The 230686-nt window shown below is 38.1% G+C and carries 224 protein-coding genes, 2 tRNA genes and 2 pseudogenes (1 of these 228 cut by a window edge); 68 read left to right on the top strand and 160 right to left on the bottom strand.

Features of this window, described 5'->3' with window-relative positions:
- Window positions 1-1955: the 3' portion of a 1-acyl-sn-glycerol-3-phosphate acyltransferase gene (locus CLV96_RS01125; protein WP_004783622.1), read on the top strand. It extends 61 nt beyond the left edge of the window; 1955 of the gene's 2016 nt are visible here — the last part of the coding sequence; its start codon lies off the left edge, out of view; the stop codon is at window positions 1953-1955.
- On the opposite strand, the gene CLV96_RS01120 is transcribed toward CLV96_RS01125, so the two are convergent.
- From CLV96_RS01120 to CLV96_RS00900, 45 genes are all read right to left on the bottom strand, one after another.
- Window positions 1952-3772 carry a PAS domain-containing sensor histidine kinase gene (locus CLV96_RS01120; RefSeq protein WP_004784012.1) on the bottom strand — a complete coding sequence of 607 codons (1821 nt, stop codon included), beginning with the start codon at window positions 3770-3772 and terminating at the stop codon, window positions 1952-1954. The two genes, CLV96_RS01125 and CLV96_RS01120, sit on opposite strands and share 4 nt — an antisense overlap.
- A gap of 107 nt (window positions 3773-3879) precedes the next feature.
- On the bottom strand, window positions 3880-4395 hold the full coding sequence (gene rplQ / locus CLV96_RS01115; RefSeq protein ID WP_035983666.1) for a 50S ribosomal protein L17: 516 nt from the start codon (window positions 4393-4395) through the stop codon (window positions 3880-3882).
- A 1-nt stretch (window position 4396) separates the two neighbouring features.
- Window positions 4397-5374: a DNA-directed RNA polymerase subunit alpha gene (locus tag CLV96_RS01110; RefSeq protein WP_004783891.1), complete on the bottom strand. Its 978-nt coding sequence runs from the start codon at window positions 5372-5374 to the stop codon at window positions 4397-4399.
- Between the two features lie 25 nt (window positions 5375-5399).
- The gene (gene rpsD / locus CLV96_RS01105) at window positions 5400-6032 is read right to left on the bottom strand and encodes a 30S ribosomal protein S4 (protein WP_004783893.1); all 633 of its coding nucleotides are present in this window, start codon (window positions 6030-6032) and stop codon (window positions 5400-5402) included.
- Window positions 6033-6041: 9 nt separating this feature from the next.
- Window positions 6042-6455, bottom strand: coding sequence for a 30S ribosomal protein S11 (rpsK, locus tag CLV96_RS01100; protein WP_004783964.1), 414 nt, complete (start codon window positions 6453-6455; stop codon window positions 6042-6044).
- Between the two features lie 12 nt (window positions 6456-6467).
- Window positions 6468-6845: a 30S ribosomal protein S13 gene (gene rpsM, locus CLV96_RS01095; protein WP_035983662.1), complete on the bottom strand. Its 378-nt coding sequence runs from the start codon at window positions 6843-6845 to the stop codon at window positions 6468-6470.
- Between the two features lie 6 nt (window positions 6846-6851).
- The gene (gene rpmJ / locus CLV96_RS01090) at window positions 6852-6965 is read right to left on the bottom strand and encodes a 50S ribosomal protein L36 (RefSeq protein WP_002974084.1); all 114 of its coding nucleotides are present in this window, start codon (window positions 6963-6965) and stop codon (window positions 6852-6854) included.
- 9 nt (window positions 6966-6974) lie between these two features.
- Window positions 6975-7193, bottom strand: coding sequence for a translation initiation factor IF-1 (infA, locus tag CLV96_RS01085; protein WP_012476295.1), 219 nt, complete (start codon window positions 7191-7193; stop codon window positions 6975-6977).
- Window positions 7194-7203: 10 nt separating this feature from the next.
- Window positions 7204-7767, bottom strand: a complete 564-nt coding sequence (locus CLV96_RS01080) for an adenylate kinase (RefSeq protein ID WP_004783833.1) — start codon at window positions 7765-7767, stop codon at window positions 7204-7206.
- A 3-nt stretch (window positions 7768-7770) separates the two neighbouring features.
- Window positions 7771-9150: a preprotein translocase subunit SecY gene (gene secY / locus CLV96_RS01075; RefSeq protein WP_004783927.1), complete on the bottom strand. Its 1380-nt coding sequence runs from the start codon at window positions 9148-9150 to the stop codon at window positions 7771-7773.
- Window positions 9151-9157: 7 nt separating this feature from the next.
- Window positions 9158-9691, bottom strand: a complete 534-nt coding sequence (rplO, locus tag CLV96_RS01070; RefSeq protein WP_004783524.1) for a 50S ribosomal protein L15 — start codon at window positions 9689-9691, stop codon at window positions 9158-9160.
- Between the two features lie 4 nt (window positions 9692-9695).
- Complete coding sequence (gene rpmD / locus CLV96_RS01065) at window positions 9696-9875, bottom strand: 50S ribosomal protein L30 (protein WP_004783802.1); 180 nt, start codon at window positions 9873-9875, stop codon at window positions 9696-9698.
- Between the two features lie 14 nt (window positions 9876-9889).
- Window positions 9890-10393, bottom strand: a complete 504-nt coding sequence (gene rpsE / locus CLV96_RS01060; protein WP_002973816.1) for a 30S ribosomal protein S5 — start codon at window positions 10391-10393, stop codon at window positions 9890-9892.
- A gap of 3 nt (window positions 10394-10396) precedes the next feature.
- Complete coding sequence (gene rplR / locus CLV96_RS01055; protein WP_035983657.1) at window positions 10397-10765, bottom strand: 50S ribosomal protein L18; 369 nt, start codon at window positions 10763-10765, stop codon at window positions 10397-10399.
- A gap of 6 nt (window positions 10766-10771) precedes the next feature.
- Window positions 10772-11311 (bottom strand): 50S ribosomal protein L6, encoded by a 540-nt coding sequence (rplF, locus tag CLV96_RS01050; RefSeq protein WP_002973724.1) that lies wholly within the window; start codon window positions 11309-11311, stop codon window positions 10772-10774.
- Window positions 11312-11325: 14 nt separating this feature from the next.
- Window positions 11326-11724 carry a 30S ribosomal protein S8 gene (gene rpsH / locus CLV96_RS01045; RefSeq protein WP_002973604.1) on the bottom strand — a complete coding sequence of 133 codons (399 nt, stop codon included), beginning with the start codon at window positions 11722-11724 and terminating at the stop codon, window positions 11326-11328.
- 16 nt (window positions 11725-11740) lie between these two features.
- Window positions 11741-11926 (bottom strand): type Z 30S ribosomal protein S14, encoded by a 186-nt coding sequence (locus tag CLV96_RS01040; RefSeq protein ID WP_012476296.1) that lies wholly within the window; start codon window positions 11924-11926, stop codon window positions 11741-11743.
- Between the two features lie 10 nt (window positions 11927-11936).
- Complete coding sequence (gene rplE / locus CLV96_RS01035) at window positions 11937-12488, bottom strand: 50S ribosomal protein L5 (RefSeq protein ID WP_004783730.1); 552 nt, start codon at window positions 12486-12488, stop codon at window positions 11937-11939.
- 2 nt (window positions 12489-12490) lie between these two features.
- Window positions 12491-12874 (bottom strand): 50S ribosomal protein L24, encoded by a 384-nt coding sequence (rplX, locus tag CLV96_RS01030; RefSeq protein ID WP_004783817.1) that lies wholly within the window; start codon window positions 12872-12874, stop codon window positions 12491-12493.
- A gap of 1 nt (window position 12875) precedes the next feature.
- Window positions 12876-13268, bottom strand: a complete 393-nt coding sequence (gene rplN, locus CLV96_RS01025; protein WP_004783909.1) for a 50S ribosomal protein L14 — start codon at window positions 13266-13268, stop codon at window positions 12876-12878.
- A complete protein-coding gene (gene rpsQ / locus CLV96_RS01020; protein WP_004783792.1) occupies window positions 13265-13534 on the bottom strand; it encodes a 30S ribosomal protein S17 in 270 nt (89 codons plus the stop codon). The genes rplN and rpsQ overlap by 4 nt, the downstream gene beginning before the upstream one ends.
- Window positions 13535-13537: 3 nt before the next feature.
- Window positions 13538-13810 carry a 50S ribosomal protein L29 gene (rpmC, locus tag CLV96_RS01015; RefSeq protein WP_004783533.1) on the bottom strand — a complete coding sequence of 91 codons (273 nt, stop codon included), beginning with the start codon at window positions 13808-13810 and terminating at the stop codon, window positions 13538-13540.
- Entirely contained in the window at window positions 13807-14220 is a 414-nt protein-coding gene (rplP, locus tag CLV96_RS01010; protein WP_002974545.1) for a 50S ribosomal protein L16, read from the bottom strand. The genes rpmC and rplP overlap by 4 nt, the downstream gene beginning before the upstream one ends.
- A 22-nt stretch (window positions 14221-14242) precedes the next feature.
- Window positions 14243-14920, bottom strand: a complete 678-nt coding sequence (gene rpsC, locus CLV96_RS01005; RefSeq protein ID WP_004783866.1) for a 30S ribosomal protein S3 — start codon at window positions 14918-14920, stop codon at window positions 14243-14245.
- Between the two features lie 3 nt (window positions 14921-14923).
- The gene (rplV, locus tag CLV96_RS01000) at window positions 14924-15274 is read right to left on the bottom strand and encodes a 50S ribosomal protein L22 (RefSeq protein ID WP_004783773.1); all 351 of its coding nucleotides are present in this window, start codon (window positions 15272-15274) and stop codon (window positions 14924-14926) included.
- Window positions 15275-15282: 8 nt separating this feature from the next.
- Window positions 15283-15561, bottom strand: coding sequence for a 30S ribosomal protein S19 (gene rpsS / locus CLV96_RS00995; RefSeq protein ID WP_020777946.1), 279 nt, complete (start codon window positions 15559-15561; stop codon window positions 15283-15285).
- Window positions 15562-15574: 13 nt separating this feature from the next.
- Window positions 15575-16411: a 50S ribosomal protein L2 gene (gene rplB / locus CLV96_RS00990; protein ID WP_004783514.1), complete on the bottom strand. Its 837-nt coding sequence runs from the start codon at window positions 16409-16411 to the stop codon at window positions 15575-15577.
- 2 nt (window positions 16412-16413) lie between these two features.
- The gene (locus tag CLV96_RS00985) at window positions 16414-16719 is read right to left on the bottom strand and encodes a 50S ribosomal protein L23 (protein WP_004783612.1); all 306 of its coding nucleotides are present in this window, start codon (window positions 16717-16719) and stop codon (window positions 16414-16416) included.
- A 4-nt stretch (window positions 16720-16723) separates the two neighbouring features.
- Complete coding sequence (gene rplD / locus CLV96_RS00980; protein ID WP_004783952.1) at window positions 16724-17359, bottom strand: 50S ribosomal protein L4; 636 nt, start codon at window positions 17357-17359, stop codon at window positions 16724-16726.
- Window positions 17360-17370: 11 nt separating this feature from the next.
- Window positions 17371-17994 carry a 50S ribosomal protein L3 gene (rplC, locus tag CLV96_RS00975; protein ID WP_020777475.1) on the bottom strand — a complete coding sequence of 208 codons (624 nt, stop codon included), beginning with the start codon at window positions 17992-17994 and terminating at the stop codon, window positions 17371-17373.
- Between the two features lie 11 nt (window positions 17995-18005).
- A complete protein-coding gene (gene rpsJ / locus CLV96_RS00970) occupies window positions 18006-18314 on the bottom strand; it encodes a 30S ribosomal protein S10 (protein WP_002974412.1) in 309 nt (102 codons plus the stop codon).
- A 5-nt stretch (window positions 18315-18319) separates the two neighbouring features.
- Window positions 18320-19525 carry an elongation factor Tu gene (gene tuf, locus CLV96_RS00965; protein ID WP_002974170.1) on the bottom strand — a complete coding sequence of 402 codons (1206 nt, stop codon included), beginning with the start codon at window positions 19523-19525 and terminating at the stop codon, window positions 18320-18322.
- 49 nt (window positions 19526-19574) lie between these two features.
- Window positions 19575-21518, bottom strand: a complete 1944-nt coding sequence (locus CLV96_RS00960; protein WP_004783824.1) for an elongation factor G-like protein — start codon at window positions 21516-21518, stop codon at window positions 19575-19577.
- Window positions 21519-21591: 73 nt separating this feature from the next.
- Window positions 21592-22065 carry a 30S ribosomal protein S7 gene (gene rpsG / locus CLV96_RS00955; protein ID WP_004783967.1) on the bottom strand — a complete coding sequence of 158 codons (474 nt, stop codon included), beginning with the start codon at window positions 22063-22065 and terminating at the stop codon, window positions 21592-21594.
- Between the two features lie 14 nt (window positions 22066-22079).
- The gene (rpsL, locus tag CLV96_RS00950; RefSeq protein WP_004783543.1) at window positions 22080-22454 is read right to left on the bottom strand and encodes a 30S ribosomal protein S12; all 375 of its coding nucleotides are present in this window, start codon (window positions 22452-22454) and stop codon (window positions 22080-22082) included.
- A gap of 138 nt (window positions 22455-22592) precedes the next feature.
- Complete coding sequence (gene rpoC / locus CLV96_RS00945) at window positions 22593-26894, bottom strand: DNA-directed RNA polymerase subunit beta' (protein WP_004783957.1); 4302 nt, start codon at window positions 26892-26894, stop codon at window positions 22593-22595.
- 14 nt (window positions 26895-26908) lie between these two features.
- Complete coding sequence (gene rpoB, locus CLV96_RS00940) at window positions 26909-30595, bottom strand: DNA-directed RNA polymerase subunit beta (RefSeq protein ID WP_004783897.1); 3687 nt, start codon at window positions 30593-30595, stop codon at window positions 26909-26911.
- 125 nt (window positions 30596-30720) lie between these two features.
- Window positions 30721-31104 carry a 50S ribosomal protein L7/L12 gene (rplL, locus tag CLV96_RS00935; protein WP_004783509.1) on the bottom strand — a complete coding sequence of 128 codons (384 nt, stop codon included), beginning with the start codon at window positions 31102-31104 and terminating at the stop codon, window positions 30721-30723.
- A 36-nt stretch (window positions 31105-31140) separates the two neighbouring features.
- Window positions 31141-31674, bottom strand: a complete 534-nt coding sequence (rplJ, locus tag CLV96_RS00930) for a 50S ribosomal protein L10 (protein ID WP_004783677.1) — start codon at window positions 31672-31674, stop codon at window positions 31141-31143.
- Window positions 31675-31686: 12 nt separating this feature from the next.
- A complete protein-coding gene (gene rplA, locus CLV96_RS00925) occupies window positions 31687-32379 on the bottom strand; it encodes a 50S ribosomal protein L1 (protein WP_004783789.1) in 693 nt (230 codons plus the stop codon).
- Between the two features lie 25 nt (window positions 32380-32404).
- Window positions 32405-32830 (bottom strand): 50S ribosomal protein L11, encoded by a 426-nt coding sequence (gene rplK, locus CLV96_RS00920; protein ID WP_004783798.1) that lies wholly within the window; start codon window positions 32828-32830, stop codon window positions 32405-32407.
- Between the two features lie 39 nt (window positions 32831-32869).
- The gene (gene nusG / locus CLV96_RS00915) at window positions 32870-33424 is read right to left on the bottom strand and encodes a transcription termination/antitermination protein NusG (RefSeq protein WP_004783847.1); all 555 of its coding nucleotides are present in this window, start codon (window positions 33422-33424) and stop codon (window positions 32870-32872) included.
- A gap of 8 nt (window positions 33425-33432) precedes the next feature.
- Window positions 33433-33621, bottom strand: a complete 189-nt coding sequence (secE, locus tag CLV96_RS00910; RefSeq protein WP_002973751.1) for a preprotein translocase subunit SecE — start codon at window positions 33619-33621, stop codon at window positions 33433-33435.
- A gap of 41 nt (window positions 33622-33662) precedes the next feature.
- Window positions 33663-33736, bottom strand: a tRNA-Trp gene (locus tag CLV96_RS00905).
- Between the two features lie 6 nt (window positions 33737-33742).
- Window positions 33743-33814, bottom strand: a tRNA-Thr gene (locus tag CLV96_RS00900).
- 215 nt (window positions 33815-34029) lie between these two features.
- On the opposite strand from CLV96_RS00900, the gene CLV96_RS00895 reads away from it, so the two are divergent.
- The 3 genes from CLV96_RS00895 to CLV96_RS00885 all read left to right on the top strand — a co-directional run bounded on the left by CLV96_RS00895 (window position 34030) and on the right by CLV96_RS00885 (window position 36011).
- The gene (locus CLV96_RS00895; RefSeq protein WP_004783948.1) at window positions 34030-34722 is read left to right on the top strand and encodes a hypothetical protein; all 693 of its coding nucleotides are present in this window, start codon (window positions 34030-34032) and stop codon (window positions 34720-34722) included.
- A gap of 72 nt (window positions 34723-34794) precedes the next feature.
- Entirely contained in the window at window positions 34795-35562 is a 768-nt protein-coding gene (locus tag CLV96_RS00890) for an SDR family NAD(P)-dependent oxidoreductase (protein WP_004783705.1), read from the top strand.
- Between the two features lie 149 nt (window positions 35563-35711).
- The gene (locus CLV96_RS00885) at window positions 35712-36011 is read left to right on the top strand and encodes an ArsR/SmtB family transcription factor (protein WP_002973834.1); all 300 of its coding nucleotides are present in this window, start codon (window positions 35712-35714) and stop codon (window positions 36009-36011) included.
- Window positions 36012-36014: 3 nt separating this feature from the next.
- Here CLV96_RS00885 and rfaD read toward each other — a convergent pair whose 3' ends face one another.
- Together rfaD and CLV96_RS00875 are read right to left on the bottom strand one after the other, a co-directional pair.
- A complete protein-coding gene (gene rfaD / locus CLV96_RS00880; RefSeq protein ID WP_004783890.1) occupies window positions 36015-36986 on the bottom strand; it encodes an ADP-glyceromanno-heptose 6-epimerase in 972 nt (323 codons plus the stop codon).
- Between the two features lie 75 nt (window positions 36987-37061).
- On the bottom strand, window positions 37062-38840 hold the full coding sequence (locus tag CLV96_RS00875) for a UbiD family decarboxylase (RefSeq protein WP_004783520.1): 1779 nt from the start codon (window positions 38838-38840) through the stop codon (window positions 37062-37064).
- A gap of 53 nt (window positions 38841-38893) precedes the next feature.
- Here CLV96_RS00875 and CLV96_RS00870 point away from each other — a divergent pair, with 53 nt between their 5' ends.
- Complete coding sequence (locus CLV96_RS00870; RefSeq protein WP_004783655.1) at window positions 38894-40435, top strand: phosphatase domain-containing protein; 1542 nt, start codon at window positions 38894-38896, stop codon at window positions 40433-40435.
- A 36-nt stretch (window positions 40436-40471) separates the two neighbouring features.
- Here the strand turns inward: CLV96_RS00870 and CLV96_RS00865 are convergent, their stop codons facing one another.
- A complete protein-coding gene (locus tag CLV96_RS00865) occupies window positions 40472-41941 on the bottom strand; it encodes an acyltransferase family protein (RefSeq protein WP_004783850.1) in 1470 nt (489 codons plus the stop codon).
- 105 nt (window positions 41942-42046) lie between these two features.
- On the opposite strand from CLV96_RS00865, the gene CLV96_RS00860 reads away from it, so the two are divergent.
- Window positions 42047-43612, top strand: a complete 1566-nt coding sequence (locus CLV96_RS00860) for an LA_3751/LA_3752 family putative glycosyltransferase (protein WP_004783661.1) — start codon at window positions 42047-42049, stop codon at window positions 43610-43612.
- A 147-nt stretch (window positions 43613-43759) separates the two neighbouring features.
- Window positions 43760-45277: an LA_3751/LA_3752 family putative glycosyltransferase gene (locus tag CLV96_RS00855; protein ID WP_004783516.1), complete on the top strand. Its 1518-nt coding sequence runs from the start codon at window positions 43760-43762 to the stop codon at window positions 45275-45277.
- Window positions 45278-45291: 14 nt separating this feature from the next.
- Here the strand turns inward: CLV96_RS00855 and CLV96_RS00850 are convergent, their stop codons facing one another.
- From CLV96_RS00850 to CLV96_RS00600, 52 genes and pseudogenes are all read right to left on the bottom strand, one after another.
- The gene (locus CLV96_RS00850) at window positions 45292-46284 is read right to left on the bottom strand and encodes a glycosyltransferase family 2 protein (protein ID WP_004783915.1); all 993 of its coding nucleotides are present in this window, start codon (window positions 46282-46284) and stop codon (window positions 45292-45294) included.
- 113 nt (window positions 46285-46397) lie between these two features.
- Window positions 46398-47597: an acyltransferase family protein gene (locus tag CLV96_RS00845; RefSeq protein WP_004783748.1), complete on the bottom strand. Its 1200-nt coding sequence runs from the start codon at window positions 47595-47597 to the stop codon at window positions 46398-46400.
- Entirely contained in the window at window positions 47590-48996 is a 1407-nt protein-coding gene (locus CLV96_RS00840; RefSeq protein ID WP_004783591.1) for a dolichyl-phosphate-mannose--protein mannosyltransferase, read from the bottom strand. The genes CLV96_RS00845 and CLV96_RS00840 overlap by 8 nt, the downstream gene beginning before the upstream one ends.
- On the bottom strand, window positions 48993-50603 hold the full coding sequence (locus CLV96_RS00835; RefSeq protein WP_004783951.1) for an LA_3751/LA_3752 family putative glycosyltransferase: 1611 nt from the start codon (window positions 50601-50603) through the stop codon (window positions 48993-48995). Before CLV96_RS00835 ends, CLV96_RS00840 begins: the two co-directional genes overlap by 4 nt.
- The gene (locus CLV96_RS00830) at window positions 50600-52132 is read right to left on the bottom strand and encodes an LA_3751/LA_3752 family putative glycosyltransferase (RefSeq protein ID WP_004783751.1); all 1533 of its coding nucleotides are present in this window, start codon (window positions 52130-52132) and stop codon (window positions 50600-50602) included. The genes CLV96_RS00835 and CLV96_RS00830 overlap by 4 nt, the downstream gene beginning before the upstream one ends.
- 2 nt (window positions 52133-52134) lie before the next feature.
- Entirely contained in the window at window positions 52135-53274 is a 1140-nt protein-coding gene (locus CLV96_RS00825) for a glycosyltransferase family 2 protein (protein WP_004783644.1), read from the bottom strand.
- Window positions 53271-55205, bottom strand: coding sequence for an O-antigen ligase family protein (locus CLV96_RS00820; RefSeq protein ID WP_134151823.1), 1935 nt, complete (start codon window positions 55203-55205; stop codon window positions 53271-53273). Before CLV96_RS00820 ends, CLV96_RS00825 begins: the two co-directional genes overlap by 4 nt.
- Before the next feature lie 4 nt (window positions 55206-55209).
- Window positions 55210-56004: a glycosyltransferase family 2 protein gene (locus tag CLV96_RS00815; protein ID WP_004783871.1), complete on the bottom strand. Its 795-nt coding sequence runs from the start codon at window positions 56002-56004 to the stop codon at window positions 55210-55212.
- Between the two features lie 77 nt (window positions 56005-56081).
- Window positions 56082-56843 carry a glycosyltransferase family 2 protein gene (locus CLV96_RS00810; RefSeq protein ID WP_004783703.1) on the bottom strand — a complete coding sequence of 254 codons (762 nt, stop codon included), beginning with the start codon at window positions 56841-56843 and terminating at the stop codon, window positions 56082-56084.
- 60 nt (window positions 56844-56903) lie between these two features.
- The gene (gene glf / locus CLV96_RS00805) at window positions 56904-58022 is read right to left on the bottom strand and encodes a UDP-galactopyranose mutase (protein WP_004783852.1); all 1119 of its coding nucleotides are present in this window, start codon (window positions 58020-58022) and stop codon (window positions 56904-56906) included.
- Window positions 58019-58948 carry a glycosyltransferase family 2 protein gene (locus CLV96_RS00800; RefSeq protein ID WP_004784004.1) on the bottom strand — a complete coding sequence of 310 codons (930 nt, stop codon included), beginning with the start codon at window positions 58946-58948 and terminating at the stop codon, window positions 58019-58021. Before CLV96_RS00800 ends, glf begins: the two co-directional genes overlap by 4 nt.
- Complete coding sequence (locus tag CLV96_RS00795) at window positions 58945-60153, bottom strand: glycosyltransferase family 4 protein (RefSeq protein ID WP_004783605.1); 1209 nt, start codon at window positions 60151-60153, stop codon at window positions 58945-58947. Before CLV96_RS00795 ends, CLV96_RS00800 begins: the two co-directional genes overlap by 4 nt.
- On the bottom strand, window positions 60137-61441 hold the full coding sequence (locus tag CLV96_RS00790; RefSeq protein WP_004783746.1) for a glycosyltransferase family 4 protein: 1305 nt from the start codon (window positions 61439-61441) through the stop codon (window positions 60137-60139). The genes CLV96_RS00795 and CLV96_RS00790 overlap by 17 nt, the downstream gene beginning before the upstream one ends.
- Window positions 61425-61643, bottom strand: a complete 219-nt coding sequence (locus CLV96_RS00785) for a hypothetical protein (RefSeq protein WP_134151821.1) — start codon at window positions 61641-61643, stop codon at window positions 61425-61427. The genes CLV96_RS00790 and CLV96_RS00785 overlap by 17 nt, the downstream gene beginning before the upstream one ends.
- A gap of 14 nt (window positions 61644-61657) precedes the next feature.
- Window positions 61658-62569: a glycosyltransferase family 2 protein gene (locus tag CLV96_RS00780; RefSeq protein ID WP_004783885.1), complete on the bottom strand. Its 912-nt coding sequence runs from the start codon at window positions 62567-62569 to the stop codon at window positions 61658-61660.
- Between the two features lie 7 nt (window positions 62570-62576).
- Entirely contained in the window at window positions 62577-63575 is a 999-nt protein-coding gene (locus CLV96_RS00775) for a phosphoglycerate dehydrogenase (protein ID WP_004783510.1), read from the bottom strand.
- A 111-nt stretch (window positions 63576-63686) separates the two neighbouring features.
- Complete coding sequence (locus CLV96_RS00770; RefSeq protein ID WP_243836376.1) at window positions 63687-64736, bottom strand: hypothetical protein; 1050 nt, start codon at window positions 64734-64736, stop codon at window positions 63687-63689.
- 453 nt (window positions 64737-65189) lie between these two features.
- On the bottom strand, window positions 65190-65969 hold the full coding sequence (locus CLV96_RS00765) for a class I SAM-dependent methyltransferase (protein ID WP_004783618.1): 780 nt from the start codon (window positions 65967-65969) through the stop codon (window positions 65190-65192).
- The gene (locus CLV96_RS00760; RefSeq protein ID WP_035983642.1) at window positions 65966-66910 is read right to left on the bottom strand and encodes a glycosyltransferase family 2 protein; all 945 of its coding nucleotides are present in this window, start codon (window positions 66908-66910) and stop codon (window positions 65966-65968) included. The genes CLV96_RS00765 and CLV96_RS00760 overlap by 4 nt, the downstream gene beginning before the upstream one ends.
- Before the next feature lie 51 nt (window positions 66911-66961).
- Entirely contained in the window at window positions 66962-67927 is a 966-nt protein-coding gene (locus tag CLV96_RS00755; RefSeq protein WP_081581521.1) for a glycosyltransferase, read from the bottom strand.
- Window positions 67914-69125 carry a glycosyltransferase family 4 protein gene (locus tag CLV96_RS00750; protein WP_004783962.1) on the bottom strand — a complete coding sequence of 404 codons (1212 nt, stop codon included), beginning with the start codon at window positions 69123-69125 and terminating at the stop codon, window positions 67914-67916. The genes CLV96_RS00755 and CLV96_RS00750 overlap by 14 nt, the downstream gene beginning before the upstream one ends.
- A 6-nt stretch (window positions 69126-69131) precedes the next feature.
- Window positions 69132-70565, bottom strand: a complete 1434-nt coding sequence (locus tag CLV96_RS00745) for a hypothetical protein (protein ID WP_243836375.1) — start codon at window positions 70563-70565, stop codon at window positions 69132-69134.
- A gap of 3 nt (window positions 70566-70568) precedes the next feature.
- Window positions 70569-71681, bottom strand: coding sequence for a DegT/DnrJ/EryC1/StrS family aminotransferase (locus CLV96_RS00740; protein WP_004783642.1), 1113 nt, complete (start codon window positions 71679-71681; stop codon window positions 70569-70571).
- The gene (locus CLV96_RS00735) at window positions 71674-72108 is read right to left on the bottom strand and encodes a sugar 3,4-ketoisomerase (RefSeq protein ID WP_004783513.1); all 435 of its coding nucleotides are present in this window, start codon (window positions 72106-72108) and stop codon (window positions 71674-71676) included. Before CLV96_RS00735 ends, CLV96_RS00740 begins: the two co-directional genes overlap by 8 nt.
- Before the next feature lie 8 nt (window positions 72109-72116).
- Window positions 72117-72809, bottom strand: a complete 693-nt coding sequence (locus tag CLV96_RS00730) for a class I SAM-dependent methyltransferase (RefSeq protein ID WP_035983640.1) — start codon at window positions 72807-72809, stop codon at window positions 72117-72119.
- Window positions 72806-73531: pseudogene (locus CLV96_RS20125) on the bottom strand (methyltransferase, TIGR04325 family); the annotation flags it as partial. The pseudogene CLV96_RS20125 and the gene CLV96_RS00730, both read right to left, overlap by 4 nt.
- A gap of 51 nt (window positions 73532-73582) precedes the next feature.
- Window positions 73583-74518, bottom strand: a pseudogene (locus CLV96_RS20120) (glycosyltransferase family 2 protein); the annotation flags it as partial.
- Window positions 74519-74556: 38 nt separating this feature from the next.
- Window positions 74557-75156, bottom strand: a complete 600-nt coding sequence (locus CLV96_RS00720) for an FkbM family methyltransferase (protein ID WP_231292574.1) — start codon at window positions 75154-75156, stop codon at window positions 74557-74559.
- A 105-nt stretch (window positions 75157-75261) separates the two neighbouring features.
- Window positions 75262-76542, bottom strand: a complete 1281-nt coding sequence (locus CLV96_RS00715; RefSeq protein ID WP_004783594.1) for an ABC transporter ATP-binding protein — start codon at window positions 76540-76542, stop codon at window positions 75262-75264.
- Window positions 76543-76573: 31 nt separating this feature from the next.
- Entirely contained in the window at window positions 76574-77461 is an 888-nt protein-coding gene (locus tag CLV96_RS00710) for an ABC transporter permease (protein WP_243836374.1), read from the bottom strand.
- A gap of 65 nt (window positions 77462-77526) precedes the next feature.
- Window positions 77527-78522: an acyltransferase gene (locus CLV96_RS00705; protein WP_243836373.1), complete on the bottom strand. Its 996-nt coding sequence runs from the start codon at window positions 78520-78522 to the stop codon at window positions 77527-77529.
- Window positions 78519-79451, bottom strand: coding sequence for a phytanoyl-CoA dioxygenase family protein (locus CLV96_RS00700; RefSeq protein ID WP_243836372.1), 933 nt, complete (start codon window positions 79449-79451; stop codon window positions 78519-78521). Before CLV96_RS00700 ends, CLV96_RS00705 begins: the two co-directional genes overlap by 4 nt.
- Before the next feature lie 157 nt (window positions 79452-79608).
- The gene (locus CLV96_RS00695; RefSeq protein WP_243836371.1) at window positions 79609-81024 is read right to left on the bottom strand and encodes a capsular biosynthesis protein; all 1416 of its coding nucleotides are present in this window, start codon (window positions 81022-81024) and stop codon (window positions 79609-79611) included.
- Between the two features lie 401 nt (window positions 81025-81425).
- Complete coding sequence (locus CLV96_RS00690) at window positions 81426-81971, bottom strand: GNAT family N-acetyltransferase (protein WP_004783717.1); 546 nt, start codon at window positions 81969-81971, stop codon at window positions 81426-81428.
- Window positions 81968-82972, bottom strand: a complete 1005-nt coding sequence (locus tag CLV96_RS00685; protein WP_004784017.1) for a CDP-glycerol glycerophosphotransferase family protein — start codon at window positions 82970-82972, stop codon at window positions 81968-81970. The genes CLV96_RS00690 and CLV96_RS00685 overlap by 4 nt, the downstream gene beginning before the upstream one ends.
- Entirely contained in the window at window positions 82969-84141 is a 1173-nt protein-coding gene (locus CLV96_RS00680; protein ID WP_243836370.1) for a DegT/DnrJ/EryC1/StrS family aminotransferase, read from the bottom strand. Before CLV96_RS00680 ends, CLV96_RS00685 begins: the two co-directional genes overlap by 4 nt.
- Window positions 84142-84243: 102 nt before the next feature.
- Complete coding sequence (locus CLV96_RS00675) at window positions 84244-85236, bottom strand: Gfo/Idh/MocA family protein (protein ID WP_004783620.1); 993 nt, start codon at window positions 85234-85236, stop codon at window positions 84244-84246.
- Window positions 85233-85982 (bottom strand): cytidylyltransferase domain-containing protein, encoded by a 750-nt coding sequence (locus tag CLV96_RS00670; RefSeq protein ID WP_004783785.1) that lies wholly within the window; start codon window positions 85980-85982, stop codon window positions 85233-85235. Before CLV96_RS00670 ends, CLV96_RS00675 begins: the two co-directional genes overlap by 4 nt.
- Before the next feature lie 3 nt (window positions 85983-85985).
- On the bottom strand, window positions 85986-87032 hold the full coding sequence (gene pseI / locus CLV96_RS00665) for a pseudaminic acid synthase (protein ID WP_004783931.1): 1047 nt from the start codon (window positions 87030-87032) through the stop codon (window positions 85986-85988).
- Window positions 87029-87709 (bottom strand): formyl transferase, encoded by a 681-nt coding sequence (locus CLV96_RS00660; RefSeq protein ID WP_004783791.1) that lies wholly within the window; start codon window positions 87707-87709, stop codon window positions 87029-87031. The genes pseI and CLV96_RS00660 overlap by 4 nt, the downstream gene beginning before the upstream one ends.
- A gap of 5 nt (window positions 87710-87714) precedes the next feature.
- The gene (locus CLV96_RS00655; protein WP_004784007.1) at window positions 87715-88410 is read right to left on the bottom strand and encodes a PIG-L deacetylase family protein; all 696 of its coding nucleotides are present in this window, start codon (window positions 88408-88410) and stop codon (window positions 87715-87717) included.
- 4 nt (window positions 88411-88414) lie between these two features.
- The gene (locus CLV96_RS00650; RefSeq protein ID WP_231292570.1) at window positions 88415-88966 is read right to left on the bottom strand and encodes a formyltransferase family protein; all 552 of its coding nucleotides are present in this window, start codon (window positions 88964-88966) and stop codon (window positions 88415-88417) included.
- A 91-nt stretch (window positions 88967-89057) separates the two neighbouring features.
- Complete coding sequence (locus CLV96_RS00645; protein WP_004783521.1) at window positions 89058-89954, bottom strand: hypothetical protein; 897 nt, start codon at window positions 89952-89954, stop codon at window positions 89058-89060.
- On the bottom strand, window positions 89951-91978 hold the full coding sequence (locus tag CLV96_RS00640) for an aminotransferase class III-fold pyridoxal phosphate-dependent enzyme (RefSeq protein WP_004783740.1): 2028 nt from the start codon (window positions 91976-91978) through the stop codon (window positions 89951-89953). The genes CLV96_RS00645 and CLV96_RS00640 overlap by 4 nt, the downstream gene beginning before the upstream one ends.
- Before the next feature lie 63 nt (window positions 91979-92041).
- A complete protein-coding gene (locus CLV96_RS00635; protein ID WP_004783607.1) occupies window positions 92042-92590 on the bottom strand; it encodes a GNAT family N-acetyltransferase in 549 nt (182 codons plus the stop codon).
- A complete protein-coding gene (locus tag CLV96_RS00630; protein WP_004784020.1) occupies window positions 92587-93474 on the bottom strand; it encodes an aldo/keto reductase in 888 nt (295 codons plus the stop codon). Before CLV96_RS00630 ends, CLV96_RS00635 begins: the two co-directional genes overlap by 4 nt.
- Window positions 93471-94631: a UDP-4-amino-4,6-dideoxy-N-acetyl-beta-L-altrosamine transaminase gene (gene pseC / locus CLV96_RS00625; protein ID WP_004784008.1), complete on the bottom strand. Its 1161-nt coding sequence runs from the start codon at window positions 94629-94631 to the stop codon at window positions 93471-93473. The genes CLV96_RS00630 and pseC overlap by 4 nt, the downstream gene beginning before the upstream one ends.
- A 2-nt stretch (window positions 94632-94633) precedes the next feature.
- Complete coding sequence (pseB, locus tag CLV96_RS00620) at window positions 94634-95641, bottom strand: UDP-N-acetylglucosamine 4,6-dehydratase (inverting) (RefSeq protein ID WP_004783983.1); 1008 nt, start codon at window positions 95639-95641, stop codon at window positions 94634-94636.
- A 14-nt stretch (window positions 95642-95655) separates the two neighbouring features.
- Complete coding sequence (fcl, locus tag CLV96_RS00615) at window positions 95656-96612, bottom strand: GDP-L-fucose synthase (RefSeq protein ID WP_004783745.1); 957 nt, start codon at window positions 96610-96612, stop codon at window positions 95656-95658.
- Between the two features lie 40 nt (window positions 96613-96652).
- Window positions 96653-97678, bottom strand: a complete 1026-nt coding sequence (gene rfbB / locus CLV96_RS00610) for a dTDP-glucose 4,6-dehydratase (protein WP_004783859.1) — start codon at window positions 97676-97678, stop codon at window positions 96653-96655.
- Window positions 97679-98563: a glucose-1-phosphate thymidylyltransferase RfbA gene (gene rfbA, locus CLV96_RS00605; RefSeq protein WP_004783685.1), complete on the bottom strand. Its 885-nt coding sequence runs from the start codon at window positions 98561-98563 to the stop codon at window positions 97679-97681.
- The gene (locus CLV96_RS00600; RefSeq protein WP_035983633.1) at window positions 98560-98898 is read right to left on the bottom strand and encodes a MarR family EPS-associated transcriptional regulator; all 339 of its coding nucleotides are present in this window, start codon (window positions 98896-98898) and stop codon (window positions 98560-98562) included. The genes rfbA and CLV96_RS00600 overlap by 4 nt, the downstream gene beginning before the upstream one ends.
- A gap of 202 nt (window positions 98899-99100) precedes the next feature.
- Between CLV96_RS00600 and CLV96_RS00595 the strand changes: the two genes are divergently transcribed.
- The 3 genes from CLV96_RS00595 to CLV96_RS00585 all read left to right on the top strand — a co-directional run bounded on the left by CLV96_RS00595 (window position 99101) and on the right by CLV96_RS00585 (window position 102512).
- Complete coding sequence (locus CLV96_RS00595; RefSeq protein WP_081581522.1) at window positions 99101-101119, top strand: acyltransferase family protein; 2019 nt, start codon at window positions 99101-99103, stop codon at window positions 101117-101119.
- An 87-nt stretch (window positions 101120-101206) separates the two neighbouring features.
- Window positions 101207-102331 (top strand): lysophospholipid acyltransferase family protein, encoded by a 1125-nt coding sequence (locus tag CLV96_RS00590; protein WP_004783666.1) that lies wholly within the window; start codon window positions 101207-101209, stop codon window positions 102329-102331.
- Window positions 102318-102512 carry a hypothetical protein gene (locus CLV96_RS00585; RefSeq protein WP_004783710.1) on the top strand — a complete coding sequence of 65 codons (195 nt, stop codon included), beginning with the start codon at window positions 102318-102320 and terminating at the stop codon, window positions 102510-102512. Before CLV96_RS00590 ends, CLV96_RS00585 begins: the two co-directional genes overlap by 14 nt.
- Here CLV96_RS00585 and CLV96_RS00580 read toward each other — a convergent pair.
- Both CLV96_RS00580 and CLV96_RS00575 read right to left on the bottom strand, forming a co-directional pair.
- On the bottom strand, window positions 102509-103351 hold the full coding sequence (locus CLV96_RS00580; protein ID WP_004783695.1) for a TrmH family RNA methyltransferase: 843 nt from the start codon (window positions 103349-103351) through the stop codon (window positions 102509-102511). The genes CLV96_RS00585 and CLV96_RS00580 overlap by 4 nt on opposite strands.
- Window positions 103352-103358: 7 nt before the next feature.
- Window positions 103359-105374 (bottom strand): oxidoreductase, encoded by a 2016-nt coding sequence (locus tag CLV96_RS00575; protein ID WP_004783736.1) that lies wholly within the window; start codon window positions 105372-105374, stop codon window positions 103359-103361.
- A gap of 78 nt (window positions 105375-105452) precedes the next feature.
- Between CLV96_RS00575 and CLV96_RS00570 the strand changes: the two genes are divergently transcribed.
- Window positions 105453-105863 (top strand): response regulator, encoded by a 411-nt coding sequence (locus tag CLV96_RS00570; protein WP_040916972.1) that lies wholly within the window; start codon window positions 105453-105455, stop codon window positions 105861-105863.
- On the opposite strand, the gene CLV96_RS00565 is transcribed toward CLV96_RS00570, so the two are convergent.
- Window positions 105854-108538: a PAS domain S-box protein gene (locus CLV96_RS00565; RefSeq protein ID WP_004783822.1), complete on the bottom strand. Its 2685-nt coding sequence runs from the start codon at window positions 108536-108538 to the stop codon at window positions 105854-105856. The two genes, CLV96_RS00570 and CLV96_RS00565, sit on opposite strands and share 10 nt — an antisense overlap.
- A 12-nt stretch (window positions 108539-108550) precedes the next feature.
- Entirely contained in the window at window positions 108551-109309 is a 759-nt protein-coding gene (locus CLV96_RS00560; protein ID WP_004783669.1) for an SDR family NAD(P)-dependent oxidoreductase, read from the bottom strand.
- Window positions 109310-109444: 135 nt separating this feature from the next.
- Between CLV96_RS00560 and CLV96_RS00555 the strand changes: the two genes are divergently transcribed.
- The 13 genes from CLV96_RS00555 to lpxB all read left to right on the top strand — a co-directional run bounded on the left by CLV96_RS00555 (window position 109445) and on the right by lpxB (window position 128393).
- Window positions 109445-111745 carry a SpoIIE family protein phosphatase gene (locus tag CLV96_RS00555; protein ID WP_004783724.1) on the top strand — a complete coding sequence of 767 codons (2301 nt, stop codon included), beginning with the start codon at window positions 109445-109447 and terminating at the stop codon, window positions 111743-111745.
- Window positions 111746-111841: 96 nt separating this feature from the next.
- On the top strand, window positions 111842-113206 hold the full coding sequence (locus CLV96_RS00550) for an Lcl C-terminal domain-containing protein (protein ID WP_243836369.1): 1365 nt from the start codon (window positions 111842-111844) through the stop codon (window positions 113204-113206).
- Between the two features lie 48 nt (window positions 113207-113254).
- Window positions 113255-113956, top strand: a complete 702-nt coding sequence (locus tag CLV96_RS00545; protein WP_051012771.1) for a hypothetical protein — start codon at window positions 113255-113257, stop codon at window positions 113954-113956.
- A 205-nt stretch (window positions 113957-114161) separates the two neighbouring features.
- Window positions 114162-117338 carry a fibronectin type III domain-containing protein gene (locus CLV96_RS00540; RefSeq protein WP_004783925.1) on the top strand — a complete coding sequence of 1059 codons (3177 nt, stop codon included), beginning with the start codon at window positions 114162-114164 and terminating at the stop codon, window positions 117336-117338.
- Window positions 117339-117519: 181 nt separating this feature from the next.
- Window positions 117520-118788 carry a Vgb family protein gene (locus tag CLV96_RS00535; RefSeq protein WP_004783653.1) on the top strand — a complete coding sequence of 423 codons (1269 nt, stop codon included), beginning with the start codon at window positions 117520-117522 and terminating at the stop codon, window positions 118786-118788.
- Between the two features lie 79 nt (window positions 118789-118867).
- Window positions 118868-120781, top strand: a complete 1914-nt coding sequence (locus tag CLV96_RS00530) for a PAS domain-containing sensor histidine kinase (RefSeq protein ID WP_004783526.1) — start codon at window positions 118868-118870, stop codon at window positions 120779-120781.
- 163 nt (window positions 120782-120944) lie between these two features.
- Window positions 120945-122114 carry an ADP-forming succinate--CoA ligase subunit beta gene (gene sucC, locus CLV96_RS00525; protein ID WP_004784011.1) on the top strand — a complete coding sequence of 390 codons (1170 nt, stop codon included), beginning with the start codon at window positions 120945-120947 and terminating at the stop codon, window positions 122112-122114.
- Window positions 122115-122126: 12 nt separating this feature from the next.
- Window positions 122127-123017: a succinate--CoA ligase subunit alpha gene (gene sucD, locus CLV96_RS00520; protein ID WP_004783869.1), complete on the top strand. Its 891-nt coding sequence runs from the start codon at window positions 122127-122129 to the stop codon at window positions 123015-123017.
- A gap of 59 nt (window positions 123018-123076) precedes the next feature.
- Complete coding sequence (locus CLV96_RS00515) at window positions 123077-124618, top strand: TolC family protein (RefSeq protein WP_004783738.1); 1542 nt, start codon at window positions 123077-123079, stop codon at window positions 124616-124618.
- 21 nt (window positions 124619-124639) lie between these two features.
- Window positions 124640-126094: a hypothetical protein gene (locus tag CLV96_RS00510; protein WP_004783610.1), complete on the top strand. Its 1455-nt coding sequence runs from the start codon at window positions 124640-124642 to the stop codon at window positions 126092-126094.
- Window positions 126095-126105: 11 nt separating this feature from the next.
- On the top strand, window positions 126106-126336 hold the full coding sequence (locus tag CLV96_RS00505; protein WP_004783727.1) for an FmdB family zinc ribbon protein: 231 nt from the start codon (window positions 126106-126108) through the stop codon (window positions 126334-126336).
- A 10-nt stretch (window positions 126337-126346) separates the two neighbouring features.
- On the top strand, window positions 126347-127207 hold the full coding sequence (locus CLV96_RS00500; protein WP_004783907.1) for an LpxI family protein: 861 nt from the start codon (window positions 126347-126349) through the stop codon (window positions 127205-127207).
- Window positions 127182-128393: a lipid-A-disaccharide synthase gene (gene lpxB, locus CLV96_RS00495; protein WP_004783615.1), complete on the top strand. Its 1212-nt coding sequence runs from the start codon at window positions 127182-127184 to the stop codon at window positions 128391-128393. The genes CLV96_RS00500 and lpxB overlap by 26 nt, the downstream gene beginning before the upstream one ends.
- Here the strand turns inward: lpxB and CLV96_RS00490 are convergent.
- The 5 genes from CLV96_RS00490 to CLV96_RS00470 form a co-directional block, all read right to left on the bottom strand.
- Window positions 128367-128735, bottom strand: a complete 369-nt coding sequence (locus CLV96_RS00490) for a hypothetical protein (protein WP_004783507.1) — start codon at window positions 128733-128735, stop codon at window positions 128367-128369. The two genes, lpxB and CLV96_RS00490, sit on opposite strands and share 27 nt — an antisense overlap.
- The gene (locus tag CLV96_RS00485) at window positions 128720-130843 is read right to left on the bottom strand and encodes an LIC_12586 family protein (RefSeq protein ID WP_004783782.1); all 2124 of its coding nucleotides are present in this window, start codon (window positions 130841-130843) and stop codon (window positions 128720-128722) included. The genes CLV96_RS00490 and CLV96_RS00485 overlap by 16 nt, the downstream gene beginning before the upstream one ends.
- A 66-nt stretch (window positions 130844-130909) precedes the next feature.
- Window positions 130910-131602, bottom strand: a complete 693-nt coding sequence (locus CLV96_RS00480; protein ID WP_004783809.1) for an LIC12587 family lipoprotein — start codon at window positions 131600-131602, stop codon at window positions 130910-130912.
- Window positions 131602-133617: an ATP-dependent helicase gene (locus tag CLV96_RS00475; RefSeq protein WP_040916993.1), complete on the bottom strand. Its 2016-nt coding sequence runs from the start codon at window positions 133615-133617 to the stop codon at window positions 131602-131604. The genes CLV96_RS00480 and CLV96_RS00475 overlap by 1 nt, the downstream gene beginning before the upstream one ends.
- A 68-nt stretch (window positions 133618-133685) precedes the next feature.
- On the bottom strand, window positions 133686-134282 hold the full coding sequence (locus CLV96_RS00470; RefSeq protein ID WP_004783573.1) for a glutathione S-transferase family protein: 597 nt from the start codon (window positions 134280-134282) through the stop codon (window positions 133686-133688).
- A 120-nt stretch (window positions 134283-134402) separates the two neighbouring features.
- Here CLV96_RS00470 and CLV96_RS00465 point away from each other — a divergent pair, with 120 nt between their 5' ends.
- The 5 genes from CLV96_RS00465 (at window position 134403) to CLV96_RS00445 (ending at window position 138414) form a co-directional block, all read left to right on the top strand.
- Window positions 134403-134948 carry an NUDIX hydrolase gene (locus CLV96_RS00465; RefSeq protein WP_004783775.1) on the top strand — a complete coding sequence of 182 codons (546 nt, stop codon included), beginning with the start codon at window positions 134403-134405 and terminating at the stop codon, window positions 134946-134948.
- Between the two features lie 154 nt (window positions 134949-135102).
- Window positions 135103-135891, top strand: a complete 789-nt coding sequence (locus CLV96_RS00460) for a FecR family protein (protein ID WP_004783920.1) — start codon at window positions 135103-135105, stop codon at window positions 135889-135891.
- A gap of 7 nt (window positions 135892-135898) precedes the next feature.
- Window positions 135899-136876, top strand: a complete 978-nt coding sequence (locus CLV96_RS00455; protein ID WP_004783815.1) for an LBF_2017 N-terminal domain-containing protein — start codon at window positions 135899-135901, stop codon at window positions 136874-136876.
- A 67-nt stretch (window positions 136877-136943) separates the two neighbouring features.
- The gene (locus CLV96_RS00450) at window positions 136944-138185 is read left to right on the top strand and encodes an MFS transporter (protein ID WP_004783690.1); all 1242 of its coding nucleotides are present in this window, start codon (window positions 136944-136946) and stop codon (window positions 138183-138185) included.
- Between the two features lie 43 nt (window positions 138186-138228).
- Window positions 138229-138414 (top strand): hypothetical protein, encoded by a 186-nt coding sequence (locus CLV96_RS00445; protein WP_004783670.1) that lies wholly within the window; start codon window positions 138229-138231, stop codon window positions 138412-138414.
- Here the strand turns inward: CLV96_RS00445 and CLV96_RS00440 are convergent, their stop codons facing one another.
- Genes CLV96_RS00440 through uvrC form a run of 4 tightly spaced genes read right to left on the bottom strand, consistent with a single transcriptional unit; the run spans window position 138415 to window position 146155 of the window.
- Window positions 138415-140022 carry a phospholipase D-like domain-containing protein gene (locus tag CLV96_RS00440; RefSeq protein ID WP_004783961.1) on the bottom strand — a complete coding sequence of 536 codons (1608 nt, stop codon included), beginning with the start codon at window positions 140020-140022 and terminating at the stop codon, window positions 138415-138417.
- Window positions 140019-141449 carry an LA_2168 family protein gene (locus CLV96_RS00435; protein ID WP_004783949.1) on the bottom strand — a complete coding sequence of 477 codons (1431 nt, stop codon included), beginning with the start codon at window positions 141447-141449 and terminating at the stop codon, window positions 140019-140021. Before CLV96_RS00435 ends, CLV96_RS00440 begins: the two co-directional genes overlap by 4 nt.
- Complete coding sequence (locus tag CLV96_RS00430) at window positions 141446-144277, bottom strand: LIC11755 family lipoprotein (protein WP_004783650.1); 2832 nt, start codon at window positions 144275-144277, stop codon at window positions 141446-141448. The genes CLV96_RS00435 and CLV96_RS00430 overlap by 4 nt, the downstream gene beginning before the upstream one ends.
- Window positions 144278-144313: 36 nt before the next feature.
- Window positions 144314-146155 (bottom strand): excinuclease ABC subunit UvrC, encoded by a 1842-nt coding sequence (uvrC, locus tag CLV96_RS00425; protein ID WP_004783795.1) that lies wholly within the window; start codon window positions 146153-146155, stop codon window positions 144314-144316.
- Window positions 146156-146220: 65 nt separating this feature from the next.
- On the opposite strand from uvrC, the gene CLV96_RS00420 reads away from it, so the two are divergent.
- From CLV96_RS00420 to CLV96_RS00365, 12 genes are all read left to right on the top strand, one after another.
- Window positions 146221-148725: a methyl-accepting chemotaxis protein gene (locus tag CLV96_RS00420; RefSeq protein ID WP_004783716.1), complete on the top strand. Its 2505-nt coding sequence runs from the start codon at window positions 146221-146223 to the stop codon at window positions 148723-148725.
- Window positions 148718-149248, top strand: a complete 531-nt coding sequence (gene lepB, locus CLV96_RS00415; RefSeq protein ID WP_004783602.1) for a signal peptidase I — start codon at window positions 148718-148720, stop codon at window positions 149246-149248. The genes CLV96_RS00420 and lepB overlap by 8 nt, the downstream gene beginning before the upstream one ends.
- Window positions 149208-150152, top strand: coding sequence for a DUF2157 domain-containing protein (locus CLV96_RS00410; RefSeq protein WP_243836367.1), 945 nt, complete (start codon window positions 149208-149210; stop codon window positions 150150-150152). The genes lepB and CLV96_RS00410 overlap by 41 nt, the downstream gene beginning before the upstream one ends.
- Entirely contained in the window at window positions 150149-151084 is a 936-nt protein-coding gene (locus tag CLV96_RS00405) for a DUF4401 domain-containing protein (RefSeq protein WP_004783659.1), read from the top strand. The genes CLV96_RS00410 and CLV96_RS00405 overlap by 4 nt, the downstream gene beginning before the upstream one ends.
- The gene (locus tag CLV96_RS00400; RefSeq protein WP_004783697.1) at window positions 151081-151596 is read left to right on the top strand and encodes a GDYXXLXY domain-containing protein; all 516 of its coding nucleotides are present in this window, start codon (window positions 151081-151083) and stop codon (window positions 151594-151596) included. The genes CLV96_RS00405 and CLV96_RS00400 overlap by 4 nt, the downstream gene beginning before the upstream one ends.
- A 284-nt stretch (window positions 151597-151880) precedes the next feature.
- The gene (gap, locus tag CLV96_RS00395) at window positions 151881-152888 is read left to right on the top strand and encodes a type I glyceraldehyde-3-phosphate dehydrogenase (protein WP_004783923.1); all 1008 of its coding nucleotides are present in this window, start codon (window positions 151881-151883) and stop codon (window positions 152886-152888) included.
- 1 nt (window position 152889) lies between these two features.
- The gene (locus CLV96_RS00390; RefSeq protein ID WP_004783569.1) at window positions 152890-154080 is read left to right on the top strand and encodes a phosphoglycerate kinase; all 1191 of its coding nucleotides are present in this window, start codon (window positions 152890-152892) and stop codon (window positions 154078-154080) included.
- A 1-nt stretch (window position 154081) separates the two neighbouring features.
- Window positions 154082-154831, top strand: a complete 750-nt coding sequence (tpiA, locus tag CLV96_RS00385) for a triose-phosphate isomerase (RefSeq protein WP_004783811.1) — start codon at window positions 154082-154084, stop codon at window positions 154829-154831.
- A 9-nt stretch (window positions 154832-154840) separates the two neighbouring features.
- On the top strand, window positions 154841-155173 hold the full coding sequence (gene secG, locus CLV96_RS00380; protein ID WP_002974121.1) for a preprotein translocase subunit SecG: 333 nt from the start codon (window positions 154841-154843) through the stop codon (window positions 155171-155173).
- Window positions 155133-155801: an LIC_12096 family protein gene (locus tag CLV96_RS00375; protein WP_004783743.1), complete on the top strand. Its 669-nt coding sequence runs from the start codon at window positions 155133-155135 to the stop codon at window positions 155799-155801. The genes secG and CLV96_RS00375 overlap by 41 nt, the downstream gene beginning before the upstream one ends.
- Before the next feature lie 2 nt (window positions 155802-155803).
- A complete protein-coding gene (locus tag CLV96_RS00370) occupies window positions 155804-156949 on the top strand; it encodes an LIC_12097 family sensor histidine kinase (RefSeq protein WP_020777367.1) in 1146 nt (381 codons plus the stop codon).
- Window positions 156946-157977, top strand: a complete 1032-nt coding sequence (locus tag CLV96_RS00365) for a response regulator transcription factor (RefSeq protein ID WP_004783981.1) — start codon at window positions 156946-156948, stop codon at window positions 157975-157977. The genes CLV96_RS00370 and CLV96_RS00365 overlap by 4 nt, the downstream gene beginning before the upstream one ends.
- 62 nt (window positions 157978-158039) lie before the next feature.
- On the opposite strand, the gene CLV96_RS00360 is transcribed toward CLV96_RS00365, so the two are convergent.
- From CLV96_RS00360 to rpsF, 14 genes are all read right to left on the bottom strand, one after another.
- Window positions 158040-159107, bottom strand: coding sequence for a hypothetical protein (locus CLV96_RS00360; protein ID WP_004783944.1), 1068 nt, complete (start codon window positions 159105-159107; stop codon window positions 158040-158042).
- Between the two features lies 1 nt (window position 159108).
- Window positions 159109-160365, bottom strand: coding sequence for a nicotinamide-nucleotide amidohydrolase family protein (locus tag CLV96_RS00355; protein ID WP_040916975.1), 1257 nt, complete (start codon window positions 160363-160365; stop codon window positions 159109-159111).
- Window positions 160366-160371: 6 nt separating this feature from the next.
- The gene (gene argS, locus CLV96_RS00350; protein WP_004783838.1) at window positions 160372-162153 is read right to left on the bottom strand and encodes an arginine--tRNA ligase; all 1782 of its coding nucleotides are present in this window, start codon (window positions 162151-162153) and stop codon (window positions 160372-160374) included.
- Between the two features lie 2 nt (window positions 162154-162155).
- Window positions 162156-162410 (bottom strand): hypothetical protein, encoded by a 255-nt coding sequence (locus CLV96_RS00345; RefSeq protein ID WP_040916977.1) that lies wholly within the window; start codon window positions 162408-162410, stop codon window positions 162156-162158.
- A complete protein-coding gene (gene recO, locus CLV96_RS00340) occupies window positions 162407-163156 on the bottom strand; it encodes a DNA repair protein RecO (RefSeq protein WP_004783646.1) in 750 nt (249 codons plus the stop codon). Before recO ends, CLV96_RS00345 begins: the two co-directional genes overlap by 4 nt.
- On the bottom strand, window positions 163157-163624 hold the full coding sequence (gene ybeY, locus CLV96_RS00335; protein ID WP_004783845.1) for an rRNA maturation RNase YbeY: 468 nt from the start codon (window positions 163622-163624) through the stop codon (window positions 163157-163159).
- Window positions 163621-165987, bottom strand: a complete 2367-nt coding sequence (locus CLV96_RS00330) for an HD family phosphohydrolase (protein ID WP_004783836.1) — start codon at window positions 165985-165987, stop codon at window positions 163621-163623. Before CLV96_RS00330 ends, ybeY begins: the two co-directional genes overlap by 4 nt.
- A complete protein-coding gene (locus CLV96_RS00325; protein WP_004783959.1) occupies window positions 165984-166991 on the bottom strand; it encodes a PhoH family protein in 1008 nt (335 codons plus the stop codon). The genes CLV96_RS00330 and CLV96_RS00325 overlap by 4 nt, the downstream gene beginning before the upstream one ends.
- 1 nt (window position 166992) lies before the next feature.
- Window positions 166993-168798, bottom strand: a complete 1806-nt coding sequence (gene aspS, locus CLV96_RS00320) for an aspartate--tRNA ligase (protein WP_004783600.1) — start codon at window positions 168796-168798, stop codon at window positions 166993-166995.
- 12 nt (window positions 168799-168810) lie between these two features.
- Complete coding sequence (dnaB, locus tag CLV96_RS00315; protein ID WP_035983619.1) at window positions 168811-170154, bottom strand: replicative DNA helicase; 1344 nt, start codon at window positions 170152-170154, stop codon at window positions 168811-168813.
- A gap of 21 nt (window positions 170155-170175) precedes the next feature.
- Window positions 170176-170622 carry a 50S ribosomal protein L9 gene (gene rplI / locus CLV96_RS00310; RefSeq protein WP_004783665.1) on the bottom strand — a complete coding sequence of 149 codons (447 nt, stop codon included), beginning with the start codon at window positions 170620-170622 and terminating at the stop codon, window positions 170176-170178.
- A 9-nt stretch (window positions 170623-170631) separates the two neighbouring features.
- Window positions 170632-170916: a 30S ribosomal protein S18 gene (gene rpsR / locus CLV96_RS00305; RefSeq protein WP_012389070.1), complete on the bottom strand. Its 285-nt coding sequence runs from the start codon at window positions 170914-170916 to the stop codon at window positions 170632-170634.
- A 72-nt stretch (window positions 170917-170988) separates the two neighbouring features.
- Window positions 170989-171426: a single-stranded DNA-binding protein gene (locus CLV96_RS00300; protein WP_035983616.1), complete on the bottom strand. Its 438-nt coding sequence runs from the start codon at window positions 171424-171426 to the stop codon at window positions 170989-170991.
- Window positions 171419-171694: a 30S ribosomal protein S6 gene (rpsF, locus tag CLV96_RS00295; RefSeq protein WP_004783763.1), complete on the bottom strand. Its 276-nt coding sequence runs from the start codon at window positions 171692-171694 to the stop codon at window positions 171419-171421. Before rpsF ends, CLV96_RS00300 begins: the two co-directional genes overlap by 8 nt.
- Window positions 171695-171786: 92 nt before the next feature.
- Between rpsF and CLV96_RS00290 the strand changes: the two genes are divergently transcribed.
- Window positions 171787-172569, top strand: a complete 783-nt coding sequence (locus CLV96_RS00290) for a hypothetical protein (protein WP_004783684.1) — start codon at window positions 171787-171789, stop codon at window positions 172567-172569.
- Here CLV96_RS00290 and CLV96_RS00285 read toward each other — a convergent pair.
- From CLV96_RS00285 to CLV96_RS00275, 3 genes are read right to left on the bottom strand one after another with little or no spacing between them, the layout of a single operon-like run.
- A complete protein-coding gene (locus CLV96_RS00285) occupies window positions 172524-173672 on the bottom strand; it encodes a CapA family protein (RefSeq protein ID WP_004783713.1) in 1149 nt (382 codons plus the stop codon). The two genes, CLV96_RS00290 and CLV96_RS00285, sit on opposite strands and share 46 nt — an antisense overlap.
- Entirely contained in the window at window positions 173673-174461 is a 789-nt protein-coding gene (locus CLV96_RS00280; RefSeq protein ID WP_004783947.1) for a hypothetical protein, read from the bottom strand. It abuts the gene before it with no gap.
- A complete protein-coding gene (locus CLV96_RS00275) occupies window positions 174458-176458 on the bottom strand; it encodes a tetratricopeptide repeat protein (RefSeq protein ID WP_004783868.1) in 2001 nt (666 codons plus the stop codon). The genes CLV96_RS00280 and CLV96_RS00275 overlap by 4 nt, the downstream gene beginning before the upstream one ends.
- Window positions 176459-176496: 38 nt before the next feature.
- On the opposite strand from CLV96_RS00275, the gene CLV96_RS00270 reads away from it, so the two are divergent.
- The 6 genes from CLV96_RS00270 (at window position 176497) to CLV96_RS00245 (ending at window position 182359) form a co-directional block, all read left to right on the top strand.
- Window positions 176497-177753 (top strand): hypothetical protein, encoded by a 1257-nt coding sequence (locus CLV96_RS00270; protein ID WP_004783691.1) that lies wholly within the window; start codon window positions 176497-176499, stop codon window positions 177751-177753.
- The gene (locus CLV96_RS00265) at window positions 177731-178876 is read left to right on the top strand and encodes a cysteine desulfurase family protein (protein ID WP_004783572.1); all 1146 of its coding nucleotides are present in this window, start codon (window positions 177731-177733) and stop codon (window positions 178874-178876) included. The genes CLV96_RS00270 and CLV96_RS00265 overlap by 23 nt, the downstream gene beginning before the upstream one ends.
- Window positions 178873-180216, top strand: coding sequence for a CHAT domain-containing protein (locus CLV96_RS00260; protein WP_004783536.1), 1344 nt, complete (start codon window positions 178873-178875; stop codon window positions 180214-180216). The genes CLV96_RS00265 and CLV96_RS00260 overlap by 4 nt, the downstream gene beginning before the upstream one ends.
- 155 nt (window positions 180217-180371) lie before the next feature.
- The gene (locus tag CLV96_RS00255; RefSeq protein ID WP_004783596.1) at window positions 180372-181241 is read left to right on the top strand and encodes a hypothetical protein; all 870 of its coding nucleotides are present in this window, start codon (window positions 180372-180374) and stop codon (window positions 181239-181241) included.
- Complete coding sequence (locus tag CLV96_RS00250; RefSeq protein WP_035983615.1) at window positions 181238-181807, top strand: RNA polymerase sigma factor; 570 nt, start codon at window positions 181238-181240, stop codon at window positions 181805-181807. Before CLV96_RS00255 ends, CLV96_RS00250 begins: the two co-directional genes overlap by 4 nt.
- 18 nt (window positions 181808-181825) lie before the next feature.
- Complete coding sequence (locus tag CLV96_RS00245; RefSeq protein ID WP_004783831.1) at window positions 181826-182359, top strand: hypothetical protein; 534 nt, start codon at window positions 181826-181828, stop codon at window positions 182357-182359.
- Window positions 182360-182492: 133 nt separating this feature from the next.
- Here CLV96_RS00245 and ychF read toward each other — a convergent pair whose 3' ends face one another.
- Genes ychF through CLV96_RS00215 form a run of 6 tightly spaced genes read right to left on the bottom strand, consistent with a single transcriptional unit; the run spans window position 182493 to window position 187542 of the window.
- Window positions 182493-183590 (bottom strand): redox-regulated ATPase YchF, encoded by a 1098-nt coding sequence (gene ychF / locus CLV96_RS00240; protein WP_004783512.1) that lies wholly within the window; start codon window positions 183588-183590, stop codon window positions 182493-182495.
- Window positions 183591-183638: 48 nt separating this feature from the next.
- Complete coding sequence (locus CLV96_RS00235; RefSeq protein ID WP_004783956.1) at window positions 183639-184130, bottom strand: hypothetical protein; 492 nt, start codon at window positions 184128-184130, stop codon at window positions 183639-183641.
- A gap of 11 nt (window positions 184131-184141) precedes the next feature.
- Window positions 184142-184831 (bottom strand): RluA family pseudouridine synthase, encoded by a 690-nt coding sequence (locus tag CLV96_RS00230; protein WP_004783814.1) that lies wholly within the window; start codon window positions 184829-184831, stop codon window positions 184142-184144.
- Window positions 184815-185690, bottom strand: a complete 876-nt coding sequence (locus tag CLV96_RS00225) for a DUF2797 domain-containing protein (RefSeq protein WP_004783694.1) — start codon at window positions 185688-185690, stop codon at window positions 184815-184817. Before CLV96_RS00225 ends, CLV96_RS00230 begins: the two co-directional genes overlap by 17 nt.
- A 6-nt stretch (window positions 185691-185696) precedes the next feature.
- Complete coding sequence (locus CLV96_RS00220; protein ID WP_004783580.1) at window positions 185697-186290, bottom strand: LIC_11883 family protein; 594 nt, start codon at window positions 186288-186290, stop codon at window positions 185697-185699.
- Window positions 186291-186297: 7 nt separating this feature from the next.
- Window positions 186298-187542 (bottom strand): exo-beta-N-acetylmuramidase NamZ family protein, encoded by a 1245-nt coding sequence (locus CLV96_RS00215; protein ID WP_020777401.1) that lies wholly within the window; start codon window positions 187540-187542, stop codon window positions 186298-186300.
- A 51-nt stretch (window positions 187543-187593) separates the two neighbouring features.
- Here CLV96_RS00215 and CLV96_RS00210 point away from each other — a divergent pair, with 51 nt between their 5' ends.
- A complete protein-coding gene (locus tag CLV96_RS00210; RefSeq protein WP_004783918.1) occupies window positions 187594-188820 on the top strand; it encodes a lipoprotein LipL46 in 1227 nt (408 codons plus the stop codon).
- A 10-nt stretch (window positions 188821-188830) separates the two neighbouring features.
- Here the strand turns inward: CLV96_RS00210 and CLV96_RS00205 are convergent, their stop codons facing one another.
- Genes CLV96_RS00205 through CLV96_RS00195 form a run of 3 tightly spaced genes read right to left on the bottom strand, consistent with a single transcriptional unit; the run spans window position 188831 to window position 191060 of the window.
- Window positions 188831-189205, bottom strand: a complete 375-nt coding sequence (locus CLV96_RS00205; protein WP_004783535.1) for a response regulator — start codon at window positions 189203-189205, stop codon at window positions 188831-188833.
- Window positions 189202-190470: a sensor histidine kinase gene (locus CLV96_RS00200; RefSeq protein WP_004783568.1), complete on the bottom strand. Its 1269-nt coding sequence runs from the start codon at window positions 190468-190470 to the stop codon at window positions 189202-189204. The genes CLV96_RS00205 and CLV96_RS00200 overlap by 4 nt, the downstream gene beginning before the upstream one ends.
- 50 nt (window positions 190471-190520) lie before the next feature.
- Entirely contained in the window at window positions 190521-191060 is a 540-nt protein-coding gene (locus CLV96_RS00195) for a rhodanese-like domain-containing protein (protein ID WP_004783630.1), read from the bottom strand.
- A gap of 109 nt (window positions 191061-191169) precedes the next feature.
- Here CLV96_RS00195 and CLV96_RS00190 point away from each other — a divergent pair, with 109 nt between their 5' ends.
- Together CLV96_RS00190 and CLV96_RS19775 are read left to right on the top strand one after the other, a co-directional pair.
- A complete protein-coding gene (locus tag CLV96_RS00190) occupies window positions 191170-191682 on the top strand; it encodes a peptidylprolyl isomerase (protein ID WP_004783976.1) in 513 nt (170 codons plus the stop codon).
- Between the two features lie 39 nt (window positions 191683-191721).
- Window positions 191722-191886 carry a hypothetical protein gene (locus CLV96_RS19775; protein WP_004783678.1) on the top strand — a complete coding sequence of 55 codons (165 nt, stop codon included), beginning with the start codon at window positions 191722-191724 and terminating at the stop codon, window positions 191884-191886.
- Window positions 191887-191898: 12 nt separating this feature from the next.
- Here the strand turns inward: CLV96_RS19775 and CLV96_RS00185 are convergent, their stop codons facing one another.
- The 14 genes from CLV96_RS00185 to CLV96_RS19770 form a co-directional block, all read right to left on the bottom strand.
- Window positions 191899-193752, bottom strand: a complete 1854-nt coding sequence (locus tag CLV96_RS00185) for a monovalent cation:proton antiporter-2 (CPA2) family protein (RefSeq protein WP_004783541.1) — start codon at window positions 193750-193752, stop codon at window positions 191899-191901.
- Complete coding sequence (locus CLV96_RS00180; protein WP_004783914.1) at window positions 193745-194287, bottom strand: NAD(P)H-dependent oxidoreductase; 543 nt, start codon at window positions 194285-194287, stop codon at window positions 193745-193747. The genes CLV96_RS00185 and CLV96_RS00180 overlap by 8 nt, the downstream gene beginning before the upstream one ends.
- A 146-nt stretch (window positions 194288-194433) precedes the next feature.
- Window positions 194434-195726 (bottom strand): adenylate/guanylate cyclase domain-containing protein, encoded by a 1293-nt coding sequence (locus tag CLV96_RS00175; protein ID WP_004783662.1) that lies wholly within the window; start codon window positions 195724-195726, stop codon window positions 194434-194436.
- Between the two features lie 125 nt (window positions 195727-195851).
- Window positions 195852-196721 carry a hypothetical protein gene (locus CLV96_RS00170; protein WP_004783563.1) on the bottom strand — a complete coding sequence of 290 codons (870 nt, stop codon included), beginning with the start codon at window positions 196719-196721 and terminating at the stop codon, window positions 195852-195854.
- A gap of 272 nt (window positions 196722-196993) precedes the next feature.
- The gene (locus tag CLV96_RS00165) at window positions 196994-197842 is read right to left on the bottom strand and encodes a flagellin N-terminal helical domain-containing protein (RefSeq protein ID WP_004783538.1); all 849 of its coding nucleotides are present in this window, start codon (window positions 197840-197842) and stop codon (window positions 196994-196996) included.
- 170 nt (window positions 197843-198012) lie between these two features.
- Window positions 198013-198858, bottom strand: a complete 846-nt coding sequence (locus tag CLV96_RS00160) for a flagellin N-terminal helical domain-containing protein (protein ID WP_035983613.1) — start codon at window positions 198856-198858, stop codon at window positions 198013-198015.
- A gap of 378 nt (window positions 198859-199236) precedes the next feature.
- Window positions 199237-200064: an LIC_10740 family protein gene (locus CLV96_RS00155; protein WP_004783517.1), complete on the bottom strand. Its 828-nt coding sequence runs from the start codon at window positions 200062-200064 to the stop codon at window positions 199237-199239.
- A complete protein-coding gene (locus tag CLV96_RS00150; RefSeq protein ID WP_004783624.1) occupies window positions 200039-201034 on the bottom strand; it encodes an N-acetylmuramoyl-L-alanine amidase family protein in 996 nt (331 codons plus the stop codon). The genes CLV96_RS00155 and CLV96_RS00150 overlap by 26 nt, the downstream gene beginning before the upstream one ends.
- Window positions 201035-201114: 80 nt before the next feature.
- Window positions 201115-202725, bottom strand: a complete 1611-nt coding sequence (locus CLV96_RS00145) for a DEAD/DEAH box helicase (RefSeq protein WP_004783755.1) — start codon at window positions 202723-202725, stop codon at window positions 201115-201117.
- An 8-nt stretch (window positions 202726-202733) separates the two neighbouring features.
- A complete protein-coding gene (locus tag CLV96_RS00140) occupies window positions 202734-203558 on the bottom strand; it encodes a class I SAM-dependent methyltransferase (protein WP_004783905.1) in 825 nt (274 codons plus the stop codon).
- Window positions 203555-205657, bottom strand: a complete 2103-nt coding sequence (locus CLV96_RS00135; protein ID WP_004783862.1) for a tetratricopeptide repeat protein — start codon at window positions 205655-205657, stop codon at window positions 203555-203557. Before CLV96_RS00135 ends, CLV96_RS00140 begins: the two co-directional genes overlap by 4 nt.
- An 8-nt stretch (window positions 205658-205665) precedes the next feature.
- The gene (gene nusB / locus CLV96_RS00130) at window positions 205666-206088 is read right to left on the bottom strand and encodes a transcription antitermination factor NusB (protein ID WP_081581523.1); all 423 of its coding nucleotides are present in this window, start codon (window positions 206086-206088) and stop codon (window positions 205666-205668) included.
- The gene (gene ribH / locus CLV96_RS00125; RefSeq protein ID WP_004783584.1) at window positions 206085-206552 is read right to left on the bottom strand and encodes a 6,7-dimethyl-8-ribityllumazine synthase; all 468 of its coding nucleotides are present in this window, start codon (window positions 206550-206552) and stop codon (window positions 206085-206087) included. Before ribH ends, nusB begins: the two co-directional genes overlap by 4 nt.
- A 23-nt stretch (window positions 206553-206575) precedes the next feature.
- Window positions 206576-206728, bottom strand: a complete 153-nt coding sequence (locus tag CLV96_RS19770; RefSeq protein WP_004783721.1) for a hypothetical protein — start codon at window positions 206726-206728, stop codon at window positions 206576-206578.
- A gap of 104 nt (window positions 206729-206832) precedes the next feature.
- Between CLV96_RS19770 and CLV96_RS00120 the strand changes: the two genes are divergently transcribed.
- Window positions 206833-207270, top strand: a complete 438-nt coding sequence (locus CLV96_RS00120; protein ID WP_004783551.1) for an SET domain-containing protein — start codon at window positions 206833-206835, stop codon at window positions 207268-207270.
- A gap of 65 nt (window positions 207271-207335) precedes the next feature.
- On the opposite strand, the gene CLV96_RS00115 is transcribed toward CLV96_RS00120, so the two are convergent.
- The 3 genes from CLV96_RS00115 to CLV96_RS00105 all read right to left on the bottom strand — a co-directional run bounded on the left by CLV96_RS00115 (window position 207336) and on the right by CLV96_RS00105 (window position 209943).
- Window positions 207336-207542 carry a hypothetical protein gene (locus tag CLV96_RS00115; protein ID WP_004783753.1) on the bottom strand — a complete coding sequence of 69 codons (207 nt, stop codon included), beginning with the start codon at window positions 207540-207542 and terminating at the stop codon, window positions 207336-207338.
- A 68-nt stretch (window positions 207543-207610) separates the two neighbouring features.
- Entirely contained in the window at window positions 207611-209200 is a 1590-nt protein-coding gene (locus CLV96_RS00110) for a glycoside hydrolase family 57 protein (RefSeq protein WP_004783658.1), read from the bottom strand.
- Window positions 209197-209943, bottom strand: coding sequence for a DUF4912 domain-containing protein (locus tag CLV96_RS00105; protein ID WP_004784025.1), 747 nt, complete (start codon window positions 209941-209943; stop codon window positions 209197-209199). The genes CLV96_RS00110 and CLV96_RS00105 overlap by 4 nt, the downstream gene beginning before the upstream one ends.
- A gap of 103 nt (window positions 209944-210046) precedes the next feature.
- On the opposite strand from CLV96_RS00105, the gene hpf reads away from it, so the two are divergent.
- Both hpf and CLV96_RS00095 read left to right on the top strand, forming a co-directional pair.
- Window positions 210047-210334 (top strand): ribosome hibernation-promoting factor, HPF/YfiA family, encoded by a 288-nt coding sequence (hpf, locus tag CLV96_RS00100; RefSeq protein WP_004783901.1) that lies wholly within the window; start codon window positions 210047-210049, stop codon window positions 210332-210334.
- Between the two features lie 6 nt (window positions 210335-210340).
- Window positions 210341-211213: a hypothetical protein gene (locus CLV96_RS00095; RefSeq protein WP_004783759.1), complete on the top strand. Its 873-nt coding sequence runs from the start codon at window positions 210341-210343 to the stop codon at window positions 211211-211213.
- A 3-nt stretch (window positions 211214-211216) separates the two neighbouring features.
- Here the strand turns inward: CLV96_RS00095 and CLV96_RS00090 are convergent, their stop codons facing one another.
- Genes CLV96_RS00090 through CLV96_RS00075 form a run of 4 tightly spaced genes read right to left on the bottom strand, consistent with a single transcriptional unit; the run spans window position 211217 to window position 214693 of the window.
- The gene (locus tag CLV96_RS00090) at window positions 211217-211774 is read right to left on the bottom strand and encodes an LIMLP_12425 family protein (RefSeq protein ID WP_020778020.1); all 558 of its coding nucleotides are present in this window, start codon (window positions 211772-211774) and stop codon (window positions 211217-211219) included.
- Between the two features lie 4 nt (window positions 211775-211778).
- Complete coding sequence (locus CLV96_RS00085) at window positions 211779-212384, bottom strand: RNA polymerase sigma factor (protein WP_004784002.1); 606 nt, start codon at window positions 212382-212384, stop codon at window positions 211779-211781.
- 60 nt (window positions 212385-212444) lie between these two features.
- The gene (gene mutL / locus CLV96_RS00080) at window positions 212445-214277 is read right to left on the bottom strand and encodes a DNA mismatch repair endonuclease MutL (protein ID WP_004783598.1); all 1833 of its coding nucleotides are present in this window, start codon (window positions 214275-214277) and stop codon (window positions 212445-212447) included.
- Between the two features lie 44 nt (window positions 214278-214321).
- The gene (locus tag CLV96_RS00075) at window positions 214322-214693 is read right to left on the bottom strand and encodes a Fur family transcriptional regulator (RefSeq protein WP_004783722.1); all 372 of its coding nucleotides are present in this window, start codon (window positions 214691-214693) and stop codon (window positions 214322-214324) included.
- Between the two features lie 104 nt (window positions 214694-214797).
- Here CLV96_RS00075 and CLV96_RS00070 point away from each other — a divergent pair, with 104 nt between their 5' ends.
- From CLV96_RS00070 to CLV96_RS00010, 14 genes are all read left to right on the top strand, one after another.
- Window positions 214798-215277, top strand: a complete 480-nt coding sequence (locus tag CLV96_RS00070; RefSeq protein WP_004783787.1) for a flavin reductase family protein — start codon at window positions 214798-214800, stop codon at window positions 215275-215277.
- A 9-nt stretch (window positions 215278-215286) separates the two neighbouring features.
- Window positions 215287-217533: a phosphoribosylformylglycinamidine synthase subunit PurL gene (purL, locus tag CLV96_RS00065; RefSeq protein ID WP_004783970.1), complete on the top strand. Its 2247-nt coding sequence runs from the start codon at window positions 215287-215289 to the stop codon at window positions 217531-217533.
- A 433-nt stretch (window positions 217534-217966) separates the two neighbouring features.
- Window positions 217967-218344, top strand: coding sequence for a hypothetical protein (locus tag CLV96_RS00060; protein ID WP_004783508.1), 378 nt, complete (start codon window positions 217967-217969; stop codon window positions 218342-218344).
- Between the two features lie 310 nt (window positions 218345-218654).
- Window positions 218655-219260 (top strand): P-loop NTPase family protein, encoded by a 606-nt coding sequence (locus tag CLV96_RS00055; protein WP_004783829.1) that lies wholly within the window; start codon window positions 218655-218657, stop codon window positions 219258-219260.
- 1 nt (window position 219261) lies between these two features.
- Window positions 219262-219519, top strand: a complete 258-nt coding sequence (locus CLV96_RS00050) for a DUF8156 family protein (RefSeq protein ID WP_004783820.1) — start codon at window positions 219262-219264, stop codon at window positions 219517-219519.
- 23 nt (window positions 219520-219542) lie between these two features.
- Complete coding sequence (locus tag CLV96_RS00045; protein ID WP_004783985.1) at window positions 219543-221837, top strand: DNA polymerase domain-containing protein; 2295 nt, start codon at window positions 219543-219545, stop codon at window positions 221835-221837.
- 503 nt (window positions 221838-222340) lie between these two features.
- Complete coding sequence (locus CLV96_RS19865) at window positions 222341-222541, top strand: hypothetical protein (protein WP_040916986.1); 201 nt, start codon at window positions 222341-222343, stop codon at window positions 222539-222541.
- A gap of 130 nt (window positions 222542-222671) precedes the next feature.
- Complete coding sequence (locus CLV96_RS00040; protein WP_004783675.1) at window positions 222672-223193, top strand: hypothetical protein; 522 nt, start codon at window positions 222672-222674, stop codon at window positions 223191-223193.
- A 1805-nt stretch (window positions 223194-224998) separates the two neighbouring features.
- Complete coding sequence (locus CLV96_RS00035; RefSeq protein WP_004783515.1) at window positions 224999-225703, top strand: toll/interleukin-1 receptor domain-containing protein; 705 nt, start codon at window positions 224999-225001, stop codon at window positions 225701-225703.
- Between the two features lie 203 nt (window positions 225704-225906).
- Window positions 225907-226815, top strand: coding sequence for a hypothetical protein (locus CLV96_RS00030; RefSeq protein ID WP_166669656.1), 909 nt, complete (start codon window positions 225907-225909; stop codon window positions 226813-226815).
- Window positions 226816-227023: 208 nt separating this feature from the next.
- On the top strand, window positions 227024-227806 hold the full coding sequence (locus CLV96_RS00025; RefSeq protein ID WP_004783934.1) for an exonuclease/endonuclease/phosphatase family protein: 783 nt from the start codon (window positions 227024-227026) through the stop codon (window positions 227804-227806).
- Window positions 227807-227814: 8 nt separating this feature from the next.
- Window positions 227815-228324 (top strand): hypothetical protein, encoded by a 510-nt coding sequence (locus CLV96_RS00020; RefSeq protein WP_004783826.1) that lies wholly within the window; start codon window positions 227815-227817, stop codon window positions 228322-228324.
- A 208-nt stretch (window positions 228325-228532) separates the two neighbouring features.
- On the top strand, window positions 228533-229321 hold the full coding sequence (locus CLV96_RS00015) for a hypothetical protein (RefSeq protein WP_004783583.1): 789 nt from the start codon (window positions 228533-228535) through the stop codon (window positions 229319-229321).
- A 192-nt stretch (window positions 229322-229513) separates the two neighbouring features.
- Window positions 229514-230449: a hypothetical protein gene (locus tag CLV96_RS00010; RefSeq protein WP_004783560.1), complete on the top strand. Its 936-nt coding sequence runs from the start codon at window positions 229514-229516 to the stop codon at window positions 230447-230449.
- Window positions 230450-230686 lie beyond the last annotated feature (237 nt).

Below are 230686 nucleotides of genomic sequence, written 5' to 3'. Positions count from 1 at the left end.
TATTTGTAAAATCAGGTCTCACCGAGTCTGAAGCAAAGTCCATTTTAGAAGAGTTTTTAATTCTCTCACAAAGTACACCAAAACCAAAGGTCATGGATATCTTCCAAGAACCAGAACGATTGGAAGAGATTGGAGTTTTCACGGACATTCGTCCTGAACCTCGCGACTTCATGTTAAAATTTCTCGATCCCATCATGAATAAATTCAAGGTGGAAGGAACAGAAAACCTGAAACTTTTGGATGGGGTCATTGGCAAATATCCTGTCACCTTAATCTCCAACCATTTAAGTCATTTGGATGCACCGGCAATTTTTACTCTGCTTTACAATTCAGGACCAGAAGGAAGAAAAATTGCAGAGTCACTTGTCTTTATCGCAGGGAGACTTGCTTTCGAACCAGACTTCACCCGCCTGGGTCTTTATATGTTTGGGACGCTTCTTGTTTGCTCCAAAAAGGATATGGCCGACAACCCTTCTCTTTCCGATGTGATGACTAAAATCAATATGCGAGCATTCCGGAATTCTCAAAAATTACAATCAGATGGAAAGGTTATTTCTATTTTTCCAGAAGGAACAAGGTCTCGCGATGGAAGACTTATGCCATTTGTGGACACAGTGTACCATTATGTTGCAAACAAGGTAATTCTTCCGATCTCTCTAGAAGGTACGGAAAAAATTCTCCCAATAGAGGGTTTACTTTTTAACCAAGCAGTTGGAAAACTTGTTATCGGCAAACCAGTGCTTGTTGGAGAACTTACAAAAAAAGAAATGGAATCTTTTCCATCTCATATAGAACAAATTTCTTTTCCAGGAACAGGCGATAAAAAACAGTTTATCATCGATAACTTAGCACTTCTTGTCGGTAGCAACTTAAACAAACACAAACACGGAACCTATCGTAATCTTTATAAAGGTGATGTCAGAGAAACCAACCAACTAATTTCACTTCCTAAAAAACCGGATGAACATGTGGTCATCATTGGATCTTCCAATATGTCTGTTGCTTTTGCATGTGTGATGGCAAATAAAAACGTAAAAGTGACTATCTACAGTCCCGATTCAGAAATGGTGAAACAGAGTAATGAAGAAAAACGAGATATAATCCATTATCCTATTTACAAACTACCACCAAACATTGAATTCTCGGATAAACCAGAAGTACTGGAGTCAGCCACTCTCTTCATCCAAGGTACAAATCCTTGGGAATTTGATAATATTTATTCAAAAATCAGAAGCCATTTGCAAAAAAATAAATCACCAATGGTCAACGTCATCAAAGGCTTTACCGGTTCAAAAAAAGGACTAATTCTTGAAGATTTACATGAATTGTTACTGATTGAAAGAGACCGATTAGCAGTTGTTTCAGGGGCTTGTTACCCAGACCAAATCATGGAGAGAAAAATATCTGGATTTGAAATATCTGCATTTGAAGACTCACTCATTCCAAAACTCAAAGATCTTTTAACAAACAATTATGTTTTTACAAGGACCGCCATAAATTCCAGGGACACCAAAGGTGTCCAACTCGGTGGGGCTTTAAAAACTGTTTATGCTCTTGCCATGGGGCTTGTGGAAGGATATTTCAAACGAGAGTTAGGTGGCAATGTGGATAATACATTGTTTCACTTAAGCAATCGTTTTTTCAACGAAATGGTTTCAATTGGGGTATTACTGGGAGGCGATCCAACTACATTCAATGGCCTATCCGGTATGACAGATTTTATGTTGGCTTGTTTTGGATCTGACACAAGAGACAGAAAGTATGGATACGACCTAGCATATGGAACAAGACCTGAAAAAATCACAAATGGATTTTATGGACTCAAAGTTTTACCAAACCTTATCCAATTAGATGAAAAAAGACATCCCATTGTCACGGCAGCCTACCGAACAGTTATCCAAAATGAGGATTTTGATTTGATTGCCGAAAAATTACAGATGCAACTGGCTCGCTAAGGTTTCGGAAGGTACACTTGAAATTCCGTGTGTCCGGGTTCCGATTGGAACAGAATCCGGCCACGGTGCCTTTCTTCCACAGATTGTTTTACAATCCCAAGACCAAGTCCTGTTCCTTCTCCTTTTTCCTTTGTCGTATAAAAGGGTTCAAAAATTCGTTTCTGAATGGCAGGAGGAATTCCTGGTCCATTGTCCTGAATCCTCACAATAATCTCAGTTTCCAATTCGTCCACTTGTATGGTAAGAATCCCCTTAAAGGCCATGGCCTGTAATGCATTGTAAATTAGGTTTGTCCAAATCTGGATGAGTTCATCTGGATAACCTGCTAAAACCGGATTTGCGTTATACAAACGAATGCATTCTACTCCGGTTTTCATTTTGTTCTGGTAAAGAGTCAGGACCGTTTCGATTGTATCGACTACGTTAATATCCGACTTGGCTTCGTTTCGATCAAAACGCCCGTAATTTTTTAAACTATAAACAATTTTAGAAGTTCTTTCTACTGCAAGACGAATTGATTCTACACTTCTAAGAGTATTCAACTCTGACAAAACTAACTCTAATATGGGGGAAGATTTAAAATGAGATAACATATTTTGATTTTCTATAATAAAATCAGAAACGCCTAAATCTACGATTCTATCAGCCAAATCATAAGCAGTTTCGATTCCTAAATCAACAAAAAGGGCCTCCAAAGTTTTTTTGGCTTTTCTTGATTCGGCAAATACATATGTCTTTGGTTTGATTGTAAATAACTCAATCACCCAAGAAATAATTTCATTAATTTCCTTCTCTGAATACTTTGAGAAACATTCTTTGATTTGAAACAATCGCGTTCCAAAATTACCCATTCGATTATGAATCTGTTCACTAAATGCTGAAATGGCAGCAAGAGGATTATTGATCTCATGGGCCACACTTGCAACTAACTGACCCAAGGTGGCCATTTTCTCGGAAAGAATCAATTGATCTTGTGTTTTTTGTAGATCTTCGAGAATACGATTCAATTCTTTTGTTCTTTCTTTGACTGCAAATTCTAATGCTTCTTTGTTTTGTTTGGATTCGGTGATATCAATAAGAATTGCAAGTAAGGTTGGTCTACCATGGTTATTTAGAATTGTATTCCCCGAAACAACATGACGAATTTCACCCGTTTTCGTACGAATGCTCGCTTCCAATCCGGTGCTCCATCCTTTTTTTTGGACTTCCTCCAATAGCCTTGCACGGTCTAGCTTTGTGATCCAAATATTCAATTCATGAGAGGTTTTTCCGACAATTTCTTCTCTTGAGAATCCAATTAAGCGGCAGTATGCCTCGTTGACATCGTCGTATTGACCAGTTTCGGCGTTCGATAAACTAACAGCTGCTGGGTTTAGTCGAAATACACTTTCAAAAAGTTCTTTGCTAATCACCAATTCACTTTGTAATACAGCGGCAAGGTATTCCTTTTCTTTAAGCGCAGTGATATTCTGACCTGCCGAAAGTAGATACTTTCCATTTTCTACAATTCGGCCACTAAAGAGGATAGTGACAGTAGCCCCCGTTTTTGCAACCAGTGGCACCTCTAAATTTAATACATATCCATCCCTTTTCAAACCTGCCAGAATATATTCTCTGTCATTGACATTCGAATAAATCCCTAAATCCAAAGTGGATTTACCAATTACCTCTTCTCTTGTTCTTCCAAGCCATGTACAATAGACTTCATTGGCATCAACATAGAGTCCGGTCTGCATATCAGTGAGAGCCATCCCAATAGGACTTGCACTAAAGGCAGTATGCCAAATGGAATCTGATGTGGATAGGGAAGGGAGCATGTTTGGAATGTAGAATTTAATCGGAAATCCAAACGATTGCAATAAAAAAAAAGCCCACTCAAAGTATGAGTAGGCTTCTTGGTCCCAAAGTTAAAAAGGGGGCTTACTTATTTTGTAGCAGCTTTTTCTTTTTTGGCTTTTTTAGGTTTTTCTTCTTTCTTAGCGGGCTTTTTCTCTTCGCGTTTTGCTTTTGTTTCTGCTTTTAACTCATCTTGAGTTTTGCGATCCACAAGTTCCAAAATACCCATCGCTGTGTTGTCTGAAGGGCGGTTTACCAAACGAATGATTCTTGTGTATCCACCTACTCTTTCAGCATAACGATTCGCTAGGTCTTTCAAAAGTTTGTTTACGATTTCTTGGTCACCAAGGTGGCTATAAAGATACCTTGTGTTGTGTAAAATCGCAGCATTTTTCTTTTGTTCGTCAAGATTTGCTAAGTTTGCATCTAGGTTGCGTTTTGCTCTTGTGATGATTCGTTCTGCATAAGAACGTGCCACCTTCAACTTCGCAACAGAAGATTCAATTCTTTCGTGGCGAAGTAAAGAGATTACCATATTTTGGATCATAGCTTTTCTATGATCTGCGGATCTATTGAGTTGTTTAACTTTATTACGTTTATTCATCTTAAAAATCTCTCATACCGAAAGAAAGCCCCATAGAGGAAAGTTTCGCTTTCAACTCTTGTAAACTTTGTTCGCTGAAATGTTTTGATTTCGTCATTTCGTCTTCAGATCTCTTCACGAGCTCACCAATGAAGTCGATTTCCAAACTGCGAAGAACGTTAGTCGAACGAACCGATAGTTCCAATTCTTCTACATGTTTAGATAAGGCTGCTTTTAGTTTTTCGTCAGCTTCATCCAACTCTTCTTCTTCTTCTTCAATTTCTTCTTCAAAGTTAATGAAAACAGTTAGGTGGTCTTTCAGAATTTTTGCTGCTTGCGCAACAGCATCTTCAGGAGAAACAGATCCGTCAGTCCAAACTTCCATCGTCAGTTTTTCGTAATCAGAACGTTGTGCAACACGAGTTTCCGATACTTCAAACAATACTTTTTGGATTGGTGAAAAAATAGAATCGATTGGGATCGTTCCTAAAACTTCGATGTCTTTCTTCTTATCTTCCGCAGGAACGTAACCACGTCCTCTTTGGATTTCCAAATCCATAATCACATTGGCATCCTCATTGAGAGTGGCAATATGAAGATCTGGGTTCATGATTTCGATTGAAGAGTCTACTGCCAAATCAGCCGCACGGAAATAACCTGCACCTTTTAGTTCTAAGTGGATTACTTTGCTTGCTTCTTTGTCTTCAGGCTCGTATTTGATTCGAACTTGTTTTAAGTTAAGAATGATACGAGTTACGTCTTCTGCTACACCTTCAATATAAGAGAACTCGTGAGAGACTCCTTCAATTCGAATTGCGGAAATTGCCGCTCCTTCGATAGAAGACATGAGCGTACGACGAAGGGAGTTACCGATCGTAGTACCAATTCCTCTTTCGAAAGGTTCTGCAACAAACTTACCGTAGTTTGGTGTATTCACATCGGTTGTGAATTCGATTTTTTTGGGTCTTTTAAAACCTTTTAATAAATTCTTTGGAGACAATGTCGTATCCTTCTTCTCTAAATTCTTACTTCGAGTACAACTCTACGATTACCTGTTCTTTCACAGGAATATCAATATGCTCTCTTGTTGGAAGTGAAGTCACTTCTCCGGAGAACTTGGTATAATCCACACTGACCCAAGAAGCAGTTCGATTGATTGCTTGAGCAAGTTTGATATTTTCTTCGATAAACGCGGATTTTTGGAACTTCTCACGAATTTCGATTTTATCACCAACATTCACACGATAAGAACAAATATCAACTCGGTGACCATTCACAAGAATGTGTCTGTGAGCCACAAAGTTACGAGCTTGTCTTCTTGTAACAGCAAAACCCATACGATAAAGAACGTTATCCAATCTTCTTTCAAGGAATTGGAGTAAGTTCTCACCAGGAATCCCTGGCGTGTGAGATGCTTCTTCAAAGTATCTACGGAACTGTTTTTCTAAAACACCATATGCGCGTTTTACTTTTTGTTTTTCACGTAGCTGTGCACCGTATTCTGTTACCTTACCTTTTTTCTTAGGAGGAAGACCTGGTGGGTACTTTCTCTTTTCAAGGGAAGATTTTTCTTTATGTAATGTATGACTATTTTTGAGAAAGAGGTTAAGACCCTCTCTTCTCATCAATTTAACAACTGGACCTCGGTAACGTGCCATATCTAATTCCTACACCCTTCTTCTTTTTCGTGGTCGGCACCCATTGTGCGGGAGCGGAGTTACGTCTTTAATGAGTTTGATTGCAATCCCTTTTGTGGTCAAAGAACGAATGGCAGATTCACGTCCAATTCCAGGACCTGAAACCATTACATCCACTTCAGAAAGACCAGCAGCTTCGATTGCTTTCTCAGCAGCATTAGTAGCAGCTACTTGTGCAGCATATGGAGTGGATTTTTTGGACCCACGAAATCCCATCATTCCGGAAGAAGACCAAGAAAGAACGTTTCCAGCCATATCGGTAATCGATACGATTGTATTATTAAACGAAGCTTGGATATAAACCTTACCTCGCGGAACGTTTTTCTTTTCTTTTTTCTTAACCTTTTTGGTATCTTTTTTATTCTTTGCGTCTTTTTCAGCCATGGATTCAGTCCTCTACTTAGTAGCCTTTTTCTTATTCGCTACAGTCTTCTTGACTCCCTTACGGGTTCTTGCGTTGGTTCTTGTTCTTTGTCCGTTGACTGGAAGTCCGCGTCTATGACGAAAACCTCTGTAACAACCTACATCCATCAATCGTTTGATGTTTAGGTTGACTTCGGAACGAAGATCCCCTTCTACCTGGTATGATTCTTCAATGACTCGTCGGATCGCGGCTTCTTGTTCGTCCGAGAGGTCCTTCACCCTGATAGATTCGTCAATTCCTGCTTTTTTCAGGATATTTTGAGAGGATGTCTTACCAATACCAAATACGTATGTAAGACCGATCACTATTCTTTTGTTTGATGGTAAATCAACACCCGCGATACGTGCCATATCTTCCTATCTTTGCCTTTGTTTGTGTTTTGGGTTCGTGCAAATCACTCGGATTACACCTTTTCTGCGAATGACTTTGCATTCTGGACAGATTTTTTTGACTGATGCTCTAACTTTCATTATAGTTTCCTATTTCTTTCTGTAAGTGATACGGCCCTTGGTTAAGTCATAAGGAGAAAGTTCCACAGTGACTTTATCTCCGGGTAAAATACGAATGTAGTGCATACGCATCTTTCCTGAAATGTGCGCTAGAACCTTGTGTCCATTCTCTAGTTCCACACGGAACATGGCATTTGGTAACGGTTCTAAAACGGTTCCGTCAATTGTGATTGCTTCTTCCTTAGCCAGGGTCTATCTCCTACTGGATTGATTTTAAAATAGTGTTAGTGATTTCTTCCATACTTCCCAACCCATTGATTTGCCGAAGGATCCCGGAGCCTTTATAAAAGTCTATTAGGGGCAACGTCTTGGTGTTGTAAGTATGCAGACGGTTTTTGATGGTCTCTTCGTTGTCATCCGAGCGTCCTTCTTTGATCGCTCTACCTAGCAACCGTTTGACGAGTTCTTCGTCAGGAACGTCTAGGTTGACAACGGAGTCGAGCTCCATGCGAAGCTCTTTGAGGATTTCCGAGAGAGCCTTTGCTTGCTCCACCGTCCTAGGAAATCCATCCAGTATGAATCCATTTGCACAATCAGCTTCGACCAATCGGTCGCGAATTATGCCTATAACGACAGCATCTGGAACAAGGTCTCCAGCGTCCATATATTTTTTTGCTTCTATCCCCATCGGGGTCCCGTTTTTTACGGCAGCACGGAGAATATCTCCGGTAGAGATCTGTGGAATTTGGTATTTCTCTTTGATGATGTCAGCTTGGGTCCCTTTTCCAGCACCTGGGGGCCCCATAAAAATGAGTCTCTTCATTCGTTACACTCTTCCCTTGATTTTAGTCTTCTTCATGAATCCTTCGTAATTTCTCATCAGGAGTTGGGCTTCGATTTGTTTCAATGTTTCTAGCGCCACACCCACCATAATGAGAAGTGAAGTTCCTCCGAATGTATACACTAAAGTTCCACCACCGGTGTTAGAACCGAGGTTTAAAAACTTTATGATGAGATACGGAGCAAGAGCAAGACCAGCAAGGAAAAGAGCACCCGGTAGGGTGATTCGATTCAAGATTTTCTCGATCATATCTTTGGTTTGACTTCCAGGACGAACTCCTGGAATAAACCCACCGTATTTTTTTAAGTTATCAGCTAACTCTTGTGGGTTGAACTGAATTGCCGTATAAAAGTAAGCGAAGAAAATGATTAGAGATGTATAAATCACATAATAGAAAAGGGCATGGTACCAAATTTGTGAAAACGGATTGAAATAGTCCATAATCACAGCCCAACCAGCCCACTGGCCACCCTTAGAGGATAACCATTGAACTATTGTTTGTGGGAAAAGGATAAGTGAGGATGCAAAGATAATTGGCATTACATTGGCACTGTTCACTTTGAAAGGAATGGATTGGCTACGCGCCTGAACCATCTTTCTTCCCACCATTTGTTTTCCGTAATTTAACGGAACCCGGCGAACCCCTTGGGTCAAAATCACCGTTAAAGCAATGAGAACGATAAAGATAATAATAAGGATAAGGATACTAAGGGCATCAGAAGTATCAGAAGTAAACATGGCTATGAGTGCTTCTGGCATACGTCCTATAATCCCAGCAAAGATAATAAGAGAAATTCCGTTACCAATTCCTCGTTCCGTGATCTGTTCTCCGAGCCAAATGAGAAGCACTGTTCCCGTTGTGATAGATAACATCGCAATCGGAAGAAAGTAACCTTCCACGGATGGATTGATAAGACCAGGATATTTCGCCTGCGCTGTACCCGATCCAGTAGACCAGGAATTTGCAAGTTGGATCACGGCAAGTGATTGGATCGCACAAAGGATAAGAGTTCCGTACTTAGTGTACTGTTGGATCTTCTTTCTACCCTCTTCCCCTTCCTTTTGCATCTTTTGCAAACTAGGAATGAGAACCATTACTAACTGCATGATGATGGAAGAAGAGATATAAGGCATAATCCCTAATGCAAAAATAGAAAATTTCAAAAGAGCACCACCAGCAAACAAATCTACCATTCCGAGAAAACCTTCACTCGGATCGGCAGTAATGCCCGTTACAATCAAACTGTTGATTCCAGGAATGGTTACGTGAGTTCCCATTCTAAAAAGTAACAACATACCTATCGTAAATAGGATTTTAGATCTTAATTCCGGGATTCGAAAGATGTTAGCGATGGTTTGAAACATAGGTTATCTAGTTTTTTTTCTCTTCTTTTTTCTTTTCTCTAATGATGACTTTTCCACCCGCTTTTTCAACTTTCTCTTTTGCAGAGGCAGAAAAAGCATCTACCGTAATGGTGATGGCACTAGTCACTTCTCCAGTTCCGAGTAATTTGATTGGTCCTTCTACTGACTTAATCAATGATTTGGCTTTGAGAATGGCAGGAGTTACTTCCCCAGAAAGACCTGCTTTTGATAAAGAGATCAAGTTTACTGGTTGGAACTCTACCGAGAAAATATTTGTAAATCCGCGTTTTGGCAAACGTCTGTGGAGAGGGAGCTGTCCCCCTTCGAATCCACGTCTCATCGAAGCGGCCCGTGCTCTTTGTCCTTTGGAACCGCGAGTGGAAGTTTTTCCCATTCCGGATCCAGGACCTTGACCCACACGTTTCGGAGAAGTTTTTGCACCTTCCGGAACTGGAACCAAGTTTTTGTTGCCGAGGGATGTGGATTTTTTGGGACGTTTTGCCCCAAATCCACGACCTTGTTCAATTCTATCTTGCGCCATACAATTATACCTTTTCCACTTTCAACAAGTAACCTACTTGTCGTAACATCCCTTTCAATTGGGGGGTCATTTTGTGTTTTTTGGATTGACCTTTCTTTTTAAGGCCGAGTGCAATTAGAGTTTTTTTGTGTATCGGAATGATACCAATAGAACTCTTTTCTTGCGTTACGATCACTTCTTCCATAGCCAGATTCCTTCTTATAGATCTTGCCCAAACAAGTGTTTGAGGCTAACACCACGTCGTTTTACCGCCATCGACGGAGTTTCCAACTGTTGTAATGCATCCATAGTCGCCTTAACAATGTTCATCGGGTTTGAAGATCCCCATGACTTTGTTAAAACATCTTGAATTCCTGCTCTTTCCAAAACGGACCGAACAGAAGCTCCTGCAATGATTCCCGTTCCCGGGGAAGCCGGCTTCAAAATCACTCGAGCGGATTTAAACTGTCCCACAACATCGTGAGGAACGGTATGACCGATATAGTGAATGGATTTTAAATTCTTTTTTGCCGATTCAATGGACTTTCGGATGGCATCTGGAACTTCATTTGCTTTTCCAAAACCGATTCCTACTTTTCCTTTAGAGTCACCTACAACGGATAGAGCGTTGAAGGAGAAACGACGTCCCCCCTTCACTACTTTGGCAACTCGGTCGATTTTTACGACCTTTTCAGTAAATTCTTTTGTTTCTTCTTCTAACATCATTTAGAACTCCAATCCACCTTCACGGGCAGAATCAGCAAAAGCAGCGATCTTTCCATGGTAAACCATTCCAGATCTGTCGAGAACCACTTGGGAAACTCCTGCCTTTTTCGCTTTCTCAGCGACCACTTTACCGAGTTCGGTTGCAGCGGATTTACTCTTCTTAGAATTTTCATGTTTCGGAAAATTTTTCTCTAGAGTGGTTGCATAAACAAGCGTTACACCTTTTGCATCATCAATGATTTGTGCCGTTAGGTAACGGTTTGTTTTGTTAAAAACCAACCGAGGTCTTTCCGATGTAGAGCGGAGTTTGTATCGAACTCGTTCCGCTCGTCTCAATCTTTTCGTATTTTTAGCTGTCTTATTGATCATGACGTTCTACTTCTTACCGGTTTTTCCGGCCTTTCTACGGATGTATTCGTTCTGATATTTGATTCCTTTTCCTTTGTAAGGCTCAGGAGGTCTTTTCGAACGAATGTCAGCCGCAACTTGTCCAACCAGTTGTCGGTCAATTCCCGATACTTTGATTTTTAGCTGATCTGCAACATCGATTTTGATACCAGTAGGTTCAGGGAAAACCACCTCGTGAGAATATCCAAGAGCCATTACTAGATCTTTACCGCGTTTTTGAGCACGATATCCAACCCCAGTAATTTCTAGGTTTTTTTCCCAACCAGTTGTCACACCTTTTACGCAGTTCATCGCAAGTGAACGAACTAGACCGTGGAGAGCCACAGTCTTTTGGTCTTCACTTTTACGAGTAAAAACTAGTTCCCCGTTTTCAACATTTGCGCTGACACCTTCGTAAAGCGGAGTTTTTAGTTCCCCTAAAGGCCCCTTGATTGTAAGGGCTTCAGCTTCTGCTTTCACTTCTACCTTTGCAGGCAATTTGATAATACTTTTTCCAACTCGAGACATGGTGATATCGTTCTCTAGAATACCTTACAGAGAACTTCCCCTCCTACCCTGAGTTTACGAGCACGTTTACCAGTCATCACACCTTTCGAAGTAGAAAGGATGAGTGTTCCTATGTTATTTCGGAACGGTCGGATTTCACCAGATTGGATATAAACGCGACGACCTGGAGTGGATACTCTCTCGATCATACGGATTACCGGTTTCTTTTCCGTGTCGTATTTTAATTTCACTTGGAAGTCATCGAAACTTCCGTTTTTTACTGTTTGAACATCATCTACAAAACCTTCTTCTTTAAGAAGATCTAGGATGGACTTTTTGATTTTGCTACCAGGAATCACACAAAGCTCATGTTTTGCTTGTTGTGCGTTTCTGATTCTTGTTAGCATATCTGCTATTGGATCTGAAAGACTCATACTTACCTTAACCTAATTACCAGGAGGACTTTTTCACACCGGGGATCTGAGCCTTGCTAGCAAGGTCCCGGAAGCAAAGACGACACATATCAAAGCGGCGCAAATAAGCGCGTGATCGACCACAAAGAGGGCAACGATTGTACTCTCTCACTTTGAATTTTTGCTCTTTGGCGTGGCGTTCCATCATTGATTTTTTCGCCATGAATAATCTCCTACTTACCTGCCGCTCGGTAAGGCATACCGAAGGCTTGGAATAATTCGAACGCTTCTTTGTCCACTTCCGTGTTCGTTACGAAAGTGATATTGATCCCGTAGATCGTATTGATTTTATCAAAATGAATCTCTGGGAAGATGATCTGTTCTTTTACGGACAGGTTATAATTTCCTCGACCGTCGAAACCTTTGGGGTTTACACCGCGAAAGTCACGAACCCGTGGAAGAGCCACGTTAATGAATCTGTCAAGGAACTCATACATATGATGACCACGAAGGGTAACTTTGCAACCAAGCACCATTCCCTCTCTCACTTTGAAACCCGCAATGGACTTCTTAGCGAATGTTTTCACCGGTCTTTGGCCTGTGATTTGGCCAATTTCTACCAAACAAGCTTCCATCGCTTTTGGGTTTGTGTGGGCTTCACCCATACCAACGTTGATCACGATCTTTTCTAGTTTGGGAACTCGCATGACACTTTGAAAGCCGAGTGACTTTTGGAGTGTAGGACGAATTTCCTTCTCGTATTTTGATTTAAGCCTAGGTACCATAACTATACTTCTTTCCCTTCAGGTCGAGTCACTCGTACGGATTTACCATCCTTCTTAGCAAAGCCCAAGCGTACAGCCTTAATTTTCTTCTTTGGCTTCGCCTTGTTCTCTGCTTTTGCGTCGTGAAACATCACATTGGAAATATGGATTGGGAATTCGATTTCGATCGCTCCACCTTGAGGGTTCTCTTGAGTTGGGCGCACGAATCTTTTTCTTTTGTTCACACCTTCGATATAAACACGGTCTTTGCGTTTGTCGATTGCTAGAACTTTCCCTTTTTTTCCTTTTTCTTTTCCGGAAATCACTAGAACTTCATCGTCCTTCTTGATTTTCGTTTTTTTGAATTTAGTGGGCTCGGAGCCTCTATACGCTAATTTAGCTGCCATTCTAGAGAACCTCCGGAGCGAGAGATATAATTTTCATGTATTTTTTATCGCGAAGTTCACGAGCAACAGGTCCGAAGATCCTGGTTCCTTTTGGATTTCCTTTGTCATCAATGATGGCAACGGCATTGTCATCGAATCGAATGTAAGTTCCATCTTGACGACGAACTTCTTTTTTCGTTCTCACAACAACGGCTCTTTGAACTGCTTTGTTATGCACTTTTTTACCTTGCCCGTCACGAAGACCGTATGCAGGTTGTGCTTCTTTCACAGCGACGATGATTTCGTCACCAAGCGTAGCGTAGCGTTTTTTTGAACCGCCAAGCACTTTAACGCACATGACTTTTTTCACACCCGAGTTATCGGCTACTTGTAAAATAGTTTCTTGTTGGATCATACTAATTTCGCCTTCTCAATTACCTTTACAAGTTTATGGTGTTTCTGTTTAGAAAGTGGTCTTGTTTCCACAGCGATGACTCGATCACCAACTTGACACTCGTTCTTCTCATCGTGAATTTTCACGCGAGAAGTTCTGGTCATAATCTTCTTAAACCGTGGGTGCACTTTTCTTGTGATGATTTCGATCACTACGGTTTTTTCCATAGCATCGCTCACGACTACACCCTGAATGGTTAAAGACTTTTTAGAGTTTTTATCTTCCATAACCTACTTCTTCTTACCTTTGCTAGTTTTGGCAGCTTTAGGAGCTGAACCAGCCTTTGGTGCGATTTGTTTGAGTTTGCCCTGTGCGGTTAGTTCCTTCTCACGAAGGACAGTTAACGCTTGGGCAATTCTCTTCTTATGATTGCGGATTAGTTTTGGGTTCTCAAGAGATCTTGTGACACCAAACTGGAATCTTGCTTTTCTTACTTCTTCGGAAGAGGAAAGAATTTCTTTCTTCAAATCTTCTGGAGATAGTGATTTGAAATCGTCTTTCATAGAACGTTCCTCTTAACAAATGAAGTTTCTACTGGCAGTTTGAAAGCCGCCAAATGAAGGGCTTTTCTTGCTGTTTCTTCATCAATCCCCGCCATTTCAAAAAGAACACGGCCCGGACGGATCTCAGCAATCCAGAATTCTGGGTTACCTTTACCTTTACCCATACGAGTTTCGGCAGGTTTTTTAGTGATAGGAAGATGAGGGAAGATCCTGATCCACAATTTCCCACCTCGTTTGACTTGGCGGTTAATAGTAATCCTTGCAGCTTCGATTTGTCGCGCAGTGATACGACCGGAAGAGATGGCTTTTAAACCATACTCTCCGAACGCAACGTAAGAACCTCTTTCGTCCTTACCTTTTAAGCGCCCTCTTTGGCGTTTTCTAAATTTTACTCGTTTAGGTGCTAACATGATTGTTTCTCTTTAGTACTTCTTAACTCGTTCTACGTTTTACAGCGTATTTATCTTCATCGGACTCTTCCTTAGTTGGGAAGTAGTCACCTGTATAAGTCCATACTTTCACACCAATTTGTCCAAAAGTCGTGAGAGCTTCTTTGAATCCAAAATCAATTTTAGCACGAAGAGTATGAAGAGGAACTCGTCCTTCCATATACTTTTCTGTCCTTGCCATATCTGCTCCGTTTAGTCGTCCAGAGATTTGGATTTTTACGCCTTCTACCCCACCGCGCATGGCACGACGAAGTTCTGCTTTCATCACTCGACGAAATGGCATCCTTTGTTCGATTTGAAGGGCAACCGTTTCAGCAATTGCTTGTGCAATGACTTCTGGTTTTTTCACTTCGATGATATTCATCCCAATCGGTTTATCAGCGTATTTTTTTAGCTCTTGTTTTACCGCTTCAATGTTTTGGCCTTTTTGCCCAATTACCATACCTGGTTTAGAAGTATGGAGGTTCACGTTGATTTTTTCAGGGAATCTTTCGATTACGATTTTAACAACGGAAGCGTTTTTGAATTTCTTCTGAAGGAATCTACGGATCTTGATATCTTCGTGAAGATTTTTAATGTAATCTTGTTTGGAATACCAAATTGAATCCCAGTTACGTGTGATTCCGATTCGTAGTCCGATTGGATTTACTTTTTGACCCATAAATTAGCTAACCTTCTTTTCGATTTCAGATACGACAACAGTGATGTGGCTTAGGCGTTTACGGATCCTAGAAGCACGTCCTCGTGCTCTTGGACGGAAACGTTTCATGATAGGACCGTCATCCACATAGATTTTTTTAACGTAAAGTGAACTTGGGTCCAAACTTTCGTTCATTTGGACTGCGTTCGCCACTGCTGAGTTCAAAAGGTTGATGATCATTGAACTTGCTGCTTTGTTTGTAAAACGCAAGATATCAATGGCTTCCTTATAATCGTATCCACGAACTTCATCAGCAACCAGGCGAGCTTTTCTGGCAGAAATTCTGAGGTGTTTTCCTACTGCTTTTGCTTCCATCTCTCTACCTATTTCTTCGCTACTTTTTTGTCCCCACCATGACCTTTGAAGGTTCTAGTGGGAGCAAATTCACCGAGTTTATGGCCGATCATGTTTTCGTTAACATATACCGGAACAAACGCTTTGCCATTATGAATCATTACGGTGTGACCGATCATGTCTGGATAAATGGTACTTCTTCTGGACCAAGACTTGAAGGGAGTTTTTTTCCCTTCAGAGTTTAAGTTGGTAATTTTTTTCATGAGGTGGTCGTCAATGAACGGACCTTTTTTTAAGCTTCTAGCCATGATTATCTAGACCCTACCTATTCCTGTTTTTCTTACGTCTTTGGACAATAAAACGGTCAGACGGTCTAGTCTTACGTGTTTTAAATCCTTTCGTAGGTTTACCCCAAGGAGTCACTGGGTGACGTCCTCCGGAAGTTCTACCTTCACCACCACCGAGTGGGTGGTCCACAGGGTTCATAACGACCCCTCTTACTTTCGGTCTTTTTCCTAACCAACGGTTACGTCCCGCTTTACCAATGATCACTAAGTTGTGGTCTTTGTTGGAAAGTTCTCCGACCGTTGCTAAGCACTCTTTACGAACCTTACGGATTTCCGAAGAAGGAAGTTTGAGAGATACATAGTCACCATCTTTAGCGGAGATCACAGCAAAAGATCCTGCTGTGCGAGCGATTTGACCGCCTTTTCCGATATGGAGTTCAATGTTGTGAACGTTAGTTCCAGCAGGTATTTTATCTAAAGGAAGTGTGTTCCCTAGCTTGATTTCTGCATTGGCACCAGACTCAATTTTATCACCTACTTTAAGTCCGTTAGGAGCTAAAATGTATCGGTATTCTCCGTCCGCATAGCAGACCAGAGCAATAAAAGCAGAACGGTTTGGATCATACTCGATTGTTTTTACAGTTGCAGGGATTCCAAATTTATTACGTTTGAAATCGATGATCCGGAACTTTCTTTTGTTACGTCCACCTTTCCGTCTAACAGCAATACGTCCCTTGTTGTCACGACCAGCTTTATAAGAAATGTTGGCAGTGAGCGGTTTGTAAGGAACCACTTCAGTGATTTCTTTGAAATCTAGAACCGAGTAGTAACGGCTAGACTGCGTTGTGGGTTTAAGTTTTCTAATTCCCATAATTAAACCTTAGCAAAATCCAAATTTGCTCCGTCAGCAAACGTCACGACAGCTTTTTTGTAGTGAGGTCTTGGGGACGGCATGTTTCTAAAACGTTTCATTTTCCCGCGATAAACGGCTACGTTTACAGCTGTCGGAACTACGTTATACATTTGTTTCAGGGCTTGTTTGATCAAAGTTTTGTTCGCATCCGGGTGGACTTTGAACGTATACTTGACAGTTCTTTTTCCCATACGTTCTCCAATTGATTGAAGGTCTTGCGACTTTTCGGTAACAACTGGTGATAAGATTACATTCTCTAGGTTCACTGTCTTATCCTTTCTTAGAATACTGAGCCTGAAGCTCTTTTAAAGCGCTTTCAGAGATTACTAAATTGTTATTATAGAGGATGTCTCGGCAAACGACTCGTTTGCTGTTCACATATTTGAGGTTCTCTATATTGCGAGTGGATTTTTTGAGGAATTGGTTTTCACCAGCTACCACAAAACCCACGTTACCCTTCTCTGCAATGTCCATGTTCTTCAAAATGTTGTAGATGGACTTTGTGGAGTAAGAAGAAGGTTCTACGTCTTCTATGATCACGATTCTGTTTTCTTCTGCCTTTTTGTTAAGGATGGAGAGAACAGCCTTTTTCTTTACGCTGCGTGACAAGTTAGAGGAATAATCTCTTGGTTTTGGTCCATGAATGATACCACCACCAACGAAATGAGGTGCCCTGATGGATCCTTGTCTTGCACGACCAGTTCCTTTTTGAGCCCAAGGTTTGATTCCCCCACCGCGAACTTCGGAACGATCCTTAGTAGAATGTGTTCCTTGTCTATTGTTCGCATTTTCAGCTTTAACCGCATCATAGATGGCTCCAAGCGAAATGCCGGTAGCAAATAATTCTGCCGGAAGTTCAACTTCGCTTACGAATACGCCTTCTTTATTGTATTTACGCGCTTTCATGTTCTACCTATCTATCCGATTTTTTCTATCGTAACGATACCATGTTCCCTTCCTGGAACCGGACCGGATACAAATACCAAGTTGGCGTCTGCATCAATTTTTACTACTTTCAGGTTTCGAACAGTGCTCTGTTCAGAACCCATTCTTCCACCCATTTTCAAACCCTTGAACACACGTCCAGGAGTTGTGTTGGAACCAATCGAACCAGGGTGTCTTTGGAATCTGGAACCGTGCCCAGCAGGACCACCAGCAAAACCGTGGCGCTTCACGACACCTTGAGTTCCCTTACCCTTAGAAGTTCCGGTTACCTTCACCGTGTCATTCAAAGCAAATACATCTGCGAGTTTTACCTCAGCACCTACTGCTACGTCTTCAAAACCTTTGAATTCAATCAGAGTTTTTTTCGGAGTGGCAATGTTTGCTTTTTTAATGTGTCCAGCTTCTGCCTTCGTTATGTGTTTTTCCTTGGCATCACCAAATGCTAACTGAACAGCTTCATAGCCGTCGTTTGCAGAAGTTTTTACCTGGGACACAAAACAAGGACCCACGCGTAAAACAGTTACAGTAACCATCTTACCTTCATTATTGAATATGTGGGCCATGCCCAATTTTTCGCCGATTAAACCTTTAGCCATGGATCCTATCCTTAGGATTTAATATCTACGGAAACTCCAGCAGGGAGTTGAAGCTTCATCAGGGCTTCTACCGTATCTTCATTCGTATTTAAAATATCGATGAGTCTCTTGTGAGTTCTCATTTCAAATTGTTCTCTAGCTTTTTTATTCACGTGCGGAGAACGTAATACCGTGTAGATTTCTTTTTTCGTTGGGAGTGGGATTGGACCGGAGACAGTAGCTCCGGTCCTCTTCGCAGTCGCAACGATTTCAAAGGTTGATTGGTCAATCAACCGATGATCGAAAGCTTTTAACTTAACGCGAATTCTTTGTCCAGCCATTGCGATTACTCAACGATCTCCGCAACAACACCAGAACCGATAGTTCGTCCACCCTCACGGATAGCAAATTTCAAACCTTGGTCCATAGCAATTGGGTGGATAAGCTCGATTGACATCGTAACGTTATCTCCCGGCATAACCATCTCCATTCCACCAGGAAGGTTACAAACACCAGTGATGTCTGTAGTTCTGAAGTAGAACTGAGGACGGTAGTTGTTAAAGAATGGAGTATGACGTCCACCTTCGTCTTTAGTAAGAACGTAAACTTCCGCTTTAAATTTTCTGTGTGGAGTGATTGTACCCGGTTTCGCAAGAACTTGACCTCTTTCGATGTCTTCTTTTTTAGTTCCGCGAAGAAGAGCACCAATGTTGTCTCCTGCTTCTGCTTGATCGAGTAGTTTACGGAACATCTCAATACCAGTAACAACTGATTTAGATGTATCACGGATACCAACAATTTCGATCTCGTCGTTGATCTTAAGAACACCTTGCTCCACACGACCAGTTGCAACAGTTCCACGACCAGTGATTGAGAATACGTCCTCAACTGGCATAAGGAAAGGTTTATCAACAATACGTGTAGGGTTTGGAACGTAAGTATCAACAGCTTCCATAAGTTTCAAAATAGATTTCATTCCTAGGTCGGAATCTTCACCTTCAAGAGCTTTTAATGCAGAACCAGAGATGAAAGGTGTTTTGTCACCAGGAAAGTTGTATTTGTTAAGAAGGTCTTTGATTTCCTCTTTCACCATCTCAACCATATCGTCTCTTTCATCAGCAGCAAGCATGTCCGCTTTGTTTAGGTAAACCACGATGTAAGGAACCCCTACTTGGCGAGCAAGAAGGATGTGTTCTTTTGTTTGTGGCATAGCACCGTCAGTTGCAGATACTACGAGAATCGCAGCGTCCATCTGAGCAGCACCAGTAATCATGTTTTTAACATAGTCCGCGTGTCCCGGGCAATCTACGTGCGCGTAGTGACGGTTTGGAGTTTCATACTCCTGGTGAGACGTTGCAATAGTAATCCCACGAGCCTTTTCTTCGGGCGCGTTGTCGATTTGGTCGTAAGCAATCGCTTTGTTTTTTCCACCAACTAACTTCGCAAGCGTTGTTGTGATTGCTGCTGTTAGGGTTGTCTTACCGTGGTCAACGTGACCAATTGTTCCGATGTTTAAGTGTGGTTTTGAACGGTCAAATTTTTCTTTAGCCATTGTTAGAATCTACTCCTCAATCGTGGTGCAAGACCCGATCCTCGGTTCTTTACTCCTTTAAAACTGCATGAAATTCATAGGTAAAAGCAGTCCTTTCCCAAGAAATGCCAATCCCTTTGGTCATGTTTCTAAGAGCCCCTGAAAAGCCAAGCAGGTTTTGGGCCGGTGCATTGGCTTTTAAGTGACTCTTCCCTGCCACAGCTTCCCAGATGGATACCACCTTAGCACTTCTGCGACTTAGATCAGAAAGAACTACACCTAAGTGGTCCGCATCCACCATCACTTCTACTTCCGTGAGGGGTCCGACCAAATACGTGTTGGATGGAAACAATTCCTTTATACCCGAAAGTATCGCTACTTTCAAAAGCGTTAAAGTGACTTGCAAATCCCCTTTCGGCATCTCATACGAGAGGACACGAAGTTTGAGACCTGCAACTTCCTCGCCGTAAAACCCATGTAAGCAGGCTTCCAAAAAGGACGTTTCAATCGAATTTTTTACTTCTTCCGGAAGACTTACCTCGAAGGCAATTTGCTTCGAAAAATCGGCAGTATCTTCCAGGACTGCGATGAGCGCGCCGCTTGATTTTTGATCTTCAAAGGCACGATGCTCTAGGGCAACCTTATGAGACATTTTTTTGAGAAGCTCTATTTTGGCAATGTTTATCGAACTAATTAAGAGTTTTTTTTCCGTTCTTTCGGTAACCCTTCGGATTCCGATTTCTAAATGTAGTTCCCCTCGCCCCAGGAGTACCAACTGTCCAGTTTCATCCTTACTTTGCACTTGGTATCCCGGGTCTTCCCAAACCAGTTCCACCAAGCGACATAACCAAAACTCCTTGTCCGCAGATTCCTCTGGTTCCAAAACAAAAGAAAATGGACTGGGGGACCGATCTGATGGAGGTGACTCCTCATCAAGTCCAGCCGAAGAGGAAATCACCACTGGATGGCCAGGCAAAAGTAGTAAGTCCCTGTGATTTTTGAGTATGACAAGTTTTCCCTTTTCTAAACTTTTGAGAGCCTCTTCCGTCTCCGGGTCAAAGAAGGTAAACAAAGAATCCTGAATTACCTCAGATGATCTGCCTTCGGAAGCAGCACTCTTATAGGGAAGTAAAGATTTCTCAATTTTAAGAAGTTCGTCTGAACTTAACTCTTTTGTGGGATAAACGACCGCATACCGACCGATCCCATGACCAGTCCTCCGGGATAAAACAAGAAGTGGCAGCCCAATTGAAGTTTGGCTTCCTGTCTCTTTTGGTTCCGTCCAGAGAACTAAATCCAAAAGCTCCCGAACCCCTTCTCCGGTTTTGGCAGAACCTCCATATACTGGATAGAGTTTTCCGAAAACAGGTCCGCTTCGAAGACCGATCAACGAATAATCGGTTTGACCCAACGCATCGTTCCAGGAAGAAATCATGAGTTCATCATTCCAAGACATCAGTTCGTCTTTTACCGTTTTGGGAAAACGATCGGGGTCTTTTAGATAGTATTCAATCTTTCCCTCTGCATTCTTTTGAAATAGAGAAACTGGAGCACCGCCCAAAATTTCTTCCAAGGAGACAAGTGTGTCTAAATAATCCTCATCAAAGCGGTCCAGTTTGTTGATAAAAAATACCATCGGAACATTTGTTTTTTTCAGTTCTTCAATCACAAGCCGGGCCTGGGATTGGACTACGGTTCCCGCTTCTAAAACCACAATGGCAGTTTCCATAGCAGGCAAAAGGTCTGTGACTTGGTTTCGAAAATCAATATGGCCGGGTGTGTCCACGAGTTGGATTTGAAACTCACCAAAGGTTGTTTTCCAAGGGATTGAATGGAAAGTGGTACGAATCGAAATTCCTCTTTCGATCTCTTCTTGTAAGGAATCCGATTCGGTATTTCCATCTTCAATGGATCCTACTGCCGAAATTTTCCCAGCTTCGAATAAGATTCGTTCGGTGAGAGTGGTTTTCCCCGAATCGATATGAGCAAAAATTCCAACAGTTCGGTATTTCATAAATTTGTTACGTTAAAATAAAAAAGCCAGGTTTTCACCTGGCTTATCAATGTTTGGAATCGAATGGAGAAAACTACCAGCGGTAGTGAGAGAAAGCCTTGTTGGCATCTGCCATCTTTCTGATATCTTCTTTTTTCTTGATCGCAGAACCAGTGCCTTTTTGTGCTTCCATAAATTCTGCAGCCAATTTATTCTTCATTGATTTTTCGTTTCTATCACGGCTGTAACGAATGAGCCATCTGATTCCAAGAGCGAGTCGTCTTTCCGGACGAACTTCGATTGGAACTTGGTAAGTAACCCCACCCACACGACGAGATTTTACTTCTACTTGTGGTTTTGCATTTTCCAAAGCTTCTTGGAAAACTTGGTAAGGATCTTGCCCTGTTTTTTTAGCAATTACTTCTAAAGCATCGTAGAACACGGCTTCAGCAACACTCTTTTTACCATCTACCATTAGGCAGTTGATAAACTTAGAAATCACTTTGTCATTGTATTTAGGATCGCCTTCGATGTGGCGCGGTTCAACTTTTCCTCTTCTTCTTGACATATACCTTTCTCCGATTACGCTTTAGGACGCTTAGCGCCGTATTTTGAACGTCCTTTACGACGTTTGTCTACACCGAGTGTATCCAGTGTTCCACGAATGATATGATAACGAACCCCTGGTAAGTCTTTTACCCTTCCCCCACGGATGAGAACAACGTTGTGTTCTTGGAGGTTGTGACCTTCACCAGGAATATAAGCAGTGACTTCAATTCCAGTTGTGAGGCGAACCCTTGCTACTTTACGAAGAGCTGAGTTCGGTTTTTTAGGAGTAAAGGTCATTACCCTAGTGCAAACTCCACGTCTTTGTGGGCATGCTTTAAGGGCAGGAGATTTAGTTCTTTTCTTTTGGTCTTCTCTTCCAATTCGGATGAGCTGGTTAATTGTAGGCATTCGATTCCTTCTTCTACTTCTCTGTCTTTAAAAAAATAATGACGTTTTCGTCCAAAATTCCAGATAGCGACATTTTGTAAACGAAAACATGATTTTGTCCCCAGAAACTCTTACGAATTACTAGGGACAAAGTTTGGTTTAATCGTCGTCGTCTTCATCGTCCGAGTCATCAGACTCTTCTTCCAACTCATCTTCATCCTCGTCCTCTTCGGCAACAAGTCGAGAGAGTGTGGCAGTGGAAACAGGAGCCGACTCGGAAAGTTCGGAAACTTCTTCTTCCTCTTCCTCCGATTCCAGATCCCAATCCAAATCCCCAGGAAGGTCTTTGAAAACTTCAATGTCACGGTATTTTTTCATGCCTGTTCCCGCAGGGATCATGTGACCAATGATTACGTTTTCTTTCAGACCCATGAGGTTGTCTGTTTTTCCTTTGATCGCCGCATCCGTTAGAACCTTTGTTGTTTCTTGGAATGATGCAGCCGAGAAATAAGACTCAGTGTTGAGGGATGCTTTTGTTAATCCCAGAAGGACAGGAGTTCCTTGTGCCGGAGATCCCCCTTCTTTTTCCACTCGGTCGTTTTCTTCATCAAAGAGGAATTTATCCACTTGTTGTTGGTTCACAAAGGATGTGTCCCCACTATCTGTGATAATCACCTTACGCAGCATGGAACGAACCACAACTTCGATGTGTTTATCATTGATATGAACCCCTTGTAAGCGGTAAACTTCCTGAACTTCCGAAACTAAGTATTCGTGAAGAGCATTTGGTCCTTTGATCGCAAGGATATCATGCGGGTCAAAATTTCCTTCATCCAACTGGTCTCCGCGTTTCACAAAGTCACCCTGGCGAACACGGATTTGTTTTCCGATTGGAATTGCTACTTTTACTTTTTCTTGTTCCGCTGTTTCAGGAATGATGTATAATATTCGTTTTTCTTTAACGATTTCACCTTTGTCTTCGATTTTACCGTCAATTTCTGCAAGTGTGCAGGCATCTTTCGGACGACGAGCTTCGAAAAGTTCATCTACCCTTGGGAGACCACCGGTGATATCTCGCGTTTTTTCAGCCACAGACGGGATTTTGAAGATCACATCCCCTTCCCTGACCTTGTCTCCATTTTGGAATTGGAGAAGAGCGTCCACTGGAACAGAGTATTCATCGGATCCGACAAGAACCTTAGGAACGAGACGATCTTTTTTCTGTTCTACCACTTTTAAGATGATATTAGAAGTTTTTGGATCCACGTCACGACGAACGTTCTTACCGATTTCTAAATCTTCCCATTGGATAGTCCCTGCAGTTTCCGATACAGCCACTTCATTGTAAGGGTCAAACTCAGCGAGGGCTTTGTTTTCTTCTACGATTTGGGCTTCTTCTGCTTTTAAGATGGTTCCGATTTTCACGGGAATTACAATATCATCACCAAGGATACGTAGAGTGGTTCCTACAAGAGAAACAACTCCCGCTTGGTCAGAAGTGATGCGTTGTTCTGTGGATTCACCCACTTGTGTCGCAAACACTTCCCCTTTTTCTAATCGTTGGCCATCTACAATCCGCACACTCGAGAGAGACTCTGTATTGAACTCTTGGATGAGTCGGTTGACAATGATGGTTCCACGGCGTGCGAAAACTTTCGCTCCGTTTGCATTTGTCACCAAACGACCGTTTATTGATTTAACTAAGGAACGGAAAGGAACTTTGTGTTCTTTCTCTTGGATCGTGGCAGATGCTGCTCCACCCACGTGAAAAGTTCTCATCGTAAGCTGTGTTCCCGGTTGGCCGATGGACTGAGCGGCGATGGTTCCAACTGCTTCTCCAATTTCCGCAGGAACAAGACGTGCCATATCCATACCGTAACATTTTGTACAAATACCGTGACGGGATCGGCAAGTGAGAGGTGATCTTACTTTGATTTTATCATAACCAAGGTTTTCGATCTGTTGGCCGAGCGCTCTTGTGATGAGTGTATCTTTTGGAAACACTACTTTTTCAGTCACAGGATCCACTAAGTCTTCTGCTGTGTATCGACCGAACACTCTGTCTGCAAGGGAAACAATGACGTTCTCACCTTCTTTTACGATACCAAGAGTGATGTTTGCTTTGGTTCCACAATCATCTTCCGAAACAATTACGTCCTGAGAAATATCCACAAGACGACGAGTGAGGTAACCGGCATCGGCAGTTTTTAACGCCGTATCCGCAAGACCTTTCCTTGCACCATGTGTTGAGATAAAAAATTCTAAGACCCCAAGGCCTTCACGGAAGTTAGAACGAATCGCAAGTTCAATGATTTCCCCGGATGGTTTCGCCATAAGACCCCGCATCCCTGCAAGCTGGCGAATCTGTTGTTTGGATCCACGGGCACCGGAAGCGGCCATGACGTAAACCGGGTTAAATCCCGCTTGGTCTTTTTCGAGTTCCTTAAACATCCCTTCCGTAATCCGGTCATTGGTTTTTGTCCAAATTTCGATTACCTTTTTACGACGTTCTTCGTTCGTAATGATCCCTTTACGATACTCCATATCCGCTTTTTCTACTTCTTTGTTAGCATCATTGACGAGTCCTTCTTTTTGAGGAGAAACTCGGATGTCATCAATCGAGATGGTAGGAGCAAATACAGTTGCATAACGGTATCCAAGTCGTTTGATTTCATCTAACATCACAACTGTGGTGCCAGGTCCAAACTTCTCGTAAACATCTGCAATAATTTTGTTTGTTTCTTTATCACCTAGAGTTCTGTTGATGTAAACATACCCTTTTGGCATCACTTGGTTGAAGATAAGTCTTCCAGGTGTGGTTTCGATGATTTTCCCTTCGTGTAAAACGGAAATTTTGGAACGAATTTCAACGGTTTTCGTTTCGATCGCATACATCACCTCTTCAAGACCAGTGAAAAATTTCCCTTCACCCTTAGCGTCTTTTACTTCAGAAGTGAGGTAATAAATTCCAAGTACGATATCTTGTGTTGGTCCACAAATCGGTTGTCCGTTGGCAGGGTTTAGAATGTTATGCGGAGATAACATGAGCATCCAAGTTTCAAGCTGTGCTTTTGGAGCGAGCGGAACGTGGATTGCCATTTGGTCCCCGTCAAAGTCTGCGTTAAACGCATGACAAACGAGTGGGTGGAGTTTGATTGCCTTTCCTTCTACAAGGACAGGTAAAAATGCTTGGATCCCAAGTCTATGGAGAGTTGGCGCACGGTTGAGGAGAACTGGGTGTTCCTTGACTACAGTTTCCAATACATCAAAAACTTCTTTGTCTTCTGCTTCGATTTTTTTCTTCGCAGACTTGATGTTTGGTGCAAGTTCCAAATCCACAAGGCGTTTCATAATGAATGGTTTGAATAGTTCCAAAGCCATTTTTTTAGGAAGACCCATTTGGTGGTATTTGAGTTCTGGACCGACAACGATCACCGAACGACCAGAGTAATCCACACGTTTCCCGAGTAGGTTTTGGCGGAATCGGCCTTGTTTTCCTTTGAGCATATCGGAGATAGATTTTAAAGGTCTATTTCCTTTTCCTTTCACAGTTCGTTTGCGACGGCTGTTATCAAAAAGAGCATCCACTGCTTCTTGTAACATACGTTTTTCGTTACGAACAATGATCTCTGGAGCTTTCAAAGCAAGGAGTCGTTTGAGTCGATTGTTTCTATTGATCACACGACGATACAAATCGTTCAGGTCGGAAGTTGCAAAACGCCCTCCCTCTAATTGAACCATCGGGCGAAGTTCTGGTGGGATGACCGGAACCACATCAAGAACCATCCATTCAGGACGGTTTCCAGAATCACGGAACGCTTCCAAAACTTCTAGGCGTTTGAAAATACGTTTGTCGGAGATTTTGTTTTTATCTTGGATCTTTTGGCGGATCACACGAGCTTCTGCATCCACGTCGATACGTGCGAGAAGTTCTTTGATGGCGTCCCCACCGATACCTGCGATAAACTTATCACCGTATTCATCTAAATAATTATGGTATTCATCTTCATCGATGAGTTCCCCTCTGTTCCTTCCGGAATCAGCAGGGTCAATGATCACATATTTCTCAAAGTAAAGAACACTTTTGAGTTGGTTGATGGTCATATCAAGAAGTAGTCCCATACGAGATGGAACAGAACGGTAATACCAAATATGCGACACTGGTGCTGCAAGTTCAATATGACCCATTCTTTCACGACGCACTTTGGAGTGAGTTACCTCAACCCCGCATTTGTCGCAAACCACTCCCTTATAACGGATGGATTTGAATTTACCGCAGTAACATTCCCAATCCTTAGTGGTTCCGAAGATTTTTTCACAGAAAAGACCATCTCGTTCCGGTTTTAGGGTACGGTAGTTGATCGTTTCTGGTTTTTTAACTTCCCCGAAAGACCACTCTTTGATCCGCTCGGGTGATGCCAAACGGATTGTAATCGATTCAAAACTATTGTAATTTCTCATACTTTTTCCCTTCCCTAAACGTTTTCGATGGTCTCGAATTTGATTTTCTTTTTGTTTTTCGAGAATTCATCTTCGTAATCAGAGATATCCACTTCCAATCCTTCGGAGTCTTTGATGATGATGTCAAGTGCCAGACCTCGGAGTTCCTGAACAAGAACGTTGAATGATTCTGGAATACCCGGTTTGATCGAGTGAATTCCTTTCACAATTGCTTCGTAAATTCTGGCACGTCCAAGCATATCATCTGACTTGATGGTGAGTAACTCTTGCAAGGTGTGTGACGCACCATACGCTTCGAGAGCCCAAACTTCCATCTCACCCAACCTTTGTCCCCCGAACTGCGCCTTACCACCCAGTGGTTGTTGCGTTACGAGTGAGTAAGGTCCAGTGGATCTTGCATGGATTTTGTCATCCACTAAGTGTGCCAGTTTCAACATGTAAATGTATCCGCAGAAGACTTGGTTGATGAATTTTTCTCCCGTTCTTCCGTCGTACAACTGAAATTTGCTGTTTTCCGGTAATCCTGCTTTTTTGCAGAACTCATGAACGTCACCTTCGGTTGCTCCATCGAACACTGGAGTTTCAAAGTTGATTCCTAGTTTTTTGGCAGCGAAGCCCAATTGGGTTTCAAAAATCTGACCTAGGTTCATCCTTGAAGGAACCCCAAGTGGGTTAAGCACGATATCAACCGGAGTTCCATCTTCCATGTATGGCATATCTTCTTGTGCCATCACTCGAGCAACGACCCCTTTGTTTCCGTGACGACCCGCCATCTTATCACCCACGAGGAGTTTCCGTTTACGAGCTACATAGACTTTCACCATTTCTTCCACGCCAGCGGCGAGTTCATCGCCTGTTTCACGGGAATAACGTTTGATATCGATCACAGTTCCTTCAAAACCGTTTGGCATACGAAGAGAGGAATCTCTTACTTCTTTTGCCTTCTCTCCAAAAATGGAGTGTAAAAGTTTGTATTCTGGAGTGAGGTCGGTTTCTCCTTTTGGAGTCACCATACCAACCAGGATATCACCTGGTTTTACTTCCGCACCCACACGGATCACACCGGACTCATCCAAATCACGGAACGCTTTGTCCGATAGGTTCGGAATGTCACGAGTGATTTGTTCTTGCCCAAGTTTCGTCTCACGAGCTTGGATTTCGAATTCTTCAATGTGGATGGAAGAGAAAACATCGTCTTTGATGATTCGTTCAGAGATAAGAATCGCATCCTCAAAGTTATAACCTTCCCAAGGCATAAACGCAACGAGTACATTACGTCCCAGTGCCAAATAACCAGCGTCAGTGGAAGGACCATTCGCAAGGACAGTTCCTTTTTGGAGGATTTGTCCAAACTCACCGTATTTTTCCCCTTTGATGATTTGCCCGGCCACCGGTGCACCAATTCCTAAGTCTTGGCCTTCTTTCACCACGGATAAATACTGTACTTCTTCCGAATGGAAAAGTTCGTGTGTTTCTTTTTCTCCGTTTGGAGACGTTACTTCGATCCGTTCTTTAGAAACTTTACTTACCTTTCCACCTGTTGTGGTATGAAGCATGGATACGTTCGGTTTTTGGTTAAAACAAGTACCTTGGTTGGTTTTTTTGAATTTAATGAGTGGGTAGTGGACGATCTCTTTGGATTGGTCTTCTTTGATCCAAACACCAGTAGCATCTACTTTAGAAACTACACCATCTTTTTTCGCAACAATACAAACCCCTGCATCATAAGCAGCACGAGCTTCCATACCTGTTCCTACAAACGGCGCTTCTTCTGTGAGAAGAGGAACTGCTTGGCGTTGCATGTTGGAACCCATGAGGGCACGGTTCGCATCATCATGTTCGAGGAACGGAATGAGAGCCGTCGAAACGGACACTACTTGTAATGGAGCAAGATCCATATATTGGATCTCAGATGGGCTGCGGAAAGGAAAGTCCCCTCTATGGCGAGTGGAGATGAGTTTGGAAGTAAATTCTCCCTTCTCATCTACAGTCGAATTCGACTGCGCCATATAGTGGTATTCTTCTTTGTCCGCAGTGAGATACTCTACTTGTTTTTGGACTTTTCCATTTTTCACAAGGCGGTATGGAGTTTCAATGAACCCATAATCGTTAACACGTGCAAAACTAGACATAGAAAGAATGAGACCAATGTTTGGACCTTCCGGTGTTTCAATTGGGCACATACGACCGTAGTGAGAATAATGAACGTCACGAACTTCGAAACCGGCTCGGTCACGCGATAAACCACCAGGCCCAAGAGCGTTTAACCTACGTTTATGGGTAAGTTCAGCGAGTGGGTTTGTTTGGTCCATAAACTGAGAAAGTTGTGAGGAACCAAAAAATTCATTGATCACTGCTGTGATTGGTTTGATGGAAATAAGAAGCTGCGGAGTTTGTTGTTCCGGTTCTTGAACCGTCATTCTTTCTTTGATCACTCGTTCTACACGAGAGAATCCAAGTTTCAATTGGTTGGCAATGAGCTCACCAACAGAACGAATCCTTCTGTTTCCTAAGTGGTCAATATCGTCCGGATAATAGTTTTCCGCTTCAGACATAAGCATCACGAGATAACGAACTGTTTCAATGATATCTTGTTTTCTTAAAACTCGGTCTTCTGCTTTTGAAAACTCTTTTGGATTGTTGAATTCGAATTTGCTGTTGATTTTGTAACGACCGACAACACCCAAATCAAAAGTTTTAGGAGAGAAAAAGAGACGTTTTAGTTCAGCTTCTGCGTTTTCAATCGTAGAAGGTTCGCCTGGTCTCATGATGGTGTGGAATTTTTTCACAGCATCTTCGTAGTCGTTCACACCGTCTTTTTCCAAACAGTTGATGAGAACTGGGTTGTCTTTTCCTTTCGGAAATTCAATGACATCCACATCCTTTACCTTCATTTCACGAAGGATGGAGATATTATCCTCATTGATTTTGGAACCAGCATCGAGCATAACCTCACCTGTTTCCATGTTGATGATATCAGCGATGGTTCGGCGTCCAATCAGACGTTTGAGGTCTTTTGGATTGGCACCAGCAATCTTCATTTTCGAAGATCCATAGAACAAACGTAATACTTCTTCGTTGGTTCCCATACCCATAGCTTTTACAAGTAAGGTTGCCGGGAATTTTTTCTTACGGTCGATTTTCGCAACAAGGATTCCCTTATTGTCCATCTCAAATTCCAACCAAGAGCCTCGGTAAGGAATCACCCGAGCAGAGAAAGTATCTCGCACTTGGTCGTAAGAAAAGAAAATACCAGGTGATCTGTGAAGCTGGCTAACCACTACCCTTTCCGCACCATTGATGATGAAAGTTCCATGGTCTGTCATCACAGGAAGGTCTCCCATGTAGACAACTTGTTCCCGGATCTCTCCGGTGTCTTTGATGATGAGTCTAATGACTGCTTTTAGTGGAACTGCAAAGGAAGAGTCAGTGTCTTTGCACTCTTGTGGATCGCGTTTAGGCTCTCCCAAGATATAATGGCCATATTCCATGACCATATCGTTGTTTGGTGATTCGATTGGAAAGGATTCACGAAATACGGCTTCTAATCCTTGGTTCAAACGTTTCGTCGGATCTTTCACTTCCGACTGGAGAAACCAATCAAAGGATTTTTTTTGTACGTAGATAAGATTAGGAAGTAAATTGAGGTCGGTAATTTTACCGAAATTTACCCGGTTTCTAATTTGCATTCGGGTATGCATGGAATACTCTCCCTAGAGACATCAAAATAGTAGATGGTATGATAAACGAAAAAATAGAGGTGGGGACGCCTACGGCCTCCCTGCCTCTAAGTTTTTGAAGACTGGGTTTAAAAATTGGCAACCGATTAACCGGCAGCAGCAACTTCTACTTGAGCCCCAACACCTTCGAGTTTTTTCTTAATATCAGCAGCTTCGTCTTTAGAAACGCCTTCTTTCACTGATTTTCCACCAGCTTCCACAAGCGTTTTCGCATCTGCCAATCCAAGACCAGTGATTTCGCGAACGAGTTTAATAACGTCGATCTTTTTGTCACCGTGTGCTTTCAAGATTACATTGAAAGTTGCCGGCTCTTCAGCAGCAGCTGCGCCACCACCTGCACCCGCAACAGCCGCTACCGCAACTGGTGCAGCAGCAGAAATCCCGAATTTGTCCTCCATCTTTTTCACTAGGTCAGCAGCCTGAACTAATGTAAGACTTCCAATTTGTTCTAATAGCGCGTCAACAGACATCCTATATTCTCCTTATCCTACTAATCACTATGATTACTAATTACCGTTTTTCTCGGCGACTGCATTGATGGCGCGAGCCAATGATGCCATAATTTGATTGATTCCAGAAGCAATTTGCGTTGCAGGAGCATTGACCCCACGAGCAATTTGCGCAAGAAGTTCTTGTTTGGACGGAAGTCCAGCAATCGCTTCTACTCCGGATTTACCCAAAACTTCCCCGTCCATATAGCCGGTTCTGATTTCGAGTTCCTTCTTATCTTTTGCAAAGTCCTTACAAACTTTTGCTACTGCTGGAAGTGCATCCAGAGAGAAAATCGCTGCAAGAGGTCCTTTGTAAACATCCCCAAAATCAATGGAGTTGTTTTTATGTTCAGAAGACTCTTTTAAAGCTCGGAGAAAAAGGTTGTTTTTGATTACCTTCATTTCCGATCCTTCTTTGCGAAGTTTCGCACGAAGGTTAGACATATCTTCAACAGTTAAACCGCTGTAAGATGCTAAAATAAAGTTTGGTCGTTTTTCCAAACGACTTTTAAGTTCTGCTACTGCTTCAATTTTAGATGGATTTGCCATTGTTCTTACTCGTTATATGTTCGCGTTTACTAGTTCTTTTACATCGACTTTCACGCCGATTCCCATAGTTGCCGCTACAGAGAAAGACTTGAGGTAATCACCCTTCGCATCGGAAGGTTTGTCTTTCATAAGAGCTGCTACTACAGCGTTGATATTATCAGAGAGTTTGTCATCAGAGAAGGAACATTTTCCCACTCCTAAGTGAACCACTCCCCCTTTGTCAGGGCGGTATTCAATTCGACCCGCTTTGAGTTCTTTTACTGCTTTTGCTACGTCAGTGGTCACCGTTCCCGCTTTTGGTTTTGGCATAAGACCCTTACGACCAAGAACTGGACCAAGTTTACCAACTTCCTTCATCATATCAGGAGTCGCCACACAAGCATCAAAATCAGTCCATCCACCGGAAACTTTTTCGATTAAGTCCATATCACCTACAAAGTCAGCTCCCGCCTCTTTTGCTTCGTTTTGTTTGTCTCCTTTGCAGAAAACCAAAACTTTAATCGTTTTTCCAGTTCCGTGCGGAAGGGAAATTGTCCCTCTTACGTTTTGGAGAGATTTATAATTGATTTTAGTCGAAATCTCTAATGTTCCATCAAATTTGGAAAAACTAGTTGCTTTTGCCAAACCGACTGCTTCACCAAGGGTATAAGCCTTAGTGCGATCGACTTTCTCTTTGAGTTGGATATATTTTTTGCCGCGTTTCATGACTTCGGTTCCCGTTTCCTAATGATTACTCGACGTTTACACCCATGGAACGACAAGTTCCAGCAATGATGTTCACTGCTGCATCCAAATCATTCGCATTTAGGTCTTCCATCTTCGTTTTTGCAATTTCTTCTAGTTGAGCTCGTTTGATTGTTCCCACTTTTACAGTGTGTGGAGTGGCAGATCCACCCTGAAGTCCAAGCGCCTTCATGACAAGAAGAGCTGCTGGAGGAGATTTAGTTACGAATGTAAAACTTCTGTCAGAATAAACAGTGATCACCACAGGGAGTTTGAGTCCCATTTGGTTTTTTGATCTCTCGTTGAACTGTTTACAGAATTCCATGATATTGAGTCCGGCTTGACCAAGAGCGGGACCTACTGGAGGAGCTGGGTTTGCTTTCCCTGCTTCCACTTGGAGTTTAATTTGTTTTACTACTTTCTTTGCAGCCATCTCGTTTCAAGTTCCTTACTAAAAGTCAATCTATCAGTTCTATTGTTCCGATTTTACTTGGAGGTAATCCAACTCCACTGGAGTGGATCTTCCGAAAATTTCGACACGAACGCGGAGTCTTCCTTTATCAGGAAAAATTTCATCCACAAGACCTGTGAAATTAGCAAACGGACCATCTATAATTTTCAATGTTTCGCCCACTTTGAATAGGAAACGAGGTCTCGAAACTTCTTCCGATTCCACACTTCCCACATCACTGAAGAGATTTTTAATCTCATCGAGAGATAGTGGCTCCGGCCCTTTTCCTTTTCCGCCTACAAATGTAGACACAGAAGGTAAGTTCTGGATTTTAAATCGAAGGTCATCCGTCATATTCATCTCAACGAGAACATAACCCGGCATGAGTTTTTTCTTTGTGACCTTCTTCTTGCCGTTTTTCATTTCGGCAACTTCCATCGAAGGAATTTTTACTGAGAAGATTTGGTCTTCCAGTTTTTGTTGTTGGACCATCTTCTCAATGTTTGTCTTCACCTTATTCTCGTGACCGGAATAAGTTTGAAGCACATACCATTTTTTATCTAAAGAATCGCCCACGTCTTAACCTATGTTCCTAATGCCCAGAACCACTTTAACAGTTTCAGGAAAACAAAATCCGAAGCTGATAAAAATAGGGAAAAGATAAATACTGTAACTAGGACTACAACGGTAGAACTCACTACCTCTTGGCGCGTAGGCCAATGTACTTTTTCAAGTTCTGCTTTACATTCCTGAATGAAACTCGTAGCTTTCATTGATCCTTGTCCTGTTCTCTAATTCTATATATTCTGTAGTCTGGCAGGGCTGGAGAGAATCGAACTCCCACCAAGGACTTTGGAGATCCTAGTTCTACCATTAAACTACAGCCCTAAAACAAGCCCTCTACCAGGCTTGAACTGGTGACCCCTTCCTTACCATGGAAGTGCTCTACCACTGAGCTAAGAGGGCAAAACGTTTCCCACCCAAGCGCGGGTTTCCAAGCGAGGCTAGGTTTTTTACACTATTTTAAATGAGGCTCTTTGGTCAATGGAAAATGAGTTTATTTCCTGGAAATGGAAAAAAAACAGGAAAAACATTGAATTTCCCTTGAGATTTTAGTTGTGGATTTCCCGGTTCGATAATAGAACCATGTGGGATAAGTCCCCCACTTTAAGGAATGATTCGTGGCGAAACCTTTTGTAGAATTAGAAACACAAATCCCCGATTTGGTAAAGGCAAAATCCAAAATTGTCGTAAGGTCCTCCCGGATGAATCGCCAACTAGAGCAATATGTTTTAGGTCTCATCACCAATATCCTTTCGGAAGTGGGGCAATCACATTTTGTAGAGATGCTTTATACAATCTCCAAAGAACTGACCATCAACGGAATCAAAGCCAATCAAAAACGAGTCTTCTTTGAAGATGAAGGTTTGGACATTACTGACGAAAATGACTATCTCCAAGGGATCAAAGAATACTCCAAAAAGTTTTCTGAAAAGATGGCGGACGAATACGGGAAACGATGCCTAGCTCGTGGGGTTTACGTTCAGATAAAATTTCACTACTGCCTCGATGGATTACTCGTCGAAGTCACAAACAACACTCCGGTCATCAAAACAGAAGAAGCGCGAATGCGAGAAAAGATGAAAAAGTCCATGGGATATAATGACATTGCGGAATTCTATATGGACAATATGGACAACACGGAAGGTGCAGGACTTGGAATTGCTCTCATTATGATCCTACTCAAAAACGAAGGGGTTGACCCTAACCTATTTCGTATCATCACCCATGCAGATAGAACGGTAGCCCGAGTAGAAATTCCATTTAACGACAATTATGTGTCCTTCCGTAGTGCGGAACTTGCAGAAATATAGTTCGTTTTTCTCCCCTCCAACACCAATGTAATTGTATCGACCATCTGTTCGCCATTTTCGAAACTGGCGGACATGGAATTAAAAGGTGCAAACATTCTCGTCACCGGATCTGCCGGTGGACTCGGAAAGGCAATGGCTTACCGACTAGGTAAGGCAGGTGCCAATATCATCCTCTCTGACATCCAAAAAGATAAATTGGACGAAACGGTCGCTCTCTTCCAAAAAGAGGGAATCAAAACGACTGGCATTGTGGCCAACGTAGCCAAAGAAGAAGACAGCATCCGACTTATCGAAGAAGCGAGTGCTTTCCAAGGCAGTTTGGACGTTGCGATCTTGAATGCAGGAATTTTACGCGATGGCCTTCTCATCCGGGTGGACAAAGAAACCGGAAAAGTAAAGGGTAAAATGGGAATCGATCAATGGCAATCCGTCATTGATGTGAACTTAACAGGGGTTTTTCTTACCGCAAGAGAAGCAGCTGCAAAGATGGTGGAACAAAAGAAGGGAGTGATCATCCCAATTGCCTCCATTGCCATGCATGGAAACTCAGGACAAACGAACTATAGTGCTGCGAAAGCAGGAGTGGCCGCAATGACTGTGACTTGGTCGAAAGAACTTGCTAAGTTTGGAATTCGAGTGGCAGGAATTGCTCCCGGTTTTATCGGAACTGAAATGGTTCTAAAAGATATGAATCCAGAAGCATTAGAAAAATGGAAGTCCATCATTCCAGTGGGAAGACTTGGCGAACCTGATGAGATTGCATCCACTGCAGAGTTTATCATATCGAATGACTTGGTTACTGGAGTTGTATTAGAAATTTCCGGTGGTGTCCGAATCTAACTTTGATTAATGGTTTTGCCCTCATTTTTATTTTGAGGGTAGAGCCTTGAATCGATGACTGAGTTTTGTCATTTTTTTTTCAAACGAAAAAAATTTCGTAGGTAAAATCAGTATACATTCGTCATAAGGATATAACGGAATCCTTAGTGATGAAAATAAAAACAGAACTCTCGAAACAACAATTGGAACAAGCCATTAAAGGAATACAAGGTATTGCCCACCCTATTCGTTTATTGATTCTATACACCCTTGCAAAAGAAGAAAAAACAGTCGGCCAACTTGTCGAGTTATTAGGAACAAGTCAATCGGCTGCCTCTCAACACTTAAGTAAGATGAAAAACAACGGAATCTTAGAATCACGAAAGTCCTCAAACCAAGTATTTTATAGTTTAAAGGACCCTAAATTCAAAGATTTGATCCAAACGATTGTCAAAGTGTATAAAAAGTAAACATCAGTTCCCATCTTCTAACAAGAGGCTGACGTATTCTCCAACCGCATCCCTGAGGTTTGTATAACCAAAGGGGTATCCGGTCTGGTTAATCTTCTCCATTGCAGCACAGGTATAGTATTGGTATTTGCCCTTTAAAGTTTCAGGCATATCCACATATTCAATGTTCACTGGTTTGTTCATAGAAGTGAACAAAGCGTTCGCTAAATCATTCCAAGTTTCGGCAACCCCTCGGCCTACATTGTACAATCCGCACTTTCGTTCAGAAAGTAGGTAAATGCTGATTTTACTCGCATCCTTTACATAAAGAAAATCTCTTTTTTGTTCCCCATCTTTGTATTCCGGTTTATAGGATTTAAATAATTTTAATTTTCCAGTATCTCTGATTTGTTCATACCCCTTTAGAACAAGGCTCCGCATATCGCCCTTATGAGCTTCCCCGTATCCAAAAACATTGAAATATTTGAGTCCAACGAGTTTATCTTCGATCCCTACTTTTTTTGCATAAAGGTCAAACAACTGTTTGGAATACCCATACATATTGAGAGGTTTTAAATTTTCAATTGGTGCCAAATCATTATACCCAAATTCTCCCTCCCCGTAAGTTGCGGCACTGGAGGCATAAAGGAATGGAATGTTTTTTGCGACTGCAAACTCTGCCAATTTCTTCGTATAATGGAAGTTATTTTGTATTAAGTATGTGGCATCTTTTTCCGTCGTGGCAGAACAAGCCCCCAAATGATATATTTCAGAAATCTCATTTAAGATAGAATTTCCTGAATCGAACATAGCTTCGAACTTATCTTTTTCATAATAGTCTAGGAAAAAACTCCTCTGGAGGTTTTTCCATTTTTCCGTTGTTCCCAAATGGTCCACAACTAAGATATCCGTGTTCCCATTGTGATTGAGGTCTTCAATGATTTGTGATCCGATGAGGCCTGCGCCTCCAGTGACGAGAGTTAGTTTTTTTGCCATTGGTTTCGTTTTAGTTTTTTCTATCCAAACTTTCTTTCTATTAACTTTTTTATCTAATATAAGAAAAACAAATCTTTAGATCCCAATGGAATCAATGATCTTTCCAAACTTTTTATCTACCTGTGTTACCGTATCGGGGAGAGGTAGAAGAACTTCTGGTATCCAGGGTTTCATCCGACAATCAAAGACAATCGGAACTTCATAAGCGATATGATTCCCTTTGGTCTCTGTTTTTGCATAAACATCGGAGGCAGGTTCCATCCTCGTGAACATAGTCCAAATAAAATCCGAATCTGTTTTGATTGCATCTTCAGAATCATCGACAAGAAATACATAATGAAAACGACCGAGGTCTTCTTCTAACAAACGAATTGCCAATTGGTCATTTAGAGTGAAAGCAGATCCTTCCACCACAAGAACTCCTGGTAAAAAAACTTTTGGCTTTTTGAAACGTTTGTCCTTTAGATTTCCTGTAAACTCTCTTGGAAGATTTGGAAACTTGATAGGCGCATTGGCTTCGGTGATCCCCATCCATAGAAGTTTACTACCTTTGTTTACCGTTCCACTGGTATAATCCAATGTATCTTGGCTGATATGACTAAAGATAAAAAAATCAGTTTTTGGATCACACCTTTCTGTAATGACTTTGAAAGTTTCTGAAAAGTTTTTTAAGTTCACTCGTTCGTTTGTGACAAGTAAACATTTTGTGAGTGAAAGTTGTCCTTCACCGAGGATACGAAGAGCTCCCATAAAAGCCTCTCTGAAATACCGTTCTTTGACAACGGCTGCCGCAAGGGAATGCACTCCTGATTCTTCATAAGCCCAAACACCGAGCACTTGTGGCATCACGAGTGGGAACATGGGAGAAAGTAAATCTTGTAAAAACTCAGCGATATAATGATCCTCTTGAGGAGGTCTTCCCACAACTGTCGCAGCCCAGATAGCATCCTTTCTATGTAAAATATGTTTTAGGTCTAAGTAAGGATAGTCGTGTAACAACGAATAATATCCGTAATGGTCGCCAAATGGGCCTTCCGGTTTTCTTGCGTAAGGCGGAATGGTTCCAATGAGAGCAAAATCAGCATCGGCAACAATAGGATAGGGAGAAACCGTTTTGTCTTTTTTCATTCGGAGTTTTTCTCCCATAAGAAAAGACGCAAAAACAAGTTCCGGAATCTCCTCAGGGAGCGGTGCCACTGCAGCAATGGTTAAAGCAGGTGGCCCACCAATGTAGACATGAGCCGGTAAGGACTCACCCTTTTTTTCTGCCTCATAATAATGAAAGCCACCGCCACGATGGATTTGGATATGCATTCCGACGGTTTTGTCTCCAAATAGTTGTACACGGTACATTCCTAAATTTCCATTCCCAGATTCGGGATGCTCTGTATAGACGAGAGGGAGCGTGACAAAAGCACCTCCGTCTTTGGGCCAAGAAACCACTTGGGGTAACTCGTTTGTAGAGAGAACACTACCAGAAAGCACTGGGGCCCTTCTCACCTGTTTCAAACCAACTTGAAAGGGCAAAAGACCAAGAGAACGTTCCTTCCAAAGTTTGGAAAATCTCGGGGGGAAAATCTCTTTTGCGAGTTTGGCAAGCCTTTGGATAGTGGCGACAGGCTTTGGGCCAAAGGCAAGATGGATTCGTTTTTCTGATCCATAGAGGTTGGTCGCTACAGGAAATTTGGTCCCTTTGACATTGGTAAAAAGAAGGGCCGGGCCTTTTTTAGCCACAACTCGCCTCTGGATCTCTGCCAGTTCGAGATAGGGATCCACGGGATCTGAAATCACATGGAGTTCTCCTTCCGTTTGCAAAAGTCGGACAAAATCATTGGTGGATCGTAGTGAAACCATAAAAAGGAATGGACGGCTCCTTGTTTTCTTAAACTCTTAAGGGCATAAATTCTATGTCCCAAGAACCAAATACCACACAACCAATCATTACCGATATCAAAAGAATTGCTGTCTGCGGAGGATCTTTAGGAAGAGAAAGGCGCTCTTATATAAGGGGTCAGGTGGTCGATGTAGGAATTACGGATCTCATGAAGGCGGAAGGCCTTTGGGATTTAATGACGGGACTTTTTATTGGGGAAGAAACAAAAATCACACCATTCTTAGATTTTTCTTTGGCACCTGTGAGAAAACCGGTTTTAAAAATAGAAGTCTTTGATGCAGGTGGAAATAAAATCTATACTTCAGGAAAAATCAAAGCCGATGAAGATGGTTTTTTTTCCTGCGAAATCCGCGATAGACTCCCAGTCGGATTTCATGACTTCCAAGTTATACTCGAAGGACTTGATAGTTTTCGTCAATACTCCAAAGACTTGGCCCATTTAAATGCCACAGAAGATTCCATTTTGGGAAAAACAACCATCGTTGGGAAAGGAAAACTCCGAATCCTTGCGGAAGACTACAAAGGAATGGTGGTGACTTCCGACATTGACCAAACGTATCTTGCTACAGACATCCATTCTGGTAAAGGAAAGTTCACAGCCCTATTCGAAACACCTAACCAAAAACAAGCGCTACCAGGGATGCCAGAACTCTATCGGGAAATTCGTAGCTCCCTTTCCAATGCGCCTTTGGCTTTTATTTCAGCAAGCCCTCATTTTTTCCGAAGGACCATGCTTGCTACCATAGCAAAAGATGGAATCCAAATTGAATCCTTACATTTAAAATACTTAGAAGGAACCATCAAAGGCGTTTTTGATAAGGTACTCGGTACGATCTTTAATCCAATCGAATTTTTACAAAATGGATTCAAACCAGCTTGGTCTCGGACAAAAAAATTCTTAGGTGCTTCCTACCAAAGTCTGTTCGACCAAATGTCCTATAAACTTTCGATCCTACTCTATGACCGAGTATATCTTTCCACAGGAGCCAAAGAAATTCTTTTGGGTGACAACACAGAATCCGATTATATGATTTTCACTCTATACCAAATCATCTGTATGGGAAAACTCTCTGGAGATGAATTAGAAGAGTATTTATACAAACTAAATTTCCTTGGTCGTGATGCAATCACAAGGGATGCTGCCAAAAAAATTAGACTACTGGCCGAAGAAATTTTAAGAATTCACGGGGCAATGAACCCAGTTTCTTTAAGTCTCATCAATCGAACAAGTCATGGTCCCAGTGAATCGGAAATGAGAGAAAAGGTAAGGGAGGCACTGCCTGCAGGGATGTTTGACTCAGTTTTTGCCAAGGAACAGCCGTTCTATGGAACGGAAGGCGCAATGGGAATGGCAATGATCCTAGAAAGTGAAGGATACTTAAATCTGGAACAGATTTTAGCAATTGTTGCGGGAATGATTGGAAAAGTATTGGAAGGGAAACTTGTGGATGAAGGATATTTATTGAAATTAATCGATGAACTCACACTGCCTAAATCAGCGGAAGGGACAAAACAAAAAGTGAAGGAAGGCCTTCTTTCAGCCTTCCAATCCTAACACAAACAAAGGATATTTGTTTGGTTTAAAAAATAATTAGTTTTGGAATCGGCTTAAGTAATAGTAGAAAAACAACTTCTTTTTCACTACCAAACTAATTGTATTCATCAAAATTGGAATGATGAAACAAATCCAAAGCGCAAAGCTTGAAGTCTGCCCTGCTCTTATAAAGTCAACGGCCATCATTTGTTTTACAATGATATATGGGAAAAAAGAAAGCAAGGTCAGAAGAAAAGAAACTAAATTCCTTTCGCTAGTATTCCCTTTTACATAATAGAAACTATTTGTAGAAATATCAAATCTTGCCTGAGTCCATTCGCGAATCTTTAAAAAAGGTTTTTCTACAACCAAATAACTAATTAAAGCAATAAAAGTGGAAATTAATAGACTAATCCAAGAGGCTTTCAAAAGTCTTCCAAAATCATTATTGTTCACAATTTTATGATCTAAAACAGATAACATCACCGTTGTATTCACTAACATATGGACTAAATAAATTCCATAACTCAATTTACCAACAAACACAAGTATGGGATTTGCTAAAAACCATGATGCTTTGGAAAAAAAACCACCCACGGCACCAAAAACAATTACGAACGCAAAAAAGGAGTAAAAACTAATCCGGTAGATAATAAAAAACTGTTTTGCTTCTCCAAACTCTAATGTGCAAACGTAACAAAAAATGGAAACCAAAACGATAAAGATTAGATAGAAACTTGTTTTTGCACCTGGAAGTTTGGTGGACACCTTTTCCGCCCTCCAAAGTTCCATTAGCAAAATTCCATATACAAATGGTTCAAAATGTGTATGGATTGGATGGAACAGAGTTTGCACATAAACTTCAAAAGATTCCATCGGGAAATTTAAAAAATAGTAGTAACGAATTAAATTAGGCAGTAACAAAAGAACGATTAAAAATAGAATTTTTTGATTTCGATTTTGCAATACCTTTGTATAAAACAAAAAGGCAAACGGCATAGCCAAATAAAATTGTTCCTCCATCGACAATGACCAGCCATGTACTAAAATCCGATTCGGGAAATAGTTGGAAATATAAGCTAAGTCAGTCCACCAATACGATAGTTTTATTTTTAACCCAACTAAACCATCTGCAAATGAATTGGCACCTTCCATTCCTTGGCTTTTCTTCAAAATCCCCGCCATAATAAGGATCGTAATAGAGAGGACTAAATAAAAGGCTGGGAAGATCCTTAACGACCGTTTGATTACAAAATTTTTCCAACTCTCTAAAAAGCTAGCTCGCTCCAATTCTCTTGAAAAAGAAGTAGATACTAAAAAGGAACTGATGACAAAAAATAAACTCATCAAAAATTCAACGTTCTGTGCATTTGATAAATAGGGTGCATAATGACTAGGGAAAGACTCCAAAGAAAACGCAAAACAATGAAATAGAATGACGAAATAACAACTGAGAGCACGAATCCCATACAGCTCATTAATTTCCTTTTTGTTTTTCTTAAAGATTTCTATAAAATATTCTTTCATATTGGTACGATATTGGCATTATGTCTTGATAAATCCTATGAATGCAATCGATAATTCATTTGGAAAGAATTGAATTGAAAAATGCTTAAAAGGAAACTTCACTAAATGAAAAAAGGCAAAATCAAAAACTGGATCCTCGGGACTTTGTTTATTTTGGCTGTTGTTTCCTCCATTGAATACACCCAACCTCGGTTTTCCCTCTTTCAAGACAGCCATGATAAAGCCGTTCAAACTTTTTCAATTTGGAAAAATCATTTTGTATCGGACGATTTGTATTATCCAGCAAAGGCCTTTGACCCCAACTTAGAATTTTTTCACCTACAATATAATTTATACCTTCAGTTTAAGGAAAAATTGGTAAGTGCTTTTCCATTGCAGTTTGCCTTTATTATGGCCCCTTTTCTCTTTTTTTTACCGATTGATTTTCTACCGTACACTTCGTTCGTATTTTTGGCTCTTGGATTTTTTATTCTAATAAAAAAATATAATTTTTCCTTGCTTTTACTTGTTTTAACCTATTTCGCCACATTTCTGTGGCCACTGAGCTGGGAATACTCTGAGCTTCCAGCCATCTTTGCTTTTTCCGTTTTTGGACTAAGCCCCTTTTTGCAAAGAAGACGTTCCCTTCTCCAACATGTTTTAGCGGGACTAGGCATCGCTTGGGTGATTGTGGTTCGCCTAGACACAGTTCCATTTTTGGGGTTATTTTTCTTTGCACATTGTTTTTTCTATTTAAGAAAAAATGGAATCAAAGAACTCAGAACTTACTGCAAAGTATATTTTGTCTTTTTCATTACACTCATTTTTTCTCTTCTGATTCATGCGGGAATCAACCAATGGTTATATGGGCATTGTTTAGGTACACGTTACTTAGCCAATAGTCATGGATTTTCCGTTGGCTTCACAGAACGAATCCAATGGTTCCAAAGTTTATTGTTCTTTTCCAATTTAAAAGTTGGTTTTTTTGGTTACCTTCCACTTGCATTCATTCTTTTCACCTTTTATGGAATTAAATGGAATCAAATTTCTGATCCAAAAAAATCACTATTAATCGCAATGATTGGAACTTTACTCATCATTCCATGGATCGCACCAAACGACGGATTTAATAACTGGGGACCTAGGTTTTATACAATATTAATTTTCCCATATATTTACCTACTAAAACCACTTGTAATCTATTACGATCGAAAAAAGAAAAAACTGCCTTTTGTTTTTTTACTCAGTTTCTGTCTCTTCTCTTCTTTTGTGGGACTCGTTGGAGCCAAAATTCAAAAAACAAAAACAAACTTAGTCAAAAAATTTTCACCAATCCTTGCGGAAACCAAACCCGACATACTTGTATTCCAAGATTATCTAAACTTTTATACCGCAGGAAATTATTATTTCGATCATACAGTTGTTGTATCCTATTCTAGCATTTCCAACACAAACCTACTTCTTAAAGCAGCTGAAAAATTTCCAAATCAGAAAATTGCCTTTGTTACATGGAACCCTGATCTCTTTCCAAAAGAGATCCAAGAAGTCGTTAACGAAGAAAAAAGGAAATCGGGTTATCCGATTTCTGAATGGGACACCAACCAATTAGAAAGTCAAATGCATACCAAAACCAGCCACTTGGAAATTCTCAACCGACAGAACTATCGAATTTGGATTGGTACACTTCGCTGAAAATTTAAACAAGGATGACTCGTTCCTATCGGTTGTTAACTGCTAGACAATCCGCCAAATCTAAGAAGAATGAAAAAACTTGACACTGTCTAAGTTGTTTTTATTTTATATTTGCCTGGCAATTGTAAACAGATAGGAAGACAGTTAGTGATTAGCGAAAAACAAAATCAAAGGTCCTTAGTTTATCTTCTTCTTTTCGGAAGTTTATTTTTAGCACTCCAATTCTTTTTATCAGCAAAAACTAGTTTCATCTCCGATTCACTTGCAAAAGCGACTCAAATCGAATCTGCAAAAGAATGGAGAGATTCCATTTTTTATCCCGCAGAAGTCTTAGATCCCGACTTAAAAATGCATCCTGTTCTTTTTGTCATTGAAAACCAGGGAAAACTAAAATCGGTTTTTTCTGAAGTTTTTGCAAGGATCTACTCAGTCCTTTTTTATTTCATTCCAATCCAATGGATCATGTTTACCAATGGACTATTTTTGGTTCTAGCGTCTTATTTGCTCTATCGAATTGGAAAAATTCCCGTTACAGTTTGCTTATTAATTTTTATTTCTTCTGTCGTATTTTCTCAGGTCTTCGATATTTCAGAAGTGCCTTTTGCCATATTCTGGATTTCTGTTTCCTATTCTTTATGGTCGAGGGGAATTGAACAAAAAAAACCAATCCTCATCGCTATCTCAATTTTTCTTATGGTCTGGGGAAGTTTCTTACGACTAGAAATTCTTATTCTTTCCTGCGTAATTTATGGATTATCTTTTTTGTTTTTATACTTCCAACAAAGATTTTTTGAAATCATATTCATCACTATTGCTTTTACAATCCCCGTTCTTGTATTCTTTATTTGGAATCATTACGAATATGGTCACTTTTTGGGTATCAGATACCTATACAATTATTCAACCTTACAGAGCCAATCAATCGGCTCTCACTTCTACCAATTGCAGAAAATTCTTTTTACCTCATTTACAGAACCAGGACTAAAAATTGGTTTTTTCATTTATTCACCTTATTTCCTATACGTTATATATTTATTTCGCAAACAGTTAAAAACTAAAAACTTCCAGGAGGCTAGTTTTTATCATTTCATTATCCTTATCATTTATCCAATCCTTGTTGGGTTCAGTGCACCAAATGATGGCATTACAATCACAAGTCGGTATACATTGTTCGCAATCTTTCCTGGAATCTTTTTGATTGCCATACAATGGCAAAATTTAAAAACAAATAAATTCTTTCTCTTACTGGTCTTTTTCTCCATTCTTATCAATGTATTCCTAATAAAAGTAACAAAAGAAAGTTATAAAATGATTCGTAAAACAAATTTGACTTATGAAACTCTAAAGTCTGATTTGTGGATTTTTTATGACAGGAATTTAAGCGGAACCGCAGGATTGAATCTATTATCACAACCAAGTATTTCGTTTGAAAATTTTGAGAATAAAGAACTGCGAAATTCTCTTTTTTCGAGAATTCGAAATGAAAAAATAAAACAAATTTATATATTCGATTTCTCGAAAACAACACCCAATGCCTTTATGCATTTAAATCGCGAAGTAGAATTAAATTCAGAAGATTTTGTGAAGGTTTTACAGGAAGAAGGATTTAAATGTAAAACCTACGAGGAAAAAAGTTGGATTGGATACCGTCTTTGCTTAAATTGAAAATGTTTTAAAAATTATATCTTCTTTTTTACATTTCCATTCTTTACAAATTCTACTACGTACAATGGCCTTCCTTTTGATTCTTCAAATATGCGTGCTATATACTCGCCTAAAATTCCTATAGAGATTAGGATTGAACCCCCGATCAAACAAATTAATGTTACAATCGTTGCCCATCCTGGATTATAAACAATTGGCATTTGCAAAATAAAATGTTGGAAAGCACGATACAATGCATAAACACCCACTGCAAAACCCATAATAGCAACTATGATCCCAAGCCCCAAACTAAATCGTAGTGGTAAGGGAGAAAAGGATACAGCGGCATTCATGGCAAGTTTTAACATCTTTCGTAGAGGATATTTAGTTTCTCCTGCCACACGTGGATCACGATTATAAAATACGGGGGTTTGAGGAAAACCAATCCAAGCATTCATTCCTCTAAGGAAACGATGGTTTTCGCGTAATCCATTCAATGCATCTAAACATCTTCGAGAAATCAACCTAAAATCGCCTGAATCCAAAGGAAGATCCTTGTGTACTAAAATCTTCATGATGCGATAAAAAGCCCAAGCTGTTGTTTTTTTAAAAAAGGATTCTCCTGAACGAGCTAATCTTTGTCCGTATACTACATCATAACCTTCCCGATATTTAGAGAGCATTTCTAAAATTACCTCGGGTGGATCTTGTAAGTCTGCATCCATGATGACAACTGCGTCACCTTTTGCATAATCCATTCCCGCAGTCACTGCAATTTGGTGCCCAAAATTGCGAGAAAGACTAATCACCCGAATTCGAGAATCTTCTTCTGACCAAGAAACTAATTGGAAAATTGAATCATCAGTGCTGCCATCATTGACAAAAATAATTTCTGTTTTTACTGGAAGAAGTTTCAAAAGCTGATTTAATCTTTCTTTTAAGTACGGTAAAGCGGACTCCTCATTGAAACAAGGAATTACTATCGATAGTAAATTTGGATTTTTTCTTTTTTCTAAAAAATATTTCATAAAACTTCCTGCGAAGCGATTTACAATTTACATAAATCGATTTTTATTGTTCGAACCTACACATAAAAATTCAATCTGTTATAAAAATTATTACTCAATACAGAGCATAGTATTCACTGTATTTTTTCCGGATGAACAAGTCTCTCTTTCCATTGCAAAAAAGGTAGTTCAATCACCAAATAAACGACGTAAGAAACCAAAAACGTTGAAATAAGAACCCAAAAAAAAGCAACGGAAACCGATATCATATTAGGCTCACGAAAAATTAATGGAGATACTTTTTTAGCCACTAAAGGGATTACAATAATATGCCAAAGATAAGCAGTGTAACCTAATCTTGCAAACGGACGAAATAAAGAGAGACTAAAAAAAGATTTTATTATCTGATTAAAAAATGAAAAATACATTAATATTCCGAATCCAATTGACACCAATGTAGGGCGATAGATGAGAGCAAAAGCACTACTTGAATCTATCTGATGCATCCAAACAATTAATATACCAGACAAAAGTAACAAAAAAAATAAAAGTAAATTTCTACCTCTAAATTCCAAACTACTCCAAGGAAATCGATGGTAAAATTCATAAACAAACATTCCATATAGGATGGAATCAAATCTACAATATATCATATAAACAGCATCTAAATTCGGCTCAGGAAATGATATATAGTAACGATTGAAAAGTGCAATCGCAAACCCGAAGAAATAAAAAATTAATCTTTGAGAGAACGATATTTGAAAAAAGAAAAAAATACAGATGAAAGGCAAGACCATATAAAAATGTTCTTCAATCGAAAGCGACCAGCCACCATTATAGACAACTGGAACGTGCATTAAATCTGTCAAATATAATGCATCAACCCAAACATTAGATAGACCAATGCGAATCTCTTCAAACATTGCCATTGCATTTGGATCATGAATTGAATCCGGATTAAACTTAGACAACTGATGAAATTTAAAAAAATACAATACCGCTAATGCAAAATAGAAGGCTGGATATATACGAAGACTTCGCTTAATGAAAAAATTCGAAATATTAATTTTCCCCTTACGCTCATATTCTCGTCTTAGTCCACCATAAATTAGAAAACCACTTAACAAAAAGAAAAAGTCTACCCCTGAAGAAAGTGAACTTAGAAAAAAAACCAACCATTGGGAATCGCTTTGAATAAGAGGTTTAACAGTTACCCATACATGAAATACTACTACTGCTATTATCGAAATAGCGCGAACTCCATTTAAATTCTCATGTTCATATGGTTTTTTTTCAAAAACCGAATTAACACAATAAATTATTCGATTAATCACCTACTTCATACTCCTCGACTGTAAATCCATAGAATAGTGACTGCCCCATTTTTTTATATGTTGGTTCCTCAGGAAAACCTATTCCATTATTTTCAACGAACCGTCTCAATACACAAACCTTTGTTTGTTCGATCTTTAAATCTTTTGCAGTCAACTGGGGTGAAAACTCATAGTGGCCTTCCCATCTTAAATACAAATTCAAAAATTCCGGATAAGAATCAACCAACACAAGAGGAGGATTACAATGGTTTCCAACAAAATGAGCAGTGGCTCTCCAGTCCTCTTTAAAAACCAAATAAAAGTTTTTCTTAAAATCAATGAGCGAAAACAAAGTGAGCAAAATAAGTGCTGGCAAAACAAACCATTTTCCTAAGGATTTCTGCAAACGATCAGCAACAAAATAATAAATGAGAGGCAGCGTAACAATCCAATTTCGGTTTGTTACAATCGGTTTGAGTAATGAGAACAAACTAGTAGAGATAATGATAAATAGAGCAACAATTAAGAATATCTCAGAAGCAGAATGTCTTACATGGGAATTCGAATCTGAATTTTGTGTTTTACCTTTGAATGCCAAATAAGGAAGAACAAGGATCGGTACAAAAACAGTTAAAAAAAGAAATTTCTTCGATGTATAAAAAAACAAAGAGTAATAAGCAAGATACAAAACGAGACCGGGAGGATCAATCCAACTTGCAGTTGCAATCTTTGACCCATTCATAAGGATGTATAAAAACGGAAGAAAAGCTAAAAAAGAAATAAGGCCAAGAAAAAAAACAGATTTTGATTGTGAGTAACGTTTTAAAAAAAACTGAACCCAAAATATAAAATACAAACTACCAACAAAAATAAATCCAAATAAATGAACGTAGGAAATGAAAACTGACAAAAAAACCAAGGAAACCAGTCGTATTTTTTTCCCCTTTTCCAAATCAAGATCAGCAAACAAAACCACGATTAGTGAAGACAAACATAACAATAAAGAATAAGAACGGACTTCTTGGGCATAATAGATAGCACCAGGCGATAAGGACATGAAAAACAAAAATAAAAAACGTTTTGGCTTATCCCAATGTTGAGTCAAGATCCAAAGAAAGAATAAATTAATGACTGAGATAAAAACAGGAAATAACTTAACAGAAAACTCTGTAAACTCCGGCAAAAGTCGAATCCAAACCGAAAGTAAAATCTGAAATACAGGCGGATGCGGATCTACAGAAAGATAGGACCAAAAATCTGTCCAATTTGTTAACGAAGATGCATAAACAGAATAAAGTTCATCCCCCCATAAACTTTGCCGATCTAATTTAAAAAAACGCAAAACAATTCCCAAAACAAGGGATAATACAATCGCAATTTCAAATCGAACTTGGTATAACTTACTTCTTAGTTGATTCACTTTTTCTCCCACAACATTAACCGAAATCCAGCTATCTCTTCATCAGAAACTTTTCGGAAATACTTTGATTCAATTTCATACTTAGTATCTACCCATTCCTTGTAAAATTCGGTAGTCACATTATCATCTTTTGGCGGCTTAAAATCATAAACAAAAACCTGAAATTGATCGATGCCTGTTTTGATAAACCTGCTTTCTAAAACATTAAACTCTGATTGTTTATTTGCAATCCAGTGAGGTTTTTTCAAAAAAGAATCAGAGACTAACAAAAGATCAAACGTACTCAAATGTACCACAGGAGCCTTTGGATACCGCTCTAATTTTGACTGAAATAAATCATGGTATTTCTTCACGTAGTCCAAAGTTTTTACATTTTTTCTGACATGAAAAAAACCAAGTCCTATTTGTAAAAGAATCAAACACAAAACGATTCGATATTCATTCTGCTTTAAGTGTAACGAAAGGAGTGAAATCAAAAAGATTGAAAACAATAAGTATGTGAACTCAGTAAATCGCATTCCCGAATACAACCCACCTGATGAGTAAGGGCTAAGCAACACAACACTAAAGAAAGAAATGAAAATAACAGCAATGAAGTGATTTTGTATTGAGGTTAATGGTAACTTGGCTATAGCATAAACGATAATGAAAATAATCGGAAAACAATAATATAGAAAACCAATTCGATTTTGGTTACCAAAAAAAAACTCTGAAACTAGATGGATGCGTTCCTGTAACAACAATCTCGAAAAATCATTGTAACTAACTTTACTTCGAACGCCCAAAATTTCATGAAATTCCATATAGTTATAGAAAACTAATACGCCGACTGCTAGAAAAAATCCAACTAACAAAGGCAGATATTGTTTCCATAAAGTGAAAAGACCTTTACGATTCCGATAGAGAACCATCAAACCCAATCCACCTAAATAAAAAAGCGATTCTGACCTTAAAAAAATGGAAACTCCACCGCAAGCACCAAAAAGGAAAAGCAAACCGGAAGTAATGCGGCCCGAAGATTCGATCCGAAAAACTGCATAAAAGAATAAAAGAAGAAGGATTTGTGAAGGAATACTTTCAGAAAATTCTAAAGCACTCGATATACCATACCCGACGAAAAATAAGATCGCTGCCAAAAGCAAAACACCTATTTTTGAAATTCCAAAAATTGCATATAGAAAATAACAAACCAACGCACAGAGACATAAATTCAAAATTAATATGATCGTGTTGAACAGACGATAAGGAATAGGCATTAATGAAAAGAACTGAGCAAACAAAGTTGGATATTGAAAAACGCAACTACTTCCATTCTCATTTGTCGTAAAAAAAGCCCAGGGGTATCGAAATGGATAAAACCGATTTTCCAAATCAAACTCACTATTCGAACCGTAACAGTGATGATCGTTGATTCCTTTTGTCTTATATTCCACAACCTGGTACAGTTTGATTTGTGAATCTGATTGTATTAAGGGACTTACCCCTACATCCCAACCTATTCGTTTAAAAAATACAAACCCAACCAGTAAAACCAAAACAAAAAGAAGGTAATTTCTATCTATGAAAAGATTTCCAAGCCTGTCTATAAACCGAACAACGAACTTCATTTTGATTCTTCCAAAAGATATCCTTTGAAATGAGCCAAAGTATGTTCTGATTTAAATTTAAATTTTTTGGGATTTAGTGTAAAATTTACATCGAACTTTTCTTTCCAGATTTGCGATGGAAATTCCGTTTTGACTAACTGATTTCCTTCCCACTGTAAATACAATACTCTTAGTTTTTTTGACCCTATTAATGATTCCACCCTATCCCAGTCTTCATTTGAATACACTGCGACCTGAGGATATTTGATATAACTAATTCCAACTAAATAGGATAATGACAAACCTCTTTGAACAATCAGATCAGGATGAATGGTATCAATTTTTTCCATCACTTGGTGATATAACTTTGCTGAAGAAGACCACTGTTTGGTTGCCCTGGTATCAGATTTATAAGAAAAATATAGAAATGGCAAAACCAAAAGAACGTATCGATAATCATTTATTTTTTTTGTAAAAGAAAGAAAACACCCAATCATCAAAAGATATATTCCACTTTCAAAATAACGCATACCGAAAATATCTACACCAGCTCGGTAAGGAGATAGTATCGGCAATAGGAAGACAAAAACAAGTCCCGAAAAAAGAAACGGACGAAGTTCTGATTTTTTATTCCACCAAAGGGAAAAACCGGATAAAAACAAAATGGGATAACCTTTAAAAATTCCAATTTTAAAATCATTTCCCCAAAGATCTGCAAACCACTCAGCAAGTAGTTGCCTTTGTAGTCCTCCTGATTCCATATCATTAACTGTATTCAATCCTCTCATCCCAAGAGGGTGACCATAAACGTTTTGGTTCCAAATGAAGAAAAAAACCTGTAAGACAATGGAAAGAATGATATAAGGCAACAGATTTTTGGTTAATTTCCATTGATTGTTAGCAAATCCAAATGCAAAAGCCAAGAATAAAACCAAAGCTATCGTTGATTCAGGTCGTAGCTGAAAATTAAAAACAATGGCCACAGCAAGAAGAATTCCATAACGAAATTGTTTTTCTTTTTGAAATTCGAGAAAAGAAAGAACCGCACAAAGAAAAAAGAAATTTGTAAGGGTTAGTTCAGAATAATCCAATGCAGATAAAAAAACAGGTGTCATACATTGGATGAGTAAAACGGAAATGAGTAGAAATCCTCCCCTCTTCTCGAATTGATTCAAAATTCGATCAAGGAGACAAAAATTAAAAAAGAAAAATAAGATTGGAATATAAGTAATCCACTTCACACCGATGATTGAAACAATGAGTTTCTGAATCCAAGTGAACAAAACGGGATATTGGAATACACAATTTCCATTTTTCAGAAAAAAAGCCCATGGGTATCCAAAAGGAATCATGGAATGGTCAAAACCTAATTTCTGCGCAGGAAAAAAACATTCTTCCGCTGCACCACCCTCAACATTATGAATTACTTGGTAATACTTAATCTCCGGATCACTAGAAATAAATACAGAGTTATCATTCCACTTCCACCGATAAAAAAGGGGAACAATTAAAACCAGTATATAAATTGTAATCCGAAATGGAAAACTCATACTCAGTCCCGTTTCATAATATGAGCTGTCACTGCTTGTAGTCCAAAAATCAGAAGCGTTAAACTTAGGTTTGTTGCTACAATAAACTCTCGTTCAAAATTGATAAAAATAAATCCAGATTTTTTCCATTGCAAAAAAATCCAAACGATAGCAAGGCTAATGATTCCTAACCCACTCAAAAGAACAAAAAAGAGCCGATCCTCTTCCAAATCCAAAATGGTTTGGTAAATCTTACTGATTCGCGGTTGCTTTGTGGCGATCAGAAGTCCTGTTCCCCAAAGACTTAAACCAAGAATCGACATAAAAGAAAAAAAGACCATGGAATGAATTCCGTATAAATTCATTCCAGCAATTGGCAAAACCTTACCTGCAAAAAAACCGATCAATAATTGAATCCAAAAAAATAAGAATAAACTGAGGCCCGTTCTTTCAAATAAATGTGGGCCATAAAAAAGGATACGCAAAAGATGACGCATTCCATCTCTCCACGTTTTTAAATGAGGAACTCTTCCTTCTTTATCTGGATACAAGGAAACCGGAACATGTTCCATTTTTGAATCGTGAATCAGAGCTTTAATTAATAGTTCTGAAGCGAACTCCATCCCTTTACTTTTAATATCCCAGGATAAATACTTATCCTTTCGAAAACATCGAAAACCAGAGTTACTATCACGTATTTTAAATTTTTTAGAATATAATAAATTAATAATCCAGTTTATGACTGGTGTGCCCAAATAACGATGTAAAAAAGGCATAGCTCCCTTATGAATTTCTCCATCTAACCGAGAACCAATCACCATATCATAGTTTCCCTCAACTAATTTATGAATGAGTGCTGGAGATTCTAAAAAATCATAAGTATCATCTGCATCTGCAAAGACAATTATATCTCCCTTTGCATTCCTAATTCCAGAATCAAGGGCAGCTCCATAACCTCTTTCCTTTGCCGGTGTAACTCTTGCTCCAAATTTTTTGGCAATTGTTATGGATCGATCTGTACTACCGTTATCAGAAACTAAAATTTCAATATCCATTTCTTTTGAGTGGTCTTTTTTTACTTTTACCAACTTTTCCAAAACATATGGTAGGGTTTTTTCTTCATTTAAACAAGGGATGACAAAACTAACTGACGGCTTCTTCATAAAGACTCTCGCTTATAAATTTCAAATGGATCGTATAAAGACATTAAATACAAAAATAGATCCTTATTTTTCTCTGATAAATTCTGATTGGATTGGAATTGCATTAATTTTGAATAACATATAGCTGGATATGTCTCAACTTGAAAACAATCTTCAATTAACTTTGCTTGGCCCGCAAAAGTGCGATCGGAAGCCAAATTTAAGAAAAAATACTTACTTCCTAAAAATCTATATTCAAAAAAAGAGCGGACCGGAAGTGGATCTTCAGGATTTTTTATAGAACCTTCTTTCGGAATATAAAATTCAAAATTATGGGGAATTACGTATTTATTGTATTTTAGTGTAGTATGATCCACAAAGGCGAATCGAAAACAAACAATTGTTAAAAAGAAAAATAAAAAAAGAAAGAGGGATTCTTTTCCAAGTATAAAGCTTTGGCCTGGAATTTTGCTACCGGGTAATCGAAAAAGCCCAAACATTCCTACCAAAAGAAATAAATTAGAAATTTCTAAACTATTAAAATCATACAATTCATGAATTGCCCAAACAAACAAAAGACAACCTAGAGCAATATTTGTTTTTAGCATTGGAAGGATTAGTTTGCGATTTTTTATAAACAGAATTCCGATCCAAACAACAATCAGTAGGGATCCAACGATACCAAAGGATCCAAAAACTTGAACATAAAGGTTGTGTGCTAGTGGAAAACTTTCAAAATTTGTAATATAATCGTGGATATAAAAAGCACTATTTGAATCAGGAATTTCGCTAAAACTAAATGGAATTTTATTTTCCGGGAACATTCCAAAGCCAAAAAAAGGATGAGCCTTGATTGTAGAAAGAATATAAAAACTCCAAATAGAAATCCTAACGGTGCTGGAGCCTAAACTAAATATGGACTTTTCAGACCGGATTAGGAAGTAAATCCCTACCAAAAGTAGGGATACAAAAACAAAAATCGCATAATACTTGTTCTTTGGTGACTGTAAAAAGAAAAAAAGTAATATAACGAAGATTAAAAAGGAAAGAATCGAGTTTCGTGAAATGGTAATACCGAGAAACATCAGAGAACAAATGATAGCAAGAATAATCAGAACCTTTTGCCATTGTGATTGTTTTGGTTCATACCAAAAAATAACGGATAAACCAGCAATTAATAAGGCATTCGAAGCAAGCAAACTAACAGGAATAAGGAAAACATCCTCATGATAGGATGTAATTTGAAAAGTGGGGTCACCAGCAATTTTCCAAAGGATAAAAATTGCATTTAGGATAAAAAAGAGAATACAGGCCTTTAAGAAAAAAATTAATTTTTGTCGATCCCAAACACTAATTAAATGGGAAAATAAAAATGCTTCTAAAACTAAAACTCCTCTTTGTAATGCAAAATCATCCCACCAATCACGACCAATAAAAACTAAGATCGCTATCAGTGGAATATAGAAAGTTAAAATTTTCGGTGGTGACTGGAATGAAAGATTTCTAGCACCCATAGCCAGCGCAATGGCTATGGGGACTGAAGGGTATGCCATAAAGTTGATAAATGAAATGGCAGGAACAATTGCAAGAAAGGGTCCAATGATGGCGAAGTTATTTTCAGAAAGTTTACGAAAAGAAAGAACAATGAAAAGAATCCAAACAAGTGAGACTAGTTTGATTCCTAATTTTTGTGGTAGGACTTGGATGGGATCATATTCTGCAACTTTGATAAATACAAAACAAGCCAGAAGAGTGGTCAGGAACAATGACCAGTATTGGCGTTTTTCCTTTAAAAAGGAGCGCCAATGAAATGCAGAATAAAGAATAAAAACGAATAAACCAAGTCCAATTAGATGAATTCGAAAGTTTTTCTGGTTTGTATGGGATTGTAATAAAAATCCCAATCCTAACACAAGAACTAGATCTAATAGAAAAGGTAAAAACCTTATCATAGACTTAAAGCCAATTGGCAGTTTTAGGAATATATTTTTCAGGGAGAGATTTTGTAAAAAACTCCCTTTTGTTTGCAATCAAATTGAAATAAATGATATGCCTAAGAGCAGCAACCCCATCTTTCCATGTGATTTTCTTTCCTTCTAAATAATTCCTTGGATAATAGGAAATCGGAAATTCTTGAACTCGAACTTTGAGGCGTGCCACTTTTGCTGTGATCTCTGGTTCAAATCCAAATCGTTTTGATTCTAACGAAATGTTTTTTACAATCTCAGATCGGAACACTTTGTAACAAGTTTCCATATCCGTTAAATATAACCCACTTAGAAAATTAGAAAGGATAGTCAAAATTCGATTGATAAGATAATGAAAGGTCCGGTGTACCTGACGCCCATCTTTTTTAAATCGGGAACCAAAAACAACATCCGCTTTTCCTTTGGCAATTGGTTCGATGAGCATAAAAATTTCATCCATGTCGTATTCAAAATCTGCATCTTGGATGATGATGATATCACCTGTGGCCTCGGCTATGCCACGGTGGAGGGCAGCACCTTTGCCCTGATTTTTCTCTTGAGCAAGAATTTTATGCTCAGACCGAAAACGGTAGTTTTGGAGAATTTCGAGTGATTTGTCCCGCGAGGCATCGTCGATAAAAACGAGCTCTTTCTGAGTGGGCAATTGGAGGGCATCGACCTTTTCTAAAAACTCACCTAAATGAGAAGATTCGTTATAGATAGGGATGATAAGGGAGGTTTTGTTTGCCTTCCCGGAACTTCCGAGGTTACGTCTAGTCACCATAGTTTATATCTAGGAATACTAGGTGTAAGGGGAAGTCAAGCGGCAAAAAAAGAGAGATGGGAGAAGAGTTTCTATAATTATTTATTTCGGTATTTGCGTAATCCCATGATTCCATGGATTAGAGTCAGAATCAGTGCATAGAGAAAGGAGAGTTTTTCTCTGTTTTTTAACATTCTAAAATGTGCTAACATCACTTTTTTCTTGTTAGATGTTGCGGCACCACGTCGAACCCGGTACCTAGCTAAAATCTCAGAATTGGCAAAGGCTTGCTTTCCTTCCCGTAATATATCAAGCCAAAGTGCATAATCGTCTCTTAAACTTTTCAGAGAAGGGTCAAAATATTTTTTTCCAACGCTGGGAACATGATAAATAGCGGTAAGTAAACCGACTCGATTATAATGCAATAAATCTGAATAAGAATAAACTTTCGATTTTACTAAAAATGGTTCACAAAATTCAAATCCGTTTTCATCAATGATTCGATACGAGGCAAAAGAAAAAGGAGAACTATTTTGCTCCATAAAAGGAATCATCTTTTCCAAAAAATCAGGTTCCCAAAGGTCATCTGCATCCAAAAATGCAATGTATTCTCCTGTTGCCAAGTGGATCCCTGTGTTACGAGTATCGGCAGAACCGGAGTTTTTTTCTTTTTGAACAAATCGAATTCGTGGATCTTTTGTCGCTATTTTTTTAGCAAGTATTGCGGTATCGTCTTTAGAACAATCATCAACGAGTAAAAGTTCCCAATCCTTGAAACTTTGATCTAACAAAGATTGTACAGATTCTTCCAAATAAGAAACTGCGTTATAAGCGGGCATGATGACAGAAACTTTAGGCATACGTAAGACTTAAAGATCCAGAATTACAAAACTCATGAAAAAGAAAAGCCAGAATTGGTCTTAGGATTGTTTGTTAATAAATTTTTCTGCACAATCAAGAGCTTCCTCAATGATATGGTGCATATCCAAATACCGATAAGTAGCCAAACGACCAAGAAATGTAACGTTTGATAAACGAGAGACTTCCAATTCATAATCTTTTAGAATTTTCATATCCTCGTCTAAACGTTTCGGATAGTATGGGATATCGCTTTCTTCTGTTTCTTTACTAAATTCTTCAAAATAGATGGTTTTGGAATGAGTTTCCCATGGAGTAAAATGTTTGTGTTCGTGCACTCGCGTAAACGGAACTTTTTCATCTGCATAATTGATCACCGGATTGCCTTGGTAATCGCCCTCAGTTCTGTGTTCTTTAAAATATACTGTCCGATACCCCAACCGACCATGTCGAAATGAAAAATAGGCATCAATGGGACCTGTGTAAAATATGTGATCATATCCCGTAGTTTGATCAGACTCACCAAAAAAACGTTTTTTCAACTGGATCTTTATACTTGGATGATCCAACATCTTTTGAATTACTGCGGAATATCCATCCTCAGGAATTCCTTGGTAGACATCGTTATAGTAGTTATCGTCGTAATTAAAACGGACCGGAAGTCTTTTTAAAATCGATGCAGGCAAATTCCTTGGTTCTGTCCCCCATTGTTTCTTAGTATATCCGTAAAAAAAGGCTTTATACAATTCTTCACCAACAAACTTCTTTGCTTGGTCTTCAAAAGTTCTTGGATCCTCAATCGATGAATCACCTTTCGATTGTATCCAACTTTTTGCTTCTTCTGGACCAAATGCCTTTCCGAAAAATTGATTGATGGTATGTAAATTGATCGGCATAGAATATACCTGGCCCATATAAACCGATTTCACTCGATTGACAAATGGTCGGAATGTACCGAATGAATTAACATAGTTCCATACCTTTTCATTACTTGTATGAAAAATATGGGGACCATATTGGTGGACCATTACATTTGTTTCAGGATCACGTTCGGTATGACAATTCCCTCCGATATGATTTCTTTCATCAATCATATCAATCGAATAATTACCCGTTCTTGCAAGGGTATTGGCAATGACAGCACCGGAAAAACCAGCACCTACGATCAGTATTTTCTTCATAAAACTCGATTTGGTAATATTCTTAAAAATTGAAAGATAATAGCTTTTAATAACAAAAGTAACCTTGTTTGGATCAATGAAAAAAGCCTAGTAAAAAACGGTGTTGACTCAAGGCTATACTTTGATCCCAAAAAGGAAACGATCTGTTTCCATTGAGAGTCGCTCCACCGAAGGGAAATTAAATTTTCGATAAATTGTTTCGAATGAATTTTACCTTCATGAAAGACCAAACGACATTCCCGAGCAAAATTTACATCCGCATTTAAAAATTTGGCCATAATCTGTTCTAGCTCAGCTACCCCCCTACTAACATTTTTAGTAGAAAGACCACCGAGTGAATAATGAACCACTGACTCTTTTACTATTTGGCCAAGATATCCTTCCTTTATCACGCGAAACATAAAATCTACGTCCGCAGAGTATCTGTATCGAAGATCAAATCCACCTAACTTTAAATAAACAGATTTTTTGCAAAGATAAGCTTGATGATTGGATGGATTCCCAACAAAAAAATCAAAGTCAGTTAAAGTTTTTGGTCTCCATACTTTCAGACCAAATAACATACTTGCGAAACCACAAACGTAGTCACATTTATCATCTAATGCCCGACTTGCCAATTTTTCTAAAGCATATTCATCCAAAAAATAATCGTCTGCATTTAAAAAAAGTATCCAGTCACCTTTTGCTAAAGGTAAACTTTGATTCATCGCATCATAAACCCCAGAATCTTTTCCCGAATAAAATCGAATCTGATCTTTGACAGATTCTAATTGTTCTACCGTTCGATCCGTACTCAAACCATCCCAGACAATAACTTCGAAGTTTACATTTTTTTGCGATAAAGCTGACTTAATGGTTCGAAGGATCGTATCCTCAGCATTGCGAACCACAGTAATAATCGAAACGATTGGTTTTTTATGATTCATACTTCTTCACTGAGCTTTTTGTAGATGCGAATATGTTCATCGGCGCATTTGTTCCAAGAAAATTTTTTCACTTGCGTATATCCTTTTAGAGACAACTCTTTTCGGTCATTCTCGGAATCGAGTAAATGTAAAAGTTTAGATAGTAAATCAAAGACGTTTTTCGGATCAAAGTACAAAGCTGCTTCACCAGCAACTTCCTGAAATACATCTGTATCACTACAGAGAACGGGACATCCCACTGACATTGCTTCTAGTAGCGGTATACCAAATCCTTCATACAAAGAAGGATAAACAAATACCTTTGCATTATGATACAAATTCGCAAGCGCTGCCTCGGAACTAAATGAAACGTGATGAACGAATTTATCTAAATTCTTTTCTCGAATCCATTTTTTCTCAGAGTATGAAAAACTGCCGCCTCCAGCACAAACTAAATGGATATTTTTTAATTTTGAAATATGAAAAAAGGCTTCTAATAACAATTTAAAATTTTTGTAATCACCACGATTTCCAACGAACAAAAAATATTCTCCAAGTGAAAAAACTGGAAATGTCTTTGGTTCAGTGGAAAGATCTCCTGCCAAATAAATGACAGAAACTTTTTCTTCTGGAATACTTTCATAAATTCTTAATAGATCTTTCTTAGTCGTATTCGATATGCAAATGATATGAGATGCATATTCACACAAAACTTTTCGATTGTTCAAAATAAAATTTGATTTTCCGTAATATTCCGGGAAAAGTTCATGCACACAATCATAAACAGTAAGAACCATTTTTGTCCGGCTACTTCGTAAACTTTGCAAATAATAACTTTGAAAATATGTTGGGTGAAAGATCGAATACTCATTGTGTGTTAATGAAACGTTTACTTTTGTATTTATCTGGTTAATTTGATTTCTCAAACTTCGCTTAAAAATTCCACTCTCTCTTTTCGATAAAAATTCAGGGATTTGTTGATGGAAAAAGCGAAAAACAAAACGAATCCATTGATAGATAGTGAAAATAGAAAAAAAACTGGGGGAATTAATTTGGATTTTGGAAAAAGGATCTCTAAGAATGCCGGTTTGGTATTCGTCAATAGAAACCGCAGTATCAAAGGTAATTTCTCTTTCCTTCAGTCTACGGATGATTTCCAGAAATATCTTTGAAATTCCACCGTATTTATTCTGAAAGAATATTTGATGATCAAATAGTATTTTCATTTGAATTTAAGTAAGCTTTCTTAGTTAACCTTGCTGTCTGCTCCCAAGAAAAATTCTTGGCTCTATCCATGGCGAGTAAGGATAAAGATTGCCTAAGTCCAGTATCATTAATCATTTTTTCCATACCTGTAACAATAGCACTCAGATCATATGGATTGGCATACAATCCAGAATCACCTACTACCTCAGGCAATGACGAAACATTGGATACAAGAACAGGTAACCCACACTGCATTGCTTCTAGTGGTGGCAATCCGAATCCCTCATAAAAGGAAAGGTATACGAAAAATTTGGCCCCAGAATAAATTGAAGCTAACTGCTCGTCAGGAACAAATCCAAGGAACACAATTCTCTCTTGGAATATTCCGGGATACTCCCGTGAAATTTCTTCTAAATTATCTCCCCAACCTTTGCCACCTAACAGAACCAATTTTAGTTTGGAATCTTTTTTTAAACTAGGCAACTGAAGAAAAGCACGAATGGCTGATTTTAAATTCTTTCTTGGTTCCAGCGTGGCTACGCTCAAAACGTAATCACCGAAAATTAGACCAAATTGATTTAAGTCTTGATCTAACTTGTTTTTCGCCTCAACCCGATAAAAAAAACTAGAGGCAGCAAGAGGAGTTACAGTAATCTGTTTGTTTGACAATCCCAAGTCTGAACTCAAAAGATCTTCTTTACTATGTTCTGAAATCGTAATAATATTCGTATCCGGAGTTAAGTGCCTAATTAATTTCCAAACTACATCGTCTTTGTTACCAATAAAGAACTCTGGGTATTTGATAGAAATTAAATCATAAATGGTTATGACTTTCCGTACTTCTGTATTTTGAATGTATTTTGGAATGGGAAGAAATGTACTATGGAAAACAAATTGATTAGAAAGAAAAACTTTTGGAATCGGATAGAGATATCGGTACATTCCAAATAGAAACAGAACCGGATGACTAAGAGAAGTGTATAAAAAAATTAGAAATGAGGAAATCCGATGAGTATTTTTGCGATCCAATTGGTTGTAGATCCAAAGATAAATTTGAAACAATTTATCCTTAAATCGACTAGAGGATTGAGGGAGAAAAAGATGATCTGAGGGAAGATTAATCTTATTGTTTCTTAAATATTCATTTAGATCAGTGAAATTTCCATGAGTGGAGCTGAGATATAAGTCAATTTCCTGATCCTTCAGAAACTGGAATAACAAATTTTCTATGACACGAAAGATTCCTGTTTTGGCTTTATTACTACGCACAGACCAGGCAAGAACTGATACATCAAAGATAAGCTTCAAAATCTAAAAACTCTTTTTCATTGGAAGGAATATCAAAATTGCTAACTAGGTATTCCATGCCTAATAGGTCTGTTACAGAAAAACTCTTTTGAACATGTTCGTTAAAACAAATTGCTTTTTTGATTTTTCCCTGATCTAAAAGAATTATCTGAACCATTTTTTCGCCATATGGTAGCCACACATATTTTTTTATATAACTCAAATGATCCCTCATGTTTACCTATACAAAATTCCGAGACAAAAACTATAAATCCGAATCATTATTTTCAAAAGAATACTTCCTCGAATTGTCGAAAACCTATCTGATAAACGATAATTTGCATAATGAAATAGCCAGTGTTTGGATGTTTTTCCAACAACCCTCTTCTGCATTTTAATGATCTCACTATGGACTTTTAAGTTTTGGCTTGTTTTCGTATTTTCATGAATTCTCGTACAAGCTAATACTTCGGACAAAAAGAAAAATGATTTTTTTTTGGCAATGCGCAACCAATACTCATAATCCATACAGAATCCTAGTGCTTCATTCAAAAATCCAACGGAAGACAAAACTTCTCTTTTTAAAAATACAGTGGGTTGGCAAATGATACAATAATCAATCAGTCGTTCAAACGAATATGGCTCAATTGGATAAAACTCGATGAGTTTATCCTCTTTATCTATGTGTAATCCAATCCCAAAAAGGCCAATTTCTGATTTATTGTATAAAGAATTATATGCTTTTTCTAAAGCATTTGGAAGGTAAATGTCATCGGAGTTTAACCAAGCTATGATAGATCCAACCGCTAGTTTCCAACCTTTGTTGATAGCATGAGTTTGGCCATTATCCTTTTCGGATACCCAGCGGTAACTAATACCTAAACAATTGGTATTTTTCTCTCCCTGATTTTTTATGGTTCGAAAGGAAAGTTCACCAAAAGATCCAATAAGCTCACCTGAATTTACTAAATTTGCATATTCTTCAATTGTAACTACGGAGTTATCTTTTGATCCTCCATCCATTACAATCAAATCAATGTAAAAACTACCAGATTGGGTGATGATCGATTTGAGTGTTCTATCAATAAACTCACCCTGGTTATAGGAGGGAGTGACAATGGAGATAATTTGATTCTCTAAAATTTGCATAATAGTATTAGAATTCCGAATTTTCAAACTCAAACTCAGGAACTTCATTTAACAAAGGTTCTGCCTGAAAAAAACGAACTAATTCTTCGGTAGCCTGACTTTCCATCGCTAAACGACAATCGAAGGAACAAGAACCCATATGTTGGGTCAATACAACATTCTCTAACTCAATTAGTTTCCCTTTGTAAGGTTCCTTTTCATATACATCGACTGCCATACCAGCAATTTCAAGATTTTTTAAACTATTGTATACCATCTCTTCATTGATAATCCCACCTCTAGAATAGTTTATCAAATAAGCGCTTTTCTTCATGAGTTTCAATTCACGATCTCGAATCAAATTTCGAGTTGAAACTGTTAAAGGGACATGAATACTTACAATGTCAGATGATTCCAAAAGAGAATCTAACGGAACCTGCTCAATATTTAAACCAAAAGCTCGAAGGCTTTCTATTTCCTCAGATTTATCAATAATATCACAAACTAAAATTTTAGCAGGAGTAAAACCGACAAGTATCTGCGCAATTTTAAACCCAACCCTACCAAACCCAACAATTCCTATATTTGCAGATTTGATACTAATTCCTACTGGGCGAGTCCATTCAGCCTTTCGCATTTGTCTATCAGCCAAAACAACATGTCTTGGCAAAGTAATCATCATTCCAATGACCAACTCGGCAACAGCTAAAGTTACCGCATCAGGAGTGTAAGAAACTTTTATGCCTTTTCTGCGACACAATAGTAATGGAACGGAATCTAATCCAATTCCAACTCTAGAAATAAATTTCAACTGACTCGATTGGTTGATTAATATGTCTAAGTTTTCCGTACCTGCAATAATTCCAATCGCATCTTTAGCAAATTCAGCAACTTCTTCCGCAGTAAGTTTTCGATTCAAAGGATTTATCGAAAAATTTAAACCTGATTGTTTTAACAAATCGATTGGTAGAGAATCAAATTTTCCAAAAGGATATGTTGAAACGAATATATTTTCCTTTGCCTTCATACGTCTTAAAATATTACCTTAACATTTCCAATTCACCACAGTTAAATCTTTAGAGTGGAAAACGCTATAAATACGTGAAGATTCAACGCCAATCAAGAAATTCTGCAAATTTTACCAAGGAACTAAAAGGTTCTTTTGGGAAGAGCAGATTGTCCGATCTTCTAATTTTGAAAATGTTAACACAACACATCCTTTTCGAGGTTGAGAAGTTAAGCTTTCGCGCTTAGATAACACATTCAAAAGTTGCTTTTCAAATTCTGTGGCTTTCTGAATAGAATCCAATGTTAGAAATATTTGATTCTTCAAGTCATAATAAGTAAAAAATACTAACAAGGAAAAATATGGCTCATAATCCCAAGCACTTCCAATTCTTATAGCGACATCAACATTGGGATTAACAATTAAATTTGACCTGGTTTCCTTTAAAAAACCGCTAAAAGCAGCTGTTCTTTTTTGATTTTCAATTGAAGATTTAAAATTTGCCTTAATACCAGAGAAATTAAAGCCAAAGAAGCAAACAAAAATTAGTATTGAAACCTGTTTCTTTGAAGAAACAAAATAATAATTTAGAAAAATCTTTATTGTAAAGGCCAAAGCAATAGGAAAACAAAGCAGTCCAGGAAAGTCATAACGCATACCAGTAGGCCACTTTGAATGGTAAAAAAGAAAATTCAAAAGATAAGTAGCAAAACAAAAAAAGACGATAAGAATGTAATTTTTATTTTTAATAAAAAATTTTCTAGAAAAAACAGTAAATATACTTATCAATGATACGGACAGAAGTAAGATAATAAATGAAGAATCCTTCAACAAAACTACAAACAAATCCAGACGATCAGAAATATTTGTACTATTGCCATAAATATCTTCCGAATAATTAGCATAAAAGCCAAAGAGGGAAAGGAAAATAAAGAAAGCATATAAGATAGGAAGGAATTCAAACCAATACAAGACAATTAGATTCTCTCGATTACGAATTAACTTCCAAATTTCAATCAATGATATAGCAATAAAGACCAAAAAATTTTCTTTTGCACCGATAAGAATCAGCAATCCGATTACCCGTAAAAATGAAGTTAATATTTTATTAGAAGAACTAATTACATAACTCAACAAAAGAAGTGTTAAACCAAGGGTACCATAAATTTCTGCTGGACCCATTCGGGAAAAAACATCCGCCCAAAAAGGATATGACCAAACAACCAGAACCAAAGAGATAGATATGATAGAATCTAAAAATTTTCGTAAAAAGAGAAAAAGAATTAGAGAGAATAAAATTGCAATGATATACCTAACAAGGTAAAACAAAGTCGCATTTAGACCAAAAAAGTAAAGCTCCACTAAGCGCAAAAAAAAGTAACTTGGGCGGAAACGAGCAGTTTCTCCAAATCGTCCTACTTCCGTTTTTTCAATTAATAAATTAAAATAATCCCAAATACCATAATGGTTATGAATCGATCCTATAAAACTAAAAAGTTCATGATCATCAATTAACCACCATTCGGCAAAGAGGTTAGAAAAGAAAAGTATAGCAGGGATTAATATTGCCACAATCGAAGCAAAATAAAATATTATTTTCTTTTCTGTTATTGAATTCATTGAGGTTACGTAAAATTACTTTTTATATGCAATACTCCATGTTGCAAAGGAAAACTTTAGCCCAATGATTGTTTTACCTAATAACCAATCTAGTTTTGAAAATAACTTTGCGATCAATGTAGTGCCAATATTAAGGAAAGGAAATGCATCTGGGTTGTAATATAACACGTAACCAAGCAAACCCGGGAAAAATTGTTTTTTGATTCCAAACCCTGCTTTGGCTAACTTTTGATTATATTCACTTAAAGTAAAACCTCTCTCGGTATTCTCCTCAAAAAGTGAATTTTTCTTATAAACAGATTCTCTTACATATTTAAACAAAAAATTATTATGCGTTGGTTCTAAGTTTATAAATATACCTCCCTTTTTCAAAGATTGGTGAATATTGGTAAGAACTTTATCAACAAAATTTGGAACATGATGTAATCCGCCAAGAATGATAATAATATCATATTTTTCCTTTTCCACAAAGTTCACAACATCTGCCTGGAATATTTTTTCGAAACCTGTATTTTCACGTTGAGCCGCTAAAACCATTTCATCAGAATAATCAAATGCATATAATTTAAGTTTAGGATAAACTTTTCTAAGTAAATTACTACCCTCTGCAAGTCCGCACATTGCTTCTAAAGAATTATTTTTTTCATCAAAGCTATAATTCGATTTCAAAAAAGACAAAATATTCTGCCACCAAACTTCTTTGTAAGCCAAATGATTTAGATTTTTTCGAGAATCTAAATACTTTGATGAAATCGCATTAAAATGTTCACGCTGAATTTCGGAATCTGTTTTCATAAGTTACTATCCTTAATTATATATTGTGGCCTTCTCTTTGATTCTATCATTATTTTACCAATATACTCACCTATAACACCTAACATCAATAAATTTAAACTACCCAAAAAAAGAACACTAATTAACATAGATGTCCAACCAGGTATTGAAATATCTTGCATAAAATATATAAGCAACGCATAAAATATATAAATTGAACTCAAAATAAAAATAAAACCACCAAGATATGTAGTTAAATGCAAAGGTTTTACACTAAACGATGTTATGCCTTGGAGAGCGAACAGAAACATTTTCTTTAAAGTATACTTCGAGGATCCCCAAATTCTCTGTTCTGGTTCATATTCGATTCCAATTTGTTTAAAACCTAGCCATGGAATCATTCCACGTATAAATAAGTTATCTTCTTGCATATTTCGAATCACATTCACAACTTTCCGATCCAAAAGCCTAAAATCAGCAGCTCCTTGTGATATATTCAAACCAGATAAATTATTTAAGATTTTATAAAACAAAACTGCAGTTATTTTTTTAAAAAAAGAAGTTTTCTCTGTATTTTTTCTAATTGTATAAACAATATCAAATCCATTTTCCCAATCTTTTATCATCCCAGGAATTAATTCCGGAGGGTGCTGCAAATCTGCATCTAACGAAATCACACCATCTCCAGAAGAAAAATCCAATCCTGCCTTTAATGCTTTCTGATGTCCAAAATTTTTGGAAAAGGAAATATATTTTACAAATTTCGACTTCAAAGACAGCTCTTTAATCTTAGCTAAAGTCCCATCAGAACTCCCGTCATCAACGAATATAATTTCCAACGAATATTTCAGATCTTTTAAATTAAACATAATACGATTATAAATTTTTTGAATATTTCCCTCTTCATTAAAAGAAGGAATTACAATCGATATCTGTTTCTTTTGCTTTTTTTGCTGTTTCATAGTTATTTGTCCAATCTAAGTAGAAGAAAATAATTTGAGATGATAAAAAACTTATGGATTCCAATTTGTTTTTGGAGTCGAGAGCAAAAAACTTAGATTTAACTTAAAACGGTTGAAACATATTTTTAAAACTCTGATCAATATTGCATCTAAGTAACGAGAGTTTAGGAATCGTATAGTTAATCCTAATTTACCATTTCCACCACGAATACACTCATGGTACATTGAACCCACCAACTTCTGTGATATCTGTTTTCCAGTGAACTGTATCAAAGACATAATCTCAGAATATGTTTTCAATCGCCAGGAAGATGTTTTACTATTTGTATGGATTCTATAATCAGAAACTAGTAGATCGTCAACATAGTAAAACTGATAACCTAATTGGAACAAACTAACCCAGAGAAAAAGATCCATAATAGATGAATACTTAAGATCCAAAACCAGGTCTTCAGTAGAATTAAAACAAACTAATGCCGATGGTTGAGCGATTCCGAAATTTTCGAATATATTTTCCTCAGTGACTTGAACCGTTTCATATTCTTTCAAATCTTTACCAAGTTCATCCACATAGATAGATTTTCCATACACAACACTCTTTGGTAATGATCTCATCAATAAAGATGCTAAAGAATTCTTTGTTCTATATTTATCATCACTGCATAACCAATTAAAGTATTGGCTTTCTTTTAGAATCAAACGGATAGCTTTGTTTAAGGCATCAGTCTGACCAAAATCTCTTTCCGATTTCCAGGAAAAAGAAACACCTTCGTTTGCTCCAACTGAGTAGAATGTTTTGTCAGAAATTTGAATCGCCAAGGGGTGTCCCTTTATTTTTTTTTCAAATTTTTCAAGAATTTCTACCGTGTTATCAGAGGAAAGACCATCCATAACGATAAAATCTATATAAAATGGACCTTCTTGTTCTATTACAGAATTTAATGTTTCAGAAATAAAAGCTCCTTGATTAAAAGATGGAGTAACAATTGTTATAATAGGTATGTTATTTGGATTCAAAAGAAGATGCCAATAATTGTTTATAGATTTTCAGATGTTCTTCACCAGTTTTTTCCCAAGAAAATTGTTTCGATCGTTCTATACCTTTAGCAATCATTTTTCGTCGCAACGATTCGGAATTGAATAATCGATCGACAGAATCACTAATCGATTCTGGATACCAAGGATCAAAGGTTACCGCAGCGTCACCAACTACCTCAGGAAATGAACTAGTATTACTACAAGCGACTGGACAACCAAGTGACATTGATTCAAGGAGCGGGATTCCAAATCCTTCATACAAAGAAGGAAATACAAATACCAAAGCATTTTGGTAAAGTTGTTTTATTTCCGAATCAGACCTAAAAGGAACCTGGAGTGATTTTCCCAAGATATTGGCTTTTTTAAGAGTTTCCTTTTCTTCATGAGTAAATTTACCGCCACCAGCAAAAATTAGATTTATCTTATATTTTTGAACAATGGGAAAAATGCCATTCACAAAGTTATTGAAATTTTTATAGCCACCCCTTTCTCCAACAAATAAGATATAATTTTTCCAAATCAAATTAGATTCTAAATCAGAAGCCAAATGCAAATTGGAAGCTAAATGAATGACATCTATTTTATCATTTGGAATACCATAAAACTCAATTAAATCATTTTTAGTTGATTTCGAAATTGCGATGATTCTATCAGCCGCATAACAAAGCGACTTTCGGTTTCGCAAAGCTATATCATCCGGCTTATAATAGCCGGGAAAACGTTCGTGTATCAGATCAAAAATTGTGATGACAAACCTATTCGGACCTTTCGAAATTTGATCTAAATAGTAATTATCAAAATACGTTGGATGAAAAACTTTTAATTTTTGATCCAACAGTTTGTTAGTAATTAGTTTCTGATTTCTCCTATATAAAAACCTGAAAACCAACTTATTTTTGAGATTCTTGTATGACTTATATAATGAATAAAGAATTGTTTTTCCTGAAAAACTTTTTCCCGAAAGCCAAGTTTCAATTTCAGGCACATCTAAAGCATACTTTATGTTAGACTTTGGCTTATAGAAATCCTTTCCGATTAAATTTACATTTTCTGAGGATATCAGTGGCAATTCAAACTCACTATCATGTTTGCCGAGATAATCCATTACTTCGACAAACAAACGAGAAATCCCACCATATTTTTGATTTAAAAAAGTTTGAAAATCAAATAGAATCATGAAAACCTACAATCCTAATCTCTTTAGAATTCGCTTTGAAAAACTTAACTTCGAAATTTCGATAGCGGATTCGATCTGACTTATCAGTCTCCAACGGCCATTAAATTGTATATTCATAATTGCCCTCAAACTTACTGGCAAATTAAGGAATCCATTGGCAGAATAAAAAGAAAATAAACTTCCTTTCCTTTTCTGCCAATTTCCTTTTGTTAATTTCTTTATCTTTCTTTCATCTAAATAGAATTCAACTTTTTCATTATTTGAACTCAAACCAATGATAAAAACAGATTGAAGAAAAAATTCTATGGAATTACCTCTGGAAGGAACTATGGTAATGCCGGAAATATTTTTACCGTCTTTGCTATATTCATTTAACGAAACTGAAAAAGAAAAATCTTGAAATTCAGTGGAGCAAGGAAAATGGAACTTATGCATTGTCTGCAAACTTTCATCTCCATTCCTTGTTATATATATATAAGTTTCGGAAATGGAACCAGACTTAATTGCTTTATAGTTATTTAAAGAATTAGCAAGATCTTTTAGAATTGGATTAACAGTCTCCGATTGAATCTGTCTAGTTTGAAGTTGGTGAAAATTCTTATTTAGAAATTCCGAATATTTATTATAGATAGATGAATAAATATCTTCATGGATAGTGTAAAAATTTGAAAAAAATCTAAGTCGATTCTCAACAATTTTAACGTCATGAAAATGATAAAATATGACCGAAAATAGCTGAATTGATCTTTTCTCTTTCAAAATAATTTCATGGTTATCCGAAACAAATTCATACTGCTGAACATTCCAAGGTGCAACGCCACCTCCAAGATGTTTTAATATGTGGACTCGATTGAATTCCGTAGCCCAATGGTCTAAATATTTCTGGTCTCCAAACTTTCCATCTTCAAAACGAGAATAACACCATTCAAGACATCGGTCCGCCCACCAATGTAATATCCGAATCCCATCGGCGTCATTTCGAAAGAAAACGAACTGAACACAATAGATTCCTGCCGTAGCAGACTGATCATATTCAGGAGAGTAACGATGCTCAGTGATGAGTACAGAAGAATTCTTTGCCTCATCCAATAAAACTTGAGGATTAGAGAAAAAGAATAGATCTGCATCGACATATGTGCAATGCTCTAACCGAAACTGATCAATACAAAAACGAATGATCCAAGGAGTGCAGGTCCAGCAGTATTCTCCTTTTGTTCTTTCATTTTTTACGCGAAGTAACTCGGGGGACTCAAATTCTGCTAAAGAAATCAATTGAACAAAATCTAAATTCAATTTTTGGAGAGATCCATAACATTCATTGTCAAAAGGAAACACAAAAACCTTTGCTGAAGGATCCTTTTCAGCCAAGGATTGAAGCATTGAAACTCCACGAAGTAAATAGTTCGAATCAAATAATGTACAATAATAATTAATAGACATTAATTAGTTTTGCCACCTATTTAAAACTTCAACAACTCGTTCTATTTCAGGTTTTGAATGAATAAAAGAAATTGGCAAACTTAGTTCCGTTTCATGAATTTCTTCTGCAATTGGATAAGAACCAACTACCCTGCCCCAATCGCCTATTTTATAATCATTTAAAGCTCTCTGTTTATGAGGTGGCACTGGATAGTGAATTTCTGTTTTGATTCCGTTATCCAACAGATAACTTTTCAACTTTTCGCGATGAAAAGACCTAATTGGATAAATATGGTGGACCTGATAGATTTTATGATCATCAGGTAGTGGTTTGATAAACCTGTTCGCTAAACCAGTTTCGTAAACCTGGAAAAGTTCTTTTTTATGCTGATTGATTTTGGAAAGATATTTTAACTTTACCGAAAGAATAGCTGCTTGTATTTCATCAAGTCGTGAATTCATTCCGACAAATTCATTATAGTATTTTACCGAAGAACCATAGTTTCGGAGTTTTCGTATTTTATCAGCGATATCCGGATCATCCGTTACAACAGCACCTGCATCTCCAAATGCTCCTAAGTTCTTTGTGGGATAAAAACTAAAAGCATTTACATGACCAAATGTACCAACATTCTTTTGGTTATATTTTGCACCATGTGCTTGCGCACAATCTTCAATTAAAACTAGATTATTCACGTTACAAATTTCTACAATCGGCTCCATATCACAGGGCCGACCATAAAGATGTACCACCATCACTGCACAAGTATCCCTAGTTATCTTTTCTTTTATTTTTACAGGATCAATATTATAAGTATCAATCGAAGGTTCCACTAAAACAGGCTTTAGTCCGTTTTGTATGATAGATAAAATAGTCGCAATATAAGTATTAGAGGGAACAATTACCTCCATCCCCTCTGGGAAATTATAATATTTAAGACTTAATATCAAAGCATCTAATCCAGAGGCAACGCCGATACAATACTTGTTACCATTAAAAGCTGCAAACTCTGCCTCGAACTTTTCCAATTCATTTCCAAGTATAAACCAACCACTCTGTGAAACACGTAACACAGCTTCATCAATCTCCTCCTGGAAAGGAGCATTTAAGAGTTTTAAATTTTCATATTCAATCATTTCTTTCTTCAGCAATGTATTTCAAAAATTCATCGTACTTACGGAGATAATCATCTTCATCAAAATAGTCAGAAGCATATACCAACATAATGCAATCGGAGGAAATTGATTCCATGGAATGCCACAACTCTTTTCCTAGTATGACACCAAGATTACTTTCATTCATCAAAATTTTTTGTGTATTTTTCCCATCGTCTAGATGTAAAACAAAGCTGCCACTTAGGCAAAAAATTACCTGAACTGTTTCTTTATGTGCGTGATTTCCGCGAGTGACATCAGAAGCATTTTTTTGAATGATATAATACGTCCTCTTGATCTCGAAAGGAATGTCTCGATTAGATTCGGCAACAGTTAGACTCCCCTCTCTTTGATCAACAAACTGCTTCAGCCGAACATAACCTGAGTTCTTTACAATGAGTTCATCCATAACAAAGTTTATTTTTTCTTCACCAAAAGAATATTGTCTAAGTAAAATCCATTGTTAGATGGAAGCAGTTTAGACAAAAAGATTGTCATTAACTGAATCGGAGCAAACACCAAAGGCAAACTTAATCTATAGATTGAGCGCTTCCTGGAAAAATAATAATATAAATAAGTACAAAACATTTGCCCAAGAGTTAAAACAAAGTTTCCCGTTTTATGTTGTTCTAGAATTTGAAAACCATTTCGCTCCAATAATGCCTTAACACCAAACGACGAATATCTTGCAAAATCATATGGAACTTCATGTTCATCCCAAACAAATGGAACAGTAACAATGCCTATTCCTCCTTTTTTAAGGACTCGTTTGATTTCAAGAATGAACTCATCTGGATTAAAAACGTGTTCCAGAACTTCTGTTGCTAAAAAATAATCAAAGGTATTTGCCTTAAATGGAAAATTCTTTCCATCATAGAAAACATCAGCAACTGGATTTGCCGAATTAATTCCATGTGCATAATCCATTCCTACATATTCGGCTTCTTGAAAAAATTTCTGATACGGCTTTGTGCCACATCCTATATCAAGTAACTTCCCCTTTTTTATATGGACACTTAATTTCTGGATGTTCAAAAAAAGGAACCGTCTCGTAATAAAGAACGGATTCAAGAAGATGTATTTAAAATTCGGTAAGAAGTCTCTATTCATATTTTTCTCTTAAATATCAATGCTCGATAGATAATTTCAGCGTCGACCAAAGAATAGTGGTCATTTGATTCAAAGGATTCCACCAATTCATATTTATCTGATAAAAAATCCAAAAAAGTTTTATAATTAAAAAACCAAGCAGGATACTTTGCAATGTAAATTTCTGGAGGGACAGTCTCAATCGTAATGCGATCAGGTAGATCTTTTATAAAAAAAGGAGTTCGATCAACAATGATTGTTTCAAAATTAAAACTTTTGATTAACGCTAATACTTCATAAGGATTTTTGATGTATGGCAAAACGCTCGACAAAATTACTGTTTCTGGCTGCCGATTCTTTACTGCCTCATCTATCGTATGAAAAAAGCGGAGTTCTTTATTTTCGAACTCTAACTTTCCGATGGAGACCATCTTCTCTTGTTCAACGATACTCCACTCTACCAAAGGCAATTCAGATAAAAATTTCCGGTTCTGAAAATAACTACTACCAAGTGATCCGCCAAAATCTAAAACCTTCAGCTTCCCACCATTCAAGGCTGATGCAAATAATAATCCTGCTAAAAGTGGCTGCGAATATTCGATGTTATCAAAAATAACCGAATCACGTTCATAAATGGCTTTTCCATCTCGAACTAATCGTAAAGAATCCTTTACTTTATTGATGATTATATCTGAATCGTAACCTGAACAAATTGTCGATGCTTCGTCCCAAGTTGCATAATTGCCAGTAAAAGTAATTTCAACCTTTCTCTCTTTATTCCTCAGAAATCCAAAAACTCTTTTTAGAATTCTCTTAGCGAATCCAAGTAAACGAGCAGCGATTCTAGAAAAACGGGAATACAGAGATGGATTTTGCTGTTTAGAAATGGATCGAAAATAGTTAACCATCCGATTTCTTGCTTCAAAATTTTCCTCTATAACCTTAGGGAACTCATGATTACATTTTAACGAAAATTCTTTGCTCAAATAATCATTATCATCGCAGTGTGTACCAGAATTATCTAATCCAATATTTAAAATTAAACTTTCTTTCGGATACAAAGTAAGTTTATTCTTTAAAAAAACCGAAGCGTGCCAGCGGATTGCCCAACTATTATTACGACCTAAAATTTGATCATTCAGCATCTGGAAAAATGGATACGTATGGTCGTAATCAAAACGTGCTACTAAATCTTCTCTAATTAATTGATCCCGCAATTTTTTACCATCAGGTTCAAAATATTGCCAAGCCCTTCGCCAGGTAGCCCATCCCCAACAATCAGCCCCTCTTATAAAGTAAGTATCATCTAACCCAATTGTATCCATTGGGTAACTGTATCCATGAATACTTGCGACCTTTTCTTCCTCTTTATACTTTTCTAATCCAGAATTCATAAACCGTAAAAAATACGGACTTACGAGGATATCGTCTTCTAAAACAATAACAGATCCAGACTGTTCAATTACCTCAGAAACGCCACTTATGATTGATTTAGCAAGGCCATAATTTTCTGTTCTTTCAACAATTCGAACTGATTTAAAACCTCTAACTTCTTTTAAATAGGATCTAACTTCATTGACTTTCGCTAAATGAGTTTCTGCTTTCGCAAAATCAGAGTATATAATTAAATCCGATTCAGAAGCTTCTTCATTCGCAATCAAAGAATTAATCACACGTTTCGTATGGTCAGGCCTGTTATATACAAATATTATGATAGGAGCGTATTTCATTGGTTAAGATTTTGGCAAAATGAATTAGGAAGGCCTTTTTAAATAGAGAAGTTTTTATCTAAATAAAAACAAGTGCGAGGAGTTTTACAATAAAATGAATACCCGATTTCATTTAATAAAAGATGGATTGGATTTTTAGCAATTGTCTCAAGCTCAAAATTTAGAATTTCTATTAATATTACTTTCGGTCTAAACTTCTTCCAATCCCCGGATTTCAAAACCGAAATTTCATTCCATTCCACATCAATATTCATAAAATCGATCTTTTTATCCAAAGAGAACTCCTGCAAAACACTTGCAAGTGGTCTTACCTTAACCTTTACGCTATCTTTTGATTTATAATTCGTGGTTTCTTCTAAGAACTTAACTCTTTCGGCATCGAAGGTATTCAAAGCAGCTTCTTCAAATCGATAATAAACTAATTCAGATTCTACTAAACCAATTCCAATATTCAAATTTATATCTTGTTTTCTATGTATTTCAAATTGTCGAAACCCATCTGGGGACGGCTCAATGTTGATACCAGTCCAACCCAATTCATAAAAATAATTTGTATTGGAAAATCGAAACGGATCATAAGCTCCAATGTCCACAAAATGACCATCTCTTTTATCTCCAAAAAGATCGCGGAGAACCATATCCTCTCCTTCTTGGGAATAAGAACGAAAGTAGTTTTTACTTTGAAGTTTATTTACTATTCTTTTAATTAAAAACAAATTAACACCTTTAGCAGAATAGACTAATTATTTTTCTATCTTCAATTCAAATGGCAGACTCACTAAACCCATATTGTGATGTGGATCCAGTTCGGAAGAAGTGATACTAAGCGCTGGTAAATTTATGTTATTATCAATGACGTCATACCATTTCCTTAGATCCTTATCTCCAATGGCAATGTACATTAAATATTGTCCAACACGAAGAGAATTTTTAGGAATTTTTAAGGAAAAATGGAATGGCTCCCCAACCTTTGGAGAATGTTCTGTCATACGTGTTTTATAATTTGTAATCACACTCATTGCCAGAGGTTCGATTAATGCAAAATAAAATGATAGTCCATCACAATGTTCTCGAATATTTAAAGTAAAATCTAAATAAACATCATCTTTTGAATCAAAGCTCCAAGAATGTTGGTTTCCCGTTCGAGGACTCACACTCGTAAACAAAGCATTTCCATTGCTATTCGTGCGACCCAATCGATCATTAATTGCTAAATTTTCTAAATTTGCTTCTTGAAAGAGACCAGTGTATTTTTGAATGCAAACATCAATATCACTATTTTCTTCGACCATTCCATGTTTTAGCAAAATGCCTCGTTTACAAATTGCTTGAAGTGCTTGCATATTGTGACTAACAAAAAGAACTGTTCTTCCTTCACTCGAAACATTTTGGATTTTACCTAAACATTTCTTTTGAAACTCAGCATCACCGACAGCCAACACTTCATCTACAATCAAAATCTCCGGCTCCAAATGTGCTGCAACTGCAAATCCTAAGCGAACCATCATTCCAGAAGAATATCTTTTAACAGGAGTATCGATGTATTTTTCAACTCCGCTAAAGTTTATGATTTCATCAAATTTACTTTTAATCTCTGCCGAGGTCATTCCAAGTATAGCCCCATTCAGAAAAACATTCTCGCGACCTGTAAGGTCAGGATGAAATCCAGTTCCAACTTCTAACAATGCAGCAACACGGCCTTTAATTTTAACACTGCCCTGTGTAGGCGAAGTAACCTGGGATAGTATTTTCAAAAGAGTCGATTTTCCAGCACCATTCTTACCGATAATGCCAACAACATCTCCACGTTTTACATCAAAACTAACATTTTTTAACGACCATACGTATTCACTATCACTAGCAACACTTCGGTCATTAACTTGCCCTACTTGCAAATAAGGATCTTCTTTCCCTCGGAGAAGTTTCCACCATCGGTTTAAATCATGAGCCAAAGAACCTGTGCTTATTTGACCCAATCTATATTGTTTTGAGATATTATCTATTCGTAAAACTACATCACTCATGAATTTTGTTTCCTAAAACTCAACACTGACTCTAAACAGTATCGATAAATGATCTCTCAACTCGATTGAAAATGATTATTGAAAGAAAAACTAAAACGATGGTAAATCCCAAACTGATTCCGAGATAGACCCAATCAAAAACACCAACTCCGAGAAGGATAAAACGAAAAGCCTCGATCAAACTTGTAACTGGATTTAATAATAAAATTAATTTCATCTTCGGAAAATTATTAGTTACGATCGAAAGAGGAAAAACGATCGGTGAACAATACATCAAGAGTTGTACACCAAAATTAACCAAAAATTTCAAATCCCGATACTTTGTTGTTAAGGATGAAATAATAATACCAAATCCTAAACCAATAATACCCATCAAAAAAATCAAAAAAGGGATTAAAAGGTAGTAAAAACTTATCTTTATCTCTGTCCCTAAAAAGCTATAAAACAACATCACCCCTAATAACAAAACAAACTGCAGAAAAAATTTAACCAAATTTGAAATAGCAATTGATATTGGAACGATTAAGCGAGGAAAATAAACTTTTCCAAATATTGCAGCATTGACCACAAAAGTATCAGAAGTTTTCACTAAAGTATCAGCAAAGTAATTCCAAATTGTAATTCCACTTAAATAAAATAGAAAATTTGGAATACCATCAGTAGCAATTCCTGCTACCACTCCAAATATTACTGCAAAAGTTAAAGAGGTTAAAACTGGTTGAATAAAAAACCATATGGGGCCAAGGATTGTTTGTTTATATACAGAAACTATATCTCTTCTCACGAATAGAAAAAGTAAATCTCTATATCGAATGATTTCACCTAAACGCAAGGAATACCACTTTCTACGTGGTTCTAAAATCAAGTCCCAATCTTCGACAAGCTCAGGAGTATTAATGCTATTCATTTTTATTTGCAACCTTATTCGAACAAATTCGCTGTTAGAGAGTAATGATGAAAAATCAAAATATGATCTTTAAAGGATCATTGTTTTTTGATAGAACATGATCCAACTACAATCAAAGACAAAGATTTATCCAGATTCTGATTTGGATCAATCGCAAGAGAAAAATGAATGATAGATTCTTCACTATCCAATCGAAAACTTAGATCCGTAAATTCATCAGATAACTCTTGTTTCGAATCATTATATCTCAACCAAACTTTTTCAGATACAATTTTCTTACAACGAACTACAACTACGTCCCCAGAATCGTGTTTTAATGCAATTGAGAATTGTTTTTTTGTGCCAAGACCATTCAATTCGTGATAACGTTCTCTTTCTGCATCAGAAACTAAAAAACCGGAGTAAAAATAAGGTAAATCAATACTTCGGTTATAGTCTAGTGAAGTAGGTGGAATAAAATTTATTCTATTTCTAATTTTTTTTCCAGGAACGCCTGCAACAACAGAATAAGGTAAAACATCCTTTGTTATCACAGCGTTGGCTCCGATAACGCATCCCTTCCCAATTTTTAAGCCATTCATCACAAACACGTTTGCACCTAACCAACAATCATCTTCAATTACCACTGGTTTACTATGTTGGTTTCTAAGCTCAGGATCCTTCAAAACTCTACGATCCTGATCTTTAATATTCAACTCAGGGAATTTATCAAAATAATGATTCCCTGAACTAATACTGATGTTTGCTGCAAATGTACAATAACGACCAATGGATACATCTCCAAGTATGGTAGTTCGATCTTGGATAGATGTATAATCGCCTATTTCAATTCGATTACCAGGTCCAATTTCCACGTTACGACCAATATAGACACCTTCACCTAGTAATAACTCAGTGCCATTTGGTATAATTAAATTCGATCCGACACCAATCGAACAACCATTTGAAGAGTAAAAAGTTCCTTCACAAACCAAATGATAACGATTCGAAATCTGCTCGAATCTATCGTTCAAAAGCCGATTAAGAATCTTTATGATACGGTGAATAAAGTAACTTCTAATCTTACGAATCATTGATTAACTGAAGTTTCTAAATATTTTCTAAATATTTTCGGGTTTTTAAAAATAAATTCTTTTACTTTCGAATCTGTAAATTTCCTAAACTTCCTCTCAGGGTAATTTCCTCCAAATAAATGATCACTGAAAGTTAATTGAAACAACAATCTAGAGCCATCCACAACATGTTTTCCTTTGTGTAAACCAATTGTATCTTCAATTATTAAAGTTCCTCTTTTACCAATAAATTCCTTTACCATGTTCTCGGGATATGCTTCCGCAATTTCCTCATCGGTAATACGAGCATATCCTCTCTTTAATAGTTTTTTCGGAATTTTTCCAGGTTTATGGGTTCCCTCAACAAAACAATGTGGTCCGCTGTTTGTATTCACATCCGTAATATAGAAAAAATATTTAATCCATCGAACGTGGTCCATATCAAAATGCCACATTGTCGCAGCCTCATCATTTGGTGTTTTTTCAAAATCTGTTTGCCACCACATTCCTGTAACATTAGATATTGGAGTACAATTCAAATATTCCTGTGCTATTGCAATCAAAGACTTATCAGCCATCAAAGACTGGATTACCGGATCATTAATTAATGTTTCCTCGTTAAAATCATAGTGAATTGCAATTAAATTATTAAAATCGATAATGGTGTTCTTTGCTACCTGTCCCCTACCAGAATACAGAGGGCGCGCACTACTCTCGGTAGTCGTTCCGAATTTATATAAATAGTCACACACCTCTTCTGTTAGAACATTCTCAAACACTACATATCCTTTTTCGTCCAACTGCTTGACAACTTTCTTCAAATCCAATTTGGACTTAATCGGTACGATCCCGTCAATACTGTCTAACTTAACCTTAGAACTAAACAAACTAACAATTTTGTGGATTATTTGATTAGAACGACCTCTTGTTCGACAAAACAGGTTGATCATACTATGAAATGATTCCAGAGGAGTCCTCATCTCACGATTAACAACACGAAATCCTCTTATCACATTTAAAATGTCCTTAATAAAGAACCAGTCGATTCCGATCAAACGAAACGATTTTACGATTATTAATTTTATCAATTTCATGCCTTCATCCTCATTACTTAATATACCCAAAAATATTATTTCTTAACTTACTAGATAAATTTTCTTTCCAATTTTCACCGAACTGAACTTCGCATATTGAATTCAAAATTTCCTTCACTTCATCTAATTCTTTCTCTGGTGACAACCGCATCCTATCCACTTCCAATATTTCTTCAGTAGGTCTACCGCTAACTACTCGCTCGAACATCAGTTTTCCTTGCTTCGCAACCCTTAGTTGTGGCTTTAGAAAATGATCCAATTTTAGTCGCCTCAAAACACGTCTCAAATTTCTCCAAAAAAAACTTTCAAGTAATACCAGCCTATCATCAATGATATCACTCATATCAAATACAGTATCATACATTTCAAAACCTAACCATCGAAAGGTTTTGATAATACGGTCAAAGGACCAACCGTCATCTGAGATCAATTTGTCAATTTGTACAAAATATTCAGCTTTACTTTTAGCAACACTGCCGAGATCACTTCTTGGATAAAAAGAATAATCATCAAGATACGATATAAATGGTATTCCCCATACAGCCATATCTCTTCCAGCTGATGACCAGGAAATTAAACCGAAATCAATATGCTCTAATAAATCATAAAAAGAAAGATGATCGCTTGGAAGATTCACTTTAACATTTTTGGGCAAGTTATCAAATATTCTTTTTAGTTCGATATAATGTTTTGATAACACTTGATCTCTTTGATTTGGGAGTTCGCGCGGATGAATTCGTATTATCAAAAAACAATCTGTCTTTTCCTTATAGAACTCAACAGTTTCCTTGATCCACTCTATTTGATTGGCAAATATTGCTGATTTTTCTAACGGTAATTCGTCAACTAATTGAGCAGATTTTAATTCATCATAGCTGCTTGTTGCAAGTAATGTTATTTTTGCGGTTTCTGGAATTTGAAATAAATCCCTGATTTCTTTAGCAGTCTTCCTGGAAGGTTTCCCACCATATAAAAAAGAACTCTGACCTTTTAAAATGAAATGAAGAAAACTTTTCACATTATTTAGAGATTCTTTAGTGGCAGGAAGAAATCTAAATTTTTTTTTCCACAGTTCATCTCTTTCATAAAAATGGGTAAACGAATTCTTTTTTGCGATATGAATGGTTTTAAGGCGATTTGACCAATTGGAACCGGCAAAAACAGAATAACATGGGATTTGCTTCGCCTCTGCGTACAAACGTACAACTAAATTTACAGAATAACCTGAGCTATAAAAGAATACAACATCAGGTTTATAACTCTCGATGAGTCGTTTGCCAGCAAAATAAGACCGAAGGCAAGTAATCAAGTGCAATCGAACTGCATCCCATGAATCTTCATCGATAACAAATTCAATTTTTTTATGCTGAAGGAAATGATTATATAATGAATACCTTCCAAAACTCAGCCCATCTAATTGAAAATCCATTACGTTTCTGGCAGACAACGAATTCATAATTTCTTCAATCGATTCAAAGTCTTCCCTTTGAAGTATTTCCGCTATGGTTGTGTGCGAAAAATGAAAGATGTTATTAATTTTTTTATTATTCTCTACACATTGAATGCAGATTTCTTTCTTTTTTGCCTCTTCCAGTGATTCGTCGGCACCGGTCGATTCCATCGGAATACACCAGGAATTCAGTGCCTCTCCACACCCAACATACAATATTTCGGCACCCTGCGCTCGTAATGAATGCAAAACTTGAGCTTCAGGAAATGCATGTGGCCACAAATATGAATGCGGAGCAAAGGCGAGTATTTTCATAACTTAAATTTTTAAACTACCCTAATCAATGTGATAAAACTTTGATTTAAAACGAATTTGTAATCTCAAAGAAACTCATCCCGCAAAACACCAAACTCAATCATATCTAGGTATATGCCATTTTTATAAATAGCTTTTCTACGAACTCCCTCTTGGGTCATTTTCAATGCTTTCGCTAATTTTATCATTCCCTGATTGTTAGAAAAAGTACCACAATAAATACGATTTAAGTTCATCACTTTAAAACCATGCTGAACGATTAAGTTTCCAGCTTGGAGTGCCAAACCCTTCCCCCAATAAGATTTTTCACCGAGAAATATAGCGAATTCAGCTGTTCGGTTTATCCAATTGATACCTTGCAGAGAAATATTACCAATGTGCGTGCGGTTTTTATTCTCGATCATTGCAAAAACCAATTGTTGGTTTGATTTATAAGAATTATCGATATATTCTACTAAAGATTTTTGATTAACCGGAAAAACACCATGCGAATTTCCAAAACAAACTTCAGGATCATTAAACCATTTTAAATAGTTTCCGGCAGCATCTTCAGGTTGTAATCCTCTTAAATATAGTCCATCAGCTGATAAGAATTCATTTGGTAAAATCATTTTGAATCATCCTGGTCATTGAGGTAATTGAGAATAAGATCTTTCATTTGATTTAATTCATAGGCTGGTTCACCAACATTTTTGCCTTCGAAGGGATCATCACACTTAAGGTCGATCAAACACCGAATTACCTTCGCTCCCAATATATTACCTTCTATCAATATATTGGAAAACATACCAACAATAATGTTTGAATAGTATAATAAAGTTAAAGTGTGGAACTGATCACCTATGATGACATTCGCTCCGGAATCTTTAATGAATGATAAAAAAGTTTCTTTATCCTGGTTCGGATGCATCTTAATCACAACTACATATTCTGATTGAGATTCTTTTGGTAACGCTCTTAAAAGATTTTGAAAAACACTGTATTCATCAAATCCGTATTCAGATTTTCCATAACGGTCTAAATGATTCGCACGGCTAATTGGATCTGGAGCAAAAAGTATGATTTTTTTGGTATTGGCAATTCCAAGATTTTGTAGAAATGTTTCCCTACTTACTTTAGGAATCCAATTTCGAATGTATTCTTGAAAATAATTTCCAGAAACGATAACATCTGCGTTAGGTATCTCTAACCGAACTATTTTCTCTGCAACTTCATCCAACACACAAATTACATCGGAAAAATAGTAATCCCCTTCCCACTCATATCTAGGCAAAATTCGAGTATAATGATCGATAAAAGAATAGGTTTTTATTTTCCTTTCCTTAAATGCCTTTATAAACTTAACTTCGATTGATGAATTAACTGATGTACCGGTGAAAAGAAAATCTGCATCAAATGTATCACCAAATTTTAACTCATCACCTTCCGTATAAATTGTGACCGGAATATCAAAGTCGGAGAAAAAATCATAACTTCTATCAGAAAAAACTTTGTAGTTTTGAAGTTTATGATTTAACTTCAAAAATGCTAAAACTGGCTTAGCTCCACCTGGATCACTAAATACAAATACCCCTTTGCCACTGAGATTTGGTAACAAAGAAAATTTTTTCATTTAATTAAGTCTAATTGATTCCAAACTTTATGAAAGGCTGCAATTAATAAGTTAATTTCTTCATCGTCCAGAGCAAAACCGCCAAAATAAAAACCAATGTAACTCTTATCTTGGAGGTTCTCTGCAATAGGGCAGATTCCTTTTTCATAGGTAACTTTACTTGTCTCACCAGGAGAAATCCATGGAAAACCCGATTTACCATAAGCAATTCTTTTTTGGTACATGGGAAGTAGATGAATATTTAAATAACTCGGCCTTAAACTAGGGATTCCCTCTGCAGTTAAAACCTCAATTAACTTCTCACGAGTAATGCCTAACGAATCAAAATCAACAATCAAACCATACATATAATAAACGTGTGTACATCCATCCAATGGTACAGGAAGTTTTAATCCTTTTAAATCTTTCAAACCTTCGTTTAAAAGTGCACCAGCACGAATCCGCTGTTCAGCAATTGAAGGGAGTTTTTTTAGTTGTTCAATTCCAATTGCTGACTCAATTTCTCCCAATCTAAAATTAAAACCAATCATATTAGAGATATCAATTTCACCTTTGGGACCGACTACTGCCTCCGCATGATTTCGTATCAATTGCAGTCTTTCTGCAAGTTTTGCATCTGCAGTAACACAAATTCCGCCTTCTCCAGTATGGATATGTTTATGGTAATTCAAACTAAACACACCAATATCGGCATTAGTGCCTACTTTTTTTCCCCTATACATTGCTCCCGGAGCTTGTGAGGCATCTTCAATTACTTTTAAACCGAATTCTTTTGCTATTTTCAAAATTTCAGTAAGCTGAGCCGATTGACCAAAAATATCAGGTACAACAATAGCTTTCGTTTTTTTTGTGATCAATGACCTAATTTTTGATGGATCAATATTAAAATTATCAGGATTGATATCAACAAACACTGGTATTGCATTCCAAACTAAAATAGCAGTGGCAGAAGCACACATAGTCCAAGGACTTACTAAAACTTCGTCAAAAGGTTCTACACCAACGGCTCCTAAGGCGGCTATTAAACCGGATGTTGCTGAATTTACACTTACTGAATACTCAATTCCAAATTCTTTGGACCAGTTTGATTCAAATTCCTTTACTTTCTTACCACCGAAAAAATCTTCATGCCAAGAACCATAGAATCGAGACAATTCACCAGATTGCAAAACAGATTGAACCGATTCAATTTCCTCTTTTCCAAAGGAAATATATGGTTTTAATTCTTTATTAATAGTTTTTTTGCCACCTAAGTAAGCTAACTTTTCCATTTAATTCATTCCTTCCATATTCGAACATTGAGAGAAAATTTGATCTACTACTAACTGAGTATTTAACGCAGAACTACCGTCTGATTCACAATCAATTTCATTTTCCAAATAATTATACAGTGCATCCATTGTATACCACTGGTATCGATTGAAATCGGTAGTTACAAGCTGACTATTGAATGATTTAATTTTATAATCTTTAAATACAGAACTTGTTTCAACGGGAAAATATTCTATCTTTACTCCACCTTGTTGGTAATTGATGATTCCCTTCTCAGTTAAAAACACAATTTCCTTAACTGAAAAATCATCTTCATTCCCTGCCATAAAGTACGCATCCACTCCGTTTTCAAAATGGAGAAGAAAATCCGGTTCGAGATCTGAATTTCCCAAAACATTTCCAACTTTAAGCACCTTACAATAAGTAGGTTCTCCAAAGAAAAATGATAACAGATTTATGAAATGGGATCCGTTATTCAAAACACCTTTAGAATAAAACACTGAGACTTTACGAATTTTCCCAAATTCATTTCTATCAAATTTTTTCTTTAATTCAACATGTCCTTTTTCAAAACGACGTATAAAGTTTACAAGTAGTAGACATTGTTTTGACTGGGCTTTTTTCACCATTTCATCGGCATCGTTTATACTATCACAAATTGGTTTTTCACAAACAATGGCTTTCGGCCCGAGGTCTATTACTTCATCAAAAATAGATTTGTGCAAATGACTTGGAACACAGATAGATATGACATCTGGATTATATTTTTTTAATTCGGAAACAGTTTCAAAAGCAGGTGATTTATATTTGGCACTGAATTTCTCCCGAAAACTGCCCAAGGTATCAACACCAGCAACCAAGTGAAATCCATTGTGTTGGAAATATGCGGATGTATGTGTTAAACAAATATCATTTCGATCAATATCCTGATCGTAATCGAGACCCTGACCGATACTACCAAGCCCTACTACTGCAGCTGAGTATTGTTTCAATTGAGACCTTTTCTCTTTACATCCCGGTTTATCTCAAGCCAAGACTCCTTTTCCTTGATTAGCGCAACGATGTCTGCACAAGAAAAATATGGATTTTTTTCATAAAAATATTCTATGATTTTTTTGATTAACTCATAATCAGAAGCCTCATCCAAAGTTACCGCAAGTTCTGGCCAATAATCCAAATAAGATGACACTAAATGAACTTGTTTGAACAAATCGGGATTTTGTCTGATATGTCTTGTGACATGTTCCCTATCTAACTTGTCTTCAGTCATATTGAAAGATTTTTTAAGTGTATCTAATGAAAAAACTTGTGTATCCATTCCTATGGGATAGGAACGTACGACTACATTACTTGCATAATCACATGGATTATGTAAATATAATTGTATTGTTTGATCGACTACAGCTGGATCAATAATAGGACAGTCTGCTGTTATTTCGACAATGACATCAGCCTTAGCAGATTCTCCTGCACCCACAACTCTGGACATAACATCATCTTCACTTCCCCGAAAATAAGAAATTCCCTCATTTTTGGCAAAATCGATTAAAACATCATCCGTTTTGTTTATTGTCGTGGCTAAAACAATTTCATCAATTGAAGGAACCATTCTCAACCGTTGCACTAAATAATACAACATTGGCTTATTCAATACTTCCTTTAATACTTTCCCTGGTAATCGAGAGGAAGTCATCCTTGCTTCGATCGTAGCAACTATTTTAGTTTTAACCTTTTCCATAAATTAACCCAATAACTCCCATTTTACGGCGGTTCCAACGGTAACATCTTGTTTCAGTTTTTTGCCAATCAATTCTTCTGCATACTTCGGAGCCAAGCCATATCCTGGACGTATTCGACGAATATCTCCCTTTTTAATTGTATCCCCAGCTTTCAAATCTTTGATAAAATATAGTGATCTTCTAAATACTAAATTTGCTTCTTCTGCCGGCTTACGATCATAACCTGCTACACCTAACGCAAGCCATGCGTCCTTTGTTTCGCGGCATAGGGCATTTAGTTCTTCAGGGGTGATAGAAAATTCAGAGTCCGGCCCCTTCTCAGATCGATCGATAATGAAGTGTTTTTCGATAACAGTCGCACCTAAAGCAACTGACGTAATGGAAGCCGTATTTGTTAGGGTATGATCAGAAAGGCCAATTTGAACCCCGAATTTCTCTCGCATATCAGGGATCGTTAGCAAATTTGATTGATCTATCGGAGCAGGATAACTGCTGATACAATGTAGTAAAATCAAATCCTTACACCCTCCACTCCTTGCTGCGTCCACCATCTCTAGTATCTCTTGATAATTGGCCATTCCAGTCGACATGATCATAGGCTTTTTTGTAGATGCTATATAACGAATCAGAGGCAAATCAGTTGCTTCAAAAGAAGCAACTTTATAAGCGGGGGCATTCAAATTTTCGAGGAGGTCTACAGCTGTTTCATCAAACGGAGTAGAAAATATTGTGATTCCAATTTTTTTTGCATAATCAAAAATCTCTTTATGCCATTCAAAAGGAGTTTCTGCCCATTTATATAGATCATATAGTTTATATCCATCCCAAAGACCACCGTGAATCTGGAAGTCTTCTTTATCACAATCGATTGTCATTGTATCAGCAGTATATGTTTGAATTTTGATTGCATCTGCACCAGATTCTTTGGCGAATTTAATAGTTTCCAATGCACGCTCAATCTTACCATTATGATTAGCCGAAAGCTCAGCGATGATATAAGGAGGAAATTCTTTTCCAATTTTTCGTTGATTAATTGTTATTGTATTCATAATTCTTCTTTCAAAATAAATTCTACGTTTGCTGATAGTTTTCCATCCAAGTATTTTGCCTGGTTAAATTTTAATTGATAGTTTCCAAAATTAATATACGCATTGGGATAACCATCTGCATCTAACATCCGTATAAAATCATAAATTTTTTCTAACTCCAATGTTTCAGGCAATTCGCTTTCTTCTGGTTTCCTGCGTTTAAAAATAACTGGCTCTCCTTCTTGTGGAGTCGCTCGGGGTTCATTCGATACAAATTCAGAAATCATCTTCCAAGTCAAAGTAGATGTTCGGGTATAAATTTCTTCGGCGGAACCGTTTAAATCCAAAGGAAGCTTCATATACACAGGTCCTGTATCCAATCCCTTCTCCATTCGAAGTGCTGTCAGGACTGTTTCCTTGTGACCTCGAATGATTAAATTCTGCAAAGGAGATCCACCTCTTCCGTAAGGTACATCTGTCATATGAAAACAGATACATTCATACTGGTTAAGAATCCGCGGAGGAACTATCCACCTCCAATGTGGAAAAAAAATGTATCTTGGACTCGAATCTGCTAGAACAAGATCTAAACTTTCCGGATTATCTACAAATTTCCATTTACCAGGTATTAACTTGGATTCGCATTCGAATAACTCGCGGTTCCACTTTCCCACTGCTGCAACAATATATTCTTTCATTTGAATTATCGAATCAACCTGCCGACAACAAAGGCTTCTGCAAACGAATAACCAATATTAGTCCCTCTCCATTTTCCTAAGGCTTCAACTGCTTCAATCGAGCGTGCATGTGGGAAAGGTCTCATCTCTGATTCATAAATGGAAAGGGCATTTTTTTTCTTTTCCATCTGCTGCAAACTAAGTTTATAATAAACATTTGGTTGAAAACTGCCAAAGTTAGGCGAAATTTGCCATTCCGTGCTAGAAGCAACTTCAAAGAAAAAAAGTTCCTCAACTACTTGATTTGGATAAACTCTGCAGGCAGTAACAACTGCATCATTTGTAATACGGTGATCGACATTTAAATCATTTCCAAAATGAGTAAAAATTACTGAAGGCCCAATATCATCAATTTTTCGTTCAACTACCTTAATCACATCTAAACGATCAATGGAATCCATTCTGTTGTCCGGAAAATCATAAAGTTCAACAGTTTTAACACCGAGTGAAAGGTTGGCTTTGTGTGCATCATTAGAAAGCGAATTTAATTCTGATATTTTGGATTCTCTATCTCGCTTTATTTCCCGACTCGTCAGACCCTCTGCAAGAATTAAAACATGTACATCATGGCCTTCTTCAGATAAACGAGCCATCGTTCCGCCGCAACCTAAAACTTCGTCATCGGGGTGTGCTGCGACCACTAAAATCTTTTTTTTATTCATATGATCATCCATTAAATATTTTGATGATATATTTTTTTCCATCTTTTACAAAATAAGCTGGATATTTCTCATTATCAACAACGCGGAGAAGATTAAATTGATCCAAAATTGAAGAGTTAATATTTAGCTCTGAATCAACAGGGGTTCTTTTTTTATAAAATGAATCTTCCCCAGATTGAGTTTCAAAGTGTTCTAAATAATATCGATAATGTTCCAAAAAACGCAAACACATCTCGAAGGTTTTATCCGCTTGTTTATCTCGCCACTCATCTACCAATTCACTTCCTGACAAAAAAAGACTGTCTCTAATGTAAACAACTCCGGCATCAACACCCTCTGAAGAAGCTTCAAATAATGTAAACGGTATCGAAGATTTTCCTTCTACTATTTGCCATGTCATCGGCGACCAACCTTTTCCTTTCGGCAGCTCACTTTCATGAACGACAATGTTATTCGAATGAAATTGCAAAAAGGATTTCGGAATTATTTTGGAATAACTTACAATAAAACAGACATCGCCTTTCGAAAGATCCTCATGATTGTGAAACAATTTCACTATATGGTTGCGAGCCTCTATGTCGGATATGAACTTTCCGATACGCGAATTAATCCAAGAGGATTCATCTGATACGATAGAAATTATCACTTTAATAACCTTTTAAAACATTCACAACATCTAAAGGAGTTTCAATACTTTTGACTTTGTCTATTTCAGAAAATCCCCGAATATTTCCGGACTGATTTTCGAATGTTTTAATCATCACCATAGGAACACCGCATCGATCTAATTCATAAGTCGTCTGTCCACCTGCAGTAATGGCAAAATCCATTGTTAACATCAAATTACGCATTTCCAGTGCAGATAAGTTTTTATAGAAAAAAGTTTTCGAATCCGACAAAGATGCTAAGGTTATTTCATTGGAAAATCCCGGCCCGATGACCAAGTGTTTTTCTAATTCTGGAAATTCTTTACAAAGAATATTCAAAAATGCTTCTGAATATAGATTTGGATCCGCTCCCCCTAAAGTAATCAATACCTTACGAGGGGGATTGTTTCTTTTTGGAATTTTAAACTCATCGCGGAATGGTTTTCTTAAAAGAACTTCTTTTTTTCCAGTGAGAACCTTGTATTTTGATTTATCGTATTCAATAAATAAACCAGGATATCCAGGATTCAAAATCGTAGTCCCAGTTGGATAGGAAATCCGATTGTAATCATCAATACAAACCAACTCATCAGATTGTTTCTTCAGCTCTTCGTATATGAAAATAGGCGCCAAATATGAATCGACATAAATGACCAAACCTTGACGGTTCTCTTCTATTGAAAAAGATTCCAATAAACTTCGGAGGTTATTTAAATCCTTCCAATTTTCTTTGTAGATGGGACATGGGTAGGACCAATCAGGAAATGATTCATCTGTATGGAGAACCATCCGAACATCGGAATTTCCTTTTTCCAAAAGTATCTCAGCGAGCGCAGTGCATCTTCCTAAATGACCAAGGCCCGTTGTCAAAAGTGCTTCAGAAAAAATTAGGATCAATTGAGTCGTTTAAATCCTGCATGACAAACCGGACCATCAAGTAGAGAAACAACATCACGTCCATTTTCACATTCCTCTATCAGCTTAAAAATTGGATCAATGGTTTCAAAATAACCATCTACAACTGTTTGTTTGTGTTCCATACAAACATAAACGGAATTTGCTGCTAAATATCCCTTTTTTAACATCTCTTGAGTAATCAATGTTTTGTATTCTAAACTATTTTTGCTATTGATGGTAAATCCAGAAAGGGCTGGCATTCCCCATACAGAAAGATTAACATTATACTTTTTAGCCAAAGCCAACCATCGGTCTCTAATATGGTTACCCATATTCGTTATATACTCCCAAGACTTTTCTCTTTCCATAACTTCTAAGGTTTTTAACGCTGCTGTTGGTCCTATACGTTCCGTCCAAAAAGTACTACTGATAAATGTTGATTGAGCTGACTCCATTACTTCACGCCTACCGATCACTGCGGTAATCGCATATCCATTTCCTATGGCTTTACCAAACATCGCAATATCAGGTTCAACTCCGTATATTTTGTGAAGTCCTCCGAAGTTTTGCCGAAATCCAGATGTACACTCATCAAATACCAAAACAATGTTTCTGTCTGTTGCTAATTTTCTAACTTTTTCAAGAAACTGATCCTCTGGACCATGATTTCTAGATACTTCCATCACAATCACACCAATATCTTGGTGATTCACAAGAGTTTCTAATTCTTGAAATTGGTTGTAATTGAAAGGAAAAACTGTACCTGTTAGGTTCTTGGGAACCCCTTTCGGATCAAGACCTGGTAGAAGATGGCCAGACAATCCATCATCCTCCGATAAATTTGCAGAAAGATACCAATCATGCCATCCATGATACCCGCAAATAGCTATTTTGTCTTTCCCTGATGCCGCACGAGCAATTCTGATCGCAATTGCATTTGCTTCTCCACCAGTTCTTGCAAGTCGAACCATATCTGCCCAGGGATGAATCTCAATTAACTTCTCAGCAAGATATACTTCTTCAGGACAATTGAAGGTGGCCATATTCCCATTCTCAATATTCTTTTTAACAGCCTCATCTACCTCTGGGTGGCCATATCCTAACGTATTGGTTCCAATGCCCATAATAGACATGTCAATGTATTCTTTTCCATCCAAATCCCAAACAGAGCAACCTTTCGCCTTACTATAGTAAGATGGCCATTGGTCCGGTAAAAACATCTCTGATCGTTTCGAAAGTAACATGTTTCCACCAGGAATAATATGTTTTGCCCTTTTCCAAAGTTTTTGTCCCGTCCCCATATTCTGCCCCTCATTACGAATGATTTTGTTATTCATTAAAAATATTTCAGGATATTTTGTTTTAAGCTTTAAAACATCTAACCAACCAAAATCTAAATTTGGATGAAAATGATTTAATATCTTTGAGATTAATTGGAAGTCAGCAGGTTCGTCAACAGTCCAACGTTCTGCAGAATGATCCTCAGAAAAAACCAGATTCGATTTTTTAAATGAATCTGATTCACGAATGTATGGAGTTACGTGTTCACGTTCTCTATCCAATGTAGCTTCCAGATATGCTCTTTCCAAAGCTGCAAAAGAAAAAACTTCTGTATCTAGTCCATCAGGATAAGTAGGAGGATTAATGTTTGAACAATAATCAATACCGCCTTTCAAAAATTCGGAAATCACTTCATCCACAACGTTGGGATCGATGAGTGGACAATCACCAGTGATACGAATCACTACATCTGCCCCAGCTTCCTTTGCGGCAAAGTAATAACGTTCTAACACATTCTGCTCACTTCCACGATAGACAGTATACCCGAGTTTCTCGACTAAATTCTGAAGAGGGTCATTTTCTTTTTTAGTTGAAGTTGCAAGAATGATCTGATTGATTATTTTTGATTTTGACAATCGAGACAATAAAATCTCAATTAATGGCTTTCCATTTACTTCCTTCATTACCTTGTTCGGTAACCTTGTGGATCCCAATCTTGCCTGGATAATAGCAATTACTTTCATAAATTTCCTGAATCGTATTTAGTATAAGTGCACAATCTATTTCTTTTAAAAAATTGAAGATCATTAACGTTTGAGTTCATAATCTTCACGGGAAAGCCCAAGAAGCACTCCATCAACATAACTTCCATTAGAATAAAAATGATTTTTTAACAAACCTTCGTGACTAAATCCGTTTTTTTCAAACGACCGAATAGAACCAAGATTAGGAGAATAAGCTCCAGCTTTCACTTTGTGCAAGTTTAGTGTATTAAAGGCAAAATCAACGACCAAAGAAATTGATTCAGAACTATATCCTTTAAACCAACAATCCTTTTCACCGATAAATAAACTAATATCAGCAAATCGGTGATACCAATTCATTGGCCCTAGTTTAATATTTCCAATATGTCGATTGTTTTCCTTTTCACAAATTGCCCAAAGAATTTCATTTGTGTTACCCTGTTTTGATTTTACAAAATCAGCAATTACTTCCTTTGATTGCAGAAGAAACCTTGTTTCTAAATATTGATTCACTTCTGGATCGTTTAACCAGGAATAGTAGCGATCTCCAACATCTTGTAACTGAAGGCCCCTGAGATAAATTTTATTTCCTGTTGGGTATTTTACACTCATGTGAGTTTCCATTTGGAAGGGTTGGTAATATTTTCGTCAAAAATTGCAAAATTAGAATAATCGATTCCGTCGAAATTTTTTTCTGAATGATATGAATCGATTATTTCTAATAGTTGTGAAGTATTATTAATACCTAATATTGCAAAATCTACTTCTTGGATGGATTTGATAAAATCCAAGGCAACTTCGAGCATTGTAATGCCCTTACTTCTCAATATTTCCTGACATTCTTGGATATGATTTTTTACTGATTTAAAATAAGTAGGTAATTCGTTGGATGGCATTAACGCCAGCCCCTGTAAAAATACAGATCGAACATGTATTTCAATATCAAGTTTTTTCAACTTTGACAAAAATCCATTTTGCAAAAAGGAATGATCATAAATATTTAACGGGAACTGGATGATTTCAATCGGATATTTTTTTAAAATTTCTTCTGTTTGGTTGGGTGAATAAACAGAAACTCCAATTTTAGTAACTTTGTCTTCTGCTTTAAGCGAAACTAATTCATCCCATAAATAACCAGAATTTTCTTTTAATAAATCGGAAGAATCATGAAACATCAAACCATATACTTTATTTAATTTCAAACGACTCAGTGATTCTAAAAAACTTTCCCGAATTAATTTTGCGTCATCTTTAGTAAATGTAGTATACCCAAACTTTCGAGTTTTTGTAATTACATCAAAGCGATTAAGTTCTTTTTGATTTTGACCAAGAACAGATTCACTATCACCATATAAATAAGCAGTGTCTAACTTCCGAATTCCTAACTCAAGTGCCTTATTTAAGATTAAATTCACTTCCGCTTGATTCGTTTTTCCTGTTTGGTTCGATACGCCATAATCCATACCGAATTGAACAGTACCTAATCCAATTTTCATGAGCCAAGGCATACCTTTAAAGTTTCAACAACTTTATCTTGTTCTGAATCCTTTAAATCAAAGTAAATCGGTAAACTAATAGCTGCCGCATAATAGGCCTCCGATTCAGGGAAAGATCCTAATTTAAAACCTAATGATTGATAATATGGTTGGGTATGAACTGGGATATAGTGAAGTTGAACACCGATTCCATTTTTCCTTAAATCTGAAAAAACTTCTTTATGGCCTTTTTTACATTTTGACTCATCAATTTGAATCACATATAGGTGGTAAGAAGAATAGTTGTTAGTTAATAAAGTTGGTAACTTGATTGGAAAATCTTTTAGGAGAGTATTATATCTTTCCGCAATTTGATTCCTTCTTAAAACAAATTCATCGAGTCTTTTTAACTGTGACAATCCAAGGGCTGCCTGCAATTCGGTTAACCTATAATTATAACCTAATTCTAGTTGTTGGTAATACCATTCGCCATCCGGTTCTTTGGTCATTAGTTCCGGATTTCTAGTAATCCCATGCGACCTAAGGCGAATCAAAAGATCATATAAATCTTTCCGATTCGTAGTAATGACTCCACCTTCACCCGTTGTAATAATTTTTACTGGGTGAAAGCTAAAAACAGTTAAATCTGAATATTCGCAATTTCCTACTGGCTTATTATTGTATTTTGCTCCGATTGCATGAGAAGCATCTTCGATTATATGAAACCCATATTCTTTTGATAACTGGTATATTTCTTCCATCTCACAGGATTGACCGCTAAAATGTACAGGAAGTAATACATCAGGAGTTTTTCCTTTTGCTTTTGCCTCTGCTAACTTTTTCTTTAATTCATTTAATGAGATATTATAAGAATTCGGATCAATATCAACAAAATCGATATCTGCACCTGTATACAAAACAGAATTGGACGTTGCAACAAACGTGTTGGGTGTTGTCCAACCTAACCTTCCTTTACTAAGACCTAAAGCCAAACATGACAAATGAAGAGCAGCTGTTGCATTCGAAACACTGACCGCATATTTTGCATTACAATAACTGGCAATAGCCTTTTCAAATTTTTCAACTACTGGTCCTTGCGTTAAAAAATCAGATTTTAAAACTTCAATTACCGAATTTAAATCATCTTCATTGATACTCTGTTTGCCATAGGGTATCATCATTAAACCAAACCAACACTAACTTTTGATTTAATAAGACCGCGTATATCTTCTACGCTCAGCCACTCATGATTTTCACCACTATTGTATCGAAAATTTTCCTTACAAAAGTCCCCATTAAATTTCTTTTTAAAATCTTCAACATCCCATGAAGTTTTAAACGAAGGAAGAATGACAAAATATTTATCAAACTCTAGCGTACTAAGTGCATCCGTTTCCGTTATCATCTCCTCATGCAATTTTTCTCCCGGACGGATTCCAACAATTCGTTTTTCAATACCAGGTGCTATGGCTTCAGCAACGTCTAAAATTCTGTAACTCGGGATTTTCGGCACAAAGATTTCTCCCCCCCACATATTAGCCATTGCGTAGAAAACTAAATCCACACCTTCATCCAATGTGATGTTAAACCTAGTCATATCCGGATGAGTGATTGGCAAAAATCCTTTCTCTTTGTGTTTCTGAAAAAACGGAATGACCGAACCCCTAGAACCCATAACATTTCCATAACGTACAACAGAAAATTTAATATCATGATTACCTTTATATAAATTCGCTGCTATAAACAATTTATCACTACAGAGTTTTGTTGCCCCATATAAATTAATAGGAGCAGCAGCCTTATCCGTTGAGAGTGCTATTACATTTTTGACTCCCCTTTCAATCGACGCTTCAATTAAGTTCTGGGCACCTAAAACATTGGTTTTAATGGCTTCAAAAGGATTGTATTCAGCAGCAGGAACTTGTTTTAATGCTGCTGCATGGATTACTGTATCAATCCCTTCTAAAGCATAAAGGAGTCGTGATTTATCTCTGACGTCGCCAATGAAAAACCGAATTTGTGGGTATTCATCACTCGGGAATTCCAAAGACATCTCATACTGTTTTAACTCATCGCGAGAAAAAACGACTACACGTTTTACATCTGGATATGCTTGAATTAATCTTGTAATAAACCTTTTTCCAAAAGAACCCGTTCCACCAGTCACTAATATAGATTTTACACTCATCTCTTATTCCCTTTTTACCTTTCTACTCCACCGTTCAAAAGGAAATCATCATATGCTAATTTGATTCCTTCTCTCAACTCAACTTCATGTTTCCAACCCATCCGATGTAACTTGGAAACATCCAATAATTTTCTTGGTGTTCCGTCCGGTTTGGTCAAATCAAAAGTCAACTTTCCTTGATAACCAACAACATCCTTTAGTGTTTCGGCAAGTTCGCGAATACTCACTTCAATTCCCGACCCAACATTTACATGTTCGCCACCACGAACCTCTCGAAACTCGTTATAGTTTTGCATCAAAAATACACAGGCTCTCGCCATATCGTCCGAAAATAGAAATTCACGCAAAGGATTGCCTGTTCCCCAAATCACAACCTCTGGCAATTGATTTACTTTTGCTTCATGGAATCTTCTTAACAAAGCCGGAAGAACATGGGAGTTTTGTGGGTGGTAATTATCCCCTGGCCCATAAAGATTTGTTGGCATCACAGAAAAAAACTCTGTTCCATACTGTCTGTTGTAACTTTGACACATCACGATGCCCGCAATTTTTGCTACGGCATACGGTTCATTAGTTGGCTCTAACTTTCCATCTAACAATTGTCCTTCGTCCATGGGTTGTTTGGCAAACTTGGGATAAATACAAGAGGAACCCAAAAAACACAACCTTTTCCCTTCGTAACGGTAAGTTGCATCAATGATATTATTTTGGATCTGCAAGTTAGAAAAGATGAATTCCGCAGGATAGGTGTCGTTTGCATGAATTCCCCCCACTTTTGCAGCTGCTAGAAAAACATACTCAGGTCTCTCTGCCTCAAAAAACTGATTCACTTCCGACTGATTGGTTAAATCAAGTTCCTTTCTTGTTCGACCAATGACATTCGAGAAACCTTGTCGATTCAAAACTCGAACAAGGGCAGAACCCACCAAACCTTTATGACCGGCGACATATATTTTAGAATTTTTATTCATAACAATATTTTACTGATTCCATATTAAATTGTTTTGTTATTTAATTCGAATTGTATTTTGAAACATACCAATGAATGGTCTTTAGAATTCCTGTTGAAAATGTTTCTTCAGGACTCCAGTTTAATTTTTCTTTCATCTTTGTTGCATCGATAGCATAACGTTTGTCATGCCCTGGACGATCCGAAACATAAGTAATTAAGTCCGAGTAACTTTTCCCATTTTTTCTTGGTTTTAGTTTGTCCAAGTGCCCACAAATAATCGAAACCACTTGGTTATTGGTTAACTCATTATTCCCACCAATATTATAGGTTTCACCTGGCTTGCCTTTAGACAAAACTCTTTCAATCCCTTTTGCATGATCCAAAACAAAAAGCCAATCCCGAACATTACTACCTGTTCCATAAATAGGAATATTTTTTTCCGCCAATGCATTGCGAATGATGGTTGGAATTAATTTTTCATCATGTTGTTTAGGACCATAATTATTCGAACAATTGGTAATCATCACAGGCAGTCCATAGGTATGGAAATAACTACGTGCCAAATGATCGGAAGAAGCCTTACTAGCGCTATAAGGAGAATTCGGTTGGTAAGGAGAGGATTCCGTAAAAAAACCTTGTTCTCCTAAAGAACCAAAAACCTCATCTGTTGAGATATGAATGAACTTTGAGTTTTTAAATTCTTCTTTGATTTGAAACGGAGAAAAAAACCAAGTTGTATAAGCTTTTTGTAATAATTGAAACGTTCCAATGATATTGGTTTCTAAAAAGATCTTTGGGTTATGGATCGAATTATCAACGTGACTTTCTGCAGCAAAGTGTACCACCAGATCAAACGAATACTCTTCAAATAATTCGTCTATTATTTGCGGATCACAGATATCACCTTTCACAAAACGATGGCGACTGTTCTCTGAAACCTCAGAAAGGTTTTCTAGATTCCCGGCATAGGTTAATTTATCTAAACTAACTATGAAGGAATCTTTATATAAGTCCAACAAATAAGGAACAAAATTGGATCCGATAAAGCCAGCGGAACCGGTAACTAAAATCTTTTTTTTGGCCATTTAATTTTCTGCTACGTTGACAATATCCCAAAGATAAGAGCCGTATTGATTTTTTTGGTTGAGAATTGCGTGTTTTTTTAGTGTTTCAAGAGAAATAAAATTCTTTCTATACGCAATTTCTTCCAAACAAGCAATTTTAAGCCCTTGCCTTTTTTCAATGACTTCAATGAAGTTGGATGCTTCCAATAGGCTATCATAGGTTCCCGTATCAAGCCAAGCGAACCCACGACCAAGCATCTTACATTTTAACCTTGATTCGGATAAATACAAAAGGTTTAGAGATGTAATTTCAAGTTCTCCTCTTCCTGACGGTAACACTTTTTTTGCATGTTTCACCACATCTTTCGGATAAAAATACAAGCCAACAACTGCAATATTACTTTTAGGATTTGCCGGTTTTTCTTCTAATGAAATAACATTCATTTCTTTATCAAGTTCAGCAACACCATACCTTTCTGGATCTTTTACATTATATCCATAAACGACGGCTTTTTTTGAATCCTTTACTTCGGAAATAGTTTCCGATAACAACTGGATCAAACCATCTCCATAAAAAATATTATCACCAAGTACCAAACAAACATCTTCATCTTCAATAAACTCTTCTCCCAATAAAAAGGCCTGGGCCAGTCCATCCGGGGAAGGCTGAATTTTGTATTGGATTTTAATTCCCAAATCACTCCCATCGCCAAATAAATCCTCAAATCTTTTGGTGTCGTTAGGAGTGGAAATGATGAGAATATCTCGAATCCCTGCTAACATCAAAACTGATAGTGGGTAGTATATCATCGGTTTGTCATAAACTGGAAGTAGTTGTTTGACAACTCCCCTTGTCAGAGGATACAACCTAGTCCCAGAACCACCTGCGAGTATAATGCCTTTCAACCTAATTCCTCCGCTATATCACCTAACTTTTCCACTTCGGTTCGCAGAGCTTCATACTCTCTTTTTTTAATCTCATAAAAATGAAGTGTCATCCTAGCCTTTTCTTCTATCCCGCGAGGAGTGAGAAGGTATGTATAAGAAAGTTTATTTTTATTATTTCGAAAATTATTCATCTTAATGAGACCCTTATCCAAAAAGGCTTTCAAAATATAGTTTACCTTACCCAAACTTAGTCCTAAAACATCAGATGCATCCCGTTGCGATAAATGAGGATTTTCCTCAAGCAATTGCAGAAGTTTTAGGTGGTGGTCATTGTATTGGAAATTTTCTTTCATGGAAGGAAATGTTCCCGAATGGGGAACTTCGATGACTTTCGGTAGGCATAGCTTCGCCCCCTGAGTCCCATATTTTATCAAAATGTGTTCAGCTTTTGAACGAGGTCAAGTAAAAATGTTCATTCAATGAACAGGAATCCTTGGATTTGAACGAAATTCCTGTGGACGTGCCTGCTCCTCAAAATACATTCGACCATTACCGATGTACAGGAAGGAACTCGATGGACTCCGAGCCATCGCCATTATCGCTGTTATACTAAACCACATAAAACAAGGGTTATGCCTAAACGGTTACCTTGGTGTGGACATGTTCTTTGTTTTATCAGGATTTGTGATCACAAAGTCCTTGGTGGAAAGAGAAAAAATGGATTTTATTCCGTTTTTAAAAGATTTTTGGAAAAGAAGAGCCAAACGCCTGTTCCCTGCTTTGTTGGCTGTAGTAACTTTCGCAACTTTTACTACGTTTTTATTTTCTTCTAACGAATCCCACCACACCACAATGAGCATTGAAACAGGGCTTAGTTCTCTAATCGGAATAGGAAACTTATACTTAGCAAATATGGCGACAAACTATTTTAGCACCACAGCCGAGTTAAACGCCTTCACCCATACTTGGTCCCTCGGTGTGGAAGAACAGTTCTACTTATTATTTCCTATTTTGTTTTGGTGGTTTGTACAAAATCGAGACAGAAAAAAAACTTTTGTTTTCACCCTAATCTTCCTAACAGCTTTATCACTTACATTCTTTTTAAAAAACTTTGAAAAGCACCCTATCAAAGTTTTTTACTTAGTCCATAGTCGATTTTGGGAACTAAGTTTAGGGTCTTTTGTTTTTTTAGTTTCGAACAAAATAGAGGTTAAAACAAATCCGTTTAAACAAATAGTTGTTAGGGCATCCTATTTTCTTCTTCCAATTTTTTTATCACTACTCATTGTTCTTTTATTTGATTCTAAATACCCTAAACTATCAGAAAAATATTATAATCTACTCATCGTTCTTTTAACCGCAGGTATTCTCTTTTTATTAGATTCAAATAGTTCCGTGGTCAAACTTTTGCAGTGGAAACCCGTCACTTTTATAGGCCTTTTATCCTATTCATTGTATTTATGGCACTGGCCGATCATAACTTTTTTCCGTTGGACTTTTGGGATCAAAAATTATATGATTCCGCTTATCCTCATTCTTTGTTTCTGTTTTTCTTATTTATCCTATCGAATGATAGAAACTCCGTTACGAAATTCCGAATGGAAATGGAAGTGGCTTAACAAAGCAGGTTCTTTATCTCCTACTACACTCTCCATTTCCACGGCAATTGCATTTATCATATTGATTCGAATTGTCCTTTATCCATTTTATTTGGATGGATCATTTTATCTTGGTACCCCGGCCAAATTAAAATCAAAAGGTGTACATAATTTATTAAGTCCAGTCACTTACCAGTCAGAAACTTGGAATCCAGAAAATTGTGTATTGGTAAATAATAAAGATTTAGGAAAAATTATCACTTCAGATAATTGTTCTTTTGGAAAACAATTCAAAGATAAACAGAAGTATTTAGTTTTAGGAAATTCATATAGTGCAGCACAAGTTTATATGTTCCAAGTGCTTCCAGAAAACCAATCAATGGTAACTATAACTTCTAGCTTAGGAAGTTTTCCTGCGCCAAACTTACCTTTCCCAAACAACTGGGAAAAAACCAATCAATATTATTGGCAGGAAGTTGTCCCAAAATTAACTGAAGAATTAAGAGAAAATGATGGGATTCTTATGGTTTACGATCTTTCCAGTGTCATTACCGAAGAAGATAAAATGAATCTTTTCATTAATGAACTGAGCCAATTTGTATCAACATTTAAAAACAAAAAAATAAATGTGATCTTTCAACATACAATTCCCTTGATGAGAGAATCCAACTGCAATCCAGATTTAGCACAAATACAATGGTGGCATAAATTTCAAGAACCTCCTTGTTTGTATTTTTCTAAAGAAGAAACTTTGAGCCGAAGAAAACCATTCCATGAAAAATTGCTAAGTATAAAAAATGAACATTCAAATTTTTATATTCTCGACCTAATGGATGTCTTTTGCCCTGAAAAAGAATGTCGGTTCGTAAACAAAATGGGTGATTTTTTATACAGAGACGAATATTCGCATCCGAGTGTGGAAGCAAGTATACTGGCGAAAGCATCACTCTGGCAAGTAATCCAAAAGATCAATTAAGGTAATTTTTTACTTATAAACAAAACGTTACCGAAACAAATAAGTTTCCAATCGACTTTTATTGCTTTGACCAAGATACCTATCTGAATGAAACCGAAAAAACGAACGCTCGTATATGATTTTCTAATCAAATTAGTGAGTTTGGCCAAAGGAACTGTTTTCCATTCTATTGAAGAAAACTTTTCAAACGCAGAAGAACATTTAGAATCACCTTACCCAACTGCCCTACTTTGTAATCATGTTTCCGAAGCCGATGTTGTCTCTCTTTCGATGGTTTACCCAAGGCTCAATCCAAAAATCAAAATGATCATACCAGCAAGGGAGGATATTTTATTGCCTGGGTTTTTACAAAAAGAGTTTCGGTCAAAGGGAATTTTAAAATGGATTTTTAAATTCATCGATGCAACAAATATCATTCCTTTTTTATTACGTTACATTGGTGCTGTTCCCATTAAACGCCCGTTCCGTGACAATGCAAGAGAACTCATCAAATCCGGAGAACTTCGAGATAAGGTTGACAGTGAATGGACAGACCTTGTGGCTCATATCAAAAAAGGAAGAAACCTATTTATGTTCCCCGAAGGAACCTATAGTCATGATGGGTTTCTAAACCAGGTAAAACGTGGTGCCTACTACATCAAATCCAAAATAGACAAACTTCATTTTAATAGCTTTACGCTTACTTATGACCACCTTTCATATCAAAAAACAAAGTTATACATAAAATATGGGAAACCTTTTGAAATTCAAAAGGAACTTCCTGCCGACCAAGTTGTGAAATTAGTAGCAGAAAAACTCGGAAAAAACTATACTGTGACGACTGGAAACCTAACATCGTTTATCCTACTAAAATTTGGGAAAGAAACAAAAATCAAAAAACACCAGTTTGTAGAACTCATTCTAAAACTAAAAAAACAAATCGAATCTAAGTTTCCTGAGATCACAATTGCTTCTGAATTAAAAAAAGAAACGATTCAAATCCAATTGGAATCTATTTTTACTAAACTAAAAACAATCAAGCTCATTGATTGGGAAGAAGAAACCATCCATACCAAGGAGATTCTCTACCATATACCTAAATCTTTGCATAATTTAAAAAAGTCCAATATCGTCTTGTATCACAGGAACCAACTCACGGCCCACTTACAACATCTAGAGGATGTCTGGAATGGGATCTTTACAAACCAAGGAGTCGCAAATGAAACCACTTAAACCCATTCGCATTGTTTTATTATTTTCTTTCTTTTTTGTTGGTTGTGGCACTATCTCACGGGGTTGTGCCAAATATTTCGGTTATGATGAAGTTTGTGTGGATGGGGTAAAATACATTCAGTTTACTTCTGGTGCGAGTGTAAAATATAATCCAGATGGAACGATTGCAACTTGCCGCTAAACAGATTCACTAAGCTTCGTTCTTGTTTTATTTCTTGTGACTTCCCAAAGTAAAATAGAACCAGCACAGGCAACATTCAGCGAATTGACAACCCCGCTCATAGGAATTTTGACAATCAAATCACAAAGGGACTGTAAGTGAACACTCATCCCTTTGGCCTCATTGCCAAGAATTATTAAAACTGGAGTCTGTAAATTTGTCTTTTCCAAAGATTCTGTTCCTGAAGAATCAGAGCCAATGACTTGAAGATTACATCGTTTCTTTTCTTTTCTTAAAAATAATTCCAACGAAGCAACTGATTCTAAAAATACCAACTTAGTATGAAAAATACTGCCTAAACTTGCTCTTATGACTTTAGGATCATAAACATCAATAGAATGTCCTAGGACAAAAACAACATCTACTTGAAAAGCATCTGCCGATCGAAGGATGGAACCAAAATTGCCCAAGTCACTAGGTCGATCAAAGAGGAGATAAAAAGGATGGGTCGGCGGATCTAGATTCTGAAAATCATTACGATGAATTTTGGCCGTAACAATGAGTTCTGATGGATTTTCTTTTTCGGAAAGTTCCAAAAAAAGATCTGAACTCACCTCGAACTGCTTTGCCTTCGGATATTTTTTTAAAACAGATTCGGCCCATTGCGATAACCTCACTCCATCCCTAAACAAAATACGAGTGATCTCCCAACGAGCATCTATTAGTTGTTTGATGCATTCAGTGCCCTCAACAAACACTTCTTTCTCTTGGCTCCGTTTAGACCGATTGGTCCTCAGAGCCAAAAGAATTTGAAATTCTGAATTTTTGACAGAAATTTTGAGAGTGCGACCCTGAAACATACAGAACTTATATGGTTACTGCAAGTCTAGTCCCTTGGTCAATTGCACGTTTGGCATCAAGTTCTGAAGCAAGGTCTGCTCCACCAATCAAATGTACGGGAATTTTTGCCTTTTGCAAAGGTTCCTGTAAAGAACGATTGGAATCTTGACCTGCACAAACAACTACTGTGTCACAAGGAATTTTTTTAGTTTCCCCTTTCACTTCGATAACAATTCCATCTGCTTCAATGGACTTATAAGTTACTCCGGAAATTTGTGTAACCTTTCTGTCTTCTAAAGTAGTTTTATGAATCCAACCTGTTGTTTTTCCAAGTGTGGCTCCGAATTTACTATTGGAACGTTTTAACATTGTCACTTCTCTACCTGAATGAGGTGTGTCCTTAACACTTAGTCCACCATCTTTTGTAATGTTTTGGTTGATTCCCCATTCCTTTAAATAGTTTTCCTTCGAAAAGGTATGTCCAGCATCGGTTAACATCAAACTCACATCAAATCCAATACCGCCCGCACCTAAAACAACAGCTCGTTTCCCTACAGGTTTACCTTTCAGAACGACATCCACATAACTAAGAACATTCGGACCATTAATTCCTGGAATTTCTGGTATCCTTGGGGTGACACCAGTCGCAAGTACAACTTCCTCAAATCCTTGTTTAATGAGATCGTCTGCAGATACAAACGTATTCAATTGTACATTCACACCATGTTTTTTTGCCATCTCACCGAAGTAACGAATGGTTTCTTTAAATTCCTCTTTTCCTGGAATTCTGCGAGCAATGTTTAATTGACCACCAAGTTCACTCCCAGCATCAAACAAGGTTACAGAATGTCCTCTTTCAGCTAACGTCGTTGAACAAGCCATCCCACCGGGACCTGCTCCCACCACAGCAACCTTTTTGGGTTTGGAAGTTCTTCCAATGACCAGTTCCGTTTCATGACAAGCTCTTGGGTTCACCAAACAACTACAGATTTTTCCCTGAAAGATATGATCAAGACAGGCCTGGTTACAAGCAATACAAGTATTGATCTCTGTCGCTTTGCCAGCAGCAGCTTTGTTCACAAAAAAAGAATCAGCAAGGAAGGGTCTTGCCATAGATACTAAATCTGCATCTCCCGCAGCAAGTACTGACTCAGCAATTTCCGGAGTATTAATTCGGTTTGATGTCACAAGTGGAATGTTTACATGTCCCTTTACCTTTGCTGTCACCCAAGTGAAAGCAGCTCTTGGAACCATCATGGCAATTGTAGGAATTCGCGCTTCGTGCCAACCAATCCCGGTATTGATAATGGTGGCACCAGCCTTTTCAATTTCTTTAGCTAGGATTAATACTTCATCAATATTACCACCATCTTCCACTAGATCTAACATGGACAAACGATAGATGATAATAAAATCATTTCCTACACGTTTGCGAACAGCTTTGATGATTTCGATTGGGAATTTGATACGGTTTTCAAAACTTCCACCCCAATCATCGGTCCTGTTGTTCGTACGTTTGGCTATGAATTGATTGATTAGATATCCTTCACTCCCCATGATCTCAACTCCATCATAACCAGCTAACTTTGCTAATTCGGAGCATCGTGCAAAATCTTCAATCGTTTGATAAATTTCCTCTTCCGTTAAAGGGTGAGGTTTGAACATATTGATGGGAGCTCGAAGGTTGGATGCCCCGACAATTTTGTCATGGTATCCGTAGCGACCGGTATGAAGGATTTGCATGGCAATTTTTCCACCTTCTTTGTGCACCGCTTCCGTTACAACTCGGTGGTGTTTGGCTTCTTCTTCCGTATCCATCACACCACCACCACGGGATACTCTTCCCGCTTCGTTAGGAGCGATACCTCCCGTCACTATGAGTGCCACACCACCCTTTGCTCGTTCACCATAAAAAGCTGCCATTCGTTCATAACCGTTCGGAGCTTCCTCGAGACCGGTGTGCATGGAACCCATAATGGTTCTATTTCGTAACGTAGTGAACCCGAGAGACAAAGGGGACAAAAGATTGGGATAAGATGTCATATGCTACAAGAATAGAAATTGGAAGATTTTGGCAAGATTTACTTGCAATCCAATTGAGAACCGTTATAACAATCTCCTGTGGAAATTGTGACTGAGAATAAAAAAAATGCGATTCTTTTCGTAGATGATGAATCCATAATATTAATGAGTATGAAGTCACAGGTAAAACAACATTTTGGTGAACAATTTAAATATCTAACTGCTGACAGCGCTATGGAGGCATGGGACATTTTAAAAGAATTAGAAGAAGAAGGTAAATCTGTTTCAATGATCATTTCTGACTGGTCTATGCCAGGAATGAATGGAGATGAATTTTTAAGGAAGGTTCATAAATCCTATCCAAACATTAAAAAAGTAATCATCACGGGATTTGCAGACCAAAAATCAATGGAAAACTTAAATTCAGAAATTGGCCCCATTACCTGTTTAAAAAAACCTTGGGATGAAGAAGAACTCATCTCTACAATTGCATATGCCATTCACGACTGACTTTGTTTTGGAAGATAAATATAAAAAATCGTTTCCCCAGGAACAGATGAGAGATCAATCCTTCCCCCGTGTCGTTTGACAATTTTATTGACTATATCAAGCCCAAGTCCGCTCCCTTCTCCTGGAGCTTTGGTGGTAAAAAATGGCTCAAAAATTTTACCTTGGATTTCTTTTGGAATCCCAGGACCCGAATCCTTTAGAGATACTAAAATTTCTTCTCCTTGGTCTTTGACTGCAATCTCCAAATTACCAACAAAGGACATGGCCTGCAAAGAGTTGTAAATCAAATTGGTCCAGACATGTAACAAATCGTCCGGATAACAGTCAATTGGTGCTACTGGTTCGAAATCTTTTTTTAAATTGATTCCACGTTTCAATTGGTTTTGGTAAATGGTAAGGACAGTTTCAATTGTATCAGGGATGGATGCTTTGTTTTTTTTACCAGTCGCGTCGAACCTAGAAAAATTCTTTAAGGCATACATAATCTTTGAAATCCGATCCACTGCCAATTGGATGGACCGAGTATTCCTGCGGAATTGGATTTCCAAAGATAAATAATCTAAAAAAACTTTGATATAATGAGATTTAAATAAAGGTAGATAACTCGAATCTATTTCGCCAATTCCCAACTCAACCCATACCTCTGCAAAATCTTCTGCACATCCCAAATCAAAGCCATGAGCCAAAAATATCTCTTTGTTTTTCTTTTTTCGAAGGCGCTCTTCTTTTCCAGTATAAAACTCAATCGGTTGGTCTAAATTGGCTAAGATGGTTTTTACAATCTTTTGTTCCGGCATAGGAACAGATAAAATCGCTTCTCGGAAGAGTTGTGAGGCAATGCCATATTTTTTTTGCCAATCCAACATGTTTTGATTCGAAGCTTTGACGGCACCAATGGGGTTGTTGATTTCATGTGCAATGCCTGCAATCAACTGACCAAGGGCAGCTAACTTTTCCGATTGGATCAACTGGTCTTGGGTTCGTTTTAGATTTTCAAGAGCCAACTCCAACTCCAATTTTTGTTTTTCAATCAGTTTGTTTTTATCTCTAATTTCTGAATTGATCAGACGTAACTCTTCTACCTCTTTTAATGGACTTAGATCAAAAATACTATAAGCAATCGAGTTTGTTTCTTTATAGAGGAAACGTTTTACAGAAACTAGTGCTGGAAATAAATCTCCATTACTTTTTTTGCAAATAATCTCCAAAGGATCTGATTTGTTCGTCGCAATGGTATTTCGAATCTTACGAAGGGATTCTGTTGTTAAGAGACTTCTTACTTTTAAATTTGGAATTTCTGTTAGATCGTATCCAAACAAACGTTGGAATGCAAAATTAGAATCTTTTACATTCAATCCATTCTCATCAAAGATCAAAAATGCTTCCGTAGAAAACTGATAAAAAGTTTCAAACCGTTCATCCGATTTACGTAAAGCTTCTTCACTCAGTTTAATTTCTGTAATGTCCAAAACTGTTCCTTGTAAGATCGTCGCTTTGCCTTCTTTATTACGTGTGAGCTTTCCGATTGCTTCGATCCAATGGATTTTTCCATCTGGGTGATTGATTCGGTTTCGGATTCGATAAGCGGAACGATTTAAATCTTCCATCAGAAGTTTTGTTTCTTTGGACAATAACTCCAAATCATCTTTGAATGTGAGTTCTAAAAATTTTTCCTCAGTCACTTCAAAATTTTCGCCAGGAAATCCGTAAATACTATATGTTTGGGGAGACCAATAAATAGTCCTCGCTAGGATATCCCAACTCCAGATTCCCATTTTTGCAGCGTCAAGAGCCATTACCAACCGAGATTCCGATTCTTTTAAGGCAATGTTTGCTTCCATTTGTTTGGTTCTATCAATCATTGCACCAAACATTCGATAGGCTTCACCTTCCTCGTTATAGAGAAAAATCCCGTTGTCTTCTACATAAATATAAATTCCAGATTTTATACGATAACGATATTCTATTGAAAACTTTTGATGGTTTGTCAAAGCATCTTCGAATGCCTCAAGAGTATTGTCTCTGTCATCGGGATGGATTGCCTCAATCCATTCTTTATATCCCACTTTTTGGTATTCTTCTGAGGAATAACCTGTAATTTCTTGGATGGCTCCTCCCCAATGGTTTTCACCCGATCTAATATCCAAATCATAAACCATACTTAACGAAAGTTCAGTGATGGTTCTATATTTTACTTCATTCGATTCTAAGGTTTTTTGTTTCAGAACATTTTCTGTAATGTCTGTGATTAGGAAGACGAGAAAAGTGAGTTCTCCATTTTTTCCAAAAACAGGAGAACCATTGATCGAAAGGTATTTTTTATTCCCCAATGAATCTTCGATTGCATGGCGAATGTCAGTCACTGGTTTTTTAGTTTTTAAAACAATATTGAATGGTTGGTCTTCTTCCCGCCATGGCCCACCATCCAAAGATGAATTTTTCCATTCCGGTGCATCGTAGGTTCTTGCCAAAATGTCATTGAGTTTGATTCCAAGAACAGACTCGGAAGCTGGGTTTGCGTACCGAATCTGACCCAATGGATTGAGTACCATCATGGCTGTGGAACTGACATTCATTATGGTTGTCAAAAGCTCAGCTTCGACAAACTTTTCATCTTCTGATAGACGACGTTCTACTGGTTTCCCTCTCTCAATTGATTCTCCATTGCCTGACACTTCCCAATAGACTTATTTTTTTAAAGAAACCAGTTTAGAAGCTTCGATTTTTTGGTAAATTGGAAGTATGAAAAACAAAAACCGATCCAGAATTTGAATGAAACGAAATAACAAAGATGGATAGACTTCTTTTGCATTCGATTCAATCCCTTTCACTACCTTTTTGGCGACTGTTTCTGGAGACTGACTTGGAAAAGGAACTGGCACTTTTTTCCCAGCTGCATCAAAGAACTGCGTTCTCGTAGCGATGGGATAAACGACCATCACACGATTTCCAGGCTTCAATTCAAACCGGAATGCATCGATAAACGAACGAACGGCCGCTTTTGTCGATGAATACAAAGCATAACCCGGGAGAGACAAATGGCTCATGGCAGAGGCTGTGACAACAAAAAGAAATGGTTCCTTTCTCGAATGGTTCAGTGAAACCAAACAATACAAAGGAGAGAAAACATTGGTTGAGTAAATCCGATCAATTCGCTCCCAATCAGCATTCGGAATGACTTCATAATAAGCAAAACCTGCGTTTGCGTAAAAAATATCAATTCCCCCTAGTTTTTTGTCTGCATCTTTTAGTAATTTATCCAAATTCTCTTTTTTGGAAACATCGCATTTATAGGGAATGACATTGGGATGAGAGAGAATGTTTTTTTCATTTAAGTCGCAAGCAAGGACCTTGACTCCTTCATACTTTAACACTTGCAACATGGTCTCTTTTCCAATTCCGGAACCTGCGCCGGTAATCACGATTCTTTTATTTTTTAGTTCCATGGGCGAAACATAAACTAAAGAGATTTCAAATAAAGTCCTTTTTAATAAGACATCTAACTTTTTTTGGAATCATTTCATAAAAATCTTTACTGAGTTTTTCTTTAGAGATACTCTTTGTTTCCCCGAGGAATCCGTATGAGCATATTTTTTGATCGTATCTTTAAATTCTTCTATAAATATATTTCTTATTGTTTTGCTATCGTAATTTTCTCCCTCCAAGGTGCCTTTTTTGGAGCTTTTTACGCTTATTTTTTTGGATCTGCCTTAATCCCCGAATTCACTGTAGCAAACCACCCAGAAGTGGTTTTGGTATTTGTGATCACCACTGCACTCGCAGCTCTCGGTCATAGCATCGAGTTTGGAATTCTAACTCCTCTTGGGTATTTAGGCCTTCGTACTGATACTAAAAAACTAAATGCAAATCTTAAGCCCAACGAAACCATCCGGCACAAAGATATTTTGGAATTAGAGCACCTTCTCAATGCCATCATTGATTTTCCAAAAGAAAATATGTATGCCGCTTTAAGATATGCTTCATTTGTTTTTATCTCGGTATCTTTTACTTATATATTTTATCATTATCCACTTTATGAATTAGCTTTGATTCTGATTGGTTGGCTTGCCGCCGTATTTGTATACGGAGGTTTCTCATATATCATCTCCGATTATTTTACCGGGGCCAAACGAGTGGAGATAAAAAAAATACTCTCCTACCGAGATGTTACCATTCACAAAAACCACGGGATCATGAGTTTAAAAGGAAAATTTATTTTTCTCCTTATTCTCATCTTACTTTCGTTATCTGTATTAGCAGTTTTTATATCCTTTGAGAACGCAAGTGTAATCAAAATTTTCGCTTTCATTACAATGACTTTTTTTGAATCAGTGATTTTAATTTTTATGTTTTTTCAATCTATAAACTTAACTTTAGAACAAATTAACGAATCGGCAAACAGTTTAGCAAGCGGAGGACGGGGAGCCCTTCCCATCTTATCCATTGACAAAGAGTTCATTCGATTTGCTGAAAACTTTGAAAAAGCAACTAGGGAAGTGGGAAGGATTAGAGAAAACTTAACGGAATTAGTGGAAGAAAAAACCTCTGAACTTCGAAATAGTTTGGAAACGGTTGAAACATTGAAAAAACAACAAGATGGAGATTATTTCCTTACTTCACTACTCATCAAACCACTCAGCTTAAACAAAACACTTGGTTCCAATGTTAAAACCGATTTTTTAATCAAACAAAAGAAAACGTTCACCTTCCATGGAAGAGAAAATGAAATCGGTGGAGATATTTGTATCACACGAACCGTTCCTTTGCGTGGAAAAGATTACACTTTTTTTCTAAATGCAGATGCAATGGGAAAGTCTCTACAAGGAGCAGGAGGAGTACTCGTTCTTGGCGCAGCAGTTCAGTCCATTTTGGAACGTTCATTTGCAGTACAATCGATCAAATCTCAATATGCAGAACGATGGATTAAAAATGCTTACCAAGAACTCCACCATATATTTGAAAGTTTCGACTGTTCTATGTTAGTTTCCATGGTTATGGGTCTAATTGATGACGAAACCGGCCTTATGTATTATTTGAATGCCGAACATCCCTGGTCAGTCCTCTACCGCAACCAAAAGGCAGAATTTATCAAAAACAACTCAGAACTAAGAAAATTGGGAACCCCAGTTAAAGAAAACTCTTTAGAAATAACCACACTACAATTGCAACCCGGAGACGTTGTCATCTTAGGTTCCGATGGTCGAGATGATATTGAATTTGATACACAAACAGAGTTTAGGAAAATCAATCATGATGAGGAACTTTTTTTACATCATGTCGAAAATGGTGGCGGAAATTTAAAACCAATTTACCAATCCATTTTGGAAATGGGAGAGCTCACCGACGACTTAAGTTTGATGCGAATTTCTTTTAAAGAACACCAAACCCTTCCTCCTAGATCCATTCGAAAAGAATCTTACGATCTTATGCGAAAAGCAAGGAACCAGATCAAAGAAAACCAATTGGACCAAGCGAAAGAAAGTTTAATCGAAGCAAGCAGAATCAATCCAGAAAACCAAGAAATCAAAAGAGCCCTAATTCGTCTTTTAGTCCGAATGAAAGATTACAAACTTGCGGCAGAAAAATGTAACACATACATCGAAGAATTTCCAGGAGACAGTGATATAATTTATCTCGCCTCTTTCACTTACAAACAAACCAAAGAATATGGAAAAGCAATTGATATGGGGGAAAGAATTCGGTTGCGAAATCCAGGCCATTTATCCAACCTCTTGCGACTTGTGCAACTTTACCTTCTTGTAAGCAACCTTCCCAAAGCAGAAAAAACCTTGGGCCTTGCATCCTTTTTAACAGCAGATTCCAAACGAGTGGATAGTTTAAGAACAGAAATTGAGGGGTTTCGGAAGAAAAATGTTGATTAAATTGAATCAATGTTAGAGGGTCAGTCATCTCATTCCTTGATCGAATCTATGATCCATTTTTGCTTACGAATACTGTGTTTTTTCATTCTTATATCTGTGTCATTTTCATGCCAAGAAACAGACTTTGACAACCTCTGTGATCCTAAGTCAAAAGATTATCTGGAAAGTTTAATCATACGATTCATCAATTTTGATGAAACTTCCCATTGTGGTGTGGTATTGGAAGTCCTACCTCCCAACTATTTGATTTGTCCCCCACAAACTCCCAAACCCAACGGGAGTTTCATTTTTGAAAATTTTGAAACCGATGGAAATCGTTTGAGTTTTTCATCAAACCCACCATTTCCCAGTGGAATTTCATTTTCTCCATTTTCCAATTCGCTTCAAGGAATTTATTCCGGATGGAAAGCAAACAGACAAACCTATACCATCACAGCCTCAAATCCGAAAGGAAGTGCAAGTTGTACATACAATCCCGCTTGGATGGGTAAACTTCCAATCAAAACAAAACAAACAACTTGTTTTGATGCCATTAACAATCCTGCCATATGTTCGAGTGTTCCAGGCCAAGATGGTCAGTTCCAAAAAGGTACACCCCAAGTTTTTGTTGGTCCAACACTGATCGGGTCTGACGAAATCACAACAGACCTCAATACAGGCCTTGTCTGGACCAGTTGCCAAAGAGGAATTACTGGCATCGGATGTGCCGTAACAGGTTCCACACAATTCACCTACGCTGATGCGTTCACTGAATGTAACAATCTGAATGCAGGTTCTGGTTTTGCCAATCTCACAAACTGGAGAGTCCCAGAAATTGATGAGTATATTAGTACATTCGATTATTCAACTGAAAACCCATCGATCGACCAAACTTTTTTTCCTGTTACCGATAGTTTTAATTTTAAAACTAATACTGAAAGTACCGCAGGGACACGAAAATTTAACGCGACTTTCATACAATCATCAATTGGCACAGGAGCATATTCGGACTTACACTATTTACGATGCGTTGCAAATATAGAACCAATTAAGAACAAACGATTATTAAATAATGGTGATGGTTCCATTCTTGATTTAGACACATCACTTGTATGGCAAAGGTGCACTGCTGGACAAACAAATTTGACCACTTGTTCCGGAGGGACAGATATGATCCTCACTTGGAATAGTGCTGTCAATTATTGCCAAGGATTGACCTTAGGTGGAAGAACCTGGCGCCTTCCCAATATCAGCGAATTAAGAAGTCTCTTAGATTTTTATCTTACAATTGGTAGCCCAGGAATAGACCCAATTTACTTTCCAAACACTGCTATAGGAAATAATCAGTTTTATTGGTCTTCGACAACCTTATTGTCTAACCCATCGCAAGCATATGTCGCCTATTTCGGATCTTCTAGCGGAGGAAACGAAGCAAAAGCAGATACGATAAACAATCGAATTCGTTGTGTTTCCGATTTTTAAGATTTGCGAAAAAAAGAAAATTTTAGAACATCGAATTCTCAATCCAATATGCGTTACCGATTCCCTTATTATCTCTTTATATTCATTGTATTTTTAGAATGTACCACGATCGGTTTTCATGAAAAAAAAATCAGGGAAGGGATGGACTTTGGAGAAGAAAGCCAGTTCCGAGTTTGCCTCATAACCGAACCAGATATCACGAAAGAAGAAATCTCTAATTTATTTAGTGCTTGGAATGAAGAACTTTCCTTTTATCAACTCAAAGCCTTGCCTGTTGAAGTGGCAGTGATGGAAAGACCTGGATTTTGGGGAACAGACATTCTTGGTTACTTAATGGAACGCCAACTAACAAAAGATTGTGACAGGCTCCTCTATTTAAAAGGTAGGACTTGGGGAGATATTGTTTTTGAGGTTATGACTCTCGGAATTTTTGTGGGTGTGGGCTTAAAACTTGAAGTCCAAGGTGCCGTGGAAGGCCAAACAAACACAAGAGGTTATATCAAAGCCAAGTATATATCCACCATACAGATGTTATTCACTAGTCCAAAATCAACGCTCATCCACGAAGGATATCATTTACTAGGGTGCGGCCACCAACTCTTTATGAAAGAATGTTATGAAAAAATTCGTGATGTTAAACTACTCCTTACGGACCCTAATCGCGATCCCAATTTTTTTCCAGTCATCACCACAAGTGGAAAAAAAATTCTATCACAAGACCAAGTCATTTCATATCCTAACAAGGATTAATCCTATAAATACAAAAAGATTACCGACGATTGTTCGTCATTTTTCGTACAATATGAACGCCATTCAATATAGCAAGCACCTATAGGAAATCCCTAAACAAAACATCTGTTAAAACTATTTTTTTATTTCGCATAACAAATTGAATCGACAGACCTTTGGCCTAACTCCAGATTTGCGAATATTAAAAATACTGGGTAACTTAAAAGTGAAAAAATTAATTAGTATTCTCATCATGGGCCAACTTTTGGTCTCATGTATTGCTTTTTTGGATTTTTCCAAAGAATCAGACAAAAAACTCCAAGAGCTTGGCCTGATTGCTGGCTCTGTCACAAGTGTCGGTAGTGTCACTGCAGGACCTGCCGGAACTATGATCAAATCAACAGATGGAAATTTTGAAGTATTGATCCCTCCAGGGGCAATGGATGAGGAAAAAACCTTTTCCATCAAAAAGTATACATTTGCTCCTGCGAGTTTGCCCAATGGCTACATACCGACAACGGATGCTTATGAAGTGACTCCTTCCTACCGGTTTAAAAAAGATGTAGTGATCACAATCACTCAAGAAACGGAAAAAATTGAAGCCCTGAACTTAGCAAAACAAAAATCGCAAGGTTTTGTTTACTCCACTACTTCCGATAGTGACAATTCTGGTCGTGTGACAGGAGGATGGGATGCTGGACTAACTTCCGTTAGTAGTGATAAAATCCAATTCCAATCCAGAACTTTTTCCATCTTTGGAGGAGGAACTCCTCCCCCAGGCAATGGCGCACCCAATATTGTGGGAGCTTTTTATGATTTCAAACCAAGTGCTTCATTTTTGCCATTCCGAGTAAGAGCACAAGTGATCGAACCGGATGGTGACACAATGTCTGTCTATCTCATCACGGGACCTGTTGGCCAAGGGACTGTCGCTATACGAATGACCCCAGAACCAGGCAATTGGTATTCAGCACTCATTCCTTATGAATCGATGATCCAAGCAGGAATTCAAATCCAAGTTTTAGCAGTAGATGTGTACGGTAATAATACAACTAGACCAAGCACAGATATGTTTTACTACCCTGCAAGTTCTGGAAACCCTGCTTTTGTTAGCAATTATGATACAGACAAAGATAACGATGGTTATTTGGACGCATGGGAAATCGATAATGGATTCAATCCGAACAGTGCATCCTCACCCAATGCAGCATTATTTCCTGATTCAGACGGGGATGGAATTCCGAACGTAGCTGACTATACACCAAACGGAGAATACAACCCACAAATTGATTCCATCACTGTGATACCAAACCAAGCGAGAATGTATTTGGATGAAAAAATCACATTCTCAATTCTTGCATCCTATCTAGGTTCGCCTCGGTATGTGCAGTCAAATTTTGTCACTACTGGAAATGCACTCAGCGGATCTCCTGTGGGAGAATTTTCTGATTCAGTATTCCAAGCCATTGCCCCTGGAATTGCAGGAGTTCAGGTAACAGTTGGTTCCTTCCAAGCAACTTCCACAGTGACTGTCGTAGACACAGTTCCACCAAACAACATCACTACGCTCACTGCAACCGCCATGTCGACAACAAAAGTTCGATTGCGTTGGCAAGCCCCGGGAAATGATGGCCCATTTGGAAAAGTAAGTGCTTACGAAATTCGACGATCCGCTAACAATATTGATACGGATGCAAAATGTTCACAGGCAAGCACCATCTTCCATACTCTGACTCCAAAAAATGCAGGGACTGTGGAAATTTGGGATGCGAACGGACATGCTCCCAATACAACCTATTTCTATTGTATACGTGCATATGACCACAACGGAAATCGAAACGAATGGGCATCATCCAATGTTTCAGCCACTACCTATGCCGTAAGTGATACAGTAAGGCCGGCGGATGTAACGACTCTCACAGCGACAGCGATGACAAACGAATCCATCCAACTTTCTTGGACAGCAGTGGGTGATGATGGAAACACAGGGAATGCTACTTCTTACGAAATCCGTAGATCAGCAAGTGTGATCAACACTGATGCAGATTGTGACAATAGTCATGAAGTAACAAACTCAATCAGTTCAATCCCAGTCGGAACCAATATCAACTTTTTAGCAACCCAACTCAGTGCCGATACACGATATTACTTTTGTGTCAGAGCCTATGATGAAGTTGGTAACAAAAGCAGATGGAATGGTGTCGTATCGGCAACAACAATGCTCGGGAACTTACCACCCATTGTTAACGCAGGCCCAGACCAAAACAATGCAATGGCATCAGCAACAGTATTGCTCAATGGTTCTCAATCCTATGACCCAGACTCCGGTGTTTGTTCGGCAAACCCTGCTAGTTATGTTTATCAATGGAATATCATCTCAAAACCACCGACATCGACTGTAACTAATGCACAAATTACAAATGCAAATCAATTGAATGCGTCGTTTATTCCAGATGTAGGGGGAATGTATACACTCGAACTGAGATTCACTGACTCAAGTTCCACTTGTTATGGTGGACCGAGAATGGGGACAGACTTTGTCCAAATTATGGTATATGAGGCTGATTACATTGCTCCTGCCCAAGTCACTTCATTTATTGGAACAGGTATTTCACAAGACCAGATCCAATTGTCTTGGTTAAATGTGGGAGATGATGGAATGACTGGAAATATCAATCATTATGAAATTGGTATCTCCATTAATCCAATCACAACAGACTTTGAGTGCCAAAACGCCCCTTGGAAACATTCACCTAGTATTAGTAACTTTGTTCCAAGCGCCCAAGTATCTACTGTGGTAGGTGCATTGATCCAAAACACAACCTATCACGTCTGTATCGTTGGAATTGATGAAGTAGGTAACCGAGGACAGGCAAACATAGGACTCACAGTGACAACCCTTGCAGGAACTTCTGGTTGGGGAGCTTGGACGGATTGGAGTAGTTGTAGCGCAAAATGTGGAATAGGCACACGAACACGATCTCGAGTATGCCTCGATCCGGTGGCGGGATGCGGAGGCACAGGTGTTGAAAATGCATCATGCCAAAACAGAACATGTGAATCAAATCGCTTATTTTTTGATTTCAATGCGAATGGAACCAGTACAACAATCACTTGTCCTGCTGGCTATGTTCGAGGTTCTAATATGTCCGTTTGGTATTCACCTGGATCTTATGTGGCACATGTTTGGGGTGATTATTGGGGAGAAGGTTGGGCTTGTGGAGCCATCTTCCGTGGATCTTTTATCAACGTGAATTCAGCAACTATGGATTATTCGAACATTACGAATGGTGCGGTATTCTATTTTTCACAACCAAATCCACCTCCTCCTCCAAATTATTGTGTGACTCATGAATTGCGAAACCCAAGACAAGTTGGTATTTACTGTTCAGAAGTTCCATAATATAAAATCCTTGGCTGTTCCTTCCCAGAGGAATGGCCGAGCAGATTGATTGTTTTTTGTACGTCTGCTGACGGTAGAGATTCTGCCGGCAGCAGTCCTCGGATTCCTCCGAATCCCTAAATTTCCTTTCCGACTTGCTTGATTGAACAGAGTTCCAATACCTTGTTTTCAGAAACAATTTATGAACCGCTCCTTTCTGCCGTTTCTTGTCCTTTCCTTTCTTTTCGCTTGTGCCGAACCAAAGGCAGACAATCTATGCGATGCAGACGACCGCTTTTTCCTACCCAATATTCTCTACAGGCTCGTGGTAAAAGACAAAAGTAACCAATGTGGGTACAGAGTGTTTCCCAAACTTCCCGCATGCCAATTGGAATACGAGGAGACTCATTTAGCCGAAAATTGGCCTCAAGTCAAAGTCGAGATGGAAACACAATTTTCCCTTGGCTCCTTTGCTACTGAAACCCTATTCCAATACAGACCGGAAACTGTGGCTTCTGTTACAACGAATGGTACAACAGCCTTTCAAGGTGCGCTCAATGCTCCGAATGGAGAGGTTTACTTTCTGCCTTATGACTCACCCATGTTTTTATCAATCAATCCGCTTTCAAAAACTTATACAAATGCGGGACCATCTGCTGGTGGTGTGGAATTTATTGGAGGCTCCCTCGGACCATCAGGAAAAATTTATTTAGCTCCTCACGTTTCCAATGTTTTCCTTTCTTTAGATACAACAAATAACAACCAAAAGACGTCGATCGGTAGCCAAACAATGATTAGTGCAGCCTATAACGGAGCCATGTACGCTCCAAATGGAAAAATCTACTTTGTCCCTAGTTCAGAAACGATCATTCGTTATTACGATACAAATACAGGAGTCATTGGATCGGTGGCGACACCCACTTCAGGAGGATTTTCCTCTGCTGTCCTTACCCCTCAAGGAAAAATCTATTTTATTCCCTTTACCACAACCACAATGTACATTTTGGATATAAGTGATGATTCTGTAACGCCCCACCCCTATGTTTTTCCCGGAGGTAATGCTTATATTTCTGGAGTACTCACTCCCAATGGCCGGATTTATATGATTCCATATAACAATATCCCGCTAATTTATTTGAACACTGACTCAGGGCAAATTGTCACTGTCTCTAATATTCCCGGAGCTACCGGATCCAATATGTTTAATGGAGCCGTGCTTGCCCCTAACGGAAAAATCTATCCCGTTCCCAGTGACAATTATGCAAACTTTATCTCAATTGACACCAAAGACCATACGTTCGCTACACTCTTTCCTAAACCCGGAACCTCCTACCGAGGCGGAGCCCTTGGGCCCAATGGGGAAATTTATTTGGCACCTCATGGGGCCAATCGTTTTGATGTAATCTTCACCAATTCCATCGGAAAGTTCTGCAATTCCCTACGACTCTCACCTTATTGGAATAAATTATAGACGCTTAATTTCCAAGGATTTCTGCATTCTCTTCGTCTGATCTTCCAAGGTCTTCCCACAGAAGCCGTTAGAACAATCGATGGAACCAATCAACCAAACTGATCCTACTTCTTTTGTTCTCTTTGCTGATAGTTTACCTTTTGGGGTTTTCCTTTTCGAATCCCCCACAGACCAATTTTCTTTGGAAAGTCAATTGGTTTATGCAAATCCACCCGCAAAATCTTTTTTCAAATGGAATCACAATAAGAAAAGATCTCTTTCCCTAAGAGAGTTATTTCATCCGTTCGGAAACGAAGAGTTTTTATCACAAACGTTCTCTACATTACAAAAAGAAAAATCCTCTCCCATTTATTTGGATGCAGAGAATCCAAATAACGAGAAAATAAATACCAGGAAGGTTTATTCACTTCGGGCACAGTCGCTCTCTTCTCAATTATTTTATATTCTATTAGAAGATGCCACTAAACAATTATTTGCTGGTCTTTCATTTCATGAAAAAGAATCTCAACTAAACCATGTCTTAAAAACAATGCTTAATGGTGTGGTCGTGGTGAACCTGCAAGGTCAAATCATTTATGCGAATGATAATGCCGCAAAAATTCTATCTTTGGAAATTGATGAGTTAAAAAACAAATACTTTGCTTCAAAAGAATGGAAACAAATTAGAGTAGATGGTTCGCCCTTCCCCCCTGAAGAACTCCCACTATCTGTTGCCTTAAACCAACAAAAAACTGTTTACCACTGCGAACATGGAATTATTTCCGAAGGAGAAAAGGTAAAGTGGTTAAATATTAACGCTACACCAATCTATGATACAGAAGGGAAACTAGAAGGGGCTACGGCGAGTTTTCTCGACATTACTGAATTAAAAAATACACAGAATACGATCGAATTAAAAAATAGAAAACTAAAAGCAATCCTCGATGCAATCGAACGTTCAGCGATTGTCAGCATCGCCGACACAAAAGGAGTGATCCAAAGGGCAAACCAAAAGTTTGTTCAAATTTCGGGTTACTCCGAAAAAGAACTGTTAGGTTCAGATCACAAAAAACTCAATTCAAAATTCCATCCAAAAGAGTTTTGGGAAAAAATGTGGAGAGACATTTTATCTGGCAGACCTTGGGAAGGAATCATTCGAAACCAATCCAAACAAGGAAATTTCTTCTGGTTACAAACTTATATCCACCCCTTGTATGATTCTAACGATAAAATTGAATCCTTTTTATCAATTCGATTTGATATCACTGAAGAAGTAGAAGCCTTAGAAAACACAAACAGAATGCTTCACTTTACAGGCATCCAAAATAGTCGCCTTCAAAATTTTGCATATATTGTTTCTCATAATATACGCCAACACTCTTCCAATTTTTCTTCTCTTATCGAACTACTCGAAGAAAATCCAAACGAGGAAGAAAGAAAAAACATTGTGAACATGTTGCACGCTTCTTCAGAAAAACTGAACGAAACCATCACCCATTTAAATGACATCATTTCCATCAATCAGATGTTAAATAAACCAATGGAAGTTTGTATGATTGAAGAGGAAGTGCAAAAGACTTTGAATATACTCAAAGGTTCCATCGAATCTAGAAATATTCAAATATTTGTGGAAATTGAAGAGAATTTAAGACTGACCATCATCCCGGCCTATTTAGAAAGTATCATCCTGAACCTTGTATCAAATGCGATTAAGTACGTTCGATTAAAAGATGGTGCTTTCATTCGAATTTCTTCCAAGAAGGCAGAGGGACAAGTTTCACTTCGTGTGGAGGACAATGGTCTTGGAATCAATTTAGAAAAACATGGAAATAAAATTTTTGGGATGTTTAAAACCTTTCACAAAAACGAAGATGCTCGGGGAATTGGTCTTTTTATCACCAAATCCCAAGTGGAGGTGCTTGGCGGAACCATTACGGTAGAGAGCACTGAAGGAGAAGGCTCCACGTTCACCGTGTTCATCCCAGAAAACTCAAACCACGCCATCCATATTTGAATGGTCCTGCTGAATCTCTATACATTAGAAAAACTTCGCTTAAACCAAAGTTTGAATCAATAGAACCGATCATTCGGTCTTGACAATCTCCCCTTACCCACGAGCCTTACCCTAGTGATCCGTAAGTATACCCTACGGACGTACCAATGACATAAGGAAATCCATGAAAGTCCACGAATACCAGGCCAAAGAAATCCTACGTAGACACAATGCCAACGTTCCCTTCGGAAAGGTCATCGACACTGTCGGTGATTTCGAAAAGGCATATAACGAAGTTGTCCAAAAATCACCCGTAGTGGTGGTGAAAGCCCAAATCCACGCAGGTGGACGAGGAAAAGGTGGTGGAGTCAAAGTCGCAAAGACAAAAGATGACGCCAAAGCTGCTGCAGAGAAAATCCTCGGAATGCAACTCATCACCCCTCAGACCGGTCCGGAAGGAAAAAAAGTTCTCAAAGTGTATTTGGAACAAGGTCTTGAAATTGCAAAAGAATACTACCTATCGATTCTTCTCGATCGTGCCATCCGTAAAACCATCATTATGGCTTCTACTGAAGGTGGAATGGAAATCGAAGAAGTAGCGGAAACTCACCCAGAAAAAATCATCAAAATTCAGGTTGATCCAGGCATTGGAATCCAAGGCTCACAAGTGCGAGAACTAGCATTTGCTTTGGGAATCCCTGCAGAGGCACAAAAGTCTTTTACAGCTCTTGTGAACGCAGTATACAACGCTTACATCAAAGAAGACGCTGCTCTTCTCGAAATCAACCCGCTCATCCTCACAAAACAAAACGAAATCATTGCAGGTGACTGCAAGATGGATTTGGATGAAAACGCACTTTACCGCCATGCAGACAACGAAGCGCTTCGTGATATCACAGAAGAAGATCCGTATGAAGTAAAAGCAAAAGAATACAACCTCAACTACGTGAAGTTAGATGGAAACATTGGTTGTATGGTAAACGGTGCCGGTCTTGCGATGGCAACGATGGACATCGTTAAGTTAGCTGGTGCAGAACCTGCAAACTTTTTGGATGTTGGAGGTGGAGCAAACCCTACAACAGTAGAAAATGGTTTTCGACTCATCCTCTCTGATCCAAACGTAAAAGGTATTTTTGTAAACGTGTTCGGTGGGATCGTTCGTTGCGACCGAGTTGCTGTTGGTATCATTGAAGCAACAAAAAAGGTAAACGTTTCTGTTCCTGTTGTGGTTCGATTGAAAGGAACCAATGCAGAAGAAGGGAAAAAAATCCTAAACGAATCCGGTATGAACATTGTGGGAGTGGAAGGACTCCGTGACGCGGCAGACAAAATTGTCTCCCTAATCAAAAAATAGGAACGAATAAACATGGCTGTATTAGTAGATGAAAATACAAGAGTAGTCGTCCAGGGGATCACCGGTAAGGAAGGATCCTTTCATGCGACTCAAATGTTGGAATATGGTACAAAGGTAGTGGCAGGAGTGACTCCAGGGAAAGGTGGCCAAATCTGGACATCTGAATTTGGAAAAACGGCTCCGGTTCGTAACACAATCAAAGACGCAATGAAAGAAGACGGTGCCAATGCAGCTGTAATCTTTGTTCCGCCTCCATTTGCTGCGGATGCAATTTTAGAAGGAATTTTTGCTGAGATCCCACTTGTGGTTTGTATTACAGAAGGTATCCCTACTCACGATATGCTCAAAGTATATAGTGTTCTTAGAAATTCTAAAACCAAGTTAGTTGGACCAAACTGCCCAGGAGTCATTAACCCTCGTTACAATGTAAAGATGGGAATTATGCCAGGATTTATCCACACTCCAGGAAACATTGGAATCGTTTCTCGTTCCGGAACATTGACCTATGAGTCCGTTGCCTCTCTTACGGCAGCAGGTCTTGGCCAATCTACTTGTATCGGTATCGGGGGAGACCCAGTTCCAGGGATGAACCACGTAGAAGCAGTTCGCCTTTTAAATGAAGATCCAGATACAGAGGGCATTGTGATGATTGGTGAGATCGGTGGAACTTCTGAAGAAGAAGCTGCTGCTTACATCAAAGCTCATGTCAAAAAACCAGTGGTTGGTTTTATCGCCGGCCAAACAGCTCCTCCAGGAAAACGTATGGGCCACGCCGGTGCGATCATTTCTGGTGGAATGGGAACTGCCACTTCAAAAATTGCGGCAATGAAAGACGCTGGCGTCAGCATTTGCGCTCATATTGGTGAAGTTGGCGATAAAATGAAGGCTGCCCTTAAAAAATAAGGGCGTCGGCATAAAAAAAAACAGCTATTCAAGGGGAATGAGGAGTCTGAATTAAGAGTATGGAACAACGTTCATGGGTTTCAAGTACATTGATTCTCCTCGTTTCCGTAAGCCTTTTGGCTGCGGAATCTGGAGATAAGGGATTTACACTTAGCTTACAAGACGCAGTCAAGTATGCCATTGAAAACAACCGCGAGGTCATGCAGGCTCGTTTGGAATTAGCAAAAGCCGATTCAAACTTGATGAAGTTTGAGAGCAAGTATTCTTGGCGAGCCCTTTCCAAAGCGGAACTCGATCAAAAAAAATTCCCTTTTAACCAAAACAATATCTTCACGGGAACAAAAACCCAAACCACCACTTACAGTGCCGGGTTAGAAAAACTATTTACCACAGGAACTTACTTCAAATTGGAAGCAAAGTCCCAACGATTTGACTCAAATGCTTTTGAAGATCCAAATAAAACTCCTGCTGGATTTAGTGCTCTGGGACTTCCGCCTTTATATACAGATACTCTTTCTGTAACCATTGCACAAGATTTACTTAAAAATGCTTTTGGTGCCAATGAAAGAAACATGGAAAAAATCTTGGAAAACCAAACAGAAATCATGCGTGAGCAAATGGAAGACCAAGTCGCAAGCAAGGTGGTTTCCACCCTTGTCGACTATTGGAATTTTTCTGTAAAGGATTCTGGATACCAAACCTTTGAACAACTTTTAAAGAATACAAAGAACGTAAGAGACCTTACCATCCGAAAACAAGGTCTTGGACTTTCAGAAAGTTTTGAAGTCAACCAATGGAATGCCCTCCTCTCTCAAGTAGAAGGACAGATGGCACAGGCAGCTGCTGAAAGAGAAGAAGCAAGAAGGAAACTCATTCGATCCTTAAACCTTCCCGAAGACACTGTGTTCCAAAAAACTACTCCACTTTCGGAAGCTCTACCTTCTAAATTAGATTACCAAGCGGATATCGAATACGCATACAAACATAGAGCAGATTTTAAAGCCATTGTTCGTAAAAAAGAAAATGCAGAACTTTCCATGAGAACTGCCAAAAATGAGGCGCTTCCTTCCTTGAAAGCAGCTGGAACTTATGGATACCAAGCACAAAATACTATCAGTCCTCAGAACAATTATTCTGATAAGGGAGCCGGTGTATTTTCTTACCAATACCCAGTGATGCAGGGTTCCCTAGATCTTTCTTATCCAATTATGGACAAAGGGGTGAAAGCGGGAATTCGCGATGCAGAAATTCAAAAACGTCAAGTTTCACTCGAAGAAGCAGATCTTGTGAAAGCAGTTTCTGATGATGTCAAAACAAGAATCGATATCCTAAAAGCATCATTCCAAGTCATGGAAAATGCAAAACGTACGGAAGACGAATCTAAAAAATACTACAACGGTGTTTTACGTTCTTTCCAACAAGGAAGGTTCAATGCACTTGCAGTCAAAAATGCCTTAGATACTTTGGTCCAGGACCAATTGTCATTGGTCCGAGCAAAAGTTGACTACAACATCAATTTACACAGATACTATGTTGCAAAGAATGCTTTATTTGAAGAATACGGAGTGGACAGGTCCAAACTCCTACCCGAAAATCTATAATCTGAAAACGGGAGGATCCTTTTGATACGCTCCCGTGTATTTCTTGTTCTCGGCCTACTTTTACTCTTTCTCATCCTTGTTACATATGCCTTTGTTGACTTTCGAGAGAGAGAAGACAAGGCCTATGATCTCTATCAGTCGGAAGCCTATCTCAAAGTCCTCAGCCTTTATTCAGAAACAGAGATTCCTTCAAGCGAATTAGAACTAACAATTCTTTCTCAAACCATTTCTCAATTGGAAAAGAAACTAAATGGGAAAGAACCCTCGAAAGACCTTCTTTCGCGGTTTCAAACAAGAAAAGGGACAAAACTTGTAGAATGGGAAACCACTCGCGGGACCTACTACCATCTTGAAGATCCCTATATTTCTCATTTAAAAAAACATGGAGACGGGTACAAACGGGCTCTTTTAACAAAGATTGGTGCTATCTCCAAACCAATCCCCAAACAGGAAGTCTCTCAACTTCTCCTCCAACTCATTCTAGAGGATCCCCGAGGGATGGAAGAAAGTTACAGTCGTTCTTTGTCGAACCTCCTTAGTTTTCCTTTTGAATCCATTGGAGAAATTGAGTCTGGATTTTTATTACAAACACTCCATTTTTTAGCCAATTCTCCGAATACAAACCTCTTCCACCAAACAGCGACAATTCGAGGGAAAAATGTAAACCTCCGTAGTGGTCCTGGCCGAGAAAATTCAGAACTAGGAAAAGTCAGTGAACCAGAACTAACTTTTTGTTTAGAAGAAGATCCTGCAACAGAATCCATCGCAGGAACAACTGGACACTGGAAACGTTGTTACTTTCCAGTGCTTCAAAAATCAGCATGGATCTTTTCAGGATTTTTGACTGAGGTTGTACCAAACCCAGAACTTGTGGCGGAATTTGAAAAACGCTTTAAGTCAGTTGAGAACGAAATTCGAATCGACTTTGAGGGTTGGAATGGAAACCAAATCCCTGCGACTTTTTTTGGGAATTATATACCCAGAGACCCTCTGCGCATTTCTGGAGAAACCGGATTTCCAATTTATGGTCTCTCAAAGAGTTCCAAAAATTGGCAAAGGATCTGTAAAAAACTTTCAGGTGATAAAAATTATTTTGAGTTTTCCTTTCATCCCACAGACTCAGAAGTTCCCATTCCTTTTTTAGAACTCCATTTAAACTATGACAACCAGGAACACCTTGCCTATTCCATTTCGTTAGACCAAGAATCCATTTGGGTAAATAAAAATCGATATGTCCTCGACGGAGAAAAAAGAAGAGAAAACCTGTCCTTACACATTGGATCTCATGAAGGGGACAAATGGAACGCAAGCCTATGGAGGCGAAACACAGGACTTATCCAGTCCATTCGTTCCTTCCCTCTAGACGCATCGGTTCTTGCTTCAGGTCGATACTCTTGGGAAATTTGCCTTCCCTTGGCAAAAGAACCAAACCGAGAACAAGTGGTACTTTTTGAAATCAGAACAGGAATCCATTAGAGGAGGAGATTATGGCTACCTACGATTACCATTGTAATACATGCGGAAAGGACTTTGAACATGTCCAATCAATGAAAGATGATGCTCTCACAGAATGTCTCTGTGGAAAAAAAGGAGCGGTAGAACGTCGCATTTCTGCAAGTGCAGGAATTATCTTCAAAGGTTCTGGGTTTTACGTAACCGATTATAAAAAAGACAGTTCCACTCCTACTTCCGGTAACACCGGTTCAGGAACTACTTAAGGTTCCCTCTTTGGCAACAAAAGGCCGATTGGCTATTATCGCTGGTGGTGGGGAACTGCCCCATATTGGAATGTCAGAAGCTTTAGCCGCAGGGGAAGATCCCCTGTTTCTTGGGCTCATTGAGTCTGATTTTTCACCGAGAGAACACAGTGCACGCACGATCCCCGTACATATCACCCAAGTAGGCAAAATTCTCAAAACCATCCAAAAGGAAAAGGTCACGAGAATTTTAATGCTCGGCAAGGTGCGAAAAGACCTGCTTTTTCAAAAATTAAAATTCGATTTAAAAGCTCTTGCCATCCTAGCAAAAACAATCAACCGAAATGACTATCCAATCTTTCTTGCCATTGCCGATGAATTTGAGGCCATGGGAGTCAAAGTGATCTCCCAAAAGATCTACTTAAAATCTTTACTCCTTCCTGAAGGAAGATACACTCCCAAAAAGTTTGGAGCCCAAGAACTAAAAGACATAGACTTTGGGATGTTTTATGCCGAAAAAATGGCCGATTTAGACATTGGGCAAATGGTTGTAGTTTGTGATGAATCAGTAATCGCAGTGGAAGCTGTGGAAGGAACAGATGAAACTATCAAACGAGGTGGTTTGTATACCAAAAAGAAAGGAGATGCTGTTGTTTGTAAAAGCCCAAAAGCAAAACAAGATGACCGCTTCGATTTACCCACTATTGGAATCCATACCTTTCAAATGATGCTCGAAAGTGGTTGTAAAACTCTATGCATTAGAGAAGGTGAAACCTTAGTTGTGGATCCCAAAAATGCAATTGAATTTGCCACCAAACACAAATTAAACTTTTGTGTGATAGGAAAAAGCGGCAGTAAGGTTCTCAATGGTAAACAAAAAAAAGTCCCATAACATCCAATCAGACAAAAACATCTTAGTCATAGCCGGGGAACATTCTGGCGATTTGCTCGGAGCCGACCTGTTACAAGAATTGGCAATCCTCGAACCGGAATACAAGTTCTATGGAATTGGCGGAGAAGGAATGATCCACCAAGGCCTAGACTCCATGGAAGAACTAGAACATCTCAGTGTAATTGGTTTTTCCGAAGCCCTAAAAAAATATAGTTTTTTAAAAAAAATTTTTTATCGTGTTTTAGAAGAAACAAATCATAGGCCAACTAAACTTGCCATTTTAATTGACTATCCAGGATTTAACTTACGTTTGGCGAAGGAATTAAAACAAAGAGGAATCTCAACTGTTTTCTATGTATCACCGCAAATTTGGGCATGGAAATTCAACCGTATCTATTTTATCAAAGAACAAATTGCACTCATGCTCACTCTTTTCCGATTTGAAGAAGAGATTTATACGGAATACGGAGTGAATTCCAAGTTTGTTGGCCACCCCATTACCAAACGAATTCCTGAAAAATTAAAGAAAGAACCGGTGATCACAGAGAAACTTCCCGATTCCCATCATGGGTATACGGTCGGCCTACTTCCCGGTTCCAGGAAAGGTGAAATCCGAAGGTTAATCGATCCAATTCTCGGTACCGCTGCCCTCCTCCACGAACACTGCAAACTGGAAAAAAAGAAAGTGGTATTCCTTCTTCCCAATATCAATGCAAAGGAAGAGGCCTTTATCTTAGAAAAAATTGAGTCCTTAAAACAAATCCATCCTGATATTCAAATTCATTATTTGTGGAATGCTTCTTTACGCGTGATGGAAACCAGTGACCTCCTACTCATTGCTTCTGGAACTGCTACTTTGGAAGGACTTTATTTTGAGACACCGATGGTAATTCTTTATAAGGTGAGTTTGTTTACATATCTTTTAGGGTCTCTTCTCATGCGGTCTAAGTTCATTGGTCTTGCCAATATCCTCTCAGGTGAGGAAGTTTGTCGCGAGATCACCCAAAACGAATGCCAGCCCAAGTATATTTTTGAGGAAGCTTGGAAAATTCTTTCCAACGCCAAACTCCGAAATAAAATCAAAGGAATTCTTAGGGACGCAAAAGAAAGAGAACTAGGAACTACCAATGCTTCCAAAAAAGCAGCAAAGGAAATCCAATCACTCCTTCGTACTCTTTCGAATTAAACGAACCACTCGATTTTCCCAAGTCCCAATCCAGGACTTGGGTTTTAGATCTGCATATAAAAAATATCCTTTAATTGACTCTTCGTCGTTTGCCGTTAGTCGGATTCCTACTGAATCCAATTCTAAACGCAATCCCTCTGCCCCATTCCAAAGGACCTTATTATCTTCCTGCAAAATATTTAATAAATGTGTTCTATTTTCCCATTCGAGAATCCATTCACCACCGAATGCCGGTAATTTGGAAACATCCGGAGCAACATCAGCAGGATTTTTTTTGTCTTTGCATTGGAAACAAATTAGGAAAAGAAAAATGAATCCAATGGAAACTATTTGATGACGCATTTATTTTCCTCTTCTGTAAAACTGAAAGTTCCTCGCGATTCTCCTACCGCCCCATAAGCAGTGAATGCATAGTTCCCATTTTTGTTATTTCCATATCCTTTCAAATCTAAAGTTTCACTGGAAACTACTAAATTTGAAATATAGTCCATATCCGAATAGCGGCTCAAATCAAATTCAATTCTAAAAGGTTTTTTGAATGGACTAAGATCCATTTCTAACTTAGGGACCAAATCTGCCTCTTTAAAATCTACTCCAAATAATTTGAGTGAATAAGATGTTCGAGCATCTTTGTGAAGGCTATAATAATCACTTCCAATACTATTAAAACTGTAATCTAAACTGACATGAGTTGGTTTTAATTCGGTCCCGCAGACATTCATCCAAGGGTCTGACCAAGGGTATTCGCTTAAAACTAAATTCAAACCAAAGTTAGGTGTTTTGCTAGCAAAATAGGAAACGGCAGTTAATTTTGAATTAGAATTACCCAGATTCAATACAAGGTTCATCCGACCATCTTTTACAAGAAAATTCCCTTTGGCCTCTCCTAATGATTTAGAACCACTATAGGGAAAATAATTAGCAATTTGAATGGAAAGATCCAAATTCATCATTTCCAAAAAATACTTATAAATCTTTTTTTGATAAAAGTATTCTTCTGGAATTAGTTTTTCTTGTCTTTCTCTGATTTCTTCTAATGTTTCCTGTTTCCAATCTTCATACAGAGGTCTCCAATCATTGGCAGTTAGATCAGGCGTTTGAAAACTAAGTTTTGTTTTGGATTGTAATGGGTAATAATAAGAACCGTCCGTTTTTTTAGAACGAACCCAAGTTGTATTTCCTCCACCAGAAAGATGGGTTGGTTTCCCAAAAAATAAGGAATCAAAATTTAACGCCCACTCATTGCCTTCGGTTAGCTTTAGGGACAAATTACCTTTTTCTAACTGCAATAATTTTGAGTTCCACTGGAGGTCCGACCCTATGAGTTCTCCTCGAAGTAAAAACCATTTGTTTTTATCACCTGATTCTGTTAGGTCAATATTGCCCTTTAAATTTCCTGATAATGGAAGAGTAATGTTACCCGAAAGGTCTGAAATTCTTTCAGCTATGTCTTCCAAAGATTCAATTTGAAATTCAAAATGTCTATCGAGAACTGTTTCCTTTACTGTTTCTGATTTCACTGATGTTTTGATGCGAAAATCAGTCCCTAAAAATTCCCTTTCTTCTTGATTCGGAGTGAATAAAAACACCTCACGAAATCTAAATCCATCCAAGATATAATTTTCAAAAAAAGGAATCGGGATAAATGAATTTTCAAACTCAACATCTCCCTTTGCTACAAATCCAGAAACAGGGTCACTACTTACCCTTCCTTCTCCAGAAAGAACTGCCGAATGTACGCTGGATCCAAATAGATAATTTGTAAGAATGATGGCTTCTTCCGAAGGATAGTTTTTCCATTTAAATTCAAATTGGAACTCATCAAACCCGGACTCACTAAATTCTCCTTCACCTTTTATACGAGTGGTGTTAGGAATCCAAAACCAACCGTTGTTATAAGAAAGGAACAATCGTTTGTTCTTTCTTTTTAAAACAATGTCCCAACCTTCTTTCCAGTCGACCAAAGTAGAATCATTTTGTTTGACAGTAAGCCTCGCGTCATGAAACCGAATATCCTTCAGTTTGCTTTTTTGTGCATATTCTATGAGTTGGTTTCGTAGACTAATATTTTCGTTTAAAACTAAATGAGGACTATAAAAATCGATTTGTTCTACAGTGGGTGAATCTTTAAAATAACTGGAAAGTCGAAAAGTTACTTTTTTTACCTTCAACATATGGTCGTTAAAGGAAAAGTCCTCTTCATTCGAAACAACAAGGTCTTCAATGATGAGTCCTTCTCTGAGGGAAAAATCAAGAACACCAATGTCAACTGCTTTGCCTAGTTCTTTGTTAATGGTATAGGAAACTACTTTCCTAAGTTGTACTAAAGGAATGCGGTAATTGCGGAGATAAAACTCAAGGCCGTAATAACAAAGAATAAAACAAAAAAAGATAAACCCAAGTGCTAAAAATGAAAATAGAACCCGTTTGTTTTCACGGATTCTATTCATAAGGTTAATCAAAAATTGCCTATAGACAAATAGGCGCTGGAAAGAAAAGATCCGTTCCAAAAGAACTTAGAGTTTGCCCTCCGGCTGCAACACTTCCAAACATTCTTTCTGAATGGACTTCAGAGTTTCGTTGTTCGGAAATTCTTCCAATCCTAAATTGGCAACTTGCAAACCTTTTTGGTAAAAACCTGTGTTTTTATACTCAAAGCCCATTTTTAAATATGTCTTTGCAGCAGTTTCAAAATAGAATTCGTCTTTTTTCTGATTCCCTTTGGTATAAGTTTTTGTAAGGGTAGCAAGTGCAGGATAGTATTCCCGTTCAGCAACAAGCGATTGCACCACGAGTTTTTTACGTTCCATCAGGTTCGTATTTTTATCCAACTTTTCAGATTGGTTTAGAAATTGAATGGCTTTCGAATATTCATTTTTTCCCACATAGGCTTTCCCCATTGTGAGATTCCACTCAGAAAGTTGAACTGGGTTGGACTTTGCCTGGTTCACTTGGTTGAGTGTCGAGATCGTTTCATCATATTTTCCAAGATCGAGTAAAAGTTTTCCTTTTCGGATCACTAGTTTGTCTCGGGATTCGTCAGATAAAGTAGAGGATTTGAGATCAGCATCGATGGATTCGATTTGGGCCAAATGGGACCCTGTATTGATTTTGGAAACTCCTAGTTTTTGGTTTCCTTGATTTGATGCACAATTTTCAAATGCCACAACCAACGCCAAAATGAGGGTTAGTGGGAGAATCGATTTCATTAGCCTACCTTTAGTTTGTCTAATTCCTCTAAGAAATTCTTAGTTTCTGTGTCTCTATCCTTCGTTTCCATCGGAAAAAAAAGAACAGCGTCCTGAGACAGCTCATTTAAAAACCGAGAGGGGGCGCTCTCGATTTGCTCCCCAAATTTGCGTCTTGTACGAGCCGAAGTCAAGTACAATTTTCGCCTTGGGCGAGTCATACCCACGTAGAGAAGGCGTCTTTCTTCATCGACCACTTCCCCTTCTTCTTCTATAACACGTGAGTTCGGTAAAATTCCCTCTTCTAGTCCCACTAAAAAAACTAAATCGTATTCTAGACCTTTGGACTGGTGCATCGTCAGAAGTTGCACCCTCCGGTCTTCCTCGTCTTCTTTGGGTTCGTCTTCCATGAGAAGGACGAGCCTCTGTAAAAAGTCGAAAATCGTCGCCTTTCCTTCTCGGCCCTCTTCCTCTTCAAAAAAGGACAACATATTGACAAGTTCACTCAAATTGTAGATCCGAGCTTTGACCACCTTCTCCTCGGTTTCTTCCATGGATATCTCCCGCTCGAATCCAATTTGGGTGATCATTTCCCGAAGTACAGGTCCCAGTTTTGGTGACATCGCAAACTTCTTTTTGAAAGCATCCACAAGTTCTACAAATTGGTAAATTTCTTGTCTGACCTTAGCTTTTACTTCGGGCAAATAGTCGGGACTCTCAATCATTTTATGGAAGATTTCATAAAGTGAAAGTTTGTGGGTGAATGCCTCTTCCTGGAGTTTTTGCATGGTTCCGGGACCAATCCCACGTTTGGGGTAATTGATGATTCGAAGGAGCGAATAATCATCTTTGGGGTTTGCCACGTATCTTAAGTAAGAAATACAATCTCTGATTTCCTTTCGGTCAAAAAAATTATAACCACCCACTACTTTGTAAGGAATGCTCCGGTTTCGGAGTTCTTCTTCAAAGGGACGAGATTGGAAATTGGTACGAAAGAGAATGGCTATTTCCTTTCCCTTATATTCATTTTTGATGAGTAAGGTTTGGATCCTTCCTGCAACAAAAATTGCCTCTTCTCTTTCATCTGCGGTTTCATAGTATTCCACTCGTTCCGCAGAAGGGATCCGGCTGTACAAGGTTTTTTCCTTTCGACCTTTGTTGTTTTGGATGAGAGAGTTGGCCGCTTGGATGATAAGCGAAGTCGATCGATAGTTCTCGAGGAGCCTCACTACTTTTGCGTGAGGGAATTCTCTTTCAAAATTGAGGATGAGTTGGACATTGGAACCACGGAAAGCATAGATACTTTGGTCGTCATCTCCAACCACACAAAGGTTATCACTTTTCCCACGAAATAAAGATAAAAACTCGTATTGAAGCTGGTTTGTATCTTGGAATTCATCCACAAGATAGTATTCGTGTTTTCTTTGGTAATAAGCGGCAATTTCAGAAAACTCAGCTAACAGACGTTTGGGGAGCAAAATCAAATCATCAAAGTCGATGGCATTTTTTTCTTTGAGCCCTTCTTCGTATAGGGAAAAAATTTCAGCTGCTACAAGATCGAATTCTTCCGTAAGCCCATTGTCTTTTGGATGGACCTGTGTGTTTTTCGCATAGGAAATACGACGCAAAATTTCTTTCGGCGGAACTTTTTTAGGATCCAAACGTTTGGACTTTAATAGATCAGAAACAAAGGCTTCCTGATCCGTTCCATTGAATAACAAAAAGGTTTCGTTATAACCAAGTTTCGTTATATGTTCTTTTAAGATCTTTAAGCCTAACGAATGAAAGGTGGAAAGAGTAATCCCTTTCAGTTTTTCCCTGGGAACCATCTTTCGCAGACGTTCTGCCATCTCTTTGGCACTTTTGTTGGTAAAAGAAAGGGCGACTATTTTACTCGCAGGGATTTTTACCCCTTCCACCATATGAGCAATTCGGTTGGTGATGACCCTGGTTTTTCCAGATCCTGCTCCAGCGAAAACCAAAAGAGGTCCTTGGATGGTGGAGACTGCTTCCATTTGCGCCGCATTCAATTTCATAGGGAGACCAGTAAGGGACATAATCTTGGTAAATCCCATCTGGTCGAGTGAAAAACGGCTGTTCTTTATTACTTAGGAGCAGTTTCCTTCCAAGATTTGGACTGACCATGGAAGTTTAGAAAACCTGCAAAAACAGGATCTTCTTCCACTGGTAGAACCGAACGAAACCGAATCCAATCGAGAGCTGAATAAAGAGCAATTTCCGAAAGTCCGATTTTCCCATCTGTAAAGAAAAAATGACCGTTTAACTCACGTTTGATATAATCTAAAATCGAACTGATACGGAGTGCGTTTTTTGTTAGATATGGAGCCGCATCTGGTTTGATTCCTTCTTTATTCAAATAAAATAGTAAAATTCCGTTGTCGAGAGCTTGGTCTATAGCAGTAAGCAAATTGGCTTCCCGGTAATGGTGGGGGCCATTTTTAGGACGAAAGTTCCCATTGCCTTTTGTCTCAAAAAGATAATCTGTAATGGTGTGGCTATCCCAAATTTTCAAATCATCTATCTCTGCGTAAGGAATTTTCCATAGCGGGGTTTTTTCTCGTAATTCTTTTTGGCCGGCTTCCGTTACGGTATCGGTTAAGGAAAAAGGAATTCCTAATTCCAAACAAAGAAAACGAATCCTTCTTACATAAGGAGATGTGATGCTTCCATATAATTTCATATGGAGATAGTTTTCCTTATCCCGGAATCCGCAAGAGTAAGATTTTGATCACGACAAAAAAGATGGAAAATCTCTATACAATGTATGGAATCCGATTTCCCTTGTAAGGAGGAAACGAATGTGAAAGAACGAAAAAATTGGAAAGTCCTCTACCCCACTCCCATTTATACTCTTGCTAGTTTTGATATCCAACTTCCCCGTTCAACGGAAGAAAAAACCTATTATGTTCTAAAATCTAAAAACTGGGTCAATGTGGTACCGGTGACAAAAACCGGAGAGATTCTCCTCATCAAACAATACCGACATGGAATTGGTGAGGACAGTTTGGAAATCCCTGGTGGAATTGTAGATGAGGAAGGACCTGGTTCCGAACTGGAATCGGCCATTCGAGAGCTGAGAGAAGAAACGGGTTATGCCACGGATCCATCGAAATACAAATTGCTCTCTAAGTTTTCCGGTAACCCGGCAATGTTTACCAATTGGTCTTATTCCTATGTTGCCTATGATGTAGAACAACTTCACAATGTAGAGTTTGATGAAGGAGAAGACATCGAAGTTGTTTTAAAGGAACCAGAAGAAGTAAAACAACTGTTACTTGATGGAACCATCCATCATCCCCATATGGTGGCAGCTCTTGGTCTTTACTTTCTAAATTTGAAAAAATAACCTAAGGATTGTAGAGTTTTTTACTAAAGAGCCCTCGTAGAATCACATTCAATCTTTAGAGAATTCTAAAAAATAGAAGAATCCAAGTTTAGAAAAATCCCCAAGATTTTCGAAATTGCTGGAAAATTAAACATTGGTTTGAGACAGTATATATATGAGAAAGTCCATCGCAGAATCAATCTTAGTACTTATCATAATATTCGGTCAGTTGTCTCTTTTTGCAGAAGGTGCCGAAACATTAGAACCCATTACCATCACGGTACAAAAAGGTGAAACACTCTCCCTCATTTCGGAAAGGCATTTATCAGATCCTAGACGATGGCCAGAACTTTTAAAACATAACAAAATCCCAAATCCAGATCTAATCAAACCGGGTTTGACTTTAGTCGTTCCTGTTTTCCTTCGTAAAGCAGTGGTGGGAGTCACTGAATTTGTGATGGGACAAGTAGAATGGAATGGAACTGGCGGGAAAGGACCTTGGGTTCCCTTAAAATTAGGACAAGAACTCCACCCGAATGACCAAATCAAAACAACAGGCAAAGGAAAAACAGACCTTCATATCAATAACGTCGGTATGGTGCGAATATTGACGAACAGCCATTTTGAAGTAAAGGGTGAAGATAAAAAAGGTGGTCCAGTGACTGTTGCTTTGTTCAAAGGTAGTTTGGATGCAAAGGTAACAAAATCTAATCCACCCACAACAGAACATAAATTCAATATTGTAAGCCCATCATCTACTGCGGGAGTTCGAGGAACGGAATTCCGAGTGGAGTTAGATGAAAAGTTAAGTTCAACTATTTCTTGTTTTGAAGGTGTAGTTGATGTCGCCGCGCAAGGGAAAACAGTCGAACTAAAACAAGGGATGGCAACTTTTGTTGAAAAAGGTAAGTCTCCTGTACAACCATATAAAATTCCAGAAGCACCTCGCCTCAAAGAAGAATAGAAGGTCTATGAATCGAAATTTTTTACTCATTTTTTCCATTTTTGTTTTCGCATTTAGTTCTCTTGTATCTAAACCAAAAAGAGAACTTCGAATTGCCATCGATGCAGAACCGGATGCTAATTTTGAATTAGAACTTTGGCAAGAAAAACCAAACGAAAATGGGGATACCATTGCACCCAAACCTCCTGAATCCATTCAGTTCAAAGGAAACAGAATTACCGTCACACCAAAAGATGACTTTGAATACTTTCGGGTTCGTAGACTCGGTGAATATGGTGCCAAAGGTTTCTGGACACAAGTGTATTCAACAAATGTAGATCCAGGCTCACCTCTCTCAGTTCCCAAAGAGTTTGTTGCCAAAAAGACCTTTGTTCCGAAGGCAGAACCAAAAAAGGTGACCTCTGTTGTTTCGACGGATAGTTTTGTCATCGTCAAAGAAAAAGAGGATTCTGTTCGTTACCTTACAAAAGACCAGCTAACTTTGAATCCTTCTGATGATGCGTCCGGTGTGGCTGAAATTCGATATCGTATAAACGGTGGCCACTGGAATTCAAGCAAAGCAATGACTTCTGTTCCCATCCAAGACGAAGGGAATTATAAATTTCTATATTTTTCTTTGGATCATGCTGGTAATAAAGAACCAATGCAAGTTTTAGACTTTATTAAAGATACTTCAGCACCAGAAACCAGATGGGAATGGGTCGGCCCTAATTCCATTGGGAAAGGAGGTCACAAGTATCTTTCACCAGAAACCAAAGTCAAACTCATTGCCAAGGATCGACTAAGCGGAACAAAGGACATTCTAACAGCTTACACTTGTCAGTCGGGAACACAATCAGAGTTTAAATCCTATTTATCGGAAATTTCCATCAGTGAATTAAAATCAATATGTAAAGGTTCTTTCCAGCTTTTTTACTATTCTGTTGACAATGTAGGAAATGAAGAGGCCGTAAAAACTTTAAATTTCCAATTGGGTAGTGAGTAATCAGAAGACAAGTGATTCAGATTGTCGATTGCCCCAAATGAATAACAAATAATCATTGGCTAAAGAGATGAAGAAAAACCTTTCTTTGGCCATTTTCAAACACCGCGATTTTCGATTTTTTATTATCGCTAGATTCTTCATGGTTCTTGCGATCAACATCCAAGCAACCATTGTCGGTTGGCAAGTTTATGAACTGACTGGCAGTGTTTTGGATTTAGGTCTCGTCGGACTTTTTGAAGCAATACCTTCCATCATCGTTTCACTTTACGCAGGCCATCTAGCTGATCTCCGAGATAGGCGCAATATCATTGTCGTTTGTTTATTCTTTTTGTTTGTTTGTTCATTAACACTTTTTGCATTTACTGGACCTTTGGCTTTTTTACTCGAAACTTACAAAGCCTATCCGATCTTTTTAGTCATTTTGGTTTCCGGAATTGCTAGAGGATTTATTTCTCCGGCGATCTTTAGTTTTGTGACACAACTTGTTCCAAGAGAACATTACCCACATTCCGCTGCCTGGATGGGCACCTCTTTCCAAGCGGGTGCTGTCATTGGCCCCGCTCTCGGAGGAATTGTATATGGAACTTTTGGCATGCAAGCGGCGTATGCTCTCGATTCTATTTGTATTGGACTCCCCTTTTTATTATTCTTTTGGATCGCAAAAAGAAACCTTCCAGAACGAAAAGAAAAAGAAGCTCTGAAGGATAGCCTCCTCGTGGGACTTCGCTTTGTTTTAAAAAATGAAATCATGTTAGGTGCAATGGCACTTGATATGTTTGCTGTTCTTTTCGGTGGAGCCGTAGCCCTTTTGCCAGTGTATGCAAAAGATATTTTATTCGTCGGTTCTGAAGGCCTAGGATATTTACGTGCAGCCCCATCACTTGGAGCACTGCTGATGGCTTACTACCTCACATACAAACCACCACTTGAAAAATCAGGGAGAGTTTTGCTTTTCTGCGTATTTGGTTTTGGTGTTTGTATGTTAGTGTTTGGTATTTCTCATTCCTTTTTCCTTTCACTTTTTGCCTTATTTTTATCGGGAGTCTTTGACAGTGTGTCTGTTGTCGTTCGCTCTACCATTATGCAGACAATGACACCGGAAGAGATGAGAGGACGAGTGAGTGCAATTAACAAAGTGTTTATTGGTTCTTCCAATGAGATTGGTGCCTTTGAATCAGGGGTTTCCGCAAAAATCCTAGGCCCGGTTGGATCTGTTGTCTTTGGTGCAACAATGACCATACTCATAGTATTTTTTACGTTTCGTTTTTCTCCTAAGTTGAAAGAGTTAGAACTGAAAAACTGGGTCTAAAAGTGCTTGGAAAATCTCTTTTCCAGTGGATACTGGACAAGCCATGTCAGATTTAATCCATGATTCCAAAATTCCAGCAGATAAAAAACACACTCTTATCTTGCTCATACAAACGATGTTAAACGATGTGAACAAACAAATCACTCATTTGGGAATCAACAACTACATGAAACTCCAAGATGAAATTGCGAAGATCCTTGTTCCAGTCATAGAAGATAAAATGGAATGATTAGTCGTTTGAACATACTGGTGATTGTTTTCCTTTTGCCTCCAACCGGTTTTTAAGAAATACCACCCACTCCGGTGGTTTCATTTTCTCTTTTGTGTGACAAAAAGAAAGAGTCCTTTTTTCCGAATGTACCCAAAACCATAAGTTTCTCCCTTTCCAAAAATCAGTTTGGCCTAAAATTGTTGAGTTCGCATCCAACAAATAAAACTCTTTTGGATGGGATCCATCCCAAAAAGAAATCGAATGGATCCTTTCGCCATTAGAAAGGCTTAGTTTTGTACCCAAAAAATAATTCTGGAATCCCAATTGTAGATTGGATCCTTCACTTTCTTCCCAGATTGGATCCAAAATTTTTGAATCAAAAATGAACCGCTCCCCTTCTTTTGATCGTTTGATGCCCGTCAAACCAAGCGTTTGTTTGTATGCGCTGGAAAGCCCATTGGAATTAGTATCAAAGATTCCATCTGCATTGAAAAGAAGATTGGTTTGAAAAAGAGAATTTTGAAATTGATAAATTGAAAACATCCGAATGTCTCCATTGTTACTTAAATTTGTTCCCCCATCGAAGTTTGATGGAAGGGGATTGGCCATCCACAAAATCCGCTTCCATTCCATTAAAAATTCCTTTGCGATCAAAGGATGGTCCAATCTTACAAATATTTCCTTATTTTTATCTCTCGCTGAAACAGAATAATTATAAGAACCTGTATAAACAATTTGGTCATCTATGATCATTGTTTTGTGGTGCAACAATCCTCCTAAATAACGGTCATCTTTGAATACAAAATCAACATTTCCATCTTCCCAAATTTGAGAAGGATATTCTAAATGTTGGCTTAAGTAATTTCCTTCTGGGTTCGTAGACATAGGAGAATTGTAAATAGCTTCGATCCGAACGCCCCTTCTACTTGCCTCAAGGAGTTTCATACTAAGTAAAGGATCATAATGAGAATAAATCAAATATTTGATTGAATGTTTCGCCGAATCCACAGCCTCAAGTAACTCCTGTTGAATTTCAAGGCCGGCTTCAGGTGAAACCCAATAAACTAAAGGCCCAATTCGAAAAGATCCATTTGGATTTTTTCCATCTAAGGTTTTTGTGATCTCTTCCCATTCTTTTTGAGAAATATTCTGTGTCCAAAAGACATTGTTGTCAGTGGCAAGGCCATGAGTTGTAAAGTTACCAGTTCCAGCAAAAAAGCGAGATTGGTCAAATATCCAGATTTTTGTGTGGTGAATCCCCGAGCCAGACCATCGTTGGATTCCCAATCCCAGTGATTCTAATTCCGAATAATCTTCCTCTTTATCACCAAACAATTCAATACGAATACCAGACTTTTGTTTCAGATAAAGTTCAGTTAAAATTTCGTAATCATCGATAGAATATAAATAAGCTCGAATGGAAACTTTTGCCTTTCTGATTTCGGAAAGTAAAACATCCTTTACGATTCGTTTTTTTTCATCCGCAACTTCTCGTCCTGGATACGAAAAGTATAATTCGGAAATCGGAGAAGAACCATACAATAGTGAAGTTAAATCAGAATTTGATTTTGGCTTCTGGCAAAAGTTAAGGAAAACTAACAAAAAGACAGCACCAATTCGTTTCATATTTCCAACCTCCCGAATATATAACCAAAATTGGATTTGAGTGCAAAGGAATCTGGAACAAACAATTGAGACAAACCGATTCCCAATTCAAAGGAAGAATCTTCTTTTAAAGAAAGTTCGAGTAAACCTTCTCCGATATAAAATACTTCAAAGTCTCTTTTTTGAAAACTGATTCGCCCGTCACTTGGTCTTGTGACTTGGTAAGGCAAAAAATATGTACCTATGAGTTTTAGAAGAACCTGATGATAGGTGAATTGCAAAACAAGTTCACTTAAATATCCGAATGATCGACCTTCTCTTAAAGCATAGTTTTTTTCATATCCACCTTCCGTTAAGGCCGCCGATGGGAAAATACGAAAGATTTGTGATAGATATGGTGTTTGTGCAGGGTGGGAACCCATTGATACATAACCATCTCGGATGATTTGGTTCTTTTGATTCCTTTCTTCTCTATCAGAAATAAAATGAGAACTGCGGACTAATAAACCTCCATAACGAAATTCTGATCCCAATTGGATTGCTTCACCCGCAATCGGAATCGAACTGGATTGGGCAGCAACTTTTGAATTGGTTCTGTCGTTTCCCTTTGCCCATAAAAAATCAAATTGGATATCCCAGATTTCTGCATCAAATCGAAATCCAACATTGCCGTTGAGGAGCGAATCCCCATCCGCCCCTGATGTTTTTGTTTCTTTTGTGTGGTCTTTTACATGTTTCCCCCAACTACCCAGTTCTACATACTGAATGCCCAAACGAAGGGAAAGATACTCTCCATAAATAAGACCAAACGAATGCCTTCTGTGATGATTAACGTTTGTTCCACGGTTCTGATTTCTAAAAGCTATATCGATATTTTCCTCTTCAACGGGGATTGGCAGAAAAGTTCGAAACCTGTCTTTTTCAAGTAAGATGACACCCGAATAATGATCCCAAAGAAAAAACTGAAGGGTGAGATTTGGTTGCGGAAGAAATTCCAAAAAGACTCCATCCCCACCATCGTAACTTGATCCAAAACTTTTTGGACGGAATAAATGTTCTCTACGACCAAGACCGAAAAGAAACTTTGAGGTTTCGTAACCGATATAATGATTTTTTCCTAAATAAAAAGGCCTAAGACCTGTTTCTTTCCCTGATGTTAATTGAATATTTAAATCCCAGACAACCTTTTCTCTTTTATTTTTATCTTTCAGACCGACAAACATAGATTCACCGGAAACTCTGTTCAAATAAGATGTATCCTGAAATTCTCTTCCCATCTGATGGATTTGAAAATCCCATCCTGGCGATTGAAATTGATATGTCTGTTTTTTCTCTTTAAAAAAAAATTCATACCCTAAAATTCCGACTTCAACTCCGACGGCTTGGACTGACCTATTACCAGCTAATACAAATAAGCTAGTAACAAAAAACTTTTGTAACGAGTTCAAAATTCCTCGCGAAAAATTTCATAATCAAGAGGAGACATCCCGGAAGCACCAGATTTTAACCAAAGAAATTCCCCAGTGATGACGGGAAGGTAAAACGAAGAAAAACTTTCTTTTTGTCCAAAGGAAGAGATCAGGATGGACTGCTGTGCTTGTTTTTTTCGTAACTGGATGAATTCTCCTGAAGAAATTCCGTTTCCAATCGTTTGTGTTGTTTTGACAGTGAGAAGTAAATCTGATTCAGAATGAAAAATGGGTAAAAACCAATCCTTACCATCAGGATCAACAATCCAGGCACAAACATTCGGATCAAGAATCGTGCGATTGGTTTGGAATTTTTGGCCGTTTTTTCCCAATGGAGTGACGCTAGGAAAACGAGATTGGTAAGAAGTAAGTTCATCAACAGAGACTTCATCTTCAACCAAATACAAACTTAAATCTTCTGATGCATCCGATCGGTTACAAATATAAATCCATTCGTTTTGTGAATCTTTTGGATTAGGAAAAATTGCTTCGATTTGAACGGGACCTTTACGTTCCAAAAAACTTTTTGATTTAATTAAGGAGGGATCTGACCAATAAGAATAAAGTTGTTCTTCAGAAAAAAAAGAAGATAAACCGATATCATTTAATTGATAATTCTGATTTCCAAGCGATACGTAGGATATCGGAATTTTCAAGTTTCCATTACCTAGTTGAACATTCGTTTGGCTCCCTAAAGATAAGTTAGTAAAATATCTTCCCTGAATATTTAATTTTTCAATTTCTAAGCTACGTTCTTTCGCCATACCTGGGCTCCTCCAATCCCCGGAACAAAGAGTCGAAGGAACCAGTGAATTGGAAAATTGGATTGGATTTGGTTCTGGGTGCAAAGACCTCGTTTCCCCCAAAGTTTTTTCTTTTGCAAACTTTGGATCCCAAGAAAGTAAAGTTGGGGAGGTATTTTGAATCCCTAAAAAACGCAGTGAAGAGAGGGTATTCGTAAAAAAATCATCAGGTAATTGATAAAATAAAATTCCATTACAAACAGAGGGCTCTGTTCCTAAAGTTAGGATGGTTTTGCCTTCCGGTTTCCAAAATAAAAATTGATTTCCGTTTTCTCTTTCGAATAAGACAAGGCCTTCTTCTCTACCTTGGAATCCAAAATCCAAAAACGGAGATTGATTCGGTCCATACTCTAATAAATCTGTAGAAATATAACTCGCAAAATGTTTGTTTGGTTTCCCTGGACTAAATTGAAACCCGTAATCCAAAAATTCCGATGAAGAACCTTCTCTTGGATGGGGAAATTCCATTTCCGATTCCCGAACGATTGAATATCGATTTTGTTGGTTAAAACGAAGTAAATGAAAAATACGAGAATTGGGTAGGAATTCTTTTTTTTCCTGACTCTTTCGATCTTCCCAAACGAATTTTGGAATTTGGAAAACAAATTTGGGAATCGAAAAAGGTTTTTCTTTTGCTTTAAGATCCCAACCAAACCAAAGTTTTTTTGAAATGATAAAATAGGAATTGGATTGAATCACCCATTCATCAGCAGACAGAGGATATATGGTATCATTGTAAATCCAGTTGAGAGAAGATGCGTCACAACTTTCTCCTTTGTTTTGAAATTCAAAAAAACTAGGGAATGGAAATTGGGAATCAAATTGGTTCCCAGGATAAAATTCAGTAATTTGAAATTGTCCAGAGGAACAACTAGGAAAACCACCTTCTTTCGGTTTGATTTGGAATTGATTTGGTAACCCTGGGTTTCCGCAAAATCGATCCGTCCCAGTCCAAAACTGAAATTGGTCTCGGCAAGATACAGGATGAAACTCGTTAGAAAAAAATTCATCCCCTTGGCGGAAATTAAATTCGGAATCTATATATTCTGAATTTCCCCACCAAATCTTTGTTTTAGTTCCAATATTTGATCCATATTCTTTGGGAAGGGAAATTCCATGAAACTTTGGTTCATCTGAAAAAAGGACAATCCCTTTCGGAAGGATCAACTTGGTCCGTTTCGAAAAATCCTCAGAACGAAAAGAAGTTTTAGAACCTTCTTTTTCCCAACCCAAAGACTCCGACCGGGGACAAAGAAACGTTTCTTTCGGATTTTCCCATTCCAGAAACCTTTGGAAACTGGACTCTGAATGCCGAAACATTTCCGAAACCACAGGTTCCCCTGGTTCGCATTCAGAAAACCACTCTTCATTTTGGGTCTGAATTTTTTCTGTAATGGCACCAATGTCAGGACAAGGAAGTTCAAAAGACAAAACAAGTTGTTTGTTTAGAGTTCCTTTGAGTTGGTGCGAAGAAAACAATACCTCACATTGATCCACAGTTCGTTGTAAAAAAATTGGATGGGGAAGACCAAACGTTTGGTAGGTAACAAACCCATTCGACCAAATCTGAGAATCCCAATCCAAAACAAATCCCAACTTGTCGGATTCTTTTTTCCAATTCCCGTATTCTTTGAGAGTTGCAGACCATCCCTTTCCCTTTTCTAACCAGGAGGTATATTCATTTTTTTCTTCCTCTAAAATAGAAAAGCCAAGTCTCCATTTTTCAAAAATGGATTCATCCGTTTTCCAACAGATTCGGAACTTCCCACCTAACTCTCTTCTATACAAGGAAAGCGGTAAGGAATATATGCAAAGAAGACCAGATTCATAACCAAGTTGGTTCGTATCTTCGATGACATTCCCCTCTTCTTCTAAATTGCCGTATTGAAACTCGAGGTAAGGAGAATCTCCAAACGGACCACCAAACATGAAAAAGGGGGTCTCTTCCTTATTTTGACAGGAACAGAGGAGAAAAAAAAGAAGGATTTTGATTTGTTTTTGCATCTCCCACCTCAAGGCTTTTGGGTGGGAAAAAGGAAGTTATGGTTCTATCTTTTTTAGTTTTTGGATTCCATCATAAATTTTTTCCGCAAGCACAGGTCCAATTCCAGGAACTTTTTGTAATTCCTCTTTTGTGGCATCTGTGACTTTCTTTTTAGATTGGAAATAAGAAAGAATACTCTTTCGCCGACTTGCTCCAACATCTTCCATATCATCTAAAATTGTTTTTAGTGCTTTTTTCTTTCTTTGGATACGTTGGAATGTCACTCCAAATCGGTGTGCTTCATCCCTCAAATTCCGAAGAAGACGCATCATCGGGGAATGAATGTCAAAACTATATGGATATTTTTCTCCGGGAAAATAAATCTCTTCTCTCTTTTTTGCAAGGCCCACCATCGGTATATGACCAAGTTCCAAGGCATTCGCTGCTTCTGCAGCACGAGATAGTTGAGTCAGACCACCATCGATGACGATTAAATCGGGAAGAGGTTCTTCTTCATTCATCAAATGGCTGAGCCTTCTCGCAATTACCTCATGGATCATTCCTGGGTCATTGATTCCTTCATACCCACGCATTTTATAATGACGATAACCAGCCTTATACGGCTTTCCGTCGACAAACATGACTCCACTAGCAACAGGGGATGAACCTTGGAAGTGAGAAATATCATAACATTCAATGGTTCTTGGTAGAACTGGTAGTTTTAATTTTTCTTGGAGTTCTTTCATTGCAACTGATTGGTCGCGAAGTTTCGTAGCAAGGATACGTTCGGTTAAACTCAGATCTGCATTTTTTTCTGCCAAACGGAGAAGTGATTTTTTAGGTCCCATTTCTGGAAACTTCAGTTTGATTGATGTTCCAAATTTTTCAGTGATGGCTTCTACAAATACATCGTAATTACCTTTGGCAGAAGGAGGTAAAAATAAAATACTCGGAAGGAGGGTGACATTCAAATAATAATCACGAAGAAAGGAAGTAAATACTTCTTCATCATCAGAAAAGGAAAGACCCGTGATTGGAAAAGATTTTTTCCCTTCTAACCGCCCGCCTCTCACTTCTAAAATGACAACTTGGCCTTCATCATCACGTTTACTGATTCCTAAAATATCTTCATCACCCCCATCCATACTGACAACGGTTTGTTTTTCACGGACTTGGTTGATTTTTTCGATCCTTGCCTTTAAGTAACCAGCTCTCTCATATTCCATTCGTTCAGATGCTTGAATCATCGAAGTTTTGAGCCCAGCAACCAATCGTTCTTTTTTTCCTTCTAAAAAACTTAGGATCTCATCGACTAATTCTCCGTAGGTTTCTTTTGTAACATTTCCTTGGCAAGGACCAAGACAACGACCCATATGAAAATTCAGACAAGGCCGTTGTGGTTTTGCAAGTGGGAGTTTGAGTTTCGTTTTACGGATTGGAAAGATTCGATGAATTAATTCTAAAGTATCGCGAGCAGCCTTTACATCGGTAAATGGCCCAAAGTAGCGATCCCCATTGTCTTTTACGTTTCTAGTCAAAAAAACCATAGGAAAGTCTTCACTTGTTGAAACACAAAGGAAGGGGTATTTTTTATCGTCTTTTAACCTAACATTAAACTTTGGATTGTATTTTTTGATGAGTGTAGCTTCAAGAAGCAAAGCTTCCTTTTCCGTACTTGTGGCAATCCAATCCAGGTCGTACAACTCGACATAGAGGGCCCGCGTTTTACGATCTTTCTGGTTTGGATTTAAATAAGACCGAACCCTTGATTGTAATTTGAGAGCCTTTCCAACATAAATCACAATCCCCTCTTCATTTTTCCAGAGGTAACATCCAGGTTGGCTTCCTAAATTTTTAATCTTTTCTTGGATGGTTTTTAGAATGAGTTGGTCTTTCATTATCGTTTTATGCGGGAATTTTACGTTTACAATTCTTAGACAATTTGTATCCCTAGGGTATGGATATGCGTAAATTGATCAAATTTATAATTTTTGGTCTAGAAGGTTTTAATTACGGAATCGGCTTCCCCACTCTCCTTGCTTATATTTACTTTTTTACAGAATGGTCGGGAGAAGAATTTCAAATTATTCTAATTTCGACATCCATTTCTGTCTTTTTTATCTTAATTTTCTGTGTTACTTTCTACTGGATTCGGTTTGCTTCCGTGAATCGGATTGGAAAACCAGAATGCACCAAACGCGATCAAATTAAGGCCTATTTTTGGTTGGATCATTTAGCCCAAGTGGCCATGATCGATGTCATCATTCGTTATGCGATTGGATTTTTATTTGTCCTTGGGTCTTTATACTTTTACCAACATTCCAAAAACTTTGTCCTCATGAGCGAAATGGGGATTGGTCTTTGTCTGACCTTAGCCTTCACAGTCATCTTCCAATCTATTTTTATTGATTATGTAGAAAACAAATTCAATATCAAAAAGATCCTTCTTTCCATTCGTATCGATCATAATAAAAGAATCAATACAAGAAAACTCTCCCGAAATTTGGGATTCCAAACTGTCCTTTCCTTTCTTGCGGCAATCCTCGTTTTGTTTATTATCAATTACCGGATGAATTTTAAACAAGAGTTAGACTTGGTACATTCCAGTATGGAACAATCAGTAATGGATTCTGAGACACTGATGCGTGTGACCCTTGTTGACTTTCGAGACAGGCTTACACTATCAATATTTGCTGAAAACAAACTGAAAGACCAAATTGTCCGTAAAAACTTACAAGGGATTCGTTCGGTTCTCAACGAAATCCAATTAAAAAGTACAAACCATGCTGTAGAAGCCCTCTTCTTTTATAAACCAGAAGAAGGAATTTTTGTATCTACCAATGAATACGATCGTTCCAAAACCGGTAGTATATTTTTTATCGAAGATGTGGACTTGGCAAAACAAGGTCCTCTGAGACATACAAGCATTCGTTCTCGTATTTCGGGTGACATTGTTTCTCCTTACACCCTTCCCGTTTACCAAAATGATCAATTTTTGGGTTATGTCGGAGGATTTTTAAATATCGGGAAACTCTCTAGTTTCATTTTAGGTAATATAAAAATTGGAACTTCTGGAAAGGTTGGTTTTTTCGATGGGGATGGAACCATCGTATATTACACCAATAAAAAGGAAATCGGAAACAACGCAAAATCAAAGTTAGTTTTTGATACACCTTTCCAAAAAGAAGATGCTCTAGGTTTTATTGACTCCACAGAAGATGGAACTCTCAAACGAATTTTTTATGTGAAAAACCCAGAGTTTAACTATATTATCTTCTGCATTTTTGAAAATGCAGAACTTTATGAAAAAACTCTCACAAGTTTATTTACAACACTTGGAATATCAATTATCGTATTACTCCTAATTGGATTCACCACAGTCCTTGTGATTGAATCCAAACTCAAACCATTAGAACGAATCAAACTCAGAATTTCTGAAATGGTAAAAGGGAATTTACAATCTGATTTTTATGACTCAAGTCGTGATGAAATTGGAAGTATGGCCAATGCCATGTTTGACTTTCAAACCAAACTCCGACAAATCGTAAACCAAACACAAACGGTTTCAAATGAACTCACAAACACTAGTTCCGATATTTACGAGTCCATGTTGTCTCTATCGGATGCGGCACAAAACCAAGCAGCAAGTAGTGAAGAAATTTCTGCTTCAGTAGAAGAAATTACAGCTGGGATTGAAAGTGTAGCACAAAGAACAGAAACCCAATCCTTCACCCTGGTTTCTCTTATGAAAAAAATGACAGAACTCAATCATGCCGTTTCTGAAATTGACAAAAAATTTCAAGTTGCCGATGTGCGAGTAGAAGAAATCACAAACGATGCCAAATTAGGAGAAAAGTCCTTAGGAGAAATGAAACTTTCAATGGACAAAATTTTCCAATCTTCTTCAGAAATGACAAACGTTGTTGAAATCATTCATAATATCTCAGAACAGATCAACTTACTTGCATTAAATGCAGCAATTGAGGCGGCCAGAGCTGGAGCGAGTGGCAGAGGATTTGCTGTGGTTGCCGATGAAATTTCAAAACTTGCAGACAAAACGGCAAAATCAATTGATGATATCGAAGAACTCATCAAACAGAATGAAGGTGAGATCAAACAGGGTCAGGAAAAAATTGACCAGTCCATTGTGATTTTAAGTGAAACCATTTCAGGTGTGAACTCGATCAACCAAATGACAAAAGAAATTCGTTCCGTAGTCAGAAAACAAATTGAAACCAACGAAGAAGTCAACGAAGGTGTAACCCAAATTCGAGAACTTTCTGAAATGATCAAAGAAGCCACAGATGAACAAAAAATGGCTATGCTTGAAATTTCCAGATCTATGGCAGAAATCAATAACCATGCTCAAACTACTGCCATGTCCAGTGAAGGAACCAAATCTAGTTCCCAAACCATGAACCAACTATCCGAAAGCCTTAGGAGAGAAATTAACTACTTCCATGTCTAAATCAAAAAACAAAGTTCCTTTCAAAACAAGGCTACTTGCATTTGTTATCCCTCTCGCTTGCGGCCTAATAGCTGCTTTGATCGTTAAATACTATATCATCACTCCAGTCCACATTCCAAACCAGTTTATGGAGCCTACTTTAAAAAATGGATCTACCGCCTATTTTAATCGATGGTTCCGTTCCAAACAATTGGGAATTGGTGATGTGGTCCTTGCTCGCTCTCCTCTTGACCCTGATTCTGTTTTCATTGCAAGGATCGTTGGCAAACCGGGCGATACCGTTTATGTCCAAAAGCGAATGGTATTTCGCAATGGTACCCTTCTCGATCCTGCAAGTTTTCCTGAGTCCTCATCAAACGATATCCCAATGATCCCGCAAGGAAAAACAGAATCGGATGATATGCCAAAAATGACGGTTCCCGAAAAATCCTTTTTTCTACTTGCTGACAATCGGGAACTCGGAGTGGATTCTAGAACTTTAGGTGTCATCCAAGAAAGTCATGTCATTGCCACCTTATGGTAAAAAAGATTTAGAAGATTGGATTCATTTTTTTGAATCCACTTTGCTCATCATAGGATCTGCCCTTCTGCTTTCGGGAATTTTTTTCCTAGTTGCTTTCAACTGGAATCTTCTCGATCGGTTCACAAAACTTGGGATCATTTTCCTCCTTAACATTGTATTTTATCTTTTTACCTTTTTTTTCCGAAAAAAAGAACTCCTATTTGAAATTGGTCTCACGATTCTTTTTTTCTTAACAGGCTCCGCCTTACTTGTGTATGGTCAAATTTATCAAACTGGCACTGATGTTTATGATCTTTTTTTGGGTTGGGCCATTTTAACCTTATTTTTGGTTCCCATTTCCCGCTCAGGTGTGGTTGCCGGATTATGGATGGTCTTATTTGCATCCACGGTCTATCTGTATTCGGTTCAAGTCGCAACTGGAAAAGAAAACCACTTTCTTTTCGCGACCACCTCGCTCTTATTTATTTTCATTGGAATCGTTCTTGATTTCCAAAAATCAGAGTTTTATTCGGAAAAAACGAAATCCTTTTTATCAGCTTTAGGAATCTTTTTTGCACTCGGTTTCTTAAACTTAGTCCATGTGATCTTATTTCGAATTCATTCCGAGTTCAGTACCACATTGACTTATGGATTTTTTCAGATTTTACTCCCTCTTCTTTTTTATGGATTCGTTTATATATTTTACAGGTGGTATCGATTTCGGCACTTGAACTTAAGTTTGATCCTACTCTTTGGTTTAGGCCAAATCCTTCTAAAAACAGCAGATCTTTTTGCCATTTGGGCTTATAGTTCAGCCGTTAATTATCTGCTTTTTGCACTTTCTATTACTCTCTATACGGTTTGGGCTGTCTCTCATTTGAACGGATTGCGAAGGATCAATGGTTCAGGAGAAGTTAACCCATGAAAACTCCTTGGTACATAGAAATACTAGGTTTTTTTGGATCCCTTCTTGCAGGCGGTTTTTTCCTTCTTTGTTTCGTGGTTCTCGGACTTTTAAACAACAAACATCTTAATCTTTTTTTGGGAATCTTTGTTATGATTTTGGTTTCGGTCCTTTCCTTTTTACAAACGGGAAGGAAAAAAGAAAGTTTCGGACCTGTCCTATTTTCATTTTTAAACCAAGGTTTTTGTTTATTTCTCTTCGGAGTGTATGAAACTTTTAAACCAGAAGATACTTCTTTCCTTTGGCTTATCCTCTGTTTTCAGCTGATATTCTTTTTCTTCGTTTCAAATCCCATCCAAAGATTTCTCTCACCGATTCTGTTTTTCCTGTTTTCTTGCGTTTTGCTTTTAGAATATAAGTTATTCTATTTTTTCCCTCTCCTCACCATTGTTTGTTTATGTTTATTATTCTATTTTAGTCTTCCTAAAAAAGCAAAAAAACCATTCTACCACCTTCCTTACTCACTCAGTATATCGCTTCTCATCCTGGTTGGTTTTTCTTTTTTTCCCGAATTAAAAGAGATCCCTTGGATAACAAAATGCCAATCCATTATTTTGCTATTAGGTGGATGTTATTTATTATACAAAGAACTAGTTCCAAAGATTAACTTTTTTTCTTTTTTACTTTTTCTCATTTTCTTTATGCTAATTTTTTTGCCAACGTTCCGAACGCCAGGGGTCATAACCTCATCTTTTCTTATCCTTATCGGATTTGCGAGAGGGTATTCCTTTTTATTTTACCTTGCTTGGGTTTCCTTTCTTCTATTCTATTTCGGATTCTATTACGACTTAGAAACAACTCTCTTGGAAAAAGCGAAAATGATGATCGGCTCTTCTTTCTTGTTTTTTGTAGCTTATGTATTTTTAAGATTTTCACCTTTGAGAAAAAAATGAAAAGAGCAAACTGGTTTGTATTTCTCTTAATCAATTTTCTAGTTTTCACTGGATTTCTCACATACTCCGTTTGGGAAAAAGAAAAAATCCGAAAAACGGGGAGGCTTGTCTTTTTACCCTTACTTCCCAAAGATCCAAGGTCTCTTTTCCAAGGTGATTATATGGTCTTAAACTATGATTGGGAAAGATTGGAAACGGATGAAAATGCCAATGCTCCCAAACGTGGTTGTATGGTATTTCGAATTCAAAACGAAGAGTTTATCCCCATTCGTTTGCAGGAGAACTTTACCAATTTATCTTTAGGCGAACATTGTTTAAAATATTACCGAAGTGAGTTTCAATTGAAGATCGGGGCGGAATCTTATTTTTTCCAAGAAGGCGATGCTGAGCTTTTTTCCGAAGCAAAGTATGCTGGCATTCGTTTTTTGGAAAGAGGCAACAATGGAGACAAACTCCTTGTTGGGTTATATGATAAAAACAAACAACGATTAGGCAAAAAAGAACCTTACTAATTCTAAAAAGTAAAAAATGAAAAAAACAAAGTTGCCTTATGACTTTCACTGTATTAGGTATTACCATCCACAAGATTGGCTCACTTGGCCTTAACTCATTTTTTCGGGCCAACCAGAGTCACCGGTAGAGCCCAGAAGCAAGCGGAAAACCAAAGGAAAATGGGAATTTCTTATGGCTTATCCGCACCTTCAGACCTTAAAATGAGTGACAGAGACCCCGAATTCGAAATTCTGTAATTAAAAAATCGTTTCATCTCTCGATACGAGCCTTTTAGGAGAACCTCATGGTAAAAATCGCAATCAATGGTTTTGGTCGCATTGGACGACTTGTACTTCGATCCGGAATCAAAGATCCCAACTTAGAATTTGTTGCAATCAACGACCTTGTGACACCAGACAATCTTTCTTATCTTTTCAAATACGACTCTACTCACGGCCGTTTCAACGGTGAAGTTTCTCACACAGACAACGAAATCATTATCGATGGCAAAAAAGTAAAAACCTTCTCAGAAAGAGACCCAGAAAAACTCCCTTGGAAAGAACTCGGAGTGGACTTCGTCATTGAATCCACTGGTCTTTTTACGGACCGAGTGGGTGCTGAAAAACACATCAAAGCCGGTGCCAAAAAAGTAGTGATCTCTGCTCCTGCAAAAGACAAAGACATTCCTACATTCGTTATGGGTGTGAACCATGAAAAATACGATTCTGCAAAAGACAATGTAGTATCGAATGCATCTTGTACAACAAACTGCCTAGCTCCTATCACAAAAGTGGTTCTTGACAACTTTGGAATCGTAGAGGGCCTTATGACTACCATCCATGCGATGACAGCAACCCAACCGACTGTGGACGGACCTTCTAAAAAAGACTTCCGTGGTGGTCGTGGCGCTGCTCAAAATATCATCCCAGCTTCCACTGGAGCGGCAAAAGCAGTAGGTCTTTGTATTCCTGAAGTGAATGGAAAACTCACTGGTATGAGTTTCCGAGTTCCCACTCCAGACGTATCCGTTGTGGATTTAACTGTTCGCACTGAAAAACCAACATCACTCGCTGAAATCAAAAAGAAAATGAAAGAAGCAAGTGAAGGATCCATGAAAGGAATCCTTGGTTACACGGAAGATATGGTGGTTTCAAACGACTTTCTTGGAGACATTCGTTCTTCTATCTTTGATGCCGATGCTTGTATTGAACTAAGCCCAACTTTTTTCAAACTTGTCTCTTGGTATGACAATGAAATGGGATACTCAAACCGAGTTTTAGATCTCGTACGTTACATGGCAAAAAAAGGCTAAGATGAAATTACCTCTTCTCGAAGAACAAAATCTAAAAGGAAAACGAGTCTTTGTTCGTGTGGACTTCAATGTCCCAGTGGAAAACGGAAAAGCCACGGACAAAACTCGAATCGAAAAAACCCTCCCTACTTTGGAATTACTCATTTCCAAAGGGGCAAAGATTATTCTGGGAAGTCACTTAGGTCGCCCGAAAGGCGGACCTGAGGCAAAATACTCCATGAAACCGGTGTTTGATGTTCTTTCTACACTCGTCAAAACCAAAGTCAGTTTTTCTGACTCAGTGATTGGTGCAGCTGTAGTCAAAATGTCAAATGAGCTTGGGGAAGGCGAAATCCTACTTTTAGAAAACCTTCGATTCCATAAGGAAGAAGAGGAAAACGAAGCCGGTTTCTGTAAGGAACTGGCAAAGCTTGCTGACGTTTATGTCAACGATGCCTTTGGAACCGCACACCGTGCCCATGCTTCCACAGAAGGTGTGGCGCACTTACTTCCTGCGTTCGCAGGACTTCTCATGCGAAAAGAAATTGAAGTTCTCAGTGGACTTCTCGCAAGACCAGAACGCCCTTTTGTGGCGATTGTCGGTGGTTCCAAAGTCAGTTCTAAATTTGCCATCTTAAAGAACCTTCTCGAGAAGGTAGACCACCTCCTCATTGGTGGTGGGATGGCATATACCTTCCTGAAATCCAGAGCCGTTCCCGTCGGTAAATCCCTTGTGGAACCAGAGTTTGAATCCCAAGCCTTCCAACTCATAGACCGTGCGGGAGTCCAAGGGGTTGACCTCCAGATTCCTGTAGACCATATCATTGCGGATGCTTTTGATCCTAATGCCAAAACAAAGTCTGTGGATAAAATGGGAATTTTGGATGGTTGGATGGGTATGGACATTGGTCCCAAAACCATCGATAGTTACGTTAAAGCAATCAAAGAAGCCAAAACCATCCTTTGGAATGGACCAATGGGTGTATTTGAGATGGACAAGTTCTCTAAAGGAACCATTGAGATTGCTAAAGCCATCAGTAAATCCAAGGCAAAAACCGTTGTGGGCGGAGGCGATTCTATCGCTGCTGTGAACAAAGCGGGTGTGGCAGACAAAATCACTCATATTTCCACGGGTGGCGGTGCTTCTCTTGAATTTTTAGAAGGACGCACACTCCCAGGTGTGGAATGTTTACTCCCTAAGGAAGGAAAATAAGATGAGAAAGAAGATCATTGCTGGAAACTGGAAAATGAATTTAACCTTTGCGGAAGCTTCTGCCATCACCAAAGGTTTGGTTTCCGCAACTAACTCCTCTTCCTACGAAGTGATGATTTTTCCAAGTGCTTTGCATCTGGAAACAGTATCTTCCCTTGCAAAAGGATCTAAACTCATCGTAGGTGCGCAGAATGCTTACCAATCAGGACTCACTGCGATGACAGGAGAAATTTCACCAACGCAACTGGCAGAGCTTGGCATCACAACTGTTCTTGTTGGACACTCAGAAAGACGCCAATTCCTAGGAGAAACTTCCGAGTTTGACAACCAAAAGATTTTATATTTTTTAAAGGCAGGCTTCCGCGTTGTGTATTGTGTGGGAGAAACCTGGGCAGAAAGAGAAAAAGGAAACACCTTTTCTGTGTTAGAAGACCAAATCAAAAAAGGTCTAAAAGACATTACAAGTGACCTCTTCTCTAAACTTGTGATCGCTTATGAACCAGTTTGGGCGATTGGAACTGGAAAAGTAGCAACTCCAGTGGAAGCAGAAGAAGCACATGCCTTTATTCGCAAAGAGATTGGAAATTTATTTGTAGGTGCGGGTGCAATCGCTGAGAACATTCAAATTCTATATGGTGGTTCGGTAAAACCGGACAATATCAAAGAACTACTCGCCAAACCAAATATAGACGGTGGCCTCGTGGGAGGAGCCAGTCAAAAATTAGATTCATTTTTAGGACTTTTAAAATAAGGAAACATTATGGGATTTTTTGCAGGAACCATCCTCACACTTTTTATTCTTCTTTCACTCTTTCTGATCCTTCTTGTGATGATCCAAACAGGAAAAGGCGGAAGCGCTGGAATGCTCGGCGGATCTACAGCGAGTCAGTCGGTCTTTGGAGCATCCACTGCTGATGTAATGACAAAAACAACAAGAGTGGCAGCCATTCTATTCATCGTTCTTTCTTTGGCCCTGTCTTTCGTTTTTGCAAAAAAAGACGAAGTGTTGGTTCCCGATGTAGAACCAAGTTTAGAAGCTCCGGTAGAAACTGATGGAACACCTTCCGAAGTACCGGCTCCTACTACTCCTTAGTTTTTTCTCACTGAATGTCAGCCTTTTTGCAGAGTCTGACATTTCTGAAAAAGAAAGTCGTTTAGACAAGGAAATCCTTAGCCTTTATCGAGAGATCGCTAAAGCTAGGGAGTTACTTACCTATGAACACCTCACCTCATTACCAGCAAATACAACCATTAGTTTTATTGGAACCTATCCCAACAGAACAGGAATTCGCATTCGCAAATACAAAGTAGACCCAGACCCACAAAACAAAAACAGAATCAAACATTCTGAAGAAAAATCAATTTTACTAGAATTCAATGGATCCGTTCTCTCCAAAGTGGAAGTACAAGTAATCACAGAAGATACTGAAATTGAACAAAAAACAAAAACAAAGATAACAGACACTTCACCTCTTGATACTTCCTTAAATGATATGGTGATTAGTTTTTCTGGCCTGGATGGAACTGATAGTTTCCCACTTTCCTCCCTTCGTAATGATGAAATCAAAGGGGAAAGAAACGATTTTAAAAAAGACTTTTATATCAAATTCCTTTTAGATTTTCATAGCCAATTAGCTTCAATAACTGCCTTACAAAAAACAGGTGGAAACAAAAACCAGAAGTCAATGTTCAAACAGTTGAACCAGTCTCTAGGATATTAGTTTTGCCTGAAAATTCACAAAACAAAGATAGTTCTTCCGTTGAAAAAGTTGCAGAAAAAGCAAGAGAACTGGAAGCAATTTATGATGTAGTACAAGATCCACTGGTTCTTATCGATTCCGATTTTCAAATCCAAAGAGCCAATCTTGCCACCATTCTTTTTGCAAAGAACAACAAATATGATGAACTACTTGATCGCAAATGTTATGAAGTTTTGTATCAAAGAACAGACATATGTCCTTATTGCCCTAAAATCAATGTAAAGTCGAAAGAAAAGAATCAGACCTATTCCACTCCCATTACACGTGAGATTTTTTTCCGTTCGGAAGATAAAAAACAAACTCTACTTCTGGAATTTTACCCTTACCCCAAACAAGAAGATCTTTTTTGGATGGTCGAGAAAATTTCGGATGTCACCAAACAAAGAGATAAAGAGGAAGAGTCGTTTCGAATGCGAAATCTTGCTTCTCTTGGAATTTTGATATCAGGAATTGCCCATGAGCTAAACAACCCGTTAACGGGCATTAGCCTTACTCTTCAAAACTTAAAAGCGAATTGGCAGAACCAACCGCCAGAACAAATTGAAAAACGTCTGGATATGATTAAAAATGATGTTTCCCGGGCTGCCATCATTGTTTCCGATATCATTTCTTTTGCCAAAACAGATAAAGTCAAAGTAACATTGGGAGATATCGTTGAAACCATCAACCGTGCCAAAGATACGGTGATTCGTCTGTATCCCCATTTAAGTAAAAACATTGTTTGGAGAATTTCTTGCGACCATGACTATCAGTTTCCATTCCATCCTGGAAAAATGGAACGTTTGTTTATGAATTTATTCAGAAACTCACTCCAGGCCTTCGACTATAGGCCGGGCGAAATATCGATAGAACTAAGAAAAACAAAAAACTGGCTTCATATCATAGTGGAAGACAATGCAGGTGGAATTCCAGACTCCATCATTCAAAAGATCTTTGATCCATTTTTTACAAGTAATAAATCTGGAACTGGAACGGGACTTGGTCTATCAATTTGTCACTCGATAGTCAAAGAACATGACGGAAATATATCAGTAAAGTCAAGTGAACAAAAAACGCGATTTACGATCTCCTTCCCTCTCACAAACGATATCACGGAGCAAAGTCCATGAAACAATCCATTTTAATTGTGGAAGATATTCATTCCATCCGAGAAGCCATTATGGATTTACTTAGCACCAAGTTTAATGTTTTTGGTGCGGAACATTTTGAAGAAGCTGTTTGGTATCTAACAAACGAAAAAATTGATTTAACCATTACGGATATTCGACTCCCCGGAAAATCTGGAATTGATTTAGTAAAACTCATCCAAAAAGAATTCCCTCATATACTATACGCCCTGATGACTGCATACAATATCAATGAATACATTAAATATGCAAAAGATCTTCATATCTGGAACATCATCCCAAAGTATAGTTTTTTAGACATCCATCTAATCGAAGTAATGGTAGAAAAGCTTCTTTCCAATGATATTTTCGGAATTGAAAAATATTTCACTGGAGATTTTAAAGTTTATAACCAAAACATAAATAGTGAATTTGAAGAAGCCCCAAACAACGGAATCATATATAAACAAATTAAATCGGATCAAGACCGTTCCATACTTTGTGGTAAAATTTCAAAAAATTTAATCCAATTAGGTGCTCCGAAAGCCATTCAACAAGTGTTAGAGGAACTCACTTCCAATGCAATGATCAGAGCTCCGAGGACTCATGAAGGAGAATACAAATACCAATTCGAAATCCCAAGCCATGATATGGTTGTTCCTCTGGACAATATCCAACTAATGCCGGATGATTATTTTTTAATTGGTTATGGGGCAACAGAAAGTACCATTTTTATTGTAGTTCGTGATCAATTTGGGTCACTTAGAAAAGAAGAAATCCTACATAGACTTGACCGTCATATTAGTATCGATGAATCTACCGGCTTTCCAAAAGGATTAGAAGATAGTCATGGTCGTGGACTTTATATTTGCAGAGAAATTTCCGACCAACTCATCTTTAATATTGAACCCGGAGTTTGTACAGAAACCATCGCCATGATCAACCGAGAAGGAAGGACTGGGTTCAAATCTCTTTCCATTTATGAAGTGGATTCCGCAAAAAAAACAAACCCTAAGACAAAATCCGAATGAATCGGATGGATTCTGAAAACCAGAAACATCAACGATAAAACTTAAAATACCAAGACTTATTTCTAAAAGATTTGAAATTGCATCAAATCCGATTTAGATTGCAGATAAAAAGTAGAGTTAGCCCTTCCTGGGAAAAACCTTAATGGCAACTCAGATGGTGGCATTTTTTTAGATCGAATCAGATTACCCTTGTTATTGTAAAATTGAATTTCTGATTCAGACAAAGCCATGTAGACAGAATCGGTGGCAAATATAGATTGATATACACCACCTGACTTTGTTTTGTTTTTTTCCCAAACCAACTCTCCACTTCTATAAAATGACAGACTATCAGGGAAGTTAAATAGTATAGAGCCATCGTTTCCAATGACAAAATAGAGTTTATGCGGATAAAACTTTGGTAGCGGAAACTCTTCCACTGTTTCCCCAACTTCATCCAAAACTTCAACAAAATCTTTATCTAACAAAGAATAATGGATTGCTGAAAATTTTCCGTTGGGAGACAGAGCCACGGATTTAAAAAAAGAATCTTTTCTCTCTTTGGAAAGATCTTTCTCAAACAGTGCATTTCCTTTTTCATCTAAACGATAGATTTCCCCACCTGAAAATAAAACAATTACACCTTTATTTTTAGAATCAAATTGATAATCAGTTAGAAACCGTCCATTTAACTCTGATTTACCGACTCGGTTTCCGCTCTCATCCATTAGAAAAACCGTATTGTTATCTCCCGATAAATACAAAACTGGAGATGCAAAGTATCCACTCCTTGGATAAGAATTAATAGGTTTTTTCCAAAAGAGTTCTCCTGAATCAGAGAAAAAGTTTACCTCATCTCCAATTTTTTCATATAACAAATAACCATTTGATAACAATGGGAAGTCGACCAAGTACTTTGGATCCATTTCAGGAAATTTTCCTGATTTAAATGAATAATACCTACTTCCTATTTTATATCCATTAATAGTTTTAAATGGATCTTCTCCAATTTTTGGGGACGAAGTTCCAAATCTTCCTTCGCTATTCCAAACCCAAGTCTCTCGAATGTTCGGGACTAAATTTAAGTCAATATCCCAACTAAAATAGAATAAAAGAAAAAAACCAATTGAATAAACAATCGTTTGCCACATGTTATATGTTCCTTTGTTTGAGAGACTGGTATAATAAAAATAAAGCTGTGTTACTTGCGTTTTCTCGTATCCCTTCTCTATTTCCAGGAAAGATATAGGAATGAGTTTGAACTTGCCCATCTGGTGTTTTTAAACCAATCCAAACGGTTCCCACCGGTTTTGATTCGGTTCCTCCATCTGGTCCGGCAATGCCTGTAATGGAAATACAGTAATCTGCTTTGGTTTTTTCAAAAATTCCATTTGCCATAGAACTTGCGGTTTCTAAACTCACTGCACCAAATTGACTTAAGATGTTATGCGAAACACCAAGAAGTGATTCCTTCATTTCATTGGAATAAGTCAGAAACCCACCGACAAAATAGGTGCTGGAACCGGGCGAGTCGGTCAATTTTTTTCCAAGGAGCCCACCTGTACAACTTTCCCCCACAGCGATTGTCAATTTTTTGGAAATTAGTTCTTCATGAACGTAGGCAAAAACATCGTCTGAAATGATTTTAGGATATTGTTTTTCTAACTCATTGACTATTCTTTCTAATTTTTCAGAATAATTCGACTGAAAGATACATTTAATATACCCTCTGTTAGCGGTAACCCCCCATTCCACATCAGAAAACAAACTTTCCCTGTTCTTTTCTACAAAATCTTTTTGGTAGAGCGATTCACCAATATTCCACAACCATTTTGTTTTTTGGACTAAATTCTCTCGAGGGTATAATCTTTTTAGTTCGGGTGTTAGTCTTCGTGTAAACATATCCTTCATTTCTGAAGGAACACCTGGCATACACACTAAATAAGAATCCACTCCTAATGGTTCTACAAATCCTACTGCAATCCCAACATTATTATCTAAAATTTTACAATCCTCGGGGACATGTGTTTGGCGAAGAACTGTCGGAAGGATATCACTATATTGTTTGCCTCTGGATTCATAAACACGGGTTAAGCGAATTTTTGCTTTTTCCACTGAATATGACTTTTTTCCATTCAGCTTCAAAACGGTTTCTAGCGTATAATCGTCTTCAGTAGGTCCAAGGCCACCTGTCATTATAGCAAGTACTGGTTTTGTTTTTGCTAGATCTTTTAAGTTTTGGAGTTCCGATAAAATGAGTTCAGGGTCATCAGGTAAAGCGATAAACTTTTTTACCTTCCAACCTAGTTCAAACAATTGGTTTGCTATCCAACCTGAGTTAGTATCTACGCTACGTCCTGCAGTAATCTCAGAGCCTGTTGCTATAATGACGATATATGGTGTTTCCATTTTTTGTTACTGTTCTGAGTCTTCCTTTGACATCTTCTCAGGTGCAGAAATACCAAGAAGTTTCAAACCACTTTCTAAAGCAAATTTTGTATAAAGCACTAGTGCTAGAAGTGTATCTTTTTCATTTCCAGTTTTGTCTTTGATCCTATTATCTTTTTGGGAATAAAACTTTGTAAAAGACTTACTTAAAGATTGTAAATAGTTGGTAAGCCGATGCGGTTCGAAACTTGTTGCGGTGTCATACACTTCTTCTTGTAATCTTGCAACCCAAAAGAGAAGACGAGTTCGTTCCTCTTGTTTTAAAAATTCTTCAGAAATTCCAGCCTGCAAAAGATTTAAGTCCATTGGAACTTGTAACTCACGAAAAATAGAACAAATCCTTGCATGGGCATATTGGATATAAAACACCGGGTTTTTATCCGATTCGTCTTTTGCTAAATCCAAATCAAAATCAAGAGGAGCATCCGAACTTCTCATTAAGAAAAAATAACGACCCACATCCCTACCTTGTTTTCCTAAATAAGTCAAAAGATCACGCATTGTTTGAAAAATTCCCAAACGTTTGCTCATTTTTACTTTTTCTTTGTTTTCGATTAAGTTTACTTGTTGGGCGATGAGAACTTGAAAATTTTCATCTGCTTTCCCAAAGGATTTCACAGCTCCTTTTAAACGAGCAATGTATCCATAATGATCCGGTCCCCAAATATCAATTAATGTATCAAACCCTCTTTGGAATTTGTTATAATGATAAGCAATGTCGGCCATAAGATAGGTTGGACGACCATCTTCTCTTCGAATCACACGGTCTTTATCATCCCCATAGAGTGTGGACAAAAAATGCAGTTTTCCATCAATCGTAGTTACATCTTCTTTTTTTAAGATGGTAGGAACCTTTTCCACATCCCCTGATTCATGGAGACTGCGTTCACTAAAGAATAAATCAAAGTTTACACCAAATAATGCCAAATCCTCTTTTTGACGACTCAAATTATATTCTACCGCATAACGAGAGAGATAGTTTATGACTTCGTCCCATTTTTCCATAGAAACGCAATCTAAGACAAATTTGGTTCTTTCTTTATCTTCAATACATTGCATGGCAATGTCTTTAATATATTCTCCACGATAACTTTCTTTTGGCAGAATTCTTTTTTTAACAAGATCAATTACAGAATCATTAGAATCTTCTTCTTGGAATTGAATTGAGTCTCCTCTGGATTCAAATATTCGAAGTAAAACTGCAACTCCAAGTAAATACACCTGATTTCCATAATCATTCACGTAGAACTCTCGTTTAACGGTATGACCAAGACTTGTAAGTAAATTAGCTAGCGCATCTCCATAAGCCGCTGATCTGGCAGATACAATATTCATTGGACCTGTGGGATTGGCAGAGACAAATTCAAGTAAGATCTTTTCTTTTCTTGGCGTCTCTGCAAAAACTACTGCTTGCGACATAACAGATCGGACATAGTCGTTCAAAAATTTGGTTTGGATTCGAAAGTTAATAAATCCTGGTGGAGAAAAACTAACAAATTCAAAAAAAGAGTCGTTCTCGATCTCAGCTAATACGGCCTCTGCAATTTCTTTTGGATTTTTATTTAGTATACTTTTGTTTTCTAAAGCAAAAGGAGAAGAATAATCTCCAAACTTTTCATCTCTTGAATATTCAATACGAATTTTTAAGTTTTCTTTAACGGAACTAAGTTTATTTTTTTCTAAATAGGATTCTACAGCTTTCTCTAATTCGGAAAGTACAAGTTGTTTTAATAATTGATTAACATTCATTTCTAAAATTTAATTTCCATTTTTAATTTGTCAGAATTTTGCCAGAGTTCAAAACTTTTTGCTTTGAATCTGGAAACAAAATGAGGGATACTTTCCTTTTCTTCCCGCAAAGTTGGGAGAAAAGGTTCAGACTGTTCTTTTGCTAAATGATTCTTTTTGTCTTTTCGGAATTTCTCTCCTTTGAGTAGGAGTTGGAACAAAGCAAAAAAAACAGAAAGAGTCATACAGAGTAGTACTGTCTTTGTAATCGAATTCATAAATACCCTATTGACTTGTAAAACTCGAAGTAGGATTTTAGTTCCTTTCCGAAAAGAGAACGGAGAAATTGATTTAAAATTAAATCCCCATCCCGATATTCCGTTTCTCTTGGAAAAATTCCCAATACATTCGAAAATTTCTTTGATAACATAGTATGAAATAGTTTCAAAACAGGCAAATGATCTTTAGGGATAGGGTGACAATCTGAACACAAAAATTCACGCTCTGCGACGGAGAAATAGGCCGCCGATTTGGTTAGAACCTCTTCCCCACAAGTATGACAATAGAATTCAGTTGGGAAATGGCCCATATGGGAGAGGGCTCGCAGTTTAAAAAATGGAAGGATTTGTTTTTGAAATCCAGTTTCATTCGATGTTTCTAAACTACCAGAGAGGAGTTGGAAAAGAAAGGGATGATTTTCCCCTTCTGGGTATATCTGCGAAGTAAGTTCCGTTACATATAAAACAAAAAGTGTACCTAAATAATCCGACTTCAATTCATCATAACGTTTTACTAGATGAATTTCTTTGATGGATTTCCAATCCTTTTCTGCTTGATCATAATAATCAAGTTCTACAAGAGAACCAAGCTCTGTTGTAATGATGGCTCGACGTTTGGACTTACGAATTCCTTTGCTAAGAAAGTTCATTCTACTTTGTGATTCACCCGCTAAACTAATGAGTCTGTCACTATCCCCAATATCACGACTCTGGATGACAATCCCTCTTTCTTTGCGAATGGCCATTTAACGCTCAAACACCAATTCTAAACATTCATCTTCTTTGGCGCGCATACGAATGGCTTCTTCTTCACCTTTTTCATGATCATAACCAAACAAATGTAAGATCCCATGAACCAGAAGGCGGTAAAATTCGTCTATGATCGAATGACCGATTTCTTTTGCCTGTTTACGGCAGGTATCCATAGAAATCACAACTTCTCCTAAAATCTGAAATGGGATAGGAGGAGATTCTGAATATAGAGGAAAAGACAAAACATCTGTTGTTTTGTTTAGACCCCTTCTTTCTAAATTAATTTCCTTCATCACTAGATCATCCACAAGCAATATCTCTAATTCTAAAACTTGTAAAAAATTCGGACTTAGATGTTTTAAAATCAATTCACAATTCTCTAAAACAAGATCCGATTGGATTTCTGTATTTGACTCACATTGGTCGTTCCAATGCGTCAAAACTGATAAAGAGGAGTTCATTTTTTATTTTTTCTTGAACCTGCAGATTCCAAGGCTTTTGTGTCTTCCGGTTTGGGGTATTTTGGTCTTTGGTGCAAACTAGAAAGTAATACTTCCTTAAAACTAGATTTAATCATTTCTAAATCACCAATGGTCAGACCACTTTCATCCAATTGATTTTCTGCAAGTTTTGAATTTACAATTTTACGAATGAGTTCATCTAAACTTTCAGGAGAAACTTCGTCTAACGAACGTGATGCAGCTTCCAAAGAATCTGCAATCATCACAATCGCCGTTTCTTTACTTTGTGGTTTGGGACCTGGGTATTGAAAATCTTTTTTATTGATATTTTTTCTGGCAGCTGGGGAGATTTCTTGCAAAGCCTTGTGGTAAAAAAATGCCATAGTCGATGTGCCGTGGTGTTCCGGGATAAAACTAATGATTTCTCGCGGAAGTCTTGCCTTTTTTGCCATTTCTATCCCATCTAACACGTGATCAATGACTGTTTTTGCAGCGAGGGCAGGATTGTTTTTATCGATGTGTTCTGGTTTTGGAATCAAATGTTGATTTTCTACAAAAAAACCAGCATTTGGGATCTTTCCAATATCATGAAAATAAACACCAACACGAACAAGAAGGCGGTCCAGGTTTAAATTTTGAGCAGCTCGTTCAGACAAAGCGGCAACCATAAAAGTATGTGTATATGTGGAAGGTGCTTTGGTTAATAGCTGTTGCAACAATGGATGTCCCGTATCAGCGAGTTCAATCAATTTGAACCGAGTCGGAATATTAAAAATATATTCATACATAGGAAGTAAAAACTGAACCGCAGTCGCACTGGCAAAACCATTCACAAAACACATCACTGTGATGCGAAAGAGATTGGAATTGGTTAGATCACGAAAAAAACCGGCTCCAGTCGTTACATAAAACTCCCTGCCATCAAACAAGTAACCAGCTGTGGTTACGAGAATTTGCACAAAAGTTAGCAAAAAGCCTGCCTTCAAAAAATCAATCCGTTTGAGAAGTCGCCTTCCGTAAATGGAACTCATGACGGCTACAGTAAAAGCCAACATAAACGATGTCGGGTTGTATCTTGAGGCAAAAAATACAGCAAAAGCCAGAAAAAAGCCAATGGCAATGGAGAGTTGTTCATCATAAACAAAACCAAGAAGTAAACAAAGCATCCCCACTGGAACAAACATTCCAAAATAGTAAACCCCAGACAAATCACTGTCAGTTGCATAAAAAACTTTTGAAAGTAGATAAATGGAAGCAATCACAATCCAAAGGGTAAAAAAGATAATGAGGTTACTGGAGAGATCATTCAATCGGTTTGGCCGGTAGCGGATCAGGTAAAACCCGACAATCACAATCAACACACATTGTGTTAAGAATATCGATATAATAGATGCCAAGTTAGCCCTTGTGGCATAACGATTCATCATATCCAATTTAATTTTTACTTCCGGAGTGATTACATCTCCTGAACGCACAATCACTTCATTGGCTTGAATCCGGCTTTTTTGAATCGGGATGGCATTGGTAGCCCTCATCCTAGCATTTTCCGTTTCTTCCGGATTGTAATTGCATGCAGGATAAGAATAAACATAATAAAGTCCAATCCTAGACACTGCTTTAAGGAGAGAATCAGAAACATTAGGTAATTTTTCAGAAGCTAATTTTGATAATACGGAGGCAACAGGTCCTTCTTTATAAATCTGAGACCTTGGGATTACCAAATTTCCATCAATGATGGAGGTTTGGTCTTGAGTTCCAATGTTCCGAATTTTAGCTCCAGCTTTATCCAAATCTTTTGAAAACGGAAGGTCTTCTTTCACAATACAATACTTAGAAAAAATTAAGTTGGTATATTGTTGGAGAAAACTTTTTAGTTTGTCTTTTCTGGGATAGTCGAGGATCGCTTGGATTTCCTCATTGGTTCTATTTCGCCATCTGGGGATTCGGTCTTTGACCAAACCAGGTGTAACTTTCCCTTCAGCTAAAATGGTCCGAAGCAGTTCCACATCTTCAGAAAGATTGGTATCAATTCCGGTCACTAAAATTCCGAAATCTTTATCAAACGCATAAGGGACATTAGCTGCTGCCTTTTGTTTTTCCTGGTTTGTTTTTTCAGTGTCCTCGTAAGAGAATTCCTTAACTGACTGGATCGTTTCCGGTGCAATTTTTCCTTCTGAAAACATTCCATCGGGGTCTGTATTGACACTTGTCTGTCCAAAAAAAGGAATCGAAAGTACATAAGTCACAAACAACAAAGTAAGAAAGACAAGGATGATTTGAATATTTCGAACAACAGAAACTGGTCTCACTCTCGTGAGAAAGTCTGTGAGCCGGGTCATAGAAGAATCTAAAATGGCTTTCATGGTTTTTTCGAAAAGAGACTCTCGTTTTCTTCAAAACGTCTCACAATAGATTCGACGATCGGGTGACGCGTGATATCTTCTCTTCCAAAGAAAATTGTTTCGATCCCATTTAGATTTCTTAATGTATAAACCGTTTTTTCAAGTCCAGAACGACCGTGAGCCAAATCAATTTGTGTGGCATCACCCGAAATTGCCATTTTGGAATTTTTACCAAACCTTGTGAGAAACATTTTTAATTGAGGCAAAGTACAGTTCTGTGCTTCATCCAAAATAATAAAGGAATGAGAGAGAGTACGCCCTCTCATAAAAGCAATGGGAGCAATTTCAATTTTACCCACCTGTAAGTACTCACTGGTTTTTTCAAAACCAATACATTCGTGTAACGCATCATAGATGGGGCGAAGATAGGGATTCACTTTTTGTGTTAAATCTCCCGGTAGAAAACCTAAATTTTCTCCCGCTTCCACTGCAGGCCTTGTGAGGATAAGTCTGTCCACTTCTCCTGTTTGCATCATACGGCAAGCTGTGGCTATGGATAAAAAAGTTTTACCGGTCCCGGCAGGGCCCATCGCAATGGTGATGTAGTTTTTATGAAGACTATCCACAAAACTTTCCTGGTTTTTTGTACGAGGAAAGATGGGTTTTCCTTTAAAAGTAACAAAGATTTTGTCTCTAGGAGTCCAGGTTTCTCCTTCCTTTTGGAAGTCAGAAGAACCAGGTGTTGGCCAACCACCACTGGAATCTTTTACTTTATTCACTAAGTAATCGATATCAAAAAAAGAATAATCGGCTTTGTCTGGTCTACGTTTGAAATTTTCTTCCACCTTATGGAAGGTATCCATAGCAACTTGAACCTGATCCTCGCTACCTTGGATGATGAGAGATTTTCCTCTGGGGATTAGTTTTACATTGAGGCGACTTTCCCATAACGGTAGTTTGCTGTCTCCTATCCCACATACCGTTTGGTAGAGGGATTCTTCCTGAAATGTAAAACTTTCATCCATATTAGATAGTGACTACCCTGAGTTTTAATTCTTCTAATTGTTTTGCCTCAACTGGACCTGGAGCTTCACTCATCATACAAGTTCCTTTTTGAGTTTTAGGGAAGGCAATCACATCTCGAATGGAAGTTCCTCCCGTGAGTAACATCATGATACGATCCACTCCAAAGGCAATCCCCCCATGAGGTGGTGCCCCAAAAGAAAGGGCATCGAGTAAAAATCCGAATTTGGATTTAGCATCTTCTTCTCCAATTCCAATGGCTTCCAAAACTAGGCTTTGGATTTCTGGGTTGTGGATCCGGATGGAACCACCACCAATTTCTGTCCCATTGAGAACTAGATCATAAGCTTTAGCTCCGATCGAAGAAAGGTCAACCGATTTCCCAGCTTTCCAGTCTCTTAGTTTGTCAAAGTCTTCTTCTTTGGGAGAAGTGAAAGGATGGTGGAGGAAGGTCCAAGTTTTTGTGGTTTCATCTAACTCAAACATAGGGAAGTCCACGACCCAATGGAAACTATAAGGAACCTTCGGAGGATCATACTTTTCTGATAATTTTAATCGTAAGGCACCAAGGGAAGCATTGACTATCTTAGAAGAATCAGCTCCAAAAAATACCATATCCCCTTCTTTAGATCCTACTGCTTTTGCGATTTTCTCGAGAGCTTCGGGAGTGAAACGTTTGGTGATTGTGGATTCAAGTCCATTTGCCCCATGTTTCATGTAAGCAAGACCTTTCGCTCGGAAGTCTCTTGATAACCAAGAAGTTAAGTCTTCAATTTCTTTTCGAGAAATTACAGACCCACCCGGAACACAAATTGCTTTCACCACTCCACCACCGGAAACGGCTGCACTGAAAACTTGGAAGTCTGCATCCTTCACAATTTCCGATACATTCACGAGTTTCATTCCAAAACGAATGTCCGGTTTGTCAGAACCATATTCTTCCATCGCCACATGATACGGCATAGTCATAAAGGGTGCATTCACTTCTAAATGAAACACTTTCTTTAAAGCAAAGGCCCACATGGTCTCGATCTCAGAACGAATGTCATCTTCTGTTACAAAAGAAAACTCCATATCAAGTTGTGTGAACTCTGGTTGGCGGTCTGCACGTAAGTCTTCATCTCGAAAACATTTTACAATTTGGAAATACCTTTCCATTCCTCCAATCATCAGGATCTGTTTGAAAAGTTGTGGGGATTGTGGGAGAGCATAAAACTCACCAGCATTCAATCGAGAAGGAACAAGAAAGTCCCTTGCCCCTTCTGGTGTGGATTTATTTAAAATCGGAGTTTCAATTTCTAAAAAAGATTTACTATCCAAATACTCTCTAAGAGCAAATGTTAGTTTGTGCCGAAGGACCAAACGATCTCGAAGTTCTTCGCGGCGCATATCCAAATAACGATACTTCAATCGAATTTCTTCACCAGATGGATCAAATTCATCTAAAGTAAATGGAGGAGTTTTGGATGTATTTAAAATTTCTACAGATTCAGCAATTAACTCGTATTTGCCGGTTTCCATTTTTGGATTTACGGATTCTGCATCACGAAGAGAAAGTTTTCCTTTTACAGCAATCACAAACTCAGAACGAATTTTTTCTACTTTGGAGAAGTCTTCACCAAGAATTTCTTTACGAGCAACAATTTGTAAAATTCCAGAACGATCACGAAGGTCGATAAAAATCACCCCACCTTGGTCACGGTAACGAAAGGCCCAACCGGAAAGGAATAATGTTTTTCCAACAGACGCATCAGAGACACTCGTTGCGCTAACTCTATTTTTATATTCGGAACTGACCCACTGATTCAATTGAAAACCTCTTTATAATGGAACGTTGTCGAAACGGCTAATCTTCGGATTGAACATCAATGGAAAATCGGCCGTAGCACCCGCTCTGTTTTTGGCGATAATGATCTCTGCCATTCCCCTTTTGTTTGGGTCAAGCTCCTCGGGAGGTTTCACCATTTCTTCCCGATAAATAAAACATACAATATCCGCATCCTGCTCAATGGCACCTGACTCCCGTAAGTCGGAGAGTTGTGGCCTTTGGTCTTTGGAGCGGTTTTCAATGGAACGGTTCATCTGCGACAATGCGATGATGGGACAACCCACCTCCCGTGCCATTTGTTTGAGTCCTCTGGAAATATTAGCAACCTCTTGTTGCCGTCCGCCCATAGCCGCCTTTGGATCACTCATTAGCTGTAAATAATCCACAATCACAAGCCCTACTTCTTCTGTGGTCCGAAGTTGGCGAAGTCTCGCTGAAAATTCTTGGATGGTTAAATATCCTGAATCATCAATATACAAACTTGCAGAGGTAATATTTCCAATACTGTCTTTGAGTTGGGTCATCTGTGCGGAAGTAAGAGTTCCCGCTTTTAATGCATAGGAATCAATCCTTGCATCCGCACTGATGAGTTTGAGAAGTAATTCGATTCGGCTCATCTCTAACGAAAAAATAACAACGGTTTTGCGCTCTTTCAAAGCTGCATTGGCAGCAATGTTTAAGGCAAAGGTTGTTTTTCCATTTCCGGGACGAGCGGCAAGAATCATTAATTCGTGAGATTTTAGTCCTGTGGTTGCCATATCAAGACCAGTGAAATGGGTTTTTAATCCATTGATCCCACCCGTTCCATTTTGGCTGGCCGCCACAACATTTTTGATGTAATCGATGAGTGCGTTGGCATCGTCTTTTACTTTTCGTAAACCTTTGGATCTCTCTTGGCGAGAGATATCCATTAGTGATTGTTCTACGAGACTGAATACAGAATCGTTTTCACCAGGTTCTACTTTGACTTTGTCAATGGCTTGGTTTAATGCTTCTACATACTTACGTCTGTCCGAAACACGTTTAACACGACGAACGTAATAGTCTAACGGCTGAAAGGGGACAGTATCTTTATAGAGTGATGTGATATATTCCAAGTCACGGGATTCATCTTTAAAAAGACGTTTTTCCCGCATTTGGTTTGTGACCGTAACTAGGTCAATATTGATCCCTTCATTGATAAGATCCGTGACGGCTTCAAAGACACGTTTGTGTGTGTCCATATAGAAGTCATCCGGGCTTAGACCTAAGTCTTCCTGCCCGGCTACCCCTCTCATGAGTAGGTAACCGATTAAGTTCTTCTCAGACTCTATCTCCTGAAGGGGGTTAGAATTCATCGAGAAAGCTTTAGTGTAAGACTATGCTTGGCCGACGACTTTAACTACGATTTGAGGTACAACACCTTCAGCCAAACGAACTTTAATTTTAAATTCACCAACCGATTTAATTGGTTCACCTAAATCTAACTTACGTTTGTCGAGTTCTACCCCAGTGTTTTTGATTGCGAGAGCAATATCATTTGCTGTTACAGAACCAAAAAGTTTGTCGTTCTCACCCACTTTCACTTTCACTTCGTATGTTTTACCATCAATCGAAGAAGAAAGATCTTTCATCACTTTTACACGTTTTTCGCGTTTAAGATCAGCAAGTCTTTTTTGGTGGAGAGCCGCTTTAGTGTTTCCATCATTTGCACGGACGGCAAGTCTTCTCGGAATGAGGAAGTTACGTGCATAACCATCAGCAACTTCTTTCACATCTCCAGCATCACCAAGATTCAATACGTCTTTTTGTAATACAACTTTCATCCGTTACTCCTACAGAACTTTAAACGGCAATAAACCGATAGATCTGGATTTTCTGATTTCACGAGCAAGGGCTCTCTGGTGTTTGCCACAAGTTCCAGTGATTCTTCTTGGAATGATTTTACCACGGTTGGTAACAAATCTTTCTAGAATGTCGACTCGTTTGTAATCAAGTCCTGCAAGTAGTGCTTTGTCAGCACAGAACTTACATACTTTCTTTTTGTATTTTGCGTTTTTACGACCGAATTTGCCTTCTCCGTCTTTACCACGGAAACCACCTTTTTCGTCGTCTTCCATCCCGTCCATACTCTCGCGGGAATCTACTCTTGTATCATCAATATTTGCTGTTTCGCTCATTGTCATCACCTATCAAAAAGGAATGTCGTCATCACCGGCTGGATAATCATCATAACCATTACTTACGCCGGAATCATAAGAATTGGAACTGTCAGAACGGTCTCCAGATCCTCCACCTTGCCCTTGACCACCTAACAATTGTGCGGTCTCGACATAAATGCGGATTTTAGAGGCTTTTTTGCCTTCAGGAGTTTCCCAGGACTGTTGTTGAAGTCTGCCTTCAATCGCTACTTGTTTTCCTTTGCCAGCATATTGTTTTAATATGTCAGCGAGTCGGCCCCATGCCACACAGTCAAAATAATGAGTTTCCTCTTTTTTTTCACCGTTAGTCACATAAACTCTGTTATTCGCAATTGAAAAATTGACAACAGAACTTCCGTTCACCGATTTAAATTCCGGATCACGGGTCATTCGACCGATTATAAGTACTTTGTTAAGATCGTTAGCCATTTGCCCTAATTACGAGGGTTTTTAAGATATTCGCATTGAGTTTAAACTCATGTTCGATCTTTGCTACTTCTGCGGGAGAGCCGGAACACTTGATAAGTGTGAAGTGACCTTGTTCGTCTTGTCCAACCGGATGCCAGAGTCTTTTAGAACCCCAATCCTCTTCGCCTTGGATCGTGAAGTTGTATTTGGAGAGTAAGTCTTTTACTGCAGACTTCGTCTCTTCTACATTACCTTCACGAAGAATATTCGTGATTTCGTAGTTTCTCATATTTCTCCTATGGGTATACCTACATAGAAACACTTGTAGGTAGAAGAATTTGTTAGTTTCCACTAGGGTTTTTCCAATAGGGACAGGGGTCAATGGAATTTCTTCTTGGAGTTCCCAAACCCTTCCATTTCTATGGAATTTCTAACATTTTTATGGGTGAAAAATCAAATTTTCCAGAAGTTTGGGGCCTTGGCCTTGGCCTATTTTTAGCACTTTATGCTGGTTTTTTGAACCACATCACCCCGAAAGAACCTGCACTCGACAACCATTCCGGATTTGAATCCACCCTCCTCGGCCTTGAAATGGCAGAAACTCCAAAACAGGTCCAAGACTTAGTCGGAATCCCCGATACCATTGATTTTTTTCATTTATCTGCTGAATATAGAAAAGTTCATTATTTTGACTTTGGATTTATCTTCTGTTATTTAGCTTTTCTTACTTATACGGGCCATTATGCGGGAAGAAAGGTGAGACCCATTTTCCTTAAGATCTTTATGGGAATGGTTTTACTTCTTGTGATTGCGGGTTTTGCAGACTTAATCGAAAACATTTTAATTTTAAATGTTCTGGATGCAAAGACTGCAGAAGAAATGACACCTTCTCTCGAATACTTAAAACCCACATCCCAACTCAAATGGTTTTGTTTATTTGGTTATGTTGCCATTGTTTCCGTTTACTTTTGGTTATATGAAAAGGGTTGGATTTTACGAACAGCATCGATTCTCTTTTTTACAGGATTTTTCTTGCAGTTGTTTTCGATTTACAAAACCAATTTATTAGAACTCAGTTTTCCATTTTTTGCTTTGGGACTTACTTGCAGTTGGTTCCACTACGGCTTTAGTTTGGCTTTTAGTTCTTTATCCAAAAAAACATAACCTCTACCGCCAGAAATTACTAGTTCGGTTCCGAGTTGTTTACAAAGAATCGCATACTCTTTCAAAAAAATTTCCGCCTCTTTTGGACCTAAAGGAAAAAAATAATGATCACCTGGTAAGGATTGGTGTTTTCCAAACACAGGGACCACCTCCACAAACAAAAGTTTGTCGCCATCAAAATGCAAAACTACAGAGATATTGTGTTTCAAATATTGGTTTTTAGAACCAAAGAAAAAGTTTCCAAGAGAATAAATGACAACACCTTTAGGAAATACCTCAATCCCTTGAGGAACATGAGGATGGTGTCCAATGATCACTTGATAACCTGCATTCACCAAATATTTTGCGGCATTTCTTTCTGTATCCATTGGGAGAGGATTGTATTCCACACCCCAATGCACGGAGAGAAGATTTACTTGATTTGGTTTTGTTCTTTTAACCAAACGTTCAGCCGTTCCCACTCGGAAATAAGCTGCCCCCGGAGATTTAGTCCCCGAAAATAACCTTGTTTCTCCCGTATCGGAAAAAGAAAAAATTCGATACTCTGTATTTTGTTTGGAAACTATAATGGGAACCAGGGCTTCATCTGTATTTTTTCCGGCCCCTGTATGACGAATTCCAAATTCATCTAACAACTCTAAGGTTTCAAAAAGTCCATTTTCCCCAAAGTCCATAGTATGGTTATTTCCGAGGAAAACTCCATCAATCCCCAAAAGACGCAAAACCATTAAATCCTTTCTCTCTCCAAAGAACACATAGGATTTTCGTTGGTCTGCAGAAGGAGTTTTATGAAGGATGGGTGTTTCTAAATTGAGAAACCGAAAATCAAAATTTTTTAGATAACTAAAAAAACTTTTAAAAGGAAAGTATGGGTCTTCGGATCGCATCGAATCCCTCACACCCCAATTGAACATCACATCTCCACCAAACCAAAGTTTAGTGGATTTCGGATATTGGATGGTTTCTCCTGTTTCTGTTCGAAAATGGTAAAGGTTCTGAACGGGTAAATCCAGTTTTGGTTCTACCGATTCTGGAATGTCTGCGCCAAACAATAAAAATGGCAAAACAAAAACGATTAATAAACAAATACGAAATAGATTCATTTAAAATCGAAATACGTTTGAAGGCACTTCCGTGATTTGTGATTTTTTTAGTTTAATCTGAATGAGAACATTTTCCTTTTCAGTATCCAAACTAATGACTTTGGTAATGATTTCCTTTGGTGGATGAATTTGTTCTGGTTTAGTTTTCACAAGAGCAATTGCTTTTAACCCACGTTTGGCACTGGAAAGTTCCAAACGATCCAAATGACCACCTTTAAAAAAGTATTCGTATTCTCCATCAGCCTTAGAAAGAGCAATCCGTGAATCACTCGTATTGAATTTCGCCTTTGGACTTTGGATTTCACTGATGTATGCCCCAGTCAAATACTCATAAATGACAGGGAATGGGATCGCAAATTTTTTACCTGTATTTGGATCTTGAATGAGGATGTCTCCCATCGGCAAGGATTGAATATCCTTCGTGCTTGTTGGTTTGATTTGGATTTGGTTTGGGTCGGCAATGAGCTCGGTAAAAACCATGCCAAAAAAACTATCCATCAATTGGATTTTGATCTGTTTGGATTCTTTAGAAAAATAGAGTTTTCCATCCAAGGATACATTGTCTTTTTTCGGAACAAAGGTTTGGATCTGCATTGAAAATTCAGACTTAAAACTAAGGAATTCTGTTTGTTTCTCTAAAATTTCTTTGAGTAAGGTTTTGGATTCGCCTTCTTTTGCAGAAATGTATTTCTCTTTGTCTCGACCGATAAAATTAGGATCCTCTACTTCAGTTGACTGACACGAGATTATCAAAAATAAAACACTAAGAAGGATGGTATTTCCTTTCATTCCGAAATTTCCTTTTGTACTTTTTTAATTTTTGCGACTAGGTCCTTGTTAGACTCTGCTTTTAATTTTGATTCGGAAAGTTTAAAAAACTGGAGTGCATTGACTGGATCTTTTTTGGCCAAATACACATCACCCAAATGTTCATAAATCACCGGATCTTCAAATCCTCGCTCTAAAGCCAAAGAAGCAGCAAAATTTAAATGGAGTAAGGCTCGATTAAAATCTTTTTTCCGAAACAACACCCAACCCAAACTATCTTGGTAAGCAGGGTTATCTGGTTCCAAAGACACTGCTTGGGTCAGTAGTTGGTTTGCTTCATCGGGATTGATATCTTTTTCAGCATACAAATATCCCAAATAATTCATTGCATTGGAAGCATTGGGATTGAGCGAAAGTGTAGTTTTTAAATCTGCTTCCACTTCACTAAACTTATTTAATTTATCAAAAGCAGTGGCGCGATAAAAATAATAATTATAATTATTTGGATCTAGTTTGATGGCATCAGTAAAATCTTGAATACTCTCTTTGTATTTTGCCAACTGGAAATAAGCAAGACCTCTCAAATAAAAATGAGCAGCAGTTGGATTTTCTTTGATTGTATCGGATAAAACAGAAACGGAAAGAGATTCTTTTTTTAAATTCCCTTGGAGATAAAGATAAGCCAATCGAAACCGCAGCCGAAACTTTTTATCGGTCTTTTCGGTATGTTGCAGAGCTTCTTTTGTCGAAATGACAGCATGGTTCCACAACCCAAGCATTTCAAGGCAGGATGAAATTTTTTCTAAATACAAAGACTTTTCTTCATTGGCATTTTCCTTGGTTTCAATCCTGGAAAGACCCTTTCTTAAAATTTTTTCTGCGGTAAGATACTGTCTATACTCGAAAGCATATTGAGCCGTGTCAGCATTCAATACTTCATATTCGGGAATGTTTTCTTTTTCGGCCAACTCCAAAAGAGCAATCCGTGGGGATAACCTTCCGGGATTTTCTTGAATATAAGTCCTTAGTTTTGTTTCTAATCCAAGTTTTGATCCTGAAATCAATCGATCCAACAAATAGACAATTCCATCTTTTGGAATTTTTTTCTCTTTTTTTAAGGTCGCAAAATAAGTAGGTGCGGTGTCTCGAGAATCCATAAAATAAATTTCTGCGAGCATATGAGAGGCATCAATGTCTCTAGGATTTTTTTCTCGAATTTGTTCTAGATAAGTCCGGCAATTCTTAAAATCACCTAACACAAAATAAATTTGTGCCAAACGAAACAAAACTTCCATATCATTTTTATAAACATTTGTATATTCGCTATAACGTTTGATGGAAATTTTTGGATGATCTAATTTATAATTAAGTTCACCCAAAGCTTTTGCTGTGAGGTATTTGTATTTTGAATGATTATCTCTTCTTTCAATGACAAAAGAAAGTGCAGTGTAGTATAAAACAGACTGGTTCCAAAGTTTTCTTTCAAAATTCAAATTATCGAGTAAATACAAAAAATCAGAATCATTCGGAAACTTGTGGAGGGAATTTTCTAAAACTTCGGATGCCTTTGCCAGTTCTCCTTGCCGAATCCGAATCCTTGTCTGCAAGAGGATTAAGTCTTTGGAAATTTCTTGTGACTTGGAGATGGATTTTTCCGACCATTCCCAAGCTTGGTCCAAAACTCCTAGTTCCAAATAATTCAAAGCAAGAGTTTCCGAACTAAGCGCACTTGGCTCTTTGCCGACTTCCGAGAGACATTTGTGGTAAGAATCTAGAAAAGAAACAGAACGTTCAAAGGAAAGTTTGGATTCTTCTGTTTTGCGCCGTTGGGCAGCCTGAAACCCATCCACCTGTTCCCTTAAAGCACGAGAGAGGAGAAACTCAGCAGGGACTCCGGGATCCAATGCGGAACATTCTTTGGTTCTTGGCCCAGGTTCTATGGCAATCAAAGAAAGTGAGAGAAAACAAAAGAAAACAAAGAGGAAGGGACGGTTTAAAGTTTTAATTGCTTGAAACATCAGTAGATTCCGGCAAAGATCGGGTACAGGGACAATCCTTGAACCAGATCTTCCGAGAAAATTTAAAATACATCCTGGCCGTTCTCATCGTGTGGGCAATCACTTTCCCATGGATTCTGAGAAACAAGGACACCATCCTTGCCAAATTCACCCTCGCCTACAATTCGTTTTTTGGTTATCCCAACCCCCGGATTGCGCACCAGCTCATCGCCAAAGGCGATGCAGTCCTTGAAGGCAGAAAAGAAGGTGGAACAGACATCCTCCAAACAATAGGCCAGTTCTTTAGTTCGGAAGAAAATACCAAAGGCTCCATTTTACCTTTGGATTTAGCTCTAATGGAAAAAGCCTGTTTGTATTTCCGAAGCAAAGAACATGTGGAGGATCATTTTTTAGAGCTCACTTGGAGAGAAAAAGCCAAAGATTGGGGCTCTCCCCTTTTCCAAAGAATGGCTCCTCAAGGTGAACTGACTCTCGGACCCAATCCAAAAGACTATTGGAATTCTCATATTGAAGCTGTTTTGACTGCTCTTGACTACTACAAACGTGCGTTACGTTTTTCAGGCCCAGAACTCCTTGCTCCTAAAAAAATTGAATCCGTTGCTTGGGCAAGTTGTCGTCCAAGCGAAATCCTCCTCGGTTACAAAACACATATGTTGGAAACAGAAAGTTTTGTCTTAAAGAAACTAACCGAATTAGAAAAAGTTCCTAGTGGACTGAGTGCTGTTCAAAAAAGAAGTGTGGTTTTATCTTCAATCAAACGCAGCGATTTTTCTGAAGTTTCGGCGAATGATTATTTAGAATCATTACTCAGACAAATTTTACTAACAGGAATGAAAAATTTTTCTCCAAGGGAAATGGATGATATTTATGAAAGAATCATCTATTTTGTAGGGGCAGATGAAAGAGAGTATTTAAAATTTAAATTCCGCCGGGCTGAGTTATTTTTTCAGCTTGGCCAGGAAGACGAATCCTATTACAAACGTGCAGCAGCTGAATTCAAAGAAGCTGCCAATATCCAACTTGCTTCAGAAATTGAAGACATCAACGTCCCTGCACTACTTGTTCACGAATTTGAATCAAAAATGAAAGAAGCAGAATCTTATCATAAACTCAAAGAAAACTCTAAAAGTTTGACCATCCTAGATTCCTTAAAATCAAAACTACGCAATGTCGATGAACGAAGTGTAGGTGGAAAAAAAGACGATATTTTGAAATCTTATCATAATTTAACTAGATCCGTCCTTCGCAAACTGGGTCGCTACGAAGAAGCTGATGAAATCCCCTTTAACGAATGACATAAAATACTTTGATTACAATGCCACACACCCACCTTTTGCAGAAATTCTGGAATCCTGTTTGGCGTCGTATCTCAAAGAGTTTTACAATCCATCAGGAATCACCAGGTATTCCCTAAAAAACCAAGGAAAAATCGAACTAACTAGAAAGTATTTAGTTACCTTAACCAATGGCAATGAAAAACAATTTGTTTTTTCAGCAACAGGGACTGAGTCAAACTATTTACTCGTCCAAAGTTTACGTGTCCTCTTTCCCCAGTTAGATTCCGTTATTGTTTCTCCTTTTGAACATTCCAGCATGTATGCGGCTTTAGAATCATATGGGTTTAGTGCTGACTTAATCGAAACTGACAAATCTGGGATCGTTCATATTCAAAACCTGGAACAAAAGTTAAAAGAAAACCCAAGACCCGTGATTTGCCTTTATGCAGGAAACGAAACGGGTGTCATCCAACCAGCAGAAGAAATTTCAAAACTCACCAAACATTATGGGCAACTTTTTTACAGTGATCTGATGCAAGGTTTTTGTAAAGTTGACCTCTCCTTTTCATTGTTTGACGGATATACTTTTTCAGGCCATAAAATAGGTGCAGGAATGGGAGCTGCTGTGACCTATTTACCAAATATAAATCCAAACTTTCGTGTGTTTGGTGGTGGAAACCAAGAAAATGATCACAGAGCAGGAACAGAAAATACCTTTGCCATTGAATGTTTAAACAAAGTATCAAAATTCCAATTGGAACATCTGGAAGAAAAAAACAAAAAACTACTATCTTTTCAATCTATGATCGAAACTTCTTTAGAGGAAATGGGTTGTATTATCATTGCAAAAAACTCAAAACGACTTCCCAATACAACCTTTCTCATTTTACCAATCCAAGCTGTTGATTTCTTTTTATTAGGAATGGAGGAAAAAGGAATTTTGGTTTCCACAGGAAGTTCTTGTAAATCTCGCGCAAGAGAAGCTTCAAAATCCCTTCTCCATATGGGTTATACGGAAGAGGAAGCGCTACGTTGTATTCGAATCTCAACGGGTTATTTTACGACCAAAGAAGAAGTAGAACAGTTGTTACTAAGAGCAAAGGAATTAATTCAAAAATTCCAATCCATTGAAGAAATATGAAACTCAGAATTATCGCAAAATATTCCAGAGAAGAATTTACAGATGGAGAATGTATTTGGGAAGAAAAACAGGATCAATTTGGGACTGTAGAAAGAACAACTAAATTCTCTGGTAAAATCCTGAGCGAATTCCTAAAAGATTGGGCACTATTTGTCGAAAGAGTTCTTTCACAAAATCCCACAAAAGAAGAATTCCTAAAAAAATTAGGAAAAAAATCGGATAGTTTGGAACAAATCGTTTTTGGAAAAACTCTCCCCTTTTGGCGTTATCCCGGATTTCCAGATTCTATCCAGCTTCTCATCGATCCTGAGTTTTCACCCATCCCTTGGGAAATTTTACGAACACAGAAAGGTTTTTTATTCCAAGACAAAGATTACCGAAGAGGAATCCGAATTGATACCATTCAAAAAGAAAACAAACAAAAAACAAATTCTGTTTTACTTGTTTGTAATCCAGTAAAACCAAACTTAATTGCGACTGTAAAAGAAGAATGTGCGAACCTGTATCCTATTTTGGAAAAAAAATTAAACTTACGGATTCTAAAGGAAAACAACCTGACAAGAGTTAGGCTGATCGAAGAAATTGGGTCAGCAAAGTATCTACACTATGCAGGCCACACCGAAAAAAACGGAATTCCACTAGGCGCAAACGACTTTTTATATTCCAAAGAAATAGCAGAACATTCTTTTACCAACCTGGATCTTGTTTTTTTTAACAGCTGTCACTCCTCTTTTGACTCGATTGAACATTCGGGGCTTACTACGAGTTTTTTAAAAGCTGGTGCCAAAGAAGTAATCGGATTTCTTTTCCCGGTGGAATCGAATTTAGCAAAGACAATTGGAATCAAATTCTGGGACTCATTTTTAAAAACGAAAAGTTCCCACAAATCTTTGGAAAAAATTAGAAAAACATTATATAATGGAACTTCAAAAGAGATCATAACGGCAATTAGCTTAATTCACTTTTCAACTCAAACATCAAATCGGAAGTTTGGAAAAATAGCTGGCATAACCTTTGTTTTATTGTTTTTATTTTTTTGTATTGTTTTTTTAGGTGAAAGGAAAGAACCTATCAAGGTAGAGAGTTTTGAAATCCAAAATATCCCCAAGGCAGAATCCAAAAGACAAAAAGAAGAATCTGCCTCTCCCAAGGATCCGATTTTACTTCAAATCTCTCATTTAAAGAATTCAGAATTCCGCAAAATGGCCCTTCAGTTTTTAAATACCAAACATGAATTTTTAGATGATTCTCAAAAAAGAGAACTATTAGAATCCATTTTATCAAGCGATACATCAGAAGAGAAAATGTATTATGAATTCAAAACCAGGAGTGGATTTTGAAAGAGTTCAAAATCATTCTAATCATAGTTTTTTTTTCCTCTTTCCCAATCCAAGCACAGTGGTTCCCGAAATCAAAATCTTTTGAGGATGTATGGACTTCATATTATTCAAAACAAAACCTTTTTAGCCAAGCCTACGGCATTCAAACACGTGACATGATTAGACCTGCCACTGAAGCAGAAGAAGAGGATTTTTCTTTCTATTGGAAATCATGTCACCAAACAGAGATCAAAGACTTAACACAAATCTTACGTTATATTTCCTTTTATGATGCCATTCTAACTGTAAGACAATGTGTTACTGCAAATAAAGAAGAACAAATTCAACTCGAAAAACAAACGAAGAAAAAAATATTCGATTTAATTGTTTTACCTAAATTTGAAATTTTAGAATCTGAGATAAAAAACGAAGAACTCATTCCCCTTCTAGAAGAATTAAGAAACGAATGGGAAAAAACAATTTACGTTTTTTCAAATTTATACAAATCCCACGAAGTTTTATTTTTAGGAAAAGAAAGAGAATACACTTTGGCTATTAATCGTGTGTTATATTCTGATATGCCAGAGGCCAGAAGAAAAACTTTGATTTTACGACTTTTGCATGATATGAAACAACAGAACAGAAGCACCTACCAGTTGTTTTATTATTCAAAACAAAACCCTTGGTCAGCTTCTAACTTAAACGAAGAAAATACCGAATCCAAAAAATTCTATTTATCTTTGATAGAAGAATGGAAAGTTGATCCAGATTTTGACACTGACCAAATCAATACGTTAAATGAATTTCAAACTTGTTTAGAAGAAATTCCAAATACTAATCCGAAAATTCGAATCTTAGGATTTTTTGGTTTTTTTAGCGACTATGGGCGATTCACAACAAAAGACCAATTTTCTTTTTCGCAAACGAACCAAACACGAGTTCGGTTCATCAGGCAAACTTTATTTCGATCCCACCATTTCCAAAAAAGATTAGAAAACGTAATGATATCTTGCAAAAATTCCGTCCAATCGGTGAAAGAAATATGAGTGATGAGATACGGAAGTTAATCGATAACTGCCTACTGGGAAAGAGTTCGGCCTGGCAGGAGTTGATCCGAAGATTCCATCGGCTCATCATTGGAACTTGTGCCCATTACGTTCCTAGAGAGGAAGTCACAGACACTTCCCAACAGGTTTATCTCAAACTTACAGAAAACGATTACCACCTCCTTCGAAAATTCAAAGGGGACAGTTTGCCTGCATTTATTATCTATTTAAGTGAAATTTCTAAAAATATCAGTATGTCTCAGACAAGATCCATTCGTCGGTATGAATATCGAGAGGGAATTTCTTTGGATTTGAGTATCGATATTTTGGATGATAGGCAAAACCAGGAAGACGTCTACTTTGCTTGGGAAGAAAAACGCGAGTTTTATGATCTCATTGAAGGTTTGGATGAAGCTCATAAGGAAATTCTCATCCTCAGGCTAAAAGGTTACAAGTTTAAAGAAATTGCGGAAATCCTCGATGTTCCCCTAGGGACTGTCCTAGCTAGGGCCAATCGAGCAAAAGAAAAGATAAAAAAAATCCTTACAAAGGAAATAAAGCCGTAGCGGGGGGAAATAAATACAATGGAACCAAAAGATCCGAATGAATTTATGAACCGACTCAAATTGAAAGAAGCCCTTTACCTCATGTCCCAAGGGGAAGATGCGGACTCATCCACGGTCGATCGGATCTTGGAAACTGTTCTTCCCAATAAGGGTTCCAGCATACAAATTTACCTTCAATTTGTGAAAGACCAATTGAAACTGCTCACAAGCGACGAGGGAGACACAAATCTAGTGACTCCAGAGTTGGCGTTTCGCGGATCAGGAAATGTAAGCGGGGCTTTCCGAGTCCATCGGCAGGTGGGAGGAAGGGATTTGGATTTTGTTTTCCAGCCCAATGCCGAAAAAAACCAAGTTTTCCTTTCGGTAGAAGGAATCAATTGCGACCGACTTTCTGCAAAACTGTTTATAGATGGAGCTCCCGTAGAAACTCTCCCGAAACTCGGGTCTCAATCTATGTTTGATTCCCCGATTACCTTAGATTCCAGTCCAGAACTCGCCATTTTTGAATCGGGCAAGGAAATTGGACGTTATCATTTTATGTTACAATCGTAATTTTTTTTGTGAACATGCAATAAACAAGATGGTATAAAGCATTAATAAGTTGAGAAAAGGTTCCTAATTTTGGAACCAACTTTCTTTTCCAAACTAGTTCACTTCAAAATCCCGACGAAGGTCGGGATTTTTTTTATGCGTTCACTCGGAAATAAATCACATCCCCGTCTTGGACAATGTATTCCTTTCCTTCTACACGGAGTTTGCCCTCATCCTTGACCTTGGTAGCATCTCCGGTTCTGTCAATGTCTTCATAACGCATGACCTCCGCCCGGATGTATCCTTTTTCAAAATCGGAATGGATGACGCTGGCAGCCACAGGTCCTGTGCTCCCTTGGTGGGTGGTCCAAGCACGAACCTCTTCCACACCTGCCGTAAAAAAAGTCAAAAGTCCAAGAAGTTTATAAGAAGCCCGGATCATTCGCGATAAACCAGATTCTTTTTCGCCGATCTCTTCTAAAAAAGCAAGTTGGTCTTCTTTTTCTAGTCCAGAGATTTCTTCTTCAAAACGACCACATAACACAACAACAGGTGCATTTTCTTTGGACGCAAAATCGATGATGGTTTTAACAAGTGGATTTTCACTGGTTTTGACATCAGAATCTAAAATATTAGCAACATACAATACTGGCTTTATTGTGATTAAATTGAATTTTTTAGCAATTTTCTTTTCTTCCTCTCCCAGATCTACAGTAGAGGCACGATTTCCTTTTTTTAAGGCATCTAAAATTTTATCCATAACCGAAAGGATTTCTGCCGCCTCTTTGTTTCCAGTTTTGGCAGTTTTGGCAACTCGCTGTTGTTGTTTTTCCAAACTATCCAAATCAGCTAAAATTAATTCGTAATTGATGACTGTAATGTCCTCGATAGGATCAACTTTCCCATGAACATGTGTTATGTTCTCGTCTTGGAAAGCACGGACTACATGACAAATTGCATCCACTTCGCGGATATGAGATAAAAACTGATTTCCAAGTCCTTCCCCTTGGCTTGCCCCTTTGACAAGGCCTGCGATGTCCACAAACTCAATCATGGTGGGAACAGTACGTTTTGGTTTATATACTTCTGCCAGACGGTTCAATCTTTCATCCGGTACTTCCACAACTCCGGTATTTGGTTCGATGGTACAAAACGGATAGTTGGCAGCTTGAGCTCCTGCCTTCGTGAGAGCATTAAAGATAGTCGACTTACCGACGTTCGGGAGACCTACAATTCCACAATTCAAAGCCATAGGGATAGGTTTTTACCGAGAGACAGTAAGACAAGGAAAATTGCTTTCTTAGTTTTGAAATCCTGTCTCTAGATAGACGGAAGTAAGATAAAAAATAGAACTAAGGATAAGGGTTAAATACACCACTGTGTAAATTTTACCAATTCGTTTCCACGGATAACGATCAAACAAATAGAGTTCCCGGATGATGAGTTCTGGGGAGGGATCGGATGGAAGAATGTCTTCCCTACCTGCCTTTCTCCATACAAACTGACGTTCTTCTTTTCCTAGTTGAAAAAATGCGGCCGAAGAACCTTCCGTAAAAACTTCCAAAAGTAAAGTCGGGATTTCAAAGTATTTAAACGTAATGATTCCTGAAAAACTAGTTAGGATGGCAAGATAATTAATCACCACAATGAGTGGACTTGCCGTATAACTAGAGCTAAATAGCAAATACAAATAGATTATCAGAAATCCAATGGATAAGTATTTAGCAATTCGAGAAAGAGTTTTGTATAATTTCTGTTCTTGGATAAAAAGGTGAAAAACTTCGTGTTTCATTTATTTTGTATCTAAAGAGAAAGCGATTTCCCAATTCGATTTGAAAATTCTGGAGGAATCTCTGTTTCCACCCACTGTTTTTTCCCCTGGAAGTCGGTAAAGCACAATCGAAAGGAATGAAGGTACATTCTTTGTTCTTTCTTTGACTGGTTCGATAACGAATACACTGGATCTCCGAGAACAGGAAAACCTAACTCCCTAAGCATAACGCGAATTTGGTGCCTTCTTCCAGTTAAAATTTTTGCCATACCAAAAGAAATGTTTTCCTTCGGGTATACAGAAAGAATTTGAAATTCCGTAATGGCTTTTTTTCCCCCACTCCTCACCACTTTCACTTCCTTATTTCCATCTTTTAAAAAACACTCAAACCGTTTTTCTTTCCAATCGGGAATACCATGACATAAAAAAATATATTCTTTTATGGCCTCTTTTAATAAAAAATCGATTTCTTTATTTTTACTTTGAGTTTTTCCCAGAAGGACAATCCCACTGGTTCCCAAATCCAAACGATTGGCGGTACGAAGTTCAGTGAGACCAAGTTTTGTTGCAAGTGACCTTGTAAAATCCAACCGATTCGGGTCTTTGGTTTCATGAACTGGAATTCCCGCTGGTTTTTCAGCTAACAAAAACTCATCGCATTCAAAAAGAATGTTGGTTGTGAGGCCGGAACCAATGGAAATTTTTTTATGCGGAGACTTCAATCCAAAGACCGCTGAGACTACGAATGTTGATCACACCCGATCGAAATAACAAATACTGCCCTTTGATCCCCACAAGAGTATCTGTGATGGGTGTGTCCTTGGTGAGTTTAAGTGATTTGATTTTTTCAGGATATGTTTCAATTGGATAACCAATCGTTGTAACACCAACACTTAAATCCAAACGATTCCAAATAAGTTTGGTTTTACTATCAGGCGGAGAAAGAAATTCATTTTTTTCCAAATGATTCAGAAACTTATTTGCCTCACGCACCAAATCCATGTCAGGCGGATCACCCGCCACCATTTTCTGCCAAGTGGTTTTGTCTGGCAAAAACTGGCTCAAATAATGTTCTAAAATTCCAGCATCCCTTCTTGATTCAACTTCCAAAATGGGAATTCCATATTTTGCACCCTGGTCCACCCAACGGTTGGACACGGGATTTTCTTTTGTAATCCCCACTTTTAATCCACTGGAGTTTGCAAAATACACTGTATGTTTTTTAAAACAGTTAGATTTTCCCCACTCTGGTTCCCGACAAGTGCCTTTGTGAAAATGGCAGGTTTCCGGTCTCAGGATACAAAGGTCGTTTTCTGCGAGATTCGTAAAACAAGTGAAACAATAACCTTGGCTAAATGACTTTTTCGTTTTTTTCCCACAATGGAGACAACGAATTTCATCATTTGTGGAAAGAGTGATTTTTTTTCCAATCCAAGATTCTACAGGGTTTTCGGAAGTGGATTCTATGGGGGTTAAATCTTTTTTATCTGCCTCATTGTAGTTCGCTGTCTCCCAAAAATAAGAAACAGGGGATATTCCCTTGTGTGACATTTTCCGAACATAACCTTGGATCATTGGCATAAGATTTTAAAAATGGAACTCCTTAACATCTTCTGGAAAATAATCTTTGTTTACGTTTACAAAAAGTAAACCAGTGAGACTGGGCTCAGGTAGAGACAGATCCCACTTGAAAATAACGAGAGTTTGGCGGTAAAGGTAATGAGAAATTTGTCCTTTTGGCACGTAAAAAATTTTTAGTTGGTCTTCTCCTTCCCCAACTAAAACAACCCTTCCATTTAAGTTAGGAGATTTTTGTTTGATGAGTTTGATGGTGATCTTACCGCCAGGATTTATATCTTCTGGATCAGATCCTTCCGTGGCTACTCCATCGTTTGCAAAGGAACTTGGAGCTACTTCCAATGTTGTACCTTCGTAATCCAAATAATTACATGGAAAATCCCCAGGCATACTCGGAAAATTTTCCGAACATGAAGTATAAACCGATTCCTTTTCCTCTCCGTCCCCATAAGAAACAAGGAGAGTAGACCGAATTGTGGCATAAGCAACTGATTTCAAAACTTTGGCTGTTTTATTTTTAGGAACAGAAACAAATTCTCTATCGGAAGCGGAAAGAGTAAAAACAAAAAGTAAAATAAAAAATAGAAGGAAAAGTCGTTTCATCATTACCTCAATACAACAAATAAGGAGCGATTTTTTTACGTTCCGATTCTTCTTCTGATAGATAAGTTTTATGAAAATCACTAAAAGATTTTCCTTCATTAATCGACGTACGGAAATGTTCATTCCCCCAAAGTTGATCTACCCAGTGGTTGGTAGATCCCTTACTCCATTTAAAATCATTTGGATAAGTTTCTTTCATCAAACGAATCAGATCATAAGCCAACTGGATGGGATCATAATCCGGACGAACTAAATTCATACGAAGGCCTGAACAAATTTTTCCCTTATGCGGGCCAAAGGTGGGTTTGAAATAAACGGGAGAAAAATAATAAGATTTGTTTCCGAGGTTACCCAGTTTAGTTGCAAGTTCTTCCGAATTTGTCATCCAAGGTGCACCAAAATAAACAAAAGGTGCTTGGGTTCCCCGTCCCACAGAAACATTCACTCCCTCCAGTAGTACCAAAGAAAGATAATTTCTAGCTGAGTCCACCATAGGTAAGTTTGGTGAGGGTGTGGTCCATGGGATTCCTGTATCTTCAAAATACATCCCACGTTTATAACCTTCGACGGGAACCACCATAACATCCACACTGTCTTTTAAATATTCTTTATTATAAAATCTTGTGGCTTCCCCAACCGTCATCCCTGTAATCAGTAGCGACGGAAATTCTCCGGCAAAATTTAAATTCCTTGGATTCATTTTTTCACCCATAGGAGGAAGATGCATTGCTACATGAATATGATCCAAAACAATGAGTTTTGTTTTTGTATTCTTCATCGCATCCATAAGTCTCTTTAATACACTAAGATAAGTATAACAACGCATTCCTACATCTTGTACATCAAAGACTACATAATCTACTTCCCTTACGAGGTCCCGTAGTTCAGAATCTTTAATTCGATAAATGTGATACAAAGGTCGATTGAAAGTGGAATCCATAGTAACAGGAGTTTGGCTAAACTCCTCTTCTAAACCAAGGAATCCATGTTCGAGGCCAATCAAATGTTCCAGAGTGATTTTATGTTTTTCTAAAGAGGAGATGATCTTTTTAGGGTTCGTTCCGATCCCTGACGGATTTGTGGCAAGCATCAATTTTTTTCCAGCCATCGATGGAAGGATTTTTTCATAAAAAATGTCCTGGGAAATCCGCAACTTGGAATCATTCGGATGGACCCGAAATTGGGGAACTGTGTTCCCATGACATGCGAGTACAAGAAAGCAGAGAGAAAACCTAAAAAAGTAATTGGTCATGTAAGTATATGTTTCTATAATATAGCAAATCTTCAAGGAGAAATGTCCTTCATGTTCAACCGACTTCGTTTGGCTCCCTTAACCGGAGTTCTCATCCTTACTATTTTGGCATGTGCCGGATCCAATTCAGCCCAGAAACAACCTACGCTGCCAGACAATGTGGTAACAGCGATGGGAGAGGCACCAATTTACCAAGGAGACTTGGCTCTTGCACGAAACAAAGCATTGAAAGATGCCAAACTCAATGCCATCCGTAAACTTGTGGGGGAACAAATCACAGAAAAATCGGGAGTTTCCGACGGCCAGTCCCTAGGCTCCAAACTTTACGGGAAAACCGATAGCTTTGTGAAAAAATACGATATCATCAGTGAAGAACAATGGAAACTGGACACCCAAGATATGATTCGTTTGAATGTTCGTTGTGAAGTGGAAGCAACAAAACTTTCAACGGCAGTGGATGCCCTCCTCGATGATGTAGGAAATCCAAGAATTGCCGTTCTTGTCCAAACCGTTGTGAACGGTAAATCTTATCCTATTGGATCAGCCACCAACATCGCAGAAGCCGAACTCATTGAAAAACTCCGCACCAAAGGAAACAAAGTTGTGGATAGTTCCCAACTTACTGCCCTTCTGAAAAAAAATCCAAGCCTTGCCAAACTTGACCTCACTTCAGTAGAAGAAGGAAGTCCTTTGCTCACACTGGCACAAGATTCCGGCGCAGAGGTTTTGATTGTTGCCAAAGTTACCACAACCGACCAAAAACCAGTGGTTTTGCCTGGCGGAAAAAAAACAGATTTTTTAAGTTCAGCAGCCACTGGCCCTTATCGCATCATCCAATTATGGGGTGATGGAAAAATTTTTGGATCAGGAAGTTTAGAAGGGCGTGGTGCTGATATCACACAAGAAGTTTCCAGAGAACAAGCTGTCAAAGATTGGGCAAACCTTGTTTCCGGAAAAGTGGGAAAACAAATCAAAGATGAATGGTTCAAACTCACAGAACAAAACACTGTCATCTTAAAGTTCAAAGGGTTAGGACTGGAAGACGCCATCAATTTCAAAAACGATTTGATGGAATACACTTCGGTCAAACAAATCAATGACCGTAAAACAGAAATGAATGGATCGGAATGGGAACTGACTTACCCAGGAAAAGAATCTATGTTTGCTGAAGAACTAATGTATAAAAAAGATTCGAGTTTCCGTTTTTTAAGTAGCAAAACATTAAGCATCAACAGTTCCAAACGTGGAGTTGTGGAAGCAGAATTCAGAAACAAGTAGTTTAAAGTTTTTAAGATCCTGCTGAGAGAAAGGAACTAATCTCCGCAGGATCAAATGGTTTGGAAAAATATCGAGCCACTTTATTTTCAATGATTGCCGATTGGATTTCCGGAGTCAGATCATATCCTGTTAATATACAATACGTTATATTTGGTCGAATGGTTTTGGCTTTTGTTATGAACTCTAAACCGTTCATCTCTGGCATCCGCATATCACTAATCACAAACTGAACATCCAAATTTTCGTTAAGTTCTTCTATTGCTTCTTTCCCTGACTTTGCAACGATAACCTCAAACTCATTTTTAAAATAGTCGCGAAATAAATACAAATTGAGTATTTCATCATCAACATAGAGTAACTTACGTTTGGTTTTAGTATCGTTCATTTTGGTTTAGGAAGTTTGATTAAAAACTTTGTCCCTTTTCTCCATTCAGATTCTATCTCAATCAAACCTTTATGATCTTTGATAATTTTGTAGGCAATGGAAAGTCCAAGACCGACACCTTTACCTGGCTCTTTGGTTGAAAAAAATGGATTTCGAATCAGGTTTAAGTGTTCGTCACGGATACCCACTCCTGAATCGGTAATGACGATGATTGCAAAAGAACCCTCTTCGTAAGATTGGATTCCCAAGATCCCAAAATCTCCTTCCATAGCTTGGATGGCATTTGTGAGTATGTTCAAAAAAACTTGGTGAATCTTTCCTGAATTTCCTTCGACTAAAAGAGGTTGCGAAACTAATTCCTTTTGAACCTCAATCCGATCCCGAAGGGAATGGGTTAACATTGCAAGGCAGTTTTCTAAAATCTCATTTAAATCAAAACGTTCTTCAAAAGAATCCCCACTGCGAGTGAACTGGTTAAGGCCTTTGACAATTCGAGACGTACGATCGACTCCTTCCTTAATGGCATCTAAGTATAATTTTGTTTTTTCTGACTCTAAACCAGAACCTTCTAAAATCTCCCGAACACCAAAGTAACCACCTAAAATAAAGTTAAGCGGATTATTGATTTCATGTGCAATCCCTGCCGACAAAAGTCCAAGACTTGCCATTTTTTCCGATTCGATGAGTTGGTTTTGCCTTTCTTTTAACTCATCTAATGTTTGTTTTAGTTGACTTGTCCTTTTGTCTACCAACGATTCTAACTCATGGTTATACTGTTCCAAACGGTTTTCATATTCTGACCTTTCTAATTCAGCAGCAATCCTACCGGAAAAAATTTGAAACAAAGTCAAAATTTGGTCTTTGTTTTGGATTTCTGTTTCAAACAATCCAACAATGAGCCCCATCACTTCTTTTTTGGAATTGAGCAATGGGGAACCAATGTATCCTTCAATTTTCATTTCGATCAGAAGTTGGTCATCAGGAAAATTTTTTTGAACCTGTGCAGGGTAATAACACACTGAATTATCAAACACTTCCGCACAAGGTGTATCTTTTAAAGAATAAGCTATGTTTTCTGCGATCTTACCTTTTGCGACAAGGGTTATTGTTTTTGATTCGTATTTTTCCTTATCGAAGATGGCAATAAATGTATAATCTGCCCCAATTGTGGAAGCTAGTTTGAGTGTGAGTCGACTAAGAAACTCATTCCCATATGTGTTGGAAACGGCTTCGATGATATCAGAAAGTAGTTCACCTTGGATCATGGAAATTTATTTCTATAAGAACATAAATGGAAATCCTTAGTCAATCGAAATCAAGGTGCCTGGGAATCACTGACAAGCGGAAGGAGAGTTTTTTTTACATCCAAAAGAGGTCCTAATTCATAGATGGACTCGTATCCATAGGCCTTGAGAGAGTTATATGTAGAAAGGTTTAAGGAAGCTGCGGGACTTTTTGCGGCAAAGGCTTCCTGGTTTCCTTCAAAGTTGTTATTGCAATAAATTAAGATTTTGGATTTTTTTTCTGGTATAATTTCTGCCAAAGACTCTTTTGTAAACTCGGTAAAGGGAAGATTGATTGCACCTCGGATATGCAAAAGATGAAAGCGATTTTCACTACGGGCATCTAGTAACACGACTCCATCTTCCGACATAAGTTTCAAAAATTGATCTTCTGTTAGGCGGTGTGTCTCCCTTTCGCCTTCGGAACGATTGACAATTCTTTTGAATTCACCGTAATCAATAAGTTTATTTTCTATGGGAACAGGTTTTGATTTTGGTTTTTTCTTTTTTGAAGATTCCGAAAACACTGGGATTGTTACCAACATGAGTAAAATCAACAAAACCTGCTTCATGACAAGTCTCCTTTCCAAAATCGATTGAGAGAATATTCTATCCACAACGCTGGAAGCATAAAACCTTTTTTCGACTTGCCAGGGAAAATCCAAGAATTGTGATACTGAAATGAGCACACTGAGAGCAATTATCAAAACAAATAAAGGCGAAATTCGCATTGATTTGTTTCCAGACAAAACACCAAATACCGTAGCCAACTTCGTAAACCTAGCCCAAAGGAATTTTTACAACGGACTTAAATTCCACCGAGTCATTGCAGATTTTATGATCCAAGGTGGCTGCCCCCAAGGAACAGGAACTGGGGGACCGGGATATAAATTCAGAGATGAGTTCGATTCTAGTCTAAAACACAACAAACCAGGAATCCTTTCTATGGCCAATGCGGGTCCAGGCACAAATGGCAGCCAATTTTTTATCACTCATGTTCCGACACCTTGGCTGGATGGAAAACATTCTGTGTTTGGCGCAGTTGTGGATGATACAGACCAAAAAGTGGTCAATGCAATCCAACAAGGTGATGTGATGGAGTCTGTGACCATAGAAGGAGACCCAAGTTCGGTTCTTGCGGTCGCAAAACCATTTTTGGATGAGTGGAACCAAATTCTAGATTCTAAAAAATAAGAATTGATTCTTCCCTTTGTCTTCAGAAGTCTAATGATTATGAAGGCAAAAGGAAAACAAAATCAAATCTCCCAAATCAAAGCGGCTTCTAGAATGATTTTTTCTATGAAACCAACAAAAGTTAAACCATCAAAAAAACTCTATTCTCGAAAGAAAAAAGAAGATCATTCGGGAGTAGAGTTTTTCATTTCTCTTTTTTCTTAATCTTCAAAAAACTTACCTTTCCATTTCGCTCCAAGGATCCCGTTCCAATTCATCTTCCTTCCCCAAGTCCACTAACATCAAACGCTCTAATTCCGCATTTCTTTGTTTTGCTAAACTCATGTATTGGACTCTATCCTGTCTTAATTCAAAAAGTTCATGGAACGTTTCATCATCGTGTTTCAAAAATAAATTTTTTGCTTTTTCGGCTGTATGAGCCCTAGTCCCAAGTAACTTTAATACATCTTTACCCATTTGAACTGCGGTTTCTCTTGTCTCTCGATAAATATAAGAAACTCCCATTTCCTTTAAATCATAAGCTTCTTCTCGATCTCCAGCTCTTGCCACAATTTTGATTTTTGGATAGTGTTGGCTTACATTACGAATGAGTTCCGATTGTTTTTCTGGATTATCCAAAGCCGCTACAAGAATCTTTGCATGTTCTAATCCTGCCGATTCGAGTAACTCCAACCTTGTAGCATCCCCGAAATACACTTTAAATCCAAATCGACCAAGCATCTCCACCCGGTCTGCATCAAAATCTAAAATGGTAATGGGAACTCCATTGGAACGAAGGAAACGTCCAAGCATATTTCCAAACCGACCAAAGCCACAGATGATGACCGGGTTTTCTTGTTTATGAATGTCTTGTTCTGTTTGTTTTTTGGGAATTTTTGATTCTAAAAATCCAAATATCGTTTTTTCATATAACAAAAGAAGTACGGGAGTGAGTGCCATACTCACAGCAACACAAGCAACCAATATGACTATAGTTTGTTGATCTAAAATCCCAAGTCCTTCCGAATACCCAAACAAAACAAAAGAAAATTCACCCACTTGGGAAAGTGCCAAAGAAAAATATAGATTTTGGTCCAAAGGAAGACGAAAAACGAACCCAAGGAAAAATAAAACCAATGCTTTCAGAAAAATGATACCAAATACAATTCCGATAACTTTCGTAGGACTTTCCATCACCACTGGAATTTCCATAGAAGCACCCACACTTAGAAAAAATAAACCAAGCAAAAGCCCCTTAAAAGGTTCGATATTACTTTCTAACTCATGACGAAATTCGCTACTCGCAAGAACTACACCGCCAAGGAAAGTTCCAAGAGCTGCCGACACACCAATCGCACCCATTAACAGAGAAATGGCGATTACTAAAAGTAAACTGGCTCCGGTAAAAATCTCACGACTTCCGGATTTTGCTAAAATTCGAAATACAGGTTTTAACAGGTATTTGCCAACTAAAATGATTCCAATCACTACAGAAAGTACAACCAAAGTTTTTGCATACCCAGGTAAATGTTCGATTAAGGAATGGTGTTGCGATGATGTTACCTCATCAGTTTCACTTAACATAGGAAAAATGGCAAGTATAGGAATGACAGCCATATCCTGAAAGAGCAAAACTGAAAATGCGGCTTGGCCGGAAAGTGTTTTCATTAGGCCTTTTTCTTTCAATGTTTGCAAAACTATGGCCGTTGAAGATAAAGACATGATAAGACCGAGCGCAAGCGAGGCTTTCCAAAAAAAACCGAATCCATAACAAAACATTGCGGTTAATGCGGTAGTGATGAAGATTTGTAATCCACCAAGCCCAAGTAACCAAATTTTTAATTTCCAAAGAAGGTCTAATTCTAATTCCAAACCGATGGCAAAAAGCATCATCACTACACCGAATTCGGCAAAGTGCAACATGTCCTTACCTTCTGTCCCTACAAAACCGAAAACGAAAGGACCAATCACAATACCAGCAATTAAATAACCAAGTACGGAACCAAGACCCAGTCGGTTAGCAATCGGAACCACAATGATCGCACTCGTCAGATAGATCAAAGCTTGGATAAAAAAACTGACTTCATTCATTGGCTACACCTAACAATTGATTAATGAACATGGAATACCGGTTGGATTCTTTTTGCAAATCCAACTCAGTTAGTTGAAAAGTTCCTTGGACTAAAAAAGGAGATAAATAATCCATTTTACAAAGTTCAGCCGTTCTGCGAAAGGGTAAAAGAAATTCTTCTGTTTCATAACCGTGGAATCCAACCTTCGAATATGCATCTCTAGACCCGCCGGTGGTAATGACTTGTATCCATTTTTTTCCAGACAAATGAAAACCACCCGTTCCGTAGGCCCAACCATCCTCAAGGACCTGATCCATCCATAATTTCATCAAAGGTGGACAACTGTACCAATACAAAGGATGTTGAAAAATGATAATTTGATGGTTTGCTATTAGATTTTGTTCCGCCTTAACGTTAATGGAAAAATTTGGATATTCTTCATATAAATCATGTAAGGTGATATTTTCTGATACTGGTAGTGAATCCAAAAGGAGTTGATTGGCTTTGGACTTCTCAAGAGTGGGATGGACAAGCAAAATCAGGATTTTGGGCATACGAGACAAATTCACAAAATGAATGAATCGGTAAAACGTTAAAAAAAGTTTTACCTAAAACTAGATCATAATTTTTTTCCAAATCTAAACGAAAAATCGGAACTAGACAACCAGTAACCTTTTATTTACACTCTTTACTTGTGAATTTATTCAATTTCCTCGTTATGGGTGAATAAAGCCCCGGATTCATAGAGGCGTTTAAAAAGATCATTGGGAACTTTCGAACTTAGTCCATCTGCAAATTCAGGTAAAAAACCTTTTACTATATACAAAGGTATATCTGTTTCCCCTTTCATAGAAACGCAACCATGAGGTTCACAATCAAAATATAATTTTACCTCTTCATACACTTCGAAAGAAATATTTAACTCGCAAGCCATCCCAAAACTTTCCAAACGACTGGCAGTTTTGACCGTATCCCCCCAAACATCATAAACGAATTTTTCTGTACCCACCACACCGGCAACAAGAGGCCCTAAATGGATCCCCAAACGAACCTCCCAAAAATCTCGCCCCCTTAAAGAATGAACTTCTTTTTGTTCAGCCATATAAGATTGAAATGCTAAACCACATAGCACAGAATCAACGACATTGGTTCTGTTTACGTTTGGGACTCCACCTACTGCCATATAACTGTCCCCAATGGTCTTTATTTTTTCCAATCGATATTCTTTACATAGACGATCAAACTCACGAAAGATTGTATCTAATTCAGCAACGAGTTCTTCTGCATTCATTTTCGTTGCATTTTTTGTGAACCCTGTGATATCACAAAATAACACAGAAGCAAATTCATATGACCTAGGAATCACACGACCTTCTTTTTTTAATTCAACGGCAACGGACTCAGGTAAAATATTTAAAAGTAGTGTTTCAGATTTTTTTCTTTCTATATTTAAGTTTCTCCTCAAAATAAAAACCAATATCCCGATAAGGATTTGCACAAATATAAATTTACTACCTGCATCCAAATACAGATCGGAATTAGTTCCATAACTTGTCACCCATTCCTTATGAAAAAACTCAACAACATACAAAGTCACTGGCAACAAAATATAAATTGAATAAACGACATATACATTCTGATTTCTAATCAGAAAAAGAGCGATCACAAATGCAGGTATTAGGAAATAGTGGTTTCCTCCCAAAGACCCACCACTGTACAACCACATAGCAGATAAATAAAAGAGGATTGTTAAATGAAAAGGCCAGTACAAAGAAAAATAAATACTTTTGACTCTGCTCAAATAATACATAGCAAACATCAGTATCCCTGATCCAAAATTCAATGCGACAAGAACCAAAGAATTTTCTAAGCGAATCACTCCCAAAGCGACTGCCAAATTAAGAATCCCAGTAACCAAGGAAACTGTATTAAACAACCTATGTTCGAGAGAATGTTTTCTGGGATCTCCGAGGAAGAAGTATATCCATTTCATTGTAATTGGTAAGTTTCTTACTCTAACTGAGGTAGATTCAAGACATTTTCTACCTATTATCGAGACTAAAAAACCGGTTCCGAAATGGACTTTAGAATAAAAATAATGTTTTCTTCGATAATCGACTAATACCCAAAAACATTGACTGGTTCCAGTTTACATGCATCTGCTTGTAAGGAAGCTGTGAGACTAGGATTGAGTGGTGCCGCTTGGATTGCTGCATTGGGTTTATTGCAATTACTGACTTCGTTTAACACCTCCGACAAATATTTAGAATATTGCATTTCAATTAAAGCAAAATTCGTAATTTCATTTTTGCACTTATCATAGGACTCTAAAGTATAATATGTATCATTTTCAATTCCTGATAAGGATTCAAATAAGGTCGGGGTAACTCCCAAAGAAATGACTGAATCAAGCGTGAAACTTGAAGTTGATTCGACTGCATATGGCTTTATTCGAATATATGCTGGGTTCGAACACTTGATCGCCAAACAATTACCCGGAGTCACTGTCATAAAAGACCCAACAAACAATCCAATGGATGCAGCCGATAGATCTGTGGTTCCACAAACACTGCTAGTTGAATAATAACAACTAGCATTTGCTGAAGTATTTGCCGTTTTTAAAATTTTGGCAGTATACGTACCATTTGTTAAAGATTGGTTGGAACGAAAATAAAAGGTTCCACTAGAAGGAACACTCAAGTCGACGTAGGTCGCTGTTGTAGGCAAATTAAAATTTGCTGTAGTGGTTGGACCAGAAAAACCCAAGGTTGCCGTATTTTCTGTAGGACAAGTAAAACTTGTAGAAGAACTTGAGGAAGGGCTAATCGCGAAAAATAATAAATTAAACGTTCCAAGAAGGCTCATATCACTTCGATGTTCCTCGATTTTCTTTTTAGCTTCCTCCCCTTTGATCCCAGTGGGGGAAAAAACATTGGCACAATTAAATACAAAAAGAAAAACAAAAATTAGCTTAACAAATTGAAACATAAAACAATATCGCATTACTACTGTTTTTTTGTCAATCTTCAATCGTTAGGTGGTGTTTCAATATTTAGAAACATTATATTTTGATATTTTGATATTCTAAGAATCAAACCCATTAAATTAGATTAGGCAAATCCTTAAGGATAAAGAAAATCCCTTCGATAAACAATTCCGATTAGAATTTCGGATTTTTATTTTGATATAAAAAAGCCCCTTCCCGAAGTGTCCTTCGAAAAGAGGCAACCGTCTTAAGGCAACTCTTGCCTTACTACAACTTAAGTGTTATTCAAAAGTCGTAATACAGAATTTGGCCGAAGACTGGCTTGCGCTAACATTGCCGTACCGCTTTGCACGAGAATTTGTTTCGTCGTGAGCGCTACCATTTCTTCCGCCATATCTGCGTCCCTAATCCTTGATTCGGATGCTTGCATATTTTCGTATGCACCCATGAGGCCTTTTGCAGTACTTTCGAGCCTATTTTGATAAGCTCCCATATCTGCTCTCTGCTTCATGATCTTGTTCAAGGCGAAGTCCGCTTTAGCAATCGCTTCATCTGCTTTTCCAGGTGTAGAAAGAGCAATTTTATTTGCACCTTCTGACATCTTTAGAGCTTTCGAAGTCATAGTCCCAATGTAGAAACGCTCTCTTTGCTTTGCGTTTGCTCCCATGTGAAACCACATCGATGCTTTCGTTGACTTTCGAGCGAAGTCTCCTTCAAACAGTTTCATTTTATTGAACTCTGCTTGTGAAGCAATTCGATCGATCTCATCCACCAGCGCAGATACTTCTACCTGCACGAGCTGCCTGTCCTCCGGTGTGTAGATTCCGTTCGAAGTCTGGATCGCTAAGGTCCGGATTCGTTGGATGATTTCAGCCGACTGGTCGAGAAAACCCTCTGCAGTCTGGATGAAACTAAGTCCATCTTCCGTATTCCTTTCGGCCTGACGTAAACCACGAATTTGTGTCCGTAGTTTTTCCGAAACAGCAAGACCAGAAGCATCATCACCGGCAAGGTTAATCCTTTGCCCAGTGGAGAGGTTCCTCATGGTCTTATCTACATCCCATTGTGTAAACTTGAGAGCACGATGTGATTGAATCGCACTCATGTTGTGATTGATAATCATTGGCCTACACTCCTTTGTGTATTACCAAGAACGGTCTATATTTCGTTCTTAGCCGGACAATCCCTGTCCGGTGTCAAGGATGAGCTTTCATTTTGCCACCTGGCAGGGGAAAGCCGGCTGATTATCTAATTACAACTCTTCAGTTACACTAACCACTCACTTCGTTATGATTAACGAAGGAGAGAAAGAACTCCTTGTGGACGAACATTCGCCTGAGCTAACATAGCAGTTCCAGATTGAACTAAAATCTGGTTCTTTGTGAAAGCCACAGTTTCTTCTGCCATATCCGCATCACGGATCCTAGACTCGGAAGCTTGGGTATTCTCATAAGCGTTCATGAGCCCTTTTGCAGCATGCTCAAGACGGTTAAAGTAGGCACCTAAGTTTGCTCTTTGTTTGCTAATGCGTGTTAACGCAGCATCCAAAGTTCCGATCGCATCGTTTGACTTGTCAGCTGTTGACAAAGACAAGAGATCTCCACTTTGACCTTTAAGATTAAGTGCACGTGCAGTCATTGTTGCAATAAACACTCTTTCTCTTTGGTGCATGTTTGGTCCTAAATGGAACCACATGGAAGTTGCTCTAGATCCACGAGCAAAATCACCTTGAAGCAAATTCATTTTATTGAATTCTGCTTGTGAAGCAATTCTGTCCACTTCGTCGATAAGTTGTGAAACTTCAACTTGGATCATTTGTCTATCTTCATCAGTATAAATACCATTAGACGACTGAATTGCAAGAGTTCGAATTCTTTGAATGATATCATTCGATTCTTGCAAAAACCCTTCCGTTGTTTGGATTAGGCTCATACCGTCTTCGGTATTTCTCTCTGCTTGTCTAAGACCATTCACCTGCGTTCTCATTTTTTCCGAAACGGCAAGGCCGGATGCATCATCACCTGCTCGGTTGATTCGCATACCTGAGGATAGTTTCTCCATATTTTTGGAGACTTCCTCGTTTTGGAACTTGAGGACGCGATGTGAGTTGATCGCGGCTAAATTGTGGTTTATGATCATTGGTTTCCTCCTTGAAACTTGATCTGGCAAACAAGAGAATCCCTTCTCTCGCTTTTTTTTGTGTCTGGCTTTCAGGCCCCTATGGTGCCTAAAATCTCTATTTGTTCCCTTTGTATGTCGGTGATCGGATAGAAGAAATTAATTCGAAGATTTGGAGGTATTTTTGCGATTTATTGCGTATTTTTACGCCTTTTCAATGCTTTTTAATGACTTTAGCGTTTTATTTTTTTTTAAAAAAAGTTCCAATTCCCCCCATACGATGATCGGCAAATCCCCATTTTCCATAAGCAAATTTTGAAAAATGGGAAAATCGAGAGGGATTATCCTAGTTTTGAGGGAGGAAGGAGTAGGAAGTGGAGACACCCAAAACAAAAAAAGTTAAGGGCGACTTGCCTGCGGTGATAAAGTTTCCCAGTGGTAAACAGGATTTGTTTCCCCTGAAAATTGATGTTCGATTGTTTTTAAGTCTTTAAAGTTTTCAAAGAGAGTAGCATTTAACGCACGTATTGTGGACTCCATTGCAAGGATCCTACGTTTGTTCACTACCTCTTCCGATTCCTTAGGACCAGTTTCTGTCCCAGCAGAGTAATAGGTAATTGTATCTACTGGAGCATTTGGATTTTCCTCTTCGGAATCGTTAGTTTCTTCGGATTTGGTGCGAGGAAGTCTGTATTTTTCCATCACATCTTGTAAAATTTCTACGTTCCAATCGATGACTAGTTTATTCCCTTGATTCAGAAACCAGGACTGTTTTAAAGCAAAACGAATGTCCAAAAGTTTTTTGGGTGAAAATAGTTTTCCATCTTTTGCCAAAGCTTCCACAGAATCAAAGTAAGGTGGTGATCCCACTTCGCCCACGATTTGATAAATAAAATCGCCCGGTTCTTCTCTTTTCAATACCTTTCTGTGGATGGGAATTTGTTCCCCTTCTCCATTGGAAATATAGATCACAACAGGTTCCCTATGATCTAAAGATGGATAAGAGTAGAGTTGAAATGGGATTAACAATCGAAACGGATTTTGTTCAGCTAAAATAAAAAAACTAAAAAAAATCAGAAGAGAAAACCAAGAGGCAAATAAAAAGATAAAGTCCCTAGTGAGTTTGGTTTCCCCTGTTCCGATTTTGTAAAACCGAATGATTAGGTCTTTTATGATTTCTTTTAGAGAACGAAGGGATTCTTTAATCTTTTGAAGATGCGTATTCATGGATTCCTTTGATGACACTGCGTGCAATTTTCTTTTGGTAGTTTTTGTCCCGCAAACGTTTGCTTTCCTCAGGGTTTGTCAGATACCCCATTTCCACAAGTACCGCAGGCATAAGGCTTCCTCGCAAGACGGAAAAATCTGCCTTTTTCACACCCCGGGATGGGATCTCGGGACTCAAACCCTTTTCATACTCCAAAGCCACAGCACTTGCCAATTTCCGCGACCGCCTTTGGGTGACACTGGACAACATCTGGGATTGGATCTGAGAGACAACCGGGTTCTTATGTTTTCCCACATACCGATTTTCCAAAATAGCCGTTTCACGAGCGGCCTCCGTACTTGGACTTTGGGAAAGATAGTAGACTTCAAAACCAGCTGCCTTATCCGAAAGCGAAGCATTGCAATGAAAACTAATAAAAACCACATCCCTTGTGTCCTGCAACATCTGGTTTGCCATTTTGGATCTGTCTTCTAACTCCACAAAGGTATCATTTTTTCGAACCATCTGCACCCGAATTTCTGGGTAGTACTTTCGTAAGTACAAATAAGTATAACGAGCCACACCGAGACTCACATCCTTTTCAAAATATCCTGTTGGATCGGAAGTGCCTGGATCCTTTCCTCCATGCCCCGCATCAATGACAATGGCTTTCACATTGAGATTTCGTTTAGGAGTTGGTTCTTTAGGAATGAGAACCCAAAGTTCAGTTTCTTTGAATTGGTAACGAACGTCATAAGAAATGAGATTGAGTAAAACCGCTTCCACAAGATCCAAAGGAAGATATACATCTTCTTCCTTTTTTAAAATGGCTTTTGGGATTTTGTAAATTTTACCATCCAGGGTATAAAAACTAGATCCAAGGCGAAATTGAAGGTTCCCCTGAGGAGTGTAAATGGAACCAACTCTTGTGAATTTTTTTAGTTTTGTTGAAAGTTCTGGCATTACCATTTTTAAATCGGAGAATGCCACGTAGTTTCCTTTTCCGTAGAGCGGAAGTTTGGCGACTTCAGCTCCTACGAAACTTGGAAAAAGACAAAAACATAAGAGAGTTAATCTTTTTTGAAAAGAGAAAGAATTCGCTGCCAAATCGATTGTTTCTTTTTTTTAGATTTTTTCACTTCGTTGATATCGAAGAGATTTCTTCTTGGATCGTTCTTTTGGTAAGGTTTTCCCGATTGGTTTTTCTTATGTTGGCCTTTACCTTTCCCATCCTTGGGTTGATGGCCATGTTTGAATTCATGGTGAGTCATTTTGGCCGGGTGTTTATGGTCTCCATCTCCCTCATGATGGTGTGGGTGCGACATCTTTGCTGGTGGGTGGTGTTTTTCCCCACGCCCTTTCCCTCGACCACGGTCTCCAGATCGGTTCTCATTTCGATCACCTGATCTGTGTTCGCCGCCTCGGTTGTCCCCGCCACGTCTTGGTTTCCCGCCACGACCACCACGGTCTCTCCGTTCCCTGTCTTGGTATTTTTTTTCACCAGGGATGGCTTCGTCGACAAATACAGGAGTAAACTCACCTGTTGGAAATTCTAAATACTCTTCACGAATTTCTCCGATCGGAATTTTGGAATTCAGGTAACGTTCAATTCGTTCGAGTTCGGTATAATCTGTCTCGGAACAAAATCCAATCGACATACCTTTTCTTCCCGCACGCGCTGTCCGACCAATCCTATGCACATAGTTTTCTGCATCTTGTGGTAGATCATAATTATAAACCACATCGATATTTTCGATATCGATCCCACGGGAAGCAACATCTGTCGCAATCAGATACTTATACTTTCCTGCTTTAAAATCTCGTAAAAGACGGATTCGTTTCTTTTGGTCGAGTTCGGAAGAAAGTCCAGTCGCAGTGATTCCAAATTTTCGCAATACAGAAACAATCTTAGGAATATTCATCTTGTAATTGGTAAAAATAATTCCAAGACCTTCTATCTGGTTATTTAAAAGAGAATTCACAAGATATGGTAGTTTTTCTTCCCTTCCTAAATGGAGTAAGGTTTGGTCAATTCTTTCGGTGATGACTTTTTCTGGATTGATATGAACTTCAATCGGTTCATTCAAATACTTACTGGCAAGACGCACCACTTCGTAACTTAAGGTTGCACTAAAAAGAAGAGATTGTTTTCTATTTTTACATTTGTGAAAGATGTATTTAAGATCTTGGACAAATCCCATATCAAACATTCTATCTGCTTCGTCGAGAATCACCACTTTGATGTTTTCCAAAGAGAGGCCGTGATTTTTTACAAAGTCGATGAGACGTCCGGGCGTCGCCACAATGAGACAAGCCTTATTACCTAACGCCTGTTCTTGGGAGCGGTAATCCGTTCCCCCAATGATGGTAGCCACACCAAAGTCAGTGAACTCTAAAAGTTTTTTAGCTTCTTCTGCAATTTGGATCGTGAGTTCTCTTGTGGGGGCAAGGACAAGGGCATAAGGCAAAGGTTCCTCTTCTGTTGCCGACAAAAGTCTATGGAGGGTGGGAAGTAAGAAAGCCATAGTCTTTCCGGTTCCGGTTTGAGCAAGCCCCGTGAGGTCGTTTCCTTCCATTGCAAATGGAATGGACTTGGCTTGGATGGGAGTGAGGTCTGTATAACCGATTTTTTCTAAAGCTTTGGTTAATGACTCGTGAAAGGGTAATTCGTTAAATTTCATAATGGATTTCAGTGTTTTCTTTTTCTGGCAATCAGTTCGATGGTATCACCATAGGCAAATTGGTTTGCATATAGTCGATACAGCCATTCGGGGAGTTTGCCAAGAGGGCTTAAGTCCCGGTAGGAGTGATACGACATAGGTCTAACATAGTTCACTTCAAAGCCAAGGATTGACAAGAGTTTTTTCAAAGAGAGGAAGGAGTAGTCAAAAAAGTGGTCAGAGGGATGGGTAGCAAACCATTCCTTGGGGTTTGTCTGGAAACTGGGGCCAAAACTAGAAGGAACTGCCAAATAAAGATACCCACCTGGCCGAGTCCATGCCTTCATTCGTTTCCAAATCCCTTCGATGTCTTCAATGTGTTCTATGACAAAAAAAGCAGAGACCACATCAAATTGTTCCTCCCACTCACGCAAACCTACCGACAAAACCGAAGTTTGGTCTACATCGAGGCTAAGAGAGGATTTTGCATATTCCACTTCTTTGGGAGAAAGTTCGAGGCCTTTTGTTTGGTAACCGACGATTTTTGCTTCATCCAAAAAAAAACCCGCCGCCGATCCAATTTCCAAAAGTGTTTTTTTCTGAGAGGAAGTTTTATCCTTGGGATTTCCTTCTGCCAATTTTTTTAAATTCGATAACCGACGTTTGGCCATCGCACGTAAGTTTGGTTCATCCTCGTAATAAGATTTTTTATATTGGGACTTATATTCTTCCATAAAATAACTATCCCCATACTCTCTTTGTTTTGCAGGAAGATACCGAAGAACGCCGGTAAGTCGACATTCTTCATAAAACTCTGGGAATATTTTATGGGGTAAAAATTGGAACAAACTCAAAAATAAGTTCTCTTTTTAGATTCCAGGGATTTTTCATACTGAGCTCTCGCTGCTCTTTTGTTTTCATATGCTTCCGTAAGGCTTGGGTTTAAATCAATGGCTGTTTGGAAACTAGAGAGCGCTTTTTTGAATTCCCCATTTTTAAAATAACAAACCCCCAAATAATTATGTGCCTTGGAGGAAATGGTAGGAGTGACATCGGAGCGAGTAATAACAGTTAGTTCTTCGATCGCTTTTTCACGATCAACAAGGGAACCGGAATCAATTAAAATTTTGGAGAGGACTAACTTTGATTCCATATCCTCTGGGTCAATATGGGTAGCGCGAAATGCTTCTTCTTTTGCTTTTCTGGAAAGACCAGAGTTTCCACTACTCGCATAACTAAGCGCCAGTTTTCTATGAGCCAGTTTAATTTCCTTTGGATCCTTAGCGTTTTCCAAAACATATACGAGCACCTTTTCGGCGGCAGGATAGTTTTTGGTTTGGATGTATACATCCGCCAGTTTCAATCTTGCTTCATACAGTTCCGGTTTCCAAGCAATCGCTTCTTCATACTCAGCAATCGCTTCTGAATAAAAACGGTTTTCTAAATAGTAGTCCGCAATGGCAAGTCGTGACTGTGTATGGTTCGGATCCAGGGCTTGCGATTTACGAAGGGACTCAATCGCCATCGTAGGTTTTCCAGCATGTAAATAGGCAAGGCCCAAATTGTAATAAGCCGATTGGTTTTTAGGATTGAGTGCAAGTGCCCCTTCAAAAGAGGTAATACTTTCTGAATACCGCTCCATCTCATCCAAAATGATTCCGAGATTCACATAAGCAGTTTCCGAATACGTATCTCCAGGGGTCAGACGGATGATCCGGCGAAATAGGCTTTCTGCCTCTACCAGTTCCCCTTTTTTATAATAGAGCTCAGACAATGCAAAAAGGGAATCCACATCACTGGGCTTCAGTAATAAAGCTTTTTTTAAGGCAGTGATGGCCATATTGGTTTGGCCCATCGATAGAAATGCGTCTGCAATATAACGATACACTTCTGGTTCATTGGCATTGGAATCAAGGGCTTTTTGGAAGTATTTGGCTGCTTCTTCTGGAACTTTCTTTTTTAAATACACCAAACCTAAGTTATAGTAGGACTTGGCATCATTTGTTTTCAAACGAATCACTTCGCGGAAATAAAACTCTGCTCTATCATAATCTTCTCTTTGGTAAAAAATCGTTCCCAGATGGCCATAAGACAAAACAGCGGTTTGGGAATTGGGCGCTGTTTGCACTACCTTCTGGAATTCAGAAATGGCCTCTGCAATATTTCCTTGTTTCAGATAACTAATGGCTAAGTTATACGTAAGAGTGACATCTGTAGGTGCAAGTGACTGTCCTTCTTTATATGCTTCAATGGCACTGGCAGGATCTCCTATCTCTTGGAATAAATTTCCCTGGAGGAGTGCCACACGATAATCATTGGGAGCAATTTCTTTAGCTCTTTCGGCAGCTCGCCTTGCCTCTTCAAATTTCCCTGCATGTTTGAGAGCAAGGGAAAGATTATAAAAAGCAAAATAGTTTTTGGAATCGTATTGGATGGCTTTTTCCAATCGTTCAATGGAATTGATATAACGACCTGCTTCATCATACAACACACCAAGCACAGTGAGGGCAATGGATTTATCTTCATCACTTCCTGGCGAATTTAAAAATTCTTCACAAACATTTCCCACTCGATCCACATAACGGTTGTGATAGGCATTGAGACAAGCAGCAAGTTTGGGATTTACAGAATCATCGGGAAGATATGGTTTATCGACAAGAAGGTTCAATGCCTTTTTATCTGTGGGCAGGTTCTTTAACGCTTTGGCAATCTCTTCCGGATTTTGTTTTTTTTGTAGATACCACCAGTAACCTGCGGTTAAAAACCCAAGGACGAGTAGAACAAGGAATGTCCAAAATAAAAAAGATAAAACTGGACGACGTGCCGTGGTTTCTGATTCGTAAGTGGTTTCTTTTTCTCGGCCCAGGTTCCGTAAGTATGGATCTTCCTGGTAATAACTTGGCTGTGAAGACTGCTCTTCAATGCGAAACCGGTTTTTTTGGATGGGATCCATTCTTTATTTTATTTGGGATTTTTCGCTACAATCTCCTTCTTATAGAAGGCATCGAGCAGTCCGTTGATAAACTGTGCTGATTCGTCCGTTTCAAATTCTTTGGTGAGTTCCACTGCCTCATTGATGACAACGGGGGCCGCAAGGAAAGGTTCCTTTTGCAAACTCAAGATCGATAAACGCAAAATACAGCGGTTGACCACGGAAATACGCGAAAGTTCCCAATTCTCCGAATACTTCTTGATTAGAGTATCGATCGCTTTTCGATTTTCGACCACTCCTTTCACAAGAAAGACAGCATATTCTTTTTCTTCTCTAGTGATTTTTTTGTCATACCAATCGAATTTCATCGCTCGGTCTGGATCCGTTCCGACGAGGTCAATTTGGTAGAGGCACATTAGGGCGAGACTTCGCCCGCGGTGTCTAGAACTCATCCGATCTCTTTGAAAAGATTTGCCATCTCAATGGCTGTGGTGGCTGCCTCGTATCCTTTGTTACCTGCTTTGGTGCCGGCTCTTTCAATGGCTTGTTCGATCGATTCCGTCGTAATGACTCCAAAAATCACAGGTACCGATCCATCAGCCACGGATCCTACTTTAGCCGCTTCCCCAGAAACCAAATCATAATGAGAAGTGGCTCCGCGAATCACGGCCCCAAGGCAAACGATAGCAGAAAATTGGTATTTTTTTGACCCAAGAACACGTTTTACGGTTTGTGGGAGTTCGAAGGCACCGGGAACATAGATCACAGTGACATCGGAATCAGCGATCCCATGTTGTCTGTATGCATCTTTTGCTCCTTTGAGTAGAGACTCGGTAATGAATTCATTAAACTTTGAAACGATGACACAGTGTTTTTGTCCGTTTCCGATGCGGGTGCCTTCCAGAGTAGCTGTCATGTATCCAAAATCCTAGGAGGGGGTTATTTCGCAAGACGAATGACAAGGGTAATCTTTCCGTCTGGATTTTCTACCACTTCAAACCCATCTCGTTTGAGAGCTTTTTTGGCTCGGTAGATCGCCAGATTCACAACATTGGTTTTCTCTTCCGTCTGCTTTTCTGATTTCCGGTTCATAGATCCCCTCTCCCCTTAAAGTTCGGAGTGCACACCATCCAATCTTAAATACCAATGGCTTTACAAGGTAGAATTGTTTTCCTCTTATGTCATATAGGAAGAAAATGAAGAAAAAGAAATCTATAAAGAAGGCCAAAAAAAGGAAACCGGTAGTGTATACCGAGAGTGACTTTATCGTAAAACCTTCCTCTGTTCCTAATATCGGAATGGGACTATTCACCAAACAAACATTATACAAGGGAGATACCGTTGGTTACTACATGGGTAAAATCATTACCGATGAACAAGCGGAATCAAACAAATACGTAGACTCAAAATACTTACTTTGGATCTGTAAGGACTGGTGGATTTATGGGGAAGGACGTGAATCCAATTACACCCGTTATATCAACCACTCCTCAAAACCAAACGCGGAACTCATCACTTCTGTCAGATGGAAAACGGCACGGTTTAAAGTGTTAAAAACAATTCCGGAAGGTGGAGAAATTTTCTTTGATTATGGAAAGGACTATTGGGACAATGTGGACTTCAAACCGAAGTAAACATGAACCTGTGTGGCCAAAAGAAAATTTGACCAAATGGCAATGAAAAAACCTACGGCAACGGTCTAGAGAAGACCGTTAGTTCCAAAGGTCGTTTTGGTAGAAGTTTTGTGAGCATCGGAAGCCTCCAAAGCTTCCGTATAACGAATGACAGAATCATCCATACGAAATACTCCTTCCGTTGTTTCTTTGTGCACAAACCGGCAAACCAAAAGATTGGCAGCAAAGAAGAGAAGAGCGAGAACCAAGGGAAAACGATACGAATTCGACATAAAACCCTCCGATTTAAGATAAGCCTCTTACCAGCCCCTCCCCAGGCAAGAAATTTTTTAGAAGAATTCTAATAGAAATCTTCCACCCGGATGTCAGGGAACGCATTGTTCTCTTCCTCGGCAGAGTGAAGGATCCCCTCATCCACCTGGCCAGTTAACATTGCCTCCAGGGTCAAAAAAAGATTGGTGTGCACATTGGTACGACGGACCGCATAATCCACCATGGTTCCCGTTTTCATGATAAAGGCCCAATCGCTACTTTGTAAAAGTAGGAGTTCCCTTCCCATTTGTTTTAAAATTCTTTTTTGTAAATCGGTTCCAGAGGATCCGAATTCATGAGCCCTCTTATGCATCCGAATGCTTAAGGAATGGATGAGAGGATAAATCCAATCGTTTGTTGGATTCAGCCAAACTTCTCCATACCCATTTTCTCCCCAACTGGACATTTTCATTTCTACTGATTGGATCCGCGGGAGGGCACGAGCTGCTTCTAAAGGATGAGACAATTGGATGGTGTTTTGGTTGAAATGGATTTTTTTAAATAAAAATTCAATGAACTGTGGGCCTTCATACCACCAGTGTCCGTACAACTCGGCATCATAGGGAGAAACAATGACAGCAGGTTGTTTGTTCGTTTCAAATAAATACTCTGCCTGGCGAATTCGGTTCCGCAAAAAGTCTTCTGCATGGTTTCCACAAGCTTCCATCGCCCAGTCCGGATGGTAGTATCCTTTGTCCTGGGTTTTCCCTGTGATCCGATAGTATTTGATACTGGTATTGATCCTGACTCCGTTGGAATTGAGATAAGGAGAAATTTCTTCCCAAGGAAGGTCATGGCCAATGTCTCGATAGTATTCCCTGTACCGAAAATCTCCGGGATAGCCATCGATTGAACTCCAAACTTGTTTGCTACTTTCCGGATCACGGCCAAAAGCGAAGACCCCATACCCAACTTCCACTGGTGCGTACACTCCAAACTTAGGCCTTGGGCTCGCATGGGTGATTCCGTGAGTATCCACAAAGAAATACCGAAATCCTTCTCGGTCCAGTTCCTCTTCTAGTTTTTGGGTGTATCCACACTCCGAAAGCCAAATCCCTTTGGGGTCTCTTCCCCAAATGCGCCGAAAAGTTCGCCTACCATTTTTCAATTGGGAACGAAAGATTGAGGGTTCGGAATCATAAAAAGGAAGGAAAGCATGGGTCGCAGGACTTGTCATGATTTCCAGTTCTCCCGATTCCACAAAAGGTAAAAACAGTTTGGTTAAGTCACCACCCTCTTCTTCAAAGATAGACTCTGTATCCAAAAAATGTTCTAAGTATCTTGTGGCAAGGAAATGGAGATGTGGGTCTTTTGCATTTCGTTTGGTTTCCTCTTTGGCTAAGTTAATCAGGTTTTTTATGTATTTACGAAATCCATTTTGCAAATATGGATCTGTCAACATAAGGGAAAGGGTCGGAGTGAAAGACATGGTGATCCGGAAGGGAACGGATTCTTTTTTTAGATTCCGAAACACTCTAATCAGTGGGATATAGGTTTCAAGAATGGCTTCGTTTAACCAATTTTCTTCTATAAAAGGAGTGTCGTATCCTGGGTGTCTAACAAATGGTAGGTGGGCATGCAAAACAAAAACCAAGTGCCCTTTTAAAAAATGATTCATTCTAAAAGTCCTCTTCCTGATCCCGATCCATTTCCTAACTTCGTCAAAGATTGGTTGGGATCTCGTCTGGGATCACCTTGGGCATTCCCTCTCGGATTCACGTAGAACTCTGACGCGTCTCCATCTTTCACATAGTATTCATCACTTCCCACAGACTTTGCCACAAGCCCCAAACTAATCCATTGAGGGTGGATCCATTCTTTATCCAATCGAAATGATTCTGTTCCTTGGGGAAGGTCCTTTCCCGATGAATGAAGAGTAGAAACTTCCTTTTGGTTATGGGAGACAAGGATGGATGTTTGGATGTCTCTTACAGGAAACATAAATTTTAAGTAGTACGATTCGGTAAAGGGAGCGAGATCAAACATTTCTGTCCGTTCACTTCCAAAAATATTTTTGTATTCGACCTTCAATCGAAACTGAAATCCATCAGTCGTTGGAGAATCCAAATCAATCAAAAGATTCTTTAAAGTTTTTTCGGAAAATTTCCAAAAGACAAAGGCTTCTTTTGGGGTACGAACGAGAACCCGAATGAGATCTTCCTGTGGAAATTCAGGGTGTTTGGTAAATCTGGAATCGTTGTAAATGGATGGAACAGGCGACTTTAGAGGAGGATTCTCTAATTTTTTCGCGTTTTTTTTAGGGGCGACTTTCGCAGTTTTTTTGGCAGCAGTAACAGTTGACTTTTTCTTTTTGGCTGCACTTTTTTTTACCTTTCCATCCTCTTTATCTTCATTTGCCATCCTCCAAGCTTAAAGACGAGAAACACTCACCTTCAATTCTTTTTTATTTGACGTTTGCTTTTTTTCTAAAATACAATCAATCCATACCAAATTGGGACAAACTATGAAAATTAATTATACCTGGAAACATCTAGATCGATCCGAAGCCGCTGAAAAATATGCGGACGAAAAATTAGAACGAGTATCAAAATACGTTCAAAAAATAGTATCCTGTGAAGTATCATTTGAAGCCATTCATGGAGAAATCCACTCTAACATGAAGTTACATGCTGATGGCAATAATTTCAACGCACACAACCAAGACAAAGATGTATATGTTTGTATCGATGGATTGGAAGACAAAATTCTTTCCCAAACAAGCAAACACCACGATAAAAAAAGCCAACACTAACCCTTTATGATTCAGAAGTCGGAAGAAGCACTCACCTATCTTGCTAATGGTGAGTTTGAAACTGCAAAATCTCTTTATTCCGTACTTCTGGACAGGGACCCACTCGATCTTGCCTCTATCAGCGGTTTTTACATTGCCAGTTTTTGGGACCATAGACTTGATCTAATTCTAAAAACAAGAGAAGGAAAAGACAGAGGCAAACTCCTACTTTCGCTCTTTGCCGATTTTGAATCTGAAATTCGAAAACGTGGGTATCATACCACAGATAGTTTTTTTGCCACCCAAGACTGCATCTTAAAAGAAGCAAGAGACCACTTAAAACTTGCTTACCAATGGGAAGGAGCAAATGCCCTCGACAAAGATTTGTTACGTGAACTTGCGGTTTGCCTAATTAAAATCCAAGATTATGGGATGGCATTGGAAGTATTACTTTACGGGGGAAACAAACAATCTCCCGTCCTCCACTACTATCTTGCTGAAACACAAGTGATGACGGGAAATGAAAGAGAAGGAATCGAAACCTATCGGACTGCTTTTTTAAATGACCCCCAACTTTTTCCTCATACCATCGTTCGGTGGCCGCCCCTTCTTTCCCTCATCCAAAAGGCAAGTGAGATCACTACAAAGGAAGAGGAAATGAAGGAACTCGTTCCTGTCCTTGCTTGGCGTGAAGGGATTTTTAATCCCCCTACCAAAAAAGACGAAACCACAATCCAAATTTGGTTTTCGGAACTGAAGAGACTGGCTGATAGTAAAGAAAGAAGTGGTGGGTCGTTTCGTCTGGAAGCTAGGATCGAACAGTTTGCACTGGCCATCCTCCATTCGGCTGACGACATCCGTTCGCGTGATGCCGTCCAATTTGCCAAAGGATTTGTTTAGGAATTATCTTTCTACAGATTCGATGAGAAGTCTTAATTCATCAGCAGAAGACTCTCTTCCTGTTTTTTCATAATACAATTCCAATTCTCGAAGTCCGTAAACAGCTCCAGGAGCAGATCGCAGACGATCAAGTAACACGCGTTTTTGGTAGGATTCATTCAGATCAAGGCTTGTTGGTTCGTATTGGTAGTTGTTTTGTTCAATCACAACACCGGCCGTATCTTGATTTCCCGGAAAACTTGGTTCTTGGGAAGTGCGACTTACAAGCACAAAGACAAGGCTTAAAGCCATTACGGCAGAGAAGGAATATTGAACCGTTCGGTTTTCGATTAGGTCTTTGAAAGTGAAGGAGATCTTTTGGCCTGGTTTGTCAATGGTGACGGATTCCAGGAGGTTGAAGAGGCGGGTGTCGAAGTCTTTTGACATTCGGGGAAGGATGGTGTCTTCCTTTTCCTTCACATGCTGGAAAAGAGAACAAATCTTATTTTCCAAAACCACATTGTCTGAATCCTCAGGAAAGAGTCCTGGATATTGTGAACGAAACCAATCTTTTAAATTCATAAACTTATTTTTCAAAGAACCCTTCTCCCTTTTCGTCTTTCTGGATGAGGTGCTTCAAAAACTCCTTCGCCTTGAAGAGACGACTCTTAACTGTACCTACGTTACATTCCATGATCTCAGCAATTTCATTATACGAAAGATTTTCGAAATAACGAAGCTCCAAAACTTGTTTGTAGGAATCTTCTAAGAGTGCAATCTTATCCATTAGATAACGAGACTCTTCAGAAAGTTCCAATTTTTTTTCATATCCGACACGAGAATCCACAAATTGGTTATCTCCCGAGTCATCCATGGGTTTTTCTCGACCTCGTTTCTTCTTGGCGAGCAAATCCTTGGACTTATTCACCACAATGCGGTAGAGCCAGGTGTAAACCCCAGCCTCTGCACGGAAGTTTTGGATGGATTTATAACCGGAAATCAGGGCGTCTTGGACGATATCCTCCGCATCGTCTCCATCTTTTACCATGGAAACAGCTTTGCGGAACAATCTTTCTCGGAAAGGGGACACTAAGGTCATGTAGGCAGTCGGATCCCCTGCTTTGATCTTTTGGAGGAGGATTTTTTCCTTCTCCCGCAGGGTCATATTTTTGCCTTCTAGGGGGCGTGGCATGAGGCCTAGAATTTCGAATCCGAGAATTCTATCAATGTTTTTCGGTTCTTTCCTTTAGGTCTAGATCCTATGAAACATAGTTTCTAGATCTTTTCTTGTGAGTTTGATGAGAGTCGGCCTCCCGTGAGGGCAAAGAGATGGATTCTCGCAGTAAGATAATCTTTGCAAAAGTTCCCCGATGATTGCGTCAGAAACTTGGTCTCCCTTTTTGATGGCAGAACGACAGGCCACACATTTTGCCATTTCATCATAGAGTTCTTTGTCTTCTGGGTCTTTTTGTTTGAACCTTTCCCATAAATCCAAAATGGTTTCTATTTCTTTGCCTGGATCAATATAAGACGGCACTTCGCGGATAAGAATGGTTCCTCCCGAAAATGGTTCGAGGGTGATTCCCAGTTCCAAAAACCGAGTTCGTTCTTCTAACATCTCTTCAGCTTCTTCTTTTGTGAGTTCCAACCGAATGGGTGTGAGTAGACTTTGCGACTTATACGCTTTGGACTTTAGGTCTCGTAAAACTTCTTCGTAACGAATCCTTTCATGAGCAGTATGTTGGTCGATGATATAGAGTCCATCCTCGGCCTCCGCCAAGATAAAGGTTTCAAACAAAACCCCATAATGTTTTTTTGGAACAAACAAATTGTGTTTGGTGAGATTTTCACCTAATAAATGTAAGTTGGTTCCTGCACCAATACCTTCCAGGGAAAATCCTTGTCTTCCTTCAATGGAACTTGGTCCAATGAGTGTTTCCCCTTCGGTTTGCAGGTTTCCGAACATCCCCCGTCCAAATCCTGGGCCACCAAACCCAGAACCTCCTCCATACCCAGTACCAAAACCACCCTCGCCCCCACGATTTTCATAGGGAATGGGCATGGAAAGTCTACGTCGCATTTCTAAAAATTCCACAGGGGTGGAGGTTCTTAAAACTTCTGTGATCCCTTGGAAAAGAATTCCTGTGATGGTTTCTTCTGATAAAAACCGAACCTCTTTTTTTTGTGGATGAACATTCACATCCACAAACTCACGAGGAAGATCAAAAAAAAGATACGCATAAGGAAAGGCACCACTGGGAAGGAGTTCCCCATAACAACGTTTGAGAATTTGTGCCGAAAACTTTAATTCCACCGAACGGTTGTTCACAAAGAAAAACTGTCCCGCACGAGAAGATTTATAAAAATCAGGATGAGAGATCCAACCCCGAAGGGTCATTCCATTCCGGCTGGAATTCACTGGCAAAAGATGATCCCGTAAATTTTCACCATAAACCGATAACACACGTTCGAGGCCGTCTTCGGGAACTACATTCAAAACTTCCTTTCCATTCTGCAAATACCGAAATCCGATCTTTGGTTCGGAGACTGCCATGGTTTGTACTCGTGCCCTATTTTTTTTCTCTTCTCCCGTTTCGGTTTTTAAGAACTTTCGCCTAACGGGCGTATTATAAAACAAATCTTTGATTTCAATTTTGGTTCCTAGGAAAAAAGGAATCTCTTCTTCTTTTACGATTTTTCCTTCTTCCACTGTCACGCGGTAGGCCGTGCGATTTCCATCTGTCCCTGATTCCAAAACCATCCGAGAAACAGATGCAATGGAAGCAAGAGCCTCTCCCCGAAACCCAAAGGTAAAGAGATGTTCTAAGTCATGGAAATCTTGGATTTTGGAAGTGGCGTAACGTTTGATGGCAAGAGGCAAATCCTCTTTTTGGATTCCATGCCCATTGTCTGAGACAAGGATACGACCGAACCCAGCGGAATCGGTAGCAATTTCGATCTTTGTGGCACCGGCATCGATGGAATTTTCGATGAGTTCTTTGAGAATCGAATGGGTAGATTCAATCACCTCTCCGGCGGCAATTTGGTTGATAAGGTCCGCCGAAAGTGAATGAATGATGCCCATAGGACAATCATGGGATAGGGAACCTCCCTATCCAGAAAAAATTACTAGGAGTGGCAGGAAGAACAGATGCCAGAAACCACGATATCGACGTGTTTCACCTGAAACCCTAATCCTTGCCAGTCTGTATCCGCACTGAGCTTCAAAGGAGGGACATCCAAAATTTTCCCGCAATCACTGCAAAGCAAATGGGAGTGGTCATCCAAAAAGGCATCATAACGAACCGAATCCGATTCGATATTTAGTTTGTTTACCATCTTGTGTTCCACTAGATATTCAAGTGAATTGTAAACGGTGGCAAAACTAATTTTGTCAGCCTTTCCCCTTACTGATTCAAAAACCATCTTTGCTGTGGGGTGGTCTTTTCTTTCTTTTAGGTCATTAAAAATTAGTTCTCTATGTTTTGTGAGTGCTTTCATACCATTGCCTTACCCCTAAATCATTCGCAAATTATCAAAGGGTCAAATGGAATTTAGTTTTTAGAATCCTTCCAGAAATTGATATTTGTCAATAACGAGGTTTTATGCCAACACCCATCGACCAGTTTAAAACTTCACTTTCGCTTTGGGCGAGTGGAGTTTGTGTGATTACTTATGAATCAAAAGAAAAAAAAGGAGGAATCACTGTTTCTAGTTTTTCTTCTGTTTCCCTCGAACCGCCGTTAGTTTTATTCTGTTTGGCCAAAGACTCCAGCGCCAAAACACCCATCGAAAAAGCCGGAAACTTCGTCGTGAATATTCTTTCTTCCGACCAAAAACAAATTTCCGCTGATTTTGCTTCTGGTTCCCTGGACAAAGCGGTTGTTTTGGAAGGACTGAAACCAGGAACTCTTTCTACCGGTGCCCCGGTTTTACCGGATGCCTTGGCCTCACTCGACTGTAAAGTGAACCAAACCATCGATGCCGGGGACCATTGGATCCTCATCGGTCTTGTGGAAGCAGTGGTAACTCGGGAAGGTTCTCCCCTCCTCTACTTCAATCGCAATTATAGGGAACTCGTTTAAGGAATCAGTATGGAAAAAGAGAAAGTTAGTCTGGAAGATGCAAAAGAACACGGACTTACAGAAACTGAATTTGTAGAGATCCAAAAGATCTTAGGAAGAATGCCCAACTCCACAGAACTGGGAATCTTTTCCGCCATGTGGTCGGAACACTGCTCTTATAAAAATTCAATTTTAAAATTAAAAACACTGCCAACTAAGTCGGAGAAACTCCTCGCACAAGCTGGGGAAGAAAATGCAGGGGCCATGGACATTGGTGATGGTCTAGCAGTTGTTTTCAAAATCGAAAGTCACAACCATCCAACGGCTGTAGAACCTTACCAAGGTGCAGCGACTGGTGTTGGTGGGATCATGCGAGATATTTTTACTATGGGGGCTCGCCCCATCACTTCCCTCAACTCACTTCGGTTTGGTGATCCAAAAGAAGCTCGTAACAAATATCTTTTAACAAGAGCCGTCAAAGGGATTGGTGATTACGGCAACTCTCTTGGGATTGCCGTAGGTGGTGGAGAATTATTCATCCATCCCACGTTTACCAAAAATCCACTCGTCAATGCAATGACAGTAGGAATTGCTCGTCACGACCAAATGGCTTCTGCTTCTACCAAAGGAAAAGTAGGATTCAAAGTGTACATCGTAGGTGCCACAACAGGAAGAGACGGAATCCACGGTGCCAGTTTCGCTTCCAAAGACCTCACCAAAGAATCCGAAGAAAAAAGATCCGCCGTCCAAGTGGGCGATCCCTTTATGGAAAAACTTCTGATGGAAGCATCCCTCGAAGCCATCCAAAAAAATCTCCTTGTGGGAATCCAAGATATGGGTGCGGCCGGAATTTCTTGTGCCACATCGGAGATGAGTGCCAAAGGAAAAACCGGAATGGATGTGGACTTAGACAAAGTTCCTCTACGTGAGTCGGATATGAACGCCTACGAAATCATGCTTTCCGAATCCCAAGAACGAATGCTCGTCATTCCGGAAACAGGAAAGGAAGAAGAACTGGTTTCTATCTTTCACAAATGGGGCCTGAATGCTGTAGAGATTGGAACAGTCACTGGTGATGGAATCCTTCGCATCCGAAAAGATGGAAAACTCAAAGCAGAAATTCCAGCAGACTCACTCGTACTGGGTGGTGGTGCTCCAAGGTATGTGAGAGAAGAAAAAAGACCAGCTTACCTCGATGAGGTGACAAAGTTTGATCCTAACAAAATCAATGATTTGTCAAAAGACACAGTTTCCCAAACGTTAAATACTCTTCTCTCTTCTTTAAATATCAGCTCCAGACGTCCCCTCTATGAACAGTATGATACAGAAGTGGGTCTTGTAAAAGTAGTTGAACCTGGAGAAGACGGCGGGCTTGTGCGCATTCCGGGAACCAAAAAAGGGATCGCTGTCGCCACAGACTGTAACTCTCGTTATACGTATCTTAACCCATACGAAGGGGCTCAAATTGCCGTTTGTGAATCGGCAAGAAACGTTGCCGCGACAGGTGCGGAACCTTACGGAGTCACAAACAACCTAAACTTTGGAAACCCTTACATCCCAGAAAACTACTATATCTTTAGTGAATGTGTAAGAGGACTTGGAGATGCTTGTCGATTCCTTGGACTTCCCGTGACTGGCGGAAACGTATCTTTCTACAATGAATCCCCAGAAGGCCCAGTTTTCCCAACACCTACCATTGGTATGGTGGGCGTGATTGATGATGTAGCAAAAGGACTTCATACCTACCCTCGCACGAAAGAAGATGTAGTGTATGCCCTTGTGGGAGAATTCCAACCCACTATCTCGGCTTCAGAATACCTTTACCGTTTCCATGGACTTGACACAGGGAAAATTCCAACCATTTCTCTCACAAAAGAAAAAGCGGCCATTGACACACTCATCTCTTGCCGTAAAGAAGGACTTCTCACCTCCGCCAAAGACCTGTCACTCGGTGGCCTTCTTGTGGCACTTGCAAAAATCGTAATTTCAGGAACCAAAGGACTCGAAGTCAACTTAGAAGGATTACAAAAAAGTTTCCCTCGTCTCGACGAACTTTGTTTTGGTGAAACAGGAGCTTCCTTTGTCATTAGTTTTCTGTCCAAAGACGAAGAAAAAGTCAAAGAAAAATACACCAAAGCAGGACTTGGTTTTACAACTCTAGGGAAATCCAATTCCAAATCTTCTCTTTCTGTCAAAGGAAATGGATTCCAATGGGAATGGACTTCCAAATCGTTAGAAACAGAATTTGAGGCCGGCCTGAAAGGTTATTTCGAATAGAAACATCCGCAAAAGGATGTTTCGGGAGTTTGGCGGGATGGTTTTTTTTCGAATATAGTATCCCCGCCCGATCTGAGGGTGGGGAACTAGACCCGCCACCCAATGGTTCTCCTTTACCACGAGGAGCCAAAACTTGCCATCCCAATTCACACCTCAAAAAAATATTTTCTAAAAAAGTTCATACTTTGACTTACATTCATTTCCTTTCTATGTGGGCGCCTCCACTCTGTTAGTGGATTAAACTCCCACCGAATCGACCGGGCTACTCCGGGGTTCGCTTTTCGCTCCCGTCTTTTGTCGGTCTCCTCCAAAAGACCAAGCCCTCCGTATCCCTGGCGCAAAAGATTTCCATCCTATTTGCAAAATTGTCGAAGTTCGTCCAAAATATTGTCTTGAAACTTTCGATTTTTTTTCCAAAATTCTGGATTAACTTATGGGTAAATTTTTAATTCGTTTCAGTTTTTTTCTCATCCTCCTCGCCATTCTATTTGCGGGTTATACTTGGCTCACTCTCCAGTGGAGTTACTCGCAGGGTGATCGTGCGGGCTACATCCAAAAGCTTTCTAAAAAGGGTTGGATTTGCAAAACTTGGGAAGGAGAAATGGCCCTTGTCACAATGCCTGGTACAATGACAGAAAAATTCTACTTCAGCATTCGGAATGAAGCCATTGCAGAGCAACTCAATGGTTCCATTGGCAAACGAGTCGTTCTGGAATATGAAGAACATGTTGGAGTTCCTTTTAGTTGTTTTGCCGAAACCAGTTATTTTGTAACCGGAGTCAAAACCGTACAAGAAGTTCCTCCTCTATAAATTTTAATTTCTGATCTGTCGGTAGGTCTTAGAAATTCATTCGATGAATTTATTTTTCCAATTGAAACTCTGCGACCGGAGGCAATCTCCGGCCGGAAAAGTTTTCCAGTCTTAATCTTTTTAGAAATTCTCCCCACCCGTTTCGTTTCCGGAGAGTCCGCAAGTACCTTCCAAATCAAAATGAACCACCTGCCTAGCTTCGATCCTCCGGTGAAAAAGGTGAGTGACTTACTTTTTCCAGTAAGTGAAAAAGGAAACTTACTGACAAATTACACTTTACATATTTTTACTATACATATAAATAGTATATATGATTCTCACTGAAGCATCTCCCATTTCTACAGATGTTTATGAACCCATCAAAAACTGGAACCAAAGAGATATCGGTTTACTCACCGGAGAAAGAGGAATGTACAGGCTGGCTCATTATTGGCAATATGCCATGGTTTGTTCTGGGTTTCAGGTTTTCAATCTAGACTGTGCCATTCGATTCAATCCCTTCACTATTGCCGAAGAAACCAGGAAACAAAATTTACAACCAGAGCCGTTTTTAGAACAAATTAGAGTCCAAAGGGCCTTCACCCCCTATCAAATATTAGATGCACTCAAAACAATTCTAAGTTTAAAAGAAGAAAATACCATATACTTCTTGTTAGCTCCATGTAAACAATTTCTGGATGGCGATGTCAAAGAAGACGAAGGTATATTTTTATTAAACCGGATGTTAGAATTTATAGAAAAATTTCCCTGCGAAAATGTCCCGCTACTCATCATCGAATCCTGGACTTATACACATAAAAATTTTCAAATCTTTTTTCCAAAACTACTACGAACCACCCAAAACCTATGGGAACTTAAAATGGAAGAAGGTCTCTCTCGCATTCGTACAAGAAAAACTTCAATCACAGGATTTTAACATGGGAAGAACCATTGCCCCCTACTCTCGCCAAATGATGCAGATAGAAGGAAATCTATCGGATTTTCGAAGGTCTCTCCGAAGACAGGACCAAGAAATTTTTGATGAGCTAATGAGAACATCCAAATTACAAGTACAAGCTGGTGTTATGGCTTCTCTACCATATCCAATTGACTCCATGATCCTATCCATGCTCATAGAATTAAAAAAAGAAGTGAACGGAATCAAAAAAGACCTACAAAAAATCCCAGATAAGTGACTACGCATTAAAGTAAAAAGACTATGGAAACATTCAAGGGTTACTTGTTTGATATCTACCACTCTGAACAAAAAATCTACCTTTGGTTAAGGTCTCTCGAGGGAGAACTTCGATTATTTTCTGATGAATTTTTCCCAACAATCTACATCCACGCACCCAAAAACATTCTTCAAAAATTAGTAAAACGATTTTATGAGTTAAACGCGTTAGCAGAAATTCCCACCTTTACAGAAAAACGTCTCTTCTATGAAAACAAAACAGTCTCAGTTTTAAAATTAGTAATTTCTAAACCACAACTACTACCAAAAATCACAAATAAACTTTTTAATCTCTACGGAAAATACGATATCTATCATTCAGATATTGAAATCACAACGGGTTATATGGTCGAAAAAGACATTTACCCGCTAGCATATTTAGAAATAAGTTACGAAACAAAACACAACCAAAACCAAATTAGAAACATTCAGTGTTTATCAGATATCCATGATTTGGATTATGAAATCCCAAACTTTAGGACAGTCTCTCTCTACTTAGAAAGAAGCCAAAGGATCTCTTTCCAACACAACACACTCATTGTTGAAACCGATTCCGATCAGTATAAAATACCAACAGACAATTCCACGAATTTGATTCATAAACTAAATCAACTATTCAAAAAATATGATCCCGATATAGTTCTCACCTCCTACGGTGACCAAATCCTATTTCCCTATCTCTTTAAAGCTTCACAAGAAAATCATATACCAACAGAATTTGATAGAGACAAAACAAGCACAATCAGACGTTCAATACAAACACAAGGAACTAGTTTTAATACTTACGGGACAATCGTGTTTAGAGCTCCGTCCTACCCTCTGTTTGGTCGATGGCATATAGACTCAAAAAACGGATTTGTTTACAAAGAAGCAGATCTTATGGGAATTATTGAGCTTGCTCGTATCTCTCGTTTACCAATCCAAAAGATGGCAAGAGCATCAACAGGAAAAGCACTCACCTATATTGAGGTAGATGTAGCACTGCGCATGAACTATCTTGTCCCTTGGCAAAAAAGTGCATTAGAGGCACCAAAAACAGCCTTGGATCTTTTAAACGCCGACAAAGGAGGACTGGTTTTTCAAGCAGATATTCAAAATGGATTTGTACTAGAAAATGTTGCTCAATTAGATTTTTCTCAAATGTATCCAAAGGTGATGGTTACACACAATATATCTCCCGAAACGATCAATTGTTTGTGTTGCAAAGATGATTCCAAAACAGAAATAGTTCCATCTTTAGGATATCGAGTCTGTAACAAAAGAAGAGGTGTTGTTTCCGAAGCACTTGCACATGTCATAGAACGCAGAGCCCATTATAAAAAACAATGTAAAGAACCAAGTCAAACCAACAAACATTATATAGAACAAAAACAATCCAGTTTAAAATGGATGTTGGTTACCTCTTTCGGCTATTTAGGTTACCGAAATGCAAAATTCGGGAAACTAGAAAGCCACGAAGCAGTCACAGCTTTCGGAAGAGAAAAATTAATTCTGGCAAAAGAAATTGCAGAAGAGTATGGATACAACCTTGTGCATGCAATTACCGATTGTATCTTCATTCAAAAAAAAGATAAATCACCAATCTCAGAAAGTCATCTTTTAGAAATATGTAAAACGATAAAAATAAAAACAAAAATAACAATGGATATAGAAGGTATCTTCTCCTGGTTATCTTTTCCACCATCCACTCAAAATGAAAAAATGCCAGTTGCCAACCGATACATGGGAAGATTTACCGATGGGAATTTCAAAGGAAGAGGCATCGCCTTACGGAGAAAAGACTATCCTTATTATATAAAAACTGCCCAACAGGAAATGATTCGGTGGATGTGTCAGTTTAAAACGATAGCTGACATGCAATCAAGAGAGGATGAGATTTTAGAAATCTTCAAAAAATATGACGCCCCACTCTCAAAAGGCGATGTTTACTGGAAAGATCTTCTCATACTAAGATCCACTTCTCACGATCCAGGAGATTACAGTGTAGACGCACCAAGTGCGGTGGCAGTCAAAGACTTATTAGAAATGGGTATCCACGTCCAAGCAGGAGAAAAAATTCGATATTTGGTAGTAAATAAAAAATCAGAACAAAAGGGAGAGAGATACAAAACAGAAGAAAGAATAGAAAGTAAAAACTCACAAAACCTATTAATCTACGATAAAACCTATTACAGAAAACGACTACTCGCCTCATTCAAAGAAATCTGGACAGGAATTTCCAGTTTCCAAAACTTCAACGACCTAATCAGCGACGAACAGCCATTACCATTCAAATTTTAGAAACAACCAAAACCAAAGAAATAAATCCATTACAATATGCAAATTTACTTTTATTGCATAAATCGAAAAAAAATTAAATAAAATGACAATAAAAAATGCCTGTTAAATGAGAATTTCTATGACTCATTTAAAAAACGTTTGCGCTAACCATATTACAAAAAAGACTCAGATTCGTTTTTACATCTGGGACTCAGGGGGCGGAGCTATACCATAGCCTTGGACAGTTTCAGGAGATTAAAAAACCAAGTAAATTATGTCACATAATAGAGAAAGAAACTAACCAAATCGCAGTAAAATAACTAAATACACCAAATAAACGAATAACAGATAACAAGCCGAATAAACGAATATACGCATAACCAATAACAGCAATAAAGAGAAATTAGACGCATTACAAAAAACCAACTAAACCATGATATTAACCGACAAGCAATTACATATCAATAACAAGCAACTAGCAGAAATACAAATATGAGAAGTTATGCGTAATGGCTTAATTTCGCATGGATACAATTTTTGAATTCATCATCGAATATCTCTTAGACGCTATTGCCAGAATCATTGGAATTTTAAGGTGGTTCATATCCGGAATGAAAAAACCGATTAACAACTATATGACCGAGGAAAACAGCAAACTTAACTTGATATTATTCCTTACTACGATTATCTCACTTATCATTATTGGATTTTATTTAAAAGTTTAACAAATTAAAGTAGCTTTACAGGTTTCAATATTTTCTCAATCAATTTCTCTATAAAAAATTACTAAATAGTAATTCTTAGATATTAAAAAAGAAACATTAAATACCAAATAGCTTCAAACTTAATAAAAATATGAAAAATAACATAATATTTTTACTATTCTGGTTAGTAAGTGTCAATTGTAGCAAACCACTCTTTACGAATTCAATTTTAGAAAACAAATTAATCGAACAAGATTTTATCGAATTAAAATCAATATTATCAATTGAATATGACCAAATCTATATTCAATTTGAACCAGGACCCTTTTCGAAGAAACTTAGCGATTTGATTCCAAATTTAAATGATTTTTTTAAAAAAAATAAATCGATACCAGGAAATTACCTCAATCCTTTTGCTCAAACATTCTATAGAGACCAACTTATTTTTACCAAAAAACAAAAAGCTATATATTTAGAATCGATAAATCGTAATTTAAAAAATTCAATCTCATTCGATAAGGAATGTTTAATAAAAATAAAAGCAAATGAAAAACCCTATCAAAACGTAGAGCCAGCTTTAGCAATTGACTTTTATAAAGTTAAAGACAGTATTAAAGTTAAAAAAAATTACTCGAATGAAGGATATATCCTTCGATGTACAAATTTAAATTAATATGCTTAGATATAATTACTCGCCACTGCGCATAACAGCGCCTTAACGCTTCGCTTCGGGACAAGCCCTCGCTCGGTCTGCGACACATAGGCTTCTGGCACTCCCCTTGCATTCGCAAGTGTCGTTCCAGTCCCTAACGTCCCGTTGGGACTCAGGGTCAGCCTACGTCGTTAAGGCTATTTCGTTATACGCCATAATTTAAATTTAAAGGAAAACAAAAATCAACATGGAAATATTAACTAAAATATTCACTTTCGAAAATTCCCAAATTCAACTAACGACATTGCCACATTGTATGCACTTCTTTCCAGTATAATGTATGCAATATCATTAAGCACCTTAAGTAGATATAAATTGTTTGAAACTCACAGGCTATTCCCTTGTGGCGAATCAAAAGGAACAATCTATCGATTTATTTTAGGAATTGCTATAAACATATTGGGATTAAATATACTAATATTTGGCTATAATCTATTCACTAACGTCGGCTATTCATACACATCTTTATTTTCAGCTTGTATTTGGTCATACTCTTTTCTTTCATTTAATCGCATCGTCCATGCTATAACAGCGACTAAATTGATAGATTTCTTTTTCGATGAAGAAGACAAAGTAATTCTACAACAGAGTTATAACATGTCCAAAAATAATAATATATATGCACATTTAATACCTGGATTAGGTTATCTTGTCATACCAATTTTATTTCCAATTCTGCTCTTGATAAGTAAATGCTAAAAAATATGAAAATTCTAGAAAATTCAATTTTTACCGATTTCGGAAAGTTTATTCGCTATCTTTCGCCTAGTATTATAATGATTACAGAAATAATAATATATAAATTTACCTTTAATGGAAATGTAAGTTTCAAATTCTTTTCTGAAGATTCAGTAAACAATTTACTAATGCTCACGACATTTCTTTTTTCTAGTATATTCTTCTCTTTTTTATATCAAGCATCTCGAATTGGCAGGATAGACTATCGAGAATTTTTATTAGATAAAAAAATAAGGAAATCAATTCCCAAGAAATTAATAAAAGAGAACTCCTTTGCAGTTATTTCTGCTCTATGGTATAGTAATTTGAAGTTAAATAAACATATAGAAGGGGCATCGATAAGATCGCAAGAATTATCAAATAACTTACATGGAAGTGGAACTTCACTATTAACTAATGTTTTTGGCTATATCTTATTCTTAATATATATATTTCAGTGTGAATACAAAACTTACCCCGCTAATTTATGGTTACCATTTATCATATTCCTGTTTTTGTTTTTATTACATTTTCTTCACTTCTGTAAAATTAAATCAGATTTGATCATTTTTGTTAAAACTTCAGTCAAAATATCTAATTTGTAGCAAAAAATTACGGCGTATAACAGCGACTAACCGCTTCACTTCGGGACTTACGCCCTCGTTCGGTCTCCGACACATAGGCTTCTGGCACTCCTCTTGCTTACGCAAGCGTCGTTCCAGCCCTAACGTCCCCTACAGGGACTCAGGGTCAGCCTACGTCGGTTAGTCTAGTTCGTTATGCGAAATTGCTCAAAAACCTGAAAGAAAATATATAATACAAAACTCCAAAAAAGGATTAATAAGTATTTTCCCATAAATCCATTATTAAATTAAATAAAACTTATTTGATCGAGAAATCTAATATTATTAAAATAATTTGTATTTATGATAAATACGAATATTCGATATTAATGAAGTCTAACTACTAAGGGTAGAAGTTAAGAAATTCAATGTCAAAATTCAACATTCAGAGCCTAAAATTTCAAATTAAAAAGGTAGGTAATCAAAATGGCAAAATGTACAGCACCAGTTTTAGGTCATCGAACTGCTAGCGCTGCAGCAGAATGCCCTGCATGTGGAGGAAGGTCTTCTAGCAGATACAGTAGCTACGATTCATATTCATATCCAAGCTATTCAAATAGCTCGAGTGGAAAATCAAGTCTTTCAAGCGGTAGCGGAGGAAGTTCAAGTCCTTCACCTAGGCCAAGGTGGTCAAAATCCACATCGACAGTTATTTATCTTCCTTCTGATATAAGATCGCTAACACCTGTCAGAGAAAATATAGAAAGACGCTCCACTTTACCAGATCTCAGAGATGTATTCCTATGTCATGCTTGGGATGATAGAAAAGGTGTTGCCAAAGATCTTTGCGATCTTCTTGAATCTCAAAAAGTCACTGTATGGTTTAGCGAAAAGGATGTTGCACTAGGTTCTCCATTACTTCGTGAAATTGACCGTGGTCTTGCAAAATCTAGAGTCGGCATTGTTCTAGTGACCCCGGCTCTTTTACTCCGCTTACAAGGAGAGGGAATTGCAGATAAAGAGCTATCAGCACTACTTGCCCGTGATTTACTCGTACCTATCGTACATGGTACCACATATGAGGAATTAAGAAATGTGAGTCCATTACTCGGATCTCGAAGTGGGTTAAATACAGTCGACGAAACAATGTCAAATATTGCTGCTAAAATAGCGGAGCTAGTAACTTTATAATAAAAGAGCAACTTCGCATAACAGCGCCTTAACGCTTCGCTTCGGCACGAGGCCTCGCTCGGTCTGCGACACATAGGCTTCTGGCACTCCCCTTGCTTACGCAAGTGTCGTTCCAGTCCCTAACGTCCCGTTGGGACTCAGGGTCAGCCTACGTCGTTAAGGCTAGTTCGTTATGCGAAATCACGAAAAATAAAGGAAATAAAATGCATTTATTAGAAATAATTGACTACAGTATGCAATTCATCATACTTTTAGTACTAAGTTCGATTTTGCTACTTACGCTAAGAGCCAAAAGAAACAAACAAAATACAAAAGAAATAGTAATTCCGCTTTCAAACATAAGAAGCATTTCAACTTTGGAAGATCTATATTTCAAGTTAGATCATTTACAATACTTAATATCATCGATCGAATCAAAACCAAATGATCAGAACAAAGAATTTAAAGAAACATTAGTTGAATCGTTAAATTCATATTCTAATTTAAAATCTCTTGGAATTCCGCCAACAATAGACTCGAGTGACAAATTTACTGAAAATAATTTAACACTCCTTAAGAGATTCATATCCGAAGGATTTAAAAGATTAAATGAACGAAAGGAAAAAATTAATAGCTCGTTGGCAACTAAAACCGAACCGATAAATTCAGAAGCGAATCAATTTTCTATAGACGAAATCATTAAATTAACTAACGAAAATAAAGCAAGAATCGGAGAAGAATTAAATGCATTAAAATTCTATTCCTATATTTACTTCTTAATAGGAATTCTTCTTTTTTTTATTGGATTATTCTTCTTGTATTCCTCAAGTAAATTCATGATAGAATTAATGCTCAAAGGAGATATCTTTAATTCTATCCCAAGTAATGGACTAAAATATACAATAACAAGATATTACGTTCCAATTTTTTCTAAGTTTCTATTCATTTCATCAATAGAAATCGGGTCTTACGTATTTTTAAAATCATTCTTTAAAAGCCGAAAAAAAGAGCAATATTATATTAACGAAATAACTGACTTAGATTATAAAAGAATGGCTCTAGTTACAACCTATTATACCAAAAACGAATCAATTATTCAGGATTTAGTAAAATCATTAATAAATGCAAAATAACAGAACAAACTCGTGACTTCGCATAACAGCGGGGAAACGCTTCGCTTCGGCACTTGCGGCCTCGCTCGGTCTGCGACACATTCCTCTCCGTCACGCTTCTCGCTCTGCAAGAAGACGCGCCGACGCTAACGCCTCTGCGAGGCTCAGCTACGAGGAACGTCGTCTCCCCTAGTTCGTTATACGTCATGTCAGTAAATAATACATAAAAATGGAAATAATATATTGGAACATAAATAATCGCGAAAATCCGGTTAAGTTGATCAATAATGACGATTTCAATTCAAATGCAAAAATTGTAGCAATCTCTGAATTCTGGGAACAAGAATCTTTAATTAAATCCTCATCAAAGTTTACACAATTTCAATATGATTTAACCAGTAAAAGAACGGGCCTCTATTCAAGTAATTTCATAGGTATGCAGTTTCAAAAGTCAGAACAGTATTTTTCGAAATATGTTTTTAAATATCAAAATGAATCAGTATTTCTTTATCTACTGCATCTAAAAAGTCAATTTAGATCTGAATCTGAAGCTCTTTCTTTAAATAGACATTTTGTAAACTTAATAATAACCGAAATTAATTCCCAAAACTATCGCTTTGCTATTATTATGGGTGACTTTAACATTTCCTCGCATGATAAAATTTTCAGCGAACATTTTAATTTCAATACAACGAACTATCATAACGAAAGCCTAAAGACACATAAAAAATTCTATAACTACAATAGATTAAAATTCTATTCTCCGATAGATTCCTTTAATGGTGACTTATCTCCTGGACCTCCTGGAACTTATTATTTTAGAAAAGGTAATCAGGCTCAAGGATGGCATATATATGATAATATATTAGTATCATATCCATTAGCGAAACATTTAGATAAAAAAGAATGCAAAATACTATCGGAAATCTACAATACCAAGCTACTATCAAATCTTAATATACCTGATAGAAAATATAGCGATCACTTACCTGTTCAAATTAAACTACTTTAGGAAATTTTATGGAAAATATATGGACAAAAGTCAAAAAGGAAAGGTTAAATAATCCTATCGATATCGTGAATGATATTTTCAAACCTCTTCCAAGTGCGACAGACAACTTAGTCGGGTATAGCATTCAAAAAGTAAATTTCTTTCCTGAAGAAGTATCTTACGAACCTGAATATATTACACACGAAGTAATTCCCTTTCGAAGAACCATAAAACCACACCCTGAATTCGGATATGATCCTGATAGTAAAATGTCAAAAGAACAAATACGTTTCAGAGTATTAGTTCATCCAAAAAAGAATAAAGATATATCCGTTGAATTGTTTAAAGTAAAATTCCCAATTCTCTTTTTCCCATTACAAATATTTTGCGATCAACATTCATATCCAAATGTTAAATCATTTTTTAAAGATGGAAAACTATTTGCATCGGATGAAAAAGATTTCATTAACAAAATAATGCTTATAGCTTCTTCAGATACTACACTAAATATTATCCAGAGATTAATGTCATTCCAGTAAACTGACACGACGTATAACTGACGCTTGCCGTTCCGGGAGGGACAAGCCCTCCCTCCAGGCTCCGCCAAATTCCCCTCCGTCACGTCTCTTGCCTTGGCAAGATCCGCGCCGACGCTAACGCCTCTTCCAGAGGCTCAGCTCCGGGGAACTTCGGCAAGCTAGTTACGTTATGCGAAATGCGATTAATCTAAATTTAAAAAGGAAGTTCATGAAAATAAAATATCTTATTATTACATTTCTTCTAATAGGCTGTTTTGAAAAAAAGGAAAACAAAGATGAAATGTTAGTTTCTTCTATAATTTCTCCGGATAAAAAGGTGAGAATCGATTTAATTAATTCTAATTCAAACCCTATTTGTAAAAACCAACCAGCTTCGCTTTGGGATTCAGGTAAAACTAAGAGAATTTGTTTCTTTAGAATTTTCGATAACAATACAAATAACTTACTTTTGGAGATAAATCCGGAATCTAATAAAATTAAAGATAAGAAATTAAAAAAATGTACTCCTGAAAACTTTCCTCTTTCCATTGCTTACGGTTTCATTAAATTTAATAACAACAATGATATTATTTTTGAAGATAACTATGGGATGTATGGATCTTCAGGTGATTTCTCAAAAATAATTCTGTTTAATTGGAAAAATTGTAATTTTAAAACTTTAGCAGAATTTGAAGAAGGAAATATTGGCTGGCCTGATCCTGAGGGAAAAATCTATTTTTACAGTTCTAATAATCAAATCTATGCTTTCTTGACTCTTAAGAAAGACAAATCATTCAGAATTATTAAAACACAGGAAAAGGGAAAAAACAAGTATTCAAACTTTTTTGAAAACGAAGAAGACGAGTTAAAAAAAGAAATTCAAATTTTGTATCATGAAGAATTTGATACGGATGGGAGAGAGTTCCCTGAATGGAGATTCAATTATCCATATTTTTTTGCAAAAATAAAAGGAAAAGAATTAAAATTTAATTTGGAACAAGATAAGCTTACAAACTAATCGCACTTCGCATAACAGCGTGGAAACGCTGCGCTTCGGCACTTACGGCCTCGCTTGGCCTGCGGCACATTCCTCTCCGTCACGCTTCTCGCCCTGCAAGAAGGCGCGCCGACGCTAACGCCTACTACGTAGGCTCAGCTACGAGGAACGTCGTCTCCACTAGTTCGTTATACGACATTTTCAAAGAATTATATGAACCAAGAAGAATTAATTAATCAACTAGAAAACAGTGGATATGATAAACTAATATATACAGATCTTATTAAATTTAAGGATAATGAGCCAGGATTTAGTTTAAAAAGAGAATATGGCGAAAATCTACTATTTAAACCAGCAAAAAATCAGTTTAATAAGAACGATGATGTATGTTTAATCAAAGTAGTTTATCTTGGATTAGAAGATCAAAATAATTTTTTATTCCATGCTTCTTCCAGTAAATTTAGTAAATATATTTCAAATAAGCCATATTACAATTATTTTGAAAGAGAATGCCCAACCAGTGAATCCATACAACTTTCACAAACTTCCCCTCAACCAGAAGATATAGGGTTAACTTTTAGTATCCATAAAATTAATAAGAATATCTGTGTTGGAAATCAAAATCTTACTTTCCAGGAACTTTTCGATAAACTATATAAAATTCATACTTACAAAACTACTAAGGAATATTTTGAAAAACAAAACAAACAAATATTTATTTCAAATGTATTAAGCTTTCCTTTCAAAACATTTCAGATATTGATAAAATATTTTCTTAAATTAAACTTTGGGAGAAATATCATAGAGAAAAAAATAGAAAAAGAGGATTCAAATGTAAGTATTTCCCTAGAATTAATTGAGTATAGCAAAAAAGTAAAACTATTCGAATATGAAACTTCAGCTATTTCCATATTTACTTTTACTCTTTATATTTTTATTTTGTATATTTCTTATCAACTCAGCTTTTATAAATTTACATTACTTGATACTATAATTAACAATAGCGGATTATTATTAATATTCGGAATTAACCTACTAATCCTATATGATTATTTTCTTCCTTTGATTTTACTATATTCACTTAAAATATTAGAAATAATGACAAAATCAATTAAAAATAAAATCGTTAAAGTTGAAAACGTCGTATAACAGCGGGGAAACGCTTCGCTTCGGCACTTGCGGCCTCGCTCGGTCTGCGACACATTCCTCTCCGTCACGCTTCTCGCTCCGCAAGAAGACGCGCCGACGCTAACGCCTCTGCGAGGCTCAGCTACGAGGAACGTCGTCTCCCCTAGTTCGTTAGTCGCAATGCAGAATAAAATGTTCAAAAACGTTAATCAATATATTTTAGAAAACAAAATTACTGAATTAATAGAAGATTATAAA

Origin of the sequence: Leptospira meyeri (assembly GCF_004368965.1) — a bacterium.
GTDB classification, from domain to species: Bacteria; Spirochaetota; Leptospiria; order Leptospirales; family Leptospiraceae; genus Leptospira_A; species Leptospira_A meyeri.
The sequence above is the reverse complement of the archived record's forward strand: the minus strand, read 5'-3'. Positions and strand labels throughout refer to the sequence as shown.

Bases quoted from the DNA above. Each gene is read 5' to 3' on its own strand.
- CLV96_RS01120 (WP_004784012.1), bottom strand. From the start codon at position 3,772: ATGCTCCCTTCCCTATCCACATCAGATTCCATTTGGCATACTGCCTTT.
- rplQ (WP_035983666.1), bottom strand. From the start codon at position 4,395: ATGAATAAACGTAATAAAGTTAAACAACTCAATAGATCCGCAGATCAT.
- rpsD (WP_004783893.1), bottom strand. From the start codon at position 6,032: ATGGCACGTTACCGAGGTCCAGTTGTTAAATTGATGAGAAGAGAGGGT.
- rpsK (WP_004783964.1), bottom strand. From the start codon at position 6,455: ATGGCTGAAAAAGACGCAAAGAATAAAAAAGATACCAAAAAGGTTAAG.
- rpsM (WP_035983662.1), bottom strand. From the start codon at position 6,845: ATGGCACGTATCGCGGGTGTTGATTTACCATCAAACAAAAGAATAGTG.
- rpmJ (WP_002974084.1), bottom strand. From the start codon at position 6,965: ATGAAAGTTAGAGCATCAGTCAAAAAAATCTGTCCAGAATGCAAAGTC.
- CLV96_RS01080 (WP_004783833.1), bottom strand. From the start codon at position 7,767: ATGAAGAGACTCATTTTTATGGGGCCCCCAGGTGCTGGAAAAGGGACC.
- secY (WP_004783927.1), bottom strand. From the start codon at position 9,150: ATGTTTCAAACCATCGCTAACATCTTTCGAATCCCGGAATTAAGATCT.
- rplO (WP_004783524.1), bottom strand. From the start codon at position 9,691: ATGGCGCAAGATAGAATTGAACAAGGTCGTGGATTTGGGGCAAAACGT.
- rpmD (WP_004783802.1), bottom strand. From the start codon at position 9,875: ATGGAAGAAGTGATCGTAACGCAAGAAAAGAGTTCTATTGGTATCATT.
- rpsE (WP_002973816.1), bottom strand. From the start codon at position 10,393: ATGTTAGAAGAAGAAACAAAAGAATTTACTGAAAAGGTCGTAAAAATC.
- rplR (WP_035983657.1), bottom strand. From the start codon at position 10,765: ATGATCAATAAGACAGCTAAAAATACGAAAAGATTGAGACGAGCGGAA.
- rplF (WP_002973724.1), bottom strand. From the start codon at position 11,311: ATGTCTCGAGTTGGAAAAAGTATTATCAAATTGCCTGCAAAGGTAGAA.
- rpsH (WP_002973604.1), bottom strand. From the start codon at position 11,724: ATGAGTCTTTCAGATCCAATAGCAGATATGCTAACAAGAATCAGAAAC.
- CLV96_RS01040 (WP_012476296.1), bottom strand. From the start codon at position 11,926: ATGGCGAAAAAATCAATGATGGAACGCCACGCCAAAGAGCAAAAATTC.
- rplE (WP_004783730.1), bottom strand. From the start codon at position 12,488: ATGGTACCTAGGCTTAAATCAAAATACGAGAAGGAAATTCGTCCTACA.
- rplX (WP_004783817.1), bottom strand. From the start codon at position 12,874: ATGGCAGCTAAATTAGCGTATAGAGGCTCCGAGCCCACTAAATTCAAA.
- rplN (WP_004783909.1), bottom strand. From the start codon at position 13,268: ATGATCCAACAAGAAACTATTTTACAAGTAGCCGATAACTCGGGTGTG.
- rpsQ (WP_004783792.1), bottom strand. From the start codon at position 13,534: ATGGAAGATAAAAACTCTAAAAAGTCTTTAACCATTCAGGGTGTAGTC.
- rpmC (WP_004783533.1), bottom strand. From the start codon at position 13,810: ATGAAAGACGATTTCAAATCACTATCTCCAGAAGATTTGAAGAAAGAA.
- rplP (WP_002974545.1), bottom strand. From the start codon at position 14,220: ATGTTAGCACCTAAACGAGTAAAATTTAGAAAACGCCAAAGAGGGCGC.
- rpsC (WP_004783866.1), bottom strand. From the start codon at position 14,920: ATGGGTCAAAAAGTAAATCCAATCGGACTACGAATCGGAATCACACGT.
- rplV (WP_004783773.1), bottom strand. From the start codon at position 15,274: ATGGAAGCAAAAGCAGTAGGAAAACACCTCAGAATTTCTGCCAGAAAA.
- rpsS (WP_020777946.1), bottom strand. From the start codon at position 15,561: ATGGCTAGAAGCTTAAAAAAAGGTCCGTTCATTGACGACCACCTCATG.
- rplB (WP_004783514.1), bottom strand. From the start codon at position 16,411: ATGGGAATTAGAAAACTTAAACCCACAACGCAGTCTAGCCGTTACTAC.
- rplD (WP_004783952.1), bottom strand. From the start codon at position 17,359: ATGAAAGCGCGTAAATACAATAAAGAAGGCGTATTCGTAAGCGAAGTT.
- rplC (WP_020777475.1), bottom strand. From the start codon at position 17,994: ATGGCTAAAGGTTTAATCGGCGAAAAATTGGGCATGGCCCACATATTC.
- rpsJ (WP_002974412.1), bottom strand. From the start codon at position 18,314: ATGGCTGGACAAAGAATTCGCGTTAAGTTAAAAGCTTTCGATCATCGG.
- tuf (WP_002974170.1), bottom strand. From the start codon at position 19,525: ATGGCTAAAGAAAAATTTGACCGTTCAAAACCACACTTAAACATCGGA.
- CLV96_RS00960 (WP_004783824.1), bottom strand. From the start codon at position 21,518: ATGAAATACCGAACTGTTGGAATTTTTGCTCATATCGATTCGGGGAAA.
- rpsG (WP_004783967.1), bottom strand. From the start codon at position 22,065: ATGTCAAGAAGAAGAGGAAAAGTTGAACCGCGCCACATCGAAGGCGAT.
- rpsL (WP_004783543.1), bottom strand. From the start codon at position 22,454: ATGCCTACAATTAACCAGCTCATCCGAATTGGAAGAGAAGACCAAAAG.
- rpoC (WP_004783957.1), bottom strand. From the start codon at position 26,894: ATGAGAAATTACAATAGTTTTGAATCGATTACAATCCGTTTGGCATCA.
- rpoB (WP_004783897.1), bottom strand. From the start codon at position 30,595: ATGCATACCCGAATGCAAATTAGAAACCGGGTAAATTTCGGTAAAATT.
- rplL (WP_004783509.1), bottom strand. From the start codon at position 31,104: ATGTCTGTTGACGCGCTATTAGAACAAATTGGAAGTCTTACATTAGTT.
- rplJ (WP_004783677.1), bottom strand. From the start codon at position 31,674: ATGGCAAATCCATCTAAAATTGAAGCAGTAGCAGAACTTAAAAGTCGT.
- rplA (WP_004783789.1), bottom strand. From the start codon at position 32,379: ATGAAACGCGGCAAAAAATATATCCAACTCAAAGAGAAAGTCGATCGC.
- rplK (WP_004783798.1), bottom strand. From the start codon at position 32,830: ATGGCTGCAAAGAAAGTAGTAAAACAAATTAAACTCCAAGTGGAAGCA.
- secE (WP_002973751.1), bottom strand. From the start codon at position 33,621: ATGAAAGCTACGAGTTTCATTCAGGAATGTAAAGCAGAACTTGAAAAA.
- CLV96_RS00890 (WP_004783705.1), top strand. From the start codon at position 34,795: ATGGAATTAAAAGGTGCAAACATTCTCGTCACCGGATCTGCCGGTGGA.
- CLV96_RS00885 (WP_002973834.1), top strand. From the start codon at position 35,712: ATGAAAATAAAAACAGAACTCTCGAAACAACAATTGGAACAAGCCATT.
- rfaD (WP_004783890.1), bottom strand. From the start codon at position 36,986: ATGGCAAAAAAACTAACTCTCGTCACTGGAGGCGCAGGCCTCATCGGA.
- CLV96_RS00875 (WP_004783520.1), bottom strand. From the start codon at position 38,840: ATGGTTTCACTACGATCCACCAATGATTTTGTCCGACTTTTGCAAACG.
- CLV96_RS00870 (WP_004783655.1), top strand. From the start codon at position 38,894: ATGTCCCAAGAACCAAATACCACACAACCAATCATTACCGATATCAAA.
- CLV96_RS00865 (WP_004783850.1), bottom strand. From the start codon at position 41,941: ATGAAAGAATATTTTATAGAAATCTTTAAGAAAAACAAAAAGGAAATT.
- CLV96_RS00860 (WP_004783661.1), top strand. From the start codon at position 42,047: ATGAAAAAAGGCAAAATCAAAAACTGGATCCTCGGGACTTTGTTTATT.
- CLV96_RS00850 (WP_004783915.1), bottom strand. From the start codon at position 46,284: ATGAAATATTTTTTAGAAAAAAGAAAAAATCCAAATTTACTATCGATA.
- CLV96_RS00835 (WP_004783951.1), bottom strand. From the start codon at position 50,603: ATGAAGTTCGTTGTTCGGTTTATAGACAGGCTTGGAAATCTTTTCATA.
- CLV96_RS00830 (WP_004783751.1), bottom strand. From the start codon at position 52,132: ATGAGTTTTCCATTTCGGATTACAATTTATATACTGGTTTTAATTGTT.
- CLV96_RS00825 (WP_004783644.1), bottom strand. From the start codon at position 53,274: ATGAAGAAGCCGTCAGTTAGTTTTGTCATCCCTTGTTTAAATGAAGAA.
- CLV96_RS00820 (WP_134151823.1), bottom strand. From the start codon at position 55,205: ATGATAAGGTTTTTACCTTTTCTATTAGATCTAGTTCTTGTGTTAGGA.
- CLV96_RS00815 (WP_004783871.1), bottom strand. From the start codon at position 56,004: ATGGTGACTAGACGTAACCTCGGAAGTTCCGGGAAGGCAAACAAAACC.
- CLV96_RS00810 (WP_004783703.1), bottom strand. From the start codon at position 56,843: ATGCCTAAAGTTTCTGTCATCATGCCCGCTTATAACGCAGTTTCTTAT.
- glf (WP_004783852.1), bottom strand. From the start codon at position 58,022: ATGAAGAAAATACTGATCGTAGGTGCTGGTTTTTCCGGTGCTGTCATT.
- CLV96_RS00800 (WP_004784004.1), bottom strand. From the start codon at position 58,948: ATGAATCATAAAAAACCAATCGTTTCGATTATTACTGTGGTTCGCAAT.
- CLV96_RS00795 (WP_004783605.1), bottom strand. From the start codon at position 60,153: ATGAAAATACTATTTGATCATCAAATATTCTTTCAGAATAAATACGGT.
- CLV96_RS00780 (WP_004783885.1), bottom strand. From the start codon at position 62,569: ATGCAAATTTTAGAGAATCAAATTATCTCCATTGTCACTCCCTCCTAT.
- CLV96_RS00775 (WP_004783510.1), bottom strand. From the start codon at position 63,575: ATGAAGGCAAAGGAAAATATATTCGTTTCAACATATCCTTTTGGAAAA.
- CLV96_RS00770 (WP_243836376.1), bottom strand. From the start codon at position 64,736: ATGGGTCCAGCAGAAATTTATGGTACCCTTGGTTTAACACTTCTTTTG.
- CLV96_RS00765 (WP_004783618.1), bottom strand. From the start codon at position 65,969: ATGAAAACAGATTCCGAAATTCAGCGTGAACATTTTAATGCGATTTCA.
- CLV96_RS00760 (WP_035983642.1), bottom strand. From the start codon at position 66,910: ATGAAACAGCAAAAAAAGCAAAAGAAACAGATATCGATTGTAATTCCT.
- CLV96_RS00750 (WP_004783962.1), bottom strand. From the start codon at position 69,125: ATGATTCTATTTGATTTTCAAACTTTTTTAAATCAAAAATATGGTGGG.
- CLV96_RS00745 (WP_243836375.1), bottom strand. From the start codon at position 70,565: ATGTCTATTAATTATTATTGTACATTATTTGATTCGAACTATTTACTT.
- CLV96_RS00740 (WP_004783642.1), bottom strand. From the start codon at position 71,681: ATGATTGAATATGAAAATTTAAAACTCTTAAATGCTCCTTTCCAGGAG.
- CLV96_RS00735 (WP_004783513.1), bottom strand. From the start codon at position 72,108: ATGGATGAACTCATTGTAAAGAACTCAGGTTATGTTCGGCTGAAGCAG.
- CLV96_RS00730 (WP_035983640.1), bottom strand. From the start codon at position 72,809: ATGAATAGAGACTTCTTACCGAATTTTAAATACATCTTCTTGAATCCG.
- CLV96_RS00720 (WP_231292574.1), bottom strand. From the start codon at position 75,156: ATGGTTCTCCGCGATCTTTTTGGAGATAAAAGAGATGGTCATTTTGTG.
- CLV96_RS00715 (WP_004783594.1), bottom strand. From the start codon at position 76,542: ATGAGTGATGTAGTTTTACGAATAGATAATATCTCAAAACAATATAGA.
- CLV96_RS00705 (WP_243836373.1), bottom strand. From the start codon at position 78,522: ATGATTCGTAAGATTAGAAGTTACTTTATTCACCGTATCATAAAGATT.
- CLV96_RS00700 (WP_243836372.1), bottom strand. From the start codon at position 79,451: ATGATCAACCTGTTTTGTCGAACAAGAGGTCGTTCTAATCAAATAATC.
- CLV96_RS00695 (WP_243836371.1), bottom strand. From the start codon at position 81,024: ATGGATTTTCAATTAGATGGGCTGAGTTTTGGAAGGTATTCATTATAT.
- CLV96_RS00690 (WP_004783717.1), bottom strand. From the start codon at position 81,971: ATGATTTTACCAAATGAATTCTTATCAGCTGATGGACTATATTTAAGA.
- CLV96_RS00685 (WP_004784017.1), bottom strand. From the start codon at position 82,972: ATGAAAAAATTTTCTTTGTTACCAAATCTCAGTGGCAAAGGGGTATTT.
- CLV96_RS00670 (WP_004783785.1), bottom strand. From the start codon at position 85,982: ATGGAAAAGGTTAAAACTAAAATAGTTGCTACGATCGAAGCAAGGATG.
- pseI (WP_004783931.1), bottom strand. From the start codon at position 87,032: ATGAATACAATAACAATTAATCAACGAAAAATTGGAAAAGAATTTCCT.
- CLV96_RS00660 (WP_004783791.1), bottom strand. From the start codon at position 87,709: ATGAAAGAATATATTGTTGCAGCAGTGGGAAAGTGGAACCGCGAGTTA.
- CLV96_RS00655 (WP_004784007.1), bottom strand. From the start codon at position 88,410: ATGAATAAAAAAAAGATTTTAGTGGTCGCAGCACACCCCGATGACGAA.
- CLV96_RS00640 (WP_004783740.1), bottom strand. From the start codon at position 91,978: ATGAAAGTAATTGCTATTATCCAGGCAAGATTGGGATCCACAAGGTTA.
- CLV96_RS00635 (WP_004783607.1), bottom strand. From the start codon at position 92,590: ATGAGTGTAAAATACCCAACAGGAAATAAAATTTATCTCAGGGGCCTT.
- CLV96_RS00630 (WP_004784020.1), bottom strand. From the start codon at position 93,474: ATGAAAATTGGATTAGGTACTGTTCAATTCGGTATGGATTATGGCGTA.
- pseC (WP_004784008.1), bottom strand. From the start codon at position 94,631: ATGATACCCTATGGCAAACAGAGTATCAATGAAGATGATTTAAATTCG.
- pseB (WP_004783983.1), bottom strand. From the start codon at position 95,641: ATGAGTGTAAAATCTATATTAGTGACTGGTGGAACGGGTTCTTTTGGA.
- fcl (WP_004783745.1), bottom strand. From the start codon at position 96,612: ATGAATAAAAATTCTAAAATATATGTCGCCGGTCATAAAGGTTTGGTG.
- rfbB (WP_004783859.1), bottom strand. From the start codon at position 97,678: ATGGCCAAAAAAAAGATTTTAGTTACCGGTTCCGCTGGCTTTATCGGA.
- CLV96_RS00600 (WP_035983633.1), bottom strand. From the start codon at position 98,898: ATGAAAGAAAATTTCCAATACAATGACCACCACCTAAAACTTCTGCAA.
- CLV96_RS00595 (WP_081581522.1), top strand. From the start codon at position 99,101: ATGTACAGGAAGGAACTCGATGGACTCCGAGCCATCGCCATTATCGCT.
- CLV96_RS00590 (WP_004783666.1), top strand. From the start codon at position 101,207: ATGAAACCGAAAAAACGAACGCTCGTATATGATTTTCTAATCAAATTA.
- CLV96_RS00585 (WP_004783710.1), top strand. From the start codon at position 102,318: ATGAAACCACTTAAACCCATTCGCATTGTTTTATTATTTTCTTTCTTT.
- CLV96_RS00580 (WP_004783695.1), bottom strand. From the start codon at position 103,351: ATGTTTCAGGGTCGCACTCTCAAAATTTCTGTCAAAAATTCAGAATTT.
- CLV96_RS00575 (WP_004783736.1), bottom strand. From the start codon at position 105,374: ATGACATCTTATCCCAATCTTTTGTCCCCTTTGTCTCTCGGGTTCACT.
- CLV96_RS00560 (WP_004783669.1), bottom strand. From the start codon at position 109,309: ATGGAACTAAAAAATAAAAGAATCGTGATTACCGGCGCAGGTTCCGGA.
- CLV96_RS00555 (WP_004783724.1), top strand. From the start codon at position 109,445: ATGAGCATATTTTTTGATCGTATCTTTAAATTCTTCTATAAATATATT.
- CLV96_RS00545 (WP_051012771.1), top strand. From the start codon at position 113,255: ATGCGTTACCGATTCCCTTATTATCTCTTTATATTCATTGTATTTTTA.
- CLV96_RS00535 (WP_004783653.1), top strand. From the start codon at position 117,520: ATGAACCGCTCCTTTCTGCCGTTTCTTGTCCTTTCCTTTCTTTTCGCT.
- CLV96_RS00530 (WP_004783526.1), top strand. From the start codon at position 118,868: ATGGAACCAATCAACCAAACTGATCCTACTTCTTTTGTTCTCTTTGCT.
- sucC (WP_004784011.1), top strand. From the start codon at position 120,945: ATGAAAGTCCACGAATACCAGGCCAAAGAAATCCTACGTAGACACAAT.
- sucD (WP_004783869.1), top strand. From the start codon at position 122,127: ATGGCTGTATTAGTAGATGAAAATACAAGAGTAGTCGTCCAGGGGATC.
- CLV96_RS00515 (WP_004783738.1), top strand. From the start codon at position 123,077: ATGGAACAACGTTCATGGGTTTCAAGTACATTGATTCTCCTCGTTTCC.
- CLV96_RS00505 (WP_004783727.1), top strand. From the start codon at position 126,106: ATGGCTACCTACGATTACCATTGTAATACATGCGGAAAGGACTTTGAA.
- lpxB (WP_004783615.1), top strand. From the start codon at position 127,182: ATGGTAAACAAAAAAAAGTCCCATAACATCCAATCAGACAAAAACATC.
- CLV96_RS00490 (WP_004783507.1), bottom strand. From the start codon at position 128,735: ATGCGTCATCAAATAGTTTCCATTGGATTCATTTTTCTTTTCCTAATT.
- CLV96_RS00485 (WP_004783782.1), bottom strand. From the start codon at position 130,843: ATGAATAGAATCCGTGAAAACAAACGGGTTCTATTTTCATTTTTAGCA.
- CLV96_RS00480 (WP_004783809.1), bottom strand. From the start codon at position 131,602: ATGAAATCGATTCTCCCACTAACCCTCATTTTGGCGTTGGTTGTGGCA.
- CLV96_RS00475 (WP_040916993.1), bottom strand. From the start codon at position 133,617: ATGAAATTGAATGCGGCGCAAATGGAAGCAGTCTCCACCATCCAAGGA.
- CLV96_RS00470 (WP_004783573.1), bottom strand. From the start codon at position 134,282: ATGAAATTATATGGAAGCATCACATCTCCTTATGTAAGAAGGATTCGT.
- CLV96_RS00460 (WP_004783920.1), top strand. From the start codon at position 135,103: ATGAGAAAGTCCATCGCAGAATCAATCTTAGTACTTATCATAATATTC.
- CLV96_RS00455 (WP_004783815.1), top strand. From the start codon at position 135,899: ATGAATCGAAATTTTTTACTCATTTTTTCCATTTTTGTTTTCGCATTT.
- CLV96_RS00450 (WP_004783690.1), top strand. From the start codon at position 136,944: ATGAAGAAAAACCTTTCTTTGGCCATTTTCAAACACCGCGATTTTCGA.
- CLV96_RS00445 (WP_004783670.1), top strand. From the start codon at position 138,229: ATGTCAGATTTAATCCATGATTCCAAAATTCCAGCAGATAAAAAACAC.
- CLV96_RS00440 (WP_004783961.1), bottom strand. From the start codon at position 140,022: ATGAAACGAATTGGTGCTGTCTTTTTGTTAGTTTTCCTTAACTTTTGC.
- CLV96_RS00430 (WP_004783650.1), bottom strand. From the start codon at position 144,277: ATGCAAAAACAAATCAAAATCCTTCTTTTTTTTCTCCTCTGTTCCTGT.
- uvrC (WP_004783795.1), bottom strand. From the start codon at position 146,155: ATGAAAGACCAACTCATTCTAAAAACCATCCAAGAAAAGATTAAAAAT.
- CLV96_RS00420 (WP_004783716.1), top strand. From the start codon at position 146,221: ATGCGTAAATTGATCAAATTTATAATTTTTGGTCTAGAAGGTTTTAAT.
- lepB (WP_004783602.1), top strand. From the start codon at position 148,718: ATGTCTAAATCAAAAAACAAAGTTCCTTTCAAAACAAGGCTACTTGCA.
- CLV96_RS00405 (WP_004783659.1), top strand. From the start codon at position 150,149: ATGAAAACTCCTTGGTACATAGAAATACTAGGTTTTTTTGGATCCCTT.
- CLV96_RS00400 (WP_004783697.1), top strand. From the start codon at position 151,081: ATGAAAAGAGCAAACTGGTTTGTATTTCTCTTAATCAATTTTCTAGTT.
- gap (WP_004783923.1), top strand. From the start codon at position 151,881: ATGGTAAAAATCGCAATCAATGGTTTTGGTCGCATTGGACGACTTGTA.
- CLV96_RS00390 (WP_004783569.1), top strand. From the start codon at position 152,890: ATGAAATTACCTCTTCTCGAAGAACAAAATCTAAAAGGAAAACGAGTC.
- tpiA (WP_004783811.1), top strand. From the start codon at position 154,082: ATGAGAAAGAAGATCATTGCTGGAAACTGGAAAATGAATTTAACCTTT.
- secG (WP_002974121.1), top strand. From the start codon at position 154,841: ATGGGATTTTTTGCAGGAACCATCCTCACACTTTTTATTCTTCTTTCA.
- CLV96_RS00375 (WP_004783743.1), top strand. From the start codon at position 155,133: ATGGAACACCTTCCGAAGTACCGGCTCCTACTACTCCTTAGTTTTTTC.
- CLV96_RS00365 (WP_004783981.1), top strand. From the start codon at position 156,946: ATGAAACAATCCATTTTAATTGTGGAAGATATTCATTCCATCCGAGAA.
- CLV96_RS00360 (WP_004783944.1), bottom strand. From the start codon at position 159,107: ATGTGGCAAACGATTGTTTATTCAATTGGTTTTTTTCTTTTATTCTAT.
- CLV96_RS00355 (WP_040916975.1), bottom strand. From the start codon at position 160,365: ATGGAAACACCATATATCGTCATTATAGCAACAGGCTCTGAGATTACT.
- argS (WP_004783838.1), bottom strand. From the start codon at position 162,153: ATGAATGTTAATCAATTATTAAAACAACTTGTACTTTCCGAATTAGAG.
- CLV96_RS00345 (WP_040916977.1), bottom strand. From the start codon at position 162,410: ATGAATTCGATTACAAAGACAGTACTACTCTGTATGACTCTTTCTGTT.
- recO (WP_004783646.1), bottom strand. From the start codon at position 163,156: ATGGCCATTCGCAAAGAAAGAGGGATTGTCATCCAGAGTCGTGATATT.
- ybeY (WP_004783845.1), bottom strand. From the start codon at position 163,624: ATGAACTCCTCTTTATCAGTTTTGACGCATTGGAACGACCAATGTGAG.
- CLV96_RS00330 (WP_004783836.1), bottom strand. From the start codon at position 165,987: ATGAAAGCCATTTTAGATTCTTCTATGACCCGGCTCACAGACTTTCTC.
- CLV96_RS00325 (WP_004783959.1), bottom strand. From the start codon at position 166,991: ATGGATGAAAGTTTTACATTTCAGGAAGAATCCCTCTACCAAACGGTA.
- dnaB (WP_035983619.1), bottom strand. From the start codon at position 170,154: ATGAATTCTAACCCCCTTCAGGAGATAGAGTCTGAGAAGAACTTAATC.
- rplI (WP_004783665.1), bottom strand. From the start codon at position 170,622: ATGAAAGTTGTATTACAAAAAGACGTATTGAATCTTGGTGATGCTGGA.
- rpsR (WP_012389070.1), bottom strand. From the start codon at position 170,916: ATGGAAGACGACGAAAAAGGTGGTTTCCGTGGTAAAGACGGAGAAGGC.
- CLV96_RS00300 (WP_035983616.1), bottom strand. From the start codon at position 171,426: ATGGCTAACGATCTTAACAAAGTACTTATAATCGGTCGAATGACCCGT.
- rpsF (WP_004783763.1), bottom strand. From the start codon at position 171,694: ATGAGAAACTACGAAATCACGAATATTCTTCGTGAAGGTAATGTAGAA.
- CLV96_RS00290 (WP_004783684.1), top strand. From the start codon at position 171,787: ATGGAATTTCTTCTTGGAGTTCCCAAACCCTTCCATTTCTATGGAATT.
- CLV96_RS00285 (WP_004783713.1), bottom strand. From the start codon at position 173,672: ATGAATCTATTTCGTATTTGTTTATTAATCGTTTTTGTTTTGCCATTT.
- CLV96_RS00280 (WP_004783947.1), bottom strand. From the start codon at position 174,461: ATGAAAGGAAATACCATCCTTCTTAGTGTTTTATTTTTGATAATCTCG.
- CLV96_RS00275 (WP_004783868.1), bottom strand. From the start codon at position 176,458: ATGTTTCAAGCAATTAAAACTTTAAACCGTCCCTTCCTCTTTGTTTTC.
- CLV96_RS00265 (WP_004783572.1), top strand. From the start codon at position 177,731: ATGAAATCCCCTTTAACGAATGACATAAAATACTTTGATTACAATGCC.
- CLV96_RS00260 (WP_004783536.1), top strand. From the start codon at position 178,873: ATGAAACTCAGAATTATCGCAAAATATTCCAGAGAAGAATTTACAGAT.
- CLV96_RS00255 (WP_004783596.1), top strand. From the start codon at position 180,372: ATGATTAGACCTGCCACTGAAGCAGAAGAAGAGGATTTTTCTTTCTAT.
- CLV96_RS00250 (WP_035983615.1), top strand. From the start codon at position 181,238: ATGAGTGATGAGATACGGAAGTTAATCGATAACTGCCTACTGGGAAAG.
- CLV96_RS00245 (WP_004783831.1), top strand. From the start codon at position 181,826: ATGGAACCAAAAGATCCGAATGAATTTATGAACCGACTCAAATTGAAA.
- ychF (WP_004783512.1), bottom strand. From the start codon at position 183,590: ATGGCTTTGAATTGTGGAATTGTAGGTCTCCCGAACGTCGGTAAGTCG.
- CLV96_RS00235 (WP_004783956.1), bottom strand. From the start codon at position 184,130: ATGAAACACGAAGTTTTTCACCTTTTTATCCAAGAACAGAAATTATAC.
- CLV96_RS00225 (WP_004783694.1), bottom strand. From the start codon at position 185,690: ATGCCAATGATCCAAGGTTATGTTCGGAAAATGTCACACAAGGGAATA.
- CLV96_RS00220 (WP_004783580.1), bottom strand. From the start codon at position 186,290: ATGAAACGACTTTTCCTTCTATTTTTTATTTTACTTTTTGTTTTTACT.
- CLV96_RS00215 (WP_020777401.1), bottom strand. From the start codon at position 187,542: ATGACCAATTACTTTTTTAGGTTTTCTCTCTGCTTTCTTGTACTCGCA.
- CLV96_RS00210 (WP_004783918.1), top strand. From the start codon at position 187,594: ATGTTCAACCGACTTCGTTTGGCTCCCTTAACCGGAGTTCTCATCCTT.
- CLV96_RS00205 (WP_004783535.1), bottom strand. From the start codon at position 189,205: ATGAACGATACTAAAACCAAACGTAAGTTACTCTATGTTGATGATGAA.
- CLV96_RS00200 (WP_004783568.1), bottom strand. From the start codon at position 190,470: ATGATCCAAGGTGAACTACTTTCTGATATCATCGAAGCCGTTTCCAAC.
- CLV96_RS00195 (WP_004783630.1), bottom strand. From the start codon at position 191,060: ATGAAGCAGGTTTTGTTGATTTTACTCATGTTGGTAACAATCCCAGTG.
- CLV96_RS00190 (WP_004783976.1), top strand. From the start codon at position 191,170: ATGAGCACACTGAGAGCAATTATCAAAACAAATAAAGGCGAAATTCGC.
- CLV96_RS19775 (WP_004783678.1), top strand. From the start codon at position 191,722: ATGAAGGCAAAAGGAAAACAAAATCAAATCTCCCAAATCAAAGCGGCT.
- CLV96_RS00185 (WP_004783541.1), bottom strand. From the start codon at position 193,752: ATGAATGAAGTCAGTTTTTTTATCCAAGCTTTGATCTATCTGACGAGT.
- CLV96_RS00180 (WP_004783914.1), bottom strand. From the start codon at position 194,287: ATGCCCAAAATCCTGATTTTGCTTGTCCATCCCACTCTTGAGAAGTCC.
- CLV96_RS00175 (WP_004783662.1), bottom strand. From the start codon at position 195,726: ATGAAATGGATATACTTCTTCCTCGGAGATCCCAGAAAACATTCTCTC.
- CLV96_RS00170 (WP_004783563.1), bottom strand. From the start codon at position 196,721: ATGTTTCAATTTGTTAAGCTAATTTTTGTTTTTCTTTTTGTATTTAAT.
- CLV96_RS00165 (WP_004783538.1), bottom strand. From the start codon at position 197,842: ATGATTATCAATCACAACATGAGTGCGATTCAATCACATCGTGCTCTC.
- CLV96_RS00160 (WP_035983613.1), bottom strand. From the start codon at position 198,858: ATGATCATAAACCACAATTTAGCCGCGATCAACTCACATCGCGTCCTC.
- CLV96_RS00155 (WP_004783517.1), bottom strand. From the start codon at position 200,064: ATGAATACGCATCTTCAAAAGATTAAAGAATCCCTTCGTTCTCTAAAA.
- CLV96_RS00145 (WP_004783755.1), bottom strand. From the start codon at position 202,725: ATGAAATTTAACGAATTACCCTTTCACGAGTCATTAACCAAAGCTTTA.
- CLV96_RS00135 (WP_004783862.1), bottom strand. From the start codon at position 205,657: ATGGATCCCATCCAAAAAAACCGGTTTCGCATTGAAGAGCAGTCTTCA.
- nusB (WP_081581523.1), bottom strand. From the start codon at position 206,088: ATGAGTTCTAGACACCGCGGGCGAAGTCTCGCCCTAATGTGCCTCTAC.
- ribH (WP_004783584.1), bottom strand. From the start codon at position 206,552: ATGACAGCTACTCTGGAAGGCACCCGCATCGGAAACGGACAAAAACAC.
- CLV96_RS19770 (WP_004783721.1), bottom strand. From the start codon at position 206,728: ATGAACCGGAAATCAGAAAAGCAGACGGAAGAGAAAACCAATGTTGTG.
- CLV96_RS00120 (WP_004783551.1), top strand. From the start codon at position 206,833: ATGAAGAAAAAGAAATCTATAAAGAAGGCCAAAAAAAGGAAACCGGTA.
- CLV96_RS00115 (WP_004783753.1), bottom strand. From the start codon at position 207,542: ATGTCGAATTCGTATCGTTTTCCCTTGGTTCTCGCTCTTCTCTTCTTT.
- CLV96_RS00110 (WP_004783658.1), bottom strand. From the start codon at position 209,200: ATGAATCATTTTTTAAAAGGGCACTTGGTTTTTGTTTTGCATGCCCAC.
- CLV96_RS00105 (WP_004784025.1), bottom strand. From the start codon at position 209,943: ATGGCAAATGAAGATAAAGAGGATGGAAAGGTAAAAAAAAGTGCAGCC.
- hpf (WP_004783901.1), top strand. From the start codon at position 210,047: ATGAAAATTAATTATACCTGGAAACATCTAGATCGATCCGAAGCCGCT.
- CLV96_RS00095 (WP_004783759.1), top strand. From the start codon at position 210,341: ATGATTCAGAAGTCGGAAGAAGCACTCACCTATCTTGCTAATGGTGAG.
- CLV96_RS00090 (WP_020778020.1), bottom strand. From the start codon at position 211,774: ATGAATTTAAAAGATTGGTTTCGTTCACAATATCCAGGACTCTTTCCT.
- CLV96_RS00085 (WP_004784002.1), bottom strand. From the start codon at position 212,384: ATGCCACGCCCCCTAGAAGGCAAAAATATGACCCTGCGGGAGAAGGAA.
- mutL (WP_004783598.1), bottom strand. From the start codon at position 214,277: ATGGGCATCATTCATTCACTTTCGGCGGACCTTATCAACCAAATTGCC.
- CLV96_RS00075 (WP_004783722.1), bottom strand. From the start codon at position 214,693: ATGAAAGCACTCACAAAACATAGAGAACTAATTTTTAATGACCTAAAA.
- CLV96_RS00070 (WP_004783787.1), top strand. From the start codon at position 214,798: ATGCCAACACCCATCGACCAGTTTAAAACTTCACTTTCGCTTTGGGCG.
- purL (WP_004783970.1), top strand. From the start codon at position 215,287: ATGGAAAAAGAGAAAGTTAGTCTGGAAGATGCAAAAGAACACGGACTT.
- CLV96_RS00060 (WP_004783508.1), top strand. From the start codon at position 217,967: ATGGGTAAATTTTTAATTCGTTTCAGTTTTTTTCTCATCCTCCTCGCC.
- CLV96_RS00055 (WP_004783829.1), top strand. From the start codon at position 218,655: ATGATTCTCACTGAAGCATCTCCCATTTCTACAGATGTTTATGAACCC.
- CLV96_RS00050 (WP_004783820.1), top strand. From the start codon at position 219,262: ATGGGAAGAACCATTGCCCCCTACTCTCGCCAAATGATGCAGATAGAA.
- CLV96_RS00045 (WP_004783985.1), top strand. From the start codon at position 219,543: ATGGAAACATTCAAGGGTTACTTGTTTGATATCTACCACTCTGAACAA.
- CLV96_RS19865 (WP_040916986.1), top strand. From the start codon at position 222,341: ATGGATACAATTTTTGAATTCATCATCGAATATCTCTTAGACGCTATT.
- CLV96_RS00040 (WP_004783675.1), top strand. From the start codon at position 222,672: ATGAAAAATAACATAATATTTTTACTATTCTGGTTAGTAAGTGTCAAT.
- CLV96_RS00035 (WP_004783515.1), top strand. From the start codon at position 224,999: ATGGCAAAATGTACAGCACCAGTTTTAGGTCATCGAACTGCTAGCGCT.
- CLV96_RS00030 (WP_166669656.1), top strand. From the start codon at position 225,907: ATGCATTTATTAGAAATAATTGACTACAGTATGCAATTCATCATACTT.
- CLV96_RS00025 (WP_004783934.1), top strand. From the start codon at position 227,024: ATGGAAATAATATATTGGAACATAAATAATCGCGAAAATCCGGTTAAG.
- CLV96_RS00020 (WP_004783826.1), top strand. From the start codon at position 227,815: ATGGAAAATATATGGACAAAAGTCAAAAAGGAAAGGTTAAATAATCCT.
- CLV96_RS00015 (WP_004783583.1), top strand. From the start codon at position 228,533: ATGAAAATAAAATATCTTATTATTACATTTCTTCTAATAGGCTGTTTT.
- CLV96_RS00010 (WP_004783560.1), top strand. From the start codon at position 229,514: ATGAACCAAGAAGAATTAATTAATCAACTAGAAAACAGTGGATATGAT.